The following is a 222,675-nucleotide window of genomic DNA, read 5'->3' on the forward strand; positions in this document are numbered from 1 at the left end:
GCGGATACGGGCTCGAACCCTGCGCAGCCCTGTCGCGCCTGGCCACGCTTCGGCCCGGCGTGACCTGGGAGCAGACCTATCTGATCGGCCATGCAACGAGTCCCGATGCGGCGCGCCAGTTGCTGGAGCAAGCCACCGTCCTGGCCCCCCAGGCACGAGAACAGGCCAACAGCGACTACTGGGATGGCCTGCTCCAGGCCACGCAGATCCACACGCCCGATCCGCTGATGGACGTGCTTGTGAACCGCTGGCTGCCCTACCAGACGGTCTCCTCGCGGCTGTGGTCCAAGGCCGGTTTCTACCAGGCGGGAGGCGCCACCGGTTACCGCGACCAATTGCAGGACGCCATGGCGCTTGTCTGGGCCGATCCCGGCGTGCTGCGGCAACAGATCACGCTGTGCGCCTCACGGCAATTCCTCGAAGGGGACGTGCAGCACTGGTGGCATGCGCCTTCGGGTGCCGGCGTGCGCACCCGCTGCAGCGACGACCTGCTGTGGCTGCCCTTCGCCTGCTCGCACTATCTCCAGGCCACTGGCGACACGGCGCTGCTGCAGCAGCAGGTTCCGTTCCTGGAGGCGCCCGCCATTGCCGACGGCGTGGACGATGTCTACGAAACACCGGGCATCAGCGAAGTTTCGGCTTCGGTCTACGAGCATGCGGCGCGCGCCATCGACCGCAGCCTTGCCGTGGGCGTGCACGGCCTGCCCCTGATGGGCGCAGGAGACTGGAACGATGGCATGAGCGCTGTTGGTCACCAAGGCCGGGGCGAATCGGTATGGCTCGCCTGGTTCCTGTGCGCCATCGTCACGGACTGGATACCGCAGGCACGCGGCTGCGGCGACGAAGCACGTGCCGACGCCTGGCAGACAGCCCTGGCCGGCTGGCGCCAGGCCCTGGATGTTGCGGGCTGGGATGGGCGCTGGTACCGGCGGGCGTTCTTCGATGACGGCACGGTGCTGGGCTCGGCCCGGCAGCCCGAGGCGCGCATCGATCTGATTGCGCAGGCCTGGTCGGTCCTGGTCACCACGGCAGGCACCTCGCGCCCGCGCATTGCCATGGAAGCGGTGGACACGGAGCTGGTCCAGCCCGATACAGGCCTGATCCCGCTGCTGGCACCGCCCCTGGTCCATGGCCTTCCGCATGCGGGCTACATCCAGGCCTACCCGGCAGGGGTGCGGGAAAACGGCGGGCAGTACACCCATGCCGGAGCGTGGGCCGTGATGGCCGCCGCTTCGCTGGCCCTGCGCCAGGCGGCGCACGCCACCGCCACCGCCACCGCCACCGGCAGCGAGCGCCTCCAGGACACACCCTACCGGTACTTCACCTACCTGAGTCCGGCCCATCGCGCCAGCCATCCCGTATGGGGCAGCCAATACGCCATCGAGCCTTACGCCATGGCAGCAGACGTATACACCCTGCCCCCTTTTGTCGGACGGGGCGGATGGAGCTGGTACACGGGCTCGGCTGCATGGATGCATCGCGCCGCGGTGGAATCCATCCTGGGGCTGCACATCCACGCCGGGGAACTGTTCTTCACCCCTTGCCTTCCTTCCCATTGGCCCCAGGCCGAACTGGTATTGAAACGGGAGGGCCGCAGCATGCGCTTTCTCCTGATTCGCGGCAGCACCGACGCGCTGGCGGCCAGGTGTGACGGGGAGGGGGCGGTCATGCTCCAGGTATCGCAGAGGCTGCGCTGGACAGAGCTGGCAGCGCACAGCTGCTTTGTCATCCCTGTGCAAGAGGCCGCGATCGGGACCTAGCAAGCCGTGATGTCCGGCAGCAACCGGTCGTACTCTTTTCTCACCACCGCATAGCACTCGCAGGAGCGCTGCTCCAGGCCCGTACGGTCCAGCACACTGATGCGGCCACGCGAATAGCGGATGATCTCGGCGCGCTGCAGCTTCAGCGCGGCCTCGGTCACTCCCTCGCGGCGGACTCCGAGCATGTTGGAGATCAGCTCCTGCGTCATCACCAGGTCCGTGCCCTGGAGCCGGTCCAGGCTCAGCAGCAACCAGCGGCAAAGCTGCTGGTCAAGTGAATGGTGACGGTTGCAGACGGCGGTCTGGGCCATCTGGGTGATCAACGCCTGCGTGTAGCGCAGCAACAGGTGAAGGACCGGGCCACCGCGCTCGAACTCCGCCTGCATGGCGCCGACCTTCAGCCGATAGCCCCTGCCGGCGCTTTGAACGACCGCCCTGCTGGTCGTGGACCCTCCGCCCATGAAGAGGGAAATGCCCACAATCCCTTCGTTGCCCACCACCGCGATCTCCGCCGACGCACCGTTCTCCATCACGTACAGCAGGGAGACGATCGCCGTCGTGGGAAAGTACACGTGACTCATGACCCGGCCCGCTTCATACAGCACCTGACCCAGGGCAAGCTCCACGGGCTCCAGCGCAGGCTCCCACCGCTGCCATGGCTCGGGCGGCAAGGAGGCGAGCAAATGATTGCCGGTGGACGCGGCGCAAAAGGGCATAAAGGCAATTCCAGTGCAGTCATCCCGGCACTTCAAGAGAGTCTGGTGACAGCAGAAATGAAGCTCTTGCATCTTACGGGCCAGGCCCACCGGCTCTGTGCGGTACCGCACATACCGGCAGTGGCATCTGTGCCTGGCCCTGCGGGCCCCCGCATCCAGAAAGCCCCCCGAAAACCCTTGTGCCGCCACGCTTACAACATAATTTGTCTGCGGCCGGTTTGACTACATCCCATCACCTGGACCAGGAACACAGTGGACTTTCAGGAGCCATCTTGGCTTTTGAAGACCATAGGAGTTTCACATGTCCGTTTCCCAGAATACGCCAGGCAAAAGCCAGCAGCCCGTTGGCCAGCCCAGCAAGCCCCAGCCACAGCAAACTGCTCCCAAGCAGCATCAGCCGGGCTCCGCTGAAGAGCAAAAGAAGCAAGCCCATCAAGGGCAACCGAAGCAGTAATCCAGCCGCTCCGTAACGAAAAAGGGCCCTCGGGCCCTTTTTGATTTCAATGGACGCAAAAGACGGGTTTCTGCATTCGGCCGGTCCATCAATCCTTGTGTTTGATCCACGTGGCTCCAGCCGCCTCCCCGCATCCGGCGCCCACCAGGCCACCGACGGCGCCCCCAACGAATATTCCAACCGGTCCTCCCACGGCTGCGCCAAGTACAGACCCCAGTGCTGCGCCAAAAATCATGAACCCGGCCACCATGGTTGATTTGGACTCCCGCAAGGCCTCTGCCTTGCCCATTCGAATCTGTGCTGCCTGGTCGGGGTCCTGCGAAGGAACGCCGTGCCCTGGGACCGCCTGATCGGCAAGATCAGGGTCCTGCGGCCTGCCAAGCAGTGACCTCAGTGAAATCGATGCAGTCATGGCCTTCTCCTCGAAGATGAGGAAGAGATAGATGCACCCCGCCTCGACCATGTTTTAAGCCCATGCCAGAATTTTCGATGAGGTCCGCCCCGCCGAAATTGCGTAAGCAAACAGCCTCATCAGGACGGCAGGGTGTCGAAGCCATGAATGGCAGGCGGTCAGGCCAGCAAACCGGCTACCGCGACGGTATGGCAGGCGCTGCCGGCAACCACGAACAGATGCCAGATGCCGTGCGCGTGGCGCATGCTCGCCAGACGACGGTAGAACACCGTTCCTGCCGAATAGAGCAGTCCGCCGGCGAGCAGCCAGGCCAGGGTCTGCGCGCCATGGCCAAAGGCCACGGGCACCGCGCCCCCCAAGCTGAGCCAGCCAAGGCTGATGTACAGGGACAGGCGCGGCGGCGAATCGAAACCCAGTGCACGTATCGCACCCTGGAATGCGAGCCCCCATACGCCGCCAAGCAGCAGCCAAGCCCACAAGCCAGGGGGCGCCATCAAGGCAAAGGGCGTGTGGCTGCCGGCAATCAGCAGGTAAATGCAGGCGTGGTCGACGCGCTGCCAGAAACGCTTGCGCACCCCGGTACAGCCATGAAAGAGGGCCGATGCGCCAAACAGCGCCGCCAGAGACAGGCCAAACACCACAGCGCCCACAATCTTGCGCGCATCGCCGCCGGCCACCGTTTCGCAGATGAGAACCACACTGGCCGCCAGGCCCACGGGCAGGGCTGCCAGATGACTCCAGGTATTGAACCGTTCGCCGGGCTGGCCCCAAACGCAAGGGCCGTGCGGCGAGCCTGCCTGCAAATCTTGCATGGAGCCTCCTGGCGCATGGCTGAGCAACGCCGGGCGCGGTGGCCCGGCCCGGCCACCTTACGGCCCAGACGTGACAGGGCAATGATGGCAACGGACACGCTGGAGAGCCCGTCCACCGGACACCACACGACGTGCAACGCCAAATTGAAACATTAGGCCTTGAAACCATCCCGAAGCCATCCATATGGATGGCATAAGGATGTTCCATGGCCACTACCACCTCCACCCCTCGCGTGAGCGAATCCGAAAAGCTCACCATCAATCTGGGCTATGTCGACCTGGGCCAAATCGACCTGCTGGTCGCCGAAGGCTTCTACGCAAACCGCAGTGATTTCATCCGTACAGCGATACGCAATCACCTGCGCAGCCACGCGGACGCGTTGCAACAGGTCGTCGCCCGCAAGATGCTGGTCCTGGGTATGCAGCATTTCTCCCAGGCCGATCTCCTGCGGGTGCAGGCTGCCGGGGAAAAGCTGCAGATCCGGGTGCTGGGCTTGGCCAGCATCGCGCAGGACGTGCCTGCGCAGCTGGCCGCAGAAACCATCGAATCCATCACGGTGCTGGGAGCGCTCCAGGCCAGCCCCGCCGTTCGTGCCGCTCTGGCCGGCCGCATTACCTGAGAACCATTCCATGAAACAGCTTTTTCACGACATGCTGGGCGAGGCTACACGCCTGACGCGCACTGGCAATTTGCTGGAAGCAACCGAGCTGATTCAGCGCACGTTGCGAGGCGAAAGCGCGCCCGCGCCCGCGCCCCACGGCAAGACAGCCGCAACCAGTCACAGGGAAGAAGGCTGGATCGTCGATGCCGAAGCCCGTTTCATCGACGATGCTCCCGAACTCGCCGTGCCTGCGGGCTCATCGCAGGCAGACACCTCCAGCGACGAGCAATGGCTGCGCGGCAGCTACTCGCACGGAGGCCGGCAGCTGGCCTATCGGCTGTATGTGCCGCCAGGCAGTGCACTTGAAGCGGGGCCTCGGCCGCTCGTCCTCATGCTGCACGGTTGCACCCAAGGCCCGGAAGACTTCGCCGCCGGCACGCGCATGAATGACCAGGCACGCAGGGCTGGTGTATTGGTGCTCTATCCTGAACAAACACAGCATGCGAACTCGCAAAAATGCTGGAACTGGTTCAAGGCCCAGCATCAGCAGCGGGGCCGGGGCGAGCCAGCACTGCTGGCGGGCCTCACACGCCAGGTGGTGGCTGACCATGGCGCGGACGCATCGCGTGTCTATGTCGCCGGACTATCGGCTGGAGGTGCAATGGCGGACATATTGGGACGCACCTATCCTGAGCTGTTCGCCGCCGTGGGTGTGCATTCGGGCTTGCCCGCCGGTGCTGCGTCCAATCTGCCATCAGCCCTCGAGGCGATGCGAAGAGGCGCAGCATCAGGCTCGGCCAGCGGTCCTAGCGTGTGTCCAGTGATCGTGTTTCACGGCGATGCCGACACGACGGTGCACCACGACAACGGCGCGGCCGTGGTGAATGCTGCACGCAGCGCGCAAAGTCCCCAAGGCGCACCTCGCGTCATCCAGGGCCATGCGCCGAACCGCCAGCGATTCACCCGCTCTGCCTATATCGCGGCCGACGGAAGTACCGCCATTGAACACTGGCAACTGCATGGCGCAGGCCACGCATGGTCCGGCGGCAGCTCAGAGGGCAGCTACACCACGCCAGGAGGAATCGACGCCAGCGCCGAGATGCTGCGCTTCTTCCTTTCGCACAAGCGTGCTCACGGCTGCTGACGCGCGGCACCGGCAGCAAGCTCGCGAGGAGGCCCTGGGCGGCAGCAACCGCTGCGGAGCAGCCGGCAGCTGCAGATTTCCGAACAATGGTCTCAGGCTGAGAGCTGACGCAGGAGCTTCAACATCGAATATCGGCGGCGATCAACAGTTGAACTTGATGGTCTCTGGCTGCAGTCTCCAAGAACCAGCATCGAGGGATTTCCGCAGCCCTTGTCGGCGTCCACCTCGGCCCGGCCCCTTGGCGACGATTCACCGTGCCATCAGGCAAAATCCGGAACATCGGGAACGCTTGGCGTCAGGTCTGCCGAGAGGCCCAATTTGAAGAATGGAAAAGTATCAATGGCACTGACGAAGAAGGGCGAGTTCTGGTACGGGACGACTTCCGGCGACACCCAAGCCGAGCTGCGCAGCTACAGCATTGCGAATCTTCATGAGGCCGTCCGGTTTGCCTCGTCCAAATGCGATTGCGGGTGCCGGACTTTTGCGCTGCAGACGGATGAGGAAGCCGGCGTGGCCATCCGCACCTGCACCGACTGCGGGCAGGAACACCTGATGGGCGACAGCGCGGAATATGTTGAAGAGGCCACCCCCGAGGCACACGAGTGCGTGTGCGAGAACGAGACGTTCGAACTGATGTCCGGCGTCTCCGTGTACGAGGGCACACACGACGTGCGCTGGTACTACATCGCTTGCCACTGCGTGGAATGCAACCTGGTTGGGGTCTTCGCAGACTGGAAGTGTGAAGCGGGTGATGCGGCGGCCTTCCTCGCCAAGGTATGAGCGCGTGGGATCAAGACGCGCTGCTCAAAGATCTGGTCAAGCGGGTTTGCCGGGTGCATGCAGGCGATAGCGCAAAAAACGAGTCCCCTCGATATCCAATGCGCCATCTGGCCGAAATCCCAGCTTGAGAATCCCTTTTATTCTGGTTCTTGAAGGTGGCAGCAAAATTGTGATGGAGTTCAGCCCCAAGCCAGTGAATGCACGTTTCACTATCTCTTGATAGATGGCCTTGCCACTTCCCCAGAACTTGGGGTGAAGCACCAAAGCGAGGTCGGCATCACCTTCCTCGTACTGCAAGCCGCCCCAGCCGGCAAATTGCTGATCAATTTCAAACGCCCATGGCCCATAGCCGTATTGCTGCCACTGGGCATCTTTTTGCTGAGCCCATTCATTTGCTTTCACCAGGTCGAAATTCGCACTTCCAAGCGGCATTTGTCGCAGCACATCTGGATTGTTGTTCAGCGAAACAATGTGAGCCGGATCAACTTCAGTGAGCCGCTTAAATTTCAAATTCATGCCTGTATCTGGTTGTCTATCCATCAAATTAAAAGCGTACAAAAACGGTGGTTGCCGACCGTGTATCTGAGCGTCAACCAAGGGGGCAGCAGTCCACAGTAAGGGGTTGCTGCTGCCGCAAAGCAGGCCCCATGCGAGCTGCGGCTTGGCTCGCCAAGCCGCAGCGGCCTGCTTCCAGCTAGCCCTGGTATCGCAGGTGAACAAGAGGATAAGGGCGTCCCTGCGAATCCACCTGCGAACGTCCAGTTTCAACGAACCCCATCCGTTGATAGAAGCCAACCGCTTGGGAATTCTGCATGTTGACGTCTGTGCTCAATGCCCCGTGCAGCGCCAATCCATGCTGCAACAACCTGCGGCCGATGCCGGTGCCACGGACATCCGGATCGATGAACAGCGCCTCCATGTGCGTGCCATCGATCAGCATGAAGCCATGGGGCTGGTCATGTTCATCGACAGCAACAGTCACCGGCGCATGAGGCAGAAACTCGACCACTTCGGCATCAATGGCCTTTCGATCATCGGGACTGAGAAAGTGATGGGTGGCGTCTACGGAACGCCGCCAAAGGTCAACCAGAGCGGCGCCATCTTCAGGACGTGATGTGCGGAGTGTGTACATGGCAACTTTGCAAATGATTCAGCGTTGCGTGAAGTATGACGGTACACACCCGCTAAGTCGTCGCGGCTCCTTTGAACGGCGCTGAACGCCGGCTTTGTGTCGGCAGTGGCTATTCATGGACTGCAGTAGCGGACCTCTAGGAGTCCCCTGGATCATCGTCAGCTACTTCCGTCGCTGGGCTGGGTTGACCCTTGGTGCTCGGATGACTGATATGCGGCCGTGATCGAAAGCTGACGATACGGGCATGAGTGCCAGCAATCGCTGCATCGCTGTCATCGACACCAACTGCGCGAATGGTGACTTAGGGCCGACAGCAGACAACTCCACCACTACGAGCTGCCTCCCCAAAAACGTCGCGCCCCCACCCTCCCGCGCTATCATCCGCCCCGGCCCCCTGTCCCGGGGCTGATGCTTCAAAACATCCGTCGTATAGCGGCACAGCCTCTCCGAAAGCGAGGCTTGGTACACCGAATCCATCAGTCAACGCAGATGCAATGGCCTGTGGATTCGATCCGCAATGGAGCACGGAACAATGAACGCCGTTTCTCTCGCCTGCGCGCCGTCTTTTGGCGCAGCCCCTCCCTCATGCCAGGCCTTTGTGCCCGGCCAACTGCGGAGGGACATGGCATGAACCCCGCCCAGCCCTCCCACACCACAGACAGCCACAGCACCCGGCAGCTGTCCAACGCCCTCACCCAGGTGGACCATCTCGTGCAGCAAGGCTGTGCAGAAATCTCCGCCATCGCCCAGTTGGCCCTGGCATGGCTGGAGACGCCCAAGGGCCATCGCCACACGGATGTGGTGGCCCGCGCCCTGCAAAGCATCCGCGACAGCGCCGAGACGCTGGCCGACTACGCCGGCACCGAGGCCCAGGCCATGGGCTGCGGGTTCGAGGACGCGGCCGAGATGCGCCGCGCCGAAGCGGCCGAGGCGGCGGCAAAGGCCATGGCCCACCTGTTCGAACGCCGCGCCAATATGCCGATGCCTGCGCAGGACGGCAGCAGCTGATGCGCCAGCGCGCCGGCCGGTCGGCGTTCAGCCCACGTTCAGACCACACTCAGCCCACGCTTAGCCGCAAGGCAAGCGCGACCAGCGTGATGGCAAGGACCGGAAGGGTCAGGACGATGCCGACGCGCAGGTAGTAGCCCCAGGCAATCGTCATGCCCTTGCGGGCCAGCACATGGAGCCAGAGCAAGGTGGCCAGGCTGCCGATGGGCGTGATCTTGGGGCCCAGGTCACAGCCGATCACATTGGCATAGACCATGGCTTCCTTCACCAGCCCCGTGGCCCCGGAGTGTTCGATGGACAGGGCGCCCACCAGCACCGTGGGCATGTTGTTCATCACGGAAGACAGGCCCGCCGACAGAAAGCCGGTGCCTATTGCGGCGCCCCACACGCCGCCGCCCGCAAATACTTCCAGCACCCTGGCCAGGGCGCCGGTCAGCCCAGCGTTGCGCAAGCCATAGACCACCAGGTACATGCCCAGTGAGAACACGACGATCTGCCAAGGCGCGCCCTTCAGGACCCGGCCTGCGCTGATGACCCGGCCATGGGCGGCGACGGCCAGCAAGAGCAGCGCACAGGCTGCGGCCACGGCGCTGACGGGAACGCCCAGCGGCTCCAGCCCGAAGAAGCCCAGCATCAACAGCGCCAGCACGGCCCAGCCTGCGCGGAAGGTGGCCAGATCCCGGATGGCGGCCGATGGGGGCTGCAGGCGCTCCAAGGCGTAGGTGCGGGGCAGATCCTTGCGGAAGAACAGGAACAGCACGCCCAGGCTGGCGGTTACGGCAACCAGGTTCACCGGCACCATGACCGACGCGTAGTCGTTGAAGCCGATGCCGAAGAAGTCCGCCGAGACGATGTTGACCAGGTTGGACACCACCAGCGGCAGGCTGGCCGTGTCCGCGATGAACCCTGCCGCCATGACGAAGGCCAGGGTGCTTGCGGCAGAAAAGCCCAGGGCCACCAGCATGGCCATCACGATGGGCGTCAGGATGAGCGCGGCGCCATCGTTGGCAAAAACCGCAGACACCACGGCGCCCAGCAGCACGATGAAGGCAAACAGGCGCCTGCCGCTTGCGCGCCCCCAGCGGGCCACGTGCAGTGCAGCCCATGCGAAGAACCCGGCCTCGTCCAGCAGCAGGCTGATGATGATGACCGCCACGAAGGTGGCGGTTGCGTTCCAGACGATGCCCCAGACGACGGCGACATCGGCCCAGTGCACCACCCCCAGGGCCAGTGCCACGATGGCGCCGAGCGACGCGCTCCAGCCGATGCCCAGGCCTGCGGGCTGCCAGATGACCAGGACAAGGGTGGCTGCAAAGATCAGGAGGGCCGCAAGCATGTGCTGTTTTCTTCGGGGATGTGCAGGCGGCAGAGGGAGCCGCAGCGGTGTCGGTGGCGGGTGTCGGTGGCGGGTGTCGGTGGCGGGCGTCGGTGGCAGGTGTCAGTGGCAGGTGTCAGTGGCAGGCTTCAGTCACGGGCCAGGTCGCGGGCAGACTGCTGCAGCGCATGCCTGGCCAGGGACGATGGCGGCAGGTTGACGAGCCGCTCCAGGCGCTGCCGCATGGCCAGCAGGGTCTGGCGGAATGCGGCCTGCCGGCCCTCGTCGCTGCCTTCGGCCTGCGACGGGTCCGCGTAGCCCCAGTGCGCGGTGGCAGGCTGGCCCGGCCAATAGGGGCATGCCTCGCCAGCGGCGCTGTCGCAGACGGTGATGACCAGGTCCATAGGGGGCGCATCAGGCGCGCCGAACTCGTCCCAGCTTTTGCTGCGCAGGCCTTCGGTGCACACGCCCGCCTGCTCCAGCGCCGCAATCGCCATCGGATGGGGCCGCTGGTTGTCGCGGGGGCTGCTGCCTGCGGAGTAGGCCTTGAAGCGCCCGCCGCCGAGGTGATTCAGAAGGCCTTCCGCCAGGATGCTCCTGGCAGAGTTGTGCGTGCACAGAAACAGGACGTTCAGGGGTTTGTCGGAAGTCATGGCAGGAAGTGTTCGGGGCGGGGAAACCGGGGGAGCAGCGTCAGCAGGACTTGCAGGACATGTCGGCCACCTCGCATGACGCACCTGCACAGCAGTTCTGCGTCAGGAAGCCGAGCAGGCCGTTCATGCGCTCATAGGCGGCGCGGTACACCAGGTTGCGGCTGGCCCGCTCCTGCGTCACCAGGCCCGAGCGGGTGAGTTCCTTGAGATGGAAAGACAGCGTGGTGTTGGCGGCGCCCAGGCTTTCTGCCATGACGCCCGGCGTCAGCCCCTCGGGCCCGGCCACGACGAGCGCGCGGAAGATGCGCAGGCGCAAGGGGTGGGCAAGCGCGGCCAGGGATTCGACGACTTCAGATTCATCCATGGGCGAATCATACGATATTTCAACAAATATGGAAATATAGGCCAAACCGGCGCTGACCGATCGTGCCAGCCCACGCCGATCCATGCGGATGGGCACCCATGGCTGGCACGGTCCGATCTCAGGCGCCCTGCGGCAGATAGCTTGGCCGGGCCGCCGTCATGCCGCGCTTGACCTGCTGGGTGAGCTCGTCGGCCAGCACTTCATCGAGCCCGGCCTCCAGTCCGTCCAGCGCGCGGCTGACGATGTCCTCGGGGCTGGACTTCGGCGCGTCAAGCCCGCGCGTGAGGTCCGTGTCGACATAGGCCATGTGCAGGCCCAGCACCTGTGTCTTCTGCCCTGCAAGCTCGCTGCGCAGGGCGTTGGTGAGCGACCAGGCGGCCGACTTGCTGGCCGAATAGGCGGCCAGCTCGCCGCCGTTCACCCAGGAGGCCACCGACAGCACATTGAGCAAGGCCCCGCCGCCGTTGGCCTTGAGAACCGGCGCGAAGGCCTGGCTCATGCGCAGCACGGCGAAGAAGTTGGTCTCGAAGATGCGCCTGGCGACCTCTTCGCTGTCGGGCGCCATGAAGCCGCCGGGCTGGGCGATGCCGGCGTTGTTGATCACCAGCGTGACGTCCGACGCCAGCGCGGCGGCGGCGGCCACGTCCTGCGGGCGGTTCACGTCCAGCTGCAGGGCATGCACGCCGGGCTGGGTGACCGTGGCGGGGTCGCGCGCGCCGGCGTAGACCTTGCGGGCGCCACGGGCAAGCAGCTCGCGTGCGAAAGCCAGGCCGATGCCGCGATTGGCGCCGGTGACGAGAACAACAGCGTTTTCAATTTTCATGGAGCACTCCAGGGGTGGGGAAAAACAGATTCAACGGATCTTGATGACGACCTTGCCCTTGGCATGGCCGGCTTCGGCATAGGCAAGGGCCTCGTTGGTGGACTCGAATGCGAAGACCTTGTCCACGACCGGGCGGATGGCGCCCGCCTCGACGAGGCGGGTGATCTCGCGCAGCTGGGCGCCGTTGGCCCGCATGAAGAGGAAGGAGTAGTCAATGCCACGGCCTCGCGCCCGGCGCCTGATGCCGGAGCTGAGCAGCCGCATCACCAGCCGAACGAATGCGGGCGCCGCGATGTTTCTGCCAAACGCGGGATCGGGTGGGCCGGAGATGGAGACCAGCTTCGCGCCGCCCTTGAGCACGCGCAGGGATTTGCCAAGCGTCTTGCCGTCCTGGCTGTTGAGCACCACGTCGTAGTCGTGCAGGACGTCCTCGAAGTCCTGCGTGCGGTAGTCGATGACGACATCCGCACCCAGGCTCCTGACCAGCTCGAAGTTGGCCGCGCTCGTGGTGGTGGCAACGGTGGCACCCAGGTGCCTGGCCAGCTGGATGGCGAACGTGCCCACGCCACCGGAGCCGGCCTGGATGAAGACCCTTTGCCCCTTCGTCAGCTTCGCTGTCTCCACCAGGGCCTGCCAGGCCGTCAGGCCCACCAGGGGGATGGAGGCGGCCTCTTCCATCGTGAGCCCCTTCGGTTTTGGCGCCAGCGACGACTCCTTGACCGGCACGAACTCCGCGAACGTGCCGATCCGGAAATCGTCCGTGCGTGCATAGACCTCGTCGCCCGGCTTGAACTGCCGCACGCGCGGGCCGGCCTTGACCACCACGCCGGCCACGTCGTGGCCCAGGATCAGGGGCAGGCGATAGGGCAGGATGAGCTTGAATTGCCCGTCCCTGATCTTGGAGTCCAGCTGGTTCACGCCTGCGGCATGGACCTGGACCAGGACTTCATCGTCACGCAGCTGCGGCTCGGGCACCTCTGCCAGCTGCAAGGCGCGGTTCGCTCCATGGCTTTCCAGAACAAATGCCTTCATGGTCTTCCTTTATATGATGGTCATCATATGTAACGACGAAAAAATCCAGGCACATGCACAGGGCATGCGCCATCAATGGCTGGCCGGCGACAGGTGCTTGAGTGCTGCTTCGCGAAGGCTGTCGGACAGGGCCGGATCGTCCACCGCCCGTGCCAGCAGCAGGCTGCCGACCATGGTGGACAAGGTGACGAGCGCGCGCTCATGGGCACCGGGCTGTCCCCAGTCCGGCGATTGGCGGGCGATGAGATCGACCATTTCCTTGATGTGGCCCGTGGCCACGCGGCGCACCTCCGGCGCCTGGCGCGAGGTCTCGGAGCCCAGGGCCGCCAGGGGGCAGCCCACCTCGGCGCGCTGGACATGTTCCTTGGAAAGGTAGGCGGCCAGCATGGCCTGCAGCACCATGCCGGGCGGCGCCTTGGCCACCACGTCGGCGACGGCGGCACAGGACTCGGCGCAGGCCTTGCCCGCCGCTTCGGCCAGCATGGCGTCGCGCGAGGCGAAATGGGCGTAGAAGGCGCCGTGCGTCAGGCCCGCCTCCTTCATGATGTCCGCCACCCCGGTGCCGCCATAGCCGCTGCGGCGGATGGCCCGCGCCGCCACGGAGACGATGCGCTCGTGCGTGGCCTCCTTGGCGGAAGCCCGGGCGCTGGAATTTGTGTTTCGCATGATGATCATCATACATTGTTTGCGCCATGCACGCGCCGCAGATGGGACATCCGCCCGCAGCCATTGCATGGACAATCCCGGCATGTCTGCTGCTGCTTCACACAACAATCCATCCCGCCCCGTGCTCATTGCCGGCGGCGGCATCGGTGGCATGGCCACTGCCCTCACGCTGCACCAGATCGGCGTGCCCTGCATCGTGTTCGAGTCGGTGGCGCAGTTGCAGCCGCTGGGCGTGGGCATCAACCTGCAGCCGAACGCGGTGCGGGAACTGCATGACCTGGGCTTCGGCAACGATGTGCTGGACACCATCGGCCTGCAGGCGCGGGAATGGGCGCTGGTGGGCCGCAACGGCAACGAGGTATATGCCGAGCCGCGCGGGCTGCAGGCGGGCTACCACTGGCCTCAGTACGCGGTGCACCGCGGGCAGTTGCAGATGATGCTGTTCAACGCCGTGCGGGAGCGCCTGGGCGACGACGCCGTGCAGCTGGGCCGGCGCGTGGTGGGCTACCGGCAGGACGCCGAGGGCGTGACCGCCCTCATCGACACCCGCGATGGCCAGCGGCTGGAGGTGCAGGGCTCACTGCTGGTGGCGGCCGATGGCCTGCACTCGGCCGTGCGCGCGCAGATGCACCCCGCGCAGCCGCCCATCCAGTGGGGTGGCGCCATCATGTGGCGCGGCACCACGCCGGGCGTGCCGGTGCGCACCGGTGCGTCCTTCGTGGGCGTGGGCTCGCTGCGCCATCGCGTGGTGCTGTACCCCATCACGCCGCCGGACCCCGTCACGGGCCTGGCCACCATCAACTGGATCGCCGAGATCACGGTGGACAACGACGGCGGCTGGCAGCAAGGCGACTGGAACCGGCGCGTGGCGCTGGAGGAATTCATCCACCACTTCGACGGCTGGGACTACGGCTGGCTGGACGTGCCGGCCATGCTGCGCGGCGCCACGGATGTCTTCGAGTACCCCATGATCGACCGCGACCCCGTGCCCACCTGGGTGGACGGCCGCGTGGCCTTGCTGGGCGATGCGGCGCATGTGATGTACCCCGTGGGCTCCAACGGCGCCAGCCAGGCCATCGTGGACGCGCGCGTGCTGGGCGCGCAGTTGCTGGACCACGGCGTGGGCCCGCAGGCGCTGCGCGCCTATGACGACAGGCTGTGCAAGGACATCTCGGCCCTGGTTCTGCGCAACCGCGGGGCCGGCCCCTTCGGCCTGCTGGGGCTGGTGGACGAGCGCTGCGGCGGCGTCTTCGACCATATCGACGAGGTGCTGCCGCGCGAGGAGCGCGAGGGCTTCATGGCCCGCTACAAGGCAGCGGCCGGCTATGCGATCGAGACGCTCAATGCCGCAGCCCCCACCATCGCACCTGGTCGGCGCATGACCGGCGCGTGACCAGGGACTGAGCCCTTGTGCGGCAGCAAGGGCCGCGAGTCGCCATAATCGGCGCTTGCCCCTGGCAGCCATTCCCAGATTTACATCACAGACCAAGCAGGAAGACCACATGCCCATCAAATCCATTCTGAAATCCACCGTGGTGACGCTGGCGATCGTGGGCAGTGGATCGCTTTTTGCGCAGGGCGCGCCCCTGAACACAGCGGCGTTTGACGCCCTGGTGGCGCAAGGCCCCGTCGCCGACGCCGCGACCATCGCCTCCAGCACCTGGGCCAGTAAGATCAAGCAGACCGGCACGCTGCGCCTGGGCAGCACCCAGACCTCGAATCTGTTCTCCCTGCTCAACGAGAAGGACGGCAAGATCCGCGGCTTCGACGCAGGCCTGGCCCAGCTGATCACGCGCTACATCCTGGGCGATGCGTCCAAGTACCAGTTCGCACAGGTGACCTCGTCCACGCGCGAGCAGGTGCTCATCAACAACCAGGCGGACATGGTGATCGCCACCTACTCAATCACCCCCGCACGCGCCGAGAAGATCTCGTTTGCCGGCCCCTACTACACCTCGCAGGCCGGGGTGCTGGTCAAGGCAAGCAACAAGACCGTGCAGTCGTACAGCGATCTGGCAGGCAAGAAGGTGGCCACGCAGGCCGGCTCCACGGGGCCCGCCATCCTGGCGCAGCACGCGCCCAAGGCGGTCGTGCAGGAGTTCCAGACCCACCAGGAAGCGCTGGACTCCCTGCGCCAGGGCCGTGTGGATGCCTATGTGACCGACTACACCCTGCTGCTCAACACCCTGAGCCTGGGCACTGGCGACGCGCGGCTGGCAGGCGCGCCCTTTGGCGCCCAGGATTCCTACGGCATCGGCCTGCCCAAGGGCTCGGACGGCGTGGCCTTCATCAACGCCTTCCTGAAGAAAATCGAAGCCGATGGCACCTGGGCCAAGCTGTGGACCGTCTCCATCGGACAGCGCACCGGCAGCACGGCCGTTCCCACGCCGCCCGCCCTGCCCTGAACGATGGGTGACATCTCCCGGCTCCTCGCCGACCACGGGCCTGCCTTCTGGCAGGCCCTCTTGCTGACCTGGAAGCTCACCGCCTTCTCGTTCCTGCCCGGCTTCCTGCTGGGCGTGGTCGTGACGGTGCTCAGGCTGCTTCCGCTGCCGCCGCTGCGCTTCGTGCTGACGGGCTACGTCGAGATCTTCCGCAACATTCCCAGCGTGGCGCTGCTGATCTTCATCGTGTTCGCGCTGCCCGATCTCAATGTCGTGATCGACTATGAGCCCAGCGTGATCCTGGCCCTGACCCTGGTCTGCTCCGCGTTCACGGCAGACTATCTGCGCGCGGGCATCAACACCATTGCCGGCAGCCAGATCGAGGCCGCGCTCAGCCTGGGCATGCGGCCCATGCAGATCATCTCGGCCGTGGTGCTGCCGCAGGCGCTGCGCTCGGTGGTGCAGCCGATGACGTCGCTGCTCATTGCGCTGATGCTGTCCACCTCGCTGGCGTCCCAGGTGCCGCTGGCGGGCCGGGAGCTCACGGCGCTCGTGTCCAAGATCGCCAACGACTCCGCCGTTGGCATGGCCGCCTTCGCGGTGGCCGCCGCCCTGTACGTGGCCACCGGATTGCTCATTGCCTGGGTGGGCGCCATCCTGGAAAAGAAGCTGCGGATACTGCGATGAGCCGTTCTCTGGAAGACATTCTGTTTGGCGCGCCCAGCCCGCAGGCCAGGAAGATCACGCAGGTGGTCAGCCTGATCGCCGCGGCCGGGCTGATTGCGCTGGCTGCGGGCGTCGTGTGGCGTTTTCATTCCGCAGGCCAGCTCGAGGCCCGGTTCTGGGAATTCTTCGCCTGGCCCACCACCTGGGCCTTTCTGGCCAAGGGCCTGCTCGGCACGCTGGCGTCCTCGGCCATGGCCGCCGTGATTGCGCTGAGCCTTGGGCTGGTGCTGCTGGCGGGGCGCCTGGCGCGGCCCCGCATCGTGCGCTGGCCCAGCATCGCCGTCATCGAATTCCTGCGCGGCACGCCCACGCTGCTGCTCATCTACGTGTGCTTTCTGGTGCTTCCCGCAGCCGGCATCAAGCTCGGCACGTACTGGATGCTGACCCTGCCCATAGGCCTGAGCACCGCCGCCGTGGTGGCCGAGGTGTACCGCGCAGGCGTGCTGGCCGTCCCTCGCGGCCAGACCGATGCCGCGCGAAGCCTGGGGCTGACCGAGGTCCAGGTCTTCCGGTTCGTCGTCTTCCCGCAGGCCCTGCGCTACATCGTCCCGGCCCTGGTCGCGCAGCTGGTCATCGTGGTCAAGGACACCACCTTCGGCTACATCGTCACCTACGGCGAGCTCATGCAGAACGCCAAGGTGCTCATTGCCAACTACCACGCGCTGGTGCCCGTGTACCTGGTGGTGGCGGTGCTGTACTGCCTGGTGAACTATGCGATATCGAGGGCGAGCAGGCGGCTGAGCCGGCCGGTGCACTGAGCCTCGTCACGAACGGCTTGTCGCGAGAGCACGGCTTGCAACTGCCATTGCCATGGCCAGGGCAACGACGATCAGAACGGCCGAGACTGCGAACGTGATCCGCATCGCGTTGGCAACGGCCTCGGGATGCGCCGTTGCGATGTCGGGCGTCTTTGAAGCGAGCGCGAAAACCGTCCCCATCATGGATGCCCCGGTGATGAGCCCGAGGTTGCGCGACAGGCTGAGCATGCCCGAGATGACTCCGCGCTGGTCTGGATGGACATTCGCCATGACGGCGGTGTTGTTGGCCGCCTGGAAGAGCTGATATCCAGGGGTCAGGACGACGATGGCAGCAACGTATCCCGCCACGCCGAACATCGACGCAAGCACGGACAGTGCAAATGCCCCCGCCGCCATGGCGATGAGCCCGACGATGGCCATGGATGGCGCGCCCCAACAATCGACGGCACGGCCAGAAGGGACACCGCTCAATATGGCGACCAGCGGGCCCACCGCCATCACGATGCCAACAATGGCTTCGTTGAGCCCGAGCGCACGGGCGAGGTAGAACGGCCCCACCACCAGCGTCGACATCATCACCGTCGAGACGAGCGCATTCATGGCAAGGCTTGCGCTGAAGCCTGGATCACGAAACATCGCCAATCGAATCAAGGGCGATGCGGCTTTCGCCTCGGCAAGCACGAAGAGCACGGCCCCCAAGGCAGTGGCCAACACAAGAGCCCCGTTGAGCGGACCGAAACTTCCGCGCCCCAGCGTCATGGCCAGTGCGTACGCCACAAGCGTCACAGCCAGCAGCAAGGTGCCCAGATTGTCGAAGCGGGCCCGCCCCGTCTTCTCCCCCCGGCAATCGGCGGGCAGGTAACGGTGCGCGAGAACCCATGCCACGATACCCAGCGGTACGTTGACGAGAAAGATCGCCTGCCAACCGAGTCCGGCGACCAGAACGCCGCCCAGCGATGGACCGAGAGCGGTGCCCATTGCGGACATCGTTCCGAGCAGTCCCATGGCGCTGCCGGTCCTTTCCTTCGGCACCGTCCCAGCGACAAACGCCATGGTGAGGGCCATCATGATGGCCGCGCCAAGACCCTGCACCGCCCGGGCGGCAATCAGCAGCCGGAGCGTGGGCGCCAGGCCGCAAAGGACCGAGGCCAGCGTGAACAGGAAGATGCCGACCAGCAGCAGCCGTCGGCGGCCCATGACGTCACCGAGCCGCCCGACGCTGACGATCGGGGCGGTGATGGCCAGCAGATAGGCAAGGACGATCCACTGGACCTGCTGGAAAGAGGCGCCGAACGCCTGAGCCAAGGTCGGCAACCCCACATTGGCGATGCTGGTGCCCAGCGATGACAGCAACATCGATAGCGAAAGGCTGGCAAGCACCCACCGAATCGACGGCGTCTGCTCTGCACGGTCAGCGGCTATCCCATCTCTTGCTGTCGTGGCTGATTCTGGTGTGATTTTCATCGTTGGTGACTCCCGAAATTGAGCTATCGGAAGCGTAGTTCCCTGCCCGGCATGGCGGAAGGCGCACCACTTTCACTTTATTCATGCGTCTGGCGCCATGTCACCACACGCCGTGCTACGGTCGATCCATGTCAAGACCCGATCTCAACCTGCTTGTCACCCTGGATGTGCTGCTTGCGGAAGGCAACGTGGCGCGCGCCGCCCAACGGTTGCGGCTGAGCCCGTCAGCGATGAGCCGGGCGTTGGCGCGTTTGCGGGAGACGACGGGCGATCCGCTGCTGGTCCGGGCCGGTCGCGGCCTCGTTCCCACACCTCGGGCGCTCGAACTCCGCGAGCGGGTCAGCCAGCTCGTGCAGGACACGGAAGCGGTTTTGCGCCCTGCCGAGCAGCCCAACCTCCAGCAGCTGGTCCGAACGTTCACACTGCGGACCAGCGAAGGCTTTGTGGAGAATTTCGGACCGGACCTGATTGCCCGCGTCGGCGAGCAAGCGCCTGGCGTTCGCCTTTGCTTTGTGCAGAAGTCAAACAAAGGGAGCGGCCCGCTTCGCGACGGCACGGTCGATCTGGAGACCGGCGTTGTCGGGAGCACGATAGGTCCGGAGGTGCGTGCGCAGGCGTTGTTCCGAGACCGTTTCATTGGCGTCGTGCGAATGGGGCACCCGCTGAGCCAGGGCGAGATCACGCCCGCGCGCTATGCGGCCGGCAGGCATATCCTCGTGTCCCGGCGAGGGCAGGACAAGGGGCCCATCGATGAAGCCTTGAGCTCTCTCGACCTGCAACGGCAGATCGTTGCGATCGTTGGCGGCTTTTCAGCGGCGCTGGCCTTGGCCCGGGCCTCCGACCTGATCGCCAGTGTTCCCGAACGGCACACGGGGAACCTGCGTGCCGGAATGCATGGCTTCCCCCTTCCGGTCCCTGTGCCGGAGATCACGGTTTCACTCCTGTGGCACCCGAGGCTGCATGCCGACCCGGCGCACCGGTGGCTGCGCGGGTGCGTACGGGAGATCTGCGCGGAACAGCACAGCGATTCCTGGCCATGCGAAAAAGCGGCCGAAAGCCCGGCGTGAGAGCGAGCGCGTGAAACCGCGCGTGAAACCGATGGCTATCCGAAGTGCGGCAGCGTGACTACAGCGTGAAATGAACATGGCGCAGCACACCGTCCCCGGCTATGCTCGGTGCCTTTGCCGTTGCGCAGTCGGCGCCCGCCGGCTCTCCAACGGACCTTGCCTGTTCAGGACCTCCCATGCACATCGAACCCGGCGTCGTCAGCCCCGAGAAAATCGCCCTCAGTTACGTCACTGCCGCAGCGGCCTTCGGCCTGACCGCCGCCCTGGCACGGCAAAGCCTGCGCGACAACGGCGGCGCGCTCGCGCTGCTGGTGCGCAGCGTGATCACCACCGCGCTGGTGTTCAGCTTCTTCGAGGTGTTTCCGCATGAGCCGGTCGGCGTATCCGAGGTTCATCTGATTCTGGGCTCGACCTTGCTGCTGATGTTCGGCGCGGGTGCTGCGGCCATTGGCCTGGCGTGCGGCCTGCTGGTCCAGGGCCTGTTCTTTGCACCCTTCGACCTGCCGCAGTACGGCATGAACGTCACCACCTTGCTGGTGCCGCTGTATGCGGTGAGCCAGCTGGCGCGCCGGCTGATTCCGGCCGGCACGGCCTATGTGGACATCAGCTACCGGCAGGCCCTGGCCCTGTCCACCACCTACCAGGGCGGCATCGTGCTGTGGGTCGCCTTCTGGGCCATCTACGGACATGGCGCCAGCCTGGCCACCATGACCGAGGTCGCAAGCTTTGGTGCCGCCTACATGTGCGTGGTGCTGGTGGAGCCCCTGGTGGACCTGGCCGTGCTGTGGCTGGCCAAGCGTCTGGCCGCCTTCACGCAAGGGCCGCTTTTCAATACCCGCCTGCACGCAGCGGCCATCTGACAGCCGGCTTCCCGGTCACCGCACCTTCGGTGCTCCGCTGTGGCGGGCTGCTCAAGACTCCAGCTGCATCCGCGCTGACCAGCACCACGGCGGCTGCATCACGGAAATCAGGCCGAAAATCAGGCAACGGGCTCCCGTTCACGGGCCGCCCGATCCGTGACTTCCACCCAACGGACTGCTGCGCAGCAAGGGCTTGAAGGCCCGCATCCTGCGACAATTCGGCCCGCGCGCTCCGCTCCATTTCAATGCGACGGCCCCGACCTGCGCCGCATTGCTCCTTGCCTGGCAGCTATTGCACGGGGCCTGCCTGCGCCGATATCTTCATCGTCCATGGTTCTCGATCCCTTCACCCTGCTCGTTCTCACCACGGCCATGGCCGCCGCCTCGGCGCTGTATCTGGCTGCGGAATGGGGCAGCGTGCGCGAACGCTCGCTGCTGCTGTGGAGCGGGGGGTTTGCCATCATCGCCGTGGGCTGTGTGCTGGCCCTGCTGCGCTCCAGCGGCCATGTGCTGCTGGGCATCTGGTTTCCCAACGGCTTGCTGATCTGCGCGCACTGGCTGTTCCTGGCCGGCGTTGCAGCGTTCACGCACACCCGGCTGCCGCGCCTGTGGTGGCTGGTGGCCGTCGTCTGGCTGGCAATGCTGTTCATGCCCAGCGGGCCGTGGTGGTCCAGGGCAATGCTGGGCATCCAGTCGCTGCTGATCGCCGTCATCAGCCTGCGCGCCGGCCTGCTGCTGCGCCCGCACGGCGGCACGCTGGGCGTGGGCGCGGCGCAGCTGCGCTTCGTTCTGCTGGCCCACGGCCTGTTCTATTTCGCCAAGGCCGCCTCGGTCGTGGCGCTGGACACCTTCATCAACCTGGCCAATTTCCACGGCACGGTGATCCTGGTCTCGCTGGTGGAAGGCGTGATGGCGATCATGCTGCTCGCCATGTCCATGACCGGCACGGAGCGCCATCGCCGCGAGGAACGCATCGCGCAGATCGCCGCCCGCGACCCGCTCACCGCCCTGGACAACCGCCGCGCGCTCTATCTGCGCGCACCCCAGCTGCTGGAGCAGGCCTCACCGGCCAGCCCCTGCGCCCTGCTGCTGATCGATATCGACCACTTCAAGCAGGTCAACGACCTGCACGGCCACGATGCCGGCGACCGCCTGCTGCTGACGCTGAGCGACCTCATCCGCAGCGCGCTGCCGCGCGGCGCACTGGCCGCACGGCTGGGCGGGGACGAGTTCGTGATCGTGCTGCGCAGCGTCGACCACGCGGCAGCGCAGGCGCTGGGCCAGGACTTGCGCGAGGCCTTCGCGCAGCAGGCGCGGACCATGTTCGAGACGCCGGAACCGGTGTCGCTGAGCATCGGTGCCACCCTGTTCGACCAGCCCGGGGTGGAGCTGTCCCACTGGCTCAAGCAGGCCGACGAAGCCCTCTACACCTCCAAGCGCAAGGGACGGGACCGGATGGAACTGGTCCCGCTTGCGCCCGGGCGGCCGCACTGACGGCGCCGGGGGTGCCGAGGGTGCCCTGGCCCTGGGCATGCCTCACGCCAGCTCTTCATCCGCCAGCGCCAGCGCTGCTTGCGCCAGCAGTTCGGCGGCATGCGCATCGTTGCCGGGGGTGAAGACCCGGTGGCGCTGCGGGTCCAGCGGCGGGCCCCGGTCCACTTCGCCGGCTTGCGAGGCGACCACGCTGCGCGTGCCCAGGGCAGCAGCCATCATGGAGACGGTGGTGTTGTTGCACACGGCCACGCTGGCCGATGCCAGTGCCGCGCCCAGCATCCAGATATCAGTGCGGCCGCTCAGGTCCAGCGCGGGGTGGCGCATTTGCGCGGCCACCGATGCCACCAGGGCGCGCTCGTCCTCGCTGCCGGTGAGCAGCACTTCCAGCCCCGCCTGCGCCAGCCGGTCGGCCACGGCCGCGAAGCCGCTGGCGGACCAGCAGCGCACAGCCAGCCGCGCGCCCGGGTGCACGATGGCGTAGCGGCGGCTTGCGGGCAGCAGCGGGCGGACGCGGGCGCGGTCATCGGCATTCAACGGCAGGTCCAGCTTGAGACCGCGGCGCGGCAGGCCCATGTAGTCGGTCAGGGCCAGCAGGCCCAGCACTTCGCTGCCCTGCCCCGGCCAGGGCACAAAGCGCAGCGCATCCGCCTCGGGCACCCAGTCATCGGGGTCCGCAAAGCCCGCGTTGCGGCGCGCGCCAAAGTTGGCGACCAGGGCATTGGTGTTGCGGCCCGAGTCGTGCAGCTGCACCACCAGGTCAAAGCGGCGCGAACGCATGCGGCGCTGGAAGAAGCTGTATTCATCGGCCTTGGCCGAGGGCACGCCGGGCAGACCGGGCCAGCCGGGAAACAGCTCGAAGTCATCGACCGAAGACAGCCTTTGCGCCAGGCCTTCGGCCTCGGGCAGCCCCACCAGGGTGATGCGTGCCTTGGGCCAGGCCGCAGCCAATGCACGCAGAACGGGCGTGGCGCACAGCAGATCCCCAAAGCGGCGCGCGCGGAACACGCCGATTCTGCGCAGCTGCGGCAAGACGGCCGACCTGCGGTGGTCCGTGTATTTGCCGGACCTGAGGGCCGGGGTTGAATCGGCCAGCCTCAGCAAGGGGTGATTCATGGAATTCATGGGCACTCTCCGCCTGTGGTTGCAGGCCAGGGATACGTAGCAATCGGCGTGCCCGCTGCGCGCCCTCCCCCTGCAAAAGTCGGACGCCGTCTATCACGCCTGGCTGGGTTGCCCTGTCACACCCATGAAACATCGGCTGCAGACAATGCCGGACTTTGTCAATCAGAGCGCCCCGCGCAACACGAAGAATGCAAGTCTGGAAATTGGGAATGGTGGCCGGTGCCGCAGCGCTGGCCCTGGCGGGTTGTGGTGGCAGCGATGGCGATAGGGCAGATGGGGGAACGAACAGCCAGGCCGTGGCCTTCATGGCCGATGTGCACTTCCAGGACGTGTACGGCGACCTCAAGAACAGCAGCTTCAAGGGCGTTCCCACGGCCAATGGCATGTTCGCCACCATCCGCACCATGTATGCGCAGCTGACTTCCACGCGGCTGTTCAACGAGAACTACTTCGCCTTCCGCGCCGCACTGGACGATTCGCTGGCCAAGGGCGTGAAGCTGGTGGCCTTTCCCGGCGACTTCTCCGACGACGGCCAGCCGCTGAACGTGAACGGCTTTCGCGCCGTGCTGGCCGAGTACGAGAAAAAGGGCATGCGCTTTTTCATCGCGCCCGGCAACCATGACCCTGTCGCCCCCTACGACGATGACGAAAAGGGCAAGGACGACTTCATGGCCGCCAACGGCAGCACGGTCAAGGTCTACGCCAAGAACTACCAGGGCTGCCTGAACGCCGAAGCCAACGTGGTCTGTACCGACCAGTTGATGGAGCAAGGCTATGCCTCGCTGCTGCGCGACCTGGCCCCCTACGGCCTGATGCCCAATGAGAAGGACGTGTACTGGGAGACCCCCTACAGCACCTACGCGCAGGACAAGTACAGCTATGCCGAGGCCGCCAGACAGGCCCAGCTGGGCCAGCGCAGCTACGAGATCTGCAAGGAAGGCGAAGGCGGCAAATTCAAGCAGGCCGGCTACACCAATTGCACCAGCATTGCCGATGTGAGCTACCTGGTCGAGCCCGTCAAGGGCCTGTGGCTGCTGTCGGTGGACGCCAACGTCTTCGTGCCGGACAAGCTGGACCCCGCCAAGCCCAACTCGCCCAAGGGCTTCACCGGCGCCGGCAATGCAGGCTGGAACAAGATGACCACGCACAAGAAGAGCGTGATGGCGTGGATCGAATCGGTGAGCGCGCGCGCCAAGGCCCAGGGCAAGCAGCTGGTGGCCTTCTCGCACTACCCGACCATGGACTTCTACGCCAACCAGACCGACGCCATCAAGGCCGCCTTCAAGCCCGGCGCCTTCCAGACGGCGCGCGTGCCCGAGCAGGCCACGGCCGAGGCGGTGGCCGCCACGGGCCTGCCGCTGCACATCGGCGGCCATATGCACTTCAACGGCACCAACGACTACCTGAGCAAGAGCGGCAAGTACCTGGTGAACGTGCAGTCGCCGTCGCTGGCCGTCTACGGCGCAGCCTACAAGATCGTGCGCTTCGACACGCCGCGCAAGGTGGACGTGCAGACCGTGGCGCTGAACAACGTGCCGCGCTTCAACGAGCTCTTTCCGCTGTACGAGATGGAATGGAAGTACGTGGAAGGCAGCAGCAAGCCCGAGGACGCCAAGCGCCGCTGGGACAAGGCCATTCTGTCCAGCACCAGCTATGGCGACTTCACCAGCCGCTACTTCGGCGAGCTGTCGCGCCTGCGCTTCCTGGACGAGTACTGGGCCTGCGACATGAAGGACCTGGTCAGCCAGCTCAACCTGCAGCAGATGCTGACCATGGCCCAGCTGGATACCAAGGTCACCTACGCCCAGCTCGCCGGCCTCGCCGCGCAAGGCGTTGCCGTGCCGTTCAAGCCCAGCGCCGGCTGCCTGCAAGGCAGCCCCGTGGCCGGCAATGCCGCGCAGTGGGCCGCCGACTGGAGCGTGGCCGAGAACGCCGCCCGCGCCAAGGCCCAGGCCGCGGGCGTGGACTTCAACGCGCTGGCCAAGGTGTCGGCCTATACCTTCTACGGCGACTTCCACCGCACCGTCTACGCGGGCGGCCTGTCGCTGAACGACATGGGCAAGCAGCGCGTGGAGCAGTACCGCCTGCTGATGAGCGCCTTCCCTGCCCTGACCTCGGCGCCCCAGAAAACGGGCGACAAGCTGGCCGACAGCACGCCCGTGGGCCAGCCATTCCAGTACAGCTTCAAGCAGGTGTTCTCCATCCTCAAGGGCCTGGGCTCGGGCAAGCCCAGCGACCATTTCTCGGTGGACTTCGACGCCAGGACGCTGCGCGCGGAAGGCAGTGACAGCCTGAAGTTCTGACAAACAAGGCGCGGCCTGTACAGCGCTGATCTGTGCCAAGGGGTGCCCTGCCCCTTCGTGCAGGTCAGCGCTTTCTTGCATTTGCACAGGCATGACTACACGGCTTCCGATCTTTCCTACACCCGGATTTCACGGCGCGCCACACACTTGCTGCATTCCTCCCGCAACCCCTAAAGACCGGCGGCATCGGCCCGACCCGCCACCCGCCGGATCAGGAGTTCTCCCCATGAAGCAGCTCATTCCCATGGCAGGGTCCCATCACCGTTCGTATGTCCCCATGCAGATGGGCCAGCCCATCAGCGATGGCAACTACACCCAGCAGCAGACCAAGGCCAACCAGCGACAGATAGGCCAGCCCTTGCCGCAAAAGCAGCAGCAATGAGGGCGATGCCGCGCCTGTAAGGCCGGCCACGTCAATCCAGGCCTGGACCACTCTCCTCCTCTTGCACAAGCCCCCGCAAGCCCTGCCCGCCAGCGTTTGTGGGGGCTTGTTGTCCTTGGGCCCCGCGCCGCCCAGGCCCAGGGTGCAAGCAGTATGGTTACATATGCAACAACGGGTTGCGCACCTACGTGCCCCCCTCGCGCAACGCATACCATCGCCGCCCAACAACTCAGAAAGGCGGAGGGTATGCAAGAAAATTCTCTCGAATGTTTCCTTTATCACAGCCAGCTGGCCCCAGGGGCTGACACCACATGCATCGCGGCGATCATCAAGGCGGCGCGCACCTTCAACTGGTCGGCCGGGATCACGGGCATGCTGGTTTTCGACGGTGAACGCTTCTTCCAGTATGTCGAAGGGCCGCCAGAGCAATTGGCGCTGCTGGTGGAGTCCATCTCGCGCGATGAAAGACACATCAACTTCACGCCCCTGTTTCCGCAGGCACGCCTTGATCAAAGGCGTTTTGCCAAGTGGTCCATGGCCTATGTGATTGTGGAAGACACGGAGCCGCTGGGCACCATCTCGGAGCTTCAAGGTCCAGGCGCACTGGAAAAACTGCAGGAGCTTTTACCGCTGCTGGACGCCCAGTAATCCCTTTGACCCCAAAGGCGCGGCAGTTTTATAGTATGGGTTCACTGAGGCAGGAAATCGATGCTTACCCGTTGGACTACCGAATCCGAGAAAGAGCAACTGCTCGGACTGCAGACCGCTGAAATCCTGGACCTGAATGCCAGAAAGGAATTCCAGCGCATCACCGAGCTCACCAGCCGCATGTTCATGGCTCCAATTGCCATCATCACGGTTCTGGACGAGCACAGGCAATGGTTCAAGGCACCGGTGGGTGTGGATATGGATGGCAGCCTGCGCACGGATGCCTTCTGTGACCACACCATCAGAAACGAAGGAATCATGGTGATTCCCGATACGCACCTGGACAGCAGATTTTCAGAAAATCCCCTGGTCACCCATAAGCCCAATATCAGGTTCTATGCAGGTGTGCCTTTGATAATGGAATCCGGCCACGCCATCGGCAGCCTGTGCATCATCGATACCCAGCCCAGGACATTCTCCGAAGAGCAAGGCCAGCAACTGCAAGCCATGGCCGCCATCGTTCAGGCTCAACTTCACTACCATCACAGAATTGGCAAAATAAACGAAGTCACGGGCCTGCCAAATCGCACGCAACTCAAGCTGGACCTGAAGAGCCTTTGCATTCTGGCCCCGGGATCGGCACGCGGTCTGGTATTGATGGAGGTGCTCAACCACGCCAGCCTGCTGGAAATGAGCAATGCGCTGGGCTTGAACTATGTCGAGCAGCTCATGCGCGACATTGCCAAGGCAGTCACGGACATGACGGGGCCGCACGCAACCGTCTACCACGTGGGCCTGGCCAGGTTTGCCTGGGTGATCAGCGCCGGCAGGCAAGAAGATGAGGAGGCATTGGTCAACCAATTGCTGGAGTACCTGCAAAAACCCATCACCAGCGCCGATCTGCGGTTCGAACTTCAACCCAGGGCAGGCGTGGTGCGGTTCTACCTGAACCAGGACGAGGTGGACGATGTCATTCGCAAGGCGATGGTGTGCGTGCAGCAGGCCGGGTACAACGCTCGATCGTTTCACCGCTATGAGGAGAATGAGGACAGTCTCCAGCAGCGATCCTATCGGCTCCTGCGGGACTTCGGACATGCGCTGGGCAATGGGCAGCTGCGGCTGGTGTACCAGCCCAAATTCGACAACCACAGTTTCAGCTGCAAGGGGCTGGAGGCCCTCATACGCTGGAAGCATCCACAAATGGGAGAAATCCCGCCCAGCGAATTCATCCCTCTGGTTGAAGCCACGCCGTTGATCCACAGCCTGACACGGTTCGTGATCAAAACGGCGCTGGCGCAGGTGGCGGCCTGGAAAGCCGAGAAACTCGATCTTCAGGTCTCCATCAACATCTCTCCGCGCAATCTGGACGAGGTCGATTTTCCGGACTACCTGAACGCCATGTGCAACCAGCACGGCGTTCCGCTGAAAAACATCGTGATCGAGTGCACAGAAAGCGATGTGCTGACAGGCCATGGCACGGTTCAGGCGCTTCAACAGATCAGGAAACTCGGCATCAAGGTTGCACTGGATGATTTTGGCGCCGCATATTCCAATCTTGCATCGCTCAAGAATCTGCCTGCCGAGATATTGAAGATAGACCGGTCCATGGTCTGCGACATCGATACCAATGACCGGGCCCTGTCCGTATTGAAATCCATCATGACCATGGCCTCGGATCTTGGCTATCGCCTGGTGGCGGAGGGCGTTGACAGCGCCGAAGTCTTTGATTTACTGGTTTCCCTGGGTTTCGATGAAATACAGGGCTACTATTTCAGCAGGCCCATTGAAGCGTCGGAAATCAGGAAATTCGTTGAAGAGCGCAATCGGTACGCCAACGGAAAATAGCGGCAGCCACGAAGATACGAATCATTTCCAGAGAGCCGCATGCCGATGGGGGCATAGGCCCCGATCACGCCCTGCGCTCCTAGAATCACGCATCCCTTGGGGAGTAGCCTGCTTGCAACCTGCAAGCGCCTGCGTCAACACACTCGGCATCCTGCATGCTGTGGCGCAGGCATCCGTTCTTCGGTTGGCGAGACCATCGGCATTTCACCGCGACACAGGTCACAAGGTCGGGCAGCGGTGAAGTGCCGTTGTGCGCTTGCCCGGCCGTGAAGAACCCCTCCCAGATGAACGCCGCATCCATCCTGCTCCTGGCCTTTGCCATGTCCACCGACGCCTTTGCCGCCGCCGTGGGCAAGGGCTCCGCCCTGCTCAAACCCCGCTGGTCCGAAGCCCTGCGCACAGGCGCCATCTTCGGCGTCATCGAAGCCCTGACGCCGCTGGCCGGCTGGGCGCTGGGCTATGCGGCTTCCGACTATGTCAAGGCATGGGACCACTGGATTGCCTTCGTGCTGCTGCTGGTGCTGGGCGGCCGCATGCTGCTGGGCGCCCTCAAGGCCGCTGACGGCGAAGAAGAGGCCAAGCCCGCCCGGCACGGCTTCTGGCTGCTGGTGGCCACCGGATTCGCCACCAGCATCGACGCCATGGCCGTGGGCGTGGGCCTGGCCTTCCTGGATGTGAGCATCACCACCGTGGCCCTGGCCATCGGCTTTGCCACCTTCGCCATGGTGACCCTGGGCGTCATGGTCGGCCGCCTGCTGGGCAGCATTGCGGGCCGCTGGGCGGAGGCTGTTGGCGGTGTGCTGCTGATCGGCATCGGCTCGGTGATTCTGTATGAGCATCTGAGCGCCATCTGATTGGGGGCCTGCACCCCGCCAGCGCACGGTTGCGGGAGCTTGTAGGCAGGCTCCTCGCCGCGCCGCTCGATTGGCTGACAGGCCTTTGCTTGCTTTTCCGATCTCCGTGCGCTTGGGCAGCGCTCCTAATGAGGGCTTCAAATTTTGTTTTCCAGGAGTTCTCTATGACAGGTCACAAGACGCTGAAGATGGGTTTGATCGCTGCCGCACTGATCGCAGGTGCAGCCTCCACCAGCTGGGCCCAGCCCGTGGCGGGCACCACCACGCTGGGCGTGGCGGCCACTGAAGTCCAGGCCGTGGCCACCGGCTGGAGCCTGAAGAAGTCCGTGCTGGGCAAGAGCGTCTACAACGAGGAAGGCAAGGCCGTGGGCAAAATCGACGATGTGATCGTCGCACCCGACAAGGCCGTGTCGTACGCCATCATCGGCGCAGGCGGCTTCCTGGGCATGGGCAAGCATGACGTGGCCATTCCCGTGAACCAGTTCCGCGTGGAAAACAACAAGATCACCCTGCCCGGCGCCACCAAGGACGCGCTGAAGGCACTGCCCAAGTTCGAATACGCGAAGAAGTAAGCCAGGCGCGCCCTGTCGCCTCATTCACAAGTTTCACAAGCCCTGCACTGCAGGGCTTTTTCGTGGGCGCGTGGCTGGCAGCAAGGCGATCATCCAGGGTGGCCGTGGAAGGCAATATGATCGCGGCGGATCAGATTCATACAAAAAATCCACGAGCAAATGAAAATACTCTTCGCCGCTTCATTGGGAATATCGTTGGCCATTCAGGCATCGCCCTGCTTTGCGGACAACAGCAATGGGAAGCAGCTCTATTCATCGAGATGCGCCATGTGCCACGGGGCAGACGCCAGAGGCACGGGCCCGCTGGCCAACAAGAGCAACCCTCCCACGCCCGACCTGACGACCGCCGCCTTCAGAAAAAGGCTGCATGATTATCCGGGCGTGATTGTCTCGTCCGTCATTCTTCGCCCGAATGGAGATTTGATTCCCAGGACCTTGCGGGAAAACGGCGTGAAAGTACCGCCCCATGCCTGGACGGTGAAGGATTTTCGTGACCTGAATGAGTATTTCAGTGGCCTGATCACGAAGAAATAAATTCAAATTGCGATTTCCTGCCTGCGCACATGCTCGCGCACTGCATCGACCAGGATGCGCGCAAGGCGGTCCACGGGCTCCGGGGCATCCAGCGCGGCGCGGCCCAGGATCAGGTCCATGGACGGCAGGGCCGGCAAGCCAAGGGCCTGTGCATCCAGCGGCCTGACGTGGGCGGGCAGGCCGAACGGCGTGCGCACGGACAGGCCCAGGCCGGCCGCCGTGGCAGCCCAGACGGCGGTCAGGCTGGCGCTGTTGAAGGCGTGCCGCCAGGCCAGGCCCTTTTTGTCCAGGGCGGCCGTCACGATGTCCCGCAGGGGGCAAGGCGCCTCAAGCATGGCCAGGGGCAGCGCCTCATCGCCCTGCGCCCCGCCGTTGAGGCCGCGCGCCCAGCCGGCCTCGGCCGCATCCAGCGATGCCGGGCCAATCCACTGAAGCGGCAGCCGCATGATGTGCTCGCCATGCACGCAGGCATGGTTCATGCCCACATCCCAGAGCAGCGCCAGGTCGAACTGGCCCAGGGCCATGCGTTCGCGCAGTTCATCGCTGCGGGCCACGCTGGCCTCGATGCGCACGTGCGGGTGGGCACGTGCGAACTGCCCCAGCACATGGGGCAGCACGCTTTCGCCCAGGTCTTCCTGCAGGCCCAGGCGCACCAGGCCGCGCAGCTCGCTGCCGCGCACGGCCGCCACGGCGCGGTCGTTGAGTTCCAGCAGGCGCAGCGCGTAGCCGCGCAAGGTTTCCCCCGCCTCCGTCAGCACCAGCCCCCGGCCGGACTTGCGCAGCAAGGGCGTGCCGCATTGGGATTCCAGCTTCTTGAGCTGGGCACTGACGGCCGATGTGGAGCGGCCCAGCCGGTCCGCCGCCCGGGCAAAGCTGCCCAGTTCGACGCCGGTGCAAAAAGTGCGCAGCACATCCAGGTCATAGAGAACGCGTGTCATTGCCAAGCCCCCGATCGTGCTGAAAAAATGGATTGTAGATACGAAATTATGTGATTTTCAGGATGGTTGAGGCCCAACATACTGCCGCCCATGACCTCCTCTTCTCCTGCACCCGGCGCCGATCCGGGCCCCCTCCTGCCCTTGCCCTGCCCGCCCCGTCACCGATGGAAGGTGCTGGCGGCAGGCGTCATCGCCAATGCCGCGTTTTCCGTGGCTTTCAGCGGGATTCCCATGACGGCCATCCTCATGCGTTCGGGCTACCAGCTGGACACCCGGACGCTGGGCCTGGCGCTGGGGCTGATGGGCCTGGGCATTGCGCTCAGTGAATTGCCCTGGGGATTGCTGACGGACCGCTGGGGTGACCGGCCGGTGCTGCTGCTCGGCCTGTGCGGCACGGCCGTGGCCCTGGCGGCCATGGCGCTATGGGCTTCGCCATCGCCGGCCCATATCCCGCCGTTTGGCTTGCTGGCTGGCGGCCTGGTGCTGGTGGGGCTGCTGGGCGGCAGCGTGAACGGCGCCAGCGGCCGGGCAGTCATGGGCTGGTTTGCCGAAGGCGAGCGCGGCCTGGCCATGAGCATCCGCCAGACCGCCGTGCCGCTGGGTGGCGCCATCGGCGCGCCCCTGCTGACCGGCCTGGCCACGCATGCAGGCTTTGCCGCCGTCTATGGCGTGCTGGCTGCGCTGTGCCTTGGGGCTGCCGCATTCGCCGCGCTGTGGATTCAGGAGCCGCCGCAGTCACCGCTTCGAAGCAAGGCCGCCGCGCCGGACCGCACCGCAACCACCACGCCCGGCCCATTGCGCGATCTGCAGGCCTGGCGCATGGCCGCCGGCATCGGCATCCTGTGCGCCCCGCAGTTCGCCGTGCTGTCCTTCGGTACGGTGTTCCTGCATGACCATGCCCAGTTGGGGCTGGGCGCGGCGGCGGCCCTCATGTCGGTCGTGCAACTGGTTTCCATGGCCTTGCGGATCTGGAGCGGCCGCTGGACCGACAGGCACCGGAACAGGCCTGCCTTTCTGCGCGCCTGCTGCCAGCTCACCCTGGCGCTGTTCGCGGGCCTTGCGGTCCTGAGCTGGGCCGGCCACCCGGCCGGGTCTGCCGCGATGGGTGTGGCTCTCATGGTGATGCTGGGCATCTGCGGCATCTGCGTGTCCGCCTGGCATGGCGTGGCCTACACGCAGCTGGCCGGGCTGGCCGGCGCAGCCCGCGCAGGCACGGCGCTGGGCATGGCCAATACCTCCGTGTTCGCGGTCTGCTTTCTGGTGCCTCTGGCCATACCGCATCTGCTGTCGGCCCAGGGCTGGGGGCTGGTCTGGGCCTGTGCGGCGGCCTGCGCGGGCTGGGCCATGCAGCTGTTTGCACGGGCCGGTGCCATTCGCAATGCCAAGGCCGCGAAGACCCCCCAATTGCCCGAGAATGTTGGCTGTCTTCCCCCACCGACCTCCCCCCGATCATGACCATCGCCCACTGGCTTGTTTTCTGCGGCGTCTCGCTGTTGATGTGCTTCACCCCCGGCCCCGCCGTGTTGCTGGCCATCTCCAACTCGGTGGACGTGGGCGCAAGGCGAACGGCACTGAGCTCGCTGGGCAGCTCGGTCGGCATCTTTGTGGTGTCCGGGCTGGCGATGATCGGCATGGGGACCATCCTCGCCATGTCGGCCCATGCATTTCTGGTCATGAAGGTGGCGGGCGCCATGTACCTGATCTGGCTGGGCGTCAAGCGCTGGCGCAGCAAGGACGGCTTGCTGGGCAGCGATGCGGGCCTGGCCCCCACCCAGCGGCGCGAGCGCAGGAACTGGCAACTGGTGGCCCAGGGCATGGGCGTGTCGCTGACCAATCCCAAGGCCATCCTGTTCTTCTCTGCGCTGTTTCCCCAGTTTGTCGTCCCGGGCGAGCCGCTGCTCACGCAGTACCTGGTGCTGACCACCACCTTCGCGGTCTGTGCCCTGATCTCGCACGCCTGCTACGTGCTGCTCATCTCCCTGATCAAGGGCCACCTGGTGGCACACGCCAAGCTGTTCAACCGCATCGTGGGCGGCACCTTCATCGCGCTGGGCGTGGGACTGCTCAGGACACGGCACAAGCTGGGCTGAGTGCGTGCGCAGCCCTTGCTCGCAATTGCTCGCAAGGGCTGGCCCGCTGCTACTCACCCTCTTCGAACAAAACAGCGGCGTAGTCCATTGCGCCGTGCAGGATGTGAAGAATGATGGTCCGCTCTTCTTGCTCGGCCACGCGGTAGAAGATCAGATAGTTGCCATGCACGCGCCGACGAATGCCCTGGCCTTCATACCGGGGTACCAGCGGAGAAGCGAATGGCCTGCGTGCCAGGGCTTCGCACTTGTCACGCAACTCCTGCACGAATGACAGTGCGCGGCGCGGATTGTCCTGAGCTATGTAGTCAGCGATGTGCTCCAGGTCGCATTCCGCATTGCCCGTGAATTCAACAATCATGCGGACTGGTTGTTCTTTTCGGCCTGTTCGGCCATTGCGCGGTATTTGGCTTCCAGTCTGTCGAACACAGCGTCAGCTGGCTTGGTGCGCCCCGCGTCCGCATCAGCCAATCCGCGCCTGATGGACGCGTCAAGCGCAGTCAGCCTGGTTTCCCTGTCCTGCACCAGCCGAACCCCCTCACGCAACACTTCGCTCTTGGATCCGTACCGCCCGGTGTCTACAAGCTGCTGGACATAGCCTTCGAGTTGCTTGCCCAAATCTGCAGAAATCATGCTGCGCCCTCCTCGTGGGGTTTGAAACTGCAACACAGCCTAGCGCATTTATCAACAGTTATCAAATCAATGCATTGCTGCCGATGTGCCATACCAGCCCTGAAACGCTGCGTATGCAAGCCCGCCCCCAGCGCCGGCCCGCCCGCCCGCCCCGCCCACGAAGGGCGGGCGGCGCGGCCGCAGATGCCAGGCTCAGTTCGCCCGCGCATCCCTCACCACGAAATGCTCCACATGCGGTGCCTGCGCAAAGTATGGGCCGATGATGGCGCGCCACTGCGCGAAGGCGGGTGACTCGCGAAAGCCCACGGTGTGGTCTTCCAGGGTCTCCCAGTTCACCTGCAGCACGTAGCGGCCGGGCGTTTCCATGCAGGCAAGAATGCTGTGCCCACGGTATCCACCGGCCTTGGACAGCACGTCGGCCACGGCCTGGGTCAGGGCCTGGCCGAATTCCTCGTGCCTGGCGGGATCGACCCTCAGTTCGGCAATTTCAACAATCATGGATATCTCCTGGAGAGGCGGCTCGATGTCGGCGCGGGAGGCGGCCGGGGGCATCGCTCCTGGTTGAGAGACTGGATGCGCGCAGGGGCTGCGCGCATCCGGAGACTTGGAATATTGCAGAACTTGAGGATTCCTGCCCAGGGGGTGCGCGCCCCGGGCAGGCGCCTTACTGCCCGGCCTGCTCAGGGATCAGCAGCAGCTTGCCCACGCTCTGGCCCGATTCCATGCGCCGGTGCGCCTGCGCGGCCTCGGCCAGCGGGTAGGTGCTGTCGATCACCGGGCGGATGGTGCCGGCCGCCAGCGCGGGCAGCCAGCGCTGGGCGAAGCGCTGGACCATGGCCTGCTTGACTTCGGGCGGGCGCGACTTCATCACCGTGCCGAAGATCCGCAGGTGCTTGTACAGCAGCACATCCATGGGCACGGCCGCCGCCAGCGCGCCGCCCAGCAGGCCCACGCAGACCATGCGCCCGCCCATGCCCAGCGAGCGCATATTGCGCTCCAGGTAGGGGGCGCCAATGAAATCGACCACCACATCCACGCCCTTGCCGCCCGTCCTGTCGGCCACCACGGCCTGGAAATCTTCGCTGCGGTAGTCGATGAACACGTCGGCGCCAAGGCCCGTGACGGCGTCCCGCTTGTCGCCGCTGGCCGTGGCAAACACGCGCGCGCCGGCCGCATGCGCCAGTTGCACGGCCGCCGAGCCCACGCCGCTGCCCGCCGCGTGGATCAGCACCGATTCGCCGGGCTGCAGGCTGGCCAGGTGGAACAGCGCCTCATGCGCGGTGACGAAGACTTCAGCCACCGCGCCGGCGTCGGTCAGCGACAGGCTCTCGGGCACATGCATGGCCATGCGGTGGTCGATGCGCGACAGCTCGGCATAGGCGCCGCCGCCCACGATGCCCATGACGCGGTCGCCCACGGCAAAGCCCTGCACCTGCGCGCCCACCTCCACCACGGTGCCGGCGATCTCCAGGCCCATGAGGTCGGATTCGCCAAAGTGGGCACGGCCATAGGCGCCCTTGCGGTGGGATACATCGGCACGGTTCACGCCAATCGCGGCGTTGCGCACCAGAAGGTCATGGGGCCGGACTACGGGCCGGGCCACGTCGCGGGCCACGAGCACTTCGGGGCCGCCGAAGTCGTCGAAAACAATGGCTTGCATGCTTGTGCTGTCTTTCATTGCGCAATGAGTATTCAAAAAAGGATTGAAGGTTCGATACCCAAAGCTTACGACTGCTCCAGGCCGCTCAAACGCAGCGATTTCGCTCTACAGTGCTGCAAATCTGCATCACCAAAACCGCCATGAACTGGGATGACACCCGCATCTTCCTCGCGCTGACGCGCACGCCCTCCCTGCGCGCCGCCGCGCGCAGCCTGGGCGTGGACCAGGCCACCGTGGGCCGGCGCCTGAACGCGCTGGAGGCCGAGCTGGGCAGCAAGCTGTTTTTGCGCGCCAGGGATGGCTACCTGCTCACCGCCGCCGGCGAGGCCGCGCTGGGCGCCGCGCGGCGCATGGAAGGCGCGGCGCTGGACCTGCGCACGCGCATCGAGGGGCTGGACGACAGCCCGGCCGGCCTGGTGCGCGTGACCAGCACCGACTCGATCGCCACCGAATTCCTGCTGCCCGCCATAGAGCGCCTGCAGCAGCGCTGGCCCGGCATCCGCGTGGATCTGGAGGTGTCCACGCACATGCTGAACCTGGGTCGCCGCCAGGCCGATATCGCGTTTCGCAACGTTCGCCCCGAGGCACCCGAGCTGGTGGTGCGCCGCGTGGTCGCCTGGCCCGTGGGACTGTTTGCGAGCGCCGCCTACGTGGCGCGCTTTGGCCAGCCGTCGGCAGAGGACGAGTTGCGCGGCCACCACCTCGTGGTCTATGGCCCCTTTCTGGAACAGCGGCCCGTTCCCACCATGGTCGATGTGCCCGCACGCCAGGCCCGGATTGCCATGGCCGCCAACTCCAGCCTGCTGGTGCGCAAGGCCGTGGCGGCCGGCATCGGCCTGGGCGAAATGCCCGTGAGCATGGGCGAGCGCGAAGGCCTGCTGCGCATCTGGCCCCAGCGCCAGCGCTCGGACGACTACGAGGTCTGGCAGGTCATGCACCCCGACCTGCAGCGCACGACCCGGGTGCGCGTCACGGCCGAGTTCCTGGCCCAGGCGCTGGGCCAGACGATCAGCCCTGCTCCAGCAGCACCCGGATGAGGAGGTGCGGCTGCAGCGGCTTTTCCAGATAGTGGTCAAAGCCTGCCTGCAGCGCCTGGGTGCGGTCCTGCTCCCGGGCAAAGGCGCTGAGCGCCACGATCTTCACCTGTCTTGTTCCGCCAAAGTGCGCGGCCTCCGCTTCGCGCAGGGCCTTGACCAGCTGGAACCCGTCCTTTCCCGGCAGCCCTATGTCGCTGACGATGAGGCTGGGCCACTGCGCCTGGACCAGGGCCATGGCCTGGTCGAAGTTCTCGGCACTCCTGACGGAGGCGCCCTGGTCGGTCAGCACCACTTTCAGCATTTCGCTGGTGTCCGCATTGTCTTCAACGATGACGATGTCCTTGCCTTTCAGGGATTCGCCATTTTCAAGATGCACATTCATCGGGTCGGCCTGGGAGGCGCTTGCCTCGTGCAGCGGAATCTCCACCCGCATGGTGACGCCACGGCCCACGCCTTCGCTGTGGGCACGCACGGTGCCCCCATGCAGCTCCACCAGGTGCTTGACGATGGACAGCCCCAATCCCAGGCCGGAATGGCCACGGGTGGCGGGGGCCGAGGCCTGCGAGAAGCGCTCGAAGACATGGGGAAGGAATTCAGGCGCGATGCCCACGCCCTCGTCCGCCACGCTCATCACCAAGCTTTCGTCACTGATTTCAAGGCCCACCTTCACCACGCTGCGCGCATTGGAGAACTTGATGGCGTTGGAGACCAGGTTCCACAGGATTTGCTGGAATCGCGTGACATCGATCCACGCCATGATTTCATCGGACGGCGCCTCGAACTGCAGGGTGATGTTCTTGTCGGCGGCGTTGTCGCGCAACGGCTCCAGGCTTTGCACGGCCAATGAGCAGACATTGACCTCCTCGCGGTGCAGATTGAGTTTTCCCGTCGTCAGGCGCGAGATATCCAGAATGTCCGCAATGATGCGGCTTTGTGCCTTCACGCCTTTCTCGATGGCATCTATGCCCTTCTTGAGCATGGCCTCGCTGAGGTTGGCGCGCTTGAGCAAATGCGTGCCCCCGTTGAGCAGGGACAGCGGCGTGCGCAGTTCATGCGAGAGCACGGCGACAAAATCATCCTTGGTGCGGCTGATGCGCTCTGCGGCCACGCGCGCCGCCTGCTCCTGCTCCAGCATCTGCTGGCGCTGCCTCTCGAACTCCAGGGACTCCGTCAGGTCCTGGGCCACGGCCAGGCGGATGCCGGGCTCGATGGGATCGGAGAACTTCCAGGAGATCAGGCGCTCCTGCCCGTCTGCCGGGAGGATGGGGAACTCGCCGCGCCAGGACTTTTCGGGGTCTTCGGCCAATTGCTGCGCAGCTTTTTCCCGAACGGCCTGCGGAACAAAGCCCGTCAGCGGCTTGCCCGCCAGGTCGTCAATGCCGCGCTGCAGCAGTGCCTGCGCCTGGGAGTTGGCATCGCTGATCAGGCCGCCGGCGCTGACCAGCATCATGGCCGCCGGCGCCTGGTCATAGATGGCGCGAAAGCGTGACTCGCTGCGGCGCAGCCCGTCTTCCGCCAGGCGTGCGCGGATCAGGGCATGCAGCGTGGCAATCAGCAGCTGCGGCTCCACGGGGTGCACCATGTAGGCGTCGGCCCCTGCGTTGAGGCCCGCCACCTGGTGATTGCTTTTCACATACTCGGCCGACAGGTGCACCACGGGAATCAGGCTGGTGTGCCGCGCACCGCGGATGGTGCGGCATACGTCAAAGCCCGAGATATCGGGCAAGTGCACATCCAGCACCACGGCTGCCACGCCGGTCTCCGACAGGGCAATGGCCTTTTCCCCGGTTTCCGCCTCGACCGTCTGGAATCCAGCCGCCCTGATGACCCGTGCCGTGGAGTAGCGCGTGGCAGGGTTGTCGTCAACGACAAGAATGGTGTGCAGGCTTCGGTCGAATGAGGGAAGAATCATTCCAGTCGTGTTCTTGGGCATGATGTTCCTGTTGTTTTTGATGGGATGAAGACCGGCTTGGCCGTATCAGGCCTTCAGATCCTTGGTATCGACCGGAAGATGCGCGGGAACGATCACGGAAAAAGTCGAGCCTTCGCCCAGGGCGCTTTGCACTTCCACCCAGCCTCCCAGAAGCTGTGCCAGCTGCTTGGACAGGGCCAGGCCCAGGCCCGTGCCCCGCAGGCGCTTCTGGATGGGTGAGTCGACCTGGGTGAAGTCATTGAAAATCGCGTCGTGGAATTCCGAGGCGATGCCTATGCCGGTATCCGCCACCGAGAATTTCACCAGCATGTCCCCCACCAGTTCTGCCGACACCTTGATCTCACCCTGCGGCGTGAATTTCAGCGCATTGGAGATGAAGTTTCTGAGGATCTGCGAGAGCTTGCGGTTGTCGGTGTAGAAGCGCGGCAGATCACCGGGCTCTTCGAACACCAGGCTCAACTCCACGTTGTCCGCCATGGCCTTGAACATGCCGCGCAAGGCGGCAAACAAATCCATCATCTCGAACCAGCCCGGCGAGATTTCCAGGCGGCCCGCCTCGATCTTGGCCAGGTCGAGCAGGTCGTTGACCATCTCGGAAAACTCGGCGGCGGTTTCCTGGATGAAGCCGACCTGCCGGGTCTGCTCGGTGGTGAGCGGTCCATCCACATGGTCCAGCAGCAGGCGCGCGTTGCTGCGGATGGCGCCTATGGGCGTGCGGAACTCATGGCTCATGTAGGAGAGGAAATGGCTCTTGAGCTCGGTGGCCTTGCGCAGCTTCTCGGCCTGCACATCCAGCTCGCCGTAGAGCGCGACCACGCCGCGATTGGTCTCGTCCAGCTCCTCGCGCAAGGACCTGATCTCGGCGCGGCACAGTTCCAGTTCAGCTTTGAGATCGTCTTCGTTCATTGCGCTTCCTCGGCCTTGAGGACGACCACGGTGGCGTCATCCCTGCTGCGGGTGTTGTGCCAGAGAAGGCAGGCGGCCAACAGGCCGGGGTCCCTGCCCAGCAGGCCCGCATAGTCCTCATGCTTCCAGCGGGCAGACACGCCGTCGGAGTGCAGTACCAGAACGCCATGGTCAAGGCTGGAGCAGTCGGCCACCCTGGGCCGCGAGATCTGTACACCTGCCGTGCCGTGCTGGCTGCTCAGGGAAAGGCTGGCCACGCCATTGAAAAGCCTGCCACTGATGTTTCCCGCACCGCAGCTGTGCACGGCCTGTGCGCCGAAGCGCACCGCCAACAGGGCCGCCCCGCGCGTGCCGCGCAGCGCTGCATGGGCCTGGGCCACGAACTCGTCCAGCGGCATGGCGGCATCGGCACCGCCGTTCCGGTTCTCGTTCCCGTTCCCATTCCAGTTCTGCGACGCAAAGACATCGACCGCCGCACGGGCCGCCTCGCCCGCCAGCGGTCCATGGCCCAGGCCGTCGACCACCAGCACCTCGGCCAGCCCCACGCCTGACCTGACCGCCCAGGCGTCGCCGCTGATGGTCTCGGGCGCAACGGCCAGGCAAACGGCGCCCATGCGCAGCGACAGTGCCGACGGCGCCCTGCGGCCTTCGCGCAGCCGCGCCAGACTCACCGTGCCGGTGGCTTCGGAGACGACAAAGAAGTCGTCGGCCACCCTGGAGATGGCCCCCAGGCCCGTGCCCGGCGAGCCCGAGCCGGTGCTCACCCCGTCCTGCATGGCGGTGGCGATGTCCTCGATGCCCGGGCCGCGATCGACACAGATGATTTCGATGTCATGCAGGGGCGGCCGCGCGGCTATCCAGATTTCAGCATCCCGCGCATGCCGCACCAGGTTGGTGGCCAGCTCGGTCGCCACCAGCCCCGAACGGCCCATGTCCTCGTCGCCCCAGCCCATGTCGGAGGCCAGTGCAACCACATGGCGCCTGACCTCGCCCACACGGCTCGCATCGCCTATTGGAAATGAACGATGGGTCCAGCCCCGGATTACTTCCACTTGGTGATACTCACTCGTGTGCCCTGGCCCAGCTCGGTTTCTATCTTGAAATCATTCACCAGCCGCTTGCTTCCCGGCAGGCCCAGGCCCATTCCCATGCCGGTGGTGAAACCATCGGTCATGGCCATTTTCAGGTCCTTGATTCCAGGCCCTGTGTCTTCAAAAATCAATTGCAAGGCCTGTTTTCCATTGACTTCGATGATGGCCCAGTTCATGTGGCCACCTTTTCCATGAATCAGCGTATTGCGGGACAGCTCGCTTGCAGCGGTAATCATCTTTGTCTGATCGACCAGCGAGAACTTCAGCATCTGGCAAAGCGAGCGCACCGTTTGGCGCGTGGCAACAATCTGCTGCTCGTTTTGTAACGGCATTTGGCCGCTGCGATCATGTTCCAAGGGTGGCTCCCGACTGCTGGGCCCGCAAAAGGGCCATTCCCCTCTCGACGGTCATCGCCGTCCTGACCCCGCCAAGGGACAGGCCCAACTCCACCAGGGTGATTGCAACGGCAGGCTGCATGCCCACCACGACGGTGGCGGCAGACAGGATGCGGGCAATGCCCGAGATGGTCACCAGCATGCGCCCGACGAAGGAGTCCACCACCTCCAGCGCCGAGATATCGATCATGACGCCGCTGGCGCCCGTGCTCGCGATGCGCTCGGCCAGGTCGTCCTGGAGCGCCAGCGCCGTCTGGTCCTGCATGTCGATCTGGATGGAAACCAGCAGCACATCGCCCATGCGCAGGATTGGAATGCGGTCCATGGATGGCTCACTCCTGTGTCTGGCGGGTGATGCGCCAGCCGGTCTTGCCCATGGCCAGCTTGAGCGCCTCGGCCAGCGTGGCCTTGGTGGTGATGTCGCGCATGTCGATGCCCAGGTGCACGATGGTCTGGGCAATCTGGGGCCGGATGCCGCTGATGATGCAGTCCGCGCCCATCAGGCGAATGGCCGTCACGGTGCGCAGCAGGTGCTGGGCCACCAGCGTGTCCACCGTGGGCACGCCGGTGATGTCGATGATGGCCAGCTCCGACTCGGTCGACACCAGGCTTTGCAGCAAGGACTCCATCACCACCTGGGTGCGGTTGCTGTCCAGCGTGCCGATCAGCGGAATGGCCAGCACCCCCTCCCACAGCTTGACGACGGGGGTGGACAGCTCCAGCAGCTCTTCCTGCTGGCGGATGATGATCTCCTCGCGTGCCTGCTGGAAGCTGCTGACCGTGTGCTGGGCCATGTTGTCCACCAGCACGGTGGCCCTCCAGATTTCCTGGATGGCCGCAGCAGGATCGCCCGACAGCCCGCGCTGGATGTGTGCGAACAGCGGCTTTTTCAGCGACAGGATGAACTGGCTGGTTTCACCGGCACGCTGGCCCTGGGCGGCGCGGGTGCGGGACAGCTCGGCCAGCAGGCGCCGCGCGGGATTCCAGCCCTCGTCCGAAAACCTTTGCGGATCGGCGCCGGAAGCGAAGGCGCCCACAATGGCGTTGATAATCCCGCGCGCATCTTTTTCAGCATTCTTCCCGAGCGTGGAATCACCCACGCTGGCCTGGGCCATCCAATCATGGATCAAGGCATCAATATCATTTTGGAGTGTTTGCTGGATAATTCCGGTCATAGATATTTGCTGGATTTCAAATAAATTATTCGTTGAGGCTGCCAGAGAACTGCATTGGTAAAAATACAGCTGGCGTGCCAACCATATTTTCTGCAGATTATTTACTGACACCCTCGCCACGAGAGACACATTTTGTAATATCAAATAGCATCTTCCTGTAAGGGTTTTTCGACAGATGCATGTCCGCCAAGCCGCGACCTGGTCAGCAAGCCCCCGGTACGCAGCCACGGGGGACGCGGGCACGCCGGCTCCGCCCATCCTGGAGGGCGGAACCGGCGCCGGAAGCAGCCCGCAACCCGTGTGCTCACAGGTTTTCTCATCCGTCAAACTGCGCAATGCATGCCCTTGGAAAATCCCAAGGACATTTCACACCTGGGCGCGGCAAGGCCATACACTGCCCAGCCTTTCTGAAATACGCCATGCCTGATATTGACCATGCAAACAACGCCTTCCACAAAAACCATCGTCAATCAGATTTTTGATGAGGACCGTTTGTCGGAGCTATTGAAACAAGAAGCCTCTCATGGCCTGGGTTTCGAGCAATGCGAATTCGATGGATTGAATCTCTATCAACTCGATTTGCAGGACGCGCAATTTGTGGAGTGCAGTTTTGCCGACACCTGCTTTGAAAGCTGCCAACTGGCCGGCACCCGCTGGCTGCATTGCAAGGCGGGCCGCGCCGATTTTCGGCTGGCCAACCTGACGGATGCCCTGTTTTGCCAGAGCGACCTGAACAACACCAACTGGGAATTGGCCAAGCTGGCCTCAGCGCGCTTTCTTGAAGTCAAGCTGACCGGCGCCAGGTTTGGCGGTGCGCAAACCCTGGGCATTGATTTTCATGAGTCCCTGCTGATTGGTGCCGATCTGCGCGGCATGTCCTTCCGCAAGAAAACGCTGGAAGGCCTGAACTTCAGCGATGCCGATCTGGCCGGCTGCGACTTCCGCGATGCCGTTTTCCACAAGGCAAGCCTGCGCGATGCCCATCTCAAGAATGCCCGGTTCGATGGCGCGGACCTGCGCTCGGCGGACTTGCGCGGCTTGACGATTGCCTCGCTCAGCCAGCATTTCAAGGGCAGCCTGATCTCGCATGAGCAGGCTGCCGAACTGGTGGGCGGGCTGGGCGTGCGCGTGATGTGAAGTCGAGGCGGGTGCGCCGCCACCGCCATCCGCACTCAGTAAACGATGTCGTGCTCGTACAGCAGCCTGGAGATGTCCTTGGGCACAAAGCCTGTCAGCAGCGAGTTCTCGTCGAGCAGATTGATGAACTCCCCCGCCGTGCAGGACTTGGAGTGGTCAATGATGAAGTCCAGGAACTCCTCGCTGACGCGGTCACCGTCCTGCTCGAAGGACCAGCTGTGTTCCTGGCCGCCCGATTGGAAGCGCAGCGTGACGGTGTCGCCCTCCATGCCGGATTCGATGCCCTCATAGCCGATGGCGCCACCGCAAGCCTTGGCGAAGCGCTTGAGCAGGGCCACGTAGTCTTCGTCGGCCTCGTTGTCTTCCCCAATGCCGCCATCGAACAATTTGACCTGGGCGGCCTTGGTGTGCTGGCGCAGTGCCGCCATCAAGGCGTACTCGTCCTCGATGGAGGCGATGTCGAAATCCGCAGGCACGATGCCGTGCGTCTTCATGGCGGAGGCAATCACGGCGACAGGGTTCTGGCTCTGGGTCATGGTGGTGTCTGAAAGGGTTGCGGGATCGGAGACGGTGCCGATGATAGGCACAGCCTGTGCCTGCGCACTGGACATCTTGTCCGGTGGCATCCGGCTCGCGCCTTCAGTCTGTGGAAGCGGGGCTGCGCCTGTCCTTGCGCAGCATGTCCAGATAGAGCGCTTCCACCTTCTCGCGCGCCCAGGGCGTCTTGCGCAGGAATTTGAGGCTGGAGCTGACGCTGGGGTCCAGCGTGAAGCAGCGCACCGGAACCTGCCGTGCCAGGGCGGGCCAGCCATAGCGGGCCTCCAGGGCACGGACGATGGCTTCGAGCGTGACGCCGTGCAGCGGATTGCGGGGCTGGGCAGCGGGGGGCGGAGTTTCTTGCATGGGGTGATTCTCCCTTGTGATGGACCGCAAGCCTGGCAGTGCGGTGCACGCGCTGGTGCCGAGGTTGGCAGCGGCAGGACAGGTTCCGCAGAAACGGGGCCGCGCCGGCACTGTGCGAGCGCGGAAAAATTTGTAAACACATGAAACCAAAGAAGAAGTTTCTGTAGCATTCACGGCGTCCCTGCCTCTTCTTCGAACCCGCTTCCATGCCTGCCCTGTCCCTTCGCCAGAAACTGCTGGCTCCGCTGGTTTTCTGCCTGCTGGCGCTGCTTGCGCTGACCCTGTTCAACGCCTACCAGGCACGCAGCAAGGCCTATGAGGCCCGGCAGCAGGCGCTGCGGGACTTTGTCGATTCGGCAGACAGCCTGATTGCCGCCATTGCGGCAGAGGCCAAGGCCGGCAAGCTGCCTGAAGAAGACGCCAAGGCCACGGCCATTGCCCGCGTGGGGCAGCTGCGCTATGCCGGTGGTGCGGGCTACATCACCAGCATCACGACGGATTCCGTGGTGCTGAACAACCCCGCAAGCCCGGGCATCAACGGCAAGAACATGGCCGGCTTCCAGGACGCCAAGGGCAGCTACCTCTACCGCAGCATTGCCGCCGTGGGCGCTTCTGCCCAGGGCAACGGCTACCTCACCTACTGGTGGCCCCGTCCCGGCGCGAAGGAGCCCAGCGAGAAGCTGGCCTATGCCAAGCGATCCACCTCCTGGAACTGGGACCTGATCGCGGGTGACTATGTGGACGACATCCAGCAGGCCTTCATCGCCACCATCATCAAGTCGGTGGCGGCGCTGGCGGTGCTGGGCGCACTGCTGTCGTTGATCGCCTGGATGGTCACGCGCAGCGTGCTCCAGGCCATCGGCGGAGAGCCGGCCGTGGCGGCAGCGATCGCCAACCGCATCGCCGCCGGGGATCTGTCGCAAACCGGGCTGGAGGGGGCATCGCACGCACCGGAAGGCAGCGTGATCGCGGCGGTGCAGCGCATGAGCGAGCAGCTGCGCCAACTGGTGACGCGCATCCATGACACGGCGGGCATCATCCACCGCTCGGCCGGCGAGATTGCCACGGGCAGCCTGGACCTGTCGCAGCGCACGGAGCAGCAGGCCAGCTCGCTGGAGGAAACGGCGGCGTCCATGGAGCAGTTGACCGCCACCGTGCACCAGAACGCGGAAAACGCGCAGCAGGCAAGCCAGATCGCCTCGGGCGCCTGCGCGGTGGCCGAGCGCGGCGGCACCGTGGTGGACCAGGTGGTGAGCACGATGGGCGAGATCAATACCTCGTCGCGCCGCGTGGTGGACATCATCGGCGTGATCGACGGCATCGCCTTCCAGACCAACATCCTCGCGCTGAACGCGGCCGTGGAGGCTGCGCGCGCTGGCGACCAGGGGCGCGGCTTCGCGGTCGTGGCGGGCGAGGTGCGCACCCTGGCGCAGCGCAGCGCCTCGGCCGCGCGCGAGATCAAGACGCTGATCCAGGCCTCGGTGGAGCGTGTGGATGCCGGCGCCACCCTGGTGGACCAGGCCGGGCAGACCATGCGCGAAGTGGTCACCACGGTGCGCAACATCACAGGCATCGTGACCGAGATCGCCTCGGCCAGCCGCGAGCAAAGCACCGGCATCGAGCAGGTGGGCCATGCCGTGACCGACATGGACCGCGTGACCCAGCAGAACGCCGCACTGGTGGAGCAGTCCTCGGCCGCCACGCAGGTGCTGCAGCAGGAGTCGGAGAAGCTCTCCCGCCTGACGGCATCGTTCAAACTCTAGGCTTCGCTTTCCTTCTCTTTTCAGACATGATCACCTGCTACCTGCGCTACATCATCGACCCGTTCAAGGCCAAGGAATTCGAGGAGTACGGCAAGACCTGGATTCCGCTGGTCGAGAAATTCGGCGGCAAGCACCACGGCTACTTCCTGCCGTCCGAAGGCGCCAACAATGTGGCGCTTGCCATGTTCAGCTTCCCCAGCATGGCGCTGTACGAGGAGTACCGCATCAAGTCCATGCAGGACCCCGAGTGCCAGGCCGCCTTCCGCTACGCGGAGGACACGCGCTGCATCCTGAGCTACGAGCGCAGCTTCATGCGCCCGGTGTTCGGCTGAACCTCCCCCCGCGCCACGCCCATGTGCGTGGCGCGCGTTTGCAAATACGGAATCGGTATTTTCACAACTGAAGCACGCTAACTAGCATCCATCCCATTGCAATCTTTTGAGGATGGAGCGCGTGAACAAGCGTCGTTTCCTGCTGGCCGGCCCTTCTCTGCTGGCCGCTGCCGCCCTGGCTTCCACCACCGCCGCACGGGCTGCGGCCGACCCCAAGACCCGATTGGTCGTCGCCGACCAGAGCGAGCTGCTGCGCCACCTGCTGGACGCCAGCGGCGAGCGCAAGCGCCTGGGCTTTCAGCTGGAGCTGCCCAACTTCGCGGGCGGCCCGGCCATCTTCGAGGCCATACGCGCAGGCGCGCTGGACATTGCCTATGTGGGCGACACGCCGCCCATCCAGGCGCGCGCCGCCGGCGTGCAGCTGCCCATCATCGCCACCTTCACGCGCGAGCGCGCCCAGTACCGGCTGGTGCAGCGTGCCGATGCAGGCATAGAGCGCCTGGCCGACCTGCGCGGCAAGCGCCTGAGCTATGTGGAAGGCTCGGGCCGCCAGGTCTTCCTGATCGAGGCATTGACACGCGCGGGCCTGACGCTGGCCGACGTGAAGCTGGTCAACCTGCGCGTGGCCGAACTCAACGACGCGCTGCGCGCCAAGGCCGTGGACGTGGCCGTGCTCATGGAGCCCCATGTCACGCGCCTGGGCAAGCAGATCGGCGCGCGGCCCGTGCCCGATCCGCAGGAGCGCACGCTGCTGCCCGCCACCTCGTACATCTACGCACGGCCCGACGTGCTGGCCGACCCGGCCAAGTCCCAGGCCATCGTCGATTTCCTGGGCGCCTTCGTGCGCGCAGGCAAGTGGAGCAATGGCCACGAGCAGGAATGGGGCCGCCACTACTACACGCAGTTCCAGCGCATCGATGCGGAGAGCACGGCGGCCATCCTGGCATCGCAGTCCGACCTGCTGTTCCAGACGGCCGCCGAGGCGCAGCCGCACCACCAGAAGCTGATCGACATCCTGCACGCCGCCGGCAGCCTGCCGCAGCGGCTGGATGCGGCCGGCTCCTTCGTGACCACCTACGACCGCGTGATCGTGGCCAACCGATGAACCGGCCAGAAAACACACGATGACGCAAGCGCAACTGGACATCAACGCGGCCGGTCTGGCACCGGCCACCGCAGCCACCGCTCAATCCGCGCCCGCCCCCCGGGCCGCCGTGCAACTGGTGCCCACGCGCCTGTCGCAGGGCGCGCTGCTGGTGGGTCCCGGCCTGCTGCTGGTGCTGTGGGAGGCGGCCTCGCGCCTGGGCTGGCTGTCGCCCGAGACGCTGACCGCGCCCTCGCAGGCCCTGGTCGCCGGCTACGGCATGGTGGCCGACGGCAGCCTGCTGCCCCACTTGCTGGCATCGGCAGGCCGTGCCTACAGCGGGTTGCTGCTCGGCGTGGTGGCTGGCGTGCTGCTGGCCCTGGCCTCGGGCCTGACGCGCACGGGCGAGGCCCTGCTGGACGGCCTGGTGCAGATCAAGCGCGCCGTGCCCACGCTGGCGCTGATTCCCCTGGCCATCATCTGGCTGGGCATTGGCGAGTCCATGAAGATCTTTCTGATCTTCACGGCCGTGCTGGTGCCCGTCTACATCAACACCCACGCGGCCCTGCGCGGCATCGATATCGGCCATGTGGAGCTGGCCCAGACCCTGGGCCTGTCGCGCGCCGAATTCATCCGCAAGGTGGCGCTGCCGGGGGCGCTGCCGGGCTTCTTCGTGGGCCTGCGCATTGCCGTGTCGCTGTGCTGGACGGCGCTGGTGGTGCTGGAGCTGATCAACACCCAGACCGGCATCGGCTACCTCATGAACCGCGCCCGCGACTGGGGGCAGACCGATGTGATCGTGGTGGGCATCCTCATCTACGCCCTGCTGGGCCTGCTGTCCGACGCCGTGGTGCGCCGCATCGAGGCGCATGTGCTGTCCTACCGGAGGTCGCTGGGATCATGAGCCATCACCCCACCCCGGGCGCCGTGCGGCTGCAGCGCTTCACGCGCAGCTTTGGCGGCAAGAACGTGCTGGACGCCATCGACCTGGACATTGCCCCGGGCCAGTTCGTGGCCCTGCTGGGCGAGTCCGGCTCGGGCAAGACCACCTTGCTGCGCGCGCTCGCCGGGCTGGACGGCCATGCGCAGTCCAGCGGCGCGGCCAGTGCGCAGGGCAATGTCTCCGTGCTGTTCCAGGATGCTCGCCTGCTGCCCTGGCTGTCGGTGCTGGACAACCTCACGCTGGGGCTGGACGCCCGCGCCGTGCGGCCTGCAGCCGAGCAGATCCTGGCCGACGTGGGCCTGCAGGACAAGGCCGGCGCCTGGCCCGCCACGCTGTCGGGCGGCCAGAAGCAGCGCGCATCGCTGGCCCGCAGCCTGCTGCGCGACCCGCACGTGCTGCTGGCCGACGAGCCCTTCGGCGCGCTGGACGCGCTCACGCGCATGCGCATGCACGGCCTGCTGCTGCGCCTGGTCGAGCGCATACGGCCCACGGTCGTCCTCGTCACGCACGACGTGGACGAATCCCTGCTGCTGGCCGACCGCGTCCTGGTGCTCAGGGACGGCCGCATCGCCGAGGACCACGCCGTGGACCTGCCCCATCCCCGCCGCCCCGACCATCCTGCCTTCATGCAGCTGCGCGCCACCTTGCTGCGCAGCCTGGGCGTCGAGACAGAGATCGCCTGACGCCGGCCCCGCCCGCGAAACAACCCACACAACAAAGGACTGCTCCCATGTCTCGGCAACTGCACCTGAACCTGTTCCTCATGACGCGCGGCCACCACGAAGGCGCCTGGCGCCATCCCGGCGCCAACCGCAAGGCGCTCACCGACCTGGAGCTGTACGTCGATGCCGCACGCATCGCCGAGGCCGCCAAATTCGACGCCGTCTTCCTGGCCGACAGCCTGGTCGGGCCCGAGAACGGCCAGCAGATCACCTCGGGCCTGCTGGACCCGCTGGTGCTGCTGACGGCACTGGCACTGCGCACCGAGCGCATCGGCCTGATCGGCACCGCCTCCACCACCTACAGCCATGCCTACACGCTGGCGCGCCAGTTCGCCTCGCTGGACCATCTGTCCAAGGGGCGGGCGGGCTGGAACATCGTCACCTCCTGGGCGCCCAATGCGGGCCTGAACTACGGCCTGGCCGACAGCGTGGACCACGGCGACCGCTACCGCATCGCCGAGGAATTCGTGTCCGCCGTCGATGCGCTGTGGCGCAGCTTTCCAGCCAGCGCCCTGCTGGACGACACGGCGGCGGGCCAGTTCCTCGACGCATCGCAGATCCGGCCCATCCACTTCGAGGGCAAATACATACGCACGCGCGGCCCGCTCAACGTGCCCGGCAGCCCGCAGGGCCGGCCCGTCTTCGTGCAGGCCGGCCAGTCCGAATCGGGCCGCGCCTTTGCCGCGCAATGGGCCGAGGCCATCTTCACGGCCCACGGCTCGCGGGAATCGGCCCAGGCCTTCTATGCCGACATCAAGGGACAGGCGCAGCAGTTGGGACGCCGCCCGCAGGACATCGTGATCCTGCCCGGCATCAGCGCCGCCATAGGCTCTACCGAATACGAGGCGCACCAGGTCTGGGAAGAGCTCGACAGCCTGACCAGCATCGAGGTCGGCCTGGCCCGCCTGTCCGCACGCTTTGGCGGCCACGACTTCTCGGCCGTGCCGCTGGACCGCCTGCTCACGCGCGACGACTTCCCCGATCCCGACAAGGTCGAAGCCTCGCGCAGCCGCGCCGTGGGCTACGTGGAAACCAGCCTGCGCGACGGCCTCACCCTGCGCGGCCTGCTCAAGCGCCTGGCCGGCGCCCGCGGCCACCTGGCCGTGGCCGGCACGCCCGAACAGGTGGCCGACATCATCGAAGACTGGTTCAAGCACGGCGCAGCCGACGGCTTCAACGTCATGCCGCCCATACTCAACCAGCAGTTCGAGCTGTTCACCAGCGAAGTTGTGCCGATCCTGCGCAAGCGCGGCCTGTTCCGCGAGGAATACGACAGCCGCACGCTGCGCGGGCATTTCGGGCTGGGGGAGCTGGCGGGGACGGGAGCGGTTGGTGCCCCAGCCGCCAGCCCAAGGGAGCAAGCGCTGGCGGCTTGAGCGATGCGGCGCCGCGGCTGCACAGACAGGCCTACAGCAGAATGTCCGCCGTGGGGTACTTCCAGAAGTCGCGCAGCAAATAGCTGATCGGCAGGTTCAGATTCGTGGAGTTGGGTGGAATCGGCTGCAGGAACCACTTCTCGTAGATGGGGTGGATTTCGCGGCTGGTGATGATCCGCTTCATCTCTTCATCGACCAGTTTCTTGAACGCGGTATCGGCCTTCGGCAGCATGATGGCCAGGGGTTCGGTGGACAGGAACTTGCCCACCACCTTCAGGGCGCGTGGATCTGGCCGTGCAGCGGCCAGCCCGTTGAGAAGCACGTCATCCATCACGAACGCGTCGGCTTCGCCCTTCTCCACCATCTCCAGGGCCCTCGCGTGATCGGGGGCCTCCACAATGGTGATGCCCATGAGGCGCTGCCTGTTGGCCTGCGTCACCAGGGCCATCGGGCTGGTGCCCTTGGTGGAGACCAGCTTTTTGCCCTTGAGATCCTCCATCGCGTTGATGGTGCTGTCGGCCTTCACGAGCATCCGGGCGCCGGTGATGAAATGGGGAACCGTGAACGCCACGGTCTGGCGCCGCTGCGCGTTGTTCGTGGTCGAACCGCACTCCATGTCGGCCTTGCCCTGCTCGATCACGGCCATGCGATTGGCGGGCGTGACCATCAGGAACTCCACCTTCATGTCCTTCCTGCCTGTCTGCTTGCGCACCGCCTCGGCCAGGCGAAGGCACAGATCCAGCGCGTAACCGACGGGCTTGCCGCTGCGCGTGTCGATGTAGGAGAAGGGGACCGACGATTCCCGGTGCGCGATCACCAGCGCGCCACCGGCCTGGACCTTGTCCAGCACACCGGCTGCAGATACACCGCTCAAGGCCGACAGGCCCAACGCACCCAACGCAATTCCCCACTGGCGAAAGATCATCGAAGTCCTTGGATCGCAGGCGCCGGGCGGCGCCCAGCAGTGTCGTGACAGGTTATACACGTATTGTTACCAGATGCGCAAACCTGAGCTGCTGGCGGTTTTGCCGGCACCTTGGCCTCTGGCTTTTCCCCCTCCCCGTTATGGCAGGATCACCAGCACCAGAATTACCGAGGGAACTCCCATGCTGATCAACTGCGTCGCCTACGAAAACGGGGCCAAGCTGGCGGACATTCCCGTCGCCGACATCAGCAACTACATAGAGCGCCCCGGCTGCTTCGTCTGGGTGGCGCTGGCGGACGCCACGCCGGCCGAGCTGGAGGAAATGCGCCAGGAGTTCGGCCTGCATGCCCTGGCCGTGGAGGATGCGCTGCACGGCCACCAGCGGCCCAAGCTGGAGGAGTACGGCAGCTCGCTGTTTGCCGTGATGCACCTGCTGGAGCCCGAGCCCGAGCGGCCCGGCCACTTCAACCACGGCGAGGTCGATGTGTTCGTGGGCTCCAACTATGTGCTGTCGGTGCGCAACCGCAGCAAGCGCGGTTTCCTGGGCGTGCGCGAGCGCTGCGAGAGCGAGCCCGAGCTGCTGCGCCACGGCTCGGGCTTTGTGCTGTATGCGCTGATGGATGCGGTGGTGGACCGCTACTTCCCCATCATCGACGCGTTGGAAGTGGAGCTGGAGCAGATCGAGCAGCAGATCTTCACCAAGGGCGCGGCGCGCGACAACATCAAGCAGCTGTATGAACTCAAGGGCCGCGCCATGGACCTCAAGCACGCCGTGGCCCCCCTGCTGGAAGCCGTGGGCAAGCTCAACGGCGGGCGCGTCCCCCAGATCTGCGTGGGCTCCAGGGACTACTTCCGCGACGTGATGGATCACCTGGGCCGCATCAACGCCCAGATCGACACCATGCGCGACACCGTGGGCACGGCCATCCAGGTGAACCTGTCCATGGTGTCCATCGAGGAAAACGAAGTCACCAAGCGGCTGGCAGCCTGGGCCAGTATCTTCGCCATCTGCACGGCCTTCTTCGGCGTCTGGGGAATGAACTTCGAGAACATGCCCGAACTGAAGTGGCAATACGGCTATCCGGCCGCACTGCTGTTCGTGCTGGGTGTTTGCGGCCTGCTCTACTACAAGTTCCGCAAGGCGGGGTGGCTTTAGGCGGCGGGAAGGCGAGCGGTGCCAGGGTATTCACCCAGCCGCACCGTCACAGCCGCGTCACACATCCACGCCACCATCCCAGGCGCCAACCCCTGGCCCCCCGCACACCCCACTGCCATCACCCCCATGTACGACGAACTTCTGCCCGACCACCATGATTCGCTGATGCAGCGCATCGAACGCGATCTGCTCGACAGCTACGACGAAGAACTGGAGATGGAGATAGACGACGCCCGCCTGAGCAGCGGTGGCGACGATGTGGACGGTGCCGACTCCGTGAGCCGCCAGACCTACTTTCGCGAACTGCTGCGCCTGCAGGGCGAGCTGGTCAAGCTGCAGGACTGGGTGCAGCACCACAAGAAAAAGGTGGTCATCCTCTTCGAGGGCCGCGATGCGGCCGGCAAGGGCGGCGTGATCAAGCGCATCACCCAGCGCCTGAACCCGCGCGTGTGCCGCGTGGCCGCCCTGCCCGCGCCCAATGACCGCGAGCGCACGCAGTGGTACTTCCAGCGCTATGTCTCCCACCTGCCTGCGGGCGGCGAGATCGTTCTCTTTGACCGCAGCTGGTACAACCGCGCGGGCGTGGAGCGCGTGATGGGCTTTTGCTCCGACGAGGAGTACGAGGAGTTCTTCCGCTCCGTGCCCGAGTTCGAGAAGATGCTGGTGCGCTCGGGCATCACGCTGGTGAAGTACTGGTTCTCCATCACCGACGACGAGCAGCACCTGCGCTTTCTCGGCCGCGTGCACGACCCGCTCAAGCAGTGGAAGCTCAGTCCCATGGACTTCGAGAGCCGCCGCCGCTGGGAGGACTACACCAAGGCCAAGGAAGCCATGCTGGAGCGCACCCACATCGCCGAGGCGCCCTGGTGGCTGGTGCAGGCCGTGGACAAGAAGAAGGCGCGGCTCAACTGCATCTCCCACCTGCTGACGCAGCTGCCCTATGAAGAGATAGAGCACCCGGCCATCGTGCTGCCAGAGCGCACGCGCAATCCCGAATACACACGCAACCCCGTTCCCCAGCACATGTACGTGCCGGATCTGTACTGAGCGGCGGCCGGCAGCGGGCTGCCGGCGTTCCCGCGACCCGTCTTCTCAAGACCCGTTTCCTCACGCCTTCTGCGCCTCGCCATCCTCCACGGATGCCTCGGAGGACGCGGAGGCCTCGGATGCCTCGGACGCCTCAGGCGTCTCTGGCGCTGGCTCTGGCTCTGCCCCGGCGACTGCGGCCGCCTGCGGCACCTCAACAACCTCGGCCACACGCTTGCGCCGGTCCTGCTCCAGCAGCGCGGTCAGCGCCGCGTGGATGCGCTCCAGCGTGCCGCCCGGGTTGACCCACCAGTCCGTGGACCAGATGCGCAGTATCTGCCAGCCCAGGCCGCGCAGCACCTGCTCGCGCAGCTTGTCGCGGTCGCGCGCCGTGGCCGAGCGGTGGTAGGTGGCGCCGTCGCACTCCACGCCCGCCAGGTAGCTGCCCGCATGGTCCGGGTGCACCACGCCCAGGTCCACGCGGAATGAGGATGCGCCGATCTGCGTGTGCACGCGCCAGCCCTTGCGCTCCAGCGCCTGGGCCACGCTGGCCTCGAAGGGGCTGTCGAAATCGCCCTGGCTGCCATGGTGCGACTCGGCCAGCGCGCGCGGGCCGCGCTCGGCAAATTCCAGGAAGTGCTTGAGGTCGCGCACGCCCGCCGCCTGGGTGCGCGACAGGTCCATCTGCTCGCCGCGCAGGCTGGAGAAGATGCGAAGCTCCTGCCGCGCCCGCGTCACCGCCACGTTCAGCCGCCGCTCGCCGCCATCGCGGTTGAGCGGGCCGAAGTTCATGGACACGGCGCCCGAGATATCGGGCCCGTAGGTGATGGAAAAGTACATGATGTCCCGCTCGTCGCCCTGCACGCTTTCCAGGTTCTTGACGAAGACGGGCTCCAGCAGCGCATCGGAGAAAAACGGCTCCAGCCCCGGGTCCTTGCGCCGCTCCTCGTCCAGCAAATCCTCGATCAGGCTTTGCTGCTCGGAGTTGAAGGTGACCACGCCGATGGTGGCACCCGACTGCGCAAACCCCGGCGACTTCAGGCGCGCCACCAGGTCGGCCACCAGGGCCTTGGCCTCGGGCTGGTTGATGCGGGCGCCACCCTTCTCATAGCGGCCCTGCACGGCGTGGAAGCTGACGGCGCGATCGTCGGTGACGGGCGAGGGAAAGGTCACCAGCCCGCCGCCGTAGTAGCGATGGTTGCTGAAGGCGATCAGGCTTTCATGGCGCGAGCGGTAGTGCCACGACAGGTTGCGCGTGGGCAGGCTGGCGCCCAGGCATTCGTCCAGGATGCTTTCCATGTCGCCTTCCACGCCCTGCATGTCGTCGTCGAAGGTGTCGGAGGTGTCGGCGCGGCCGAAGAAGCTGGTGGGCGGCAGCTGCTTGGGGTCGCCCACCATGACCACCTGCCTGGCCCGCGCCATGGCGCCGATGGCGTCCCAGACGGGGATCTGCGAGGCCTCGTCGAAGATGACGATGTCGAAGTTGCTGGTCTCGGCGCTGAGGTACTGGGCAATGGACAGCGGGCTCATCAGCAGGCAGGGCGTCAGGCGCAGCACGGCCGAGGGGATCTGCTCCAGCAGCTGGCGCAGCGGCAGGTGTTGGCGCTTCTTGGTGATCTCGCGCCGCAGGATGCCCCACTCGCTGTTGCGCTGGATGCTGTCGGCCGACGGCAGGCCCGCGCACAGCCTCGCACGTATCCACTGGCGCGTGACGGAGGTGAATTCATCGTCCAGCGCGCGGAAGTCGGCAATGCGCCGCTCATGCTCGGCAGAGACGAAGCGCTTGAGCACCTCGTCCTCGTCCACGGCCAGCGCCAGCCACCAGCGCGCGTAGTTGACCTCGAAGGCCTTGGGTGCCTGGGCCGGTTCCAGGCTGCCGGACTCGATTGCGTCGGCCAGCGCACCCAGCCCGCCCGCGCGGGCCGCGGCCTGGGCATTGCGCCAGGCGCACCAGGCATGCAGGCCGCCCTGCCCGGCCAGCACGCCGCCCGCCGTGGCCGCCAGCTGCTCGGCCGTGCGCTGGGCCAGGGCACGCTGCTGCGGCTCGCCATGGGCTGCCGCCGCGCTGAAGGGGTCTATGGCCGCGTGCAGGCCGGCCAGGCTGTCCAGCAACTGCTGGCAGGCCATGCCGACTGCGGCGCCCTCGCCCAGCTCGGCGCTGCGCAAGGCCAGCACCTGGTGCAGGGCCTGGCGTGCCTGGGCCAGCTCGGCCTCCTGCCAGCCCAGCCCGGTCAGCCCTGCCTGCAGCGATCCCTGCAGGCGCAGCGCATGCTCCACGGCTTGCGGGCGCGTGTCCAGGCCGTCCCAGACGCCGGGGCAGCGCAAGCGCAGCTCGTCCAGCGCCAGCAGCTGTTCCTCGATGGCGCTGCGGGCCGCCAGCTGCGCATGGGCCTGCTGCAGCGCCGCGCCACAGCGGCCCTGGGCCACGGCGGCGTGCGATGCCATCAGGCCGCCGCGCCGCGTCAGTTGCAGGCGCTCGCGCTCGAAGGCCAGCGCGTCCTGCAAGGCCTGGGCATCGGTTTCCAGGCCGCGCCACAGGCCGTGGCTGGCATCGGCCAGCGGCAGGTAGCCATCGAGCTGGCGGTCGATCTGGTACAGGGCCTGCAGGCGCTGCACTTCGGCCGCCCAGCGCTCGCCGCCATGGCCTTCGGCCACGGCCTCCAGTCCGTCGAGCGAGAAGGATTTCTGCGCACGCGCGGCCAGCAGGGCCGCATTGGCCTTCAAGGCGCTGCGCGCATGGTCGGTACGCGTGCGGTGTCCGGCCCACAGGCCGTCGGCTGCGGCGCCGGGCTGGATCTGGTCCAGTTCCTCGCGCAGGCCCCGGATGCGCACCAGGGCAGCCAGGTCATCGGCCACGCGCGGCTCGCCCGTGCCCTCGATGGTGGCCTCCAGCGCCGCGCGCACCTTGCGCCGGCCCAGCCAGGACAGCGGCCACAAGGACTTGCCGGCCCTGGCCCATTCGCGCTGCAGCTGCGAGACATTGAGCTGGCCCACGCCCGCGCCGTACTTGACGGACAGGCCCTGGCGCAGCGCCGCGATCTCGTCGATGCACTGCAGGCCGTGCTCCAGCTCGTCGCCCAAGGCCACGGGCCAGGGGGTGCCCAGCCCGGCCTGCAGGCGCCGGCGCTGCGCCAGCAGGTCCAGCGCCTGGGCCAGGCGCGCCTGCAGCTCGGCCGGCCAGGGCGCCGGAATCTGTGCGGACAGATCACCGTGCTGCGCCAGCAGCTGCAGGCCCGATTGCAGGGATTCTCCAATGCGCGCGCCGTCAGGCAGCACGCAGAAAGCCAGGTTGCGGCCTGCGGCCGCAGGCAGCGCGCGCGCGATCACGCCCAGCGCCGAGCGCGCCTGGCGTCCCAGCGCCGGCCACTCGATGCGCAGCAGCCGGCCCAGCTGCTGCGCCGCCTCGGCAAAGCCCTGGCCTGCATCGTGCAGCGCCTGGGCGGCATCCACCATCTGCTGCTGCCAGCGCACGGACCAATCGCTGGCCTGCACCGTGGCCAGCGGCCCGTCCTTCAGATGCTGCGCGCCCACGGCCTGGGCATTGGCCTGCAGGCGGCCCGCCGTCTCGCGCAAAAGGGCCAGGCCCGCTTCGTCATGGGCCTGGGGCGTGGGCCAGTGAAATCCCAGGCGCGGCAGCGCCTCGCCACCGGCCACGGCGCCAATGGCGCGGTAGATGGTCCAGCCGTTGGCGTGGCGCCGGTGCAGGCGCTCCACATAGGCCGACAGCTGCTCGCGCAGGCGGCCGAGCTGGCTGGCCTTGGCGGCCCAGGCCTCGGCATCCACCTGGCCATGCGAGTCCCAGGATTTCTGCAGCTGGCCCAGCACATCGAGCTTGCGGCTCTTGTTGGAGTGCAGCTCCAGGCAGAACTCGCCCAGGCCCACTTCGCGCAGGCGGCGGTAGACCACGTCCAGCGCGGCGATTTTCTCGGCCACGAAGAGCACGCGCTTGTCCTCGGCCAGGCACTGCGCGATCAGGTTGGCAATGGTCTGGCTCTTGCCCGTGCCCGGCGGGCCGATGAGCACGAAGTCCTTGCCGCGCGCAGCGGCCATCACGGCCGACAGCTGCGATGAATCGGCCGGCAGCGGGCTGAAGACCTGCTGCGGCGCGAACTCCTGGTCCAGCCGCCGCGTGTCGGGAAAGGCGATCTCCGAGCGATAGGGCTCGCGCGGCGTGTCGATCAGGTGGGCGACCACGGGCGAGCTGCGCAGTTGGTCGGCGCGCTCGGCCAGGTCCTTCCACATCAGGTACTTGGCGAAGGAGAACATGGACAGCACCACGTCCTCGCTGACCTCCCAGCCGCGCACGTCCTTGATCGCCTCGCGCACGCGGGCCCAGATGCCGGTGATGTCCAGCCCGGCCTCGTCGCGCGGCAGGTCGCCTGCGGGCACGCCCAGCTCCAGCTGGAAGTCCTGGCGCAGCATCTCGACCAGCGTGGGGTTGAAGCGCGGCTCGTCCTCATGCGCCTGCAGCGTGAAGCCCGAGCGCGCGCTCTTGCGCTCCAGCGTGACGGGCAGCAGGATCAGCGGCGCGCGCACGCGCACATCGGGCTTGTCGGGCCGGCTCCAGACCAGAAAGCCCAGGGCCACGAACAAGGTGTTGGCGCCGCCTTCCTGCAGCGCGTTGCGCGCGCCGCGAAACAGCTCCACAAAGCGGCTGTCCAGCTCCAGCGGCTCCAGGTCGATGAAGACCTCGCGCCGCTGCAGCGCCTCTTCGGCGTGCGCGCCGCGCAGGTCTTCCAGGCTGCGCGCCTCGTGCAATGGCTGGCTGCGCGGGTCCTTGCCCTGCATGAGCTCGGGGCTGGGCAGCAGCTTGAGCACCTGGCCCCGGGCCAGCGTGTCCTCCAGCGCGGGCGCGGCCACCTGCAGCAGCAGCGATTTCTTGCCGGGCTTGAAGTTGAGCAGGGCATTGCGCAGCGACAGGTCCAGCAGCCGGCGCTGCCAGCGCGCCAGCCTGTCCTTGGGATCGAGCTGGGAGGTGGGCACTTCGCGTGCCTGCGCCTGCGCCAGGAGTTCGGGCGGCGGCTCCACGTTGAGCCGTGGCTCGACCTGGCCTTCGCCGGCCTCGGGCGCGGCGTCCTGCGGCTGAGCCAGCGCCAGCGGGCGGATGCGCTGCATGCGCGCGCGCCGCACGTCCACCAGCAGCTCGAACTGGTCCTCATGCTCTTCGGCCAGCTGGCGCGCGCCCTGGGCAATGGCCTGGCTGAAGGCCACGGCCTGGCCTTGCGCGGCCAGCGTGGTCTCGAAGACCACCAGCTCCTGCAGCTTGAGCCGCTTGCGCACGGCCGTGATGTCATCGACCACCGCGGTCGAGAATTCCTGCCTGCCCAGCCACAGGCCCACGAAGGCATGGCCGCGCGTGAAGACCAGCAGCGGGTTCAGGTGCGCCTGCTCCAGGCAGGAGGCGAACAGCAGCGTCAGGTCCAGGCAGGTGGCCAGGCCCGCATCCAGCACCTGGGACGCGCCACGTATCTTCTGGCCCGCATGCTCGAAGCTGGCCGGCGGCAGCGCGTAGTTGAGTTTCTTCTGGAGCACGGAAGTCCAGATGGCCGAGGCCAGTTCCCAGGCCCGCTGCGGTCCCTGTTCATAGCCGTTGATGGCGCCGGACTTGCCCGCCGACTCCAGCGCCTGCGCCGCGCCCTTGAGGATGCGGTCCACGGCCGGATCGTTGGGTTGCACGAAGGCCGTCACCATCTCGGGCAAATGCCCCAGGCCGCCCCACTGGTTGCGGGCCAGCAGTTCCAGCGGGTGTTCGTGCCGAGACAGCACCGTCTCTGCCGGCTGGCCGCTGCGCAGCTCCAGCCGCAGCACGGCAGGCTCGGCCTCGGTCAGGCGCGAGAGCAAGGCGCCGTCCAGCGCCACATCCAGGTCGGTCAGCGCATAGGTGCTGTGCGCGGCCACCGACTCCAGGCGCCAGGTGCGCGGCTTGATGAAGGCAGGCTCCGAGGCCAGGTGCAGGCTCAGCGCCTGCAGCGGCAGCTCGCCCTCGTTGACGATGGCCAGCTCCAGCAGCGCGGGCACGGCGTTCTGGAAGTCGGCGAGATTGAGCTTGGCGACGGTGCCGATGCGCAGCTGCGGGGCCGTCTGCGGCGCCTGGGCGGCGGCGGTGGCGGCATCTGCGGGGGAATCTCGGCGGGGGTCTTCTGTCATGCGCGGTAGTCCTTGGCTGGCCAGCAGGCGGCGGGAACTGTCGAAATCCCGTCATATTCCTGGCCTGACGATTGTCCGCTGCGAATGGGGCGCCGTGTCCGAGATGGGCGGTTTTCAGGGGTCACTGTTTGCAAAAAATGAGAGCACGGATGAAGGCGCCGGCCATCGGCGCGCCCGGCTCCAGTACGATGCCGGCCAGCCATGCGCAACATCCCGCCCCTTCACCTCATCGCCGCCTTCGATGCCGTGGCGCGAAGCCAGAGCTTCAAGCAGGCGGCCGAAGAACTGAACCTTTCGGACAGCGCCGTCAGCCACCGCATCCGCGAACTGGAAAAGCTGCTGGGCACCCCGCTGTTCCACCGCACCACGCGCGTGGTCACGCTCAGCGCCGAGGGAGCCTGGCTGCACCAGCAGACCCGCGCCCCGCTGCAGGCGCTGGAGACCACCTTCGGCAGCCTGGTGCAGGGGCGCGACGTGGTGCGCATCAGCGCCCTGCCCTCGTTCGCACGGCTGCGGCTGGTGCCGTCGCTCACGGCCTTTCAGCGCAGCCACCCGGAGGTGTCCATCGCCATCGATCCGACCACGCGCACCGTCAATCTCCAGCAGGGCGAGGCGGACATCGCCATCCGCTTTGCACACCAGGCGCCTCAGGCACCTCTGGCATTCCACTGCGAACGCCTGCTGGACGACGAATGGTTTGCCGTGGCCGCGCCACGCTACCTGGAGCAGTTCGAGGGCCTGGATCTGGCGGGGCTGTTCCGGCGGGCCAACCTGCTCTCGCACAGCCGCCAACCCTGGGAGCCCTGGCTGCAGGCCGCGGGCCTGCGCATCTCGGCAGCCCAGCGCCAGCTCAGCTATTCGGACACGGGCTTCATGCTGGACGCGGCGCTGAACCTGCAAGGCATTGCGCTGGGCCGCCGCTCCCTGGTCCAGCGCCTGCTGGCCGAGCGCAGCCTGGTGCGCGTCTCGGACACGGCCATCCCCTGCAGCCAGAGCTATTTCCTGCTGGCTTCCGAGCGCGCCATGGTCTCGCGCCATGGCGCAGCCGTCATGGACTGGATTCGTGCGGTGGCGGCCGAGGCCGGATAGCCGGGCGCCGCCGCCCGCCACCCGCGTTCACGATTCGCACGCTCACACGTTCACGCCCTCACATCCTCAGCGCGCCATGGTCAGCGCAATGCCCAGCAGCACGCCCGCCATGGCCGCCGCCTTGGGCCGCAGATGGCGTTCGGCAAAGAACCGTGCCGACAGCGCAAACACCATGACCAGATTGGCGCGGCGCAGCACCGAGATCACGGCAATCTGCGCGCCCTCCATCTGCACGGCGGCCAGGTAGATGGACTCGGCCAGCACATAGGCCAGCGCAATGGCGGGCACGGCCCAGTTGCGCCCCAGCAGGCTGCGCAGCTCCAGCCCGCGCCAGATCCAGGGCAACAGCAGCAAGGCCAGGGCGCCGCGCTGCAGCGCAGACCAGGACTGGACGGCAACCAGGTCCATGCGCAGCGTGGCCAGAATGTGCTTGTCGTACAGGGCATTGGCCGAGGACAGCAGCGTGGCCGCCAGCATGCACAGCACCCAGAGATTGCGGCCAAAGCCTATGCCCTCCTTCTGGCCGACCAGGGAGAACAGGTAGTACGAGGCCATGGACACCGCCAGCCCCAGCCATTGCCACCAGCCCAGGTGCTCGGACAGCAGGAGCACCGCGCCCAGCGCCGTCCACAGCGGCCCGCTGGCACGCACGCCCGCAGAGATGGACAGCGGCAAGGCCTTCACCGAGTAGTACGACAGCACCCAGGTGGCCACCATCATCAGCGACTTGGGCAGCAGCAGCATCTGCTGGCGCAGGTCCAGCGCGGCGGACGAGGAATCGCCCATCGCCACGAAAGGCAGCCACAGCAGCGCGCCCAGCGCCGAGCACCAGAACACCACCTCCAGCACGGACTTTTCCCCCAGCGCCAGCTTGGTCAGAAAGTCATATGCCCCCAACACCAGGCCGGCCAGCAGCCCCAACACCATCCAGTCCATATCCGCCTGCACTCCTGCATTGACAAGGGTGCAAGCGTAGGAGCGATGGCCGCAGGCATTGCTGAGACCTGTGCGGCGATTGCGCAATCGCGCTCATGAATGCGCGGGCATCACTGCGCGCCAGCCACCGCAGCCTGGCGCGCACCGGGCTGCTTGAACAGCTTGAAGTAAGGCGTGTTCGACGGATTCACCGGGATGTCGAACTTGCGCACCATGGCATAGGTCTGGATCTGGTCGTGCAGCGGCAGGTAGATCAGCGCCTTTTGCACCGTGCTCCAGATGGAGTGGATGGTGGCATCGCGCTTGCGCGCATCGCCCTCGGAGGCCAGGGAGACGATCTGGCTGTCCAGCTCGGCATTGCTGTAGCGCGTGGCATTGGTGTTGCCCCGGCCGTTCTTGCCGCGCGTGTGCACCAGGTAGTCGAAGACATAGGCCGAGTCATAGGTGGGCACGCCCCAGCCGTAGAGGTAGAAATCCGTTTCCTGGTTGTTGATGGCCGCCGTCTGGATGGCCAGCGGCCGCGACGACACGGCGGTCTTCACGCCGATGCGGCCCAGAAAGCCGGCGATGGCCTGGCAGATGGCCTCGTCGTTCAGGTAGCGGTCGTTCGTGCAATGCAGGGTGATGCCGAAGCCGTTGGGGTAGCCGGCGTCGGCCAGCAGCTTCCTGGCCTGGGCCAAGTCGGCCTTGCCCACGGCGCCAAAGGATTTCTCGTAGCCGTGCACAAAGGGCGGCGCAATGATGTTGGTGGGCACGGACAGGCCGCGCATCACGGCGCGCTGTATGGCCTGCCGGTCTATGGCCAGCTGGAAGGCCTGACGCACGCGCAGGTCAGCCAGCGGGTTCTTGTCCTTCACATCGGAATGCGACAGCGGGGCGGCGCCCACGTTCAGGCCCAGGAAGATGGTGCGGTTCTCGGCGGCCTGGTTGATGCGAAAGCGCGGGTCGGCGCTCAGGCGCGCAATGTCCTGGATGGGCAGGTCCTGCACGAAGTCCACCTCGCCCGACAGCAGCGCCGCCACGCGCGTGGCCTGGGACTTGATGGGCAGGTAGACCAGTTCGTCGATCTCCAGCGGGAACAGCCCCTTGCCCCAGTAGCCGGGAAACTGCCGCAGCACGGTGCGCGTGTCCTGCTCGCGCGAGGCGATGACGTAGGGCCCCGTGCCGTTGGCGTTGCGCGTTGCGTAGTTCTCTTCCTTGGCCAGCGCGTTCTGCGGCTGCTCGGCACCATGGGCCTTGGCCCAGGCGGCGCTCAGGATCTGGATGTTGATGAGGCTGGCCGGCAGCAGCGGGTTGGGCCCGTTGGTCCTGATGTGCACGGTGAAGGCATCGACCTTGGTCACGTCGGTGATCGAGGTCAGCAGCGAGCGCATGTCCGAGGTGGCCGAGCGCGCGCGACGCAGCGAGAACAGCACGTCGTCGGCCGTGAACAGGCTGCCGTCATGGAACTTCACGCCCTTGCGCAGCTTGAACTCCCAGACCGAGGGGTCGGCAGTCAGCGCCCAGGACGTGGCCAGGGTGGGCAGCAGCTTGCCATCGGCCGTGCGGATGATCAGCGGCTCGTAGATCTGGTGCAGCAGGTTGTGGTTGGGGCCGTTGTTCAGCGCATGCGGGTCCAGCGTGGATGCGTCGGTGGAGCGCGCCCAGCGCAGGGTTTCGGCCTGGGCGGGCGGTGCGCACAGCAGGGCTGCGGCCAGGGCGGGAAGCAGTGCGGAAGTTCGCAGGGTGCGCAAGTGGGTGCGCAGCAGGGAAAGGCGAGGCAGGAAGCGTCTTTGGGTCATGAAGTGTCCTGGCAGCCGGAACAAGATCGCAGGAAGGCGGCGGCGGATGCCGCGCCGGCTGCACCAGACGGCCGATTGTGTGGAGCCACCAGCCCGCCGCAAAGCCCGATTGCGCCTATGCAAATGCGCTGCGCGCAGATGCAAAGCGCTGCGACAGCAGGGCGTACAGCGCGCGCAGGCCCTGGGCCTCGCCGCCCCTGGGCCGGCCGGGGCGCTCCTCCAGATTCCAGGCGAACAGGTCCAGGTGCAGCCAGGGCAGCTCGGGCGGCACAAAGCTCTCCAGGAACAGCGCGGCCGTGATGGCGCCGCCCTGCGGCGTGCTGGCGGCGTTGAGCAGGTCGGCCTGGTCGGAACGGAGCATGCGGCGGTACGGGGCCCACAGGGGCAGGCGCCACAGAGGGTCGGCCTGCGCGCGGCCCTGGGCCAGCAGCTCATCGGCCCAGCCGTCATGGTTGCTGAACAGCGCGGGCAGGTCCGGCCCCAGCGCCGTGCGCGCAGCGCCTGTGAGCGTGGCCAGGTCGATCAGCAGCGCGGGCGGCGTGGGCGCGCTGCAAATGGCGTGGTGCAGCGCATCGGCCAGCAGGAGCCGGCCTTCGGCATCGGTGTTCTCGATCTCCACGCGCCGGCCGTCACCGGCCTCGATGATGTCGCCGGGCCGCAGCGCACCGGCACCCACGGCGTTCTCCACCGCAGGCACCAGCAGCTTCAGGTGGATGGGCAGGCCCGCCTGCATCAGCAGATCGGCCAGGGCCAGGGCGTGTGCGGCGCCGCCCATGTCCTTCTTCATCCAGCGCATGCCTGCGGCGGGCTTGAGGTCCAGCCCGCCGGAGTCAAAGCACACGCCCTTGCCGATGAGCACCACATGGGGCAGCGCGGCATCGCCCCAGGTCAGCTCGGCCACGCGCGGCGCCTGGGCCGCCGCCCGACCCACGGCGTGCACCAGGGCAAAGCCTGCGGCAGGCAGTTCGTCGCGCACCCATTGCCGGTAGCGCGCGCCATGGCGCGCGGCCAGGTCGGCCACGGCCTGGGCCAGCTGTTCGGGACCCAGCTGGTTGGCAGGCAGGTTGACCAGCCGCCGCACCTCGCCAATGGCGGCGGCCATTGGCGCGACGGCGGCCTGCTCATCGGGGCTTGCCACCAACCGAGCGAGTGATAGAGCGAGTGATGGAGCGGTTGCCGCATCCGACTGCCGCGCCTGGCGGGTCGATGGCAGCGCGCCCAATGCCCAGCCCAGGAGCAGATGCGGCCTCTGAGCCTCATCCGCATCGGTGAGCGTGTAGGTGCCGGGCGGCAGCGCAGCCGGCAGGCCGGCCAGCTGCCACAGCGGCTGATCCGGGTCCACGCCGACCAGCACGCCAGCGAGGGCAGTGCCATCGCCCTGCCCTTCCCTCTGCACTTCAGCCTGCATGCCGGGCAACAGCAGCATGCGGCCCGGCTGCGCATCAAAGCCTGCGGCGCGCGCCCATCGGGCCTGGGCCGGGGGCAGTTGCTCCAGCACGGCCGCCAGCGTGGCGGGCGTGGCACGGTGCAACGCCGTGGCGGGTTGGGATGAAATGGCAAAGGCGCCGGGACGGGAATCGGAATGGACAGTTGTGATGGGGCTGGACATGGCGTGGTCAAAGCGCGCCAGCCTAAAGGCCAGCCCGGCTATCGCAAACAAGCCTGCCGCATATGGATATGCGCATCTGGCGCTTTCCCGATACAGCCGCGCGCGATGCCCTGCTGGCGGGCATCAAGGCCAGCGGCTGGTACGGCTACTTCGACCATGTGAACGCGGCCAGCGGCACGGGTGGCCTGGAAAGCCATCAGAAGGCGCTGGCCGAGGCCTGAGGCGGACGAGCGATGGGTGCTGGATGGGTGCTGTATGGGTGATGCCACACCGGCCCTACGGCTGAATCGGGCAGCCCAGACGCTTGAGCGTCTCGTCTATCCATGGCGCGCTGTAGGTACCGGCAGCGATGTCGGCCACCATCCTGGCCTCAACGACCTGCTTTCCGTGTGCCGCATCCAGCAGTGCCTGCGCCTGCGCATGCGGTACGCACAGCAAGCCATCGTCGTCGCCAATCATGAGGTCACCGGGCTCGATCACCATGCCATCGATGGCGATAGGCACATTGATTTCGCCCGGGCCGTCCTTGTAGGGTCCGCGGTGCGTGACGCCCGCGGCGAATACCGGGAAGCTGCCAGCACGAATCCATGCCGCGTCCCGGATCGCGCCATTGATCACGATGCCGCCCAGCTGGCGACGCATGGCGTCTCCGACCATGATTTCTCCGATGAGTGCGTTGGTGAGGTCGCCGCCCGCATCCACCACGATCACGTCACCTGGGCTGGCCAGTTGAAGTGCCTTGTGGAGCATGAGGTTGTCGCCCGGGCGTGTCTTGATGGTCAACGCGGGGCCGGCCATGCGCCCGCCGCCGTGCATGGGGCGCAACCGCGCGCCGCCGGCCGTCATGCGGGCCATGCAGTCGCTGACGTTGGCAACAGGCACGTCGAGATAGCGCCTGGCAATATCGAGGCTGACAGCGCGTTGTCGCTTCAGAATTTGAAGACCGATCATGGTGTGGTGCTCAGAGTGGATGGAATGAAAGCCGTGCCGCTCAATCGAGCGTGGTGCCAGAGCTCTTGACGATGGGTGCCAGGCGTGCGCGGTCGCTGGCGTAGAGCCTGGCCATGTCCTGCGGTGTGCCGGTGATGAGTTCGGCACCTGAGTCGGCGATCTTCCTGGCCGTGTCGGGTGCGTTCACCACCTTGTTGATGGCTTCGTTGAGCTGCTTGACGATGGCGTCGGAGGTGCCGGCCGGGGCCATCACGCCCCACACGCTGGCCAGCTCCACGCCCTTGATGCCGGATTCGGTGTAGGTCGGCACGTCGGGCAGCAGCTTGGAGCGGCTCGCGGTGGTCACGCCAATGGCGCGCACCTTGCCCGACTGGATGTGCGACAGCAGCGTGGGGACGGACCCCATGTACATGTCGATGCGCCCGCCCAGCAGGTCGGGCATGGCCTGCGCCATGCCGCGAAACGGCACGTGGGTGAACTTCACATTCGAGCTTTTCTGCCAGGCCTCGCTGATGAGGTGCGAAATGGTGCCGGTGCCCGGCGTGGCAAAGCTCAGGCGCCCGGGGTCCTTCTTCGCCGCCTGGACGATGTCGTCCAGGGACTTGTACGGCGAATCGGCATTCACCACGAGCACCGCCGGGCCGGCTGCGACCAGGGCCACGGCGCGCAGGTCCTTGTCGGGGTTGTAGGTGAGCTTGGAGTACAGCAGCGGGTTGAGCACTACGTTGTCGGTCTGCGCCATCACCAGGGTCAGGCCGTCGGCGGGGGCCTTGGCCACCTGGTCCAGCGCCAGGTTGCCACCGGCACCGGGCTTGTTCTCCACCACGATGGCCCACCCACGGGCCTCGGTGAGCTTGGTGCCGACCAGCCGCGTGAGGTTGTCGGTGCCGCCGCCGGCCGGAAAGGGCACGATGAACCTGATGGGCCGCTGCGGATAGGTGCCCTGGGCATGGGCCGGGGCCATGGCGGCAGCGGTCAGTGCCAGCAGGCCGGCGAGGGCCAGGCGGCGTCGGGTCGGGGTCGTCATTGCGGATGTCTCCTTTGGTGGTGTCGGTTGGCGCAGGGGTACGTTGATCAGGCTTGGCTGGCGAGCACGTGGCTGCCGAGCCAATCGATGGCCTCGTCGGTGGAGGTGCCGGTGAACGGCTGGGCCGCATGCGCCCGGGCCGTGGCGGCGAACAGCGCCTCGACAGCGGGCAAGGCGATGGGCGCCAGGCCGTTGCGGGCCATCTGCTGCCGGGCCTCGGCCACCTCGTTGCGGCGGCGTGCGGAATGCGGGATGTGCGTGCGCACCATGGACTCCATCAGCGTGCGCAGCGGTGTCTCGTCGATGTCCTGCAACACGGCATGCAGCTGCTCGCGCAGGCCCATCTGCTGGGCCGTCACCAGGCACTCCACGGCCAGCGCCTCGGTCCCCTTGGTGTAGATGCTGCGCAGGAGCTTGAGCGCGGCGGCATCGCCCGGCTGCCCACCCACCACGCGAACGGAGCCGCCAAAGGGCAAGAACAATTCCTGTACAAAACCGGCCTTGCCACCGGCCACGAGCAGCGGCGTCTTTCTGCCGCCCAGGTTGACCGCGCCGGTGATGGCCACGTCCACGAAGTGCACCGCCCTGCCCTGGCCGACGCGCCGGGCCAGCTCGCCGCATTCGCGCATCTCCTGCGGGTCTGCCGTGGTCATGTCCACATAGACCACGCCCTCGCGCAGATGGGGCAGATGGGGCAGGCAGGCCTCGAACAGGCTGCGCGCCACGGTGCCGAACACGGCGCTCACCACCACGTCGGCCTCGGCCAGCCAGGCACCGGGCGCGGTATGCACCTGCGCGCCAGCGGCCTGCACGGCGTCGGCCACCGCAGTGTTGGGCTGCAGGTCGCACAGGCCCACCAGGCTGTGCCCCTGCTCCACAAAGGCCTGCATGTAGCAGGCGCCGACCATTCCACCACCCAGTATTGCGAACTTCATAAAAGTACAAATTTAAAACATTGAGCGCAGTCTATGGAGTGCATCCCAGATCCACTCATAGCGATTTCCCGTAGAACTGCGTATTTTTGTACTTGTTTTGTATTTTTTCGAATGAAGCGCAGCGCAGCAAGCCCCTCCGTCGTCACCTAGAATCGGCGCACCATCCCCACCCACCTGGTGCAAACACAGTGCAAAACGTGAAAGACAAGGCGTACGAGGTTCTGCGGCAGCGGCTCATCGGCGGCCACTATCGACCCGGCGAACAGCTCAAGGAGGAGCCCATTGCCCGCGACCTGGGACTGAGCCGCACGCCGGTGCGCAATGCGCTGCACCGTCTGGTGGAAGATGGCCTGGCCACCGATGGCGCGGGCCAGGGTATCCGCGTGTCGGAGTGGAGCGACTGGGATGTGGAGGAGACCTTCCAGCTGCGCATGCTGCTGGAGCCGTACGCCTCGTTCCTCGCGGCCACGCGCGGCGGCGAGGGGCTGGCCGATGAGCTGGAGGCCAGCAACCAGCGCATGGAGGCCGGCATTGCCGCTGGCCACGACGGCATTGGCGAGGTGCAGTCAGCCAACCGGGATTTTCACCACGCGCTGATCGAGGCGTCGGGCTCGCCGCGCCTCAAGACCATGCTGGCGACGATGATCGACATGCCGATCATCAAGCGGTCGTTCTACATCTACACGCCCGAAGAGCTGGTGCAAAGCCTGCACCACCACTGCGACCTGGTGATCGCCATACGTGCCAGGGATGGGGAGCTGGCACGCCAGGTGATGCAGCTGCACCTGCGCATGTCCTACCACCGGTTCATGAAGCATCGAGGGGAATACCGCGCGGATGCATGAACAGTGTCATGACCGGGGCTGAACCCTTTGCGCTGACCGCACCCGATACAGCCACGGCAGCCAGACAAAGGCGATGAGAACCAGCACAACGCCCGCCAGCGCCATGGGCAACACCATCGGCCAGGCACCGTGGTGCATGGTCGGATCGACAAATTGCGCCGCCAGCTGGCCGGCGCAGAAGGCCACGCACATGATCGCGAAGCCCGAACACGACACGGCCCGCCCGGCCAGCTGCGGCGGCAGGCCACCCACCGCGCCCGCCTGGCCGCAAGGCTGGTGCAGGCCATGGCCCAGCGCATACACCGCGTGCCCCAGCAGCAGTGGAAAGGGCGAGGCCGGCGCCAGCACGCAGCCGGCGATCTGGATGCACGGCCCCAGCAGACTGAGCGAAGCGCCCAGCTGCACCGTGCGCACCGGCCCGTGGCGCGGCAGCAGGCGCCGGCACCATGTGATGCCCAGGATGTAGACCAGCGAGCCGCCCGCTGGAATCCAGCCGTAGAGCACGGGCGACAGGCCGAACAGGTCGACGTACACCATCGGCGACAGCAGCAAAAAGCAGAAGATGCCGCCGTAGGTAGCTGCGGCCAGCGCCGTCCAGGCGCAAAAGCCGGGGTCGGCGATCACCTGGCGCACACCGCCAGCGGATACGGATACGGGTAAGGATGCGAGGACCGGAGAAGACTCCGCTGGCACTTGCCGCGTCTCGCTGAAAGTGCGCCAGCACAGTGCCAGCAAAGCCAGCGAGTAGACGCCCATCGCCACCAGCACCCAGCGCCAGCCGGCGGCCTGGACTCCCCATGCACCGGCAATCGGCGCCACCAGGGCCACCAGCCCCAGGCCCATCAGGCCGCGGGCCATGATGCGCGGCCCTTCATGGGCCGGATACAAGTCGCGCACCGCAGCCCGTGCGCACACCAGGATGGCCGCCATGGCCGCGCCCTGCACGGCGCGCCAGGCCACCAGTGCGTCCGCGCTGCCCGCCAGCGCACAGCCGGCCGCCGCTGCCGTGTAGCAGGCCAAACCCGTCAGCAGAACGGGCCGGCGCCCGAAGCGGTCGGCCAGCGGTCCGCACACCAGCTGGGCGACACCGAAGGCCAGCATGAACACGGTCAGACTGCTGCTGGCCGAGCCCAGGTCGCGCGCGATCTCGGGCAACGCCGGCAGATAGCCATCGGTGGCGACCGGCTGCGCGGCCAGCAGCAGCGGCAGCAGCAGAAGAAAGGAAACGGAGCGGCGCGGGCCGGGATCGGCGAAGTTCATCTCAATGAAGCCTGGTCACGGCATGCAGCGCGTCGAGCGAGGGAGTTCGAAGGACGATACATGGCCAGTTGCGCGCCATGCATCCTATGCGACGGCGGACAGCACGGCCCGCAGGCCCAGCAGATAGCTGTCCGCGCCGAAGCCGCAGATCTGGCCCCGGGCGATGTCGGCAAACACCGAGTGGTGGCGAAAGGGCTCGCGCGCGTGGATGTTGCTCATGTGGATCTCCACCACGGGCACGGTGAGCATGGCCAGCGCGTCGCGGATGCCGTAGCTGTAGTGCGTCCAGGCGCCGGCGTTGATGAGCACGCCATCGACGCCGTCCCGAAAGCCCTGGTGGATGCGATCGCACATGGCGCCTTCGCAATTGGTCTGGAAGCTGTCCACCTCGCAGCCCAGCTGACTGCCCAGGCTGCGCAGCGAGGCGTCGATCTCGGCCAGCGTGACCGTGCCGTATTGGGCAGGGTCGCGCTGGCCGAACATGTTGTGGTTGATGCCGTGCAGCATCAGGATCTTTTTCATGGAGGCTCCGTGGCTTGATGTCATGGATGGAGGATGCGCGCCGGTGGTGTCCGGGTCACGCCGTGGTGTCGATGGCGGCGCCCATGCGGGCAGCCTCTGCAATGGCCTCGGTGATCTGCAGGTTGCGCAGGCCGTCGTGCACGCTGACCAGCGGCTGCGCCAGGCCGCGCGCCACCTGCGCGAAATGCGCCATCTGGCGCACCAGCGGGTCTTCGCGCTCCACGGCGGCCACATCCAGGTCGAAGGGCTCATTCCAGGAGCGCTGCCCGGCCGATGCATAGGTCTTCAGCCGCATGCTCGGTATGGCCAGCGAGCCGAAGGTGCCCGCCACCAGGTAGCAGTCTTCGTCCTCATAGCTGGCATAGGCCTTGTTCTCCTGCGAGGTCTGCTCCCAGCTGCGCGCGCTGGCGGCCGTGTCCGAAAGCACAAAGCTGCCCAGCGCACCGCTGGCAAAGCGCAGGTTGATGGCCACCGTGTCTTCCACGGCAAAACCGCGCGTGGCATGCGAGGCGAAGGCCTGCACGGCCACGATGTCGCCGCACAGCATGCGCAGGTTGTGGACCTCGTGGATCATGTTGAGCAGGATGGGGCCGCCCCCGGCCTCGCGGCGCCAGGGGCCTTCCTCGAAATAGGCGTCCGGCTTGTAGAACAGGGCCGCGCCGGTCACGGCCACCAGGCGGCCCAGCCGCCCCTGGGCGATGAGGGCTGCGGCCCGCGCCATGATCGGGCTGTGGGCGCGGTGGTGGCCCACCAGCACGCGGGCGCCGCTGCGCTCGGCCAGCGCGGCCAGGCGCTGTGCCTCGGCCACGGTGGAGGTGACGGGCTTTTCCAGCAGGATGGGCAGGCGCGCATGCATGCACTGCGCCGCCTGCGGGGCATGCAGGCGGTTGGGCGTGGCCAGCACCACGGCGTCGGGCCGGTCATGGGCGATCAGCTCGCCCAGGTCGCGCCACAGCGGCACTCCGGCCCTTTGGGCAAGCTCCCGGGCTGCGGGCGCCGGGTCCACGATGGCGGACAGGCGGCAATCCGCCTGGGCCCCGATGGCGGCGATATGCGCCTGGCCGATCGCGCCGGCGCCGGCCACGGCAATGCGAAGCGGGTGCAGCTGTGCCATGGCATGCCCCCTCAGAAGCGGTGCAGCACGCCCAGCTGCACGCCCTTGATGGTGCGGCCGTTGACGTCGTCGGCCGATGTGAAGTTGGGCTTCATGCCGCCCGAGGCCGCCAGCCTAAAGCCCGCGTTGCGGTCGTTCTTCAACTGCTCGGCCACCGCGTAGAGCATGGTGCGCTTGGACAGGTCGTAGTAGGCCGCGACCGCGCCGCCCGATGCGCCGCGCCCGCTGTCCGAGCCATCCTGTATGCGGCCCCACAGTGCGCCCACGCGCAGTTGCGGCGTCACGCGGTAGTCGGCCGACAGTTGCCAAACGCGGTAGAAGCGGCGCACATCGGCATTCGTGCCCGCCACCAGCCCGCCCACATTGCCCAGCACCGTGCCCGTGTTGTTGCCCGCCGAGCCTGCCGTGCTGTTGTTGGACCGCACAAAGGCCAGCTGGACCTTGCCCTTGCCGTAGTCGTAGTTGGCGTAGAGGTTGTCGTAGCGGACCGCGTCGGTATAGGCCGCGTTCTGCGGCGCACGCGCATACAGCCCGGCATAGCCGACGCGGTAGGGGCCGTTCAGGTAGTCCAGGCCCAGCTGGTAGATGGCCTGGCGCGCTGGAGCACCGGTCTCGGCCATGGCGTAGTGGGCCTCGAACAGGAAGCCGGCCATGCGCGGCGAGGTGTAGGAGATGTCGTTGTCGAAGCGCGAGGGCACGCCGAAGTTGTTGACCATCGATCCCAACGTGCGCGAGGTGAAGTCGATGTAGTCGCCGCGCCCGAAGATCACGGTGTTCTGCCGGCCCAGCCGCACCTCGCCCCAGCCGCCGCCCAGGCCCACCCAGCTTTGGCGGTCGAAGCCGCGCGTGCTGTCGGCCTGCGTGCCGTTGTCGGCGTTGATGCCCATCTCCAGCTGGAACTTCGCGTACAGGCCGCCGCCCAGGTCTTCCTGACCGCGAAAGCCCAGGCGGCTGCGCAGCAGGGCGCCGTCCTCCAGCGTGGTCATGGATGCGCCCGAGCTGCTGCGCATGTGGTTGATGTACTGGTCCACGCTGCCGTAGATGGTGACCGAGGACTGGGCTTGGGCACCCGCGCCCCAGGCGCCCAGCACGGCGGTCAGGGCCAGGATGCGAAGGGCCCCGCGCTGCGGCACTCGCGGTGTCTGGTGCATTTGCTGTTGCATGGTCTTGTCTCCTTCTCTGTGAAAAATGCTTTTTCGGGCGTGGCTGCGCCCTGCCCTGGACGCATTCAGGGCCGGTTGTCTGTCGGCTGGATCAGTAGGAGATGTGGGCGGTGGCGCGCAGCTCGTCGGGCGTGGCGCTGCCGAAGCCGAAGAATTCGAGGTAGGCGGGAATCATCTCGAACAGCATGTCCGTGCCCACCTGGAAGTCGCAGCCCTTGTCGCGCACGGCGCGCAGCAGGGGCGTGAACTCGGACTTCATCACCACCTCGCCCACAAAGGTGGTGGGCGCAATGCGCTGCACATCGAACGGCAGCGGGTCATCGCCCTTCATGCCCAGCGGCGTGGCGTTGACGACCACGTCAAAGCCCTGCGGGTCCCTGGAGCCCGTGCCCACCTTCATCCTCGGGTAGTAGGCAGCGAGCCGCCCGGCCAGGGCCTGCGCGCTCTCGTCCCGCGTGTCGAACAGCATCAGCTCGCCCACGCCGGCTGCCGCCAGCGAGGCGGCAATCGCCGAGCCCACGCCACCCGCGCCAGAAATCAGCACCCGCGCGCCCTGCAGCTGCCGGCCCTTGCGCACCACGCCGCGCACAAAGCCCGCGCCGTCGAACTGGTCGCCCAGCAGCGAGCCATCCTCGCGCCGCAGCACGGCATTGCAGGCGCCTGCAATGTGCACGGCGGGCGTGACCTCGTGCACCAGGTCCACCACGGACACCTTGTGCGGCATGGTGATCAGCGCGCCGCGCAGGTTGGTGAAACGCATGATGGCCGCGAAGTCCGGCGCGAAATGCGCCGCCTTCACGCCCATGGGCACGACGCAGGCGTCTATGCCCCGGCCGTCGAACCATGGGTTGTAGATCATGGGCGACTTGAAGGTCTCGGTCGGGTCGCCGATGTGCGCGATGAGGGTGGTTTTTCCGGAAATCATTCCCTGGGCTTTCGGATGCTTGGGTTGGCGGAATGTGGCGTGTGAAATTCAGCGGCCGGACTGGGCCAGGGCCTGGGTGCGCAGGCGCTCGTACTCGGCGGCGTCCACAGGCTGCGCACCGGCCTCGCCCAGATCTTCCATGCGCACGCGGTAGGTCTCGCGGGCGCTCCAGGCGGCCAGCGCTGCGACCACGGTGATGCCGAAGGCGATCAGGCCCACGGTCAGCCAGATGTTGTGCGCACCCGGAGGCGCCACGGCCGTGAACAGCGCGGGCAGCATGGCGGTGATGGCCGTGCCCACGTTCTGCGAGATGGCCATGGCCGAGACGCGTGTGCGGGTCGGGAACAGCTCGGGGTAGAAGCTGGGGAACACCGCGTTGTAGCCCTGGTAGACCACGCCCCACATCAGGATGGACATGGCGAAGGCCAGCGGCATGTTGCGCGTGCTGATGGCGTAGAGGTAGCCGATGGCCAGCAGCCCCGACAGCAGCGCGCCGAAGATGATGGGCGGGCGCCGGCCGATGCGGTCGGACAGGTTGCCCACCATGGGAATCACCAGCACCGCGACGATGTTGCCCACCACGGGAATCCACAGGTACATGTCCTTGGCGAAGCCGATGCCGTAGGCGGGCTGCACCGCATAGGCGGCACCGAAGATGGTTGCCACCACGGGGATCACGTTCATCAGCGCCATGCAGACCACACGCAGCATGTCGGGCGAATGGTGGCGGAAGGCCTCGACCACGGGCGAACGCGGACGCGACTCGCTGCGGCCTGCTGCCGTGAAGGCCGGGGTCTCGTTGACCTCGCGGCGGATGATCCAGCCCGCGATGATGACCACGAAGCTCAGGATGAAGGGAATGCGCCAGCCCCAGCTGTTGAACTGCTCGGTGGGCATGTAGTGCGCCAGCGGCAGGAACACGGCCGCTGCCAGGATCTGGCCGGCCTGCACGCCCTGCAGCGTGAAGCTGGCGAAGAAGCCGCGCCGCCCGAACGGGGCATGCTCCAGGATCATCGAGCTGGCGCCCGAGATCTCGCCGGCCACCGCAAAGCCCTGGATCAGCCGCATCAGCACCAGCAGCGCCGGTGCCCACAGGCCGACCTGGTCGTAGGTGGGCAGCAGCCCCACGGCGATGGTGGAAAAGCCCATCAGGAACATGCACCACACCAGCACCTGCTTGCGCCCGTGCGTATCGCCCAGGTGTCCCAGCACGAAGGCGCCGATGGGCCGCGCCACATAGCCCACGCCATAGGTGGCCAGCGAGGCGATGATCGCAATCGCCGGATCACCCTGCGGAAAGAAGATCTGCGGAAAGATCAGCGCCGCAGCCGTGGCGTAGATGAAGAAATCGTAGTACTCCAGGGCCGAGCCTATCCAGCCGCTGGTGGCGGCCTTCCTGGGTTGGTGCTGCGTTGACTGCGTATGTACCGGTGTTGCGCTCATGTGTTGTCTCCTCCAGGCAAAAGATCCCCGCTGCGGCAAGTGATGGATGCTTGCGGCCAGGCCAGCGGGATGTAAAAAATGTAGTTCCCGCCTATGAATCTGCCCAAGCCAATTTCCAGGGGCATGTGCGCTGATCGCACCGCGCGGTTCGATAATCGCACGCACCCAGGGTTAATACGGAAAACTCAAGCTCGCCATGACAACACCTTCCACCCTCGCCCAGCGCGACTGGATTGCCGGACTGGAACGCGGCGTATCGATCATCGAAGCCTTTGACGACGCCCACCCGCGCATGACGGCCGCCGAGGCCGGCCAGCGCACGGGCATGACGCGCACCGCCGCGCGGCGCTACCTGCTGACGCTGCAGCACATGGGCTACGTGGCGGGGGACGGCAAGCTGTTCTGGCTCACGCCGCGCGTGCTGCGGCTGGGGCAGTCGTACCTGGAGTCGGCGCGGCTGCCGCGCATCGTCCAGCCGTTCCTGCAGCGCGTGGCGGCCGGCACCCATGAAACCGCCTACCTGGCGGTGCTGGACGACGACGAGGTGGTCTACATCGCGCGCAACGGCCCCAACCGCAACATGAACACCGGCTACGTACTGGGCGCACGCGTGCCGGCCCAGGTCACGGCGGCCGGCATGCTGATGCTGTCCATGCGCAGCGACGCCGAGCTGGAGCACTGGCTGGACAACCGCGCGCTGACGGTCTTCACCTCGCACACCATCACCTGCCCCGCCGAAATGCGCCGCGAGCTGGCCCTGATCCGCACCCAGGACTGGGCGCTGTGCGAGCAGCAGCTCAACCTGGACTCGCGCGGCATTGCCGTGCCGCTGCGCGACCGCCACGGCGCGCTGGCCGGCGCCCTCAACATCACCATGCCCATGGGCCGCGAAACCGGCAAGGACGCCGTGGCCCGCGTGCTGCCCATGCTGCGCGAGACGGCGCAGGCGATGCGGGATCTGATCTGATGGTGAACAACATGGCCATGGCGCAACTTCCTGACCTGGACACGCATGGCGGCGACGACCATCTGCTGCAGCATCTGCAGGCATTGGAAGTGCGGCTGCACGATCCGCAGGTGCGCTCGGACGCAGGCCAGCTGCAGGCGCTGCTGCATGAAGACTTCCTGGAATTCGGCCGCTCGGGCGGCGTGCACGACCGGGCCGCCACCGTGGACGGCCTGGCGGCCGCCTTGCCAACAGGGGTCCCTGCCCGGCTGGTGTCAGGCGGCTTTGCGCTGGCGCGCCTGGGACCGGACAGCGCGCTGCTGACCTACCGCTCGGCCAGCGTGGCCGAGGATGGAACGGCCGGCCGGCATACGCTGCGCTCCTCGGTCTGGCTGCGCACGGCCCTGGGCTGGCAGATGCGCTTCCACCAGGGCACACCCACGGCGCCATTCGACCTGGCCGCATCCATGCCATGAGCGGCCTGCGGCGTGTTCAGACCGTCTCGAACGCGTACTTTTCCGTATCCACCTCGCGCTGCGAGGCCACGGCATAGCGGTCGCCCTGGATGCGCTCGGGCTTGAAGAGGTCGTCCAGTTCGGCCAGCAGGGCAGCGTCCAGGCGCACGGCGCCGCCGCGCAGGTCTTCGTGCAGGTGGTCCACGCTGGTGGTGCCCGGCAGGGCAATCACATGCTCGCCCTGGTGCAGCACCCAGGCGATGGCCAGCTCGGCCAGCGTGCAGTCGGCGCGCTCGGCAATGGACTGCATGGGCGCGAGCAGCTGCAGGTTCTTCGCATAGGCCTCGGGCGCGAAGCGCGGCATGGCGGCGCGGATATCGCCCTTGACCAGGCCCTCGACCTCCTGGAGCTTGCCCGTGAGGAAGGCGCGGCCCAGCGGGCTGAAGGCCACGTAGGCAATGCCCAGTTCCTTGCAGGCCTGCAGCGTGCCCAACTCGGCATTGCGCGACCACAGCGAATACTCGCTTTGCAGCGCGGCGATGGGGAAGGTGGCATGGGCGCGGCGCAGCGCGTCGGCGCCGATCTCGGACAGGCCCAGGGCGCGCACCTTGCCCTCTTCCACCAGGCGCGACATCTCGCCCACCGATTCCTCGATGGGCACGCGGCGGTCCCAGCGGTGCAGGTAGTAGAGATCGATGACATCGGTGCCCAGGCGCTGCAGGCTGTCTTCGCAATTGCGGCGCAGGGTCTTGGGATGGCCATCGATCACGCGGCGCACCACGCCGTCGTCGCCGCGCACGCCGGCCATGCCGCATTTGCTGGCCAGGGTGATGTGGTTGCGGTGGGACTTGAGCACGGGGCCGACCAGGGATTCGTTGGCGCCGAAGCCATACAGGGCCGCCGTGTCGAACAGGGTGACACCGGCGTCCAGCGCCGCATGCAGCACGGCCTTGCCCTGCTCGGGCGACGGCGGATGGCCATAGGCGTGGCTGAGGTTCATGCAGCCCAGGCCGACGGCGCTGACGGAGAAGGGACCCAGGTGGCGTGTGGACAGGTTGGTCATGGTTTTCTCACAGGGAAAAGAAGCAAGGGAGCGGCCAGCGCTCCCTTGCAATGTCGAAGGCCCATTTTGCCGTCAAACCGACGTGCCCCTCACGCCCGTGCGCGCCCAGGCCGGCAGCGGCACGGGCCGGTGCAGCACGTCGTCGTTGAGCCACTGCGCGCTGCGGCGCGCGCGCTCGGCCACGGTGTCCAGCGGCAGTTGCTGGTAGTCGTCGTTGAAGACCTCGAAGCTGTAGTCGCCCCGGTAGCCCAGGCGGTCCAGACGCAGCACCAGGTCGGCCAGGCGCTCGCTGTGCACGCCCTCGCCCGGGAACACGCGGAAGGTGCGCGCCGTGGCCATGCGCTCTTCGAAGGTGGGCGCGTCGTGCCACATGAAGTCGGACAGCTGCACCAGGAAGATCTTGTCGCGGTCGATCAGCTCCAGCGCGTCCAGCGGTGTCTTGGCAGCCAGGATGTGGAAGGAGTCCAGCCCGATGCCCAGATTGGACGTGTCGGCACGGCAGACCACGTCCCAGCTGGTGGTGAACTCATTGACGGAGCGGCCCCAGGACAAGCCCTCGTAGGCGATCTTCACGCCCAGCGGAATGCCCAGCATGGCCAGCTTGCGCAGGTCGCGCGCAATCACGTCGAGATCGCCCGTGGCATGGCGCGAGGTGGACGAGCAGGCCAGCAGCACGGGGCTGCCGATCTCGGCGCACATCTCCAGCATGGATTTGGCGATGTCCACCTTGTAGTGGTGCAGGTGGTCGGACAGGCCCTCGAAGTCGCGCAGCACCTGAAAGCCCGTGGGCCGCAGGCCGCTGGCGCGCACGGCCGCCGCCGCTGCCTTGACGCCGCCCGGGTGGCCGGCCAGGTCGCGCGCGCTGAGCATGACCTGGGTGAAGCCCGCGCGCCGGATGGCGTCGAGCTTGGCCTCCAGCGAGCCATTCAGAGTGATGGTGTCCATGCCATAGCTGTCCAGCAAGCCCATGCTGCCCTCCAGGATCGTTGTGTGTATCGGCGGTTGAATCGGACGGCGGCGCGCTAGACGTCGCACTAAGTTTCGCGTTAGGCGTCGCGGTGCACCAGCTCGAACACCACGGTGCCCATGGCGTTGCGCGTGAGCGCGCCGCGGTCATCGGGGTGCAGGCGGCTCGATTCCACAAACTCCACGCCGCGCTGGCGCAGCGCCTGCACGGCGCCAGGCACGTCGGTGGTGCCCAGGCCGATGCGCTGCAGGCGCTCGGGCATGTCGTCCCACTCCAGGCCCGGATCGGGCTCGATGAGCTGCCACAGGAAGCGTTTGCAGGGGCTGCGCATGAGCTTGCCCTTGGGCAGGATGCCGAAGCGCTGCGCGTCGGGCAGCAGGTGGAAGTCGAACATGCGTTCGAAGTAGGTGATCCAGTCGGCGCTGCGGCCACGCCCTATGTACTGGACCACGCCGAAATAGCCCAGGCCGGCCAGCGCCGGTGGATGGGGATCGGCCCCGGCGATGGGCTTGAAATCGATGTCATAGATGGAGAACTCCTGCCATCGATCAACAAAGTAGAAGCGGCTGCCACCCGGGCCGTGGATGGCCGGGATGTGCAGTTCCATCGCCTGGGCCTGGCTGGGCGCCGCCCAGGCTCCCAGCTCGATGCAGCGCGTATGCGCCTGCAGGGCATCCTGCACGCGCAGCGCCACGGCCGAGATGACGGGCTGCCCGTCCGAGGCGGCATTGGCCAGCGCATCGGCAGCGCCCGCATTGACCACCAGGTTCATGTCTCCCTGCCGGTACAGCGTCACCTCGCGCGAGCGGTGCCGCGCCACGGGGCGAAAACCCAGCCCCTCCAGCACCTGGCCCAGGGCCTGGGGCTGGCTGGTCGTGTACTCGATGAACTCTATGCCGTCGATCCCGAGGCGATTGGACGCCTCGGGCACGTCTTCCCGGCTGCTGGAGGAGGAATCGGTCATTGCGGTACTCCGGATGGAAACATGGTGCGCTGCGACGGCTCGCCGGGCGGGTCAGGCCTGCAGTTGCAGCTCTAGATCATGGAGGACCTGATAGCAGGGCAGGACCTGGGCCACGCTGGAATTGGGCTCGCGGCCTTCGCGGATGGCGGCGAAGAACTCGCGGTCCTGCAGCTCGATGCCGTTCATGGACACATCGACCTTGGAAACGTCGATCTTCTCCTCCTTGCCGTTGACCAGATCGTCATAGCGCGCGATGTAGGTGCCGGTGTCGCCGATGTAGCGGAAGAAGGTGCCCAGCGGGCCGTCGTTGTTGAACGACAGGCTCAGCGTGCAGATGGCGCCATTGGCGGCCTTGAGCTGGATGCTCATGTCCATGGCAATGCCCAGCTCCGGATGGATGGGGCCTTGCACGGCATTGGCCTTCACGATGGGGCTGCCGGCCTGGTAGGCGAACAGGTCCACGGTGTGGGCAGCGTGGTGCCACAGCAGGTGGTCGGTCCAGCTGCGGGCCTGGCCCAGCGCGTTCATGTTGGTGCGGCGGAAGAAGTAGGTCTGCACATCCATCTGCTGGATGTTGAACTCGCCGGCCGCGATCTTCTTGTGCACCCACTGGTGGCTGGGGTTGAAGCGGCGCGTGTGGCCGCACATGGCCACCAGGCCGGTCTGCTTTTGCAGATCGGCCACGGCCTGGGCGTCCTTGAGGCTGTCGGCCAGCGGGATCTCCACCTGCACATGCTTGCCGGCCTTCAGGCATTCGATGGCCTGGGCGGCATGCATCTGCGTGGGCGTGCACAGGATGACGGCGTCCACCTCGGGCAGGGCCAGGCTGTCGGCCAGCTCGGTGGTCACATGTTGGATGCCGTACTTGTCGGCCACTTCCTGGGTCTTGGCCAGCTCGCGGCCCACCAGGGAGACGACTTCAACGCCGTCGATATTCTTGATGCCGTCCAGGTGTTTGATGCCGAAGGCACCGGCGCCCGCCAGGGCGACTTTGATGGTCTTGTTGCTCATATGAGTCTCCGTAGAGCCGCCTCATGGAGGCGAAGGCCCCCTCGGGGGGCAGTGAATACACGCAGTGATGAACGTGGGGGCCTCAGCCGTTCTCCAGGATGAGGTGTCCGACAGCGGTGTTCGATGCCGGCACATGGTAGAAGCGGTGGTTGACCTTGGGCAGCGGCGCGGGGCCATCCACATCGGCCATGGCGCCGCGCGCGATCAGCCACATCACCAGCTCGATGCCTTCGGAGCCAGCCTCGCGCACGTAGTCGATATGCGGCATCTTCGCCAGGCCGGCCGGATTCTCGATCAGCAGATCCAGGAAGCGGTTGTCCCACTCCTTGTTGATCAGGCCCGCACGCGCGCCCTGCAGCTGGTGGCTCATGCCGCCCGTGCCCCAGATCTGCACGTTCAGGTCTTCGTCGAAGCTTTCCACGGCGCGACGGATGGCACGGCCCAGGTTGAAGCAGCGCTGGCCCGACGGCACGGGGTACTGCACCACGTTCACGGCAAACGGAATCACCGGGCAGGGCCAGGCGCCCGTGCGCGCGTCCTGCTGGCCGCACATCAGCGACAGCGGTACGGTCAGGCCGTGGTCCACGTCCATCTTGTTGACGATGGTCAGGTCGAAGTCCTGCTGGATCACCGACTGCGCGATGTGGCTGGCCAGCTCCGGATGGCCGACAACCTTGGGCACGGGGCGCGGGCCCCAGCCTTCGTCGGCGGGCTGGTATTCAGCGGCCGTGCCGATGGCAAACGTCGGGATGAAGTCCAGGCTGAACGCGGTCGCGTGGTCGTTGTAGACCAGGAAGATCACGTCGGGCTTGTTGTCCTTGAGCCATTGGCGCGAGTGCTCGAAGCCCTTGAACAAAGGCTGCCAATAGGGCTCGTCTGCCTTGCCCAGGTCCATGGCCGCGCCGATGGCGGGCACATGCGAGGTGTAGACGGATGCGGTGATGCGCGCCATGTCAGTTGCCTTCCTTGTTCTTGTTCGCTGCGCCGGCCAGGCCCTGCGGCTGGCGGTGGGCCTGGGCATCGCCCTCCTCGCCCAGGCGGCGGTTGCCTTCGGCCGAACGGCCTCCGCCCACCATCATGTTGCGGTATTCCTCTTCGGACATGCCGGTCATGGAGCCTGCCATCTGCTGGAAGCTCTTGCCGTCCGTGGCGCCGATCTTGGCCAGGAAGTAGATGTTGCCGCCCGTGCGCATGCACCAGTTGAGGTCGCGGGCCAGCACGGCCTGCTTCTGTTCCTCGCTCATGGCCCATTCGTCCAGGTAGGCACGCTCGTCGGCCTTGAAGCGCTCGCGATTCTCGGCCTTCATCAGCGACATGCAGAACTGGTTGAGCCAGTAGCCTTTGCGGGACTGCTCGGCATCAAAAATGATGGTGCCGGGCACGTCCAGATAGGGTTTGTCCAATGCCATGGATATCTCCTTGAATATGTCCGGCATCAAGGCCGGACATGGTCGCCTTCAGGCCTCTTCGGGCCAGTAAAGGCGCATGGGGTTGTCCACCAGCAGCTTGCGCTGCAGTTCGGCCGTGGGGGCGATGTGCGGGATGAAATCGACCAGCAGGCCGTCATCGGGCATGTGGTCCTTGAGGTTGGGGTGGGGCCAGTCGGTTCCCCACAGCACGCGGTCGGGGAATTCCTCGACCACGCGGCGGGCGAAGGGAACCACGTCACGGTAGGCATTTTGCTCGCCGTCCAGCGCCTTGGGGCCGGTAACGGACAGGCGTTCGGGGCAGCTGACCTTGCTCCAGACGTTCTGGTGCTCGCGCATGAACCTGAGGAACAGCTCGAACTCGGGGCCGTCCACGGGCTTGTTCACATCGGGGCGGCCCATGTGGTCCACGACCACGGTGGTGGGCAGGCTGGTGAAGAAATCCCACAGCTCGGGCAGGTCCACGGCCTCGAAGTAGATGACCACATGCCAGCCGAGCTTGGCGATGCGGCCCGCGATCTCCATCAGCTCGTCCTTGGGCGTGAAGTCCACCAGGCGCTTGACGAAGTTGAAGCGCACGCCGCGCACGCCGGCGGCGTGCAGCTCCTGCAGCTCCTCATCGGTCACGCTGCGGCGCACCGTGGCCACGCCGCGCGCCTTGCCGTTGGCGGCCTTGCAGGCATCGACCATGGCGCGGTTGTCGGCGCCGTGGCAGGTGGCCTGCACGATGACGTTGCGCGCAAAGCCCAGGTGGTCGCGCAGCGCGAACAGCTGCTGCTTGCTGGCGTCGCAGGGCGTGTACTTGCGCTCGGGCGCGAAGGGGAATTCATCGCCGGGGCCAAAGACGTGGCAGTGGGCATCGACAGCGCCTGCGGGCACCTGGAACTTGGGCTTGGAGGGGCCGGCGTACCAGTCCAGCCAGCCCGGGGTCTTTTCAAAAGCGCTCATGTTCCCTCCTTCAATCGATGTAACGAAGGCCGGCCTTTTCGAGCGGCTCGCGCATCTTGTACATGTCCAGTCCCAGCACGCCGCTGGCCAGCTTGGCGCGCTTCTCGCCCTCGAAGCTTTCGCGCTTTTGCGCGGCTTCCAGCGTGGCGGCGGCCTTGGCGGCGGGCACGCAGACCACGCCGTCATCATCGGCCACGATCACGTCGCCGGGCGTGACCCACATGCCTGCGCAGACCACCGGGATGTTGACCGAGCCCAGCGTGGCCTTGATCGTGCCCTTGGAGGAGATGGCGCGGCTCCACACGGGGAAGTTCATTTCCTGCAGCGTCTTCACGTCGCGCACGCCGGCGTCGATGATCAGCGCACGCGCGCCGCGCGCCTGAAAGCTCGTGGCCAGCAGGTCGCCGAAGTAGCCGTCCGTGCATTCCGAGGTCACGGCCGCGACCACGATGTCGCCGGGCTGGATCTGCTCTGCGGCCACATGCATCATCCAGTTGTCGCCGGGCTGCAGCAGCACGGTGACGGCCGTGCCCGAGACCTGCTGGCCCGCATAGATGGGACGCATATAGGGCTTGAGCAGGCCCACGCGGCCCATGGCCTCGTGGACGGTGGCCGAGCCCAGGGCGGCCAGGCCGTCGGCGGCCGCGCGGTCGGCGCGCTGGATGTTGCGGTAAACCACACCGAGTTCGTACATGGTGTTCTCCTTGGATCTGTGGTGGCGGCCTGCTTACAGGCCCTTTTGCTTGAGGGCGGCGTCCATGCGCGGGAACACGCGGCGCGCGTTGCCTTCGTAGACCTGGTAGCGCTCCTCTTCGGTGAGGTTGGCCGTGGCCTCGATGTAGCGCTTGGTGTCGTCGTAGTAGTGGCCCGTGGTCGGATCGATGCCGCGCACGGCGCCGATCATCTCGCTGGCGAACAGGATGTTCTTGACGGGGATCACCTTGGTCAGCAGGTCGATGCCGGGCTGGTGGTAGACGCAGGTGTCGAAGAAGATGTTGTTGAGCAGGTGCTCGTCCAGCAGCGGCTTCTTGAGCTCCTGCGCCAGGCCGCGGAAACGGCCCCAGTGGTAGGGCACGGCGCCGCCGCCATGGGGGATCAGGAACTTGAGCGTGGGGAAGTCCTTGAACAGGTCGCTGGTCAGGCACTGCATGAAGGCCGTGGTGTCGGCATTCAGGTAGTGGGCGCCCGTGGTGTGGAAGCACGCGTTGCAGCTGGTGGAGACGTGGACCATCGCGGGGATGTCGTACTCCACCATCTTTTCGTAGATGGGATACCAGGAGCGGTCCGACAGCGGGGGCGAGGTCCAGTGGCCGCCTGAAGGATCGGGGTTCAGGTTGATGCCCACGTTGCCGTACTGCTCCACGCACTTGACCAGTTCGGGAATGCAGGTGGCGGGGTCCACGCCCGGCGACTGCGGCAGCATGGCGGCCGGGATGAAATGCTCGGGGAACAGTTCGCTGACGCGGAAGCACAGCTCGTTGCAGATGGCGGCCCAGGTGCTCGATGTCTCGAAGTCGCCGATGTGGTGGGCCATGAAGCTGGCGCGCGGGCTGAAGATGGTGAGATCAGAGCCGCGCTGCTTCATCAGCTTGAGCTGGTTGGTCTCGATGGTCTCGCGGATCTCGTCGTCGCTGATCTTCAGGTCGCTGGCCCTGGGGGCCTTGGACGGGTCCTTGAGGCCTGCGATCTGCAGGTCGCGCCAGGCGCCCAGGGCCGCGGGCGCGGTGGTGTAGTGGCCGTGTACGTCGATGATCATCGGATGGTCTCCTGCGTCTTTATGGGGTGGGAATGTGTCAGTGGAGGGGTCAGTGGAGGGGTGCGGCAGGCGCCGCGCCGCCCTGCGGCTCGGGACTGCTGTACTGCTTGATGATGAGGGCGGCCATGGCGATCACGCCCGGAATGGCCACCACGGCAAAGATCTCGCTGAAACCCAGCTGGCGCGCCGACAGCTCGGCCACCAGGAAGGAGCCCGCAATGCCGCCGAAGCGGCCAATGCCCAGCATCCAGGCCACGCCCGTGGCACGGCCCCGCGTGGGGTAGTAGGCAGCGGCCAGCGCCGGCATGGACGATTGCGCGGTGTTCATGATGGTGCCGGCCAGGAAGACGGCCACCACCAGCCAGCCCAGGTGGCCGGCCGTCTGGCCGATCCACCAGATGGAGGCCGCCGTCAGCGCATAGCCGATGGCGATGATGCGGTTGGCATTGAAGCGGTCCATGAGCCAGCCGAACAGCACGGCGCCCACCCCGCCCAGCGGGAACAGCGCGGCCACCAGAGTGCCGGTCTTGGGGTCCAGGCCCGCTTCCCTGAACAGCACGGGCATCCAGTTCATCAGCGCATAGAAGATGACCAGTCCCATGAAGTAGGCAATCCACAGCATGATCGAACCCACCCGGTACTCGCGCGACAGCACCACGCCCATGCCGCTGCTGGCCTGGGATTCGGGCTGGGGCTTGGACTCGGTCATCACGAAGCGCTGCACGCCCTGCACGGCATCGCCGGCAATGCGCGCCAGCACCTTGCGGATGCGCTCGGCCGGGTAGTTGTTGGCCACCATGTGGCGCACGGATTCAGGCAGCAGCACGATCAGGGCCACAAGCAGCAGCAGCGGCGCGGCACCGCCCAGGATGAGCACGCTGCGCCAGCCGAAATGCGGGATCATCCAGGCCGCCAGAAAGCCGCCGAAGGCCGCGCCCAGCGGAAAGCCGCAGAACATGGCGTTGGTCAGCGTGGCGCGGCGCGAATCAGGGCAGTACTCGCTCATCAGCGTGACGGCATTGGGCATGGCGGCGCCCAGGCCCAGGCCGGTGACGAAGCGCAGCACGGCCAGCGTCCAGATGTCGGGCGAAAAGCCCGAGGCCAGGCAGGACACGGCAAACACCGCCACCGAACCCACCAGCACGGACTTGCGGCCCAGCCGGTCAGCCAGCGGACCAGAGAACAGGGCGCCTGCGGCCAGGCCGAACAGCGCCGCGCTGAGCACGGGCGCCAGCGCAGGCTTGCTCACGCCCCACTCGCCGATCAGCGAGGGCGCGATGTAGCCGATGGCCGCCGTGTCAAAGCCATCGAGCAGAACGATCAGGAAACACAGCGCAAAGATCACCCACTGGAATCCCGAGAACGGGTGCTCGTTGAGCAGGGTCTGCACATTGACGCCGGTTGCTGCGGCGTCCTTCTGGACGGATGTCATGACTTGTCTCTTCCACTGTCTCTCGGCCTGGCGGATACCGCATCTGCGCGCGCGGCCCGCCCCTTGTACCGCAGGGGCCGGCAAGCCCCTGCGCTGTTTCTTCAGTCCTGCCTGCGGCCGTCCCAGACCGAGCGCGGCACCATGACCTCGCCGCGCATCAGCAGGCGCGCCGTGCGCAGCAAGGCGGCCTTGGTCACCACTTCGGGATGGGCCGGGTCGCTGTCCAGCGTCACGCTGAATTCGCCCGTGGGATGCTCCACCGACACCGTGAGCGGGCCCGCGCCCTGCGTGAGCTGCGCCACGCCGTCGCACACGGTGCCCGGCATCTTCACGGCCGTGCCGACGGTGACGGCTGCCAGCACGCCGATGGCGTCATGGCAGACGTGGGGGATGAAGCTGCGCGTGGTCAGCGCGCCGCCATGCTGGGGCGGCGCGATCAGCGTCATCTTGGGGTAGTTCTTGGCCGAGACATCGCCCAGGCCCATGGTCCGGGAGATCTGCAGGCGCAGCGCCTCGATGCGGCGCTTGAGATCGGTGTCGGCGTTGAGCTCGGCCACGGTCTCCAGGCCGGTGGCGCCCACGTCGGCGGCCTTGAAGATCACCAGCGGCATGCCGTTGTCTATGCAGGTGACGTCAAGCGTGAAGTCTTCGAAACCCTCGCCCGTCACCGTGACCGTGTCCCGGGGCTTGCCCGTGGGCAGCAGGCCCGAGCAGACCGAGCCGGCCGTGTCCAGGAAACTGATCTCGATGGGCGCCGAGCTGCCGGGCGCGCCGTCGATGCGGGCCGAGCCTTCGTACTCCACCTGGCCGCCGGGCGTCTGCACGGTGATGTCGGCCGCCATGCCGGTGTTCAGCGTCAGCACGCGGAAGGTGCTGGTCTCGCCGCGCGAGGAGACCATGCCGGTCTCCAGCGCAAAGGGAACCACGCCGGCCAGCATGTTGCCGCAGTTGGGCGTGGTGTCCACCGTGTCCTTGTCGGGCTGCAGCTGGGCGAAGAGGAATTCGAGGTCGATGCCCTCCTTGTCGGAGAGGCTGACGATGCCGACCTTGCTGGTCAGCGGATGCGCGCCACCCACGCCGTCGATCTGCCGCTTGTCGGGCGAGCCCATGGCCGCGAGCAGCACGCGGTCACGCGTGGGCAGGTCGGAGGGAAGATCGGTGGCCCGGAAGAAAGGGCCCTTGGAAGTACCGCCCCGCATCAGCAGGCAGGGAATGGCCGTTTGCATGGCTGTCTCTATCAGTATGGGTATGACAGCTATTGTGAGCATGGCGCGGGCCAGGCACCACTGAGCAAGCCCGCTAGCAGCTATAGCAAACCGGCATAGCTCAGTGCCAGGCTTGCGCTGCGGGTTGCGGCGCCCGTGCGCCGCAACTGCTTGATACAACTTATTTTTGTGCGGTGCCGCTCAATCGCGGCCATGGCCCCGGCCGCGATCATGGCCATGCCCGGGGCCACGGTGGTCATCACCACGCCCGCCATGGCGATCGTGGCGGTCGTCACGGTCCCAGCGGCGGTCATCGCGGCGGTGTTCCCATTCGCGGTGGCGGCGCTCCTCGCGCCAGCGCGGATCGGGACGCGGCGGCCCGGCATGCCAGTGCGGCGGCGGGTTGCGCAGGAAGTACACCGGGCGGCCGCAGGCGCCGTAGCGGGCGCAGTGCTTGCCCCAGTGCTTGGCGTGGCCCGGGGGCACCCACATGTAGACAGGCGGCGGGGCCATGGGGGCCGGCGCAATGATCACGGGGCGCTGGTACAGCAGCGCTGGCGGCGGCGCGTTGCCGATGTCCACGGTGCCGTAGACGCCCGGTGCCAGCTGGCCCGAGACCGAGCCGCTGATGTAGGTCTGCGCCTGGGCCGCAAGGGCCGAGCAGGCCAGCGCAAAGGCGGCCGCGGCGCGCAAGGTGGTTCGCAAGGTGAGCAGGGCCATGTTCTTTTGAAGTGGGTGAAACAGGAAAGGCCCCGTTTCTACCAAGCGCGCGGGGCCGCGTGGGCCGCTGTGCCTGAAAAGGTGTAAGAACCCGTTCAGGCCAGCGCCCGTACCTGTTCAACGCGCCAGGGCTGCCTGCGGTGCACAGCAGACCGCAATGGTCCGCTTTCTGGCCTGCACGCGCTCAGTCCAGCTTGAGCCGGGAATCCTTCACCACCTTCTGCCACTTGGCGATCTCGGCGCGGCGGAATGTCTCCAGCTCGGCTGGCGTGGAGCCTATGGGCTCGGCGCCTATGCCAGCGAGCCGCTCCACGATGGCGGGCTCGCGCAGCACTTTGGCCAGCACCGTGGACAGCCGGTTCACGATGGGGGGCGGCGTGCCGGCCGGCGCAAAGACGGCGTTCCATTCATAGGTCTCGTAGCCGGGCACGCCCGACTCGGCAATGGTCGGCAGCTCGGGCGCGGCCTTGGAGCGCTCCAGCCCGCCCACGGCCACCGCGCGCAGCTTGCCGGTCTTCACGTGCTGCCAGGCCGAGCCCATGCTGGCAAACATCAGCGGCACCTGGCCCGACATCACATCCATCATGGCCGGGCCGCCGCCCTTGTAGGCCACATGGTGCAGCTGCGTCCTGGCCAGCAGGTTGAACAGCTCGCCCGCCAGGTGCTGGGCCGAGCCCGGGCCTGCGGACGCAAAGTACAGATGCCCGCCCCCCTCGGAGCGGCCGGCCTGGATCAGGTCCTGCACGCTCTTGATGGGCGACGAAGGCGCAACCACCAGCACATTGGGCACGCGCAGCAGCAGCGAGACCGGCGCGAAGGCCTTGAGCGTGTCGAACTGCATGCGCGCGTGGATGGCGGGATTCTGCGCGTGGTTGGAGGCATCGAGCATCAGCGTGTAGCCGTCGGGCTGGGCCTTGGCCACCTGGGCGCCGCCGATCATGCCGCCTGCCCCGCCCCGGTTCTCGATCACCACGGGCTGGCCCAGCTCGGCAGCCAGCCTGGGGCCGATCAGCCGCGCCACCACATCGACGGTGCCGCCCGGCGGATAGGTCACGACCAGGGTGACGGGGCGCTCGGGGTAGTTGGGCGCTGCAGCCGCTGCAGCCGCTGTGGCCGGCGCGGCCATGCCGGCAACAGCCGAAAGCAGGCCTGCGGCTGCCCACAGGCTGGCGGTGCGTCTGGACAGGGAATTCATGGTGTGTCTCCTTGGTCTGGCATGTCGTTTTGGAATCGGAACAGCTCGAAGGCGGTGCGGCCCAGCACGGCCTGCAGGGGGCCGGCATCGTCCAGCCAGTCCTGCAGCCAGCGCACGGCCGCCGGATAGCTGGCCTGGCCGGCGTGCTGCGTGTGCGGCCAGTCGCTGCCCCAGAGCAACCGCCCCGCCGTGAAGGCCTGCAGCAATTGCGCGGTGGCCTGCCGGCCGGAGGCGGCGCAGTCGGCGGCCCGCCAGATGCGGTAGGGCGCGGACAGCTTGACCCACACACGGCCGCTGTCGGCCTGCTGCAGCAGATAGCCAAAGCCCGGGTCGCGCACGCCCAGGGCCGGATCAGGACGCCCGAAGTGGTCAACCACCACGCGGCAGCCGGCCGCCAGCAAGGCGGGCAGCAGGTCCGGCAGGCGCCCGGCCTGCAGGTGCAGCTCCACATGCCAGCCCAGGGCGTTGGCCTGCTCCAGCACGCGGCGCCAACCGGGCGCATTCAGATCGGGCAAAGGCAAGCCGATCAGGTTCAGGCGCATGCCCACCACGCCGGCATCGGCCAGGGCCTGCAGTTGTTCATCGCCCGTGCTCTCATCCACCACGGCCACGCCGCGCAGGCGCTGCGGCTGGGCGTGCAGCGCCTGGAGCAGGTAGCTGTTGTCCGTGCCCAGAAAGCTGGGCTGCACCAGCACGCCATGGGCCAGGCCGTGCGTGTCCAGGTGGTGCAGATAGGTGCCCAGGAGCGCATCCTCGTCGGGCGCATAGCGGCGCGCATCCGGCATGGGCAGGCCACGCTCGAAGACATGGGCGTGGGTATCGACGCTGGACGCAATGGCGAACCGGGGCACGGCAGACACGGGAAGAACTCCTTGTGGGTTGCGCCACGCAAGGCGCGGCGCTGGGGGCATGGGGCCGGATTCTAGGAACGGGGGGTATATATTTCCATTCTTCAAAATGGATTTATTCATACCGGATCAATATGGAAACCCGGCATCTGCGCTACTTTCTCGCGGTGGTGGACCAGGGCAGCGTCAGCCGCGCAGCCGACTGGCTGGGCATTGCACAGCCGGCCCTGAGCCAGACCCTGGCCCGCATGGAAAAAGACCTGGGCGTGCAGCTGTTCCAGCGCTCACGCCAGGGCGCCCTGCCCACCCCGGCCGCCCTGGCCATGCTGGACGACGTGCGCACCAGCGTGGCCCGCATAGATGCCGCCGCCAGCCGCGCGCGCGAGATCGCCAGGGGCAGTGCGGGCCAGTTGACCGTGGGCCTGGTGTCCTCGGCGCTTTTCGGCACCCTGCCCCGCGCCCTGCGCGCGTTGCGGCAGCAGGCGCCCGGCGTGCGCGTCATCCTGCGCGAGATGAGCAATGCCGAGCAGGCCGAGGCCCTGCAGACCGGCGCCATCGACATCGGCCTCATGCACACGCCCGTGGCCGTGGGCGGGCGCATGCGCGAGCGCCAGCTGCTGCGCGAGCGCCTGGTGGCCGCCGTGCCCGATGAATTCCAGATCGGCGAGGACGGCCAGGTCAGCCTGGCCCAGATCGCCGAGGCCGGGCTGGTGATGTACCCGCAGGCGCAATTGCCCGTGCTGCATGCCGGCATCCTCGACGCGCTGCGCAAGGCCGGGCACGAGGCCCATGTGGCGCAGGAAGCCAACCGCACCCTCACCGTGCTGGCCTGCGTGGCCGGTGGCTGCGGCGTGGCCCTGCTGCCCAGCTGGATACGCTCCATGGACTTTCGCGGCGTGCGCTTTTGCGAGGTGCGTGACGGCCAGGCCCTGCCCAGCCTGGACCTCAGCGCCATCTGGCCCGCACGCTCCACGCCCACGCTGGCCGACCTGTTCGCGCACCTGGAGCTGGGCGAAGACTGAGCGCTCCCTAGCCCGCTGCGACCATGTGCAGCGCGGCACAACCCGGCACCACCGAGCGCGGCCCGGCGCCAGTGCAAGAAGCGGGATGCGCGCCCGCCTGCGCCGCACTACAAACCGCTTTCCCTCATTCACGGAAAGAAAAGGTGCGAGATGCAGCCATCGCCACAGCAACTCCACGGAAAAGTCGCCCTCATCACGGGCGCCAGCTCAGGCATAGGACGCGAAGCCGCCAGGCTGTTTGCCCGCCACGGCGCCAGGCTGGTCCTCACGGCCCGCCGCCAGCCGGAACTGCAGACGCTGGTGGCAGAGATCGAGCAGGACGGCGGCCAGGCCATCGCGCTGGCCGGCGACGTGCGGGACGAGCCGCTGGCACAGGCCCTGGTCGAGACCGCCACGGCACGCTTTGGCGGCCTGGATATCGCCTTCAACAATGCCGGCATGACCGGCGATCCCTGCGCCCTCCCCGATCTCTCGCTGCAGGCCTGGCAGGACGCCATCGCCACCAACCTCACCAGTGCCTTTCTGGGCGCCAAGCACCAGATACCGGCCCTGCTGGCACGCGGCGGCGGCTCGCTGATCTTCACCTCCACCTTCGTGGGCCATACGGCGGGCCTGCCCGGCATGGGCGCCTATGCCGCCAGCAAGGCCGGCCTCGTCGGCCTCACCCAGGTCATCGCCGCCGAATACGGTCCCCGCGGCCTGCGGGCCAACGCCCTGCTGCCCGGGGGCACCGACACTCCCATGGGCCGCGCCAGCACCCCCACGCCCGAGGCGCGCGCCTTCGTCGAAAACCTGCACGCGCTCAAGCGCCTCGCCACGCCCGCAGAAATCGCGGCGGCGGCGCTGTTTCTGGCGTCGGACGCATCCAGCTTCATCACGGGGACGGCCATGGTGGTCGATGGTGGCGTGTCCATCAACCGGACTTGAACGAGATCCCTGGCCGGCATGCCCCGGGCCAGGGGCCGCAGCGCCTGGACCGCATCTGTCCCATGCGGCTTACCGGTATGTCCTGGCCATGCCTGCCCGTGCAACTTCAGGGCCGTCGCTGCAATGGCGGCCCGGTTTGATTTCCTGCTCCAGCTGCCGGGCGTGGATGTTTTGCGGATCGCCTGCGCCGGCCTTTTCAGGAGGATAGAAAGGAATAGATTCATCCCCGGGCAATGCGCCGTGCGAGGCATGCTCGAAGAAGAAGTAGATGCCTTCGTGCTGCATCCATCGCGGGACAAGGTCGCAATCGCTTTCGTTGTATTGAACGCAGCAGTACCCGCTGCGATTGCCGCGCGTGAGTTTCTTTCGCAGCGGATGGCCATAGACGCCCAATACCTGCTCGATGATGTCGGGCACGGTCTGGTTCTGGAGGATGCGAAAGTCGCTCCTGCGCTTGGCCAGCCACAGCCAGGGGCTCAGGCGGGCCTTGCAGGCGTAGCCGCGGTGGACCTGGCCCTGCATGCCCAGGCGGGCGACGATTCCGTCGATGTAGCGCATTGCGCCGCCCTGGATTTGTATTTCTAGGGTGGTGCTTTATCCAACAGGGCCTTGGCGAAGATGCTTTCGCTGAGCATTTCCCCATCGAGGCGGAAAGGCCGGCTGATCTTTTTCCGCCCGCGCAATTCGAGAAAATGCAATTCATCGCCTAATCGCCTGTGGATCGCGACTCGGCGTGTCATTGCGTAAACCATCCTGGGTGGCAGTTCCGGGGCAGCCTCCTTTCCCTTTTCAAGGGAACGGATCATGGACAAACGAAGCGCATTGAGGCAATCTACCCGTATTGGCAATACACTCTCCATGTAAGTAATTGCATCTCACCTTGGGTCAGCACCGCCTCTTGCAGCCCTGGCGGCAAGCACCACACACACCCTCATTCCAAGCATTCTTCAATCAATAGATCAATTACATCCCATTACAGCATTGTTGACGGCTATGGCATTTAACCAGCGCATAAGGTCCATCGAATGCTCACCACATATACTCGCGAAAACTGGCAGGAATGGAGCATCTGGTGTCTGTCAAATGGAATTCCTTCCCCTTGGGGCAGAGATCCATTGCACACACTGCATCTCCATGCTTGTGGGACCCGCAGGTAAACACAGTGTAAATTTCAGCTGTGAGCGCTCGTGAGCACTGATTAATCGCGTCGAGATTGTTATAGTAAATAACGGAACCACCATGACTAGACACACTCAGCCCATCGTGGAGCGCTTGTTCAGGCCTATGGAACGCTCGACCCGTCAACGCAGCTCGATACGCACGGTCATGGAAGAGGCTGGACGCCCCTTGCTGCCGGCCGAGATCCTCGGCGCAGCGCAGCGCGAGGTGCCAGCCATCGGGCTGGCCACGGTGTACCGCAACATCAAGCAGCTGATGGAAGCGGGCGAAGTGCAGGCCGTGGACCTGCCCGGCGAGGCCACGCGCTACGAACTCAGCGGCCGCGCCCACCACCACCATTTCCGCTGCATGAGCTGCAACCGCGTGTTCAACGTGCCCGGCTGTCCGGGCGACATGCAGCGCATCGCCCCCGAAGGCTTTGTGGTGGAGCGCCATGAGATGACGCTGTACGGCGTCTGCAGCGACTGCCACCAGAACGTGCAATAACAGGGAGCCGCCCGCCTCAGGCTCAGCCTCGGGCCCACGGATCAGGAAGATGACAGCCATGGTGCAGGCCCTGCCTGAACCATGGCTGTTTCCTTTTTCACCCGCCCTTTGCCTCAGCGCCTGCCCGGCCGCACGCGGCCTGCGGCAACACCGCCGGCCAGCAAGGCCAGCGCAGCCACCACCCACAGCATTGCCGTCTGCCCCCAGGCCTGCCGCGCAGGCCATGGGCTGGCCGTGAAGACGGGCTGGGCTGCAAAATCCTGCGCACCGAATGTGCGGTCCTCAAACAGGTAGGGATAGAGGAAGGAGCGCAGGCGTGCGTGAAAGGCGGCGATGTCGTCCTGATAGGCCAGTTGCGCCAGCAGGTCGGTGCCGGCCTGGCGGTGCAGCGCGGCCTGCACGCCTACGCCGGGCAGCAGCCAGCCCAGGCGCCCGGTCCAGGCCTGGCGTGCCTGCAGGCCTGCGCGGTAGGCGGCGAACTGGGACGCGACACTTTCATCGCCGAGCTGCTGGAAGGCGTAGTACCACTTCCAGTGAAAGCCTGCAGGCAGCGGCGCGGTGTCGCGCCATTCGGGGTGGCTGCGGAAAAAGCGCTCCATGGTCTGCTCGCGCGGCAGGTCCCAGGCGCCATGCACGGTCTGGCGCTGGGCCAGCATCAGCTCCACGCCCTGGCTCACGGGGATGGCGCGCGAGAGTGCGGCATTGGCCAGCGTGGGCAGCACCAGGGTCAGCACGGCCCAGCAGCCCATGAGGGCCATGGCATTGGCGACCGAGCTGCCGCCCAGCGCGGCAACCACCAGGCACAGGCCGCTCCAGAAAACCACATAGGCCGTGGCGGACAGCAGCACCGTGGCAAGGGCGCCCGCCGTTGCCCCGCCGGCCAGTGCGCCTGCCAGGGCAGGCAGCGCCACGCAGGCCAGCACCAGCACGGAACGCAGTCCCGCGCGGCGCAGCCACAGCCACCGCCCGGTGCCAGGCATGGCCTGCAGCATGCCCAGGCGGCCCGATTCGCGCTCGCCCGACACCAGGTCGTAGAGCAGCGCGATCAGGAACAGCGGCACCAGGTAGACCAGCACAAAGGCGAAGTCGAAGCGGCCCGCCAGCGCCAGTTCCGGGTTGAAGCTTTCGCCTTCATGCAGCTGTGCCTGCAGCGCCAGGGCGCGCACGCGCAGCACATAGGGCGCGGCATCGCGCAGGCCCAGGGCAAGAAAGGCCGTGGACGATGGCGCATCCCAGGTGGCGTGAAAGCCGTAGTAGGCCACCGAGCCTGCGTCGCCGGACTGGGCATGCCGGCTTGCCTGGGCCGCCATGTCCTGCTGCTGCAGTTGCGCAAGGCGGTCCAGGGTCAGGCGTTGCGAAGCGATCTCGCGCAGACCAGACAGCACGGCCAGCGTGGACAGCAGCAACAGCAAGGCCAGGGCGCACAGCGCCAGGCGCGAGCGCGTCAGAAGACGCCATTCATGCAGGAGCCAGCTCATCGCGCCACCCTCCCCAGCCGTTGCATGGCCAGCAGCAAGGCCACCGTCAATACAGCCAGCCATGCCAGCAGCACGCAGGCGGCAGGCGCCGCGCGACGCAGGGCCGCCAGCGGTGGATCGGGCTCATGGTGGAAATCGGAGACGCCGCGCCAGTGCTCGTGGCCGATGCGGTTGTCGCGGCTCGATCGGTCGCCCGCATAGCTGAGCTTGTCCACCTGCAGGCGGTTGAGGGCCTGCACCATGCGGTAGCGATGCTGCTCGGCCTGCTCCAGAAAGCGCCGGTAGCCTTGCAAGTCGGTCCCGGCCACGGCCATGGACAGGCGGCGCAGCGCGATCACGGGGCTGATCAGGGCAAATGCGTCAGCCCGGCGCAGTTGCTCGGCCTGCAGATCGAAGCTGGCCTCGGCATGGCGCCTGAAGAGTTCGCTGGTCAGCCGCTCGCCTTCCATGCCGACCAGTCCCTTGTAGTTGACGGGCAGATCCTCGACGCGCGAGACACCGTACTGCGCCAGCACCCTGGCGCGGAAAGCGGCGAAATAGGGATCGTCGGGATTGTGGCTGTCGCCCAGCGCCGCCAGCTCGCGCGCGGTGGCGATGTCGGTCTCGAAACGCGTGGGCAGCGCCAGGGCAGATCCCACCAGCTCCGGCACCAGACGGGGCAGCAGCACCACGGCGACGGCCCAGGCCGCCAGCAGGGCCAGCAAGGCATCGCGCCCGCGCCGCATGAAGGCCGAGACAGCGACGATGCCCACCGCCCAAAGCATCAGCCACAGCACATGGCCTGCCGCCAGCGTGGCCACCAGGCTGATGGGCACCGGCGTGGCCACGGCCATCCAGGCCAGGGCCAGCAGGGCCGGCAGCAGCACCAGGGCCGCCACGCCCGCCAGCGCCAGCAGCTTGCCGGCCACGAACTGCCGCGTGCCCACGCCCTGGGCCAGCAGCACGCGCAGGGTGCCGGCCTCGCGCTCGCGTGCAATGCAGGCATGGCCCATGAAGATCAGCAGCAGCGGCGCCAGCACCTGCAGCACAAAGGCCGGCGTGAGCTGGCCGAACCGCAGCAGCAGCGAGGACTGGCGCACATCGCCGAAGTTGGCGCTGTTCTGGCGGTGGCCCTCCAGAAACAGCGTGTGGCCGGTGTAGGCGTCAATGCCCGCATCAAAGGCCGCCAGCGGATTGAGCGGGCGGAACACGAAATGGCCGTAATGCACCATGCGGTGCGGATGGCGGTCGGGCTGGGCTTCGAACTCGCTGTCCACCTGGGACTGGTGGCGCTCGCGCTGGGCCTGGGCCGCGCTGCGCTGGTCCCAGGCGGTGAAGGCGGCAGCGGCGCTGAGCAGCAGCCACAGCGCCATCCCCAGCACGGCCACGCGGTCGCGCAGCAGCAGGCGCCATTCCTCGCGCGCAATGGTCCAGGCCGCGCTCATGCCGCCGCTCCCTGCGGGTCGGCTTCAATGTGCGTGTCCGTGCCCACCCCTGCATAGTGGCGGTGCAGTGCGCGCACGTCGAAGCGCTCCTCGCCGCTGGCCGCCACTTCCTCGACCAGGCGCCCGCCTGCGATGAAGCCCATGCGGTCGGCCACATCGGCGGCGCCCAGCAGGTCGTGCGTGACCATGAGAATGGCCACGCCCTGCCCGCGCAACTGCATGAGCAGCCGGCTGAACTCGGCCGTGGCCTGCGGGTCCAGGCCCGAGGTGGGTTCGTCCAGCAGCAGCGCCGGCACCCTGCGCGCCAGCGCCAGCGCAATCGCCACTTTCTGGCGCATGCCCTTGGAAAAGCCGGAGACGCGCCGGTCGTGCGCGGCGGCGTCCAGCCCTGCGGCAGACAGCGCCTGGCCGATGGCGCCGGCCGCGGCCGGCTGGCCCGCCAGCTCCAGCAGGTAGGCCACGTTCTCGCGCGCACTCAGGTGCTCGTACAGCGCCACGTTCTCGGGGATATAGGCGATCAGGGCACGCGCCTGCGCAGGCGCCGTCACCGGGTCCACGCCCTGCACGCGCACCTGTCCGCTGCGCGGCCGCACAAAGCCCAGCAGCAGGCTCAGCGTGGTGGTCTTGCCCGCGCCGTTGGCGCCCAGCAGCGCATAGATCTCGCCCGCATGCACGGCCAGGTCCAGGCCCTGGAGGATGGTGCGCTCGCCGTAGTCCACCACGGCGCCCAGCGCTTGGAGCACGGGCGTGGAGGCAGAAGTGGGGTTGGAAGAAACAGGAAGGGATGGATGCATGGCGGGGCTCAGAACTTTGCTTGAAGGCCTACGGTGACGGTGCGGGCCGTGCCCGGCGTCACCCACAGCCGGCTGTACGAGCTGGTGTAGTAGGTCTTGTCAAAGAGGTTGTCCACGTCCAGCGTCAAGCGCAGCGTGGGGCTGATGCGCCAGTAGGCAACCAGCTTGGCCGTGGTGTAGCTGGGCAGCTCGAAGGCGGCCTTGCCGGCATCGGCCTCGGCCTGCGTGCGGGCTTGGCCCAGGCGCTTGCCCATGTGGGTGACGCCGCCGCCGATGCCGTAGCGCTGGCCGTTGGAGAAGGCGTTTTCATAGACGGCCAGCACGCTGCCGTTGACCTTGGGCACGTTGAGCAGGCGCCCGCCCACCTCCAGCGTGTTGTCGCGGGAGATCTCCACATCGTTGAGCACCAGGCTCGCATTCAGGCGCCAGCGCTGCGTGACCTGGCCGGCGAAGTCGAACTCCAGGCCCCGGCTGCGGATCTCGCCGGCCGAGACCGAGTAGCCGGCGTTGCCCGGGTCGGCCGTCAGCACATTGCGCTTGCGGATGTCGAACAGCGCAGCCGTGGCACCCATGCGCTGGTCGGCGCTTTCCCACTTGGCGCCCAGCTCCATCGAACGGCCGGATTCTGGGCTGAAGCCCGCACCGGCCACATCGATGCCCACGTTGGGCCGGAACGAGCGGCCCGCGTTGGCATAGAAGGTCCATTGCGGCAGCGGCAGCCAGCTCAGGCCCAGGCGCGGCGAGGTCGAGGCCGGGTCCTGCTGCGTGGTCGCCCCCGTGCGGCGGTTGTGCAGCGACTGGTCGTAGCGGTCCATGCGCAGGCCGGCCACCACGCGCCATTGGGGCGAGAGCTTGATGGCGTCCTGCAGGTAGAACGCCGTGTTGCGCTGCCGCTCGAAGGTGTCGGTATTGGCCGTGGGCACGGGGCGCGCGCCGCCGTAGATGGGGTTGTAGATGTTGATGGCGTAGGGATTGGCCGCCGTCGGGTTGGCGCGCAGCATCAGCGTGTCCATCTCGAAACGAAAGCTCTCCAGGCCCAGCAGCAGCTCGTGCTCGACAGCGCCCGTTTTCACCGTGCCCTGCAGCTCGGCCTGCATGGCGATGTCGTCGGACTGGTAGTCGCGGAAACGCCGCTGGCGCGTGAGGTCGCCATTGGCCAGCAGCGCGTGCGGCTCGGTGGAAAAGCCGTTGATGGAGGTTTCGCGATAGGACAGGCCCAGGCGGCTGCGCCACTGCGCGCTCCACTCGTGCGAGAGGATGAACTGGTGGGTGCGGTTTTCCACCGTCACATCGCCGTCGCCCGGCTCGCCCAGGAAGCGGCTGCGCGAGATGGCGCCCAGCCGGTCGCCCACGGCCACCACGCCGCGGTCCAGCGGCGTCTTGTGGCGCAGCAGCTCGCCCGAGTATTCCAGCACCGTATCGCGCCCCAGCTTCCAGGTGAAGGCCGGCGCAATCACCTGGCGGCTGGCGCCCACGAAATCGCGGAAGCTGTCGCGGTCCTCCACGGCGATGTTGAGCCGGTAGGCAAAGTTCTCGCCCACCGGTCCCGTGGTGTCCAGCGCGCCACGCCGCAGGCCGTAGCTGCCTGCATAGGCTTCCACGGAATGCGAAGGCGTCCACAGCGGGCGCTTGGAGACCACGTTCAGCGTGCCGCCCGGCTCGCTGCTGCCGTAGAGCGCAGCGGCCGTGCCCTTGAGGAACTCGATGCGCTCCACGCCGGCCAGGTCACGCGGCGCGTTGAAGCCGCGCCCCGAGGAAAAACCGTTGAACAGGGTGGCCATGCCCACGTTCTGGTCGCCGGGCAGGCCGCGGATGACGATGTTGTCCCACAGCCCGCCAAAGTTGTTCTGGCGCGAGACGCCGCCCACGTAGTCCAGCACGTCGTCAAGCTTGGTGGCGCCCAGGTCGTCCATGGCCTGGCGCGTGATCACGCGCACCGACTGCGGCAGCTCGCGCAGCGGCAGGTCGGTCTTGGCGCCGGCCGCCTCGTCGGTGTGATAGGCGCCCGAGGCCGTTCGGCCCACGACTTCCACGGCAGGCAGCAGGGTCTGCTCCTGCGGGGAAGCGGCGGCGGCGGGGCCGGGGCCAGGGCCGGAGGACGGATCCTGGCCTTGGGCCAGCGCGGGCATGGACAGGAAGGCGGCAGCGCTCAGGGCAAGCGGCAGCGGGCGAAGGCGGGGAAGCGGCTTCGCGGGGAAGAAGAAGGCAGTCATGTTGAAAACGGGCACAGGCGCATGCCGCCGGCATCCACAGCCGGCGCGCGCAAACACGGACATGCCGCCAGCACCAATGGGCGCTGGCGGCAGAGAAGGAGAAAAGTGCTTGCGGGTTCAGCGCGGCGGGTCGCGCGATGCAAAGGCCCAGCGGTTCTGCGAGGGGATGGCGCCGCCCACGGTGCGCGGCGGTACCCTCTCAGGCGGCGCGGCCACGGCCAGCGGCAGGCCGAAGTGCGGCAGCCAGGCCGCCGCATGCGGTGCATGGCCCATGCACCATACGCAGACGGCTTCGGCGGCTTCGACGACTTCAGCCTTTTCGCCAGCCTGGCCGCGTTGGCCGGCCTGGCCGGCCAGCGCATCATCTTCGCAGCCGTTGAGGCCTACAAAAGCCTGTGCAGGCCCGGCCACCGCCTGCCGGATATGCGTTGCGCCGTGCAGGGGCATGCCAATGGCCGTGTTGAAGAACACGGCCAGCAATAGCAGGCGCAAAACAAGCAGACGCATAAGACGGCGATCTTACTATTGACAGTTAAATATCATTAACAACCCACCGCCATTTTCTGCACAGGGCCGGGACAGCAGCGCGGGAATATGCCACCGGCATGTGACAGGCCGATTGGCGATTTTCAGCCTTGCGCCTATTTATCTGCCGGTCCCACGCCCCGGAAGAACATGTCGCAGATCTGGTCCGCGACCTTCTCCAGCGAGCCCTTGCGGGGGTTGAACCAGGACTGTATGGAGTTGATGCTGCCCAGGATCATGATGCGCGCCAGGTGGATGTCGGCGTCGGCCCGCAGGCGGCCTTCGGCACGCAGGTCTTCCAGCAGGCCGCTCCAGAATTTCTGGTGGCGCTCGCGGCGCTTGATCTGGCGCTCGCGCACCTTGTCGGGCAGCTGGCCCAGCAGCCGGCCGTGGGCCAGGGCGAAGTCGCCATGCTTTACCAGCCCCGCCATCTGGCCCAGCACGGCTGCGCGAAAGCGCTGCTCGGCCGTGGCGTCGGCGCCCAGCGCGGCAAGGCGCTCCTGCTGCTGGCTGATGATGCGGTTGCCGCCCTGCTCCATGACCTCGTCCACCAGTTCCTCCTTGGAGGCGAAGTGGTAGTAGATGCTGGCGGCCTCGATCCCGGACTGCTCGGCAATGTTGCGCATGGTGGTGGCAGAGTAGCCCTGCTCACCGAAGGTGCGGGCGGCCAGCTTGAGAAGGGTCTCGCGGGTCTCGTTGCCGTCGTGGGCGCTGGTCTGCCTTCTTGCCATGTCTGCCAGGTGGTGGATCGTTGTAGTGCGGCGATCCTAACAGGCTGTTGGTAGCGCGCCAATCAAGCGTTCGGTGCCGCCCGCCCGCCGACTGCCGCATGGCCGGGCCGCGAAATCCGATTCAAGAATCACCCTTGAAACAACTGCAGGCTGCAATGACTCCGGCAATCGGGAAGCCGATGCGCTTGTCCTGTATAGACAGAAGGCGCCGCCATTCACCATTCGAACAAGCGGTCTTTGACAATAAAAAAAACCTATCCTGCAAATCGATTATTCAAATGAAACCACATGCATCAATCAATTCATTGAATAACTCGATCAAATCACATGTAATATATTTTATAAATCGCTTTTATGATTTGATTGTTAAAATGCAAATGTTGATTGTTTTCCATAACCAAGGCGGAACTTTCGCGGCCAACGCTGCGCACTCCCCTGAAAAAGCCATGACAGCACGTCGTCTCCAGAGGAGGAAGCGCCAACCACAGTGCTCTGCAAATGTAACAACGGCACAACAGCTTTTGTAAAGTGCCGGTTATCCAGATTGCCCTGGATATAATGCGGATCGCCTTGGAATATGCCCGGGCATGAGAAGAAGCGCCCTACCCTCCATAGAGCGCCAACATCATCAGTATTTGTACTTACGGTGAGTTCTTCATCCCCACTGCACATGCACCAGAATTGACCATTCTGCAAAGAGTCCTGGGTCCAGGCTCTTGCTGCGCAGTTTTCACACAAATAGCCGCACTTAGAAATTCTTCCATCAAGATGACTACATACCAAGAGCTGATTGCCCAGAAAAAATTGCTCGACCAGCAAATCGACGATGCCCGCAAGCTGGAGTCCAAAGCGGCCCTGGCATCGGTGCAGGAGCTGGTCCGTGAGTTCGGCTTCACGGCACAACAGGTCTTCCCCTGGAAGCCCGATGGCAAAAAGAGCGCTCCCGCCAAATACCAGGACCCCGAGTCCGGCAAGACCTGGACCGGCCGCGGCAAGCCGCCGAACTGGATCCTGGGCAAGGACCGCACGCTGTTCGAAATCAAGTGAGTCCGTGCCGCGCATGTGCCCGCCCGCTCGGCGGCACACATGCGCGGGCATTGCCCGGTTGGCGCGCGAATGGCGCGCGGATGGACATCAGGCCGGCACCACCGCCGTGACCTCGATCTCCACCTTGGCCCGGTCTTCCACCAGATCCGCCACTTCCACCGCCGTCATGGCCGGGAAATGCCGCCCGATCAGTTCGCGGTAGTGCTTTCCAATGGCCGGATAGGCAGCCACGTATTCCTGCTTGTCGGTCACATACCAGGTCATGCGCACGATGTGCTCGGGCCTGGCGCCGCCTTCGGCGAGGATGGCGACGATATTGGCCAGCGCCTGCCGCACCTGTTCCGCAAAGTCGTCCGACTCGAATTGCTGCTGGCCGTTCCAGCCAATCTGGCCGCCGACGAACACCAGCCGGGAGCCGACCGTCATCTCGGTCAGGATGCCATTGGCATAGCCTCGGGGCGCCAGCCAGTCCGGGGGTTGCAGAGTCTTCATTGCTTTATCCTGTTCTCGTTGAATCCATAAAACCGTCCTGCGGCACCAGATAGGCCTGCAGGCGCTCGCGCAGATCGGCCGGCAGTGGCGTGGCCTTCATGCTGCGCAAATCCATGGTGACGATGGTCATGCGCGCAGACAGCCGGCGTTGGCCGTCCGGCCCCTCGAAACGCACATCGAACTGGAACGATGCCCCGCCGATGCGGCGCACCTCCAATACCTGGCGCAGCGTGTCGTGCCAGCGGCTGGGCGCCGTGAAATCGCATTGCACCGACACCGTGGGCGTGCCCACCTGGCGCTGTACATGCAGGGTGTGGAATGGCAGGCCCATTCCCCTGTCGAACCATTCCTCGACCAGGTCGTTGACCATCTCGAAATAGCGCGGGTAAAAGACGATGCCGGCCGGATCGCAATGGCGAAACAGCACCTGCACCTGGCTGACGAAGGCGGAGGCCATGGCGCGCGCTCACGGCATCTTGCGCAGCACGAATCGCTGCAGCTTGCCGGTCTCGGTGCGCGGCAGGGCCGGCACGAAGACAATGGCGCGCGGGTACTTGTAGGGCGCAATGCTGGCCTTGACGAAGGCCTGCAGCGTGGCGGCCATGTCGTCGCCGGCCGCAAAGCCGGGCTTGAGCACCACAAAGGCCTTGACCACCTGGCCGCGCTCGTCGTCTGCCGCGCCGATCACGCCGCATTCGGCCACGGCCTCGTGGCGCAGCAGCGCATCCTCCACCTCGGGGCCGGCGATGTTGTAGCCGGCCGAGATGATCATGTCGTCGTTGCGCGCCTGATAGAACAGATAGCCGTCGGCGTCGCGCACAAAGGTGTCGCCGGGCAGGTTCCAGCCGTTTTGAACAAAGCGCTTCTGGCGCTCGTCGGCAAGATACCGGCAGCCGGTCGGCCCCTTGATGGCCAGGCGGCCGGGCGTGCCGTCGGGCACGGGCTGCATGTCGTCGTCCACCACCTGGGCCACGTAGCCGGGCACGACCTTGCCGATGGCGCCCGCGCGCACCTCCTCGGGTGGGCTGGACACGAAGACGTGGATGAGCTCGGTGCCGCCGATGCCGTCGATCATCTCGATGCCCGTGGCCTGCTTCCACAGCTGGCGCGTGGCGTCCGGCAGGGCCTCGCCCGCCGACACGCTTTTCCTGAGCGACGACAGATCGAAGCGCGCTGCCTGCGCCGCCATCTGCCGGTAGAAGGTGGGCGCGGTGAAGACGATGGTGGCGCGGAAATCCTGCACCAGCTGCAGCAGCCCTTCGGGCGTGAGCTTCTCAGCCAGCACGGTGCTGGCGCCCACGCGCAGCGGAAAGCACAGCAGCCCGCCCAGGCCAAAGGTGAAGGCCAGCGGCGGCGTGCCGCAGAAGATGTCGTCCGGGCCCGGCCGGATCACATGGCGCGGGAACAGGTCGCACATGGCCAGCACGTCGCGGTGGAAATGCATGCAGCCCTTGGGCGCGCCCGTGGTGCCGCTGGTGAAGGCGATCAGGCAGACATCGTCTGCCGCCGTATCGCAGCAGTCGAAGGTGTCCGGCTTGGCTGCGGCCAGGGCGTCCAGCGCATCGGCTGCGCCGTCGTTGAAATACAGCACGCGCGAAAGGCCCGGGCAATGGTGTTCATGGCCGGGCTGCAGGCACAGCTGCACCTCGTCCTTGAGGCGCACATCGCACAGCACGGCCTGCACCTGGGCCTTGGCGATGATCTGCTGCAGCTCCTTGGCACGCAGCAGCGGCATGGTGGGCACCGTCACCAGCCCGGCCTTGATGGCGGCCAGCCAGGACGCGGCCATCATGGCGTTGTTGGGGCCGCGCAGCAGCAGCCGGTTGCCGGGCACCAGCTGCAGGTCGTCCACCAGCACATGGGCAATGCGGTTGGTCAGCGCCTGCAGTTCGGCATAGGTCATGGCGGCCTGGTCGGCGCCCTGCCTCCAGCGCAGGGCAACGCGGCCGCCCTGGCCGCGCGCCACCATGGCATCGACCAGTTCGGCCGCGCAGTTCAGGCGTTCGGGATAGGCCACGTCCGGCCCGTCGAGCAGGAACTCGGGCCATTGGTCGGGCGGCGGCAGGTTGTCCCGGGCGAAAGTATCGATGTGGGCGGAGGCTTGCATGCGATGTTCCCTGGCTTTGCGTTGAATGGGCAGCCTGCCGCTCAGGCCTTGAGCAGCTCGCGCGCGATGATGAGTTTCTGCACCTCGGTCGCGCCCTCGTAGATGCGCAGCGCGCGGATCTCTCGGTACAGCGTCTCCACCGGCATGCCCGAGACCACGCCCGCCCCGCCGAACATCTGCAGCGCACGGTCGATCACGGCCTGGGCCGATTCGGTGGCCGTCATCTTGGCCATGGCCGCCTCGCGCGTGGTGCGCGTCTTCTTCACATCGCGCATCCAGGCGGCCCGGTAGGTCAGCAGGGCCGATGCGTCGATGGCCGTGTCCATGTCGCCCAGCGCGGCCTGGGTCAGCTGAAGGTCGCCCAGGGTCTGGCCGAACATGCGGCGCGACTTGGCGCGTGCCAGGCCTTCATCCAGCGCGCGGCGCGCAAAGCCCAGTGCGGCGGCGGCCACCGAGGCGCGGAAGATGTCCAGCGTCATCATGGCCAGCTTGAAGCCCTGCCCCGGCTCGCCCAGGCGCTGCGACACGGGTATGCGGCAGTTGTCGAAGCGGATGGTGGCCAGCGGGTGCGGCGCGATCAGTTCGATGCGCTCGCCGATCGAAAAACCCGGCGTGTCCGCATCGACCACGAAGGCGCTGATGCCGCGCGCGCCCGGCGCCTCGCCCGTGCGGGCGAACACGCAGTAGAAGTCGGCAATGCCGCCGTTGGAGATCCAGGTCTTGGCGCCATTGAGCACATAGTGGTCGCCTTCGAGCCGCGCCTCGCAGGCCATGGCGGCCACGTCGGAGCCGGCATCGGGCTCGGACAGCGCAAAGGCCGCAATGGCCTCGCCGCGCGCCACGCGCGGCAGGTAGCGCTGGCGCAGCGCATCCGACCCCATGAGCGATATCGCACCGCTGCCCAGGCCCTGCATGGCAAAGGCGAAGTCGGCCAGGCCTTCATGGCGGGCCAGGGTCTCGCGCAGGATGCAGACCGCACGCGAGTCCACCTCGGGCAAGGCCCCGCCCCAGGCGCCGCCGGGGCCGGACGGCACGGCATAGCGCAGCCAGCCGGCCTGGCCCAGGGCCTTCACCAGTTGGCGGCAGGCCGCATCGGCATCGTGGTGGTCCACATCGCCCAGGGATTGGGCGCACCAGGCATCGGCCTCATGCGCCAGCGTGCGGTGGGCGTCGTCGAAGAAGGGCCAGTCCAGCCAGGAGGAATCACGCATTTTCAGTTTCCTTCAAAGACAGGCTTTTGCTTGGCCACGAAGGCCTCGTAGGCGCGGTGGAAGTCGCGCGTCTGCATGCAGATGGCCTGGGCCTCGGCTTCGGCCTCGATGGCCTCGTCCACGCCCATGTTCCATTCCTGGTGCAGCAGCTTCTTGGTCACGCCATGGGCAAAGGTGGGGCCGGCGGCCAGCTGGGCGGCCAGCGCATGGGCGGCTTCGCCGATCTGTTCGGCGCCATGCAAGGCATTGAAGAAACCCCAGGCAGCGCCCTCCTCGGCCGTCATGGCGCGGCCCGTGTACAGCAGCTCGGAGGCGCGGCCCTGGCCGATCATGCGCGGCAGCAGCGTGCAGGCGCCCATATCGGCGCCGGCCAGGCCCACGCGGGTGAAGAGAAACGCCGTGCGCGCGGCCGGCGTGCCCAGGCGCATGTCGGCCGCCAGCGCGACCATCGCGCCCGCGCCCGCGCAGATGCCGTCCACCGCCGCCACGATGGGCTGCGGGCAGGCGCGCATGGCCTTGATCAGGTCGCCCGTCATGCGCGTGAAGTCCAGCAGCTCGGGCATGCTCATCTTGGTGAGCGGGCCGATGATCTCGTGCACATCGCCGCCCGAGCAGAAATTGCCGCCCGCGCCCGTGACCACCACGGCCTTGATGTCGGTGGCATAGACCAGGGCACGGAACAGGTCGCGCAGCTCGGCGTAGGAGCCGAAGGTCAGCGGGTTCTTGCGCTCGGGCCGGTTCAGGGTGATGGTGCCGATCTTGCCGTCGGCCGATACCTGCCACACAAAGGTCCTGGCCTCGTAGCCGGCCAGGGGGCGCTTGTGGTGCTTCATGCTGTGTTCTTCGGGCTGGGTGCTCATGGTGTCTCCATCAAGAATTCAGAAAACGGGGGGGGGGAGTGGACCGGGTTCAGCCGGTCATCACCTCGCCGCCGTCGACGGCAATGGACTGGCCGTTGACCGAGGCGGACGCCGGCAGGGCCAGCCAGGCCACGGTCTCGGCCACTTCCTCGGGCTGGACCAGGCGGCCCTGCGGGTTGCGTTCGGCCAGCCTGGCGCGGGCCTCATCCGCCGTCATGCCGGTCTTGTCCACGATGTTGGCCACGGCGCCGCGCACGATGTCGGTCTCGGTGTAGCCGGGGCAGACGGCATTCACCGTCACGCCCTTGCCCGCCGTCTCCAGCGCCAGCGAGCGCGTGAGGCCGATCACGCCATGCTTGGCCGCGCAATATGCGCTGACATAGGCATAGCCGATCAGCCCTGCCGTGCTGGCCACATTGATGATGCGGCCCCAGCGCGCAGCCAGCATGCCCGGCAGCGCGGCCTGCATGCAGTGGAAGGTGCCCGTGAGGTTGACGGCCAGCATCGCCTGCCACAGTGCGGCGTCGGTGCGCTCGAACTTCTGGCTGCTGGCCTGGCCCGCGTTGTTGACCAGCACCTGCACGGGACCGAAGGCCGCCTCGGCCTGCGCGAAGGCCTGGCGCACCGAGGCCTCGTCGGCAATATCCGCCTGCACGGACTGCACCATCTGTGCTGTCTGGGCCGTGCCGCCCAGCTCGCGCACGGCAGCCTCCAGCGCCGCACCATCGCGTCCCAGCAGCGTGACCCGCGCGCCGCGCGCCAGCAGCGCCCGCGCGCAGGCCAGGCCTATGCCGCGCGCCCCGCCCGTCACCAGGGAATGGCGCCCTTCAAGAAGATTCAAAGATATGGTCATTTCAATCACCCGTGGCGATGCGAGCCACCCGCAACCTATGAAACCGGCGCGCCACACAGCGAGGGACGCCGAGGAAGGGCCTGGGCCGGCCGCGCCGCCCCGCACCGACGGTGTCGCCGGTGGCCCGTATGCCCCCCTCCCGCGAAGCGAGAGAGGGCGCCGTGCACACGGGGGAAGGCGCGAAGCGACTCAGGGGGTGTAGTTTCATTTCGCGTCCAACTGCGCCATGGCGGCGGCGCGTTCAAAGTTGGTTTCCAACTGGCGCTTGCCGGGCTGGTACTGGTTCGGCCAATCCACATCCTGCGCACCGAGGCGCGCAGCCTCGCGCAGCGTCCAGGCGGCATCGGCCAGGTGCGGGCGCGCCAGCGCGCACAGGTCGGCCCGGCCCGAGGCGATGATGGCGTTGGCGTGGTCGGCCTCGAAGATGGCGCCCACGGCAATGGTCGGTATGCCGGCTTCGTTGCGGACACGGTCGGCAAACGGCGTCTGGTACATGCGGCCGTAGACCGGCTTCTGGTCGGGGCTGACCTGGCCCGAGGAGCAGTCGATCATGTCGGCGCCCGCCGCCTTGAAGCGGCGTGCGATCTCCACCGCATCGTCGGGCGTGATGCCGCCCTCCACCCAGTCATGGGCCGAGATGCGCACCGACATGGGCCGGTCCTGCGGCCAGGCTGCGCGCACCGCCTCGAACACCTCCAGCGGAAAGCGCAGGCGGTTGTCCAGGCTGCCGCCATATTCGTCATCGCGCCGGTTGGTCAGCGGCGAGATGAAGCTGGACAGCAGGTAGCCGTGGGCGCAGTGCAGCTCCAGCCAGTCAAAGCCCGCTGCCGCAGCGCGCCGCGTGGCGGCCATGAAGTCCTCGCGCACGCGATCCATGTCGGCGCGGGTCATGGCGGCGGGCACTTGCGAGAGGCCCTCGATATAGGGCAGGGCCGATGCCGACAGCAGCGGCCAGTTGCCCTGCTCCAGCGGATGGTCGATCTTTTGCCAGCCCAGCTGGGTCGATCCCTTGCGCCCCGCATGCCCCAGCTGCACGCCAATATGCGCACCGCCCTGCGCGTGCACGAAATCGACAATGCGCCCAAAGGCCTGCGCCTGCTCGTCGTTCCACAGCCCGGGGCAGCCGGGCGTGATGCGTGCGTCGGGCGAGGTGCAGGTCATCTCCACCATCACCAGGCCCGCGCCGCCCATGGCGCGCGCGCCCAGGTGCACCAGGTGGAAGTCGCCAGGCACGCCGTCGGTGCAGGAATACATGGCCATGGGCGAGACCACGATGCGGTTCTTCAGCCGCAGGCCGCGCGCCTGGTAGGGCGTGAGCATGGGCATGGGCGGGCGGCGGCCTTCGGGCACGGTCTCGCCCGCATGCTCGGCAATCCAGCGCTCGAAGCCCTGCAGCCAGGCGGCATCGCGCAGGCGCAGGTTCTCGTGCGAGATGCGCTGCGAGCGCGTCAGCAGCGAATAGGCGAACTGCTCCGGCTCCAGGCCCGCATAGCGCTCCACGTTCTCGAACCATTCCGTGGAATTGCGCGCCGCGTTCTGGATCTTGAGCACCTCCACGCTGCGCACCTCCTCGTAGTGGCGCAGGCCGGCCTCGATGCCCCCCGCAGACCGCAGGCTGCGCGCCAGCTCGATCGCATCCTCCAGCGCCAGCTTGGTGCCCGAGCCAATCGAGAAATGCGCCGTGTGCGCCGCATCGCCCATCAGCACCACGGGCACGCTGCGCGGGCCGCGCGGCGTGTCCAGCGCGTTCCAGTGCACCCAGGTATTGCAGATCACGCGCGGAAAGCGGATCCAGATGGCCGAGCCGCGCAGGTGCGTGGCATTGCTGACCAGGGCATGGCCGTCCAGCCAGGGGGCGAACAGCTTCTCGCAATAGGCAATGCCCTCTTCCTGGCTCATCTGCTCGATGCCGGCGGCCTGCCAGGTCTCCTCGGGCGTCTCCACGATGAAGGTGGACATGCCGTCTTCGTAGCGGTAGGCATGGGCCTGGAACCAGCCGTGCTCGGTCTGCACGAAGGCGAAGGTGAAGGCATCGAACACCTTGGTCGTACCCAGCCACACAAAGCGGCAGCGGCGCTGGTCGATATCGGGCCGAAAGGTATCGGCATAGCGCGTGCGCACCTGGCTGTTGATGCCGTCCGAGGCGATGACCAGGTCGGCGTCGTACTCGCGCGCCATCGCCTGGTCGTCCTGCACGAAGTTCTCGAACACCAGCTTCACGCCCACGTCCTCGCAGCGCGCCTGCAGGATGTTGAGCAGCTTCTTGCGGCCTATGCCGATGAAGCCGTGGCCGCTGCTGCGCAGGCTGCGGCCCTTGAAGTGGATGTCGATATCGTCCCAGTGGTTGAAGGCGTCACCAATGGTGCGGGCCGACACGGGATCGGCCTCGCGCAGGTTGTCCATGGTGGCGTCCGAGAACACCACGCCCCAGCCAAAGGTGTCGTAGGGCCGGTTGCGCTCCACCACCGTGACCTCGTTGGCGGGGTCCTGCAGCTTCATCAGCAGGCCGAAGTACAGGCCGGCGGGACCACCGCCGATGCAAACGATCTTCATACCGCAAACCCTTTTCTCGCAGGGCGACGGCACAGGACGCCCCAGGTTCAGGATCCAGGCCCAAGAACTTTAAGCCTGAATAGTTTAGGTTTGAAATATATAGACGAAACGCCGGCACGAACCTAGGGAGAACACGCATGAGCCCCTCGACAGCCGCTACGATGCCGGATCGCCAGGAGGATCTCCCTTGGAAAAATACCGGTTCAATGTCTTCGGCCGCATCATCGCCATCGAACGCGCGCAGGCCCAGTGGCGCTGCTTCAACGTCGGCGCCGACGGCAAGCGCGCCCCCGCCCTGCTGGCCATTCCCTGCGATGTCACCCATGCCGAACTGGCACAGTACCTCTACGACATCTACCACGAGAGCGCGGCCGCATCGGACCAGGACATCTTCGAGATCACCCCCGGCACCACCATCCCCTCACCCAGGAGTCCCTCTTGACCCAGCAAACCGAAGTCCGCGAACTGAAGCCGGGCCTCAGCCCCTTTCCCGCCGCCGCCGACATCTTCGTGGCCGACCAGCCCTGGCTGGCCGAGCACCTGCTGCCGCTGATCTCCATCGACCTGGGCCTGGTGCGGCCCGAACTGGCCGGCACCGTGGTCCACATGCTGTGCCCCGTCGAGCCCTTCGAGGGCTGCATCGGCGATGAGACCGAAGCCCACCACAACGCCTTCACCGCCCCCAACTGGTTTGCGCTGGAGCTGACGCCCGACAACCGCTACCGCTTCCTGGGCAACGAAGGCTTCTTCCAGCGCGCGCCGCAGCATGGCGGCCAGTTCACCAAGGATGCCTTCGCCTGCGAGCACACCGACGAAATGCTGGCCAGCCACGCCAAGGCCAGTGCCTACTACGCCGAACACGGCCGCCTGGCCAGCTACTCGCGCTACGGCAAGGGCGAGCCCATGGAGCACGACTACCTGGACAGCCTGGGCGGCGGAATCTGGTACGGCAACTGGACCGGCCACCCGCCCATTCCCCCGGCCTTCCAGCTGGACGAAGCGGAAAACGCCGGCATGGGCGATGAACTGGAAGACGACGGCATCCGCATCACCCGCAACGGCAAGCCCTTCTTCCACGTGGCCAACGTGGCCGGCTACAACTGGTGCGCCACGGGCGCGGACAGCATCCTGCTGTTCTACGAACCGGAAAGCCGCACGGTGCTGTTCACGTTCGACTGGACCTGAGCCGGCCGAGCAGCGCCGCTCAGACGCGGCCCTGCTCGGGCGTGACGATCAGATGCGCCAGCAGCGGCCGGATGCGATCGTCCTGGTAGTAGCCGCCGTATTCCGTGTAGCGCAGAAAAGCGGCATTGCAATGGTGGCAGCGCCAGAGCGTGCAGCGGTTGTACGGGTGCCAGCCCAGGGCGATGGGAGCATCCGGCGACCACTGGTTCGTGCCCTCTGGGTGATATTCATCGAGCAATTCCCGTGTCTCCGGCATGCCAAGCGCCCCAACCTGCTGCAGATGCGAAGTCTTGTCCGCCCCCGACAAGGACTCCCAGCCCGGCCTCCACAGCACAGCGCAGTCCGTGCATCGCTGCTGCTCGGCCGCCGCTGCGGCGAAGGCTCTCAATTCGGGTTCAGGAAGGGGGGTTGAAGTTGTCATGGAACGGTGCCTCGGTTTCCATGGATTGTCCGGCAGGTTTGGGGGCGGGCTACCAGTGGAAAACATCTTGTTGTTCCACGAACCTGGCAACGCTACGGTACTCTTCACCACCGACTGGACATCACGATCAGCCATGGCCTTGCCCCGGCTAGTCGGCTGGCAGGCATGCCCGTGTCAATCCAGCGGCTCGGGGCAGCCAGCGGCGTGGCGCCCCTCCAGACAATCGAACGCCCTTTCGGCACAGGCCACCACTCTCGTCCATTCGGCAACTTGCATGTAGAAGTTGTCCGGCATGTCCGTGCCGTACGCCTCAAAGACAGCATTGATGGCATCCACCAACTGCCTCATCAGTGCTGCCTCCTGCTCATCGAGAAGAATTTCACCGATCGCCATACGAGCATCACTGCCAAGATCCGTATCGTCAAAAATGAAATGTATGGCCAAATCAAGATGGTCGTATTGAACGCCTGCAGGGAAATCATGATTCACCCAGGCTTTCATTTGATACTTCAAATCCTTGAGTTTCCTCAAATAACCGAGCAATTCCATTCTCATTTCAGGGTATTTCAAGCGAGGCATCTCAATATCTTCCTATCCTGTTACCCGCCGATTGTGAGTAGCCCTGGAGCGTGTTATGCACTTTATAAAATAAATAAGATTTTATCTCCTTTATTAACTAGATTAATAATTAAATTAATGACAGCATTAAGATGAAAGGAACTTATAATACCCCGTTGACAGCACCTTCACGATCTCTCCTGTAGATTCCAAATAAATCAAGGCAGATTTAATCGCATCGTCTGCATCTTGGTTTTTGAAATTAAATTTAATCGATTCGAAATAGAAGAATAATCTATTTGCGCTAAAAAAATCTCCATTTAGCAGGAAATAATCATTTATATCAATAGCCGTACCTTCATGAGAGAATTCATAACCACACCCATGCTTTTTAAATTCCCATTTATTCATTTCTTCATCAAAAATAAATCCACTGCGAGGAAGAAATTCTATATTTGATAGCTTCACAAGATCACTATGGGCTCTGATGAAAGAAAGATGTAGAATCTCCTGTTTTTCTACATATTTTTTTATGCCAAAAGCAATATTTTTGATAAGGGAATAATCTACCATAGTCAATACCTTGTTCTATTTAAACGAGCAGCGGCGGCGTCTTGAGCCTGCCCGGCAGCCGCATCGCCTGGTGGATGCCTTGCGGGTTGTACTCCTGCAGCACATTGCCCCAGGGGTCCAGCTTTGCGGCCCAGGCCACCTAGCCGGTCTGGTCCGTCAGGGCCATTGGCGCGCCCAGTGGGTCGCAGTGGTAGTGGGATGGCGATGCGCTGTTGCCGCTCCTGTTCCTGCAGTTTTGCCTGCATGCCGCTCAGTAGGCGTGTGGCCCACTCGGCCTGTTCGCCTAGGATCGCCTGGGCGCTGGGCTGCAGGCTGTGCGCATGGCGCTGAGCATAAAATCGCCCATCTGGCACATTCAAATTGGTTTATTTTTTATTTCAAATATGACAAAAATCATAGACGAAATGATGCCAGCAAAAAAACCAAATATCAGATAATAAAAATCGAGAAGATTAATTTTCAAGGATAAATTGAAAAATAATTTCTTAGTTATGATGACTGCAAGTGCCCCAATAGTTGCAGAGATACAGAAATAGAAAAATATGCCGTATTTGTTTTTTAAATGCACAAGAAATAATTGAAACAAAAAATTAAGAGGCAGCGAAATTAGAAAAACGAATAAGAAAAAATAAACATAAAGCGATTTATAATCTTTATCCGTCATTAACCCGTAAAGAGAAATCCAATAATTACAGATGAAACGATGCTTGGCTGTATTAACTTAATCATTTGCAGCTTTCCGCATATTCGAAGACATTTTTATCAACTTGGCCCAAAGTGTGTCTGCAAGTGCACTGTTTATTCCACCCATAGGACCAACACCTTCCCCGAACGTATGCACTGTCACCTAAGTTGCGCTTTCTGAGACCCAAAGGCGTACTATTCTTGGGTAGAGTAGGTGCGAATTTCCCGTAACTTTAACGACCATTGTACGATCTGAATTAACTACATGGCTCACGGGGCCCACAGGAATTGCGAAACCGCGCTGGCCGTTTTGTATAGGCTCCCCTTTTGCACCTGGAGCTGGATAACGCATTAGTCCTTCGGATACGTTTTTAAGAGTGCAGCCACTTGTACTCTTCTTGCAAGAATTCCTCGTGTTGTAACTGTGAAAGTCGTTGTTGCCTTCATCAAAAAGCATTACTCCGTTACTGTCTTCGCCTAGCAATCCGGGGTAGCTCTTTCTATTTTTGCTTAAATAGCCCCGTTGCGCCATTGTTCCTGACTCAAGACCAAGCGGGTCGGCCAGATTAACAGGCGAATTTCTAACATATCCGCAGGGGTTAGTCCCACCCATCAAACCAATCAGGTCCTGATTGATATAACTCCCCACTACCGGGTCGTAATACCGATGCCGGTTGTAATACAGCCCCGTTTCCCTGTCATGGTGCTGCCCGGCAGCCGGATCGCCTGGTGGATGCCCTGCGGGTTGTGCTCCTGCAGCACATTGCCCCAGTGGTCCAGCTTTGCGGCCCAGGCCACCTAGCCGGTCTGGTCCGTCAGGGCCATGGGCGTGCCCAGGTGGTCGCAGTGGTAGTGGTGGATGGCGATGCGGGCGTGTTGTTCTTTTTCCTGTTCCTGAACCTTTGTCTGCATGTCGTAGCAGTATTTCAGGCTATGTTCTGGAGATAATAATTAGAGTAGCATAGCCAACTCTTGGCCATTAATCTTTTATATCAATCTAATTATCATTACTCAAAGAATGAATGCATTAATCAATAAGATTATATGAACCCCTTGATTTATTAATCAGAATAGTAAAAAATTACCCCAATAGTTGGTTAGCGCTCTCTGTGCTTGCGCCTTCTCCATGTATCCATCTGGAAGCAAATTAGCTGCATTTACCAAAAACAATGCAACAAGCTTGGATTGCTCGTGACTCAATTTGTTGAATCCAGAATAATCCTGCCGTCGTCTGCCTACGTTGTAAGTAGCCTTGGATTCATTCAGCCCCAACTCCAACTTATCCATAAAATAAATATAATATTCCAATGCAAAATGTTTTAGATCATAGAAATATAACAAAAATGACGGAAGGTAATAAATAAAACCGTCGTCATTCAACATTAAAAACTGCACATATTCTTCATACAAATAATCAAGATCAACTTCGGTCCATTTTTTTCCTAGAAATAGTCTAATACCCTTCTCGTAGTCAATAGAATCATCCCCGGAGAATGTATTATCAATAAACAATCCGCAATTCGGCAGATCATCAGAAAATTCTTTCTTTAATGCAATGTTGTACCTTTCCCGTAAAGAAGGCTCAAGTTTACTATCACGCAATCTTTCTGAAATTATATTATTCAAATTCATATTTATTCCGCCTGTCCTGTGCATTTGCCTATTATGGAATACAATTGATTTATTTGTGTATTATGCCCTTTATCACCACCATTAAAGCATTTTCTTGCAATGTTTATTCGAGCATCAATACATTTCTTGATCTTATCCGCCTTCCCGTAATCAATTTCATTTTTTCCGCACGTAAGACCTTTTGATTTATCGCATGCATCTTTCTTTTCATCGTCAAGTTTGTCATGATCATCTGGCGTGCAATTCCCTCCGTACCCTTGATACGATGAGCGATCACCTATCTGGGCTGCATTATTGTGTGCAATAGATAATTCACTTGCCGTTTTTGATACAGAAGTCGTATTTGAACTTGGCCTGGATGCCATCCAAAGAACCCCCAGAACCGCGACACCAATCGCAGCCCCCACTACTGCACCTATTGGTCCACCAACAGAAGCCCCGACTCCTGCCCCTATAGCGACTGTATTCAATCCTGTGGGATCAATTTTTGATGTTGGAGAAGACTCTGAGTACAAAATTTTATTTACACCACCTGCCAACCCAATAGGATCCTGATTGATATAACTCCCCACCACCGGATCGTAATACCGATGCCGGTTGTAATACAGCCCCGTTTCCCTGTCATGGTGCTGCCCCGGCAGCCGGATCGCCTGGTGCAGGCCCTGCGGGTTGTACTCCTGCAGCACATTGCCCCAGGGGTCCAGCTTGGCGGCCCAGGCCACCTGGCCGGTCTGGTCCGTCAGGGCCATGGGCGTGCCCAGGTGGTCACAGTGGTAGTGGTGGATGGCGATGCGGGCGTGCTGTGCTTTTTCCTGTTCCTGCAGCTTTGCCTGCATGCCGCTGAGCAGGCGGGTGGTGCTTTCGGCCTGTTCGCCCAGGATCGCCTGGGCACTGGGCGGCAGACCGTGCTCCAGGGTGTGGCGCAGGTGGCGGGCGGCGTCTTGCTGCATGTCGCGCGACATGGCGCTGAGCATGGTTTGCATCAGGGCCAGGGCCGGCGTGTGGTTGGGGTCGTCCTGGTCGGGCAGGCCTGCGGTGATGGCCTGCACCAGCAGGTGTGGCTCGTCTTGGGGGTCGCCGCTGGCCGTGGTGCTCAGGCGCACCAGGGGGGTGAAGCTGCCCGGTTCGTAGATGGTGTGTTCTATGTGGCGGGTGTCGTCGCCATGCTGCTGGCGTTCGGTGTGGATGAGGCGGTCGCCGTCCCAGCCGTAGTAGTGGGTGCGGGTGCCGGCGGGGTTGGTGCTGCTGTCTGCGCTTTCCACTTGCTGCTTGAGCCTGCGGCCCAGGGCGTCGTAGGTGTAGCGGCTGTGGTGGCGCAGTTGCTCGGCGTTGCCCTGGATCTGGCTGCTGCGCACCGCTATGAGCTGGTGGGCTCCGTCGTAGTGCAGTTGCTGCTGGCTGTGGTCCGCCTGCATTTGCGCGATGCGGTTGCCGCAGGGGTCGTAGCGCCAGACGCGGTCTTCGGTGAAGCCGATGCGGTTGTCTTCCCAACGCTGCACGGGGCCTTGCCGCTGGCCTGCAAGGTGGCCCAGGCCCATGAGGTTGAAGTCGGTGTGCCGCCAGTGGGCGTGGACCTGGGCAGCCCAGTTGTCCTGGGTGTTCGTCTGGCCCGGTGCACCGGGTGCTGGCAGGCGGTTGCCGGCAGGGTCGATCTGCCAGCGGGTCGTGGTCTGGGGCTGCTGGCTGTCGGTGGCCGCTCTCAGGCGTCCTGCGCTGTCGTAGCCGTAGCGCAGCAGCTGCGCGGCCTGGCCCGGGGCGCCGGCCTGTTCGATGGCAACGAGCTGGCCCAGGCTGTCGTAGTGGTAGCGACGGCCGAGGATCTGGCCTATGAGGGTGTGGACCTGGGCGCCGGTGTCTGTCAGGTCAGTGTGCTGCAGCGCTTGCAGGCCCGTGGTGCCCAGGGCCGTGAGGCGGCCCAGGCTGTCCCATTGGCGTTGCACCTGCAGGGAGTTGTGTGCGTCTGCTGCAGAGGTGGGTGGGTGCAGGCTGCGACGGACTTCGCGGTGCAGGTTGTCGCGCTCGAAGTCGATGAGGCTGGCTCCGTTGAGCTGCAGTCCGTGCACATGGCCTGAGCCGTAGGTGAGCCAGGCGATCTCTCCCAGGCTTTGCAGTTGGCTGTGCTGGCGTGCGCCCAGCGCATCCAGGGTGTGGGTGATGCGGTGTTCGTATTCGATCTGCTCTGCGCCCCCGTTGCCGCCCCCGTCCTTGCCTGGGCGGTACAGCTGCTGCACTTCTGCCGTGATGCGGCCCAGGGCGTCGCGTTCCAATGCTATGCGGCTTTGCCGTTGGGCGATGAGGCCGTTGTCGTTGTCTGCGGTGCTGTGTTGCCAGACGCTGGCCGCCGTAAGGCGCCCGGCCGCATCCCATTCGTAGCGGTGGGTTTGTGCGGGCGCATGGGCCGTGGCGGGCAGTTGGCGTTCGACCAATCTGCCGCCTTCATCCCAGCGGTAGTAGCTGCTGCTTTGCTGTGCGGCGTTGCCGTCCGTGGCTTCCATGAGCTGGCCTGCCGCGTCCCAGCGGTAGCGCTGCAGCCGTTGGTCAAACCCTTCTTCCTGCACGAGCCGGTCCAGCGCGTCCCAGGCAAAGCGGCTTTGCGCTCCGTTCTCGTTGACGAGGCGCAGGAGGCGGCCTGCGCTGTCGTATTCGAAGGCCAGGGTGAGGCCGCCATGTGTTCGCTGGATGAGCCTGCCCCAGAGGTCGTAGCGCAGGTGGATGCTGGGGTCGGCGGTCTGGGTTTCGCTGGAGGTGCCGGCAGGCTGGGCCGGCTCGATGCGCGTGAGGTGGCCTGCGCTGTCGTAGTGGTAGCGCTCGATCTGGCCGTTGGGCAGTTCGCTGGCCACGATGCGGCCCTGGCCATCGCGCTGGTGGCGTTGGCGCTGGCCCAGGGCGTTGTCCACTTCGATGAGCGCGCCCCAGCGGTCATAGTGGTAGTGCGTGCTGTGGCCCGAGCAGTCGGTGTAGCTGAGCAGTTGGCCCGCGTCGCTCCAGGCCAGCTGTTTGCTGCCACCCTGGGCGTCTTCGATGCGCCGGGGGCTGTCGCAGGTGAGCGGCGCTTCCTGGGGATCGGGGTAGTGGTAGCGCTCGGTGCTGCCGTCGGCCTGGGTGATCTGGGTGAGGCGGCCCCAGTTGTCGTATTCGTAGCCGGTGGTGGCCCCTGCCGGGTCGGTGGAGGCGAGCAGGCGGCCGGTGGCTTCGTCGTGTTCCTGCTGGGTGCTGCGCCCGTCGGGCAGTTGCACGCCGATGAGCCGGCCCTGGCCATCACGCCTGAGGTGGACGCTGCGCCCCAGCGGGTCGGTGCGCAAGGCCAGGCGGCCGAAGCTGTCGTAGCTTTGCAGCCAGCGGCTGCCATCGGCCTTGTGGTGGGCGATGAGGCGCGACAGGCCCGCTGCGCCTTCGAAGTAGTAGGTCTCGATGCGATCCAGGCTGTCGCTGACGCGGGTGGCGGCGCGCGGCTGGCCGTCCGGGCCCGGGGGCTGGGACAGGTAGTCGAAGCGGTAGCTGAGGCCTTCCTGGTTGCTGTGCTCGATGACGCGGGCGCCGGGCTGGGCGCTCTCGTAGCGGTAGCGGTGCCAGGGTCCGCTGGCATGGCGGTGGGCGCTGATGCGGTGGTGGTCCCATTCGAATTCACGCACGAGCTGGCCTGCGCGGTCGTGGACGGTGATGAGGTCGCCTGCGCTGCTGTAGCCGTAGCGCACGAGGGCAATGGGGGTGGACAGGGGATGCAACGGGTCCTGTGTGAGGTCCACGCCTGTGACTCGCCAGCCGTCGTCGGCGCCCCACAGTCCGTTCAGTCCCTGCGCATCCCTGCCGCCATGGATGCGCTGGTGCAGCAGCCGGTAGCGCCGGCCTGTGCCGTCGCTCAGCGAGACCAGGCGGCCTGCGGGGATGGGGTCCTTGCTCGCACTGTGGCCGGCCTCGGGCGTGGTGCCGTCGCTGTAGTGGTAGAGCTGGCGGCGCCCGAAGCGGTCGATCTGGGCCATGAGGCGCCAGGGATCGGCGACAGGCTCACCGGGCGCAGGACCAAAGCCCCAGAGGGTGTCGCCATCGCCGCTGACCGCGAGGATGGCTTGCGGGTTGCGCACCAGTGCCTGTTCCACATGCGACCACCGAGGATTGGCGGCCCAGGGCGCTGTGCCGCCGTCCGGCTCCGGGCTGCCGCCGCGCAGCAGCCAGATGTCCTCGCTGGCACTGTGCAGCTGGCCGCCCGGCGCCAGGGGCTGGTCGAAGGTGATGACGCGGCCGCTGGCGTCCAGCAGCAAGGTGGCCTCGTCCTGCAGGCGGATGCTGAGCTCCTGCAGCAGGTGCCAGCCATGGCCCAGCAGGCCGCAGGCCGCGCCGTGCTCGGGGTTGACGTAGCTGCTGTACTGGCGCTGCCAGGCCACAGGCAGCGCCGCCGAGGGCAGGGCGAAGTCCAGGTCTTGTGCGCCCAGCAGGACCTTGGCGCCCAGCTGGGGGTTCACGGGGGAGCTGACGGTGATGCCACCTGGGCAGACGGAGCAGGCCAGGCCCCCCTGGCTGCCGATGAGCACGGTGAGCGAGCCGGTGACGATCTTGCCCTTGACGACGCTGTCGGTGATACGGGCTGCGGGTTGGCCACTCATGCGAGGCTGCTCCTGGAGAGGTGAGAGAGAACGGGACGGCGGATGCGGAAGATGCGGGGAATGCAGGGGCTGCAGGACATGCGGGCCTCAGCAGTTGAGCCGGTCCGTGGGCGAGAGAATCTGGATGTCGCCGGGCGTGATGCGGATGGTGCTTTTGCCGCAGGTCAGCAGGATTTCCTGCTGGGCTTCGAGCCGGATCTTGGCGGCGTTGAGCTGGATGCTTTGCCCATCCATGGTGAGCTGGGAGGCCTTGCCGCCTCCGCCTCCGCCACCGCCACCGCCACCGCCACCGCCACCGCCACCGCCACCGGGCGCCGTGATGTTCATGGCCATGCCGCCACCGGCTCCGCCTCCCGCGCCACCACCAGCGCCTCCGCCTCCCACGGTCAGCGAGTACTGCGAGCCCACTTCCGTGCTTTGCTTGCTGCCGACCTTGACCTGGCGCTCCTGCCCCACGGTGAGGTTCTGGCTCATGCCGACCGTGGTCTGCATGGCCACGCCGATGTTCTCCATGTAGTTGACGCCGATGTTCATCATCTTCATCACACCCACGTTCTGCATGTAGGCCATGCCGATGGTCTGGGTCTTGAGCAGGCCCACCGTGACGTGCCAGTTCTGGCCTATCTTGTCGGTCTCGGTCTTGCCAACGGTCTTGCTGCGGTTCTTGCCGATGGAGATGTTCTCGTCGATGCCGACGTCTTCGTTGCGGTTGTCGCCGATGCTGATCTTCTCGTCGTGGTCCACCCGCTCCGTGCGGTTGTTGTGCACGGTGATGGTCTCGTCGCGGTCCACGGTTTCGGTGCGGTCCCGGTGAATGACGTTGGTCTCGTCCCGGTCCACGGTCTTGCGCCGGTCGTTGCCCACCCATTTGTCCTCGTCGTTCTCGACTTCGGTGAGCTGGTCCTTTTGCGCATGCAGCCACAACTGTTCTTGCCCGGCCTTGTCCTCGAAGCGGATGGCGTTGGCGTCACCCGGGCCGTTCTTCATGCCCGCGCCTGCGGCACCGCCCTTGCTCGATCTGGTCTTGATGCCCGATTGCGTGGCGTTGGCCGGCAGCGCCCAGGGCGGCATGTTGGCCGCGTTGTAGACGCAGCCCGTGACCAGCGGGTAGTCCGGGTCGCCGTTGAGGAAGTCGACGACGACTTCATGCCCTATGCGCGGAATGGAGATGGCCCCGAACCCCGGACCTGCCCAGTTCGTGGCCACGCGGATCCAGCAGCTGGAGTTCTCGTTCATGCCGCCCAGCCGGTCCCAGTGGAACTGCACCTTGATGCGGCCGTATTCGTCGGTCCAGATTTCTTCTCCGGCCGGGCCCACGACGACGGCGGTCTGCGGGCCCGTGGTGCGCGGCTTGGGCGTGGTGCGCGCGGGCGTGTAGGCAAGACTCGTGGGCTGAGCCTGCAACTCGTAGCGCTGGAAGGAGCCGTCTTCCGCGGCGCTGCCCTTGGCGCCCGGGGCCACGGCACTGACGCGGGGGTTCTCCTTCAAGTGGTAGCTCAGGCCCGTGATCAGGTACTGCTGGTTCTGGTCGCCGCGCGGGTAGTTGTAGAGGCTGAACGTGTAGCCCGTGGCCAGCGCCCGGTGGCAGGACTGGCCCCGCACCCGGCTTTGGCCCGTGAGGCTTTCCTTCAGGCGCACGCGGATGTAGGCCTCTCCATCGCCGTACTCCGTGTAGCCGCCCGGCCATTCGTAGATTTCGTGGCCGTCATGGGCGTGGCCCGGCGGGTCGCGCCGCAGGTGGGTGAGGTCGGCCCGGGGTTTCTTGAAGTCGTAGTCATCGCTGTAATGGCGGCCCGATTTGATTTCCTGCTCCAGATGCCAGGCGTGGATGTTTTCCTGATCGCCTGCGGCGGCTTTTTCGGGGGGATAGAAGGGAATGGATTCACCACCGGGCAATGCGCCGTGCGAGGCAATGATGTCGTCGCACAGCACCAGGGTGTGCTGGCCCGAGGCATGCTCGAAGAAGTAGTAAATGCCTTCGTGCTCCATCAATCGCGAGACAAAGTCGCAATCGCTTTCGTTGTATTGAACGCAGTAGTCCCAGCTGCGATACGCACGCGTGAGTTTCTTTTGCAGGGGATGGCCATAGACGCCCAATACCTGCTCGATGATGTCGGGCACGGTCTGGTTCTGGAAGATGCGAAAGTCGCTCTTGCGCGTGGCCAGCCACAGCCAGGGGCTCAGGCGGGCCTTGTAGGCGTAGTGGCGGTGGTCCTGGCCCTGCATGCCAAAGCGGGTGACGATGCCGTCGATGAAGCGCCTGCCGCCGCCCTGGGTTTCTATTTCTATGGTGGCGTTTTTGCCCAATAGGGCCTTGGGATCGATGCTTTCGCTTTCGCTGAGCATTTCCACATCGAGGCTGAAGAGCTGGCTGATGTTTTCCTGGCCGCGCAATTCACGGAAATGCAGCTGCTCGCCCAATGGCGTGTGTATGGTGACTCGGCGTGTCATAGTGCGCGCCGCCCTGGGGGCGGCCTCCCTGCTCTTGGTGAGCGGGGATCATAGACAAGCCGATGGCCATAGGGCAATCAAATGCAGGGCCAGATACATCCTGTAAATGTAAGCAATTGCCTATCTTGGATACAGGCCTGTATTTGAATGGCATGCCACCCATTGATCTTCAATGCCATTCAACCCTCCATCGCGCCTTGAATTTCGCCTTGAACTGCGAATGCATTGCGCGTGCTCACACTCCCAAATACCGTTCCCACAGCGCTCTGTCCCCATCCAGCGCGGCCGAGTCTCCGCTCCACACGACTTTGCCGCGCTCCAGGATGAGGTGGCGGTCGGCCAGGCCCAGCAGGCGCTCCACGTATTTGTCGATGACCAGGATGGTCTGGCCGGCGGCGCGCAGCTGGGCCAGGCAGGACCAGATCTCTTCGCGGATGCGGGGGGCCAGGCCCTCGGTGGCCTCGTCCAGGATGAGCAGGCGCGGGTTGGTGACCAGGGCGCGGCCTATGGCCAGCATTTGCTGCTCGCCGCCTGACAGCTGGTTGCCCATGTTGGAGGCGCGCTCGCCCAGGCGGGGAAACAGCGCGAACACGCGCTCGGGAGTCCAGGGCTCGGCCGCGCCGGGGCTGCCCGAATTGCGCTGGGCCACAAAGGCCGTCAGGTGCTCACGCACCGTGAGGTTGGGAAAGCACTGGCGGCCTTCGGGCACGATGGCCACGCCGGCGCGGGCGATGCGGTCGGTGGCCCAGCCGGCGATGTCCTGCCCGGCAAACACCATGCGGCCAGCGCGCAGCGGAAGTTGGCCCAGCAGCGTGCGAAGCAGCGTGGTCTTGCCCATGCCGTTGCGGCCCAGCAGGGTGACGACCTGGCCTGCCTCGATGCGGAGGTCCACGCCGAACAGCACCTGGCTGGGTCCGTAGCCGCTTTGCACGGCCTGCATTTCGAGCATCACGCGCCCTCCTTCACTTCTTCGTCGCCCAGGTAGGCCTGGCGCACGTCGGCGTTGCCACGTATCTCGTCGGGCGTGCCGGTGGCGATGATGCGACCGTAGACCAGCACGGAGATGCGGTCGGCCAGGCGGAACACGGCCTGCATGTCGTGCTCCACCAGCAGCATGGCGGCACGGCCGCGCAGGGATTCGATCAGCTCGGTCAGGCGCAGGGTTTCGTCGGGACCCATGCCGGCCATGGGCTCGTCCAGCAGCAGCACGCCGGGGCGCGCGGCCAGGGCCAGCGCGAATTCCAGCTTGCGCTGCTCGCCATGGGGCAGCGTGCCTGCGGGGCGCTGCAGCAGGCTGGCGTCAATGGCGCATTCGCGCGCCAGCTCGCGGGCCTGCTCGTAGAGCGCGGTCTCGGCCGTGCGCGGGCGCCAGAAGCTAAAGCTGCTGCCCGCATGCGCCTGTACGGCCAGCACCAGGTTGTCCAGCACGCTGGACTGCTTGAAGATGTTGGTGATCTGGAAAGACCGCGACAGCCCCGCCGCCACGCGCTGGTGGGCGTTGAGCGCGCTCACGTCGCGCCCCGCCAGCACCAGCGTGCCCGCATCGGCCGCCAGCGTGCCGGACAGCAGATGGATGAGCGTGGACTTGCCCGCGCCATTGGGGCCGATCAGCGCATGGATCTCGCCAGGCGCCAGCGACAACGAGACATGGTCGGTGGCAAGCAGCGCGCCAAAGCGGCGCACCAGGCCCTTGGCTTCCAGGGCCGGAGTGGGAATGGAGATAGGTGTGGCCGCGCCGCTCATGCCTGCCTCCCGCGTGCGGGCCACAGGCCCATCAGGCCGCGCGGCGCACCGAACACCACGCACAGCAGCAGCAGGCCCAGCGGCAGGTGCCAGTACTCGGTCCACATGCGAAGCACTTCCTCCAGCGTCAGCATGACGACGGCGCCGGCCACGCCGCCCCAGCGCAGGCCCACGCCCCCCACCAGCACCATGATCAGCAGGTTGGCCGACTGGGTCCAGTGCATGAGGCTGGGGGAGATGAACAGGTTGTGGTTGGCCAGCAGCGCGCCCGCCAGCCCGGCCACGGCGCCGCTGAGCACAAAGGCTGCCAGCTTGATGCGGTAGACCGGGTAGCCCAGCGACTCCATGCGCGACTCGTTCTCGCGCACGCCCTGCAGCGCCTTGCCGAAGCGCGAATCCACCAGCCGCCCGAACACGGCCATCAGCACCGCGAACAGCGCCAGCACCACGTAGTAGAAGGACACATCGTGGCCCAGGTCCAGCCCGGGCAGCACGGAATGGCCGGGCAGGTTGAGCCCGTCCTCGCCGCCGTACTGGCGCAGCGAGATGAAGATGTAGAACAGCATCTGCGCAAAGGCCAGCGTGATCATGATGAAGTACACGCCGCGCGTGCGCAGCGACACGGCGCCCGTGGCGGCGGCCAGCAGCCCGGCCAGCAGCGCGGCGGCCGGCCAGGCGACCAGGGCCGAGGTCACGCCGTTCATCGCCAGGATGCCCACCGCATAGGCCCCCGCACCGAAGAAGGCCGCATGCCCCAGCGCCACCATGCCGCCATAGCCCAGGATGAGGTTCAGGCTGGTGGCGGCCAGCGCGTAGATCAGCACCCGGCGCACGAAGGAGATGTAGAAGTCCAGCCCCAGCGCCGGAGCCACCAGCGGGAACACCGCCAGCGCCAGCAGCGCGAGCACGGTCCAGAAGAACCGGGCCTGGAACCTGCCTTGCAATGTGCTGTGTTCCATGCTCAGCCTCGCGCGGGGAAAAGGCCGGAAGGACGGTACACCAGCACCACCGCCATCAGCACATAGATGGAAATCGCCGCCAGCGTGGGCCCCACGCTGGATGCCACGGCCGGGGAGAACACCTGGCGCAGCAGCATGGGCAGAAAGGCCCGCCCGGCCGTGTCCACCATGCCCACCAGCAAGGCGCCAACCAGGGCGCCGCGTATGGAGCCTATGCCGCCGATGACGATGCACACCAGCACCAGGATGAGGATCTCTTCCCCCATGCCGACCTGCACCGAAGTGATGGGCCCCAGCAGCGCCCCCGCCACCGCCGCCAGCATGGCGCCCAGCGTGAACACGCCCAGGAACAGCAGCGGCACGCGCACGCCCATCAGCGTGGCCATCTGGCGGTTGGAGGCGCCTGCCCGCACCAGCACGCCGGCGCGCGTGCGCGTCACGAACCAGTACAGGCCCAGCGCGGCGGCCAGGCCGAAGACGATGATCATCAGCCGGTAGGCCGGGTACATGAGATCGGGCAGCAACTGCACCGGGCCGGACAGCGCGGCCGGCATGTTGAGCATCACCGGCGCCGGGCCCCAGACCATCTTGACCAGGTCATTGGCGATGAGGATGACGGCATAGCTGCCCAGCACCTGGGCCAGATGGTCGCGCACGGCAAGGCGCCGTATCAGCACCAGCTCCAGCACCACACCCGCCACGCCCGTGGCCACGGCAGCCACCAGCACGGCCGCGGTGAACGAGCCCGTGCGCTGCATGGTCTCGGCCGCCACATAGGCGCCCGCCATGTACAGCGAGCCATGGGCCAGGTTCATGATGTCCATGATGCCGAACACCAGGGTCAGCCCGGCCGCGATCAGAAACAGCATCAGCCCGAACTGCAGGCCATTCAGCAATTGCTCCAAGAGCAGCGTCCACGTCATCCACACGCCCCCTGCCGCAGGCGCAGTGGCCCGCGCGCGGTCAACAAATCATGAGAAATCCAGGTGCCGGGCATTGCCCGCAGCGTCGGCTACCGCCCCTGCCCAGGCCAGGGACACCGAGCAAGAGCCGCCTCGCAGCGAGGGTGTCGTCCCCCTGGGGGGAAGGCGCGAAGCGACTCAGGGGGCCTACATCCTGCAGTCGTTGACGTAGACGTCCTGGTACTTGTCGAACACCTTGCCCACCAGCTTGTTGGTGATGCGGCCGCTGCCGTCCTTCTCGATCACGCGCTGGTAATAGGCCTGGATGGGATAGTGGTTCTTGCCGTACGTGAAGGGGCCGCGCACCGAGGCGTAGTCGGCCTTCTCCAGTGCCTTGACAATGGCCTGGCGGTCCGAGGCCTTGCCGCCGGCCTGCTTGACCGCCGCATCCATGGCCATGATCACGTCATACGCCTGGGCCGCGTAGACCGAGGGATTGCGGCCCTTGTACTCCTTGCGGAAGGCCTCGACGAAGGCCTTGTTCTGCGGCACGTCCAGGTCATGCGCCCACTGCGCGGTGTTGACCATGCCCAGCATGGGCTCGCCCACGGCCTGGATCACGTCCTCGTCGGCCGAGAAGCCCGGGCCGATCAGCTTGACGCTTTGCGACAGCCCCGTGGACACGAACTGCTTGACGAAGTTGATGCCCATGCCGCCCGGCAGGAAGATGTAGACCGCATCGGGCTTGGCCGCGCGGATCTGGGCCAGCTCGGCCGCGTAGTCGATCTGGCCCAGCTTGGTGTAGACCTCCTCGCCGGGCGCGGTCTTGTAGCCGCGCTTGAAGCCGACCAGCGCATCCTTGCCCGCCGGATAGTCGGGCGCCATGATGAACATCTTCTTGAAGCCACGGTCGGCGGCCAGCTTGCCGGCTGCCTCGTGGAAGGCATCGTTCTGGTAGGACGTGCCGAACCAGAACGCATTGCACTGCGCGCCCGCGAACTGGCTGGGGCCGGGGTTGTTGGACAGGTAGGGCACCTTGGCACCGAACAGCGCCGGGCCCACGGCCAGGGCCACGTTGGAGCCAATGGGGCCGGTGAAGAAATCCACCTTGTCGCGCTGTATGTAGCGCGTGACCAGCTGGCGCGCCTGGTCGGGGTTGCCGCCCATGTCGGTCTGCAGGAACTCGGCCGGCTGGCCGCCCAGCTTGCCGCCCAGCTGCTTGATGGCGAGGTTGAAGCCGTCACGCGCCTCGGCGCCCAGCGCGGCAAACGGCCCGGAAATATCGTTGGCGATACCGACCTTGATGGTGTCCGCCTGCGCGAGCGCGGGAACAAAGGCAGGGGCCAGGGCCGCTGCGGCCAGGAAGGGGGTGAGGAAACGCATGCTGCTGTGCTCCTTGCGCGGGCCGCGCGGATGGCAATCGGTGGTGAGGCAGTCTTCCGTCACGCTGGACGGGAAACTCTGTAAGGGCTGGAACGGTTGGCGCGGGCCTTAGTTTAGGTTTAAAGTATTTTGCAGAACAAGTCTGGGACTTGTACCAATACCTGCCATACAAACCATTTCGCGCCATCTCCGTTCCAATGCCCGCACTCTACCGTCACTACGACCGCGCCGGACTCGATGTCCAGTACAACGCCCGCGCGACGGTACCCGACATCACCCCCATCATCAAGGCCTATGCCGACGACAGCCGGGCCGCGCGCCAGAGCCTGCCCTGCGCGCTGAACGTGGCCTATGGCGAGCATGCCGACGAGCTGCTGGACATTTTCCCGGCAGCAACCGGGGCGGCAGGCGCCCCTGTTCTCTTCTTCATCCACGGCGGCTACTGGCGGCTGCTGTCCAAGGACGACTCCAGCAGCATGGCTCCCACCTTCACGCGCGCCGGCGCCGTGGTGGTGGCCCTGAACTACTCGCTGGCGCCCGCCGCCACGCTGGATCGCATCGTGGACCAGACACGCCGCGCCCTGGCCTGGGTGCATGCCCACATCGCCCGCTACGGCGGCGACCCGGGCCGCATCCATGTCTGCGGCAGCTCGGCCGGCGGCCACCTGGCGGGCATGCTGCTGGCCGACGGCTGGCATGCGGACTACGGCGTGCCCGAGGACGTGGTGCGCGGCGCCGCACCGCTGTCGGGCCTGTTCGACCTGCGCCCGCTGGTGCACACCCACATCAACGAATGGATGCGCCTGAGCGAGCAGGACGCCATTCGCAACAGCCCCGCCCTCCTGCCGCACGGCGCGGCCTGCCCGCTCATCGTCAGCTACGGCGAGAGCGAGACCGATGAATTCAAGCGCCAGAGCGACGACTACCTGGCCGCCTGGAACCAGCGCCGTGGCCCCGGTCCATCGTCAGGCCAGTACGTGGCCATGCCCGGCACAAACCATTTCGACATCGTGCTCACCCTGAACGACCCGGCCAGCCCGCTGACGCGCGCCATCCTCGCGCAGATGGGCTTGAGCGCCCCCACACCGCAGAACCAGCCATGACCCACGCCCCCGACCTGGAGTCGCGCGCCGCGCCCGACGACCACCATGCGCTGCGCCTGTGGCTGCGCATGCTCACCTGCTGCAACCTCATCGAAGGCGAGATCCGCAACCGCCTGCGCAGCGAATTCGACACCACCCTGCCCCGCTTCGACCTCATGGCCCAGCTGCAGCGCGCGCCCGAGGGCATGAAGATGGGCGAGCTGTCGCGCCACATGATGGTGACCAACGGCAACATCACCGGAATCACCGACCAGCTGGAGAAAGAAGGCCTGGTGGTGCGCACCAAGGTGGAGTCCGACCGGCGCAGCTCCGTGCTGCACCTCACCCCGCTGGGCCGCAAGACCTTTGCGCGCATGGCCAAGGCGCATGAGTCCTGGGTCATGGGCATGTTCGGCGACATGCCGCAGGCCAGCCGCAACGCCCTGTACCAGGCGCTGGGCGACCTCAAGCAGCAGGTGGTGGCCCACCGCTCGCCCACGGACTGAGCGCGCGCAGACCCAAGCCCATTCAGCCCTGCACGCAGTTGCGCCCTGCGGCCTTGGCGCGGTACAGCGCACGGTCGGCCGCCTCCACCAGCGCCACGGCGGCACCTTGGGTGGAGCCGGGGGTAGTGCCTTGTGTCGCGCTTTGGGTCGCGCCTTGGGTGGCGCCAGCCTCATCGCCCTGCGTCGTGGCCACGCCAATGCTGGCCGTCACATGGCCAAAGCGGCTGATGCGGTGCTCCAGGGCCAGGCCCTCGATGCGCGCGCGCAACCGCTCGGCCACCTGCTGCGCGCCGGCCTTGTCGGTATTGGGCAGCACCACGGCCAGCTCTTCCCCGCCATAGCGCGCCGCCATGTCGCCGGGCCGCTGCACCGCCTGGGCCAGCGCGCTGCACACGGCCTGCAGGCAGGCATCGCCCGCCACATGGCCGTAGGCATCGTTGTAGCCCTTGAAGTAGTCCAGGTCGATCAGCAGCAGCGACAGCGGCGTGCCCTCGCGCGCAGCGCGACGGGCCTCGCGCTCCAACACCTCGTCAAAGCGGCGGCGGTTGGCCAGGCCCGTCAACTGGTCCTGGGCGGCCAGCACCTCCAGCCGGCGATTGGCATCCAGCAATTCCTCGCGCGCGCTGACCAGGGAGCATTCGGCGCGCGAACGCAGCCGCATCGCGGCCGTCAGGCGCCAGCCGATCAACGCAATCGCCAGAAACAGGCCCAGCACCACGGCCAGCGTCAACAGCGCCTGACGCCGCCAGGAGCTCAACGCCTCATCGCGGCCCAGGGCCACCGTGGTCACCAGCGGATAGCGCTCGCTGCGCAGAAAGGCATAGATTCTTTCCGTGCCATCCAGGGCCGAGCGGAACGACGCCGTGCCCGACATCGCCCCCACGTAGTGGCGCAGGAAATTGGGCGACTGCGAGAAGTCCCGCCCCAGGTCCTGCTCGCGGAACGGGTGACGCACCAGCAACTGCCCGCCCGGCGTGCTCAGTGCAATGGCCCCCTTCTCGCCGATATCGATCTTGCCGAACAGCCGCAGGAAATTCTCCACACCCAGCGCCACCACCACCGCGCCTGCAAACTGGCCCTCGGCGTCCGTATAGCGCCGGCTGATGGTGATCACCCATTCGCCCGTGGAGCGGCTGCGGATCGGCGGCCCGATGTAGATGCCTGACGATGCGTCGTCACGGTGGTGCGTGAAGTAGTCCCGGTCGGAGCTTTCCGATCCTTCGGGGAACGCCCCCTTGGACGACATCAGCCAATGGCCCTGCGCATCCACGATCAGCAGCTCGTTGAGCTGGTTCAGCAGATGCTCCTGCCGGTTGACCAGATACAGCACCCGCTCCAGGAGCACGGGGCTGGTGCCATCCACCTCCAGCCGCTCGGCAATGCCCAGCAGCAGCATGGAGCTTTGGGTGATCACGCCCTCGGCATAGGTGTTCAGTGTCTGGGCCAGGTTGCGGTTGCTGGTATCGACCTCAGCCAGCGTGCGCTGGCGCGCCGCCACCAATTGCCAGACCGTGGCCGCAGAAACCGACACGAACACCACCGCCAGCAACCAGGCCACCAGGCGGGCATCACGCTTCACGGGCCGGCCTCTGCCCCCGCACCAGGCCTTTGTCCACCAATCCCTCTCCATCACATGCACCTGCGCCATCTCGGCAGTCCTGCTGCCGTCCGATCTTGGGTTTTCTGCGTCCGGCTCAGCACCTGGGCAGCGTCTTTGCGCGGGCGCCTCCGACCTTGACCCAAGTCAAGCCGGAAAAACCCGCGAACCTGGTATTGTCCCCGGCTTCGGAAAAATCGGCCCGACGGGTTGGGATTGGGGGGCTGCCGGCCGGGTAGGCAACGCATTTGCGATAACATTTCGCCGTCCCTCAGCGGACACGGGCTTGGCGGCCCGGACACAGGCGCAGCAGCCGCCCCCCTCTTGATGGTGTGCGGCTTTCAGTTTTCCCAGTGCTGCGCTGGACATGGCTTCATTTCAACGCAGCCATGCGAAACATCCATGCACAGGAGCCGCCATTGACCGACACCACCCTCCCCCGCACAGCGCATGCTGGCGCGCCAGTTCTCATTCCTGTCTCAAGGCACCAGCAGGCCGTGCTGGCTCATCGCTGAAAGGGGCAGGCATGTACTACCCGATTGCCGAGGAAGAGCTGCAAGTGGTTCAGGATTGCATGCAGCAGATATCGCTGCTTGTGGACCTGGGCTGCGGGATTTCTGCCGTGCAGACCACGGTCGGGACTGAAGCGTTGCTGAGCTTCCTGATTGCACAGCGGGAGGCGCTGCAGGGGGCTGTTGAGGCGGTGCAGGCCCGGGAGGTCATGAGGGGGCCTGCGGGTTAGGCAGTGCCGCTTGAAGGGGCGGAGCGCGTTCAGCCAAGTGCAGACATTCGCACGCCGACTGATGCGCCTGAAACCCCTCAATCCTTGAGCAAGCGCGCCTTCACCGTTCGCCCCTTGATCTTCCCGCTATTGAGCCGGGCAACCACGTCATGCGCAATCTTGCGGTCCACGGCCACATAGGTTGCGAACTCGTTGATGTCGATCTTGCCCACTTGTTCGCGGGTGTAGCCCAGGTCTGCGGTGAGCGCGCCCAGCACGTCGCCCGGGCGGATCTTGTCCTTGCGGCTGGCATTGATGTGGATGGTGGCCTTGGATGGCAGGAGCCGGCCGCCGGGAGCCGGTGTCAGTTCGTCCAGCGGGTACCAGACGGATGGGCTGCCCTGCATCTGCTCGATGTTTCCGACCGCGCCCATTTCGTCCATCGTCGCAAGACTCAGGGCCAGGCCTTTCTGGCCGGCGCGGCCTGTGCGGCCGATGCGGTGCACGTGCACTTCAGGGTCGGGCGTGATGTCCACGTTGATGACGGCGCCCAGATTGGTCACATCCAGCCCGCGAGCCGCCACATCGGTGGCGACCAGCACGGAACAACTGCCGTTCACGAAGCGCACCAGCACCTGGTCACGATCACGCTGCTCCAGATCGCCGTGCAGCTCCAGCGCGCTGTAGCCCTGGGCCTGCAGCAGCTCGGCAAGGGCCCGGCAGCGCGCCTTGGTATTGCAGAAGGCCAGCGTGCTCTCGGGCCGGAAATGCTCCAGCAGGCGAGCCACCGAGGGCAAGCGCTCTTCCTTGTCCACCTCGTACCAGCGCTGCTCGATCTGCTCGCCGCTGTGCTGCGCGGCGACCTTGACCGTGACCGGGTCACGCATGAATCGCGCGGCCAGCTTGGCGATGCCTTCGGGGTAGGTGGCGGAGAACAGCAAGGTCTGGCGCTGCGGGGGGCACTGCTTGGCGACTTTGGCGATGTCATCGACGAAACCCATGTCGAGCATGCGATCCGCTTCATCAAGCACCAAGGTATTCAGCGAATCAAGGTTCAGATTGCCCCGGTCCAGGTGATCGATCACACGGCCGGGCGTGCCCACGATCACGTGCGCGCCGTTCTCCAGGCTCGCGTTCTGGCCGCGCAGCGGAACGCCGCCGGACAGGGTCACCACCTTGACGTTGTCTTCCGCACGCGCCAGGCGGCGAATCTCGGTCGTCACCTGGTCGGCCAGCTCGCGGGTGGGGCAGAGCACCAGGCCTTGCACCGAGAAATTGCGCGTATCCAGCTTGGCCAGCAGCGCCAGGGCAAAGGCTGCGGTCTTGCCGCTGCCGGTCTTCGCCTGAGCGATCACATCCTTGCCTTCAAGCGCAGGGGGCAGGCTGGCGAGCTGGATCGCCGTCATTTCAAGGTAGCCGAGCCGCTCAAGATTGGCGAGCGTTGCCGGCGAAAGCGCAAGTTTGTCGAAGGAATTGGGGGAAGCCGAGGGAGGAGTCATGGGGGGCATTTTAAAGTTGGCGATTCCAAGACCGAAGCGCACACGCTGGTCATTGAAAAAGAACAGGAGGCATGCTGGGCAATTGCCAGCATGTGCGAGAGGACGGCCAGCGGGGGGTTGAAGCCATGGATGGCAAAAGACGCGTCAACCGGCGACGGCCCCGGGCGAGACCCATGCGTCTTGGCCCAACGCCGTGTTTCTGCATGCCGCCCCTGCAACGCATAACATCTTGACACGCTTTAGGACTGAAAAGTGTCCGCTCACATCCGAAATCCTTGGAACACTCTGCGCCACGCGCCGAGGAGCGGGGCAGTCCGTCACCCCGCCCCGGCCGCCGCCTGAAAGCCCGCAATGCACCCCACACCACAGGCTGCAGCCTCCACGCTGCAGCCGCCCGACCGCGCGCCCGCGAACTCCTTGCCTGCCTGCGCAGAGCCCGGCCACCTCGGCCATGAAGCCAGGAGTTCCTTGATGCCCCCCGCCATGGCCGCCTCCCTGGCGGCCGCGCTGCTGGTGGCCTGCGGAGGCGGTGGGGGCGATACGGCACCCGGTACCGGCAATGGCGGCAACGGCGGCACGGGCACCGGCCCTGGCGGAGGAACCGGTCCCGGTACGGGCACCACGGCCACCCCCGCCAGCGACGAGGAAGCCGCGCGTTTCCTGCTGCAGGCGCAGTTCTCGGCCACTGACGAGGAGATTGCAGCGCTGCGCGCCAAGGGCTACGGCCCCTGGCTGGCCGAGCAGTTCGCGCTGCCCGTGGACACCACGGGCACGGCCTGGCTGATGCAGCGCGGCTATGGCGTGGCAGAGGCCGGCACGCGCTACGACAACGTCTCGTATCCCTCCGACTTCATGCTCTGGAGCCAGCTTTTCACGGAGCGCGACGCCGTGCGCAAGCGTGTGGCATTGGCGCTGTCGGAGATCATGGTGGTCTCCACCACCGGGCTGGAGCAGCCGTGGAGCATCTTCCTGGCCTCCGGCTACTGGGATCTGCTGAACCAGCACGCCTTCGGCAACTTCCGCACGCTGCTGGAGGCCGTCACGCTCAGCCCGGCCATGGGCATCTACCTGAGCACGCGCGGCAACCAGAAGGAAGACGCCCGCAGCGGCCGCCAGCCCGACGAGAACTACGCCCGCGAGGTGATGCAGCTGTTCACCATCGGCCTCTACCGCCTCAACCCCGACGGCACCGAGCAGCGCGACGGCAGCGGCAACCGCATGGACACCTATTCGGCAGCCGATGTGAGCAATCTGGCGCGCGTCTTCACCGGCTACGACTACGACACCAGCAAGAACCAGCCCACCAACCTGAGCGGCAGCACGGTGACGGGGCTGCAGCAGGCGCTGCTGCCCATGGCCTTCAACGCCGCGCGCCATTCCACGCTGGCTGCCACTTTCCTGGGCACCACCGTGGCTGCGGGCACGTCGGGGCCAGCGGCGCTGAAGGCGGCGCTGGACACGCTGTTCAACCACCCCAACGTCGGGCCCTTCATCGGGCGACAGCTGATCCAGCGCCTGGTCACCAGCAACCCCAGCCCCGCCTATGTGGGGCGCGTGGCCGCCGCCTTCGCCGACAACGGCAGCGGCACGCGGGGCGACCTGCGCGCCGTGATCGCCACCGTGCTGCTGGACCCGGAGGCGCGCGGCGCGGCAGGGCTTGCCAGCCCCCAGTACGGCCGCCTGCGCGAGCCCATGGTGCGCTTCGTGCAATGGGGCCGCACCTTCGGGCTGCGGTCGGCACGCGGCACCTGGAAGATCGACAACCTGAGCGACCCGGCCACCCGCCTGGGCCAGAGCCCGCTGCGCTCGGGCTCGGTGTTCAACTTCTTCCGCCCGGGCTACGTGCCGCCATCCACGCCCCTGGCCACGACGGGCCAGGTGGCGCCGGAGTTCCAGATCGTCACCGAGACCAGCGTGAGCGGCTACCTGAACTTCATGCAGAACGTGATCCGCTTCGGCTACTACGTGAACGCGCCAGACTTGCCCCAGGGCGGCAGCAGCGCGGCCAACGGCTTCGACATCACCTGCAGCTACGCCAACCTGCTGCCCCTGGTGGCCGACGCCGCCGCGCTGGTGCGCAAGGTGGCGCTGCTGCTGTCGGCAGGGCAGGTATCGGCCGCCACGCAGGCGCGCATCGTGGCAGCGCTCAATGCCACGCCGGTGACGGCCACCAGCAACACCGCCACCCAGCTCAACCGCGTGGCAGCCGCCGTGCTGCTGGTGATGGCCAGCCCCGAATATCTGGTGCAGAAGTGACCGAACGTCTGCAAAGCAAAGCGATATCGCCATGAATTTCATCGACCCCGCCCGCCACACGCGCCGCGCATTCCTGCGCCGCAGCACGCAACTGGCCGCCGCCGGTACCGCCCTGCCCTTCGCCCTGAACCTCGCCGCGCTGGGCGAGGCCGCCGCCTTCGAGGCGAACGACTACAAGGCGCTGGTCTGCGTCTTCCTCTACGGCGGCTGCGACTACGCCAACACCGTCGTGCCCTACGACAGCACCCGCTACGGGCAGTACTCCGCCATCCGCGGCGGCAACAGCGATGGCACGGCCGGTGGCATTGCCCTGGCCCGCGCCGCGCTGGGCAATACGCTGCTGCAGCCGCGCACGGCGCTGGCCGGTGGCATGCAGTACGCGCTGCACCCGTCCATGACGGGCCTGGCCGGCCTCTTCAACGCGGGCCGCGCGGCGGTGCAGCTGAACGTCGGCCCGCTGCTGGTGCCGCTCACGCGGGCCCAATATGCCACCGGCGACCGGCGCAGCTACCCGCTGCCGCCCAAGCTTTTCTCGCACAACGACCAGCAGTCGGTCTGGCAGTCGCAGGGCGCCGAAGGCTCCACCGTGGGCTGGGGCGGCAACCTGGGCGACCTGGCGCTGTCGTCCAACGCCACGTCGCTCTTCACCTGCATCTCGGCCACGGGCAACGCCGTGTTTCTCTCGGGCGACCAGGCGCTGCAGTACCAGATCAGCCCGGGCGGCGCCGTGCCCATCAACGCCGTCAAGGGCGCCAACGTCTATGGATCGACCGCCGTGCGCGGCCTGCTGAGCGAGCTGGTGCAGACGGCCGGCAGCCACGCGATGGAGGCCGAGTACGCCCGCGTCACGCAGCGCTCCATCAGTGCCGAGGGGCAGATCTCTTCGGCCCTCTCCAGCGGCAGCCTGTCCACCGCCTTCCCTGCCAGCAACCCGCTGGCCGACCAGCTCAAGGTGGTGGCCCGGCTCATCGCCGGACGCAACGCGCTGGGCACGCGCCGGCAGGTGTTCTTCGTCTCGCTGGGCGGGTTCGACCTGCACGACAACCTGATCGCCAACCAGCCGCAGCTGCTCGACAAGGTGAGCAGTGCCATGACGGCCTTCTACAACGCCACGGCCGAGCTCGGCGTGGCCGACAAGGTCACGGCCTTCACCGCGTCGGACTTCGGCCGCACGCTGACTTCCAACGGCGACGGCTCGGACCATGGCTGGGGCAGCCACCACTTCGTCGTGGGCGGCGCGGTGCGTGGCGCGTCCTTCTACGGCGCGCCACCGCCCATCAGCGTGGGCAACGGCAGCGGCAGCGAAGACCAGTGGCATGTCGGCCAGGGGCGCCTGTTGCCCAGCACCGCCGTGGACCAGTACGCCGCCACCCTGGCGCGCTGGTTCGGCGTGGCGAATACCGAGCTGGCGGGGGTGCTGCCGCACATCGGCAACTTCGGCGGCTCGGCGTATCCCATCGATCTGGGGTTCATGGGCTGAAGCCTTGCTTTTGCGATCGCGGGCTTTGTGGTCAAGGCCCGAATGATCAGCCGGGGCCGTCGCTCGCTGCGGCGAGAAGCGGCACCAGTACATCACCAATCGGTGTCGGAACTCCGCGCGCCCGGCCGCGGCGCGCGATGACACCGTTGCGGATATCCCATTCGAGCGGCCGGCCTGCTTCGCGATCCGCCAGTATGGACGTGCCCAGGTCGGCCGGAAATGCCTGGAACTTGTCGAGGATCGCCTGCGGGACCTCATCGCCCAGTTCAGCACCTTCGGCGCGTGCCACGGCCAGGCACTCCCTCAAATAGTCCAGAGTGAGCGTCGAAATGTCGTGCCGGCCGAACATGCCTGAACGGCGATGCGTGAGTGCCATGAGCCCGGCCGCTGCGTTCTGCAGCAGCTTTTGCCACGCCAGGGATTTGAAATTCGAAACCAGGTCTACCGAGCATCGGGTGCCTTGCAGTGCCTGCGCGACCACGAGGGCAGCGGCCTCGTCAGGCAGGCTGATCCGGGCGTCGCTGCGCAGGAGCACCGATCCGTCGGGTTGCGCCTGTGCAGGGAACCACACGACTGCGGGAACGATTCGCCCCTGCGGGCACAGCCGGGTGACACTCTCCACCTGCTCAACCCCGTTTTGCAGGACACACACGACGGTTTGCGGACCGCTCAACGCCGCCAGCCAATGCGCAACCGCAGCAGTTTGAGTCGCCTTGACCGCGAGAAAAACGAGGTCCGCCGGACCTTCGACCTGGGCCGGATCCGTTCTGACCGGGCCGGGAACCACGATGCGAAGACCGCTGCCGTGCAGCGTCAGGCTGTCGCGCGGCGTACGACCGCACAGCAACGGCGTGCGACCGACTTCATGCAGCGCAGCAGCAACCGTTGTCCCGATTGCCCCGGGCCCCAGCACCGCAATGCGTGGATGGGTTGGTTGATTCACTGAAACGAGCTCCTTGATATTGGTGCGCAGCGGCAACCCGGGCACCATTGAAAGCGGTGATTATGATGTTCTGTGCAGTGGAGGGGCAAGTCGACGGGCCTTGCCTTTTGGAATGCAATATGAGTTGACATATATTGCAGTATTCCTCAACGACTGGCGCATATCCGGCTTTGTGATTCCGTGCCTTTGGGCAAATTGCTCCACTTCCGTCGTGTCAAAACGGGTTGTCTGGATAAAATCCAAGGCCTCGGCGCTGGTATTCAAAAACCTCGCAATGGGACGAATACCCAGAAGCCATTTCAGCAATCGCAGCGGAATATGATGCCCGGGCGCCTTCAGCCCAAGAGGTTGTGCCACCTGCTTCAGGAGCTCCTGCAAGCCGGGGCTCTGGGCATCGAGGGCCAGCAGTTCCTGGCCCCCCATGGAAGGATCAAAGGCGCATGCCGCCACCAACTCGACCAGATAATCCACAGTGACCAGTGGCAACCAGTGCGCGGCAGTACCGGGTACTGCAGCCAGCTTTCCCTGCACCAGATTGCGTATCAGATCCACCAGCGGCTGGCCATCCGCGATATGCCCCGTGCGGCTATGACCGCAAACCGTGGCGGGGTGTACAACGGTCATCTCTCCACCCTTGGCATTCATGAAGCCGAGGGTCGCGAAATGCGCCTCCAGTTTGCTCGCCTCGTAAGCACCGACTTGGCGATAGATGGCAGGCCAATCCGTCAGCTCCGGATGGCCGGGATCAATCCCTATGCGTTGCAGATGTTCATTGTTTTTCAGCATGTAGCCGCCAATCATCACCAACCGGCTCTCTTGCTCGGCCGCCAACTTCGCCACGCGCCTTGCCCCTTCCACATTCACTGCACGTGCATGCTCCATCGAAAGGCCCCAGGCGAAGTGGGCTCCCAGATGGAATACGACCTTGGCCTGCCGCAGGACCTCTCTGTCCGCATGGCTCAGACCAAGGTTTTCTTGCTCCAGATCGCCGGCTACGGCAAAGATGCGGGCTGCAACGCCCCCCAAACCATCGACCTGCTGGCGCAGTTCAGCGAGGCGCTCCGGGCGACGCATCAGCACCCGAATGGTGTGACCTTTCGCGCTCAGGTACGACAGCAAATGCTGGCCGATGAAGCCCGACCCTCCCGTAACAAAGCACTCCACGCTCATTTTTCTGCTCCTTGGCACGATGAAAAAACCAAGTGTAGACTGTCGACTCAACTCTACAGTCAAGCGATTTTTTCCATGAATATCGGGGAACTTGAGGTCCGCAGCGGCGCCACGCGCCATACCTTGCGCTACTACGAGAAAATCGGCCTTATTTCACCCTTTCGGCGAACCAACAATTATCGCGTTTACACACCGCAAACCCTGCAAGACCTGGACTTTATCCAGCGGGCACAAAGCATGGGATTTTCTCTTGGGGAAATAGGCGAAATTCTGAATGCTCAGAGAAACAAGTCAATAGATTGCGCCGGGGGTGCAAGACTGATTGAAAGGAAGATGGCGGAAATCAGAAAGAAAATCACTGACCTCAAGAGCATTTATCGGTATTTGGATGCGGAGCGCGCAAACCTTGAAGCCAGTGCGGCCAGGCAACTTGAGCTTCAGCGACTCAATGGCTCTTCCAATTAATGGGGCAGCATCCGGAGTGCAAGTGCTGCATGATGGATGTCCTGACCGAGCCGTCCTGCACCCACCAGAACTGCAGCCCAACCCACGGAGCCAAGCATGACCAAGTCCCTCTTCATCAGTCTCCCCGTGACCGACCTCGGCGCCTCCACCGCCTTCTACAAGGCGCTGGGCTTCAGCCAGAACCCGCAGTTCAGCAGTGAGGATGGTTCCGCCATGGTCTGGAGCGAGGCGATCCAGGTCATGCTGGTCACGCATGCCAAGTGGCGCACCTTCACGCAGCGCCCGCTGCCGCCGGCCGGTTCCTGCGGATTGATGCTGTCACTGGCCCTTGAGAGCCGCGCCGCCGTCGATGCCATGAACGAGGCCGCCGCGGCCCATGGCGGGCAGGCCGACGTGAATCCGATGGAGGACCACGGCTTCATGTACACGCGCGATCTGGCCGATCCTGATGGACACATGTGGGCGGCGCTGTGGATGGACCCGGCGGCCATGCCTGCATCCGCTGGGTGAGCGAGGTTGAGCGAGGCTGAACGCGGCTGGACGCAACTTCAGGCTTGCCGCGCAGATAGCCCGGAATTCGGCGGTGCATTCTGCGGTGCGGCGGTGATGCGCGGATACTGTCCCGTCCCCCACTGCGGAGCAAAGCATGCGATTGCCGAAGTCTGGACTCATACCCTGGTTGCTCATGGCTGCAACCCCTGTGTTGGCGCAGATCAATGCGGGAACCCTGCCTGCCACTGCATCGCCTCCGTTCAAGGTCACCAAGGTCGCGCAATTCGATCTGCCCTGGCGCATTGCCTTCCTGCCGGACGGGCGCATGCTGGTCACCGAGAAGGTTGGCAAGCTGTTTCTCGCGGCCCAGGACGGGCAAAAGCTCGAAGTCACCGGCGTGCCGCCCGTGCTGCATGAAAACCAGAACGGCCTGCTGGGCGTCTACCTGGCCCCTTCGTATGCGAGCGACGGGGCCATCTACCTGACCTATTCGGAGCCCGGAGAGATCCGCGGCACGTCGAGCCTGGCGCTCGCGCGCGCCACGCTCAGGATCGGTGCCGGCACCGCTGCGCTGGAAGACCTCAAGGTCATCTGGCGCGACCCCGTCAAGGGCAAGGGCGGGCAGGTGGGTGCCGCCGTGGCTTTTTCGCCGGACCAGAAGTTTCTGTTCCTCACGGCCGGGGACCGGCAGCGCTTCACGCCTGCCCAGGACCCGAATCAGCCGGCCGGCAAGATCCTGCGGCTGACCTTGGACGGCAAGCCCGCGCCCGGCAATCCGATGCAGGGGCAGACCGGCGCAACGTCGGTTCCGGTGATCGATCCGCCCAAGGACACCGAAGCCGCCAAGACCGCGCCGGTGTTGCGCACGTTTGTCTTTGACGGTCCGAATCTGACGCCGTCCGAGACCTGGTCCACGGGGCATCGCACGCCCTACGGCCTGGCGTTCGCGCCGGATGGGCGTCTTTGGGAGCTTGAGCATGGGCCGCGTGGCGGCGATGAGCTCAACCTGATCGAGCCGGGCAAGAACTATGGCTGGCCGCTGGTTTCCTATGCGGTGAACTACAACGGCGTGCCCATTGCCAGCCCGGATACGCGAGCGGACCTCACCAAGCCCGTGATCTACTGGACGCCTGTCTTCGCGCCGGGCAGCCTGATGTTCTACAGCGGCGAGATGTTTCCGCAGTGGAAGGGCTCAGCGTTTGCGTCTGGCCTGCTGACCCGCGCCCTGCACCGGATCGAGGTGAACGGCGCGAGCGCCACGCCTGCCGAGCACTGGACGGTAGGCTTTCGCGTCCGCGACGTGGCGCAGGCGCCGGATGGTGCGCTGTGGCTGATCGAGGACGACCGCAAGGGCGGTCTGTATCGGCTCACACCGAAGTAGGCAGCTGGGGGATGGTTGCCGCGCTGGGCACGGCCTGCGGGCACAGGCCCGGCGCTGGCAGCGCCACCTGCCATCAAAGGCTCAGGTCCATGCCCAGCATGGTGGCCAGGCCGAAGGTGAAGAGCAGCACGCACAGCAGCAGCAGCGTGAAGACGGCAACGATCTTGCCGCTGGCAATGAGCAGCTCGCGCCGGCTCGCCCCCTTCTTCTTGCCTTGGTCGTAATGCCACTTGATGGCGAAGAACATGGCCGTGCCGAACACGAGCACCTTGAAGGTGACGAAGACTATGGGGACCCAATCGATCATTTTGAGAGCTTCCAGCCAATGACTTGGCACTGTCCATGGTGGGGAGCCTCCCTCCCGGACATGGGAGGCGAGAGCGTCAGCGACGGCCATGCAAGCACGGTGCTGCCACACCTTGTGGCGCATACTACCCAAAAGCAATTTCCATACATGAGCCCATACGTCGCCGCTTAAATCCATGCAAGATGAGCCTTTGCCCCTCTGGTTGCCGCAACTGGCCGTGCAGGGCGGCCCCCGATTCCTGCAGATCGCCGATGCCTTGCAGGCAGCCTTGGCAGACGGATCGCTGAAGCCCGGTGACCGCCTGCCCCCACAACGCCGGCTGGCGGCCCAGCTGGATGTGGACCTGACGACGGTCACGCGCGCCTACGACGAAGCCAGGCGCCGCCAGCTGCTGGAGGGACGCGGCGCCAGAGGCACCTATGTCGCGGCGCCCAAGGTGGAGCTGAACGCCGTGCTGGACCTGAGCATGAACACCCCGCCACCGCCGGCTGGCGTGGACCTGGACGACATGTTGAAGCAGGGCCTGTCGCAAGTGCTGATGGGTGCGGATGCCCAGTTGCTGATGACCTACCACCTGGGCGGGGGAAGCGACTCCGACCGCAAGGCGGGCGCCAGGTGGCTGCAGCCCATGTTCGGAGATGTGGATGCCCGGCAGCTGGTGGTCTGCCCGGGCGCGCAGGCGGCGATTGCCGCCCTGGTGCTTGCGCTGACGGAACCGGGCGATGTGATCCTGACCGAGCCCACCAGCTATCCCGGCCTGCGTGCCGCAGCGGCCCAGTTCGGCCGGCGCATCATTGCGGTGCAAGCGGACAGCCAGGGGATCATGCCCGAGCGGCTTGAGCAGGCATGCCGCCAGCACAGGCCCGGGCTGGTCTACCTGAACCCGACGCTGCAGAACCCGACCGCCATCACGCTTGCCGAGGACCGGCGCCAAGAGATCGCCAGCATCGCAAAGCGCTGCCATGTGCGCATCGTCGAGGACGATCCCTACTGGCTGCTGGCCGATGCCCCGCCGCCGCCGATCGCCAGGTTTGCCCCGGAGCAGGTGTACTACATCTCCACCCTCTCGAAATGCCTGACGCCCGGTTTGCGGGTGGCCTTCGTGCTCCTGCCTGACCCGCACGAGCGCCAGCGTTTCCTGGTCGCGCTGAGATCCTTTGCGCTGATGGCCACGCCGCTGACGGCCGCCCTGGCCACGCAGTGGATCCTCGACGGTTCGGCCGGAAAATTGATGGAAGGCGTGCGCAAGGAGGCGCGCCTGCGCCACCGGATGGCCAGGGATGTGCTGGCCGGCCGGTACAGCGGCGCGGGAGACGGCCTGCATGTATGGCTGGAGCTGCCGAGTTACTGGAGCCCCTCGCAGCTTGCGCGTGCCGCCGACAGCGAGGGCATCGCCGTCACGCCGGCACAGGCCTTCGCCACCGGCGGCGAATCCGTGAATGCCATCCGCATCTCCCTGGGCAGCATCAAGGACCGTGGGCGCCTGCAGGCGGGCCTTCAACGGCTGTCGCATCTGCTTGCGCGCCTGCCCGAGTCGTTCAGCGCCGCCGTGGTTTAGCGGTTCAGCGCGCATCGAGGCGTGAGGCGTGAGGCGTTGCGCCGATGCGTTGCCACAACGGCTCAAGGCGCCTCGGCAACCCGGGGGGTGCACGCCTTTGAAAGCAGGTCCGGGCATGGCTCGCTGGCCGTTCAAGGCTCCAGAGCGAAGTCCACCGCCGCCTGCGCATGCAGGGCGGTGGTATCCAGCACGGGCACAGGGCAATGCTCCTGCTGCACCAGCAGGCTGATTTCCGTGCAGCCCAGCACCATGGCCTGCGCACCCTGCCCGGCCAGCTGCGCCATGATGCGCTGATACGTGCGCCGCGACTCTTCAAGAATCCGGCCCGTGCACAGTTCCTCGTAGATGATGCGGTGCACCTCGGCGCGGTCTGCCTCCTGCGGCACCAGCACCTCCAGACCCTGCTGCTGCAGCCGCTCGCGCATGAAGGGCTGCTCCATGGTGAAGCGTGTGCCCAGCAGCCCCAGCTTCCGGTAGCCGCGTGTGCGGGCTGCGTTGGCTACCGGGTCGGCAATGTGAAGAAAAGGGATGCGCACCGCTGCCGCAATGCGGTCTGCCAGCTTGTGCATGGTGTTGGTGCACAGCAGCACGCCGTCCGCCCCGCCCTGCTGCAGCCGCCGGGCGGCATCCTCCAGCAAGGCGGCGGCGTCGTCCCATCGGCCTTCATGCTGGGCCTGCTCGATGGGGCCAAAATCCACGCTGTACATGAGCAGTTTTGCGGAGCGCAGCGGGCCCAGCCTGTCACGCACGCCCTGATTGATGAGCCGGTAGTACTCGGCGCTGGACTCCCAGCTCATGCCACCGATGAGACCGATGACGCGGTGAATTTCCGTGTGGTTTGAGTTCATGCCCGCAGTGTGGGCAGCGGCCGATTTCGCGTCTATCAGGAAATTTCAGTTCAGGAAGGCAAGGCAAGGGCCATACAAGGCAATACAGCGATGACAGATCACGAACCACCGGGATTCGAGGTGCAGCTGCTGGGCCGCACGCCCTACAGCAGCCATGACCCGACCCGCCTGCATTCGCTGGGCATCGCGCTGGAGCGCCAGCAAGGCGTGCATGCCATTGCCAGCGATCGCCGCGTCGACTTCGATACCTGGCCCGGGACGGTGGCATGCACCCCGCCGGGCGTCGACGTGTTTTCCGAATCGGCCACGGGCGGCGAGTACCTGGTGGTTCGCTGCACCCAGGCGCATTGGGAACAATGGCTCAGCGACGGCGCGTCTGCAACCCAGGCCCGGCGCGTTGTGACGCCCGGGCAGCGCAGCGCCTTGCAGATGGCGCACCAACTGCGCCAGCTGCTGCTGGGCACCGAACCGGACACGCTGGCCATCGAGCAGGCCGCACTGTGCTTCATGGCCCGGCAATGCCACGCGCCCACCGCCCGCGTCGAGGCCTTGCGCCCGGTGTACCGCCCTGTCCTGGAGCGCATGGCGGCCGAGTTTGCGCAGCCGTTGAGCATTGCCCAGCTGGCACGGATGGTCCATCGCACGCCGCTGCAGTTTCTGCGCGAGTTTTCCCAGCTGCTGGGCATGACGCCGCATGCCTTTCTTGTGGAAACCCGCGTACAGGCGGCCCGCTCCATGATGCGGGCAGACACCCATTCCCTGGCGGGTATCGCCCTCGATTGCGGCTTCAGCCATCAGTCGCACATGGGCACCGCTTTCCGCAAGACTCTGGGACTGACTCCCCGCCAGTACCTGGCCCGCATTCGTCACACGGGCAAGCAATGACCGATGGAGCACCTGAGACAGCCACAGCCATAGCCACAGCCAGGACATAGGGCTTGACGGGCTTTCCAGGGAGTGCCGGGCCCTTTCAGCTGCCCGTGTTGGATTTTCATAACTATTGTCAATCCGAACAGACGGACTCGACCTGCGCACTTCAACCGCGCATACTTAAGTCTGTTCTTCTCACTACTGCTTTGGGTTGCAAACGGGGTTGCCACTGGGGTTGCAACTGGGGGTTCGATTGGGATTTTCTATCGCGCGGCAACCACGATTTGCCGCGCATCGGTCAATGGAGCGGGTTAATGATAATTCATTCCTTTTATCAATTCATATCGCACCGCTTGGCCATCGCACTCGGAGCCGAGGATAGCCAGCCCGCATGCAGCGTGTGAATTCAATGTGCGTACACATCTGATAGAGCAGATCAACGAAATGACCCTTCGTAAATCCACATTCGCACCTTTGAGCAGAATTTTCGCTTTTGCCATTGAACTGGATGGAGTCGACCGTGTTCTGTCTGTCGTTCGTCGGCATCTCGGCATGGATGTCGCCTTTGTGGCCCGATTCCGGGAAGAGGATCGGGTGCTGGAGCATGTGGACGAGAGCACTGCCGGAGTGATTTTCCAGCATCAAAAGATTCCATTGAGCGAAGGCTATTGCCAGAAAGTCGTCAATGGTGAATTGCCGGAGTTGATTCCCGACACCTCCCTGTTGGCCGCTGCCCAGGAGATACCGGAAACGCACACCATTCCTATCGGCTCGCACCTGAGCGTTCCCATCCGCCTGGATGACAACCAATTGTTCGGCACCTTGTGCTGCTTCAGCCACCAGCCCAATCCTGCGCTGAATGCGCACGATATGTCACTGCTGCGGGCATTCTCCGATTTATTGGGACTCCATTTCAGTGCGACTTCTGCCGTCCGGCATGCAAGAGACAAAGTGACGCACGAAATTCGACTTGCAATGCAAGGCAATGCGCTGCGCCCCGTATTTCAGCCCGTATACACCATCGCGACAGGCAAGCTGCACGGTTTCGAATGTCTGTCACGCTTTGACCTGGAGCCACGTCGCCCGCCCGACCAGTGGTTCAAGGCAGCGCACGAGGTGGGGCTGGGGCTGGAGCTGGAGCGCCATGCGATCGACACAGCGCTTGGTGCACTTGGCAGCCTGCCCACCGACTGGCTGCTCGCCGTCAACTGCTCGCCGCAGCTGATCCAGTCGGGGCAGTTGCCCAGGCTTCTGGGTTCGGACCGGGATCTCTCGCGCGTGACGCTGGAAATCACGGAGCATGCCGCCGTGGATGACTACAGGGCTTTGGCCGATGCACTGGCGCCGCTGCGGCGCCGGGGCGCGACCTTGGCAGTCGACGATGCGGGGGCCGGCTACTCCAGCATGCGGCACATCCTGCATCTGCAACCAGACATGATCAAGCTGGACATGAGCATCACGCACGATGTCGATACCGACCGCAGCCGCCGTGCGCTGGCCAAGGGCCTCACGAGCTTCGCGCACGAGATAGGAAGCGTGGTGGTTGCCGAGGGTGTGGAGACAGCCGAGGAATTCAACACTCTGGCGAGCCTGGGCGTGGATTTGGCCCAGGGCTACTTTTTTGCCAAGCCGATAGGGCCGCAAGAGGCGCTGGCAATGGGCGCTGCAATATAGGCCACGATCTTCCTGCAGGCCTCCTCGTCTGGCTGTCGGCCGCCTGTTGGCCGAAACCACCGAAGGCAGTACCCAGCCACCAATTGACCGAAATCAAGCGCCACCGGCAATTGCGCCCGGCCGTCGCGCACCCGGCGCATAATCTTTCGCATTCTTTCCCCCAGCCCATCCGCCATTGCAGGTCTGCATGCGGCAGGCGCGCCCAGCGGCCATCGCGGCGCTCCAGCATTTCCCCAGACTTCCAGCAAGTGCCTCTCGGCAGGCGGCCATGGGCATGCCTACGGTGAACCCAGATGGAAGTTTTGCAGCAACTCGAACCCCTCATGCGCGAGATCATCGCGCCCCAGGCCGCGCAGATTGACGAGCAGGCGCGCTACCCGCGCGCTGCGCTGGATGCGCTGGCCGCAGCCGGCCTGCTGGGCCTGATCAGCGCCAGCGAGGTGGGCGGCCTGGGCAAGGGCCTGGCCGAGGCGGTGCAGGTGATCGAGCGCATTGCCCAGGACTGCCCCTGCACGGCCATGGTGCTGACCATGCACTACTGCGGCGTGGCACTGATCGAGCCCTTTGCCGATGACGCGGTGCGCCGCGACATTGCCGCCGGCCGCCACATCACCACGCTGGCCGTGTCCGAGGCCGGCTCGCGCAGCCATATCTGGGCGCCCACGGGCACGGCCACCGCCGCTGAAGATGTCATCCACCTGAATGCGCTCAAGAGCATGATCACCTCGGCCGGCGAGGCCGATTCCTATGTCTGGATCTCGCGCGCCACGCAGGGCGAGGGCAATACGCTGTGGCTGGTGGACAGCCGCCTGCCGGGGCTGTCCATTCCCGGGCGCTTCAACGGCATGGGGTTGCGCGGCAATGCTTCGTCGCCCATCGAGGCGCGCGATGTGGGCGTGCCGCGCGCCCGCATGCTGGGCGCCGATGGCGAGGGCGAGGCCGTGAAGGGCCGCCACCTGATGCCGTTTTTCCCCACGCTGATCGCCACCACCTCCATCGGCCTGATGCAGGGCGCACTGCGCCGCGCCGTGGCCCATGTGGCGGGCACGCGCTTTGCGGAAAGCGGCAGCTCGCTGGCCGACCTGCCCACCATCCGCGCCTACCTGGCCCGCGCCCAGCTGCGCCTGGAGCAGGCGCGCCTGCTGCGCGACGACACCGTGGCCGCCGTGCAGGCCGCCCGCCCCGACACGCGCACGCGCCTGCTGCAGACCAAGGCCGCCGCCGCCGAAGCCGCGCTGGAGGTGACCGATATTGCCATGCGCGTGTGCGGCGGCGCCGCCTTCCGCAAGGAGCTGGGCATAGAGCGCCTGTTCCGCGATGCGCGTGCCGCATCGGTCATGGCGCCCACCACCGACGTGATCTACGACATGCTTGGCAAAGCCATGTGCGACGCCGCTGCCTGAACCTGCGCCGCAGATCCTGTCGATAGCCTCAATCCACTTCCCCATCCAGCAAAGGACTTCCGAATGACGACAACCGCCCCCGTGATCAAGCTCGGCGCCGTGGCCTACGCCCCCAAGGTGATCACCATCTGGGAAGGCTTCAAGGCGTATTTCATCGAGCGCGGCTACTACTTCGACTACGTGCTCTATTCCAACTACGAGTCGCTGACCGAGGCGCTGATCGCAGGCGATGTGCACCTGGCCTGGAACTCGCCGCTGGCCTTTGTCCGCGCCGACCGCATGGCCCGCGCGCGCGGCCTGCGCGTGGAATCCATCGCCATGCGCGACACCGACCTGGACCTGCATTCGCTGCTGGTCGTGCCCGCCGACAGCCCCATCCAGAGCGTGCAGGACCTGCGCGGCAAGACCGTGGGCTTCGGTGCCGTGGATTCGCCCCAGGCCACGCTGATCCCGCTGGACCATCTGCGCCAGGAAGGGCTGGTGGCCGGGCGCGACTACACGGCACGCCGCTTTGACGTGCTGGGCGGCAAGCACGGCGACCACATCGGCGGCGAGCGCCTGGCCGCCGCAGCCATGGTGACCGGCGAGATACAGGCTTCATGGATGGTGGGCAAGAACTACCAGGCCTTTGCGCGCGAAGGCACGCTGCCGGCCGGCGGCACGCGCGTGCTGGCCACCTCGGGCGCCTTCGACCACTGCAACATGACGGCCGGCCCGCACATCGATGCCGAACGCGCCGCCGCCTTCCGCGACATCCTGCTGGCCATGTCCTGGGACGACGCTGCCGTGCGCCCGCTGCTGGAGCTGGAAGGCCTGAAGGTCTGGCACCCGGGCCGCGGCACGGGCTACGGCCTGCTGGAGCGTGCGGTGACGGACGAGGCCTTCTACGACGCCGAAGGCCGCATCACCGTGCAGGACTACCGTTACTGATACGCGCCATGGCCATGCCTGATTCCGACAGCGGCGCCCTGCACGCCCGCACCCTGCCCGCCTCCACCCTGCCTGTCATCGACCTGCAGGGTCTGGGCTTCGATGCCGGTGCCCATCTTCTGGTCAAGCACGCGCTGGCCGCCCTGCCCGTGGGCGGGCAGCTGCGCGTGACCGGCAGCGCGCCGGGCTGGCAGGCCCAGCTGTCGGGCTGGTGCAGCGACCAGGGCCACGGCCTGCGCTGGAAGGATGGCGCGGGTGCAGCACAGGCCATGGCCATCGTGGCGCGCGGCGGCGCGCAGTCCGGGCGCTGGCGTGGCGCGGCGCAGACGGGCCGCAGCGATGCGCGCTCGGGCGGCGATGCCGTGGCCGCGCAGGCCCAGCCGTTCTGGGGCCTGGCGGCGCGGGGCGCGCAGGTGGAAGCCGGGGCGCCGGCCTTCCATTTCCGGCTCAGCGACAAGCTGCAGGTCTGGACCGACAGCGCCGCCGACCTCTACGCCCAGGCCGTGGCCGCGCAGTGGAATGCCGACACCGATATCGACTGGTGCGATGCACCCGAGCTGCCCGCGCCCGTGGAGGACGCCATCGTGCAGCTCATGACCTACATGGTGGAGAACGAGAACGCGGCCCTGCTGGTGCCTGCGCGCTTTCTGGGCCAGTTGCACCCGCACTACCGCGAGCTGCAGGCGGCGCTGGCCATCCAGGTGGCCGACGAGGCGCGGCACATCGATGTCTTCACGCGCCGCATCCGCCGCCACGGCCGCGAGCCCGCGCTGTCCACGGCGGGTGGACAGGCCTCGCTCAAGAGCCTGCTGGACGAGACGGATTTTTCCGTGGCGGGCTTCTTGCTGTCGGTGCTGGGCGAAGGCACCTTCGTGCACCTGCTGCAGTTCCTGCAGACCGAGGCGCCCGACCCCCTCACACGCCAGATCTGCCGCCTGGCCGCACGCGACGAGGCGCGCCATGTGGCCCTGGGCATGTCCCACCTGCTGTACCGCCTGCAGCACGAGCCCGGCTTCCAGCATCAGCTGGCCCAGGCCGTGGAGCAGCGCTTCGACAACCTGGCCGGCACCTCGGGCCTGAACGAGGAAGTCTTCGACGCCCTGATCCTCATCGCCGCCGGCGCCCTCACCCCCGAAGCCCTGGCCCGCGGCGCCGCCCGCGTGCAGCAGCTCATGCGCGACATGGCCGACGGCCGGTTTTCCAAGCTGCTGCGGCTGGGGTTCGAGCGTGGGCATGCCGAGCGGCTGGCTTCATTGCATACGAGGAATTTCATGTAGACGGGGAACAGCCCACTTGAAGGCTGCGCAAGCACCCTCAATTCCGGCGAATGAAGCTCAAGCGCGTGCTCTTCTACTGCCTGCTGCCTTTCGCAGTGGCGCTTGCGCTTGTCGGGTTTCCCATGCCGGTGGCGCCGCCCCGCGCGACCAAGGCGGGCCAGGAGCAGTCTGCGCCTGCGCAAGAGCGGCGTTGAGCTGCGGGAGCATTTCTCGCACGGCGAGGCCCGAGCGGCAGCCTCAATCCACCATCAATTTATTGTTGTTCAGCAGCTGCGTGATGATCTGCTGATCCGTGGCGGCACCGGAATACAGCGTCTGCAGATTCACGCCTTCCAGGATGATCTGCTGGGTCTCGGCCGATGCCGAGTAGCCTGCACCCACCGCATGGGAGTCTGCACCGAAGCCGCCCGTGTGGCTGACATGGACCCAGGTATCGCCTCCCGTGATCTCGAAGTGCAGGTAGTTGGCCAGGTTGCCTGCGGCATTACTGGGGGGGCCTGCGGATTCACCCTGCAGCAGGTCGCGCAGGTCCAGTACATCACCGCCTGCGCCGTTGGTTCCCGCTGCCGCCGTGGAGAAGTTCTGGATTCGGTCCAAGGCCGGCGTTCCCGCCGCCCCCTGATCTCCCAGCAACCAGACAAAGACATCCACAAAGTTCTCGCCCGCATCGCCGCCTATCAACAGGTCGTCGCCGGAGCCTCCGATCAGCCGGTCCGTGCCCGATCCCGCGTTGAGGGTGTCGTTGCCGCTGCCGCCGATCAGCACATCGGAGCCCGAGCCCGCCGACAGGTTGTCGTCGCCAGCGCCCCCGAAAACGATGTTGTTTCCGCTGCCGGCGTTGATGGTGTTGGCGCCGTTGCCACCGGTGATGTATTCGTTGGCCGAGCTGCCCGTATGGCTGCCGCTCTCGGTCGTGGTGATATCCACGGTCGTATATGAGGCCTTGAGCGTGACCACGGTGGATGTCGATGCCGTGAAGCCGCCGCTCACCTCCGTCGCCGTGACCTGGACCGTGAGATACGTGGCGTTCGTGGTGTAGCTGCCAGGCAGATTCAGGATGAGATTGGGCAGGTCGGCCTCGGTGAATTGCCAGACACCACCACCCAGGTTCGTACCCGCATTGAAGGACAGATTGGTGGGCAGTCCACTGATCCTGATCGACAGGGTTTCCGAGCCATCCGTATCCACCAGCTTCGTGGTTATCGGAAACCTGACGCTGGTCCCGCCTGTGCCGTGTGCGATGGCCAGCAGGGACTTCAGGACAACGACCGAAGGAGCGCTGGCCGCTCCAACCGACAGATTGACCGTGCCGATACTGGTGCCGCCGCGCCCATCGCTGACGTCGTAGAGAAAGCTGGCCGGTCCTTCGTAGCCTGCAGCGGGCGTGAACAGCACCCCGCCCGCCTGCAATGCAAGGCTGCCATTGACCGGCGAATGAGCCAAGGTGATGGTCAGGCTGTCGCCGTCGGCATCCGTGTCATTGGCCAGCAGCGTGGCAAAGCTGATGCTCAGCGGGATGTCCGTGGCAACCATCAATTGATCTGCCACGGCAACCGGTGCATCGTTCACGGGAGTGACCGTGATGGAAACGGTGACGATGTTTCCCATGGCCTGCCCGTCGCTGGCACGGTAGGTGAAGCTATCGGAAGTCGTCTCGCTGCCGTTGTGGATATAGGTGAAGGTGCCATTGCCGTTCAGCGTCAGGGACCCGTTCGCCGGACCCGTCACCAGCACCGCGACGAGCGGATTGCCGTCAGGGTCCGTGTCGTTGGCCAGCAGGCTGGTTGCACCGCTGGCAAGGACCGTGGCCACAGCGCCCTCGGCCACCACTATCGCATCGGAGACAGACACTGGCGGTTGATTGCCGGAGGGCGCAGCAGCAACCGTCACCGACACGCTGGCCGTGGCAGAACCGCCCCTGCCGTCGCCAATGGTGTAGGTGAAGCTGTCGCTGCCGGTGAAGTTGGCGTTCGGCGTGTAGACCGGATTGCCCGTGACGGCATCCACGACCACGGAACCGTGGGTGCCCTGGGTGATGCCGGAAACGGTCAGGCTGTCCCCATCCGCATCGCTGTCGTTCCCGCGCACGGCGATGGTGACGGACGTATCGGCATCGGTGGTGGCCGTATCGTTGCCGGCCACGGGCACCCGGTTCACGAAAACACTCAGCGTGCTGGACGCGCCGGTCTGCACGGTGTAGCCGATGGCCAGCGGATGGCCGCCGCTGTAGTTCGCATCCGCCTGGAAAGTGAAGCTGCCGTCTGCCTGCAGCGCGAAGGTCCCGCGCCCCGCCACGTTCCGGGAGCTGCCGGCCGCCACGGTCTGGCCTTCATAGGTGAAGCTGGCGACCACGAGCGCCCCATCGGCATCGGAATCGTTGGACAGCACATTGCCCGTGCGCTGCCCGGCCGTGTCCACCTGCACGCTGTCGGGCGCAAGCACGCTGGCATGGCTGCCGCGCACGGTGTCCGCCGCCTCGGCGCACAGTTGCGCCACGTCCACCCAGCAGGAGCCGCCCGCCTCCAGCGTGGCGCCGACCGCGCAGGCGCTGCCGGGACGCGCGGCCGTCGTGGGAATCGCGCTGGGCACGCCCAGCGGAAAGCAGATGTTCCACACAGGGTCCGTGATGCCGGTGATTTTCAGCCGCACCGACGTCTGGTTGCGATAGACCACGGGCAGGAATCCCTGCGGTGCGCCATCGGCACCCAGCGCTGTCGCCTGCACGGGAACGGTGAGCGTCTCGCCTGCGGCCTGGTTGAAGGCTTCCTGCAATTCCTGAATCTGGGCCTGCACCCGCTCGCCCCAGACCGCCGTGGCCGCGGTCACGACAACAGCACCGCCCATGGCCCATGCACGCAGGCCGACCAGGGAGATCCGCCCTTTTCGCACACCCCGCACAAGGCAGGCCCCCAAGGCCAACGCCAGCAGCGCAAGAGCGCCAGGGTGGTCCACAGGAATCGCCGCCGGCGCCACGGCTGCCAGCGGTGCCACCGTGATGCTCTGGGCCTGGGCGGCCGGTAAGGCAACGGCAGCAGCAAGAGCGCTGCACGCCTTTACGAAGCCGACGCCACGAGCGGGGAAATGGAAACGTTGCAGCATGGGCCTTGCCTGGAGAGTGCGAACCAAACAGGCGAGGGAACAGCCCTCGCCGCTGCCTTCAGGCACATCACAAACGACTGCGCTGCTGACAAATTCTTACTCTAGACGATCGCTTTCGCCGCGCATATCCCTGAAAACAGGTAATTGGCCAGCCGACGCCGCGCTGAAAAGGGCCATTTGAAGGCCGCATGGCCATACCAGCATCGGTAACCCCCTTACCGCAACCGCGCCAATCTCCGCCCGAAATGCTTCAACTCCAGCGCCGCAGCCTGCGCCACGCGCCCTGCATCGCTTTCACTGTCCTGCTCAGCCGCCCCGGCCACGGCCAGCACCGCCAGCCGGCTCTGGTAGCGCGATTCCTGCAGCGGCCTGAACACCAGCTTGCCCCGGTACAGCGAGGCAAAGGACGAAGGGACGATGGCCACGCCCAGGCCGCAGGCCACCAGGGCGAGCACGTTGACGAACTGGCCAGCCTCGTGGCGTATGGAAGGGGTGAAGCCCGCGTCCAGGCACAGGGCCACGGTGCGGTCGAAGTAGTCGGCGTCCTCGTAGCGCGCAAAGCCCACGAAGGGCTCATGCGCAGCCGATTGCAGCGGTAGCGCGCCTTCGCCAGCCGCCAGCGGATGGGACGGCGCCATGGCCAGGCAGTAGGGATCGTCCATGCCGGCCACTTCCTCGGCCAGTGGCTCGCCCTTGCCGGGGCGCCCGAAGCCCAGGTCCAGCTCTCCGGCGCGCAGGGCGCGCAGTTGCTGCGAGGTGATCATCTCGCGGGCTTCCACGCGCAGGTTCCAGCCGGCGTCGGCAATGCGGCGCAGCAGGCCGGGCAGCACCGAGTGCATGGCCGACGGAACCAGGCCCAGGCGAACCGCGCTACCAGTCGCCGAACATGGGCGGCTTCACGGTGCGCGGCATGTATTCGTTCGGCGAGGCGGCGGGCTCCAGCGTGGCCAGCCTGTACGGCGGCTCCGTGGACTATGCGGCCGGGCCCTGGGCACTGGGTGCATCGTGGATGCAGCGGCGCACCACGGCCGTGAATACCGACCGCTATGCGCTGCTGGGCGCGGCCTATGACTTCGGCGTGGCGCGCGCCGCGCTGCTGCTGTCCACGCGGCGCGACGACCTGCCTGCCGCCACCAGCGGCCAGGGCCGTTTCTACGAGGCCAGCGTGACCGTGCCCATGGGCATGGCGGGGCAGTGGCTGCTGTCCTATGGCGCCTACCACGGACAGGCTCGCGCCCAGAGCGATGCGCGTGCGCTGAGCGTGCGCTACGACCACTCGCTGTCCAAGCGCACCAAGCTCTATGCGGGCGTGGGCCGCATCCACAACGAGGCGGGTGCCGCCTTCACCATCAACACCGCCAGCAATGCGGGGCCGGTGGTCCAGGCAGGCAGCCGGCCCAGCTCGGTGGTGCTGGGCATGTCGCACGCCTTCTGATTGCCAGCGCCTGCCATGCCGACAGGGCGGCCCGGCTGGAGTCTGGCCGTTGTAACAACCCCATGAAATCCAGGGAATATTCGCCTATTTGAATGGATTTTTCCAATCAGAAAAAGTCTGTCCAATCAGCGAATTAGGCGATTTGCAAGAGAGAAAGTTTCGCAAAAAGACAAGTGCCTGCGTGATCCGGCAAGAAAAATAAAATCCAAATGTAAACAATTGTTTATCTGGCCTGTAAGATTCTTCCAGTCAATCAGTGTTTCCCAGGAGGGTGTTGTGAAGCACCTTGCCGATGCATTCATCGGGAAAATGCATCGCACCCGCCTGGCCATTGATTTTTTCATATAAGAATTCTTACTCATTCAATCTTTTGACGCACCACATCCACGGCCACCAAGATGAGAGCGCATCCAGATTATGGAGAATAATATCCGCCCATCACCAGCAAGCCGATACTGGATATAACAAAATCAGCCGGGCCGAGGAATTGCTACAGGCCTGCAAATGGCCAGAGCCTTCCATATATCCCCTGCTGGTGCTCAGATATGTGCAGGAAGCACAGGCCATTTTCGAGCTGCACCGCATGCCTGACCGCGTGGTCTCATGCCGCATTGCAGCCGCCTTCATCCATTGCCAGCTGGGTGAAGAGCGCAATGCGATTGCACTGGCCACTGCGGCAATGGCCAATCCCGCGCTGCTGCAGCCGGAATCCATGGCCTGCGCCACCTATGTGAGGGCGCTGGCGCACAGCCGGCTGGGCGAGCTCGATACCGCCTTGCAATTGATCGAAGGCAAGGACCATGATTTCGCATTGATGGCGCCGGGCGTCACGCCCTGGCTGTCCGCTCTGATCAATTGGGCCAGGGCGCAGATTCTGTGGAAGATCTATCTCTACAAGAACCACCAGAGTCTGTGGTGCGGTCCGCCCCCGGATTCAGGCCTGGTCCAGCTCGGCGCCGCGGCACCCGACAGCGCCGACCTGCAGGCGCTGCTGGAGCGGGTCGGCCGCCAGCTGCCAACGGGCCTGGCCTGGCCCTACAGCGATTTGCTGCAGCTCTCGGTCAAAGGGCTGGATGCGGGTCGCCGCGAAGCCGCTTGCGTGATCCGTGCCATTGAACGCATCGGCGTCCGCCACCAGATCAAGAACCCGCCGATTGCCGGCTGGGCCTGGCTGAGCAGCGCACTGGTGCACTGCAGCAAGCGCCAATATGCCCAGGCCCTGCAGGCGGTGATGCTGGCAAAGTCCACGGCCCAGACCTACCAGCTCGAAGGCCTGTGCCGCAATGCCCTGGTCTACGAGTACCACATACAGGAAACGCAGGGCGATTTTGCAGGCGCCCTGTCCACGCTGAAGGCGCTGAACATCATGCGGCTCAAGAGCATGGCCATCAGCCCCTATCTGGAGAAATCCAAATTCACGGCCATGGACGAGGCACGGCTGCACGATCTGGAACCCGCCTATGTCAAGCGCGCCCTCCAATACATACAAGAAAACCTGGACAAGAAACTACCGATCCAGACCATTGCCGACCATTGCCGCGTCAGCCGGCGCACTTTGGAGGTTTCCTTTCGCAACAGCCGGTCGTGCAGTATCGGTGAATATATAAGGCAAAGCCGTATCCATCTTGCGGCCGAATCGCTGCTGACCACCGACCAGAGCATAGGACAGATTTCCTCGCAGCTTGGTTATTCCTCGCTTTCATCATTTTCCAGAGATTTCTCCGGACATTATGGAATACCGCCGTCTGTCTGGGTGCGCCATCATCGATTGGCGTGATCCGGATTTTTATGCGATGCGGCCCGATTGCGTGGCACGCAGCCATATTGAATACTGAAAGGAATACGCATGAAATACCTGAAAAACATGAAGACGGGCTCCATGTTGGGTCTGGGATTTTCGATTCTGATTGCCATCGCGCTGTCGATTGCGCTGTATGGCCGCGCCCAGCTGGTACAGGCCTCCGATGATGTGGCCTACCTGGCCGACAAGCGGATCACCAGCCTGCTCCGGCTGGTGGAGATCAAGGGCTCGGTGGAGTTCATCTTTCGCGGCGTGCGCAGCATGGCGCTGATGGAGGACGCCGGGGAAAAGAAGCTGGCCAAGGCCGCACTGGATGCACAGCGCCAGAAGATCAGCCAGTTGATGGAGAAATTCCGCGAAGGCCTGAGCACACCGCAGGGCGTTGCGCTGTACGACAACATGAAGAACGCGCGCATTGCCTATCTGCCGCTGCTCGACCAATTCATGGAGGCGGCCGCGCGCCACGACCTGCAGGCCGTCTCGGCCATGCTTGGCGAAAGCGGGGAGTTCCGCAAACGCCAGGACGCGTTCTTCAACTCCATCAATGACATCCTGGCCCACCAGCAGGTGCGCGCCACGGAAACGGCGCAGGCCTCCGAGGACAAATCCCTGGCTGCCGGGCGGCTGATGCTGTCCCTGGCGCTGGCCGCACTGGCCATAGGCGCGCTGGTGGGCTGGGCCATCACGCGGCGCATCACGGGCCTGCTGGGCGGTGAGCCCGCCTACGCGGCGCAGATCACGCAGGAAGTCGCCAGGGGCAACCTGGCGGTGGCCGTGGCGCTGCGGCCCGGTGACACCACCAGCCTGCTGGCTGCGCTGAACTCCATGCGCGCCAGCCTGGCAGACATCGTCAGCCAGGTGCGCCACAGCAGCGAATCGATTGCCACGGGCGCCAGCCAGATCGCCTCGGGCAATGCCGACCTGAGCGCTCGCACGGAGGAGCAGGCCGCCAACCTGGAGGAGACGGCCGCCTCCATGGAGCAGATGACCGCCACCATCCAGCAAAACGTGGACACGGTGCGCAGCGCCTCGGGCCTGGCCCAGTCGGCCAGCGCCACGGCCGTGCACGGCGGCGAGGTGGTGCATGGCGTGGTCAGCACCATGGAGGACATCACGCACAGCTCGCGCAAGATCGAGGAAATCATCGGCGTGATCGACGCCATTGCGTTCCAGACCAACATCCTCGCGCTCAACGCCGCCGTGGAGGCCGCGCGTGCCGGGGAACAGGGCAAGGGCTTTGCGGTGGTTGCCTCGGAGGTGCGCTCCCTGGCCCAGCGCTGCGCCAACGCGGCCAAGGAGATCAAGGGCCTGATCAGCGAGAGCGTGGGCAAGGTCGCCGCCGGCTCCCGCCAGGTGGCCGAGGCCGGCAGCACCATGAACGACATCGTCACCCAGACGCACCGCGTGGCCGAACTGATCTCCGACATCGGTGCCGCCACGCAGGAGCAGTCCCAGGGCGTGACCCAGGTCAGCGACGCCGTGCAGCAGCTCGACCAGGTGACGCAGCAAAACGCCTCCCTGGTGGAGGAGTCCGCCGCCGCTGCCGACAGCCTGAACAAGCAGGCGGCGCAGTTGGTGCAGCTGGTCAGCGTGTTCCGCCTGGATGAAAGGGAGGCCCGGGCACAGGCCGTGTCCGCGCCGGTGGCAGCGGTCGGGCTGGCGCGCGCACAGACCGCCAGGCCGTCTCCTGCGCTGGCCCCTGCCGTGCCCCGCCCCGCCAAGCCCTTGCGCGCGGCAGCGGCTGCGGCCTCCAGCGCGCCTGTGGCGCTGCCCGCCAGGACCACGGCACCCCGCCGCGCCACGGCGGCCGAGATGGCCGATGAGTGGGAGCAGTTCTAGAACAGGCTCAGCGCATCACCAGGCCGCCATCGACAAAGAGCAGCTGCCCCGTCATGAAGCCGCTCAGTTCCGAGGCCAGGAACAGCACCGGCCCCGCCACGTCTTCGGGGCTTGCCAGGCGGCGCAGCGGCGTGGCGGCCATCAGCGATTCTCGGAAGGACTCGCGCGTGTCCTGGGTGCCCTGCGTGGGATAGACCAGGCCCGGCGCCACGCAGTTGACGCGTATGCCCACGGGCCCCAGCTCGCTGGCCAGGTTGCGGCTGAAGGCCACCAGCGAGGCCTTGGCCGTGGTGTAGTCGTGGTAGGGCACGACGGGGTGCTCCACCAGGTTGCTGGCGATGTTGACGATGCTGCCCCGCGCACGCTGGCGCATCTGCGGCAGCACGGCGCGACAGACATTGAAGGCCGCGCCCACGGCACCGTCGTACTGGGCCTGGTAGTCGCTCCATTGCAGGTCGTCGAAGCGGCGGCGGCGCTCGGGGTCGAAGGCGTAGGGTTTGAAGGCGTTGTTGACCACGATGTCGATGGCGCCCGCCTCGCGCGCAATGGCCTCGGTCATGGCCTGGACGGCGGGCTGCGAGCCCACATCGGCCTTGATGGCCCAGGCATCGCCTCCGGCCTGCTTGCCCGCAGCCTGGCAGGCCGCCACGGTCTGCGCGGCGGCAGCATCGTTGGACAGGTGGTTGACCGCCACGAGGGCGCCCTCGCGCGCAAAGGCGGTGGCAATGGCCGCGCCTATGCCGCGGCCGGCGCCGGTGACCAGCACCACCTTGCCTTGCAGTCCCAGGGAAGACGGCTGTGCCATCTCAGGCCCCGGGCAGCAGGCTGGTGTCCACCACGTCGGACACCTTGATCTGCCTTTGCACCATGCCCAGCGCGCGGTAGGCGTCGGCGCCCTTTTGCAGGGCGGCCAGGTCGAAGCTGCCCAGCGGCTTGCCGGCCTGCAGCGGCTGCGAAGACGCGTTGCGCAGGCGGATCACGTCCAGGTTGATGTCGCGCTGCGTGCCGTCGATGGCGTGCTTGCCGGCCAGCGTGGCGGCTTCCTCGGGGTTGGCCATCATCCAGGCGGCGCTGTCGCGGTAGCCCTTGAGGAAGGCGCGCAGCAGATCCTTCTTGTCGCGCAGCGTGTCCTCGCGCACCACGAACATGTCGCTGGAGATGTTGAGGTGGTCGCGCACCTGCATCACATCGACCTCGCCAATGCCTTTGCGCAGGCCCACGGCCAGGCCGGTGTCGGTGGCGGCCGTGGCATCGACCTGGCCCTGCATCAGCGGCGCGAAGTTGAGCAGGCCGGTGACGACGATGGTCACGTCCGATTCCTTGAGGCCGGCCTGGTGCAGCATCACCAGCAGGTTCTGGCGCGTGCCGCTGGACAGGCTGTAGACGCCGATCTTCTTGCCCTTGAGATCCGCCGGCTTGCGGATGCCCGCCGACTTGAGCGAGACCACGTTGAACACGTTCTGCGGGTAGATGTCGTAGATGGCGACCAGCTTCTCGCCCTTGTCCAGGGCCATGAAGAAGGAGCCGGGGTCGGTGAAGGCCACATCGGCCTGGCCGCTGAGCATGTTGCGTATGGCGTCGCCGCCACCCGCGCCGGGCAGGTAGGCCAGCTCCACGCCCTGGGCCTTGAAGAATCCCTTGTCGGGCTCGGCCAGGATGTTGGTGATCTCGCTGATGGGCTTGCTCCAGCCGGCCAGGCGGATCTTGCCTTGCACAGGAGCGGCCAGGCAATTGCCGGCCAGCGCCAGGCCGGCAAAACCGGCAGAGGCGCCCAGCAGGCTGCGGCGGGTGAGGAAGGGGGACTGCGGTGTGTGCATGGCGCTTGGAGAAAAGGTTTCGGAAGTGTTCAGGATGGTCAGGCGGCGCGCGAGCGCAGCAGCCGGCGCTCCAGCACCAGGCAGGCCTGGTACAGCAGCAGGCCCATGGCGGCGATCAGCACCAGGGCCGCAAACATGAGGGTGGTGTCCATCATTCCCTGGGCGGCAATGACCACGGCGCCCAGGCCGCGGCTGGCGCCCATGAATTCGGCCACCACGGCGCCGACCAGTGCCAGCACCACGGCCACGCGCAGGCCCGCAAGAATGGCGGGCAGGCCCGTGGGCAGCTTCAGGCGCAGCAGCGTCTGCAGCCGCGTGGCGCCCAGCATGCGAAACAGCTGCAGCCGCTGGGCATCGACCTGGCGCAGGCCGGTCAAGGTGTTTTCCATCAGCGGGAAAAAGCAGATCAGCGCCGTGATCAGCACCGTGGGCAGCATGCCGAAGCCGAACCACAGCACGAACAGCGGCGCCAGCGCCAGCTTGGGCACGACCTGGCTGACCACCACATAGGGCTTGAGCACAAGCTCGAGCAGCTCGGATTCAGCCAGGGCCATGCCCGCCAGCAGGCCGATCGCGCTGCCGGCCGCCAGCCCCAGCAGCAGGGCCTGGAGCGTCGCCCAGATGTGCGGCCAGAAATAGCCGGTGGCCAGCCCCGTCCACAGCGATGCCGCAATGGCCGAGGGCGCCGGCAGCACCAGGGCGGATAGGCCCCATTGCCGCACCAGCAGCTCCCACAGGCCCAGCAGGACCAGCGCCAGCGCGGCGGCCAGCAGGCGGGCATGGAACAAGGACACCGTCATGCCGCCGTCCTGTCCATGGCTGCGCGCACGCGGGCGCAGTGCTCGTTGAACGCCGGCCCGTGGCGCATGGCCTGGGTGCGCGGCGCGGGCAGATCGACCGCCATGTCGGCCACGATGCGCCCGCCGTGCATGAGGGCGATGCGGTCGCCCAGGTAGACGGCCTCGTTGATGTCGTGGGTGACGAAGAGCACCGTGGTGCCGCGTTCGCGGCAGGTGCGCAGCAGGTCGTCCTGCAGCTCGGCGCGCGTGATGGCGTCCAGCGCGGCAAAGGGCTCGTCCAGCAGCAGCAGCGGCGGGTCCAGCACCAGCGCCCGTGCCAGCGCCACGCGGCTTTGCTGCCCGCCCGAGAGATGGCGCGGATGGCGCTGCGCGTGGCTGGCCAGGCCCAGCTGCTCCAGCAGCGCCAGGGCGCGTTGCTCGTCCTGCGGCGCGGGGCGCCTTTGCAGCGACACGGGCAGCAGCACATTGCCCAGCGCCGTATGCCACTCCAGCAGCGTGGGCGCCTGGAACATGAAGCCCAGTTGCGGACCGGGCTCGGCCAGCTCGGCGCCGCGCAGCAGAATGCGGCCCGACTGCGGCCTGAGCAGCCCCGCCGCCAGCTTGAGCAAGGTGGTCTTGCCGCAGCCGCTGCGGCCCAGCAGGCAGTGGATCTCACCGGCCTGCACGCGCCAGTCCACGCCGTCCACCACGGGCGGGCGGCCCGGGTAGGTGAACACCACCTGTTCGATATCGAGAAACGCCATGCCGTCAGCCTCGTCTGTCATGCCCGTCGTGCCGGTGTGCATGGATGTCAATCCGCATACGGGGCGAACGGCTGCGCCGCCGCCTCGGCAGATTGCTCTATCTCGGTCATGCGCACCAGGTCCAGCAGGTTGAAGCGGCCGTCATGGTGCCAGCCGGCCTCGGGCATGCTCATGGAGCCGATGGCGCTGATGCGCGTGACGCCGGCCGCGCCCAGCAGGCCGGCCAGGCGGTACAGCTGCTCGGGCGAGGCGGCAATGCCGGCCGTCTGCAGGTATTCGCGCTGCGCGGCCACCACGGGCACGGCGTCATCCAGGCGGTCCACACCCACCACGGCAATCGTGCGGTACAGGGCCGTGGGCGCCAGCGGATGCAGGCTGTCGCTGTACGCCACGCTCCAGGGCGCGTCAACGGGGCCCAGCAGTTGCTGCGCGTCGCCCGACCATTCCACGGACTGCTGCCAGCGGGCCACGGCGGCGCCCTCCTCCAGCTCCAACGGCCGGCGCGCAAAGCGCCGCTGCAGGTTGGCCAGCTCGGCCGCCAGATAGTCGGCAAAGGCACGCGCAGAGACGGGGGCGCCGCGCTCCACGTAGAAGACATGGGGCGAGTAGCAGCCCTGCTGGTCGTAGCGCATCACGTCCCAGGCCGCCAGCCGCGCCACGGCGGGCGCCTTGAGCGTGTCCAGCGCCTGGGCGCCCACCATGCCGAAGCCCAGCTTGTGGCCGTGCGGCAGAAAGCGCGTGGTCACGGGCAGGCGCTGGCGCAGCGCCTGCAGCGTCTGGTTGCCGCCGTAGGCGAGCACGGTGTCGGCCTCGGCGTGGAGCGCGGCGGCGGCATCTCCATTCGCGCCATCCGCCCCATCCACGCCCCCCGCACCGCTCCACCACACCACGGCCAGGCAATCGGCCAGCGGCGGATGCACCTCGGCCAGCAGCCGTGCGAACCAGCCCGCGAACAGCGGCTCGGCGCTGGCCAGCTTGCCAATGGCGGGCGCCTTGACCAGCAGGCCGCAGACCAGGCTCCACAGGGGCAGCGCAGGCACATTGCCGGCCCAGCTGTGCATCAGCAGGTCAGGCCCGAAGGCACGCACCGCGCCGCCCTTGGGCGCGGGCTGGAAGCCGTCCAGCACGGCCGGGTTGGCAAAGTCCTCGGCCACGAAGCGCCGCAGCTGCGCGGCGCGAAAGGTCTTGAAGAAGCCCGTCAGCCCCAGGCGCACCATGTCGGCGTCATAGCCGCTGACCACGGGCAGCCAGGTCTCGGCCTGGCGCCGATAGGGATCGCTGCGGTCCAGCAGGCGGGCGATGGCGCGGTCGATGGCGTCGATGATCTCGGCCACGGGCATGGCCCTCAGGTGGCGGTCGGCGGCACGGCGCACATGGGCTGCCAGCGCATGCATCTGCGGGCCGGTCAGCAGGGGCACGGAGACTTCCAGCCGCACGCCGCCGCGTTCGAAGGGCAGCACATGCCACTGCACCTCGTCCTCGCGTAAACCAGGCAGTTCGGGCAGGTAGCCGGCCGTGATCCGCTCGATGTTCATGCAGCAGCGGCCTTCACGAATTCATCGACCGCCAGCGAGCAGCCCTTGGCCGCTGCGCCCTCGGCACGCCCCAGCAACAGGAAACCGCTGTTCTCGCCATGGCCGGCCCACAGGCCCACGTCCTCGGTGAGTATGGTGGTGACCGCGTTGTAGTTGGCCAGGTCGCAGTGCACGAGAATGCCGCGCTCGCCGGGAGCCACGCTGCGGCCGGTGACGGGCTCGACCAGGCGCGAGCGTATCCAGTGCGGCCCCGACTTGACCGAGGGCAGCGCGGCATTGCCGTCGTCATAGAACTGCGTGCTCAACTCGGTCATGCCGTACATGTTGATGCAGTGGCTGCGCGGCACGCCCAGCAACCGGGGCAGGTCGGCGTAGAAATCCTCCAGCGGCAGCTCGCGCGACTGGCCCTTGTAGCCGCCCGTGTCCAGAATGCGGCTGCCCGGCGGCAGACGGAAGCTGCGGCCCTGCTCGCGCAGTGCGTCCATCACATGCACCAGGCTGAAGCTGGCGCCCAGCAGCGCATAGGGGCGGCCGCTGCGCTCGGACTCCTCCAGCACGGCGCACAGGCCGGGCATGTCCAGGCCGTCGGGGGTGAGGAAGTAGCGGCTGTCGGGAGTGCCGAATTCCGTCTTGGCCAGCGCCAGGTAGTGGGCCAGCGAAGAGTTGGGCATGGCCTGCTCGTCGGGAAAGAGGATGCTCATGGGCAGGCGCTCGTGCCCGGCCATGAAGCGCTGCGCGAAGTTGCGCGTCATCGACGCGTCGTAGACATCAAGCGCGGGATGGAAGTGGCGCCCGCGCGAAGACAGTCCCTTGGCCTGGCCCGTGGTGCCGCTGGTCATGAACACGCGCTCCGAGGGCGAGGCCGGCTCGCTGCGCAGCTCCATGGCCTTGAACGCGTCAATGGGCACGGCGGGAATGTCGCTCCAGGTCTTCACATTGCGCAGCGTGGCGCCGCGCCGCTGGCAGAAGCTGCGAAACGGCGCATTCGATTCGTATTGGTAGGCGAACAGCCGCAGCGCCAGTGCGTCGAACTGCTCGTCGGTGCAGCCGTCCATGGCGATGAATGCAAGCAGGTCTGCGACCAGAGAAGCCGCCTGGGGCCGGGCCTTGTCCATGGAATTCCTTCGAGAGCTGGGACGTGATGCTCCGAAGGCTCCCCCGCCTGTGACGCATGGGCGGCCACGCAGGGGTGCAAGCTCTTCTTCCGCCGGAATGACCCGGTTCAAGTTCTCGGGTGTGGATCTCAGCACTGGCGTGCACCCCGGAGCGGAGGGCTATCTTACAGCAGGGTCGCCAACCCCGTCAGGCCAGCAGGCGAACCCCAAAACCCAGCAAGGTCGCGACATACAGCAGCACCAAGGCCTTGCCCAGCACACCACTGTTGGACCAGAAGTGGCGTGCCACGGCGAAGTCCCAGGCGCCATCGCGCACCTGCAGCTGCGGCAACCGCGCCAGTATCTCGCGCCTGAACGCGGCCTCCTCGAACAGGGGACTGCCATTGAGTCGCAGGGGAATGGCGCGAAGGCCCATCCACAGATGCTGGCGCGTGCAGGTGACGCGACTGGCATCGAATTTGCGGGTCCTGCGTGCCATGCGTACTGCGATCCGATGCCCGTCCGTGGCTATGCGCATGGTCTCCAGCTGCTTGAGCTTGCGCCAGAGCCATGCATACAGACACAGCGGCAACACGGCCAAAAGCACCAGCAGGACACCGAGCATGCCCGTTGGATCGCACGATTTGTCCGGACCGCAGTCGCGCTGGTGCAAAAGCGGCAAGAACCAATAGACCATCCCGCCAGCGACCAGGCAATGCAGAACGCCAACCATGGCAAGCGCACGCCTGCGCTTCACGGTGCTGCCCGCAAGCGCCGTGACCGAAGTGACCAGCGGTTTTCCTTCCGAGGCTTGAGAAGCCTGCGCGGCGTGCTGGGACAGTGAGGGAGCCACTGCCGCGCTGGAGGCTTCGGTGTCGCCCACTTCCTGCCAGCGTTTGCCGCCCAATTGGCGCAATTCCCCCGCCTTCCAGGCAAGCCACAGTCCCAGAGCCATCAATACCCCGATGCTGCCCAGCAGGAACAAAGGCAACCGCCTGCCCCATTCATAGGACGAGCGGGCAGACGCCAGCTCGCCGCGGAATGGAGCATCCCCGAAAGGCTCCAGCACGCGGCCGTCCAGATCCACGCGATGGACGGTGAATTGGGTCATGTCCGGCAGCAACAACTCCTGACCCACCATGGCGATGGCGTTCGGGTCCTGGTCGGGCGAAAGCGGCAGCACCCGTTCAGGCCTCAACTGGGAATCCATCAACAGCAGATCTGCTCCCCGCATGCCCGAGTCTGCGACCAGCACCCATAGACGCTGCTGGCCATCCAGCTGCATGGCGAACGGGAAGCGGCGCCCGGAACGCAGGCCCGCATATTCCACGGGAAATACGGCAGGCGCGGCCTGGGTGCTCTGTGCCGTATCGATTTGCGCAATCTGATGGCGGTTGGTATTGGCCACCCACATGCGCTCGCCTACCTGCAGCGTCTGATTCGGAAAGCGCAGGCCTTCGCTGTAGGTCTTGAGCAGCACATAGGCTTGCGCTGCACTGGAAGCGGCGTCGCGCTGGTAGACGAGAACGCGGTGATTGGATGCGTCGGAGACCACAATCTGCGCTTCATCGGCCGTTACCCGCATCCAGCGATAGCCACCGCGTGTGGACAAATCGGGCAGATCCAGCGCCACGCAGCGCTGCATTGCCAGATCGCAGCGATGCACACGTCCCTGGTCATGCGCCCAAAGCGTCTTCTCGCCAATGAACTGAAGGCTGCTGACCGATGGGGTCAAACCCAATTGCGCCAACTCCAGACGCTGCAGGCGTGTGCCCTGCCGATCAAACTGATGCAAAGCGCCATGGCTTTGAATCCACACTGTATTGCCTTGGATTGAGGGAAGCCTGGGGCCCAATGGGTCGGGCAACAGCCAACCCCGAAAGACAAAGGCCAGGATCAACAGGCATTGCAGCCCGATCACAGCCCTGAGCCATTTCTTGTAGACCGCCTCAGCCATTGAATCTCCCCCATTTTTGAATGGGGGCAAGTGTAGACAAACAAGGCATTGCGGCCATCAAAACGATGGCTTCATTCGAGCGCAATTTCCAGACTGTGGATCAATCCAGTGCCGTCAGCCGCCGCATCACCCACTCCACGGGCCCCTGCGCCACCTTCCTGCTCCAGGCCCAGGCGGCCAGGCTGGCGATGATCACGTACAGCGCGGCGGCCACGGCCACTTCGCGCAGGCTGCGTGAACCGTCCAGCGCGCCCATGGCCTCCAGCAGGCCCATGCCGATGAGGATGTGTGCCAGGTACAGGGTCAGCGTCATGCGCCCGGCCGGCAGCAGGCCGCGCCACGGTCCAGCGGGCCAGCGGTCGGCCAGCCGCAGGCAGGCGCCTATGGCAATACTGGCGCAGCCCAGGCCCATCAGCAGGTAGGCAGGGCCGGGCGGCATGGGGCCGGTGGCCAGCCAGGGAGCCCATTCACTCTGTGCAGCAAGTGCCGAGACGGCGCAGGCCAATCCCACCATCAAGCCGCCCGCAGCCACCAGGCCCCATTGCACGCGCGGCTCGGCCAGCGGCAGGCGCGCCAGCAGCATGCCGCAGAGGAAGAACGCAAACCAGGGCAGCACCGGATGGAAGCCGTTGAACAGCAGGTTGCGCGCAAAGCCGGCCGGCTCCCACAGGCCCTGGTAGGACAGGCTCGCCCAGTCCCAGCCCTGGCTGTAGTCCAGCTGCAGCAAGGCCCAGGCGGACAGCGCGGCCACTGCCGCCATGCCGGCCAGCAGCGCCCGTGCGCCGGCCTGCAGCCAGGCGATGGCCAGCACGAAATACACCGCGTAGTAGTGAATGATGTCGGCCGGAAAGATCAGCAGGTTCATGCCACCGGCCACCAGCAGGAACAGCGCGCGGCGCAGCGTCCAGAGGCGCGCCGTGGCCGGCTCCAGCGAGCGCGTGGCCAGCACCAGGCCCAGTCCCGCCAGCACCACGAAGGTGGCCGAGGCCTTGCCCTCCAGAAAATGGAAGAACGACAGCAGCCAGCCCGGCTCCTGCAGCGCGGGATGCATGGCCTGCTTGAAGTTGACGAACACCATGCCTGCCAGCGCCAGGTAGCGCGCCAGGTCCAGCCCCGCCAGGCGGGCACCCCTGCCGGTGGCGTGCCTCATGTCGCGTCCCCCCGTGCCTCGCCTCCAAGAAGGCAGGCCAGCAAGGCGGGATGCAGCACATCGACCCCTTCATCCGCCCCCGCGTCTTCTTGCGGCGTCACCGCCAGCGCAAAGCGCAGCGCATCGCTTTCCACGGCATCCAGCAGCAGTTGCGCGGCCAGGCGCACGGGCACGGCGGGCCGCAAGAGGCCCTGCTGCGCCCCGCGCTCCATGAAGCCTGCCAGGCCGTCGAGCATGCGCCTGCGGTTGGCCTCAAAGGCCGGCGCCAGCCCGGGCGAACGCGCGATCTCGGACAGGCATTCGGCGCTGAGCACGGCCCATTCCCGCTGGCGGCACAGCGCCTGGTAGGCGGCCAGGAATTGCGCCACCACAGGCAGCGAAGGGGCTGCGGCCCGCTCCAGCGCCTGCAGCAAGGGCAGCAGCTCGGTCTGCTCCTGCGTGGCGACCTCGGCAATCAAGGCCTGCTTGCTGTCGAAGTGGTTGTACAGATTGCCCAGGCTCACCGAGGCAGCCTGCGCAATGTCGCGCATGCTGGTGCAGTGAAAGCCGCGCTCCACGAAGCACTGCAGGGCGGCCTCCACGATGACGGCCCGGCGCTCGCTGATGTCTTCTTTCTTTTTCATGCCCCGAATGATGAACGAACGTTCATTCATAGTCAACACCGGGGCATGAAATCACAGCGGCGGCAGGGGGCCCATGCCCGAAGGAACGGCCTCCTCGTTGGGCCTGCAGGGCTGGCGCAGCATGCGCCGGCAGTCCGGCAGCTGCCGCTCATGGGCATAGGCGATGTGGCCCAGCACGATCTTCGACGGCCGGCTGCGGTCCAGCCAGACGGTATTGGTCGAAGGCGTGGACAGATGGTCGAAGGCCCAGTACCCGGTCTGCGAGGGCGTGTCCAGGGTCACGCGCAGGCTGGAGCCCGCGCGGAACACATGGGCGAATTTCTGGATTTCCACGCGCATCAGCGTGGGCTCGCCGGGGCGCAGCGGGCGCACGGCGGCCTCGGTGAAATCGCCCCAGGGCCGCAAGGCGGTGGAGCGCTGGCCGTCCAGCGCGCGCATGGAGGCACGCAGCCAGCCACGCTGCACGAACATCTCCTGGCCGTCGGGACGCACCTCCGAGACGGTGACCTGCACATCGGTGTCGCCGGCCGTGGCGCTGAGCCACAGGTCCAGCGAGGCCTCGCCATAAAAGCTCAGCGCGCGCGGCAGCGGGGCCGTGGTGAAGCGCAGCAGGCCCTGCCCGGCGGGGCTGGCCGTCCATTGACCCGCGCCGGACTCGGTGTCCGCGTCGGGATGGTTGGCCTCGGCGCCCGGCAGCGGGTAGCGGTAGCTGGCCGACTGGCGCTCGGCCTGCGGCGGCGCATCGCCCAGCCCGCCGCCCGGCTGCAGCCACAGCGTCATGGGCGTGACGCGCACGGGCAGCCGGTCAAAGCTGGCCACGGCCGAGGGGCGCAGCTGCCCATAGTCGCCCCCACCGTTCATCCACTGCATTTCCTGCGCCAGCAGCACGCGCGGCGTGTGCTCGAAGCCATTGCTCTCGCCCTTGAGAAAGCGCGCGTAAAAGCGCTTCATGGTCTCGCGCAGAAAGGGGGCGTTGTCGGTGTGGTGGTCGCCGTTGGAGCTGATCAGCCACATCTTGTCCGGGGCGATGCTGTCCTCGTAGTAGCCCATGCGGGTGCCCACCTGCTCGTCCTGCCAGGACTGGGTGCCCAGCGTGGGGATGTCGATGCGGTGCGTGGAGTTCATGGCGCTCTTGAGCGCGTAGCGGGCGCCGAAGAAGCGGTCCTCGTCCAGCCAGCGCGCCATGTCCAGGTCGGGACGCTGGATCTTGCGGATGTTGTCCTCCACCACCTGTGCGCATCCGGTATCGCCGTCCAGCGCCCTGGCATCGTCGGCGGCCTTGCGCCATATCGCGGGGAACTGCCGCCACCAGTTGGCGGGAAAGCCGATGTTCTGGATGCCGCCCGGATAGGCCACGTCGCGGTAGGGATCGGCCACGTTCTTGCCCGGCGCGATCGCCTTGAGGCTGGGCGGACGCTGGGCCGCCACCCACAGCTGGTCGTAGCCCGAATACGAATAGCCCACCATGCCCACCTTGCCCGTGGACCACGCCTGGCGCGCCGCCCACTCCACCGCATGCGCCCCGGCCGCGCCCACGGAGGCGTCGGCCCACTGGTTCTCGCCGGTGGAGCAGCCCGTGCCGGGCACGTTCAGGCCCATCACGGCATAGCCTTCCTTGGTCCATTCCTGGGTGGTCTGTTCCGTGACCGAGCCCGATCCGTAGCCGTCGTACTCCATCAGCACGGGAAACGGCCCCGGCCCCTTGGGAAAGACCACCGAATAGCGCATCTTGTTGCCGTCAGGCAGCTGGATGTAGCCCCAGATGCGCGGCCCGGGGTTGGTGCTGCCCGAAGAGCCCCCGCCGCAGGCCGCGAGGCCCAGGGCAAGGGTGGCGATGCCGGCCGCGCCGAGCCACGCGCGGGAATGGCGAAAAGTCATCATGGATGGTCCTCCTGGTTGCTGATGCAGACATGCCCGCAAGGGGGCAGGCCGCAATGTAGGACCGTCCGGGCGCATGGCGCACGCGTAAGCTGAAGGGGGGCTAAAGGGGGGATGAAGGGGCGCTGAAGCGCGCCTGAAGACAGGCTGAAGGCAAACGCGGCCAGTCGCCACGGCCTTCGGCCCCGGGCCACGGCGGCATGGACTGGCACGAGATGGTGATGGCGCTTGGAGCGACGGAACTATCCATCGCCCCCGCAGTCGAACGGCCTTCGCTGGAGACCTCAACGCATAACAGCCCGGCCCACACTCCATCGTTGCCGATGGAGCCACTGCCTGAACAGGCAAAGGTGAAACTGTCATGCAATGTCCCGCCTGCCGAGATGCCACGCTCATCATCTCCGAGCGCCAGAACATAGAGATCGACTACTGCCCCCAATGCCGCGGAGTCTGGCTGGACCGCGGAGAGCTGGACAAGCTCATCGAGCGCTCCGCCGCCCAGGCACCCTCCGTGCCCGCCTCGCCAGCAGCCTATGAACGCCCGCAGGAACGGCGCGCGGGCTCTGACGGATCCCATGACCGGCGCGAGCACTCCAGCCACGATGGCTACCGCCGCAAGAAGCGCGAAGGCTTTCTCTCCGATCTTTTCGACTTCTAGCACCAGGGCAAGTCCGCTGCGCCGGCATCGGGACATGGCAGCCGCGCCCCACTATGATTCGGCTTTCAGTTCCTTGTCCCCATGCCCCGCGCCCGCACACCCAAGCCCGCTCCTGCCGCAGAGAACACGGCCCCGTCCAGCACTGCAGCGCCGGGGCCGTCCATCGACGCCTCCTTCCTGCACACCCTCGTGGGCTACAACGCCCGGCGTGCCTCGCTGTCCATCATCGAAGTGTTCGTGGAGCGCATGGCCACCCACGATCTCAAGATGGTGGAGTTCTCCGTGCTGTCCCTGGTGTCCCACAACCCCGGCATCACCTCGCGCCAGCTGTGCGCGGCGCTGGATGTGATGCCGCCCAACCTGGTGGGCCTGATCGCAGCGCTGGAGCGCCGCAAGCTGATCGAGCGGCGCACCCACCCCACCGACCGCCGCGCCGTGGGCGTGCACCTGACGCCGGCCGGCGCCGAGCTCACGGCCCGGGCGGAAAGAACGGCGGCGGAATTGGAAATGGATGCCACCTACCGCCTGACCGACGCCGAGCGCAGGACGCTGATCCAGCTGCTGCAGAAGATCTACAACTGAGCGCGCTCAGTCCGCCTTCTCCGCTGCCGGCTGCTCCAGCCCCAGCAGCCGCACCGCGTTGCCCTTGAGGATGCCGGGCATCACCTCGGGCTTGAAGCCGGCTTCCTGGAAATCCTTCATCCAGCGCTCGGGCGTGATCAGCGGATAGTCGCTGCCGAAGAGCACGCGGTCCTTGAGCAGGGTGTTGGCGTACTGCACCAGCTGCCGGGGAAAGTACTTGGGGCTCCAGCCCGACAGATCGATCCAGACATTGGGCTTGTGCAGGGCCACGGACAGGGCCTCGTCCTGCCAGGGAAAGCTGGGGTGGGCCATCACGATCTGCATGTCGGGGAAGTCGATGGCCACATCGTCCAGGTGCATGGGATTGCTGTAGGCCAGGCGCAGGCCGCCGCCGCAGCGCATGCCGCTGCCAATGCCGCTGTGGCCCGTGTGGAAGATGGCCGGCAGTTGGTACTCGGCCACCACCTCGTAGATCGGCCAGGCCATGCGGTCGTAGGGATGGAAGCCCTGCACCGTGGGGTGGAACTTGAAGCCCCTGACGCCCTCTTCCTCGATCAGCCGCCGCGCCTCGCGCGCACCCATGCGGCCCTTGTGCGGATCGATGCTGGCGAAGGCCACCATCATGTCGCTGTTGGCCCGCGCAGCCTCGGCGATCTCCTCGTTGGGAATGCGGCGCCGGCCCAGCTGCGACTCGCTGTCCACCGTGAACATCACCAGGCCCAGGTTGCGCTCACGGTAGTAAGCCACAGTCTCGGCGATGGTCGGACGCCGGCCGTTGCCGAAGTACTTGTCGGCGGCGCGGTCGTACTCCTCGCCGTAGTTGTCGAACGGGTTCCAGCAGCTCACCTCGGCATGCGTGTGGATGTCGATGGCAATGAGTTTTTCGTGGTCCATGTCTGTCTCCTGTGCGGCCTGCTGCCTGCCCCGGCATCAAGGGGAAGTCCCAATAAGAAATTCGCAAAGGCCGCTTGAATTGGTTATTAAATATAACCAAAATCGCGGCCATCAGAAAGCGATGCGGATGCGGGCAACGGCTGCCACGCAACGGTTTCGCGCTGAGGCTTCACACCACCTTCCGAGGAGACAGACATGGACAGAAAGATCCACAAGACCCGTTCCCGCGCCTTGCCGGCCACGCTGGCCGCCGCCCTTCCCGCCCTGCTGCTGGCCGCCTGCGGCGGCTCGAACGACGGCATTGCCCAACTGGCCGAGGCCCGCCCGGCAAGCCTGCTGTCGTGCAACGACCTGGCGGCCAAGATCTCGTTTCCCAACACCCGCATCACCGCCGCCGAGACCGTGGCCGCCGGCACGCTGACGGTGGCAGGCAAGCCCATTGCCGAGCACTGCCGCGTGACCGGCCGCATGCACGAGCGCGTCAGCACCGTCGACGGCCAGAGCTACGCCGTGGGCTTCGAGATGCGCCTGCCGCGCGACTGGAACGGGCGCTTTTTCTACCAGGCCAACGGCGGCCTGGACGGCAGCGTGAGCACGGCCGTGGGCGCACTGGGCGGCGGGCCGCTGGGCAATGCGCTGCAGATGGGCTTTGCCGTGCTCAGCTCCGATGCGGGGCATGCAGGCAGCCTGGGCCCCTTCTTCGGCCTGGACCCGCAGGCGCGGCTGGACTACGGCTACCAGGCCGTGGGCAAGCTCACGCCCATGGCGCGCAGCGCGCTGCAGACGGCCTATGGCAAGGGCCCGGACCGCTCCTACCTGGGCGGCTGCTCCAACGGCGGGCGCCACGCCATGGTGGCGGCCTCGCGCTATGCAGACCAGTACGACGGCATCATTGCCGGCAACCCCGGCACGCGCCTGCCGCTGGCGGCCATTGCCAACATTGCCGGTGCCCAGGGCTATGCGAAGCTGGCCACCACGACACAGGATCTGGGCACAGGCTTCACCCAGGCCGAGCGCCGCCTGGTCAGCCAGGCCGTGCTGGCCCGATGCGATGCGCTGGACGGCGCCACCGACGGCATGGTGCAGGCCGGCGCAGCCTGCCAGGCGAGCTTCGACCTGGCGCGCGACGTGCCCACCTGCGGCGGCGCGCGCGACGGCAGCTGCCTCAGCGCCGAGCAAAAGAGCACCATTGCCGGCCTGTTCAAGGGCGCCACCACCAGCGGCGGCAGCCGCATCTACAGCAGCTTCCCGTATGACGCGGGGCTGGATACGGCCGGCTGGGCCGGCTGGAAATTCTCCAACTCGCTGAACCTGGACACCGGCGCCGTGGGCCTGGTCTGGCAGGCGCCACCCGAGAGCCCGGCCAGCTTCAACGGCCCGCAGTTCGCGCTGACAGGCAGCGTGGACAGCATGCTGGCCAAGGTCCAGGCCACGACGGCGCTGTACACCGAAAGCGCGCTGTCCTTCATGCTCCCGCCCGACTACGGCAAGCTGCCCGTGCTGCGCAACCGGGGCGCCAAGCTCATGGTCTACCACGGCACGGCCGATCCCATCTTCTCCAGCGACGACACCGTGCAGTGGTACGACACGCTGCGCCGCAACCATGGCGATGCAGCCGACTTCGCCCGCCTGTACCTGGTGCCCGGCATGAACCACTGCAGCGGCGGCCCGGCCACCGAGCAGTTCGACATGCTCAGCTCCCTCGTGGCCTGGGTGGAGAAAGGCCAGGCGCCAGACCGCGTGATCGCCAGTGCGCGCGGCGCAGGCAATGCGGGCGGCGCCAACGCCGACCTGCCCGCCACCTGGTCGCCCACGCGCACCCGGCCGCTGTGCCCCCATCCGCTGGCCGCCCACTACAACGGCAGCGGCGACATGGAAAGCGCTGCCAGCTTCAGCTGCCGCTGACCGTGCCGTGACGGCGGGCGGCGCCTGAACGGTCTCCTGAACGGCCCGCCCCTCCGCCCTCATCCACCCCTTGTCCGCAGTCCCGCCCCCGGCGGGGCCGGGCCCCGCTGCGCCTGAAAAAAAGGCGCGCGGACACCCACGCCAAGACGGCAACGATTTATCAAACCAGAGGAGACATCACCATGCAAAAAACCCCATCCCCGCTGACCCTGGCGGCCGCCGCCGTGCTGGCCCTGGCCGGCTCCAGCACCAGCTTCGGCGCCTTCGCGCAAGGCACCTCCAGCGTCACGCTCTACGGCATCGTCGATGTGGGCGTGGAGCACCTGAACAACGTGGCGGCAGGCGGCGGTCTCAGCCGCATGCCATCGACCACCAGCCTGGTGCCCTCGCGCTGGGGCCTGCGCGGCAGCGAGGACCTGGGCGGCGGCCTCAAGGCCATCTACACGCTGGAGTCGGGCTTTGCGCCCGACCAGGGCACCTTCAACCAGGGCGGGCGCGGCTTTGGGCGCCAAAGCTGGGTGGGACTGGGCGGCAACTGGGGCAGCCTGACCATGGGCCGCCAGAACTCCATGCTGTTCTGGTCGCTGCTGGACTCGGACATCATCGGCCCGGCCGTCTTCGCCATGGGCTCGCTCGATGCCTACATCCCCAACTCGCGCGCTGACAACATGCTGGCCTGGCGCGGCAACTTCGGCGGCCTGGCACTGGGCGCGGGCTACAGCTTCGGGCGCGATGCCGTCAACGCAGGCCCCAGCCCGGCAGGCACCAACTGCCCGGGCGAGAGCGGATCGGACACGCAGGCCTGCCGCCAGTGGTCGCTGTACGCCAAGTACGACACGCCCGTCTGGGGCCTGGCGCTGGGCTACGAGCAGCAAAACGGCCGCACGCCGGCCTCGTCCACCGACCCGGTGTTCGGCGGCATGACCTCCAGCGCCAAGCATGACGAGCGCCTGCACCTGGGCGGCTACTTCAAGCTGGCCGGCGTGAAGGTCGGCGGCGGCCTGCTGCGCCGCGACAACGATGGCGATGCCGTCAAGCCGCGCAGCAACCTCTGGTATGTGGGCGCCTCGTACCCGGTCACCGAGGCGCTGGTGCTCGAAACCCAGTGGCTGACGCTGCGCTACCGCGGCGTCTCGGGCTACGACTCCGACCTGCTGGTGGCACGCGCCATCTACAACCTGTCCAAGCGCACGGCGGTCTACACCCAGCTCGGCCACATCCGCAACGACCGCCTGGCCACCGTCTCGGTCAGCGGCGGCGCCCCGGGCAGCAACACCGCGCCGGGCCGCTCGCAGACCGGCATCAACGTCGGCATCCGCCACATGTTCTGAGCCTGTTCTTTCCAGCTTTTCCTTTCTTCGATTTCACCAGGAGACATCCATGCAGATGCATCGCCGTCATTTCGTCCAGGCCCTGGGCAGCGCCGCCGCCCTGGGGTCGCTGTCGCCACTGCAGGCCCTGGCCCAGGCGCTGGACCAGGTCAAGATCATGTACGGCTTTCCGGCAGGCAGCTCGGGCGACAGCGTGGCCCGCCGCGTGGCCGAGCGGCTGGGCGGCACGCCCTACAGCAAAGGGCCGGGCTTTGTGGAAAACAAGCCCGGCGCCGGTGGCCGCATCGCGGTGGAGGCCCTGAAGAACGCCCCGCCCAACGGCTCGGTGCTGGCGCTGGCGCCCGTGTCGGCCTTCTCGGTCTACCCGCACATCTACCCCAAGCTGACCTACAAGCCCGAGGACGCGATCCCCGTCTCCATCGGCGCCGTCATCTACCACGGCCTGGCCGTGGGGCCTGCCGTGCCGGCCGAGGTCAAGACCCTCAAGGACTTCCTGGCCTGGGCCAAGGCCCACCCCGACCGGGCCAACTTCGGCTCGCCGGGCGCGGGCTCCATGCCGCACCTGCTGGGCGCGCTGCTGAGCCTGCGCTCGGGGGTGGAACTCAAGCACGCGCCCTATCGCGGCACCGTGCCCAGCATCACCGACCTGGTGGGCGGCCAGGTCGCGGCCACCATGAACCCCAGCGGCGACTACCTGCAGTACCTGAAGGCGGGCCGCCTGCGCGTGCTGGCCACCTCGGGCAGGCAGCGCTCGCCCTTCCTGCCCGACGTGCCCACCTTCACCGAACTGGGCTTCCCCGATGTCACGGTGGAGGAATGGTTCGGCTTCTACGCGCCCGCCAAGACCCCGGCCACCACCATTGCCAACGCCAACGCGGCCATCACGGCCGCGCTCAAGGACAAGGCCGTGATCGACGGGCTGGCCGCCCTGGGCCTGCTGGCGCGCGGCAGCACGCAGCAGGAAATGGCGGCCGACCAGCAGGCCGAGTTCGAGCGCTGGAGTTCGCTGGTCAAGCAGATCGGGTTCACGGGCGAGTCCTGATCAGTCGGCGGCAGGCCCATTCCCCTTCACGGGATAAGGCCACACTCATGCAACAAATAATGTTGCATGAAACAGAACAGCCAATTCTCGGACGTCCTCCATGTGCTGCTGCATATGGCCGAGGGCGATGGACCTGCCACCTCCGACATGCTCGCCGCCGCGCTGCAGACCAACCCGGTCGTGCTGCGCCGGTTGATGTCGGGCCTGCGCGATGCAGGCCTTGTCACCTCCGCCAAGGGCCATGGCGGGGGCTGGGTGCTTTCTTGCGAACTGGACCGCACCACGCTGCGCGACGTGCACGAGGCCCTGGGCGCGCCCGGCCTGGTGGCGCTGGGCTTCAGGGAGGACCGGCCCGAATGCCTGGTCGCCCAGGCCGTGAACGAAGCCCTGAGCAACGCGGTGCAGCAGGCCGAGGCCGCCCTGCTTGCACGCCTGGGCACGGTGACGCTGGCTGCCCTGTCCCATGACTTCCACGCCCGCCTGGCCCGCCATCGCGCAGCAGGCGGCCAGGGTTGGCACCAACTGCAGGAGCACTCCCATGAAACACGTTGATTTCGCCGTCATCGGCGGCAGCTATGCCGGCCTGTCCGCCGCGCTGCAACTGGCGCGTGCGCGCCGCCAGGTGCTGGTGGTCGATGCCGGGCTGCGGCGCAACCGCTTCGTGGACCAGGCCGGCGAGACATCGCACGGCTTTCTCACCCAGGATGGCGTGGCCCCCGCCCAGATCGCCGCCCAGGCCCGGCAGCAGCTGATGGCCTACCCCACCGTGCAGTGGCTGAACGGCACGGCCGAGGACGCCCGCGTGGCGCCCGATGGCCGGCTGGAGTTCCGTGCAGCGGGCACGGCCATCAGCGCCGCCCGCCTCGTCCTGGCGCCGGGCGTGCATGACAGCCTGCCGCCCGTGCCGGGACTGGCCGAGCGCTGGGGCCGCAGCGTCTTTCACTGCCCGTACTGCCACGGCTACGAGATGAATGCGGGGCGCATCGGCATCATCGCCAGCTCGGCCCTGGCCCATCACCACGCCGTCATGCTGCCCGACTGGGGCCAGACCACGCTGCTGCTCAACGGCGCCTACACGCCCGGCGCCGAAGAACTTTCCACCCTTGCGCGCCGGGGCACCCAGGTGGAGGCCACGCCCATCGCCCGCCTGGAAGGCCGGGCCGACGTGGTGCTGCAAGACGGCCGCCGCCTGGTGATGGATGGCCTGTTCACCCAGCCGCGCACCCGCATCGCCAGCCCCGTGGCCGAACAGCTGGGCTGCACCCTGGAAGAGGGCCCCATGGGTCCCTTCATCAAGGTCGCGGAAGGCCAGGCCACCAGCGTCCCCAACGTGTTCGCCTGTGGCGACGCGGCCCGCGCGGCCGGCAACGTGGCCATGGCGGTGAGCGATGGCGCCATGGCGGGCATTGGCGCGCACCGGTCGATGATGGGGTGGTGATGGGGTGGTGATGAGGTGGTGATGGGGGGCGGGCCTTGGGCCCGTGCATGGACGCAGATCAACTGCCCGCCGGACGATGCGTGGATACAACAACTTCCCATGCTAACTAAATCCGTAAATATAATTAAGACTGATTCTCATTGACATCTACAACATCAAGAGTCCAGTCCATGCACACCACCAACGGCCGCGCGCTGCGGTTCAACTCCATTGTTCTGGCCATGCTGGCCGCCGGCGCCGGGTCCACGGCGATCGCACAGGATGCAGCGCAGGCGCCGACCGCACCGACGCCGACGCTGTCGCAGATCGACGTGCGCGACAAGTACGAGCGCGAGGACCTGCCCACGCTGGCACCGGGGCGCAAGGCCGCCAAGGGTGCACGCCTGGGCATTCTGGGCGCCACCTCCATCGTGGACGCGCCGGTGCATGTCAACGCCTACACCCGCGAGCTGGCCGAGGACTGGTCCGCCCTGTCGCTGCAGGATGTGCTGGAAAACGATGCGGCCGTGGTCTTCACCACCAACAAGGGACACCTGCTGCAGAACTTCAACCTGCGCGGCCTGGATGTGACCGCCATGGACATCGCCACCAACGGCCTGTACGGCGTGGCGCCGGCCAATTCGGTGCCCATCGAGATGTTCGAGCGCGTGGAGGTGATGCGCGGCCCCAACGTGCTGCTGTCCGGCATGCCGCCGCTGGCCAGCGTGGCCGGCTCCGTCAACATGGTCACCAAGCGCGCGCTGGCCCAGCCCATGGCCGACCTGACGGCCACCTACGTCTCGGACTCCTACCTGCAGATGCATGCCGACGTGGGCAGGCGCTTCGGCCCCGAGCAGCGGCTGGGCCTGCGCTTCAACGGCGTCTACGGCTCGGGCGACATGGGCGCCAAGGATGAGAGCCAGAAGCGCCGCGTGGGCGCCCTGGGCCTGGACTACCTGGGCGACAGGGCCCGCTTCTCGCTGGACCTGTACAACAGCATCACCAAGATCGACGGCGGCAGCCCGGGCATGTTCAGCTTCCTGGGCAGCGCGGCCATCCCCGGCGTGGGCCGGCTGCTGGCACCGCCCAGCGGCGACGTGAACATGTTCCGCGGCACCCACGGCCAGTACGACAACAGCGGCCTGCTGGCGCGTGCCGAAGTGGACTTCACGCAGAACTGGCAGGGCTATTTCGCCTTCGGCGCCTCCGAGGCGCAGGGCAAGGGCCTGCTGTTCGGCACCCGCGCCATCGTCACGGGCCTGGACGGCACCACGCGCGGCGCCATCTACAACGTGCACACCGAATCCGAGCGCCGCACGGCCGAGGCCGGCGTCATCGGCAAGCTGAGCACGGGCAGCGTGCAGCACCGGCTGCAACTGTCGTTCAACATCCTCAAGCACAAGGAAGGCACCTACAACACGGCCTGCAACTACTGCTACACCACCAACATGTACGAGCCGACGACGCCCACCTTCCCGGGCGCGCCGCAGTGGAAGGGCTACACCACCGAGAACGAATTCCGCTCGCTGGCCCTGGCCGACGTGATGAGCTTCGCCAACGACAAGGTGCTGCTGACGCTGGGCGCACGCCACCAGACGGTGAAGACGCCGCTGGTCAACGGCGTGTCGTCCAACTACAGCAAGAGCCGCGTCTCGCCCATGGCCGGCCTGGTCGTGCGGCCCTGGGGCGACAACGTCTCGCTGTACGCCAACTACACCGAAGGCCTGGAGCCCGGCCGCACCGTGGGCGCGGGCTTTGCCAACACCGGCGAGACCCTGGCGCCCATGCAGACCAAGCAGGGCGAGGTGGGCGTGAAGCTGCAGGCGGGCCAGACCACGCACACGCTGAGCGCCTTCCGCATCGAAAAGCCGTCCATCATCACCAACAGCGGCAATGCCCAGGTGCTCGATGGCGAGCAGCGCCTCAAGGGCCTGGAGTGGAGCGCCTTCGGCAAGCTCACGCAGACGCTGTCGCTGCTGGGTGGGGTGGAGTACATCAAGTCGCGCCAGATCAACTCCGGCCGTGAGAACTACGGCGTGCCCAAGCTGCGCGCGCGCATCGGCATCGACTGGGAAACGCCCGTGCAGGGCCTGTCGGTCGGCGGCCGCGTGCTGTACACCGGCTCGCAGTGGGTGGACTCCGGCAACAAGCTGCGCGCCCCGGCCTGGAACCGCTTCGACCTGATGGCCAAGTACGAGACCAGGTTCGGCGCCACGCCCGTGCGCTTCAATGCCAGCGTGGAGAACGTGACGGACAAGAACTACTGGATCGGCATGTTCACCGACGGCTTCGTCATGCCCGGCGCACCGCGCACCTTCCGGCTGTCGGCCACCGTGTCGTTCTGACCGCCTGACGCACTGCGCGGGCCACCCGGCGGGGCGCATGTGTCCTGCCGGGTCTTTTGCTTCCCACGATCGAATTTCCATGCCGCTCTTCACCGTCGCCGGCCTGCTTGCCACCTCGCTGGCCTGCCTGTGCATCTACGCCGCCTCGCCCAACCAGCGGCTATGGGCGGCCGCCTGGCCGCGCCGGCCTGCCCTCCTGGCTGGGGGCGGCCTGCTCGCAGCGGGCTGGCTGGCATTCGCCCAGGACATGCGGACGCTGGCCGCCACGTTCACCTGGCTCACCCTGCTGATGCTGGCCTTCGCCCTGTTGCCCTATATCGGAGCGCTGTTCCATGGCCGACGCACACCCTGAGGCCCGCCCGCGCAAGCCGGCCCCCATCCGGCCGGACTGGATCTCCAAGACCCTGGCCGGCCTGCTGCTGGGCCCGGGCCTGGCGATCAGTGCCAGTGGCCTGCTGGCCGCCCTGCTGCACGGCATGCCGCTGGCGGTGAGCGGGCAGCTGGTCATGTGGCTGGTGCCGCCGGTCTGGCTGCTGGTGCAGTCCCTGGTGTATTTCTTTTCCAGCGGCCTGCGCGCCTGGGCCTGGCTGGGCGGCGCCAACGCGCTGGCCCTGGCCGCCTGGTGGCTGGTGCGCGCGGCAATGCACAGCAGCGCAGGAGGCCTGTCATGAGAGCCGACTACATCCGCATCTACAAATCCGTACACACCTGGACGGGCATCCTCAGCGGCATGGCCTTGTTCATCGCCTTCTACGCGGGTGCGCTGACGGTGTTCAAGGAACCCATCCGGCGATGGTCCACGCCGCCTGCCGCCGTGGTGCAGGCCGTGCCCATGGACGAGGTGCAGCCGCTGATCGCCCGGACGCTGGCCAGCACGCCGGCGGCCGCGCGCGGCGCCATCGTGCAGCTGCAGGGCGACAACGCCATACCGCGCCTGCAATGGCAGGTGCGCGATCCCAAGGCCGACGACCATGACGAAAGCGCCGTACGCCACTACACGGCCCAGCTGTCGGCCGACGGCAGCGTGCAGATCAGCGAGCAGCGTCCGTCCCGCCTGGTGGAGTTCATCGACGTGCTGCACCGCGTGGTCGGCCTGCCCGTGGACTCGGACCCCAACCGTTGGATCATGGGCGCGATCTCGGTCCTGTACTTCCTGGCCCTGGTGTCGGGCGTGGTGATCCTGCTGCCCTCGCTGGTCAAGGACTTCTTCGCCCTGCGCGTGGGCAGGAACCTCAAGCGCATGTGGCTGGACGCGCACAACGTGGTGGGCATCGTCAGCCTGCCCTTTCACATCGTCATGGCCCTGAGCGCCGTGGTCTTCGCCTACCACGACCAGATCTTCGACGTGCAGGACAGGCTGATCCACGAAGGCCAATGGGCCCAGACCTTTGCTCGCCCCTCGGGCAAGGCCCCGGACGCGCCGGCACGCAATCCGGCCGACATGCTCAAACCCTCGCAGCTGGTGGAGATCGTCAAGGCCGCCGCGCCCGGCTTCGAGCCCGAAAGACTGCAGTACGCCCAGGTCACCGGCCCCAAGCCCACCGTGCGCGTCTGGGGCAGGAATCCCCAGGCCGTATCACCGCGCGCCGTGGGCGGCTTTGCCATGCTCGATCCGTACAGCGGCAAGCTGATCTCGGCCGACTACCTGTCAGGCGGGCAGAGCACGCCCAACCTGTTCATCAGCAGCTTCTTCGCGCTGCACATGGCCTCCTTCGGCGGACTCGCGGTCTGGTGGCTGTACTTCCTGCTGGGCCTGGCGGGCGCGTGGCTGTTCTACGGCGGCAATCTGCTGTGGGTGGAGACGCGGCGCAAGGCCCAGCGCAAGGGCGCAGACTTGCCCGTGCAGCGGCGCGACACGGCCCTCATGGCCTCGGCCACCGTCGGCGTCTGCCTGGGCTGCGTGGCCGGTATTTCCGCCACCATTGCCGCCGCCAAGTGGCTGCCGGGCCGCGTCGATGACCTGGCCGCATGGCACATGGGCATCTACTACGCCGTGTTCTTCACCAGCATGGCCTGGGCCTTCGTGCGCGGCGCGGCACGCGCGGCCCCGGCCTTGCTGTGGCTGGCCGCCGCCTGCACGGCCGCGATCGCGCTGTCATCGCTGCTGGGCTGGCTGGCGCCAGGCACCGGCGCGTGGGTGGACACCTCGCTGATCGGCCTGGACCTGACGGCCGTGGCCGGCGTGCTGGCCCTGGCCTGGATGGCGCGTGCCACGGCACGGCGCACGCGCAGCGGCCCGCGGGACAGTGTGTGGTCCGCGCCGCGCGACAGGCCGGCGCATCAGGACACCAAGGACTCACCGGCACCGGCCAGCTGACCTGGCCGGCACGCCATGGGAGTGCGCAGGTGGGCCGGTTGCCTGGTGGGCCGGCCCATCCCCGCTGCTGGGTCTATCCGAAAATGGCGCCGCCCGCATCCAGCGAGGGCGGCCGCAGAAGATCGGCATTGACGCCCATGGCCTCGCTGGCCCGCTCCACGGCCTGCCAAAGAGGGGCGGGCATCTGCAGTATTTCTTCGGGGGAGTTCGCGCGGGCAATCCAGTCGCTGATCTCAACGTGCTGCTCGGGGGTGAGCAGGTCCAGGTTCAGCATTTCGTCAATGGTCTTCATCGGGTGTCGGTCTGTCGCTCTTGTGCGGGAGATATGCGGGAGAGGTGCGGGAGATGTGTGGGCGAGGTGCGGAAAGGAAAACGCCCGTGCATTGTCAGCGGTCCGCGGCAGGCAATCGCTGCAGCAGGGCATCGCGTGCGCGCAAGCCGGCATTGGGCTTTTGCGCCTGCTCATCCTGGATCAGCGTGGCGAACACCAGCCTGCGCTGGTCCTTGGTTGCCCAGCCCACATACCAGCCGTAGGCCCGGCTGGCATCGTAGCGGTTGTCGCTGCCGGGCGACCCGGTGCCGGTCTTGCCATGCACGGTCCAGCCGTCCACAGGCACGGGGTGCCGGGTGATGCGCGCAGTCATGTCGATGGCCTGACTGCTCACAGACAGTTCCCGGCGCACGATCTTGCGCATGAAGGCCACCTGCTCGGCCGCCGAGATGCGCAGCGAGGACACCACCCACGCGCCGTTGTGGCCGGGATGGGCCACGGCAACGGCGGAGACATCCTCGTTGCCGTACTGGAAGGCCCTCACGTAGGTGCCAAACCGCTGCTGGCCCAGCTCCCGCGCCACCTGCTGCGAGTACCAGAACACCGAGTCCTTCATCCAAGCCTGGGGCGTGATCTCGCGCCGCCAGGCATCGCCGCCCCAGTCCGGATACTCCGGTTGGTACGGCCACGCGGGCCGGGATTCGTCCTGCAGGATGCCGGCGTCATAGCCCATCAGGCTGATGGCGATCTTGAAGGTGGAGGCCGGCGTGACCCGCTCGGCGCAGGCCGGGCCGCTGTGCACCAGGGACTGGCCCGTGTCGGCGTCGGCGACGAGGGTGCACAGTTCGTGCGCGCAAGCGGGAAGGCAAAAAAATGCTGCCACGACCGTGGCAGCGGACCCAGGAAATCCAAGCATGTGCTGTGTACTGTGTGCTGTCTGATGCAGTGTTAGTGTCTGGCGCGCGATCATAGATGCGCGCGCAGCCTTCGCAACGCCCATGCAGCAACATCCCCACAGCGTCCTCGGCGGCCGCGTCAGGAACGCGCCGAGGGCAAGGGCTTCAGGCTTTGAGGCCCTGAGGGCCGGTCAGCCGGCCTCCGCCTCCTGCAGCTGCCGCCACATCACCTTGCCGCTGCCGCTCTTGGGCAGGGCCTTGACGAACTGCACGATCTTGGGCGCCTTGTAGACGGCCATGTTCTCGCGGCACCACTGGATGATGTCCTCGGCCGTGGTGTCTTCCTTGCCGGCACGCAGCACGACGACCGCCTTCACCGACTCGCCGCGGTAGGCGTCGCGCGTGGAGATCACGCAGGCTTCCTGGATGGCGGGGTGGCGGAACATCAGCGATTCGACCTCGGCCGGCCAGACCTTGAAGCCGCTGGCGTTGATCATGCGCTTGAGGCGGTCGGTGATGAAGTAGTAGCCGTCCTCGTCCACGTGGCCCAGGTCGCCGGTGCGAAAGAACCGCTTGCCATCGATCTCCATGAAGACCTGGGCCGTGGCGTCGGGCCGCTTCCAGTAGCCGTCGAAGACCTCGGGGCCGTGGACGACGATTTCGCCCTGCTCGCCCTGTGGGACATCGGCGCCGGTTTCTGGGTCGATGACACGCGCCTCGGTGCTCATGAAGGGAATGCCCAGGCATTGCTGCTTGGGATGCTCGAACGGGTTGCTGTGCGTGGGCGCGGCCGTCTCGGTCAGGCCATAGCCCTCGCTGAAGCGCAGGCCGTATTGCTCCAGCAGGCGCTGGGCCACGGCCTGTGGCATGGCCGCACCACCGCCGCCTATGTACTTGAGGCTGGTGAGGTCGAACTGCGCAAAGTTGGGGCTGCCCAGCAGGTCGATGACCATGGTGGGGATGTTGGTCCAGCTGGTGACCTGGTAGCGAGAGATCAGCCGCCCCGCCAGCTCGCGGTCCCAGCGCGGCATGACGACCAGGGTGGCGCCCACGAAGATGGCCGTGTGCAGCACCGAGACCATGCCCGTGATGTGGAACATGGGCACGACGGCCAGGACCACGGTCTCGCTGGTGCCGCTGCCCCAGTAGCTGCCCGCCACGGCGTTGTGGTTGATGGAGCGGTGCGGGTGCATGCAGCCCTTGGGGTGGCCCGTGGTGCCGCTGGTGTAGGGCAGCACGGCCATGTCGTCGCGGCCCACCACATGGGGCGGCGCAGCGTCGGTACAGGCCAGGGCCTGCTGCCAGGTGTGGACGCTGCCGCCATCGAGCACGGCCGGCTCACGCCGGGTGAGCAGCCAGTCGTGCCACTGCACGGGCGGGGCATCGTCGCCCTGCACCCCGGCATCGAAGGCGTCCGTGAACTGGGTGACGACCAGGTGCTCCAGCCGCTGGCCGGGCGCCAGCGCATTGCTGGCCTTGGCCAGTTCGGGGGCCAGGTCGGCCGTGGTGATGGCGACCTTGGCGTCGGCGTCGGTGATGTAGTGCCTGAGCTCCTCGGCCATGTTCATGGGATTGACCGGCACCACCACCGCATTGGCGCGGAAGATGGCGTAGTGCGCCAGGATGAGCTGAGGCGTGTTCTGCATCAGCAGGATCACGCGGTCGCCGCGCTGCACGCCCAGGCTGTGCAGGTAGGCCGCCATGCGCTCCGTGCCCTCGCACAGCTCGCGGTAGCTGATGGAGCTGCCGAAGTAGCGGATGGCTGCCTTGTCCGGGTAGCGTCGCGCATTGACGGCCAGGTTGTCCCAGACGCTGGTGGCGGGCACGGTGATGGAATGGGGCAGGCGGCTGGGCCAGAAAGCGTGGTGCGCGGGCTGGGAGGGCATGGGTGGATGGGCTTTGAAGTGTCGGTGAGTGGAAGGGACGGCGGCAATCCGCCTTGCCAGCGAGGCTAGGCCCACACCCGCTTCCCGGCATTGGGGAAGGCCCCAGGAGATCGTCGCCAAAGTGACGCTTGAGCGCCCATGGCATACCGCTGGCACCGCAACTCGCCTTGTGCTTTCGCAAGCCGGCCACGGGCACGCCACACGTACGCCGCAGGTACGATGGCGCCATGCCCTCCACGCCCCACATGCCCACCACGCCCCACCTGTCCCGCCTGCAGCTGTCGCTGCGCGATCTGCTGGCCCGCCACCGCAGCGCGGCCCTGGCCACCCAGCCCGCCGACTCCCCTGCCCCCGGGGCTGGCGATGCACTGCCCGCTCCCCGGCTGTCCATGGTGCCCTGGGCCTGGAATGCGCAGTTTGGCTGCTTTGTGCTGCACGTCAGCGCACTGGCAGCGCACACGCGGGCCATGGAGCTGCACCCGGCCGTCAGCCTGCTGGTGTGCGCGGCCGAAGTGGACGGCGAGGGCGTGCATGCACTGGAGCGCGTGGCCATAGAAGGCGTGGCCAGCACACCGCCGCCCGGCAGCGTGCTGGCCGATGGCGCGCGCGACAGCTATGTGCTGCGCTTCCCCGAAGCCGCGTTCATGACCGATCTGGGCGACTTCCGCTTTGTCTGCATCACGCCATCCATCGCCCGGCACGTGGCGGGCTTTGGCGCGGCGCGCGATGTGTCGGCCCATGACCTGATCGAAGCACTGAACACCCAGCCCAGCTGACTCACGCGCCCCGCACGTGGGCCGCGATCAGGGCGCCCGCCGCATCGCCCTGCCCCGCCACGCAGGCGCGCACATGGTCTTCCCACATCTGGCCCTGCTGCTCCACCTGGGCATGGACAAAGCGCTGCAGCATGCGCCGGGGATCATCGCAGCGCTCATAGGCATACGGGTCGCCGCGCGTGCACAGCGCCTTGAACTGCAGCCAGGCGGCCTGCCGCGTCACGGGCATGCCCTGCAGGCGCTGCCACTGGTGCAGCAACTCATGGGCAAAGATGCCTGCGATCTGCGGATGCGACAGGCGCAGCGGCTGGCGCGGATCGGACTGCGTGAAGAAGGCGCGCGGCATGAAGATGCGCCCGCCATTCATGGACAGCGCCCTGCGCGTATCGCCCAGCCGCCGCTGGTACAGGCGCAGGCGCGGCAGCAGCGCATCGAGCGAGGCGCCGAAATGCGTGCGCACAAAGGCCTGCTCCTGCGCATCCAGTGGCCGGCTCCAGAAGACCATGCTCAGCCGCCTGGCCCCTGCCGATAGCGCCGCGCCATGAAATCCACAAACGCGCGCACGGCCGGGCGCAGATGCCGCGTGCGCGGATACAGCGCGTGGTAGCTGTACTGCCCCAGATGAAAACAGGGCAGCACCCGCACCAGCTGGCCGCGCTCCACGGCCGAGCGCACGGTATGCCAGGTCAGCGCCGCAATGCCCCGGCCTGCGCGTGCGGCCTCGAAGATGGTGGCCACCGAATCGGTGCGCAGCGCCGTGTGCGGCTGCACCTCGGTCACGGCGCCCTGCCCGGACACCACGCTCCAGCGCAATGGGGCCGGGCCCGCCGCAAAGGCCAGGGCGCGGTGCTCGGCCAATTGCCCGGGCGCCTGCACCACGCCCTGGCGCATCAGGTAGGCGGGCGACGCCACCAGCACCAGCGGCGAATGCGTGAGCAGCCGCGCCTGCAGCCCGCTGTCCGGCAATTGCCGGCTGATGCGCACGGCCGCATCCACGCCCTCGGCCACCAGGTCCACCAGCCGGTCGGTGCACAGCAGCTGCAGCTCCAGCTCGGGGAATTGCTGCTCGAACTCGGGCAGCCAGTCGCCCAGCTCGATGGCGCCCACGGCCAGCGGCAGCGTGATGCGCAGCACGCCTGCCACGCGTGCGCGGCGCACGGCCAGCGCGGCCTCGGCCGCATCGAGCTGCTCCAGCAACTGCACGCAGCTCTGGTAGTAGCTGCGCCCCGCATCGGTCAGGCTCAGCCCGCGCGAATTGCGCTGCAGCAGCTGCGTGCCCAGTTCCGACTCCAGCCATTTGACATGGCGCGACGCCGTGGAATGCGTCATGCCCAGCCGATCCTGGGCCGCCGTGAAACCCTGCGCGTCCACCACGCCGCAGAACACCCGCATGGCTTGCCATCTGTCCATTGCTCATGCACTCCTTTGGCGGGGATTGTGGAGCATGGACCGCCGATGCCGCCCAGCCCGCTCAGCGCAGCGCCAGCTCCAGAATGCCGTCCGTGGACAGCACATCGCCAAACACATCCTCGATCTCGGCCAGCGCGGCACGGTGCAGGCTGTCGGCGTCCACGGATTCGCCGTTGCTGCGCGTGATGGCACGTGTGGCCACGGCATCGCTGGCCACGACGACCTCGAAGCCCAGCGGCGCGGCATCGCGTGCGGCGCCGGCCACGCAGGCGTGGGTCATGAGGCCGCAGATGACCACGGTGGTGATGCCACGCGAGCGCAGCTGGTCGGCCAGGTCGGTGCCGACGAAGGCGCTGACGCTGCGCTTTTGCACCACGGTGTCGCCCGCGCGCGGCTGCAGGCCGGGGTGGAACTGGGCGGTGCTGCCATTGACGGCGAACACGGGCGCACCTTCAGGGGCAATGTGCTGGATGTGGAACACGGCAACCTGCCCGGCATCGGCCCATTGCAACAGGCGCCGGGCCTGCTCCAGGACCTGCGGGCCGCGCGGGATGGGCAGGCGGCCGCTGAAGTACTCGTTCTGGAAGTCGATGACCAGCAGCGCCGTGGCACCCCGTGGCAACTGGCTGCGCCCCGGCGCGCCGGACAGGGCGCGGAGGGTGGGATGGCTGGTGGATTGGATGGCCTGGCTGGCCTGTTCTGCGAGGGACATGCAGTGCTCCTGAAAACGGGAAGTGGTTGATGCCTGCAGTCTAGAAACGCACAGGGTCCACCGCAACGCCATGGAGCGGCCAGCATCTGTGCAGGTTCTGCACAGATCACCCATGCTTTGAAAAATGCCCCATCTCAGTGATGGCGCATACGGCCTTGCATCGCTCCAACCCGCCGCGTGCCGGGAAGGTGGCGATGCCGCATTGAAACATGGCCTGCGGCCCTCCCGCTCAAGAAAGGGCCGCAGGCCGGCACGGCGCTAGTTCTGCAGCTGCTGCCAGACCTTGTCCAGCCGCTTGATGCTGACCGGGTACGGCGTGCGCAGCTCCTGGGCGAAGAAGCTCACGCGCAGCTCCTCCAGCATCCAGCGGTACTCCTGCATGCGCGCATCGATGTGGCCCTTGCGCTCGGCCACCAGGCGCCAGTAGCGCTGCTCCAGCGGGCGCAGCTCGGTCAGGCGGCCGGCGTCGCGTGCCGGGTCGGCGCGGTACTTGTCCAGGCGGCTGGTGATGGCCTTGAGGTAGCGCGCATAGTGCTGCAGCTGGGTCCAGGGCGCGGCCGCGATGAAGTTCTTGGGCACCAGGCGCTGCAGTTGCTGGGCGGCGTCGGCCGTGGCGTCAGGCGCGTTCTTGGTGTCCTTGATCTTGCGTTGCGCCGCCGCGTACTCGACCAGGATGGTGGAGGCCATGCGCGCCACCTCGTTGGCGATCAGCGTCAGCCGGCCGCGTCCGTCCTGCACGCGCTGCTTGAACTGCGCGTCGTTGGTGGGCAGCGGCTCCTGCAGGAAGGCGCGGTCTATGGCCACGTCGATGATCTGCTCGCGCAGTTCCTCCTGCGTGCCCAGCGGCATGTAGGCAACGGCCATCTTCTGCAGGTCTGGAATGTTCTTTTCCAGGTACTTGAGCGCATCGCGGATCTGCAGCGCGAACAGGCGGCGCAGGCCCACGCGGTGGCGTGCGGCCGCGACCTCGGGCTCGTCGAAGACCTCGATGCCGACGGCATCGCCGTGGTCGATCAGTGCTGGAAAGCCGATCAGCGTCTGCCCGCCCCGGCCGATCTCCATCAGCTCGGGCAGCTCGCCAAAGCTCCATTCCTTGTAGCGGCTGTCGGCGGGCTGGCTGGGCTTGGCATTCCTGGCAGGCGTGGCCTGGTCGGGCTTTTCCGCCTTGGCAGCGGGCGCAGGCTTCCTGCCGGTTTCGGGTGCGGTGGCAGCGTTGGCAGCGGGTGCAGGGGCCTCCGTGACCGACGCCACCTTCAACGCAGCCAGCGCCTGGAAGGCGCCGCGCGCCTTGGCGCCCAGTTCGGCCTTGAGCGCGCCCAGGTTGCGGCCCTGGCCCAGCTGGCGTCCATGCTCGTCCGTGATGCGGAAGTTCATGAACAGGTGCGGGCTGAGCATGTCCAGCTTGAAGTCGGCGCGCTTGACGTCCAGCGAGGTCTCGTCGCGCACCTGCTTGAGCAGGGCATCGATGAGCGATCCCTGGCCCCAGCGTTCGGGCGTGGTGAAGAGTTCGGCCAGGCGCTGGGCGCTTTCGGGCAGGGGCACGAAGCGGCTGCGCGGGCGCTGCGGCAGGCTCTTGAGCAGGGCCTGGAGCTTGTCCTTGAGCATGCCGGGCACCAGCCATTCCACGCGCTCGTCGCTGACCTGGTTGAGCACGAACAGCGGCACGGTGACGGTGATGCCGTCGCGCGCGTCGCCGGGGCTGTGCAGGTAGCTGGCCGTGCAGTCCACGCCGCCGAGCTTGACCACCTTGGGAAAGGCCTGGGTGGTGATGCCGGCCGCCTCGTGGCGCATCAGTTCGTCGCGCGACAGGCGCAGCAGATCGGCGTTTTCCTTGGCCGCCTCGCGGAACCAATGGTCGAAGGTGGCGCCGCTGAACACGTCCTTGGGGATCTGCTGGTCGTAGAAGGCGTAGATCAGCTCGTCATCGACCAGCACGTCCTGGCGGCGGCTCTTGTGCTCCAGCTCCTCGACCTTGCGCACCAGCTTGAGGTTGGCGGGCAGGAAGTGCCAGCGCGTATCCCATTGCCCCTCCACCAGGGCCTGGCGGATGAAGATCTCGCGCGCGGACTGCGGATCGATGCGGCCATAGCTCATGCGGCGGCCGTTGTAGACCACCAGGCCGTAGAGCGTGGCGCGCTCCAGCGCCACCACGTCGGCCTGGTTCTTGGACCAGTGCGGATCGAGCAGCTGCTTCTTGAGCAGGTGGGCGCCGACTTCCTCCAGCCACTGCGGATCGATGGCGGCGATGCCCCGGCCGTACAGGCGCGAGGTTTCCACCAGCTCGGCCGCAACGATCCAGCGCCCCGGCTTCTTGGACAGGTGGGCGCCCGGGTGCGGGTAGAAGCGGATGCCGCGCGCGCCCAGGTAGGCATCGCTTTCATCGCCCTTGTAGCCCAGGTTGCCCAGCAGGCCGGACAGCATGGACAGGTGTACGGCGTCGTAGCCCGCAGGCTCGGTGTTGATCTTCCACTTGTGCTCGTTGACCACGGTCAGCAGCTGCGAGTGGATGTCGCGCCATTCCCGCACGCGGCGGATGTTGATGAAGTTCTGGCGTAGCAGCTGCTCCCACTGGCGGTTGCTGAGCTTGTGCGAGGGCTCGTCATCCGTGCCGGGACCGGTGTCCTGCGGATGGAAGGCCGCCAGCGCCTCGGCCGCCGGGGCGGCCACGCTCTGCCCGCCGCTGCGCTGGGCCACGGGCAGGAAAGCGGCATTGCGCGCCGATGGCTTGGCGGCCGGCGCCTGGGCCGTGGCCATTTCCTTGCGGCTCTTGGCCACCACCTTGCCGCCGCGCGCATCCTGCAGCCATTTCCACAGGCGCAGGTAGCCGCTGAATTCGCTTTTCTCGTCGTCGAACTTGGCGTGCTGCTGGTCGGCCTGCTGCTGGGCCTCCAGCGGCCGGTCGCGCACGTCCTGCACGGACAGGGCGGAGGCGATGACCAGCACCTCGGCCACGGCGCCGCGCGTGCGCGCCTCCAAAATCATGCGGCCCACGCGCGGGTCCAGCGGCAGGCGCGACAGCTCGCGGCCCATGGGCAGCAGCTCGCCGCGCTCGTCCACGGCGCCCAGCTCGCCCAGCAGCTGGTAGCCGTCGGCAATGGCGCGGCCCGAGGGCGATTCGAGGAAGGGGAAATTCACCACGTCGCCCAGGCCCAGCGACTTCATGCGCAGGATGACGCCGGCCAGCGAGGAGCGCAGGATTTCAGGGTCGGTGAAGCGCGCGCGCGTGCCGAAGTCGGCCTCGTCGTACAGGCGGATGCAGATACCGTTGGCCACTCGGCCGCAACGGCCCGCGCGCTGGTTGGCCGCTGCCTGGCTGATGGGCTCGACCAGCAGCTGCTCGACCTTGCTGCGGAAGGAATAGCGCTTGACGCGCGCCGTGCCCGCATCGATCACATAGCGGATGCCGGGCACGGTCAGCGAGGTCTCGGCCACGTTGGTGGCCAGCACGATGCGCCGGCCCGTGTGGCTGTCGAAGATGCGGTCCTGCTCGGCCTGCGACAGGCGCGAGAACAGCGGCAGCACCTCGGCATGGCGCAGCACGGGCTGCTGTGCCAGGTGCTTGCGCAGGTGGTCGGCGGCCTCGCGGATCTCGCGCTCGCCGGGCAGGAACACCAGGATGTCGCCGCTGACGCCGCCGGACCACAGCTCGTCCACGCCTTCGGCGATGGCGTCGTTGAGGTCGTGGTCGCGCTTTTCCTCGAAGGGGCGCCAGCGCATCTCCACGGGGTAGGTGCGGCCCGAGACCATGATCACCGGCGCAGGCCCCTTGGGGCCTTCGAAGTGCCTGGAGAACCGCTCGGCATCGATGGTGGCCGATGTCACCACCACCTTGAGGTCGGGGCGCCGGGGCAGGATCTGCTTGATGTAGCCCAGCAGGAAGTCGATGTTGAGGCTGCGCTCGTGGGCCTCGTCGATGATGAGGGTGTCGTAGGCCTTGAGCAGCGGATCGGTCTGCGTCTCGGCCAGCAGGATGCCGTCCGTCATCAGCTTGACCGAGGCGTCCTTGGACAGCCGGTCCTGGAAGCGCACCTTGTAGCCCACCACATCGCCCAGCGGCGTGTTCAGCTCCTCGGCAATGCGCTTGGCCACCGAGCTGGCGGCAATGCGGCGCGGCTGCGTGTGGCCGATCAGGTGGCCGCGCACCTGGCCCTTGTCGTCGGGCGTGGCGTTGACCTTGCCCCGGCCCAGCGCCAGCGCGATCTTGGGCAGCTGCGTGGTCTTGCCCGAGCCCGTCTCGCCGCACACGATGATGACCTGGTGCCGGTCCATGGCCTCCATGATTTCCTCACGGCGGGCGGATACGGGCAGGGATTCAGGGAAGCTGATCTTCAAAGGCATAAGGGGCTGGATTATCCCCGCGCCATGCCGGCGGCGCCACGCGGCTGCAGATTTCCATACGCCTGCCCTGTGCCGCCCGCATGAAAACCCCCGCAGGCCAGGGCCTTCGCCAGTGCGGGCCGGCCGCATGCAAGGCATTGCGCACAATCGGCGCTCGCCTTGCCGCCCGCGCCCGGCGCTGGCCACCTCACCCGCCTTCCTCGATCTGCTCCCCATGGTTTCTCTTGCCGCCCTCGTCATTCCGCTATTGGCCCTGTGGCTGTGGTGGCCCGTCCGCCTGATGCCGCGCCGCGCACGCCTGATGGCGGCCGTCGCCACGGCGGCCCTGGGCTGCACGCCCGCCCTGCTGCTGGTGCTGCTGCGCGAGGGCACGGTGGAATACCGCACGCTGGCCTATCTGCAGGTGCCGGGCGGCTGGGTGCTGGCCCTGCTGCTGATGCTGGCCGTCTTCATCGTGCTGCGCGACGGCCTCTGGGCGCTGGCCGCCGTGGCCCGGCGCGAGGACTGGAAGCAGCGCCTGCACGCGCCGCTGCTCACGGCCGGCGCCCTGGCCCTGGCGGGCCTGCTGTCGGCCTGGGGCGTGGCCAATGCGTTGCGCCCGCCCGAGGTGCACGAACGCACGCTGCGCCTGCCCGGCCTGCCCACCGGCCTGGAAGGCCTGCGCGTGGCCGTGCTGGCCGACATCCACGCCAGCCCCATCAACAACGCACGCTATGTGCAGACCATCGTGGACCGCACGCTGGAGGCGCGGCCCGACCTCATCGTGCTGCCCGGCGACATGGTGGACGGCGACGTGGACAGCGGCCGCGCCAACGTCGCGCCGCTGGCGCAGCTCAAGGCACGCTACGGCGTCTGGGCGGCGCCCGGCAACCATGAGTACTACAGCGGCTACGACGCCTGGATGGCCGAATTCCGCCGCCTGGGCCTGAACCTGCTGGAAAACCGCATGCAGCTGATCGATGTGCAGGGCGCGCGCCTGGCGCTGTCGGGCATCGGCGATCCGGCCTATGGCCGCCTGTCGCGCCAGAACACCGACCCGTCCGTGGCCGAAGGCGTGCCACCCGACATCGACACCGTGGCCCGCCAGGCCAAAGAGGCCGGTGCGCAATACCACCTGCTGCTGGCCCACCAGCCCAAGACCGCCCGTGACAATGCGGCCCACGGCGTGGGCCTGCAGCTGTCGGGCCATACGCACGGCGGCCTGATCCTGGGCATGGACCAATGGCTGGTGGCGCCCGCCAATGACGGCTTTGTGCGCGGCGAGTACGAGGTCGGCGCCATGAAGCTCTTCGTCAGCGCCGGCGCAGGCCTGTGGGCCGGCTTTGCCGTGCGCCTGGGCGTGCCGGCCAGCATCGACCTGCTGGTGCTGCGCGGCGCCTGATCCTGCCCCGGAGGGCAGCGTGGACGGCTACCGCGCGAACACCATGCACACCGGGCTGGCGCAGTGGGTGCTGGCCAGCGGGCGCCAGGCGTCATCCCGGGCATGGCAGACGATGCTGTCGCTGTCCTCGTTGAGCACATAGAGCAGGCGCCCATCGGGCGAGGCCGTGAAAAAGCGCGGCGTGCGCCCGCCCGAGGCGAAGCCGCCACTGGCGTGCAGCAGCCCCGTCAAAGGATCGACATCGAAGACCGCAATGCCGTCAGCGCCGCGATTGGACACCAGCACCTGCCGGCCGTCGCGCAAGACCTCGATGCCCGCCGCCCGGCTGTTGCCCACAAAGCCCTCCGGCAGGGTGGACAGGATCTGCAGGCCCTGCAGCGCCCCCGTGGCCGCATCGAAGCGGCAGGTGAGCACGGTGTTGTCCAGTTCGTTGACCACATAGGCGCAGGCCAGCGCAGGATGGAAGGCGATATGCCGCGGGCCCGAGCCTTCGCGGCAGTCCAGCCAGGGCTGGGGCGCAGGCACCAGCCGCCCGTGCTCGAAGGCGAAGATGAAGATCCGGTCCTGCCCCTTGTCAGGCACCAGCACGAAGCGCCCGTCCGGCGAGAAGGGGTTGAAGTGCGGCTTGGCAAACGGCTGCTCCTTGCGATGCGGCCCGGGTTGGCCCGGTAGCGCAAGCCGCTGCTGCACGGAGCCCAGGCGCCCGTCCGGTGCGATCGGCATCACGGCCAGCGTACCGCCTGGCCCGCCATACCCCCGGTGGCCGTCGCTGGCAGCCGGCTCGCCCAGATGGTCGGAGACCACCAGCTGCCGTCCGCCCGGGGCGATGGCCAGGTGCACCGGGTTGCGCCCGCCGCAGTCCCGGGTCTGCAGCAACGCCAGGCGGCCCGTTGCGGCATCGCGTGCGAAGACGCTGACCTCATGGCCATCGCCATGCACGGTGTAGAGCCGGGTGCCGGCTGCATCGAGCGCCAGGAACGAGGGGTTGGCAAGCCCGTCCACGGTCTGCAGATGCTGCAGGCCGCCCGTGGCTTCGTCCACGCGATAGACGGTGATGCCCTCGCCACGTGCGTCGCGCTCGCGCGTGGTGCGCGAACCCACGTAGGCGTACAGGGAGCGCGACGCTGAGGTGCTCATGCCGATGCGCCCGCCAGCGGTGCGACGGCCGCGCCCTGAATGCCATGGCGCTGCAGCGCCTCGGCCACAAAGCCGCAAGCCTTGGCCTCCTCCACAAAGGCCGCCAGCACGCGCAGGGCCTCATCGCCCCGCCCCTTGGGCAGGCCCATGGCCTGCTGGATCACCATGAAGCGGCCCGGCAGCAGGCGCAGGCCGGGCAGGCGTGCGGCATCGGCCTCCAATTGCTGCTTGACGCCGGCGGCCACGTCGGCCGTCGATTCCACAAAGGTCTGCACCACGGCGGGCGAGGACACGGCGCGCTCTATCTGCGCATGCTTGAGCTCGCGGCTCAGGTACAGGTCATAGGCGCTGCCCTTGCCGACCACCACGGTGTGCCCGGCCCGGTCCACCTGGGCGTTGTCGGTCAGCGGCGAATCCTGGCGCACCAGGTAGCTGCCCTCGATCAGCACATAGGGCGCGGTAAAGCCGATGCCCGCGCCGCGCACGGGGTCCACGGCGAAGAAGCCGAAGTCGGCCTCCTCGCGCGTGACGGCATCCACCGACTTGGCGGCCGTATCGAAGACCACCAGCTCCAGCTCCAGCCCCAGCTGCTGCGCAAGGCGCCGGGCCAGGTCGATGGACACGCCTGCGGGCTGGCCATCGGCCTGCAGCCGCGCAAGGATAGGATTGCCGGTGTTGATGGATGCGCGGATGCGGCCAAGCGGCGCGAGGGTGGACAGCAGCTGGGAGGAAAGGTTCATGGATGGCTCGCTTCAAGGGTCAACGGGATGCCCGCCGGGGCGTGGAAGAGGTAAGCGAAGGGGTACGCGAAGGTTCCGGGGACGCTGCGCCGGGACCGAGGAGATCGCTGATGCTGGCCAGGTTGCGCAAGGTGCTCGCCAGGTGCTCGCGCATGGCGAGGGAGGCTTCTTCGTTGCGCTCGCGCCCCAGCAGTTCCAGGATGTTCAGATGCTGCTCGCAGTGCTCGCGGTAGCGCGCCCGGTCCTGCATGGAGCGGTAGGACAGCAGGCGCCGCACGCGGTTGACGCGGCGGATGGTGTCGATGAAGAACACGTTGCCCGAGGCCTCGACCAGGGACTCGTGGAAGTTCACCCCCCGGTCGTGGATGCGGTCGGCCGGGTCGGTGGCGATGCCGCCTTCGAGCAAGTGGATTTCGGCCGCGCGGCAGCGTTGCAGCACGGCGCGGTCCAGCCGGTAGCCAGGCTCCAGCAGCGCGGCCGGCTCCAGCGCCATACGCAGGCGGTAGGACTGCAGCAGGCTGTCGGGCGTGGTCAGCATGGCCGCAAAGGTCCAGCCGTAGCCGGGCTTGCGCTCGATCCAGCCCTCCTGCGAGATGCGGTTGAGCACGGCCGCCAGTTGGGCCTTGCTCAGGCCGTAGCGCGTGCGCAGCGCGGCCTCGGTGACGGATTCGGGCAGGCTGGCGCGCAGCCGGTCCTCGGCGATGCGAAAGTAGATGGCTTCGGTCAGGTCCTGGTCGCCGGCCGCCGCCTCGGCCAGCAGTTCGGCCGGAATCCGGTCATGCGGCAAGGCCAGGAAAAACCCCCGGTTGCGCTCGCGCCGCACCACACCCTGCTCTTCCAGCTGCTGCAAGGCCTCGTTGACGGGCTGGCGGGAGACGCGCAGTCGGTCGGCCAGGCCCTGGGCGGCCAGGTGGGTTCCGCTGTCCCATTGCTCGGAACGGGCCAGTGCCAGGATTTGCGAGCACAGCTGGGTGGAGGTCTTCATGCCCCCATTGTCATGCCATGCCACATCAGCGCCCGGCCGCCTGCCGCAGGATGGAAGGAATCACGCCGCCGCTGCGCAGCAGCCCGGCCTCCAGCTGCGTCTCCACGGCGGCCGTGGCCTGCAGCGCCTGCACGCTGCCATCGCCGCGCAGTATGCGCACGGGCACGGCGCAGCGCGGCGCCAGGGCGTCGGACGGTGCATCGATCTCGATACGGTCGCCCGGCTGCAGCGCCAGTTCCTGCGGCCCCATGCCCGCAGGCAAGCGCAGCGGCACGATGCCCATGCCGATGAGGTTGGAGCGGTGGATGCGCTCGAAGCTCAGGGCCAGCACGGCACGTATGCCCAGCAGGCGCTGGCCCTTGGCGGCCCAGTCGCGCGAGGAGCCCGTGCCGTAGCGCTCGCCGGCCACCAGCACCACGGACTGGCCCGCCTTGCGGTAGCGCTGAGCGATGTCCCACAGCGGCGCTATCTCGCCCGACGGCGCATGCAGGCCATGGGCCACGGGGGCACCGGGCGCCAGCAGGTTCTTCAGCGTCTTGCTGTGAAAGGCCGCCCGCACCATCACCTCCCAGTTGCCGCGCCGCGACGCGAAGACGTTGAGATCGGCCCGGTCGTCGCCGCGCTCCACCAGGAAATCGGCCACCAGGCTGTCGGGCGGTATGGCGCTGGCCGGCGAGATATGGTCCGTGGTGATGTCGTCGCCCACCACCAGCAGCGGGTGGGCCTGGTAGCGGCCCAGCTGGCTGCCCTCGGACAGCGCGGCAAAGGGCGGGCGGCGCAGCGCGGTGGACCGCGCGTCCCAGGGAAACAACGGCCCCTCGGGCGCCTTCAGCGCATGCCAGGCCGGGTTGAGCGTGGCCCGCGCGAAGTCGCGGCCGAAGTCCTGCGGGTGCAGGCCCAGCGCCAGCGCCGCCTGGACTTCCTCGCGGGTGGGCATGAGGTCGGCCAGGAACACGGGCCGGCCATCGGCCAGTTGCTGCACGGGCTCGAGGCGCAGGTTGCGGGCCGCGTCGCCGGCCAGGCCGAAGGCGATGACCAGGGACGGCGACATGATGAAGCTCAGCTCGATGTCCGGATGCACGCGGCCCGGAAAATTCCGGTTGCCCGACAAAATGGCCACGGCCTTGGCCTGGCCGGCGCGCTGGGCCTGGCGCACCGGCTCCGTCAGCGGGCCGGGGTTGCCGATGCAGGTGGTGCAGCCGTAGCCCACGATGCCGAAGCCCACGGCCTCCAGGTCCTGCAGCAGCCCGGCGCGCGCCAGATAGGAGGCAGCCGCCGGCGAGCCCGGTGCCAGCGAGGTCTTGACCCATGCGGGGACCTTCAGCCCCAGCGCCCGCGCCTTGCGCGCCACCAGCCCGGCGGCGACCAGCAGCGCGGGATCCGAGGTATTGGTGCAGCTGGTGATGGCGGCCAGCGCCACGGCATGGCGCGGCAGCCCGGCCTTCGCGCCGGACGCAACAAAGCCCACGGCCTGCAGCGCGCGGGCGCTGTCGCCATAGTCCAGCAGGTCCTGCGGACGGCGCGGACCGGCAATGTGCCAGCCCACGGTGTCTAGGTCGATCTCGATCTGGCGTGTGTAGCGCGGCCGGGCCTGCGGATCGAACCACAGGCCCTGGGCACGCATATAGGCCTCGACCAGGGCGACGCGCTGTGGGCTGCGGCCCGTGGCGCGCAGGTAGTCAAGCGTCTGGCCATCGACCGCGAAGTAGCCCGTGGTGGCGCCGTACTCGGGCGCCATGTTGGCCACCACGCTGCGCTGGCCCGCCGTCAGCGTGGACACGCCGGGGCCGAAGTACTCGACGAACTCGCCGGCCACGCCCAGGGCGCGCAGCCGCTGGGTGGCGACCAGGGCCAGGTCGCTGGCCTGCACGCCCGGGCGCAGCGCGCCGGTCAGCCGCACGCCGATGACATCGGGGATGCGCAGCATGGTGGGCATGCCGAACATCACGGTCTGCGCCTCCAGCCCGCCAACGCCCCAGCCCAGCACGCCGATGCCGTTGACCATGGGTGTGTGGCTATCCGTGCCCAGCATCATGTCGGGCACGGCCCAGAGCCTGCCGCCGCGCTCCTCGGTGGTCACCACGGTGGCCAGCTGCTCCAGGTTGATGGTGTGCATGATCCCCGTGCCGGGCGGGTGGATGGTCACATGGGCCAGGGCCCTGGAGGCCCAGCGCAGGAAGCGGTAGCGCTCGGCATTGCGCCGTATCTCGTGCTCCAGGTTGGCCTGGGCGGCGCCCGGCGCTGCATAGGCCTCCACGGCCAGCGAGTGGTCCACCGACACATCGACGGGCAGCACCGGATTGAGCACGGCCGGATCCACGCCCTCTTCGTGCAGGGCATCACGCATGGCTGCGATGTCGACCAGCGCCGGCGTGCTGGTGGTGTCGTGCATGAGCACGCGGCCCGGCTGGAAGGCGATTTCGGCCTCGCTGCTGCCGTGATTCAGCCAGGCCCGCAGGGCAGCCACGGCAGCGTCCCTTTCCTGCCCTTCCATGTGGCGCAGCACGTTCTCCAGCAACAACCTGAGCACCATGGGCAGGCGCGGCAGGCACTCGCCCAGCACGCCCGGCACATCGGCGGCGTGGTAGCGGACTCCGTCCAGTTCAAGGACGCGGGAAAAGGGGTTCTCGGTGTTTTCCATAGCTGATATTTTGCATATTGAATTTCTAAAATGCAATCAATCGACTTATCTCGCTTTCCCTGAAACCCTGGCCACAAGGCCGCCAAGGAGTTTTGACATGTACGCTCCCTCCCGCCGCAGCTTGCTGCGCAGCCTGGGCACCGCGCTGCTCGCCGGCCTCATTGGCCTCATCAGCCTCATCGGCAACCTGCCCGCTGCGGCCCAGGACGCGCCGCAGCGCAGCATCACTCTTGTGGTTCCCTTCACGGCAGGCGGCGGCGTCGACGCCATGGCCCGGCTGCTGGCCGAGCGGCTGCGCGTGACGCTCAAGCAGCCGGTGGTGGTGGACAACAGGCCCGGCGCCAGCGGCATGCTGGGCGCAGGCGCCGTGGCACGCGCGGCGGGCGACGGCCACACGCTGCTGCTGGGCTCGGCCGGCGAAACCGCCATCGCCCCGCTGGTGCACCAGGGCCGCATGCCCTACCAGCCGTCCCGCGACCTGGCGCCCCTGACCCTGGTCACGCGCGTGCCCAACGTACTGGTGGCCTCGCCCGGCCTGCCGGCCGGCAACATCGATGAACTGGTGCGCCTGGCCAAGGCCAGCCCCGGCAAGCTCGGCTACGCCACCAGCGGCGTGGGCAATCCCCAGCACCTCAATGGCGAGCTGCTGCAGTCGCTGGCCGGCATCCGGCTGAACCACGTGCCCTACCGGGGCGCGGCCAACCAGCTGGTGGACGTGTCCTCGGGCGTGGTCGAACTGGCCTTCGTCAGCTACGCGGGGGCCGCGCCCTTCATCAAGAGCGGCCGTGTCAAGGCGCTGGCGGTGACTTCAGCGCAGCGCGCCAGCTTCGCCCCCGGCATTGCCGCCATTGCCGAGTCGACGGGCCTGGCCTCCTACGACCTGGACAACTGGTTCGGCCTCTTCGCGCCCGCCTCCACGCCGCCGGCCGTCCAGGCGCGGCTGCATGCGGCGGTGGTCAATGCGCTCAAGGATCCCGCGCTGGCGCAGCGCCTGCGCGAACTGGGCGGCGAGCCCGCCCCCATGTCCCAGCAGCAGTTCAGGGACTTCATCGCCGCCGAGACCGCCAGGTACGCCGCCATCGTGACCTCGGCACGCATCGTGGCCGAGTGAGGGCGCGCGCCCTTTCCCGGCATTTGCCTTTCCCTTCAGAAAACCACAGGAGACGACATGCAGCTTCATCCCGCGCTGGCCGCCACGGCCGCCGCCATCCTGGTCCTGGCTTCGGCCACGGCCCGATCCCAGACCGCCCCCGACGGCTACCCGGTCCGCGCCGTCACCATCGTCGTGCCCTTCGCAGCCGGCGGAAACACCGACGTCAAGACCCGGCTCGTGGCCAGGCAGCTGGCGCAGATACTGGGCCAGCCCGTGATCGTGGACAACAAGCCCGGCGCCAGCGGCAACATCGGAATGGAGTTCGTGGGCCGCGCCGCAGCCGACGGCTACACCATCGCCATGGGCAGCTTCGGGCCGCTGGCCGTCAATCCCTGGATCTACCCCAGGCTCAACTTCGATCCCAAGACCTTTGTCCCCATCATCCTGCTGGAGAAAAGCCCGCTGGTGCTGGTCACGCCCGCCGACAAGCCCTATCGCAGCGTGGCCGATGTGGTGACGGCCGCCAAGGACAGGCCGGGGCAGCTGAACATCGCCAATGCAGGGCCGGGCGGCGCGCACCATCTCTCGGCCGAGCTTTTCGAGGCGGCGGCAGGCCTGGACATGGTCGGCGTGCCCTTCAAGGGCGGTGGTCCCGCCGCCACCGCCCTGCTGTCGGGACAGGTGGACCTGATGTTCGAGCAGACCGGTGCGGCCGCGCCCTCCATACAGGCGCGCAAGATCCGCGCGCTGGGTGTGACCTCGGCACAGCGCCTGGCCATGCTCCCTGACGTGCCCACCTTCGCCGAGTCCGGCTTCCCCCAGGTCACCGTCTCCAACTGGATGGGCTATGTGGCGCCCAAAGGCACGCCGCCCGAGATCGTGGCCCGGCTCAACAAGGCGTTCGCCAAGGCCATGGAGCACCCGGAAGTCCGGGAACGCATCGTCTCCCAGGGCAACGAGTTCGGCGGCGGCAGCAGCCAGGAGTTCGCCGCCTTCATCGACAGCGAAGCCGCCAAGTGGGGCCGGCTGGTGAAGGAGCGCGGAATCCGAAGGGACTGAGCGAAAGGCGGGACCTCCCCCCACCCCCGACCTATCCCTCATTGACCAGCAACGACAGCGCATGCGCCTCGGTAGGCAAAGGCACGTCCCAGCGCTGCAGCAGGCCGAGCAGGGCCGCGTTGGTCAGCGTGGTGTCTCGCGCGCGGTTGCGGGCCAGCAGGGTTGGGCGGCTGGCTTCCAGGTGCACGAGTTCCACGCGGGCGCCGTAGGCCAGGCACAGGTCCACGGTCTTGCCGCGCATCTGGCGCGACAGGTGGGTGGCATTCCAGACAAAGGGCTGGCCCGCGCGCAGCAGGGCCTTGGCCTTGTCCACGGCATGGTGGGCGGCCGCGCCCTCGTTCTGGCCGTGGCGCAGGCCCAGCTCCGTACGCGCATCGTCGAAGGAGACCACGGGCAGGTCGCCATGGTGGGCGGCCACCCAGGTGTTCTTGCCGCTGGCCGGCAGGCCGCACATGACGATGGCGCGCGAGCCGGCCTGCTCGTGCAGCGCATAGTCGGGATGCAGCTGCGCGCCGCGGAAGTAGCGCACCGCCGTCTCGGCCGAGGCAAAGCGGCGTGGCGTGCGCAGGCAGCCCTCTTCCAGCGCGAACTCGCGCACCAGCTCGATGTTGACCAGCACGGACGCAATGTCCGGGCAGATGCGCCCGCGCATGTCGGCCCGCGCCAGCAGGGTGAGCAGGTGCAGGTCCACCTGCCAGGACAGCTCGCGCACGATGAACTCGGGCGAGAGGCCGCGGCGCGAATCGGCAAAGGCGAAGAACGGCACCTGGTGCACGGCGATCAGGCGGCAGATGGCCTCGCGCTGGTCCACGGGCGCGCCGGCCTCCCAGAGCATGAGCCGCGCATCCAGCGCACCCCGGCGCGAGTGGCCGGGCTGGCCGATGCGGCCGTCCTCGCCCACCACGGTGGTCGAGCACTTGGCCACGTCGTGCAGCAGCGCGGCCAGGAAGACCGTCTCGCGCTCGGTGGCGGTGAGCGCCGCATGGTCGGGGGCGGCCAGCAGCTCGCGCACCACCATCTGCGTGTGCGTCCAGACATCGCCTTCGGCGTGATAGACCGGGTCCTGCGGCGTGGTTTTGGCCTGCTCCAGCTGGGGGAAGGCGGCCAGGCAGGCCGCGAAGTCGGGGTCGGCGCCGGGCTGCGGCACCAGGGACTGGATCTGTTTCCAGTTCGTCATGGAAATCTCCTTGCGATGGGTCTGCGCTGCAGGCCTCACCAGCTTTTTGAAATATCGGCCGCAAAGATGTCTGCGCCTTCGCGCAGCCCGTTGGGGACGATGGGCCGCTCGCTGTGGTGCGAGCCCGAGTCGAGGATGACCTGCACGAAGTCCGGCCGCACGAACTTGTAGCGCGCCACGGTCTGGCCGTCCTCCTCCACCTTGAGGTAGAGGCCTTCGGCCAGTTCGGAGCCGTCGGTCTGCCGCCAGCACAGCGGCAGGTCCAGCTTCTGGCGGACCACCACCTGCTCGAAGGCCTGGCGCCAGCGCGCGCTGCGGCCCAGCGAGGGGGCCAGCAGCGCCAGCAGGTCCTGCATGCGCCGGGGCGCCGCCCCGCTGTAGAGCACGGGCACCGAGACCACGGGCACGCCGGCCAGCAGGGCATGGCGGCGCGGCGTGTCCAGGAAGCACTGCGCCGAGCGGTCCCAGATGTCGAACTCGCAGAACCAGTGCGGCAGCGCGTCGTAGAACAGCGAGTGCTTGGCATACATCCACTCGCCGAACACCTGGTAGCGGTCGTCCAGCAGGGACAGCAGCGCGCCCTCATGGGCCTGGGCCCATTGCTTGAAGAGGTTGAACTGGCGCTCGCGCCCGCCGGGCCGCTCGCTGTCCAGGTAGTGGCCGCGCGACTGCAGCAGCAGCTGGCCGTCGCCGGCAAAGCTCAGCGCGGCGTTGGCGCCGTCGAGTTTTTCCTCGACGACGATGTGCCGGCCGGCCAGCCGCTCATAGGGCACGGCGTCGTCCTGGTCACCGGACTGCAGGCGCGAGCCGCGCAGGTGCGGCGTGCGGGGGTATTTGAGGATCTCGACGCTCGAAAGAAAGTGAGCGCCTTGGGCAATGGATGGGGTCATGTCGTGCTTTCCGAAAACGATGCAGCACCCCACGGCGACATGCCGTGGAGCGGGAAAAGCCGACGACGACGCCAGGCGCCGCAATGCAGGGGATGCAGCGACAGCGCGGCCTGGCCCGTGGTGGCCGGGCCGGCAGGCTGTCGAAGGGGAAGATGGCAGGACTGTCGGGGCCGTCCGCAAACCGGACGGTCAGCCGCAAGCCCTCAAAAGGCCACGCACCGCAGCGCACACGCAAAAGACATCCGGGGCAAGGCCAGGATCAGCGTGTGACGAAGTCGTTCAGCAGGAAGCTGTGCGGCGGGGCATGGTGCACCTCGAAAGGGTGAGGGTGGATGGGAGGGGTGCGAGTCTATCGCCCGTTGCCCCGCAGGCACAAGCGGCTGCGCACCATGCCGGGCCGATTGTTGGCTGCTAGCCACGCACGGCGGACTTGAAGGCGGCGCCCAGCGCATCCAGTGCCGCGCGCGGCCGGCCTTCGCGCACGCGGGTGTGCAGCAGCACGGGCAGGCGCGGCAGCGTGGGCAGGCCCAGGCGCGGGCCCACGTCCACGGCGCCCAGGGCCAGCATGCGCGGCGCCAGCGCGGCCACGCCCAGCCCCGCCATGACGGCGGCCGAGACAGCGGCCACGCCGCCGCCCACGAACACCTCGGTCCACGGCATGCGGGCCGTATCCAGCAGTTGCCCGGCCATGGCGCGCACGCCGCAGGGCTCGGCCAGCGTGGCCAGCGGCAGGGGCTCGCCCGCGCGGTGCTGCCAGCCGGGCGCGGCAAACCATCCGAAGGGCTCCTCGGCCAGCAGCTCGCCGTCGTCACGCCCGGCATGCGTGCGAACGATCACCGTGTCGTACTCGCGCCGGTCAAACCCCTGCAGCAGCGGGCCGGACGATGCGATGCGGATGTCGATCAGCAGTTGCGGGTCCTGCGCATTCATGCGGGCAATCAGGGCCGGCAGCTCAGGCCCGGCCACATGGTCGCTGATGCCGATGGTCAGCCGCTGGCGCGTGCTGACGGCCAGCGCCAGTGCGCGCTCATGGGCCTGCAGCAGTTCGCGCGCATGGGGCAGGAAGTCGGCACCCAGCGCCGACAGCTGCACGTGGCGCGGCGTGCGCTCGACCAGCCGGCAGCCCAGCCGCTGCTCCAGCCGCTTGAGCTTGAGGCTGACGGCGGCCTGCGTGGTCTGCATGGCTTCGGCCGCGCGCGTGAAGCTGCCCAGCTCCGCGATGTGCACGAAGCTCTGCACGGCATCCAGGTCGAGGGGTCGTTGAATCATTGCAATTCATTATTACTGATATCAGCAATCATGGCTTTTCAAAATAGCTGGCACGGCCTACCTTCGAGGCTCCCACAACGCAAAGCAACGCAACTCAACTCAACGCAAAGGAGCCACACCATGCCCATGACCCGGATCAACATGCGCGCCGGCAAGTCCCCCGCCTACCGCCAGGCCATCTGCGACAGCCTCTACCGCGCCATGCGCGAGACCTTCAACGTGCCGGAGGACGACCAGTTCATGACCATCACCGAGCATGACGGCGACAACTTCCGCTACGGCGCCTCCTACCTGGGCGTGGCGCGCAGCGACGATCTGGTGCTGGTGCAGCTCACGGTCAGCAACACCCGCAGCCTGGAGCAGAAGAAGGCGCTGTTTAGCCGCATCGCCGAGCTGCTGGTCGAAAGCCCCGGCCTGCGGCCCGAGGACGTGTTCGTCAACCTGGTCGAGGTGGACAAGGAGAACTGGTCCATGGGCCACGGGCTCGCGCAATACGCAACTTAAGACACGCGGATCGGCGCAACACCCACAGCGGCGCGCTCAGGCCGGCACCGCCAGCGCCGCCACGAACTGCTGGCCCACGGCGGTGATGATCTCGGCGCGCGCCGCCGTGCGCAGCTGCACCAGGGCGATCTGCCGGCTCTCGGCGGTCTGGGCAATGGGCAGCACGCGCAGGCGCGGGTCGCCCTCCCAGCCATGCCGCGCCAGATTGGGCAGCATGGCCACGCCCATGCCGTCGCGCACCAGCTCCACGATGGTCTCGATGGAGTTGAGCTCCAGGAACTCCTGGGGCTTGGCACGCAGGCGGCGCAGCGTGCGCTCCACCAGCTCGCCTGTGTGCTCGGTGCGGTCGAAGCGGATGAAGGGATAGCGCTCCACCATGTCGGCGGGCGCCGCGGGCCGGGCGGCGCGCGGCGCCAGCAGCACCATGGGCTCGGCATACAGCGGCGTCCACACCAGCGAGGGGCGCTTGATGGCCGGGTTGTAGACCACCACGGCCGCATCCAGCTCATGGTTCTCCACCTGGGCGATCAGCCGGTTGGACTTGCCCGAGACCACATGCAGGTCCACCGCCGGATGGTGGCGCTTGAGCTCCAGCGTGGCGCGCACCAGCTGGCTCAGCGCCGAGACGATGGAGCCGAACTGCACGGTGCCGGCCAGCGGTGCGTCGGCCCGCGTGCCGTGCTTGGCCTGCTCGTACAGCGCCACCAGCTGGGTGGCAATGGGCACCAGCGCCCGGCCCTGCTCGTTGAGCGTGACCAGCTTGCCCTGGCGCGCGAACAGCTTGCGCTTGAGGTCGTTTTCCAGCGTGCGCATCTGCAGCCCCACGGCCACCTGGGTCAGCGCCACGCGCTGGCCTGCCGCGGTGAAGGAGCCCTCGGCCGCCACGGCCAGAAAAGTGCGAAGAATGCGCAGGCTTGGCATAAAAGTTTTGCTTTCAAGATTCGTAAGAAATTCCAGCTTTCACCAAACAGTTTCTATCATCAAAATCGCTGGCAACCGATAGCCGATCGTCCTGATCGCACCCTCCCACTTCCCGGATTTCTGGAGATCTCCATGCCTGCACCCGTGTCCCGCCGCCTGCTTGTCTGCTGCGCCGCCCTGTTGACCTGCGCCACGCCCGGCTGGGCCGCGCCCGCCGCCGATGCCTGGCCCTCGCAGCCGCTGAAGATCATGGTGGGCTTTGCCGCCGGCGGCGCCAACGACATCGTGGCCCGCATCCTGGCCAAGGAGCTGCAGCAGCGCCTGGGCCAGAGCGTGGTGGTGGAGAACCGCGGCGGCGCGGGCGGCCTGATCGCCAGCGAAGTGGTGGCCAAGGCGCCCAAGAACGGCTACACGCTGCTGCTGGGCTCCATCGGCAGCAACACCGTGGCGCCCGTGCTGGCCAAGAAGCTGTCGTTCGACCCGCGCAAGGACCTGGAGCCCATCACCCTGGTGGCCGAGTCCGGCAACGCGCTGCTGGTGAACGCCGCCCTGCCCTACAAGACAGTGCAGGAAATGATCGAGGCCGCACGCAAAGCGCCGGGCAGCATCAACTACGCATCGTCGGGCAACGGCTCCACCCTGCACCTGGCAGGCGCACTGTTTGCCCAGCAGGCCGGCGTGAACCTGGTGCACGTGCCCTACCGCGGCAACGGCCCGGCCATCACCGATGTGTCGGGCGGCCAGGTGCAGGCCATCTTCTCGGGCATTCCGCCCGCCATCACCTCGGCCAAGACCGGCCAGACCCGCATCCTGGCCGTGACCACGAAGCAGCGCGTCAAGAACCTGCCCAACGTGCCCACCGTCGCCGAGGCCGGCCTGCCCGGCTATGCCTTCACGTCCTGGTACGGCCTGTTCACCACGGGCGGCACGGACCCGGCCATCGTCGAGCGGCTGGCCCAGGAAGTGCGCAAGATCATGGAGCGCCCCGAAGTGCAGGCCCAGTTCGAGGCCCAGGGCCTGGACCCCGAGACCAGCGACCCCAAGTCCTTCAAGCAGCAGATCGACCGCGAGCTGACGCGCTGGAGCCGTGACGTGAAGACCATGGGCATCACCGCCGACTGAGGCAGGTTCTTTCATGCACGCCTCTTCCTCTCCCTTCACTCCCGGCAACCCCTACGACTCCAGGCGGGTGCCCGTGTTCGCGCGCAATGCCGTGTCCACCTCCCACCCGCTGGCGGCGCAGGCCGGCCTGCGCATGCTGTGGGCAGGCGGCAACGCGGTGGACGCGGCCATTGCGGCGGCGGCTGCCATGACCATCGTCGAGCCGGTGAGCAACGGCCTGGGCTCGGACGCCTTCTGCATCCTCTGGGATGGCAAGGAACTGCACGGGCTCAACGCCAGCGGCCGCGCACCGCAGGGCTGGGCGCCCGAGTACTTCCACCAGCGCTATGGCCGCCAGGACAAGCCGCCGCGCCGGGGCGTGGACTCCATCACCGTGCCGGGCGCCGTCAGCGCCTGGGTGGCCCTGCACGAGCGCTTCGGCAAGCTGCCCTTTGACGCGCTGATGGAGCCGGCCGCCGAGATCGCCGAGCGCGGCTACCTGGTGCCGCCCGTGGTCCAGCAGAAATGGGCCGCAGGCGCGCCCGAGCTGCAATCGCAGCCGGGGTTCAGGGAAAGCTTCCTGCCCCGGGGCCGCGCGCCGGAAGTGGGCGAGCTGTTCCGCTTTCCCGCCGCAGCGCGCGCCCTGCGCGCCATTGGTGCCACGCGCGGCAAGGCCTTTTATGAAGGCGAGATTGCCCGGGCCGTGACCTCGTTCGTGCAGCAGCACGGCGGCTGCCTGGGCATGGCCGACATGGCCGCGCACGAAGTGCAATGGGTGCAGCCGCTGGCCAAGGACTACCGCGGCCACACGCTGCACGAGATACCGCCGGGCGGGCAAGGCATTGCCGCGCAGATCGCGCTGGGCATTCTGTCCAACTTCGACCTGGCCAGCCTGCCCGTGGATGGCGTGGCCTCCCAGCATCTGCAGATCGAGGCCATGAAGCTGGCCTTTGCCGACATCTACCGCTACGTGGCCGACGCGGACATGGAGGTGACGCCCGCACAGATGCTCGACGACGCCTACCTGGCCTCGCGCGCCAGGCTCATCGATCCGCGCCGTGCGCAGGACTTCAAGGCCGGCAACCCCGTGCGCGGCGGCACCATCTACCTGACGGCCGCCGACGAGAACGGCATGATGGTCAGCTTCATCCAGAGCAACTTCTCGGGCTTTGGCTCGGGCGTGGTGGAGCCGACCTTCGGCATCAGCCTGCAAAACCGCGGCCACGGCTTCGGCACCGACCCCCAGCACCCCAACCGCGCCAACCTGGTGGGCCCGGGCAAGCGCCCCTTCCACACCATCATTCCGGCCTTCCTGACCCGCGACGGCCAGCCCGTGATGAGCTTCGGCGTCATGGGCGGCAACATGCAGCCCCAGGGCCACATGCAGACTGTGGTGCGCATGCTGGACTACCGCCAGTCGCCCCAGGCGGCCTGCGATGCGCCGCGCTGGCGCGTCAACGAAGGCCTGGCCATCAACGTGGAAGGCGGCATGGAGCCGGCCACCATCGCCGGCCTGCAGGCGCTGGGCCACCAGGTGGAGGTCATCCACGACCCCTACCAGGACTTCGGCGCCGGCCAGTTCATCTGGCGCATGGGCGATCCCGCCGTGGAGGGCTACCAGATCGCCAGCGACCCGCGCCGCGACGGGCTGGCGGCCGGGTACTAGGGCCTGTTCACACTAATGTGGGGTCGCGAAGCTGCCTGCCAGCCCGCCAATCAAGGCGCGCGACGCCGTGCGTGTGCTCACACGCACAAGGAGCGCAACGCCGAGTGGCGGGCTGGCAGGCAGCTTCCCTTCGGGTTGCCCGGCTGCGGGCCGTCTGCGGCGTTGCACGCGCTTGCAAGGCACGGGCCTTGCTGCGCACGTGCGCCTTGCATACGACCCCGCAGCCGGGCAACGCGATCCCTGCATTAGTGTGAACAGGCCCTAGCGGAACGGGAAAGTGCGCGCGGCGGCTACTCCGCGCGCAGGCGCCCCTGGCGGGTCAGCCGCGCCGCCAGCGCGGCCTCTTCGCTGACCAGGCGCTGCAGCACGGCCGCGCTGGCCGGGAAGGGCTCGCTGCCCAGTTCGCGGATCAGGCGGCTGAACTCCGGGTCGGCCACAGACTGGGAGATCCAGCCATACAGGCTGTCCACGCTGGCCGTGGGCACACCCTTGGGCGCGAACACGCCCACGAAGGTGGTGGCATCGAACACCGGCAGGCCCAGCTGGGCCAGGTCGGGCACATCGGCCAGCCCGCCCCCGGCGCGCGGCCCCAGCACGAACAGCGCGCGCAGGGCGCCGCTCTTGATATGCGGCGTGGAGCTGGTGATCTGGTCCACCACGGCGTCGATCTGCCCGCCGATCAGATCGACCAGGGCCGGCCCCGATCCCTTGTAGGGCACGGGATTGACGCGCACCTTCACGGCATCTTCCAGCTGCAGCACGGCCAGGTGATTGGGCGAGCCCGGCCCGGCATGGCCCACGGTCACGCTGCCATCCCTGGCCTTCATCGCCTTGATGAAATCGGCAGCGGTCTTGAAGCGTGCGTCATTGGCGCGCACCACCACGACCACGGGCGTGCGGCTGACCACGGCAATGGGCGCAAAGCTGTCGGCGCGGTAGGGCAGCTTGATCATCTCGGGCAAGGTGCCCAACTGGCCCGGCGTGGCCACCAGCAGCGTATGCCCGTCCGGCTCGGCGCGCGCCACCCAGCCCGAGCCCACGGCACCACCGCCGCCCGCACGGTTGTCCACGATCACGGACTGCCCCGCATGCCGGGCCAGCGGAATGCCCAGCGTGCGGGCCACGATGTCCACGTTGCCGCCCGGCGCAAAGGGCACGACCAGCGTGAGCGGCTTGGCCGGAAATGCGCGCGCCTGCACTGCCGATGCAGCCGATGCCGCAGCCAGCGCCGCGAAAGATACCGCCGTGCGGATAAAGCCTCTGCGGCCCGATGTGATTCGATTCATTTTCTCTGTCTCCTGCTATTTGAAAATCAATGACCCCAATACAGGCGCGCGGGGTTATCGACCAATACCGTGTGCCTGTATTCCTCTGGAACCCAATCCACCAATGCCTGCGCCAATTCGCCAGCGGAATTCGAACGGGCCTTTATTCCGGGATGCGGCCAGTCCGACCCCCATACGATCCGGTGCGGATTGGCCTGCACCAGGGCATGTGCAATGGGAGTCACGGCCGGGTCCACGGCCGATGCCGTTGCCGATATCCGGTAGGCGCCCGAGAACTTCACCCAGGCCCGGCCTTCCTTCATCAGCGCCTGCAGATTGCGGCTGCCCGGCCCGCCGGCGCCCAGCTGGCGCGACGGGTGGCCGAAGTGATCCACCACCACGGCCACGCCCATGTCGGCAACGCGCTGCGCCAGGCCAGGGTCTTCATCCACGTTCACCAGCAATTGCACATGCCAGCCCAGGCCCCGGATGCGGTCGGCCACGGCCCGCAGGCTGGAGACGGAGACCCCGCCCGAAAACAGCGCATTGCACCGTGCGCCGCGCACGCCCAGGGCGTGCAGCGCTTCGATCTCCGCCTGCGGCGTGTCCTCATAGATCACGGCCACGCCACGCATGCGGCCCGCCTCGGCATGGCGCAGCGTCTGCTTGAGCAGGCCGTGATCGCGGCCATACACGCTGGGCTGGACCAGAACGCAACGGTCCACACCCAATGGGCGAAAGGCTTTCCAATAATCGTCCATGGACGCGACAGCCGGTGTATAGGCGCGTTCCGCAATCAACGGAAAATCATCGGAACGACCAAATACATGGAAATGGGTATCGCAGGAATTTTCTGGAAACAGATATTGTTCCGCTGGATTTTCGACTGCGTCGCAATCACCGGCACAGCGGTTGAAACTGGGTGAATTCATGGGCATTCATTTCAAAGCTGGTGCATTGTCGTGACGCACGTAAAATTCAGTCAAGCTCATCTTTGTCATCATCAAAATGAACAGCATTCAACATGCAGAAGGCGCGCCCCGGGCTCCGGTCAACCTGCGCAGCATCGACCTCAACCTGCTGGTGATCTTCGAGGCCCTGGTGGAAGAACGCAGCGTGGGCAAGGCCGCCGCGCGGCTGGGCATCACCTCCTCGGCCGTCAGCCATGCGCTGCGCCGGCTGCGCACCCAGTTCAACGACCCGCTGCTGCTGCGCACGGCCGAAGGCATGTCGCCCACGCCCGAGGCCGTGCGCCTGGCGCGCAGCTTCCGCAAGGCCTTCAGCGAGATCGAAAGCGCCATCGAGGTCAGCAAGGGCTTCGATCCGGCCACGGCGCGGCGCAATTTCCACCTGCGCCTGTCCGACTACGTGGGCGTGCTGCTGCTCCCGCAGCTGTGCATCCATCTGCGTGCGGTGGCGCCGGGCATCAGCCTGTCGGTGCAGTCCTTCGACGGCCGCCAGCCCTCGGATCGCGTCGAGTACGAAGGCGTGGAAATCCGCCTTTCCGTCTCGCGCGGTCGCTCGGTGCTGTCGGCGTCACGCCGCCTGCTGGATGACCAGTGGATGGTGCTGATGCGCAAGGACCATCCGGCCGCCGCCTCTCCGCTCACGCTGGAGAAATACCTGGAGCAGGGCCACCTGAAGGTCACGGGCGTGGGCAGCAGCATCGTGGATGAACTCCTGGCCGAGCGCGGGCTGGCGCGGCGCGTGATGTTCCAGGTGCCCACCTGGCTGGGCATGGTGCCCGTCATCGAATCCACCGACCTGGTGGCCGCCATGCCCGCGCACTGGATGCACAGCGTGCTGTCCGGCTCCAACTGTGTGGCGCGCCCCATGCCCCTGCCCGAGCTGGCCCTGTCCATCGACGCCGTCTGGCATCCGCGCAACGACCATGACGCGGGGCACAAATGGTTCAGGGAGCTGATCCACCAGATCTTCCAGGAGGCGTACAGCAAGTCCCTGCTCCAGCAGCGCCTGGACAGGGCTGGCACACGGAACAACGCTTAACCCAGCCCTCATGCTTTTCGGTGAAGATGCGGTCTTTCCGCCGCACAAGCCATGACACCAGAACAACACACTCCAGCGCTGCAGCGCCGCAACCTCGGCCTGCTCGTGGCCGCGCAATCGCTGGGGGGCGCGTCGCCGCCCATCATCATTTCGCTGGGCGGCCTGGTCGGCCAGCAGCTTTCCACCAATCCCACGGCCACCACGCTGCCGGTCAGCATCTACCAGCTGGGCCTGGCGCTGTCCACGCTGCCTGCGGCCTGGCTGATGCAGCGCATGGGGCGGCGCACGGCCTATGTGCTGGGTGCCATCCTGGGCGTGGTCTCGGGCGTGATCGCGGCCCAGGGCATTGCGCACTCCGATTTCGTGACCTTCTGCATCGGCACGGCGCTGGCGGGCTTTTACGCGGCCTGCGTGCAGAGCTACCGCTTCGCGGCCACCGACGCCATGACCGACCCCGCCGAGCAGGCGCGCGCCATCTCGCGCGTGATGATCGGCGGGCTGATTGCGGCCATCATCGGCCCGCAGGTGGTGATCTGGACGCGCGACGCCCTGCCCATGACGCCGTTCGCAGGCAGCTTCTACAGCCAGGCCGTGCTCGCCCTGCTGGCCCTGCCGCTGCTGCTGGGCCTGAAGCTGCCGCCGCCCCAGGCCCGCGCCGTGGCGGGCGAGGCCCGGCCGCTGGCCGAGATTGCGCGCACGCCGCAGTTCATCGTGGCGGCTTCGGCCGGCGTGGTCAGCTACGGTCTCATGGCCTTTCTGATGACGGCCGCGCCCATGGCCATGGTGGGCTGCGGCCACACGGTGGGCGAGGCGGCGCTGGGCATCCAGTGGCATGTGCTGGCCATGTTCGCGCCCAGCTTCTTCACGGGCCGGCTGATCGCGCGCTTTGGAAAGCGCCGCATCACGGCGCTGGGGCTGGTGATGATCGCCGCCTCGGCCCTGATGGCGTTGATGGGGCTGGAGCTGCTGCACTTCTGGGGCTCCCTGGTGCTGCTGGGCGTGGGCTGGAACTTCGGCTTCATCGGCGCCACGGCCATGGTGACCGAGTGCTACCGCCCTGCCGAGCGCGCCAAGGTGCAGGCCCTCAATGACTTCCTGGTCTTCGGCACCGTGGCCGTGGCCTCGTTCGGCTCGGGCCAGCTGCTGCACACGGCCGGCTGGGACGGCATCAACACCTGGCTGCTGCCCATCGTGGGCGTGGTGCTGCTGATGCTGGCCGTGCAGGGACGGGGTCGCGGCGCAGGCGCGCCGGCCTGAAGTGTGAAGCGCATGTCGGAACGGACGCCATGCCAGGCCATCGGAAATCGTGGTCCAGACCTCTTGTGGAGAGAATCCATGCGTGAAGCCATTGCGCTGTTGTGTGGCCTGGCATTGGCAGTTCCAGCCATGGCGCAGATCTATCAATGCAAGGATCCATCCGGAGACATGAATTTCTCCGACCGTCCATGCAGCAGCGCGCAAGTCGGCGGCATGATCGAGCGCCGAAAGACGGATGCGGAGATTCTCCAGGAGCGCGCCGAGGCCGCGCGGGCCAACGAGCGCAAATACCACCAGCAGGCCGTCGACGCACAGCGGCGCCAGATCGATAGCCAGCAGCGCATGATCGACCAGCAGGCGCAGCAGCCCACGCCTGCATCAGCCTCCCCGGGCTGCGGCCAGGCTCGCAAGGAGCTGGAATTCGTCTCCAGCATCCGCAGTCTCTCCGAAGGCGAAAAGCGCATGCGCATGAATGCGCAGATCTCCAACGTGAACGCATCCTGCGGCACGAATATGCCCTTGCTCCAGGAGCCACCCAAGATTGTCCTGACCCCTCCCGCCGGCACCCGCACCGTAAAGCTCGACCGGTGCAAGGCAGACAGCTGCTTCGACATCAAAGGCAACCTCTATCGCCGGTATCGCGACACCTTGACCGCCTACAACGGGCTGATCTGCCTGCTGGAAGGCGACACGATTCGCTGCGACTGAGCAGCGCCGTCCAACCCATGATGGGCCCGCCAAGGAGGGCCTGTGCTGAACGCAGCACCAGGCTACTTGCGGCCACCCTCGGGCAGGTCCACGCGGCGGCTGCCCAGCCAGAGCACGGCCACCCAGCCCAGCAGCGCCAGGGCCAGCAGCACGGACAGATGCCATAGCGCCGCCTCCAGCGGCGCGCCGGCCTGGTTCAGGCGCAGCGAGGCCTGGATGGCGGCCGTGCTGGGCGACAGCCAGCGCAGCGCCTGCAGCAGTTGCGGCAGGGCCTCGGCCGGCCAGCTGAAGCCGCCGACGAAGGCCAGCGGGATGGAGGTGAACAGCACCACCTGCATGGCACGCTCGCGGTTGGCCAGCCACCAGCCCAGCAGCGCCGCCACGCCCGCCACGGCCGGGACGAAGACGGCCAGCAGCGCCAGCGCACCCCAGGGATTGCCGCCACGCGGATAGTCGTGCCAGACGAAGATCCAGCCGAAGTAGTACAGGCCCGAGAGCCAGCCCAGCGTGCACAGCGCCAGCAGCCGCGCCAGCCAGGTGCGTGCCGGCGCCCTGTCCAATCCCTGCTCGCGCCAGGTTCCCACCAGCAGCGCGCCGCCCATGAGCAGTGTCTGCTGCAGGATGATGATGGCCACTGCGGCGACGACGAAGCTGCCGTAGCCTTCCGTCGGATTGAACAGGGCCTGCATCTGCAGGTTGACGGGCGAGCGGCTGGCCTGGGCCTGCAGCGCGCTCTGTCCACCGGCCGTCAGCCGCCGCAGCTCCACGCCTGCCGAGACCGTGCCGAAGGCTTCGGCAAAGCCGTACTGCACCTGCTTGGCGGCCAGCGGGTAGGCACCGTTGGCATAGACGGGGACCACGGCCTCTTCGCTGCGCACCACGCGGCGCTTGAGGTCGCGCGGCAGCAGCGCGTAGCCCATGACGCGGCCATCCAGCAGGGCTTGCTGCGCCTGGGCCTCGTCGCCCGTGACCAGGGTCACCTCGATGCGCGGGCTGGCCTGGGCAAAGCGCAGCATCTGGCGTGCCAGGCCGCTGCCGTCGTGCTGCACCACGGCCACGGGCACGCGCTGCACGACCTCCTGCCCATAGAACCAGGGATAGAAGAAGCCGTAGAGCACGGGCGCGCCCACCAGCAGCATGAGCACGCCCACGTCGCCGAACACGGCACGCAGGGCGCTGATGAAGTCTTGCGCAAAGCCCCTGGCCATCTCAACGCCCTCCCCATTTGTCGGGGCGGGAAAGGCCGCGCGCCAGGCCTGCCGTGGCCAGCAGCAGCAACACCAGCGCGGCCAGCAATAGCCCGGCCACCACGGGCAGGCTCTGCACGATGGGCGCGCCCATCTGCAACTGCTCTATCTGCAGCCGCGCATAGTGGGTATAGGGCATGGACAGGGCCCAGGCACGTGCCGAATCGGGCATGGCCAGCAGCGGAAAACCCACGCCGCTGAACGCAAAGGCCGGCGCCGACAGCAGGCCTGCGCCCGACAGCGCCGTGCGCAGCGACAGCGTGAGCGCCGCCAGCAGCGCCCCGGCCGCCAGGCTCACGGCGATCAGCAGCAGCAGGGCCAGCGCCACCCAGGCCAGGCTGGCAGCGCCCTGCCCCGGATGCCAGCCCCGTCCGGCCGTGAGCCACAGTATGGCCAGCGTACCGCCCAGGCCCAGGCTGGCCCAGGACAGCGCCAGCTTGCCCGCCAAGGCGCCCGCAATGGCGCTCCAGCCGGGCCTTCCCGGGCCCGCAGCCTCGGCCATCCACTGGCCCAGCGTGCGGTCGCGCAGCTCGCGCCCCACGGACCAGGCGCCGGCCGTCATGCCCAGGATGTGCAGCAGCGCGGGAATCAGCGCCGCCGCCAGGAACTGCTCGTAATTGGTGGAGATGTTGAACAGCGACACCAGGTTGGTGCGTATGGGCTCCATGCGCACGCGCAGCGCCTGGGCCGGGTCGCCGCGCTTGGCACGGGCCTGCATTTCCACGCCGGCCGACAGCGTTCCCACCACCTGGCGCAGGTCGCGCTGGATCAGGCTGGAATGCGTTGCCAGCTGGGCGTTGTGCATGAGCACCACGTCAGCCCCCTGGCCCCGCTTGATGTCGCGCGCAAAGTCTGGCGGGATCTGCACCACGGCGTAGGCATTCATGGACTGCAGCGCCCATTGCGCCTCCGAGGCATTGAGCACCTGCGACTGCACGGCCAGGCCCGGCGTGGCATCCAGCATGCGCACCAGCTGGCGCGACAGGGCGCTGTGGTCCTGGTCCCAGACGGCGACGGGCAGGCGCTGGACCAGTCCTGCCGAGAAGATCCAGACCATGAGCAGCAGCGCCAGCAGCGGCACCCAGCTGACCATGGCCAGGTCCCAGGGCCGCCCGCGCAGCAGACGCCATTCGCGCCGCAGGCTGGCGGCAAAGGCCGTGGGCGGGTTCGCGCTCACTGCCGCCGGCCGCTCAACGGCCGCCTTCCACGACCACGCTCATGCCGGGCCGCGCGCCCGCAATGGGCTGCTGCGGCCGCGCGCGGACCTCGAAGGTGCGCGCATCGAAGCCCTGGCCCGCACGCGTGGCGCGCCAGGTGGCGAAGTCGGGCAGCACACCCAGGTAGTAGACCTCGAAGCCGGCCTCGCGGTTGTCCAGGCCCGGCAGGCGGCCGGTGAAGCGGCTGCCCTGGGCAAAGCGTGCAAGCTGGTCCTCGCGCACATTGAGCACCACCCACTGGTCGGCCAGGTCCACCACGGTGACCACGGCCACGCCCTGCGGGGACAGCTCGCCCTGGCGGGCCAGCACCTGGCCCACCTCGCCGCCCACGGGGCTGCGCAGCTCGGTCTCGGCACGCGCGGCCTCCACCTCGGCGACCACGCCCTGCACCTGGCGTGCCTGGGCCTGGGCAGCGCTGCGATCCTCCTGGCGCGCGCCCGATGCCGCCATTTCATACTGCGCACGCGCGGCCAGCGCCTGGTCGCGCGAGGCGCGCCAGTTGGCATCGGCTTCATCGCGCTTCTGGGCCGCAACCAGCCCCTGGTCGAACAGGCTTTGCACGCGGCGCAGCGAGGTCTGGGCCAGGTCGGCGGCCGTCTGGGCGCGCTGCCAGTTCAGGCGCGCCATCTGCACTTCCTGCGGGCGGGCGCCGGCCTGTGCCTTGTCGGCCTGGGCCTGGGCGGCATCGCGGGCGGCCTCGGCCTGGGCCAGCTTGGCGCGCACCTCGGGGCTGTCCATCTCCACCAGCAGATCGCCGGGCTGGATCTTCTGGCCTTCGGTGACGCGCACCTTGGCGATGCGCGCCGTGACCTTGGGCGCGATGTCGGTCTCGCGTGCCTCCATCTGGCCCTGGAAATACAGGGGGGCGGGCTGCGCCGCACGCCAAAAGCCCCAGGCCACGAGCAGCAGCACGGCCAGCACGATGGCCAGGGCCAGCCAGGGGCGCCTGCGCCCCGGCGGCACGGGCGCGGGGCCGGGTGCTTCGGGGGCGCTGCGGGGATGGTCGGGCGTGGCTGTGCTCATGGTGCGTCGGGTGGGATCTGTATGTCGGCCTGGGCCATGAATCGGTCGAATTCCTCGCTCTGGCCCGTGCTCTCCAGCAGTGCGGCCAGGGCCTGCACATACTGGTTGGCCAGTTCGGCACGCTGGGTCTGGACCTTGGCGAGATTGAGGCTGGCATCGATCAGGTCCAGCGTGGTGCTGGTGCCTTCCCGCAGGCCGGCCTCGCGCAGCCGCAGCAGCTCGCGCGCAAGATCCTCCTGGGCCTGCTGGGCCTGGTACTGGCGGCGTGCCTGCTCCACGCCCAGCCAGTTCTTTTCGACCAGCAGCGCGATGTCGCTGAGCGCCTGGGCTTCGGTCAGCTCGGCCTGCTCGATCTTGCGCTGCGAGGAGGCGGCCAGCGCATCGCGGTCGATGCTGTCCCACAGCGTCCAGCGCACGGCCACGCCAGCCACCCAGTTGGGCTTGCCGCTGGTGTTGACCTCGCGCGAACCGAAGGCCAGCAGCTGCGGCCGGCGCAGCGCCTCCTGCGCGTCGTGCAGCGACTCGGCCTGGCGCTTCTTGGCCTGCACCTTGTCCAGACCCGGATGGTGCGACTGGGCCGTGGCGACGAAGCCGTCCAGCGGCGGCAGAGGCCGGCTGCTGACGAACAGCGGCGTGCTGGGCAGCACCTGCCGCTGCGCCTTGACCGTGCGCGCCAGCGCCGCTGCGGCCAGGTCTGCGTCGTCGCGCGATTTGCGTGCCTGCTGCTCGGCGTCGGCCAGCGCGGCACGGGCCTGCAGGCGCTCCAGCCGGGAGATCACGCCCGCCTTGAGCATGCTTTGCGCCGCCGTGTCATGCACGCGCACGCCTTCAAGCGCACGCTCGCGCAGCCGTGCGGCCCGCTCGGCCAGCTGGGCGCCGAAGTAGCGCTGCACCAGCAGCGAATGCAGGGCGTGGCTGCTGCTGGCGGCATCGGCCAGGGCTTCGTCGGTGGCAGCGTCCAGGCCACTGCGTACCGCATCGGACAGGCCGCCCAGGTACAGCGGCCAGACCAGGGACAGGCTGGCCGAGGCATTCGTGCTCTTGCGCTGCAAGGCATAGGAAGTGGGCAGTTGCGGCAGCGAGGGAATGGCCGGCCCCACCGAGGGCGGCAGCTGGCCGAGGACACCGTCCAGGGTGCGCCGCGCAGGATCGAGATCGATGTCGGCATTGGCCGAGTAGCGGTAGCCCAGGCCCGTGATGGCCACGGAAGGCCCGCCCAGCCCCTGCGTACCCTGGCGTCTGAGCCGCGCGCTTTCCACGGCCTTGGCCGAGGCGGCCAGTTGGTCGGAGCCCTGCAGCAGCGCCTGACGGGCCTGCACGAAGCTCATCGCGGCGGCAGCCTGGGAGGCCGGAGCCTCCCCTGCCGCCTGGGCCGCCCCTGCGACCATGCCCAGCGCCGCCAGCCACGGCACAAGGCGCGCGGGCCGCGCAAGCAACGGAAAAAACATGGAAGCGCTCAATGGCATGAATGGGGGCGCCTTGCGTGGTTCACCGATGGTGGCGAAGCTTACACGGGCTTGCAGGCGGGCTACCGTCGGACAAGGTCCTGTGCCTTGTGCCCCCGGCACTGTGCAGCAGGGTCGATTTGCGTGGCGTTCCATCCCATTTCTGTGCGCAGGTGCCGCGCCATGCCGCTACACTGGCGCCTGCCTGCGCGAGCATGTCCTGGCGGACCTGTCCGCAGGCCTTTTTTTTCTGCCCGGCATCGGCCCGATGCCCCGACTGACCACCATGTCCACCGTCTTCAACTTCACCTTCGTCCCCTGGTTCCGGTCCGTGGCTCCCTATATCCACAAGTTCCGACACCAGACCTTTGTGGTGGGACTGACGGGCGAGGCCATCGCATCGGGCAAGCTCAGCTCCATCGTCCAGGACCTGGCCATGATCCAGGCCATGGGCGTGAAGATCGTGCTGGTCCATGGCTTCCGTCCCCAGGTCAACGAACAACTGGCCGCCAAGGGCCATGAGGCCCAGTACTCGCGCGGCGTGCGCATCACCGACTCCGTGGCGCTGGACTGCGCCCAGGAAGCCGCTGGCCAGCTGCGCTACGAGATCGAGGCCGCCTTCAGCCAGGGCCTGCCCAATACGCCCATGGCCGGCGCGCGGGTGCGGGTGATCTCGGGCAACTTCCTCACGGCGCGGCCCGTGGGCATCGTGGACGGCGTGGATTTCAAGCATTCGGGCCTGGTGCGCAAGGTCGATGTCAGCGGCATCCGCAGCGCCCTGGACATGGATGCCATGGTGCTGATGTCGCCCTTCGGCTTCTCGCCCACCGGCGAGGCCTTCAACCTGAGCATGGAAGAGGTGGCCACGCGCGTGGCCATCGAGCTGAAGGCCGACAAGCTGATCTTCATGACCGAGGTGCCGGGCATCCGCATGGACCCCACGGGCCCGGCCGACGAGACCAACCCCATCGACACCGAGCTGCCGCTGGCCACGGCCCGCCGCATGCTGGCCGAGCTGCCCACGCCCGAGCAGCCCACGGACACGGGCTTTTACCTGCAGCACTGCGTGCATGCCTGCGAGCACGGCGTGGAGCGCAGCCACATCCTGCCCTTTGCGATTGACGGCGCCCTGCTGCTGGAGATCTATGTGCACGACGGCATCGGCACCATGATCATCGACGAGAAGCTGGAAGAGCTGCGCGAGGCCACGCCCGACGACGTGGCCGGGATCATCCAGCTGATCGAGCCCTTCGAGAAGGACGGCACCCTGGTCAAGCGCAGCCGCACCGAGATCGAGCGCGACATCGCCCACTACACCATCATCGAACACGATGGCGTGATCTTCGGCTGCGCCGCGCTCTACCCCTATCCCAGCGCCAGGACGGCCGAGATGGCGGCCGTCACCGTCTCGCCCAAGAGCCAGGGCACGGGCGATGGCGAGAAGCTGCTCAAGCGCATAGAGCAGCGCGCCAAGGCCCAGGGCCTGGACAGCCTGTTCGTGCTGACCACGCGCACCATGCACTGGTTCATCAAGCGCGGCTTCCAGCCCGTGGACCCCGACTGGCTGCCCGAGGCTCGCAAGGCCAAGTACAACTGGGACCGCAAAAGTCAGGTCCTGGTCAAGAAGCTGTAACCCCCTGAGGCGCTGTGCGCCTTCCCCCTCACGAAGGGGGCATACGGGCGGCCGGCGACACCCTCGGTGCGGGGGCGGCGCGGCCGGCCCAGGCCCTTCCTCGGTGTCTCTCGTCTTCAGGCCGCGCCAATTTTCTGAAATCGCCCAAATCAAGCGACATGGTGGCGCAACTCAGCCTTGCACTGCTGCCTGCCAGCGTGCGGCCGCCTTGCCGGCCGCTGCCAGCGCCGCATCGCGCTGTGGCGCGTCGGCCGGGCATTCGGTGAGGTAGCCGGTCACCAGCAGCGGTGCGCTTTGCGGCGTGGGCCAGGCGATGACGGCATCGTTGGCCGTGCCGCGATCGCCGGTGCCCGTCTTTCCACCCACGCGCCAGCCGGCCGGCATGCCCGCGCGCAGGCGCTTGTCGCCCGTGCGGCTGGCCACCAGCCACTGCTGCAGCAGGGCGCGGCCATGGCCGTCCAGCACCGATCCCAGCAGCAGGCGCTGCATGCTTTGCACCATGGCCAGCGGCGTGGTGGTGTCGCGCTCGTCGCCGGGCAGGCCTTCGTTGAGCTCGGGCTCCATGCGGTCCAGGCGCGTGGTCTCGTCGCCGCTGGCGCGCAGCCACTGCGTCAGCGCCTGCGGGCCGCCGCTGGCGTCCAGCAGCAGGTTGGCGGCGGTGTTGTCGCTGAGCACCACGGCGGCCTCGCACAGCTCGGAGATGGTCATGCCGCCGCCATCACCGGCACGCGGGCCGCTGGCCGGCGAGTAGGGAACCAGCCGGGAGCTGGCGTAGTGCACGCGGCGCGACAGGCGCTCATCGCCCTGCTGCACGCGGTCCAGCACCTGGGCGGCCAGCAGCAGCTTGAAGGTGCTGCACATGACAAAGCGCTCGTCGCCGCGGTGGTCCACGCTGGCGCCCGACTCCGCCTCCAGCACGGCCACGCCGAGCCGCCCGCCCACACTTTTCTCGATGCGCGCCAGCTCGGTCCTGAAGGCCTGGTCGGCAGCCCCCTGTTTTTTTGATGGCAGGGCGCAGCCGGCCAGCCCGGCCGCCATCCAGACGGCCGCGCCGCCCGTCATCAGAAAATCGCGTCTTTGCATTGTTTTTCCTTTTCAGTTGCAGATCGACAAACGCAACGATAGCGCCGCGCCCAATCTGCGACCAGCGTGAATAATTGGCAGCATCCCTTAGAAAAACTATTGGCTCACCATGCAACTGCCCCTCAATGCCCTGCGCATGTTCGATGCGGCCGCGCGCCATCTCAACCTGACGCGGGCGGCCGACGAGCTGTGCGTGACCCAGGCCGCCGTCAGCCAGCACATCCGCAACCTGGAGGAGCGCCTGGGCAAGCCGCTGTTCCGGCGCCTGCCGCGCGGCCTGGCGCTGACCGACGAGGGCCATGCGCTGTGGCCTGCCGTGGCCGAGAGCTTTGCGCGCATAGAGCATTCGCTGCAGCAGGTGGCCGAACTGCGCCCGCGCGAGGTCCTCACCGTGGGCGTGGTCGGCACCTTCGCCATCGGCTGGCTGATTCCCAGGCTGGGCCAGTTCCAGCAGCAGCACCCCTACATCGACCTGCGACTGCTCACGCACAACAACCGCGTGGACCTGGCCGGCGAAGGGCTGGATGCGGCCGTGCGCTTCGGCGACGGCGCCTGGCAGGGCACGCGCGCCGAGCTGTTGCTGCGCGCGCCGCTGACGCCCATGTGCACCCCGGCCCTGGCCCAGCGCCT

At 66.7% G+C, this 222,675-nt stretch carries 205 protein-coding genes, 2 pseudogenes and 1 riboswitch (2 of these 208 cut by a window edge); of the genes and pseudogenes, 84 read left to right on the forward strand and 123 right to left on the reverse strand.

What is annotated here, in order from left to right:
* Positions 1–1,760: the 3' end of a GH36-type glycosyl hydrolase domain-containing protein gene (locus A4F85_RS03060; RefSeq protein WP_063325617.1), read on the forward strand. 6,937 nt of this gene lie to the left of the window's left edge; only the last 1,760 of its 8,697 coding nucleotides appear in the window; its start codon lies beyond the left edge, outside the window; it ends in the stop codon at positions 1,758–1,760.
* On the opposite strand, the gene A4F85_RS03065 is transcribed toward A4F85_RS03060, so the two are convergent.
* The gene (locus tag A4F85_RS03065) at positions 1,757–2,476 is read right to left on the reverse strand and encodes a Crp/Fnr family transcriptional regulator (protein WP_063325618.1); all 720 of its coding nucleotides are present in this window, start codon (positions 2,474–2,476) and stop codon (positions 1,757–1,759) included. The two genes, A4F85_RS03060 and A4F85_RS03065, sit on opposite strands and share 4 nt — an antisense overlap.
* Before the next feature lie 301 nt (positions 2,477–2,777).
* Between A4F85_RS03065 and A4F85_RS30225 the strand changes: the two genes are divergently transcribed.
* Complete coding sequence (locus A4F85_RS30225) at positions 2,778–2,930, forward strand: hypothetical protein (protein ID WP_013801894.1); 153 nt, start codon at positions 2,778–2,780, stop codon at positions 2,928–2,930.
* 88 nt (positions 2,931–3,018) lie between these two features.
* Here the strand turns inward: A4F85_RS30225 and A4F85_RS03070 are convergent, their stop codons facing one another.
* Positions 3,019–3,342, reverse strand: coding sequence for a hypothetical protein (locus A4F85_RS03070; protein ID WP_071957174.1), 324 nt, complete (start codon positions 3,340–3,342; stop codon positions 3,019–3,021).
* A gap of 158 nt (positions 3,343–3,500) precedes the next feature.
* Positions 3,501–4,154 carry a PAQR family membrane homeostasis protein TrhA gene (trhA, locus tag A4F85_RS03075; RefSeq protein WP_063325619.1) on the reverse strand — a complete coding sequence of 218 codons (654 nt, stop codon included), beginning with the start codon at positions 4,152–4,154 and terminating at the stop codon, positions 3,501–3,503.
* Positions 4,155–4,360: 206 nt separating this feature from the next.
* Between trhA and A4F85_RS03080 the strand changes: the two genes are divergently transcribed.
* The 3 genes from A4F85_RS03080 (at position 4,361) to A4F85_RS03090 (ending at position 6,680) form a co-directional block, all read left to right on the forward strand.
* Positions 4,361–4,774, forward strand: coding sequence for a CopG family transcriptional regulator (locus tag A4F85_RS03080; RefSeq protein ID WP_034394959.1), 414 nt, complete (start codon positions 4,361–4,363; stop codon positions 4,772–4,774).
* Between the two features lie 10 nt (positions 4,775–4,784).
* Positions 4,785–5,900, forward strand: coding sequence for an extracellular catalytic domain type 1 short-chain-length polyhydroxyalkanoate depolymerase (locus tag A4F85_RS03085; RefSeq protein ID WP_063325620.1), 1,116 nt, complete (start codon positions 4,785–4,787; stop codon positions 5,898–5,900).
* Between the two features lie 339 nt (positions 5,901–6,239).
* Positions 6,240–6,680 carry a hypothetical protein gene (locus tag A4F85_RS03090; RefSeq protein WP_013801890.1) on the forward strand — a complete coding sequence of 147 codons (441 nt, stop codon included), beginning with the start codon at positions 6,240–6,242 and terminating at the stop codon, positions 6,678–6,680.
* 36 nt (positions 6,681–6,716) lie between these two features.
* Here A4F85_RS03090 and A4F85_RS29215 read toward each other — a convergent pair whose 3' ends face one another.
* Both A4F85_RS29215 and A4F85_RS29220 read right to left on the reverse strand, forming a co-directional pair.
* Positions 6,717–7,196 (reverse strand): GNAT family N-acetyltransferase, encoded by a 480-nt coding sequence (locus A4F85_RS29215; protein ID WP_082848097.1) that lies wholly within the window; start codon positions 7,194–7,196, stop codon positions 6,717–6,719.
* 178 nt (positions 7,197–7,374) lie between these two features.
* Complete coding sequence (locus tag A4F85_RS29220) at positions 7,375–7,812, reverse strand: acetyltransferase (RefSeq protein ID WP_082848098.1); 438 nt, start codon at positions 7,810–7,812, stop codon at positions 7,375–7,377.
* Between the two features lie 627 nt (positions 7,813–8,439).
* On the opposite strand from A4F85_RS29220, the gene A4F85_RS03105 reads away from it, so the two are divergent.
* Positions 8,440–8,820, forward strand: a complete 381-nt coding sequence (locus tag A4F85_RS03105) for a hypothetical protein (protein WP_063325623.1) — start codon at positions 8,440–8,442, stop codon at positions 8,818–8,820.
* 49 nt (positions 8,821–8,869) lie between these two features.
* Here the strand turns inward: A4F85_RS03105 and A4F85_RS03110 are convergent, their stop codons facing one another.
* The 6 genes from A4F85_RS03110 to A4F85_RS03135 all read right to left on the reverse strand — a co-directional run bounded on the left by A4F85_RS03110 (position 8,870) and on the right by A4F85_RS03135 (position 13,685).
* On the reverse strand, positions 8,870–10,156 hold the full coding sequence (locus A4F85_RS03110) for an arsenic transporter (protein ID WP_063325624.1): 1,287 nt from the start codon (positions 10,154–10,156) through the stop codon (positions 8,870–8,872).
* 128 nt (positions 10,157–10,284) lie between these two features.
* Entirely contained in the window at positions 10,285–10,788 is a 504-nt protein-coding gene (locus A4F85_RS03115; RefSeq protein ID WP_063325625.1) for an arsenate reductase ArsC, read from the reverse strand.
* 40 nt (positions 10,789–10,828) lie between these two features.
* The gene (locus A4F85_RS03120) at positions 10,829–11,152 is read right to left on the reverse strand and encodes an ArsR/SmtB family transcription factor (protein ID WP_013801883.1); all 324 of its coding nucleotides are present in this window, start codon (positions 11,150–11,152) and stop codon (positions 10,829–10,831) included.
* A 118-nt stretch (positions 11,153–11,270) separates the two neighbouring features.
* The gene (locus A4F85_RS03125) at positions 11,271–11,975 is read right to left on the reverse strand and encodes an SDR family oxidoreductase (RefSeq protein WP_063325626.1); all 705 of its coding nucleotides are present in this window, start codon (positions 11,973–11,975) and stop codon (positions 11,271–11,273) included.
* A 30-nt stretch (positions 11,976–12,005) separates the two neighbouring features.
* The gene (locus A4F85_RS03130; RefSeq protein ID WP_063325627.1) at positions 12,006–13,007 is read right to left on the reverse strand and encodes an NADP-dependent oxidoreductase; all 1,002 of its coding nucleotides are present in this window, start codon (positions 13,005–13,007) and stop codon (positions 12,006–12,008) included.
* A gap of 72 nt (positions 13,008–13,079) precedes the next feature.
* The gene (locus tag A4F85_RS03135; RefSeq protein WP_063325628.1) at positions 13,080–13,685 is read right to left on the reverse strand and encodes a TetR/AcrR family transcriptional regulator; all 606 of its coding nucleotides are present in this window, start codon (positions 13,683–13,685) and stop codon (positions 13,080–13,082) included.
* 70 nt (positions 13,686–13,755) lie between these two features.
* Here A4F85_RS03135 and A4F85_RS03140 point away from each other — a divergent pair, with 70 nt between their 5' ends.
* The 4 genes from A4F85_RS03140 (at position 13,756) to A4F85_RS03155 (ending at position 17,541) form a co-directional block, all read left to right on the forward strand.
* Positions 13,756–15,066, forward strand: coding sequence for a flavin-dependent oxidoreductase (locus A4F85_RS03140; RefSeq protein WP_063325950.1), 1,311 nt, complete (start codon positions 13,756–13,758; stop codon positions 15,064–15,066).
* 109 nt (positions 15,067–15,175) lie between these two features.
* Positions 15,176–16,078 (forward strand): glutamate ABC transporter substrate-binding protein, encoded by a 903-nt coding sequence (locus tag A4F85_RS03145; RefSeq protein WP_063325629.1) that lies wholly within the window; start codon positions 15,176–15,178, stop codon positions 16,076–16,078.
* 3 nt (positions 16,079–16,081) lie between these two features.
* Positions 16,082–16,744, forward strand: a complete 663-nt coding sequence (locus A4F85_RS03150; RefSeq protein WP_063325630.1) for an amino acid ABC transporter permease — start codon at positions 16,082–16,084, stop codon at positions 16,742–16,744.
* The gene (locus A4F85_RS03155; protein ID WP_013801876.1) at positions 16,741–17,541 is read left to right on the forward strand and encodes an amino acid ABC transporter permease; all 801 of its coding nucleotides are present in this window, start codon (positions 16,741–16,743) and stop codon (positions 17,539–17,541) included. Before A4F85_RS03150 ends, A4F85_RS03155 begins: the two co-directional genes overlap by 4 nt.
* Before the next feature lie 6 nt (positions 17,542–17,547).
* On the opposite strand, the gene A4F85_RS03160 is transcribed toward A4F85_RS03155, so the two are convergent.
* A complete protein-coding gene (locus A4F85_RS03160; RefSeq protein ID WP_063325631.1) occupies positions 17,548–19,005 on the reverse strand; it encodes an MFS transporter in 1,458 nt (485 codons plus the stop codon).
* A gap of 128 nt (positions 19,006–19,133) precedes the next feature.
* Here A4F85_RS03160 and A4F85_RS03165 point away from each other — a divergent pair, with 128 nt between their 5' ends.
* The 3 genes from A4F85_RS03165 (at position 19,134) to A4F85_RS03175 (ending at position 22,426) form a co-directional block, all read left to right on the forward strand.
* On the forward strand, positions 19,134–20,072 hold the full coding sequence (locus A4F85_RS03165; protein WP_063325632.1) for a LysR family transcriptional regulator: 939 nt from the start codon (positions 19,134–19,136) through the stop codon (positions 20,070–20,072).
* A 176-nt stretch (positions 20,073–20,248) separates the two neighbouring features.
* The gene (locus A4F85_RS03170) at positions 20,249–20,932 is read left to right on the forward strand and encodes an energy-coupling factor ABC transporter permease (protein WP_034395797.1); all 684 of its coding nucleotides are present in this window, start codon (positions 20,249–20,251) and stop codon (positions 20,930–20,932) included.
* Positions 20,933–21,262: 330 nt separating this feature from the next.
* Positions 21,263–22,426, forward strand: a complete 1,164-nt coding sequence (locus A4F85_RS03175; RefSeq protein ID WP_063325633.1) for a GGDEF domain-containing protein — start codon at positions 21,263–21,265, stop codon at positions 22,424–22,426.
* Between the two features lie 42 nt (positions 22,427–22,468).
* On the opposite strand, the gene A4F85_RS03180 is transcribed toward A4F85_RS03175, so the two are convergent.
* Positions 22,469–23,548 carry a glycosyltransferase family 9 protein gene (locus A4F85_RS03180; protein ID WP_063325634.1) on the reverse strand — a complete coding sequence of 360 codons (1,080 nt, stop codon included), beginning with the start codon at positions 23,546–23,548 and terminating at the stop codon, positions 22,469–22,471.
* A 188-nt stretch (positions 23,549–23,736) separates the two neighbouring features.
* Here A4F85_RS03180 and A4F85_RS03185 point away from each other — a divergent pair, with 188 nt between their 5' ends.
* From A4F85_RS03185 to A4F85_RS03210, 7 genes are all read left to right on the forward strand, one after another.
* Positions 23,737–25,851, forward strand: coding sequence for a metallophosphoesterase family protein (locus A4F85_RS03185; RefSeq protein ID WP_063325635.1), 2,115 nt, complete (start codon positions 23,737–23,739; stop codon positions 25,849–25,851).
* 226 nt (positions 25,852–26,077) lie between these two features.
* On the forward strand, positions 26,078–26,233 hold the full coding sequence (locus A4F85_RS30815) for a hypothetical protein (RefSeq protein ID WP_012206197.1): 156 nt from the start codon (positions 26,078–26,080) through the stop codon (positions 26,231–26,233).
* Between the two features lie 246 nt (positions 26,234–26,479).
* Positions 26,480–26,881 (forward strand): BLUF domain-containing protein, encoded by a 402-nt coding sequence (locus A4F85_RS03190; RefSeq protein ID WP_034395786.1) that lies wholly within the window; start codon positions 26,480–26,482, stop codon positions 26,879–26,881.
* A 60-nt stretch (positions 26,882–26,941) separates the two neighbouring features.
* Positions 26,942–28,726, forward strand: a complete 1,785-nt coding sequence (locus tag A4F85_RS03195) for a putative bifunctional diguanylate cyclase/phosphodiesterase (protein ID WP_063325636.1) — start codon at positions 26,942–26,944, stop codon at positions 28,724–28,726.
* A gap of 86 nt (positions 28,727–28,812) precedes the next feature.
* Positions 28,813–28,994, forward strand: a riboswitch (yybP-ykoY riboswitch).
* A gap of 16 nt (positions 28,995–29,010) precedes the next feature.
* Positions 29,011–29,580: a manganese efflux pump MntP gene (gene mntP, locus A4F85_RS03200; protein WP_043824905.1), complete on the forward strand. Its 570-nt coding sequence runs from the start codon at positions 29,011–29,013 to the stop codon at positions 29,578–29,580.
* Positions 29,581–29,744: 164 nt separating this feature from the next.
* On the forward strand, positions 29,745–30,152 hold the full coding sequence (locus A4F85_RS03205) for a PRC-barrel domain-containing protein (protein WP_034395775.1): 408 nt from the start codon (positions 29,745–29,747) through the stop codon (positions 30,150–30,152).
* Between the two features lie 159 nt (positions 30,153–30,311).
* The gene (locus A4F85_RS03210) at positions 30,312–30,686 is read left to right on the forward strand and encodes a cytochrome c (RefSeq protein WP_063325637.1); all 375 of its coding nucleotides are present in this window, start codon (positions 30,312–30,314) and stop codon (positions 30,684–30,686) included.
* A 2-nt stretch (positions 30,687–30,688) separates the two neighbouring features.
* Here A4F85_RS03210 and A4F85_RS03215 read toward each other — a convergent pair whose 3' ends face one another.
* A complete protein-coding gene (locus A4F85_RS03215) occupies positions 30,689–31,624 on the reverse strand; it encodes a LysR family transcriptional regulator (protein WP_012206203.1) in 936 nt (311 codons plus the stop codon).
* A 90-nt stretch (positions 31,625–31,714) separates the two neighbouring features.
* On the opposite strand from A4F85_RS03215, the gene A4F85_RS03220 reads away from it, so the two are divergent.
* Positions 31,715–33,079, forward strand: coding sequence for an MFS transporter (locus tag A4F85_RS03220; protein WP_063325638.1), 1,365 nt, complete (start codon positions 31,715–31,717; stop codon positions 33,077–33,079).
* Complete coding sequence (locus A4F85_RS03225; protein WP_063325639.1) at positions 33,076–33,714, forward strand: LysE family translocator; 639 nt, start codon at positions 33,076–33,078, stop codon at positions 33,712–33,714. Before A4F85_RS03220 ends, A4F85_RS03225 begins: the two co-directional genes overlap by 4 nt.
* Positions 33,715–33,763: 49 nt before the next feature.
* Here A4F85_RS03225 and A4F85_RS03230 read toward each other — a convergent pair whose 3' ends face one another.
* The 4 genes from A4F85_RS03230 to A4F85_RS03245 form a co-directional block, all read right to left on the reverse strand.
* On the reverse strand, positions 33,764–34,072 hold the full coding sequence (locus A4F85_RS03230) for a type II toxin-antitoxin system RelE/ParE family toxin (protein WP_063325640.1): 309 nt from the start codon (positions 34,070–34,072) through the stop codon (positions 33,764–33,766).
* Positions 34,069–34,344 (reverse strand): type II toxin-antitoxin system ParD family antitoxin, encoded by a 276-nt coding sequence (locus A4F85_RS03235; RefSeq protein WP_063325641.1) that lies wholly within the window; start codon positions 34,342–34,344, stop codon positions 34,069–34,071. Before A4F85_RS03235 ends, A4F85_RS03230 begins: the two co-directional genes overlap by 4 nt.
* Before the next feature lie 192 nt (positions 34,345–34,536).
* Positions 34,537–34,842, reverse strand: coding sequence for an antibiotic biosynthesis monooxygenase family protein (locus A4F85_RS03240; protein ID WP_043821188.1), 306 nt, complete (start codon positions 34,840–34,842; stop codon positions 34,537–34,539).
* A 166-nt stretch (positions 34,843–35,008) separates the two neighbouring features.
* Positions 35,009–36,004 carry an NAD(P)H-quinone oxidoreductase gene (locus tag A4F85_RS03245; RefSeq protein WP_156516920.1) on the reverse strand — a complete coding sequence of 332 codons (996 nt, stop codon included), beginning with the start codon at positions 36,002–36,004 and terminating at the stop codon, positions 35,009–35,011.
* Positions 36,005–36,144: 140 nt separating this feature from the next.
* Here A4F85_RS03245 and A4F85_RS03250 point away from each other — a divergent pair, with 140 nt between their 5' ends.
* Positions 36,145–37,041 carry a LysR family transcriptional regulator gene (locus A4F85_RS03250; protein ID WP_013801859.1) on the forward strand — a complete coding sequence of 299 codons (897 nt, stop codon included), beginning with the start codon at positions 36,145–36,147 and terminating at the stop codon, positions 37,039–37,041.
* Here the strand turns inward: A4F85_RS03250 and A4F85_RS03255 are convergent.
* Genes A4F85_RS03255 through A4F85_RS03280 form a run of 6 tightly spaced genes read right to left on the reverse strand, consistent with a single transcriptional unit; the run spans position 37,013 to position 42,541 of the window.
* Positions 37,013–38,974 (reverse strand): hybrid sensor histidine kinase/response regulator, encoded by a 1,962-nt coding sequence (locus A4F85_RS03255; RefSeq protein WP_063325643.1) that lies wholly within the window; start codon positions 38,972–38,974, stop codon positions 37,013–37,015. The two genes, A4F85_RS03250 and A4F85_RS03255, sit on opposite strands and share 29 nt — an antisense overlap.
* 45 nt (positions 38,975–39,019) lie before the next feature.
* The gene (locus tag A4F85_RS03260; RefSeq protein ID WP_012206210.1) at positions 39,020–39,880 is read right to left on the reverse strand and encodes a sensor histidine kinase; all 861 of its coding nucleotides are present in this window, start codon (positions 39,878–39,880) and stop codon (positions 39,020–39,022) included.
* Entirely contained in the window at positions 39,877–40,932 is a 1,056-nt protein-coding gene (locus A4F85_RS03265; protein WP_063325644.1) for an ATP-binding protein, read from the reverse strand. Before A4F85_RS03265 ends, A4F85_RS03260 begins: the two co-directional genes overlap by 4 nt.
* A complete protein-coding gene (locus A4F85_RS03270) occupies positions 40,923–41,327 on the reverse strand; it encodes an anti-sigma regulatory factor (RefSeq protein WP_012206212.1) in 405 nt (134 codons plus the stop codon). Before A4F85_RS03270 ends, A4F85_RS03265 begins: the two co-directional genes overlap by 10 nt.
* Positions 41,317–41,691: an STAS domain-containing protein gene (locus A4F85_RS03275; RefSeq protein ID WP_012206213.1), complete on the reverse strand. Its 375-nt coding sequence runs from the start codon at positions 41,689–41,691 to the stop codon at positions 41,317–41,319. Before A4F85_RS03275 ends, A4F85_RS03270 begins: the two co-directional genes overlap by 11 nt.
* A 7-nt stretch (positions 41,692–41,698) precedes the next feature.
* Positions 41,699–42,541 (reverse strand): STAS domain-containing protein, encoded by an 843-nt coding sequence (locus A4F85_RS03280; protein ID WP_063325645.1) that lies wholly within the window; start codon positions 42,539–42,541, stop codon positions 41,699–41,701.
* Positions 42,542–42,976: 435 nt separating this feature from the next.
* On the opposite strand from A4F85_RS03280, the gene A4F85_RS03285 reads away from it, so the two are divergent.
* Entirely contained in the window at positions 42,977–43,678 is a 702-nt protein-coding gene (locus tag A4F85_RS03285) for a pentapeptide repeat-containing protein (RefSeq protein WP_063325646.1), read from the forward strand.
* Between the two features lie 35 nt (positions 43,679–43,713).
* Here the strand turns inward: A4F85_RS03285 and A4F85_RS03290 are convergent, their stop codons facing one another.
* Both A4F85_RS03290 and A4F85_RS03295 read right to left on the reverse strand, forming a co-directional pair.
* Positions 43,714–44,214 carry a hypothetical protein gene (locus A4F85_RS03290; RefSeq protein ID WP_143290011.1) on the reverse strand — a complete coding sequence of 167 codons (501 nt, stop codon included), beginning with the start codon at positions 44,212–44,214 and terminating at the stop codon, positions 43,714–43,716.
* 103 nt (positions 44,215–44,317) lie between these two features.
* Complete coding sequence (locus A4F85_RS03295) at positions 44,318–44,581, reverse strand: VF530 family DNA-binding protein (protein ID WP_034395743.1); 264 nt, start codon at positions 44,579–44,581, stop codon at positions 44,318–44,320.
* 206 nt (positions 44,582–44,787) lie between these two features.
* Here A4F85_RS03295 and A4F85_RS03300 point away from each other — a divergent pair, with 206 nt between their 5' ends.
* The 6 genes from A4F85_RS03300 (at position 44,788) to A4F85_RS03325 (ending at position 50,801) form a co-directional block, all read left to right on the forward strand.
* Positions 44,788–46,344, forward strand: coding sequence for a methyl-accepting chemotaxis protein (locus A4F85_RS03300; RefSeq protein WP_063325648.1), 1,557 nt, complete (start codon positions 44,788–44,790; stop codon positions 46,342–46,344).
* Between the two features lie 26 nt (positions 46,345–46,370).
* Positions 46,371–46,676 (forward strand): NIPSNAP family protein, encoded by a 306-nt coding sequence (locus A4F85_RS03305; RefSeq protein ID WP_012206218.1) that lies wholly within the window; start codon positions 46,371–46,373, stop codon positions 46,674–46,676.
* A gap of 112 nt (positions 46,677–46,788) precedes the next feature.
* Positions 46,789–47,781, forward strand: a complete 993-nt coding sequence (locus tag A4F85_RS03310) for an ABC transporter substrate-binding protein (protein ID WP_063325649.1) — start codon at positions 46,789–46,791, stop codon at positions 47,779–47,781.
* A 19-nt stretch (positions 47,782–47,800) separates the two neighbouring features.
* Positions 47,801–48,664, forward strand: coding sequence for an ABC transporter permease (locus tag A4F85_RS03315; protein ID WP_063325650.1), 864 nt, complete (start codon positions 47,801–47,803; stop codon positions 48,662–48,664).
* Positions 48,661–49,386, forward strand: coding sequence for an ABC transporter ATP-binding protein (locus tag A4F85_RS03320; protein ID WP_063325651.1), 726 nt, complete (start codon positions 48,661–48,663; stop codon positions 49,384–49,386). Before A4F85_RS03315 ends, A4F85_RS03320 begins: the two co-directional genes overlap by 4 nt.
* Positions 49,387–49,433: 47 nt before the next feature.
* A complete protein-coding gene (locus A4F85_RS03325) occupies positions 49,434–50,801 on the forward strand; it encodes an LLM class flavin-dependent oxidoreductase (protein WP_063325652.1) in 1,368 nt (455 codons plus the stop codon).
* Between the two features lie 31 nt (positions 50,802–50,832).
* On the opposite strand, the gene A4F85_RS03330 is transcribed toward A4F85_RS03325, so the two are convergent.
* Positions 50,833–51,726, reverse strand: coding sequence for an amino acid ABC transporter substrate-binding protein (locus A4F85_RS03330; RefSeq protein WP_026062116.1), 894 nt, complete (start codon positions 51,724–51,726; stop codon positions 50,833–50,835).
* A gap of 181 nt (positions 51,727–51,907) precedes the next feature.
* On the opposite strand from A4F85_RS03330, the gene corA reads away from it, so the two are divergent.
* A complete protein-coding gene (corA, locus tag A4F85_RS03335) occupies positions 51,908–52,882 on the forward strand; it encodes a magnesium/cobalt transporter CorA (protein WP_012206223.1) in 975 nt (324 codons plus the stop codon).
* 126 nt (positions 52,883–53,008) lie between these two features.
* Positions 53,009–53,929 carry a polyphosphate kinase 2 gene (gene ppk2 / locus A4F85_RS03340; RefSeq protein WP_063325653.1) on the forward strand — a complete coding sequence of 307 codons (921 nt, stop codon included), beginning with the start codon at positions 53,009–53,011 and terminating at the stop codon, positions 53,927–53,929.
* Positions 53,930–53,989: 60 nt separating this feature from the next.
* Here ppk2 and A4F85_RS03345 read toward each other — a convergent pair whose 3' ends face one another.
* The gene (locus A4F85_RS03345; protein ID WP_063325654.1) at positions 53,990–60,055 is read right to left on the reverse strand and encodes a DUF4011 domain-containing protein; all 6,066 of its coding nucleotides are present in this window, start codon (positions 60,053–60,055) and stop codon (positions 53,990–53,992) included.
* Positions 60,056–60,256: 201 nt separating this feature from the next.
* On the opposite strand from A4F85_RS03345, the gene A4F85_RS03350 reads away from it, so the two are divergent.
* Positions 60,257–61,144 (forward strand): LysR substrate-binding domain-containing protein, encoded by an 888-nt coding sequence (locus A4F85_RS03350; protein WP_043821215.1) that lies wholly within the window; start codon positions 60,257–60,259, stop codon positions 61,142–61,144.
* A gap of 66 nt (positions 61,145–61,210) precedes the next feature.
* Here A4F85_RS03350 and A4F85_RS03355 read toward each other — a convergent pair whose 3' ends face one another.
* From A4F85_RS03355 to A4F85_RS03365, 3 genes are all read right to left on the reverse strand, one after another.
* Positions 61,211–62,080 (reverse strand): DMT family transporter, encoded by an 870-nt coding sequence (locus A4F85_RS03355; protein WP_063325655.1) that lies wholly within the window; start codon positions 62,078–62,080, stop codon positions 61,211–61,213.
* Positions 62,081–62,190: 110 nt separating this feature from the next.
* Complete coding sequence (locus tag A4F85_RS03360) at positions 62,191–63,861, reverse strand: ABC transporter substrate-binding protein (protein WP_063325656.1); 1,671 nt, start codon at positions 63,859–63,861, stop codon at positions 62,191–62,193.
* A gap of 115 nt (positions 63,862–63,976) precedes the next feature.
* Entirely contained in the window at positions 63,977–65,470 is a 1,494-nt protein-coding gene (locus A4F85_RS03365; RefSeq protein WP_063325657.1) for a leucyl aminopeptidase family protein, read from the reverse strand.
* Between the two features lie 62 nt (positions 65,471–65,532).
* Here A4F85_RS03365 and A4F85_RS30230 point away from each other — a divergent pair, with 62 nt between their 5' ends.
* Positions 65,533–65,691, forward strand: a complete 159-nt coding sequence (locus A4F85_RS30230) for a DUF6616 family protein (RefSeq protein ID WP_156516921.1) — start codon at positions 65,533–65,535, stop codon at positions 65,689–65,691.
* A 55-nt stretch (positions 65,692–65,746) separates the two neighbouring features.
* On the opposite strand, the gene A4F85_RS03370 is transcribed toward A4F85_RS30230, so the two are convergent.
* The 3 genes from A4F85_RS03370 to A4F85_RS03380 are packed head-to-tail and all read right to left on the reverse strand — an operon-like array spanning position 65,747 to position 68,383.
* Positions 65,747–66,421, reverse strand: coding sequence for an RraA family protein (locus A4F85_RS03370; RefSeq protein WP_063325658.1), 675 nt, complete (start codon positions 66,419–66,421; stop codon positions 65,747–65,749).
* Positions 66,422–66,461: 40 nt separating this feature from the next.
* The gene (locus A4F85_RS03375; RefSeq protein WP_063325659.1) at positions 66,462–67,448 is read right to left on the reverse strand and encodes a Bug family tripartite tricarboxylate transporter substrate binding protein; all 987 of its coding nucleotides are present in this window, start codon (positions 67,446–67,448) and stop codon (positions 66,462–66,464) included.
* Positions 67,449–67,495: 47 nt separating this feature from the next.
* Positions 67,496–68,383, reverse strand: coding sequence for an NAD(P)-dependent oxidoreductase (locus A4F85_RS03380; RefSeq protein WP_082848099.1), 888 nt, complete (start codon positions 68,381–68,383; stop codon positions 67,496–67,498).
* A gap of 188 nt (positions 68,384–68,571) precedes the next feature.
* Here A4F85_RS03380 and A4F85_RS03385 point away from each other — a divergent pair, with 188 nt between their 5' ends.
* Positions 68,572–69,228: a GntR family transcriptional regulator gene (locus A4F85_RS03385; protein ID WP_012206234.1), complete on the forward strand. Its 657-nt coding sequence runs from the start codon at positions 68,572–68,574 to the stop codon at positions 69,226–69,228.
* A 6-nt stretch (positions 69,229–69,234) separates the two neighbouring features.
* Here the strand turns inward: A4F85_RS03385 and A4F85_RS03390 are convergent, their stop codons facing one another.
* From A4F85_RS03390 to A4F85_RS03415, 6 genes are all read right to left on the reverse strand, one after another.
* Positions 69,235–70,488, reverse strand: a complete 1,254-nt coding sequence (locus A4F85_RS03390) for an MFS transporter (RefSeq protein ID WP_063325661.1) — start codon at positions 70,486–70,488, stop codon at positions 69,235–69,237.
* Positions 70,489–70,572: 84 nt separating this feature from the next.
* Positions 70,573–71,010, reverse strand: a complete 438-nt coding sequence (gene aroQ, locus A4F85_RS03395) for a type II 3-dehydroquinate dehydratase (protein WP_016451445.1) — start codon at positions 71,008–71,010, stop codon at positions 70,573–70,575.
* 55 nt (positions 71,011–71,065) lie between these two features.
* Positions 71,066–72,124, reverse strand: a complete 1,059-nt coding sequence (locus tag A4F85_RS03400; protein ID WP_063325662.1) for a Gfo/Idh/MocA family protein — start codon at positions 72,122–72,124, stop codon at positions 71,066–71,068.
* A gap of 11 nt (positions 72,125–72,135) precedes the next feature.
* Complete coding sequence (locus A4F85_RS03405) at positions 72,136–73,287, reverse strand: porin (RefSeq protein WP_063325663.1); 1,152 nt, start codon at positions 73,285–73,287, stop codon at positions 72,136–72,138.
* Positions 73,288–73,378: 91 nt separating this feature from the next.
* The gene (locus A4F85_RS03410) at positions 73,379–74,212 is read right to left on the reverse strand and encodes a shikimate dehydrogenase family protein (RefSeq protein ID WP_063325664.1); all 834 of its coding nucleotides are present in this window, start codon (positions 74,210–74,212) and stop codon (positions 73,379–73,381) included.
* A 48-nt stretch (positions 74,213–74,260) separates the two neighbouring features.
* The gene (locus A4F85_RS03415) at positions 74,261–75,655 is read right to left on the reverse strand and encodes an MFS transporter (protein ID WP_063325665.1); all 1,395 of its coding nucleotides are present in this window, start codon (positions 75,653–75,655) and stop codon (positions 74,261–74,263) included.
* A 196-nt stretch (positions 75,656–75,851) separates the two neighbouring features.
* Between A4F85_RS03415 and A4F85_RS03420 the strand changes: the two genes are divergently transcribed.
* Entirely contained in the window at positions 75,852–76,622 is a 771-nt protein-coding gene (locus A4F85_RS03420; RefSeq protein ID WP_012206241.1) for an IclR family transcriptional regulator domain-containing protein, read from the forward strand.
* 17 nt (positions 76,623–76,639) lie between these two features.
* The gene (locus tag A4F85_RS03425) at positions 76,640–77,077 is read left to right on the forward strand and encodes a nuclear transport factor 2 family protein (RefSeq protein ID WP_231890432.1); all 438 of its coding nucleotides are present in this window, start codon (positions 76,640–76,642) and stop codon (positions 77,075–77,077) included.
* Positions 77,078–77,093: 16 nt separating this feature from the next.
* Here the strand turns inward: A4F85_RS03425 and A4F85_RS03430 are convergent, their stop codons facing one another.
* From A4F85_RS03430 to A4F85_RS03495, 14 genes are all read right to left on the reverse strand, one after another.
* The gene (locus A4F85_RS03430; protein WP_012206243.1) at positions 77,094–78,119 is read right to left on the reverse strand and encodes an aldo/keto reductase; all 1,026 of its coding nucleotides are present in this window, start codon (positions 78,117–78,119) and stop codon (positions 77,094–77,096) included.
* 72 nt (positions 78,120–78,191) lie between these two features.
* Entirely contained in the window at positions 78,192–79,088 is an 897-nt protein-coding gene (locus tag A4F85_RS03435) for a sugar phosphate isomerase/epimerase family protein (RefSeq protein WP_012206244.1), read from the reverse strand.
* 77 nt (positions 79,089–79,165) lie between these two features.
* Positions 79,166–80,050, reverse strand: coding sequence for a 4-hydroxyphenylpyruvate dioxygenase (locus A4F85_RS03440; protein WP_012206245.1), 885 nt, complete (start codon positions 80,048–80,050; stop codon positions 79,166–79,168).
* 51 nt (positions 80,051–80,101) lie between these two features.
* On the reverse strand, positions 80,102–81,061 hold the full coding sequence (locus A4F85_RS03445; protein WP_063325667.1) for a Gfo/Idh/MocA family oxidoreductase: 960 nt from the start codon (positions 81,059–81,061) through the stop codon (positions 80,102–80,104).
* A gap of 82 nt (positions 81,062–81,143) precedes the next feature.
* Positions 81,144–82,013, reverse strand: coding sequence for a class III extradiol dioxygenase subunit beta (locus A4F85_RS03450; protein WP_013801816.1), 870 nt, complete (start codon positions 82,011–82,013; stop codon positions 81,144–81,146).
* Position 82,014: 1 nt separating this feature from the next.
* A complete protein-coding gene (gene ligA, locus A4F85_RS03455; RefSeq protein ID WP_063325951.1) occupies positions 82,015–82,470 on the reverse strand; it encodes a protocatechuate 4,5-dioxygenase subunit alpha in 456 nt (151 codons plus the stop codon).
* Between the two features lie 48 nt (positions 82,471–82,518).
* Positions 82,519–83,436 carry an amidohydrolase family protein gene (locus tag A4F85_RS03460; protein ID WP_063325668.1) on the reverse strand — a complete coding sequence of 306 codons (918 nt, stop codon included), beginning with the start codon at positions 83,434–83,436 and terminating at the stop codon, positions 82,519–82,521.
* A gap of 10 nt (positions 83,437–83,446) precedes the next feature.
* Complete coding sequence (gene ligK / locus A4F85_RS03465; protein ID WP_013801814.1) at positions 83,447–84,130, reverse strand: 4-carboxy-4-hydroxy-2-oxoadipate aldolase/oxaloacetate decarboxylase; 684 nt, start codon at positions 84,128–84,130, stop codon at positions 83,447–83,449.
* A 33-nt stretch (positions 84,131–84,163) separates the two neighbouring features.
* Positions 84,164–85,192, reverse strand: a complete 1,029-nt coding sequence (locus A4F85_RS03470) for an amidohydrolase family protein (RefSeq protein WP_063325669.1) — start codon at positions 85,190–85,192, stop codon at positions 84,164–84,166.
* A gap of 49 nt (positions 85,193–85,241) precedes the next feature.
* Entirely contained in the window at positions 85,242–86,624 is a 1,383-nt protein-coding gene (locus A4F85_RS03475) for an MFS transporter (RefSeq protein WP_063325670.1), read from the reverse strand.
* Between the two features lie 101 nt (positions 86,625–86,725).
* Entirely contained in the window at positions 86,726–87,850 is a 1,125-nt protein-coding gene (locus tag A4F85_RS03480; protein WP_034395655.1) for a 4-oxalomesaconate tautomerase, read from the reverse strand.
* A gap of 180 nt (positions 87,851–88,030) precedes the next feature.
* Positions 88,031–88,549: a hypothetical protein gene (locus A4F85_RS03485; RefSeq protein WP_034395652.1), complete on the reverse strand. Its 519-nt coding sequence runs from the start codon at positions 88,547–88,549 to the stop codon at positions 88,031–88,033.
* Between the two features lie 184 nt (positions 88,550–88,733).
* The gene (locus A4F85_RS03490) at positions 88,734–89,744 is read right to left on the reverse strand and encodes a tripartite tricarboxylate transporter substrate binding protein (RefSeq protein WP_063325671.1); all 1,011 of its coding nucleotides are present in this window, start codon (positions 89,742–89,744) and stop codon (positions 88,734–88,736) included.
* Positions 89,741–90,604, reverse strand: coding sequence for an amidohydrolase family protein (locus A4F85_RS03495; RefSeq protein WP_063325672.1), 864 nt, complete (start codon positions 90,602–90,604; stop codon positions 89,741–89,743). Before A4F85_RS03495 ends, A4F85_RS03490 begins: the two co-directional genes overlap by 4 nt.
* A 122-nt stretch (positions 90,605–90,726) precedes the next feature.
* On the opposite strand from A4F85_RS03495, the gene A4F85_RS03500 reads away from it, so the two are divergent.
* Together A4F85_RS03500 and A4F85_RS03505 are read left to right on the forward strand one after the other, a co-directional pair.
* Positions 90,727–91,614, forward strand: coding sequence for a LysR family transcriptional regulator (locus tag A4F85_RS03500; RefSeq protein ID WP_047327543.1), 888 nt, complete (start codon positions 90,727–90,729; stop codon positions 91,612–91,614).
* A gap of 150 nt (positions 91,615–91,764) precedes the next feature.
* Positions 91,765–92,541, forward strand: coding sequence for an SDR family oxidoreductase (locus A4F85_RS03505; protein WP_063325673.1), 777 nt, complete (start codon positions 91,765–91,767; stop codon positions 92,539–92,541).
* A gap of 69 nt (positions 92,542–92,610) precedes the next feature.
* On the opposite strand, the gene A4F85_RS03510 is transcribed toward A4F85_RS03505, so the two are convergent.
* Together A4F85_RS03510 and A4F85_RS30970 are read right to left on the reverse strand one after the other, a co-directional pair.
* Complete coding sequence (locus tag A4F85_RS03510; RefSeq protein WP_063325674.1) at positions 92,611–93,099, reverse strand: phage late control D family protein; 489 nt, start codon at positions 93,097–93,099, stop codon at positions 92,611–92,613.
* Positions 93,100–93,122: 23 nt separating this feature from the next.
* Entirely contained in the window at positions 93,123–93,347 is a 225-nt protein-coding gene (locus A4F85_RS30970) for a hypothetical protein (RefSeq protein ID WP_231890433.1), read from the reverse strand.
* Between the two features lie 433 nt (positions 93,348–93,780).
* On the opposite strand from A4F85_RS30970, the gene A4F85_RS03515 reads away from it, so the two are divergent.
* Positions 93,781–94,206 (forward strand): Fur family transcriptional regulator, encoded by a 426-nt coding sequence (locus tag A4F85_RS03515; protein WP_012206260.1) that lies wholly within the window; start codon positions 93,781–93,783, stop codon positions 94,204–94,206.
* Between the two features lie 113 nt (positions 94,207–94,319).
* Here A4F85_RS03515 and A4F85_RS03520 read toward each other — a convergent pair whose 3' ends face one another.
* The 6 genes from A4F85_RS03520 to A4F85_RS03545 all read right to left on the reverse strand — a co-directional run bounded on the left by A4F85_RS03520 (position 94,320) and on the right by A4F85_RS03545 (position 101,371).
* On the reverse strand, positions 94,320–95,684 hold the full coding sequence (locus A4F85_RS03520) for a DUF3526 domain-containing protein (protein WP_063325675.1): 1,365 nt from the start codon (positions 95,682–95,684) through the stop codon (positions 94,320–94,322).
* A complete protein-coding gene (locus A4F85_RS03525; RefSeq protein WP_063325676.1) occupies positions 95,681–97,108 on the reverse strand; it encodes an ABC transporter permease in 1,428 nt (475 codons plus the stop codon). Before A4F85_RS03525 ends, A4F85_RS03520 begins: the two co-directional genes overlap by 4 nt.
* A complete protein-coding gene (locus A4F85_RS03530; RefSeq protein ID WP_063325677.1) occupies positions 97,105–97,902 on the reverse strand; it encodes an ABC transporter ATP-binding protein in 798 nt (265 codons plus the stop codon). Before A4F85_RS03530 ends, A4F85_RS03525 begins: the two co-directional genes overlap by 4 nt.
* A gap of 8 nt (positions 97,903–97,910) precedes the next feature.
* On the reverse strand, positions 97,911–100,115 hold the full coding sequence (locus A4F85_RS03535) for a TonB-dependent siderophore receptor (RefSeq protein ID WP_063325952.1): 2,205 nt from the start codon (positions 100,113–100,115) through the stop codon (positions 97,911–97,913).
* A gap of 117 nt (positions 100,116–100,232) precedes the next feature.
* Positions 100,233–100,622 carry a DUF2946 family protein gene (locus tag A4F85_RS03540; protein WP_063325678.1) on the reverse strand — a complete coding sequence of 130 codons (390 nt, stop codon included), beginning with the start codon at positions 100,620–100,622 and terminating at the stop codon, positions 100,233–100,235.
* A gap of 134 nt (positions 100,623–100,756) precedes the next feature.
* On the reverse strand, positions 100,757–101,371 hold the full coding sequence (locus tag A4F85_RS03545) for a TetR/AcrR family transcriptional regulator (RefSeq protein WP_012206266.1): 615 nt from the start codon (positions 101,369–101,371) through the stop codon (positions 100,757–100,759).
* 134 nt (positions 101,372–101,505) lie between these two features.
* Here A4F85_RS03545 and A4F85_RS30235 point away from each other — a divergent pair, with 134 nt between their 5' ends.
* Together A4F85_RS30235 and A4F85_RS03550 are read left to right on the forward strand one after the other, a co-directional pair.
* A complete protein-coding gene (locus A4F85_RS30235; protein WP_156516922.1) occupies positions 101,506–101,898 on the forward strand; it encodes a hypothetical protein in 393 nt (130 codons plus the stop codon).
* 241 nt (positions 101,899–102,139) lie between these two features.
* A complete protein-coding gene (locus tag A4F85_RS03550) occupies positions 102,140–102,418 on the forward strand; it encodes an H-NS histone family protein (protein WP_012206267.1) in 279 nt (92 codons plus the stop codon).
* Positions 102,419–102,505: 87 nt separating this feature from the next.
* Here A4F85_RS03550 and A4F85_RS03555 read toward each other — a convergent pair whose 3' ends face one another.
* The 7 genes from A4F85_RS03555 to A4F85_RS03585 form a co-directional block, all read right to left on the reverse strand.
* Positions 102,506–102,910, reverse strand: a complete 405-nt coding sequence (locus A4F85_RS03555) for a RidA family protein (protein WP_012206268.1) — start codon at positions 102,908–102,910, stop codon at positions 102,506–102,508.
* A gap of 4 nt (positions 102,911–102,914) precedes the next feature.
* A complete protein-coding gene (locus tag A4F85_RS03560) occupies positions 102,915–103,367 on the reverse strand; it encodes an acyl-CoA thioesterase (protein ID WP_013801801.1) in 453 nt (150 codons plus the stop codon).
* A 9-nt stretch (positions 103,368–103,376) separates the two neighbouring features.
* Positions 103,377–105,017, reverse strand: a complete 1,641-nt coding sequence (locus A4F85_RS03565) for an AMP-binding protein (RefSeq protein WP_063325679.1) — start codon at positions 105,015–105,017, stop codon at positions 103,377–103,379.
* A 41-nt stretch (positions 105,018–105,058) separates the two neighbouring features.
* Entirely contained in the window at positions 105,059–106,228 is a 1,170-nt protein-coding gene (locus tag A4F85_RS03570; protein ID WP_013801799.1) for an acyl-CoA dehydrogenase family protein, read from the reverse strand.
* A gap of 2 nt (positions 106,229–106,230) precedes the next feature.
* Positions 106,231–107,088: an enoyl-CoA hydratase family protein gene (locus tag A4F85_RS03575; RefSeq protein WP_012206272.1), complete on the reverse strand. Its 858-nt coding sequence runs from the start codon at positions 107,086–107,088 to the stop codon at positions 106,231–106,233.
* 49 nt (positions 107,089–107,137) lie between these two features.
* On the reverse strand, positions 107,138–107,941 hold the full coding sequence (locus tag A4F85_RS03580) for an SDR family NAD(P)-dependent oxidoreductase (protein ID WP_063325680.1): 804 nt from the start codon (positions 107,939–107,941) through the stop codon (positions 107,138–107,140).
* Positions 107,942–108,145: 204 nt separating this feature from the next.
* Positions 108,146–110,494 carry a bifunctional salicylyl-CoA 5-hydroxylase/oxidoreductase gene (locus A4F85_RS03585; protein WP_063325681.1) on the reverse strand — a complete coding sequence of 783 codons (2,349 nt, stop codon included), beginning with the start codon at positions 110,492–110,494 and terminating at the stop codon, positions 108,146–108,148.
* Positions 110,495–110,681: 187 nt separating this feature from the next.
* On the opposite strand from A4F85_RS03585, the gene A4F85_RS03590 reads away from it, so the two are divergent.
* Positions 110,682–110,936 carry a DUF7661 family protein gene (locus tag A4F85_RS03590; RefSeq protein WP_063325682.1) on the forward strand — a complete coding sequence of 85 codons (255 nt, stop codon included), beginning with the start codon at positions 110,682–110,684 and terminating at the stop codon, positions 110,934–110,936.
* A complete protein-coding gene (locus tag A4F85_RS03595; RefSeq protein WP_063325683.1) occupies positions 110,933–111,679 on the forward strand; it encodes a hypothetical protein in 747 nt (248 codons plus the stop codon). Before A4F85_RS03590 ends, A4F85_RS03595 begins: the two co-directional genes overlap by 4 nt.
* A gap of 19 nt (positions 111,680–111,698) precedes the next feature.
* Here the strand turns inward: A4F85_RS03595 and A4F85_RS03600 are convergent, their stop codons facing one another.
* The 13 genes and pseudogenes from A4F85_RS03600 to A4F85_RS03640 all read right to left on the reverse strand — a co-directional run bounded on the left by A4F85_RS03600 (position 111,699) and on the right by A4F85_RS03640 (position 127,586).
* Positions 111,699–112,100: a hypothetical protein gene (locus A4F85_RS03600; RefSeq protein ID WP_063325684.1), complete on the reverse strand. Its 402-nt coding sequence runs from the start codon at positions 112,098–112,100 to the stop codon at positions 111,699–111,701.
* Between the two features lie 174 nt (positions 112,101–112,274).
* Positions 112,275–112,679 carry an SCO4402 family protein gene (locus A4F85_RS03605; protein WP_063325685.1) on the reverse strand — a complete coding sequence of 135 codons (405 nt, stop codon included), beginning with the start codon at positions 112,677–112,679 and terminating at the stop codon, positions 112,275–112,277.
* A 126-nt stretch (positions 112,680–112,805) separates the two neighbouring features.
* Positions 112,806–113,231, reverse strand: coding sequence for a DUF6896 domain-containing protein (locus A4F85_RS30240; RefSeq protein WP_156516923.1), 426 nt, complete (start codon positions 113,229–113,231; stop codon positions 112,806–112,808).
* A gap of 46 nt (positions 113,232–113,277) precedes the next feature.
* Positions 113,278–113,548, reverse strand: a pseudogene (locus A4F85_RS31370) (RHS domain-containing protein); the annotation flags it as partial.
* 911 nt (positions 113,549–114,459) lie between these two features.
* Positions 114,460–114,827 (reverse strand): annotated as a pseudogene (locus A4F85_RS31375) (RHS repeat-associated core domain-containing protein); the annotation flags it as partial.
* 153 nt (positions 114,828–114,980) lie between these two features.
* A complete protein-coding gene (locus A4F85_RS30255; protein WP_156516924.1) occupies positions 114,981–115,547 on the reverse strand; it encodes a DUF6714 family protein in 567 nt (188 codons plus the stop codon).
* Between the two features lie 2 nt (positions 115,548–115,549).
* Complete coding sequence (locus A4F85_RS03610) at positions 115,550–120,148, reverse strand: RHS repeat-associated core domain-containing protein (protein WP_063325686.1); 4,599 nt, start codon at positions 120,146–120,148, stop codon at positions 115,550–115,552.
* Positions 120,149–120,235: 87 nt separating this feature from the next.
* Positions 120,236–122,599, reverse strand: coding sequence for a type VI secretion system Vgr family protein (gene tssI / locus A4F85_RS03615; protein WP_063325687.1), 2,364 nt, complete (start codon positions 122,597–122,599; stop codon positions 120,236–120,238).
* Between the two features lie 235 nt (positions 122,600–122,834).
* Complete coding sequence (locus A4F85_RS03620) at positions 122,835–123,548, reverse strand: ABC transporter ATP-binding protein (RefSeq protein WP_063325688.1); 714 nt, start codon at positions 123,546–123,548, stop codon at positions 122,835–122,837.
* The gene (locus A4F85_RS03625; RefSeq protein ID WP_063325689.1) at positions 123,548–124,342 is read right to left on the reverse strand and encodes an ABC transporter ATP-binding protein; all 795 of its coding nucleotides are present in this window, start codon (positions 124,340–124,342) and stop codon (positions 123,548–123,550) included. The genes A4F85_RS03620 and A4F85_RS03625 overlap by 1 nt, the downstream gene beginning before the upstream one ends.
* A complete protein-coding gene (locus A4F85_RS03630) occupies positions 124,339–125,301 on the reverse strand; it encodes a branched-chain amino acid ABC transporter permease (protein ID WP_012206285.1) in 963 nt (320 codons plus the stop codon). The genes A4F85_RS03625 and A4F85_RS03630 overlap by 4 nt, the downstream gene beginning before the upstream one ends.
* A 2-nt stretch (positions 125,302–125,303) precedes the next feature.
* A complete protein-coding gene (locus tag A4F85_RS03635; RefSeq protein ID WP_013801787.1) occupies positions 125,304–126,224 on the reverse strand; it encodes a branched-chain amino acid ABC transporter permease in 921 nt (306 codons plus the stop codon).
* A gap of 186 nt (positions 126,225–126,410) precedes the next feature.
* Complete coding sequence (locus A4F85_RS03640; protein WP_063325953.1) at positions 126,411–127,586, reverse strand: ABC transporter substrate-binding protein; 1,176 nt, start codon at positions 127,584–127,586, stop codon at positions 126,411–126,413.
* A 197-nt stretch (positions 127,587–127,783) separates the two neighbouring features.
* Here A4F85_RS03640 and A4F85_RS03645 point away from each other — a divergent pair, with 197 nt between their 5' ends.
* Positions 127,784–128,689: an alpha/beta hydrolase gene (locus tag A4F85_RS03645; protein WP_063325690.1), complete on the forward strand. Its 906-nt coding sequence runs from the start codon at positions 127,784–127,786 to the stop codon at positions 128,687–128,689.
* Positions 128,686–129,174, forward strand: a complete 489-nt coding sequence (locus tag A4F85_RS03650) for a MarR family winged helix-turn-helix transcriptional regulator (RefSeq protein WP_063325691.1) — start codon at positions 128,686–128,688, stop codon at positions 129,172–129,174. Before A4F85_RS03645 ends, A4F85_RS03650 begins: the two co-directional genes overlap by 4 nt.
* 22 nt (positions 129,175–129,196) lie before the next feature.
* Here A4F85_RS03650 and A4F85_RS03655 read toward each other — a convergent pair whose 3' ends face one another.
* Positions 129,197–130,822 (reverse strand): GGDEF domain-containing protein, encoded by a 1,626-nt coding sequence (locus A4F85_RS03655; protein ID WP_063325692.1) that lies wholly within the window; start codon positions 130,820–130,822, stop codon positions 129,197–129,199.
* A 475-nt stretch (positions 130,823–131,297) separates the two neighbouring features.
* Here A4F85_RS03655 and A4F85_RS03660 point away from each other — a divergent pair, with 475 nt between their 5' ends.
* Positions 131,298–131,513 (forward strand): hypothetical protein, encoded by a 216-nt coding sequence (locus tag A4F85_RS03660; protein ID WP_034395578.1) that lies wholly within the window; start codon positions 131,298–131,300, stop codon positions 131,511–131,513.
* 77 nt (positions 131,514–131,590) lie between these two features.
* Here the strand turns inward: A4F85_RS03660 and dbpA are convergent, their stop codons facing one another.
* A complete protein-coding gene (dbpA, locus tag A4F85_RS03665) occupies positions 131,591–132,991 on the reverse strand; it encodes an ATP-dependent RNA helicase DbpA (protein WP_034395575.1) in 1,401 nt (466 codons plus the stop codon).
* 351 nt (positions 132,992–133,342) lie between these two features.
* Here dbpA and A4F85_RS03670 point away from each other — a divergent pair, with 351 nt between their 5' ends.
* Together A4F85_RS03670 and A4F85_RS03675 are read left to right on the forward strand one after the other, a co-directional pair.
* Positions 133,343–135,247: a DUF1800 domain-containing protein gene (locus tag A4F85_RS03670; RefSeq protein WP_063325693.1), complete on the forward strand. Its 1,905-nt coding sequence runs from the start codon at positions 133,343–133,345 to the stop codon at positions 135,245–135,247.
* Between the two features lie 31 nt (positions 135,248–135,278).
* Positions 135,279–136,727 carry a DUF1501 domain-containing protein gene (locus A4F85_RS03675; RefSeq protein WP_063325694.1) on the forward strand — a complete coding sequence of 483 codons (1,449 nt, stop codon included), beginning with the start codon at positions 135,279–135,281 and terminating at the stop codon, positions 136,725–136,727.
* Between the two features lie 46 nt (positions 136,728–136,773).
* On the opposite strand, the gene A4F85_RS03680 is transcribed toward A4F85_RS03675, so the two are convergent.
* Together A4F85_RS03680 and A4F85_RS29235 are read right to left on the reverse strand one after the other, a co-directional pair.
* Positions 136,774–137,718, reverse strand: coding sequence for an oxidoreductase (locus A4F85_RS03680; protein ID WP_231890434.1), 945 nt, complete (start codon positions 137,716–137,718; stop codon positions 136,774–136,776).
* 12 nt (positions 137,719–137,730) lie between these two features.
* On the reverse strand, positions 137,731–138,840 hold the full coding sequence (locus A4F85_RS29235; protein WP_082848100.1) for an SDR family oxidoreductase: 1,110 nt from the start codon (positions 138,838–138,840) through the stop codon (positions 137,731–137,733).
* Between the two features lie 75 nt (positions 138,841–138,915).
* Between A4F85_RS29235 and A4F85_RS03685 the strand changes: the two genes are divergently transcribed.
* From A4F85_RS03685 to A4F85_RS03695, 3 genes are all read left to right on the forward strand, one after another.
* Positions 138,916–139,305 (forward strand): MerR family transcriptional regulator, encoded by a 390-nt coding sequence (locus tag A4F85_RS03685; RefSeq protein WP_063325954.1) that lies wholly within the window; start codon positions 138,916–138,918, stop codon positions 139,303–139,305.
* 96 nt (positions 139,306–139,401) lie between these two features.
* The gene (locus A4F85_RS03690; protein ID WP_034395560.1) at positions 139,402–139,815 is read left to right on the forward strand and encodes a VOC family protein; all 414 of its coding nucleotides are present in this window, start codon (positions 139,402–139,404) and stop codon (positions 139,813–139,815) included.
* 190 nt (positions 139,816–140,005) lie between these two features.
* Complete coding sequence (locus A4F85_RS03695; protein ID WP_231890447.1) at positions 140,006–141,178, forward strand: PQQ-dependent sugar dehydrogenase; 1,173 nt, start codon at positions 140,006–140,008, stop codon at positions 141,176–141,178.
* A gap of 73 nt (positions 141,179–141,251) precedes the next feature.
* Here A4F85_RS03695 and A4F85_RS03700 read toward each other — a convergent pair whose 3' ends face one another.
* Entirely contained in the window at positions 141,252–141,485 is a 234-nt protein-coding gene (locus A4F85_RS03700; RefSeq protein ID WP_012206300.1) for a hypothetical protein, read from the reverse strand.
* 175 nt (positions 141,486–141,660) lie between these two features.
* Between A4F85_RS03700 and A4F85_RS03705 the strand changes: the two genes are divergently transcribed.
* The gene (locus A4F85_RS03705) at positions 141,661–143,043 is read left to right on the forward strand and encodes an aminotransferase-like domain-containing protein (RefSeq protein WP_013801774.1); all 1,383 of its coding nucleotides are present in this window, start codon (positions 141,661–141,663) and stop codon (positions 143,041–143,043) included.
* 131 nt (positions 143,044–143,174) lie between these two features.
* Here the strand turns inward: A4F85_RS03705 and A4F85_RS03710 are convergent, their stop codons facing one another.
* Positions 143,175–143,891 carry an aspartate/glutamate racemase family protein gene (locus A4F85_RS03710; RefSeq protein WP_013801773.1) on the reverse strand — a complete coding sequence of 239 codons (717 nt, stop codon included), beginning with the start codon at positions 143,889–143,891 and terminating at the stop codon, positions 143,175–143,177.
* A 90-nt stretch (positions 143,892–143,981) separates the two neighbouring features.
* Between A4F85_RS03710 and A4F85_RS03715 the strand changes: the two genes are divergently transcribed.
* The 5 genes from A4F85_RS03715 to A4F85_RS03735 all read left to right on the forward strand — a co-directional run bounded on the left by A4F85_RS03715 (position 143,982) and on the right by A4F85_RS03735 (position 150,045).
* Positions 143,982–144,776 (forward strand): AraC family transcriptional regulator, encoded by a 795-nt coding sequence (locus A4F85_RS03715; protein ID WP_063325696.1) that lies wholly within the window; start codon positions 143,982–143,984, stop codon positions 144,774–144,776.
* Positions 144,777–145,205: 429 nt separating this feature from the next.
* Complete coding sequence (locus A4F85_RS03720; RefSeq protein ID WP_013801771.1) at positions 145,206–146,435, forward strand: sensor domain-containing phosphodiesterase; 1,230 nt, start codon at positions 145,206–145,208, stop codon at positions 146,433–146,435.
* 293 nt (positions 146,436–146,728) lie between these two features.
* Positions 146,729–147,838: an acyl-CoA dehydrogenase family protein gene (locus tag A4F85_RS03725; RefSeq protein ID WP_082848101.1), complete on the forward strand. Its 1,110-nt coding sequence runs from the start codon at positions 146,729–146,731 to the stop codon at positions 147,836–147,838.
* A gap of 63 nt (positions 147,839–147,901) precedes the next feature.
* Complete coding sequence (locus A4F85_RS03730) at positions 147,902–148,768, forward strand: phosphate/phosphite/phosphonate ABC transporter substrate-binding protein (protein WP_063325698.1); 867 nt, start codon at positions 147,902–147,904, stop codon at positions 148,766–148,768.
* Between the two features lie 8 nt (positions 148,769–148,776).
* The gene (locus A4F85_RS03735; protein ID WP_063325699.1) at positions 148,777–150,045 is read left to right on the forward strand and encodes a ferritin-like domain-containing protein; all 1,269 of its coding nucleotides are present in this window, start codon (positions 148,777–148,779) and stop codon (positions 150,043–150,045) included.
* A gap of 237 nt (positions 150,046–150,282) precedes the next feature.
* Here the strand turns inward: A4F85_RS03735 and A4F85_RS03740 are convergent, their stop codons facing one another.
* Positions 150,283–153,144: a midcut-by-XrtH protein gene (locus tag A4F85_RS03740; RefSeq protein WP_063325700.1), complete on the reverse strand. Its 2,862-nt coding sequence runs from the start codon at positions 153,142–153,144 to the stop codon at positions 150,283–150,285.
* A gap of 215 nt (positions 153,145–153,359) precedes the next feature.
* Positions 153,360–153,983: a LysR family substrate-binding domain-containing protein gene (locus A4F85_RS03745; protein WP_231890436.1), complete on the reverse strand. Its 624-nt coding sequence runs from the start codon at positions 153,981–153,983 to the stop codon at positions 153,360–153,362.
* A gap of 47 nt (positions 153,984–154,030) precedes the next feature.
* Here A4F85_RS03745 and A4F85_RS03750 point away from each other — a divergent pair, with 47 nt between their 5' ends.
* The 3 genes from A4F85_RS03750 to A4F85_RS03760 all read left to right on the forward strand — a co-directional run bounded on the left by A4F85_RS03750 (position 154,031) and on the right by A4F85_RS03760 (position 158,219).
* Positions 154,031–154,579 carry a porin gene (locus tag A4F85_RS03750; RefSeq protein WP_231890437.1) on the forward strand — a complete coding sequence of 183 codons (549 nt, stop codon included), beginning with the start codon at positions 154,031–154,033 and terminating at the stop codon, positions 154,577–154,579.
* A 370-nt stretch (positions 154,580–154,949) separates the two neighbouring features.
* The gene (locus tag A4F85_RS03755) at positions 154,950–156,356 is read left to right on the forward strand and encodes a helix-turn-helix domain-containing protein (RefSeq protein ID WP_231890438.1); all 1,407 of its coding nucleotides are present in this window, start codon (positions 154,950–154,952) and stop codon (positions 156,354–156,356) included.
* 69 nt (positions 156,357–156,425) lie between these two features.
* Positions 156,426–158,219 (forward strand): methyl-accepting chemotaxis protein, encoded by a 1,794-nt coding sequence (locus A4F85_RS03760; protein ID WP_063325701.1) that lies wholly within the window; start codon positions 156,426–156,428, stop codon positions 158,217–158,219.
* Between the two features lie 7 nt (positions 158,220–158,226).
* On the opposite strand, the gene A4F85_RS03765 is transcribed toward A4F85_RS03760, so the two are convergent.
* From A4F85_RS03765 to A4F85_RS03810, 10 genes are all read right to left on the reverse strand, one after another.
* On the reverse strand, positions 158,227–159,024 hold the full coding sequence (locus tag A4F85_RS03765) for an SDR family oxidoreductase (protein WP_063325702.1): 798 nt from the start codon (positions 159,022–159,024) through the stop codon (positions 158,227–158,229).
* Between the two features lies 1 nt (position 159,025).
* On the reverse strand, positions 159,026–160,036 hold the full coding sequence (locus tag A4F85_RS03770; protein ID WP_046239925.1) for an ABC transporter substrate-binding protein: 1,011 nt from the start codon (positions 160,034–160,036) through the stop codon (positions 159,026–159,028).
* Positions 160,037–160,074: 38 nt separating this feature from the next.
* Positions 160,075–160,836, reverse strand: a complete 762-nt coding sequence (locus tag A4F85_RS03775) for an ABC transporter permease (protein ID WP_063325703.1) — start codon at positions 160,834–160,836, stop codon at positions 160,075–160,077.
* On the reverse strand, positions 160,833–161,621 hold the full coding sequence (locus A4F85_RS03780; RefSeq protein WP_156516925.1) for an ABC transporter ATP-binding protein: 789 nt from the start codon (positions 161,619–161,621) through the stop codon (positions 160,833–160,835). Before A4F85_RS03780 ends, A4F85_RS03775 begins: the two co-directional genes overlap by 4 nt.
* Before the next feature lie 5 nt (positions 161,622–161,626).
* Positions 161,627–163,114 (reverse strand): acyl-CoA reductase, encoded by a 1,488-nt coding sequence (locus tag A4F85_RS03785; RefSeq protein ID WP_063325705.1) that lies wholly within the window; start codon positions 163,112–163,114, stop codon positions 161,627–161,629.
* Complete coding sequence (locus A4F85_RS03790) at positions 163,111–164,229, reverse strand: LuxE/PaaK family acyltransferase (RefSeq protein ID WP_063325706.1); 1,119 nt, start codon at positions 164,227–164,229, stop codon at positions 163,111–163,113. Before A4F85_RS03790 ends, A4F85_RS03785 begins: the two co-directional genes overlap by 4 nt.
* 187 nt (positions 164,230–164,416) lie before the next feature.
* Positions 164,417–166,165: a YncE family protein gene (locus tag A4F85_RS03795; RefSeq protein WP_156516926.1), complete on the reverse strand. Its 1,749-nt coding sequence runs from the start codon at positions 166,163–166,165 to the stop codon at positions 164,417–164,419.
* Between the two features lie 100 nt (positions 166,166–166,265).
* Positions 166,266–167,315, reverse strand: coding sequence for a DUF418 domain-containing protein (locus A4F85_RS03800; RefSeq protein WP_063325708.1), 1,050 nt, complete (start codon positions 167,313–167,315; stop codon positions 166,266–166,268).
* A complete protein-coding gene (locus A4F85_RS03805; RefSeq protein ID WP_063325956.1) occupies positions 167,312–167,938 on the reverse strand; it encodes a TetR/AcrR family transcriptional regulator in 627 nt (208 codons plus the stop codon). Before A4F85_RS03805 ends, A4F85_RS03800 begins: the two co-directional genes overlap by 4 nt.
* A 51-nt stretch (positions 167,939–167,989) precedes the next feature.
* On the reverse strand, positions 167,990–169,819 hold the full coding sequence (locus tag A4F85_RS03810) for a CocE/NonD family hydrolase (RefSeq protein ID WP_063325709.1): 1,830 nt from the start codon (positions 169,817–169,819) through the stop codon (positions 167,990–167,992).
* A 358-nt stretch (positions 169,820–170,177) separates the two neighbouring features.
* On the opposite strand from A4F85_RS03810, the gene A4F85_RS03815 reads away from it, so the two are divergent.
* Both A4F85_RS03815 and A4F85_RS03820 read left to right on the forward strand, forming a co-directional pair.
* Positions 170,178–170,474 carry a TFIIB-type zinc ribbon-containing protein gene (locus A4F85_RS03815; protein ID WP_063325710.1) on the forward strand — a complete coding sequence of 99 codons (297 nt, stop codon included), beginning with the start codon at positions 170,178–170,180 and terminating at the stop codon, positions 170,472–170,474.
* Positions 170,475–170,555: 81 nt separating this feature from the next.
* On the forward strand, positions 170,556–171,056 hold the full coding sequence (locus A4F85_RS03820; protein WP_013801754.1) for a MarR family winged helix-turn-helix transcriptional regulator: 501 nt from the start codon (positions 170,556–170,558) through the stop codon (positions 171,054–171,056).
* 6 nt (positions 171,057–171,062) lie between these two features.
* On the opposite strand, the gene A4F85_RS03825 is transcribed toward A4F85_RS03820, so the two are convergent.
* Entirely contained in the window at positions 171,063–171,950 is an 888-nt protein-coding gene (locus A4F85_RS03825; RefSeq protein ID WP_013801753.1) for a 4-hydroxyphenyl-beta-ketoacyl-CoA hydrolase, read from the reverse strand.
* A gap of 195 nt (positions 171,951–172,145) precedes the next feature.
* Here A4F85_RS03825 and A4F85_RS03830 point away from each other — a divergent pair, with 195 nt between their 5' ends.
* The 9 genes from A4F85_RS03830 to A4F85_RS03870 all read left to right on the forward strand — a co-directional run bounded on the left by A4F85_RS03830 (position 172,146) and on the right by A4F85_RS03870 (position 182,307).
* On the forward strand, positions 172,146–173,855 hold the full coding sequence (locus A4F85_RS03830; RefSeq protein WP_063325711.1) for a tannase/feruloyl esterase family alpha/beta hydrolase: 1,710 nt from the start codon (positions 172,146–172,148) through the stop codon (positions 173,853–173,855).
* 182 nt (positions 173,856–174,037) lie between these two features.
* The gene (locus A4F85_RS03835; protein WP_013801751.1) at positions 174,038–175,186 is read left to right on the forward strand and encodes a porin; all 1,149 of its coding nucleotides are present in this window, start codon (positions 174,038–174,040) and stop codon (positions 175,184–175,186) included.
* Positions 175,187–175,235: 49 nt separating this feature from the next.
* Positions 175,236–176,228, forward strand: a complete 993-nt coding sequence (locus A4F85_RS03840) for a tripartite tricarboxylate transporter substrate-binding protein (protein ID WP_063325712.1) — start codon at positions 175,236–175,238, stop codon at positions 176,226–176,228.
* A 66-nt stretch (positions 176,229–176,294) separates the two neighbouring features.
* Entirely contained in the window at positions 176,295–176,780 is a 486-nt protein-coding gene (locus A4F85_RS03845; RefSeq protein ID WP_063325713.1) for an Rrf2 family transcriptional regulator, read from the forward strand.
* On the forward strand, positions 176,767–177,666 hold the full coding sequence (locus A4F85_RS03850) for an NAD(P)/FAD-dependent oxidoreductase (protein WP_063325714.1): 900 nt from the start codon (positions 176,767–176,769) through the stop codon (positions 177,664–177,666). Before A4F85_RS03845 ends, A4F85_RS03850 begins: the two co-directional genes overlap by 14 nt.
* A 170-nt stretch (positions 177,667–177,836) precedes the next feature.
* A complete protein-coding gene (locus A4F85_RS03855; RefSeq protein ID WP_063325715.1) occupies positions 177,837–179,990 on the forward strand; it encodes a TonB-dependent receptor in 2,154 nt (717 codons plus the stop codon).
* Between the two features lie 79 nt (positions 179,991–180,069).
* On the forward strand, positions 180,070–180,342 hold the full coding sequence (locus A4F85_RS30260) for a hypothetical protein (protein ID WP_063325716.1): 273 nt from the start codon (positions 180,070–180,072) through the stop codon (positions 180,340–180,342).
* On the forward strand, positions 180,323–180,661 hold the full coding sequence (locus tag A4F85_RS03865; protein ID WP_013801745.1) for a hypothetical protein: 339 nt from the start codon (positions 180,323–180,325) through the stop codon (positions 180,659–180,661). The genes A4F85_RS30260 and A4F85_RS03865 overlap by 20 nt, the downstream gene beginning before the upstream one ends.
* On the forward strand, positions 180,658–182,307 hold the full coding sequence (locus A4F85_RS03870; protein ID WP_063325717.1) for a PepSY-associated TM helix domain-containing protein: 1,650 nt from the start codon (positions 180,658–180,660) through the stop codon (positions 182,305–182,307). Before A4F85_RS03865 ends, A4F85_RS03870 begins: the two co-directional genes overlap by 4 nt.
* A 73-nt stretch (positions 182,308–182,380) precedes the next feature.
* On the opposite strand, the gene A4F85_RS03875 is transcribed toward A4F85_RS03870, so the two are convergent.
* The 3 genes from A4F85_RS03875 to A4F85_RS03885 form a co-directional block, all read right to left on the reverse strand.
* Positions 182,381–182,599: a hypothetical protein gene (locus tag A4F85_RS03875; protein ID WP_013801743.1), complete on the reverse strand. Its 219-nt coding sequence runs from the start codon at positions 182,597–182,599 to the stop codon at positions 182,381–182,383.
* Between the two features lie 94 nt (positions 182,600–182,693).
* Positions 182,694–183,494 carry a class D beta-lactamase gene (blaOXA, locus tag A4F85_RS03880; RefSeq protein WP_063325718.1) on the reverse strand — a complete coding sequence of 267 codons (801 nt, stop codon included), beginning with the start codon at positions 183,492–183,494 and terminating at the stop codon, positions 182,694–182,696.
* A 171-nt stretch (positions 183,495–183,665) separates the two neighbouring features.
* Positions 183,666–185,360, reverse strand: coding sequence for a long-chain fatty acid--CoA ligase (locus A4F85_RS03885; RefSeq protein ID WP_063325719.1), 1,695 nt, complete (start codon positions 185,358–185,360; stop codon positions 183,666–183,668).
* Between the two features lie 227 nt (positions 185,361–185,587).
* Here A4F85_RS03885 and A4F85_RS03890 point away from each other — a divergent pair, with 227 nt between their 5' ends.
* Entirely contained in the window at positions 185,588–186,136 is a 549-nt protein-coding gene (locus tag A4F85_RS03890) for a pyridoxamine 5'-phosphate oxidase family protein (RefSeq protein WP_063325957.1), read from the forward strand.
* Between the two features lies 1 nt (position 186,137).
* Here A4F85_RS03890 and A4F85_RS03895 read toward each other — a convergent pair whose 3' ends face one another.
* From A4F85_RS03895 to hrpA, 4 genes are all read right to left on the reverse strand, one after another.
* Complete coding sequence (locus A4F85_RS03895; protein ID WP_012206346.1) at positions 186,138–186,641, reverse strand: hypothetical protein; 504 nt, start codon at positions 186,639–186,641, stop codon at positions 186,138–186,140.
* A gap of 2 nt (positions 186,642–186,643) precedes the next feature.
* Positions 186,644–187,546 carry a LysR family transcriptional regulator gene (locus A4F85_RS03900; RefSeq protein WP_034395467.1) on the reverse strand — a complete coding sequence of 301 codons (903 nt, stop codon included), beginning with the start codon at positions 187,544–187,546 and terminating at the stop codon, positions 186,644–186,646.
* Between the two features lie 61 nt (positions 187,547–187,607).
* Complete coding sequence (locus A4F85_RS03905; RefSeq protein ID WP_063325720.1) at positions 187,608–188,258, reverse strand: cysteine hydrolase family protein; 651 nt, start codon at positions 188,256–188,258, stop codon at positions 187,608–187,610.
* A gap of 258 nt (positions 188,259–188,516) precedes the next feature.
* Positions 188,517–192,596 carry an ATP-dependent RNA helicase HrpA gene (gene hrpA / locus A4F85_RS03910; RefSeq protein WP_063325721.1) on the reverse strand — a complete coding sequence of 1,360 codons (4,080 nt, stop codon included), beginning with the start codon at positions 192,594–192,596 and terminating at the stop codon, positions 188,517–188,519.
* Between the two features lie 214 nt (positions 192,597–192,810).
* Between hrpA and A4F85_RS03915 the strand changes: the two genes are divergently transcribed.
* Positions 192,811–193,977, forward strand: coding sequence for a metallophosphoesterase (locus A4F85_RS03915; protein WP_063325958.1), 1,167 nt, complete (start codon positions 192,811–192,813; stop codon positions 193,975–193,977).
* 27 nt (positions 193,978–194,004) lie between these two features.
* Here the strand turns inward: A4F85_RS03915 and A4F85_RS03920 are convergent, their stop codons facing one another.
* The 4 genes from A4F85_RS03920 to A4F85_RS03935 are packed head-to-tail and all read right to left on the reverse strand — an operon-like array spanning position 194,005 to position 199,480.
* On the reverse strand, positions 194,005–195,114 hold the full coding sequence (locus A4F85_RS03920; RefSeq protein ID WP_063325722.1) for a lactonase family protein: 1,110 nt from the start codon (positions 195,112–195,114) through the stop codon (positions 194,005–194,007).
* Positions 195,111–195,854, reverse strand: coding sequence for an ABC transporter substrate-binding protein (locus A4F85_RS03925; protein ID WP_012206352.1), 744 nt, complete (start codon positions 195,852–195,854; stop codon positions 195,111–195,113). Before A4F85_RS03925 ends, A4F85_RS03920 begins: the two co-directional genes overlap by 4 nt.
* Before the next feature lie 19 nt (positions 195,855–195,873).
* On the reverse strand, positions 195,874–196,839 hold the full coding sequence (locus A4F85_RS03930) for a GntR family transcriptional regulator (RefSeq protein WP_063325959.1): 966 nt from the start codon (positions 196,837–196,839) through the stop codon (positions 195,874–195,876).
* Positions 196,840–196,864: 25 nt separating this feature from the next.
* Positions 196,865–199,480, reverse strand: a complete 2,616-nt coding sequence (locus A4F85_RS03935; RefSeq protein WP_063325723.1) for an aconitate hydratase AcnA — start codon at positions 199,478–199,480, stop codon at positions 196,865–196,867.
* Between the two features lie 97 nt (positions 199,481–199,577).
* On the opposite strand from A4F85_RS03935, the gene A4F85_RS03940 reads away from it, so the two are divergent.
* Both A4F85_RS03940 and A4F85_RS03945 read left to right on the forward strand, forming a co-directional pair.
* Positions 199,578–200,591 carry a Bug family tripartite tricarboxylate transporter substrate binding protein gene (locus A4F85_RS03940; RefSeq protein ID WP_197485443.1) on the forward strand — a complete coding sequence of 338 codons (1,014 nt, stop codon included), beginning with the start codon at positions 199,578–199,580 and terminating at the stop codon, positions 200,589–200,591.
* A 57-nt stretch (positions 200,592–200,648) separates the two neighbouring features.
* Complete coding sequence (locus A4F85_RS03945; RefSeq protein WP_034395452.1) at positions 200,649–201,632, forward strand: Bug family tripartite tricarboxylate transporter substrate binding protein; 984 nt, start codon at positions 200,649–200,651, stop codon at positions 201,630–201,632.
* Positions 201,633–201,663: 31 nt separating this feature from the next.
* Here the strand turns inward: A4F85_RS03945 and A4F85_RS03950 are convergent, their stop codons facing one another.
* From A4F85_RS03950 to A4F85_RS03960, 3 genes are all read right to left on the reverse strand, one after another.
* Positions 201,664–202,809, reverse strand: a complete 1,146-nt coding sequence (locus A4F85_RS03950; RefSeq protein WP_043822814.1) for an AAA family ATPase — start codon at positions 202,807–202,809, stop codon at positions 201,664–201,666.
* Positions 202,810–202,844: 35 nt separating this feature from the next.
* Positions 202,845–203,699 carry an RNA ligase family protein gene (locus A4F85_RS03955; protein WP_063325724.1) on the reverse strand — a complete coding sequence of 285 codons (855 nt, stop codon included), beginning with the start codon at positions 203,697–203,699 and terminating at the stop codon, positions 202,845–202,847.
* A 411-nt stretch (positions 203,700–204,110) separates the two neighbouring features.
* On the reverse strand, positions 204,111–204,968 hold the full coding sequence (locus tag A4F85_RS03960) for a LysR family transcriptional regulator (protein ID WP_012206359.1): 858 nt from the start codon (positions 204,966–204,968) through the stop codon (positions 204,111–204,113).
* Between the two features lie 120 nt (positions 204,969–205,088).
* On the opposite strand from A4F85_RS03960, the gene A4F85_RS03965 reads away from it, so the two are divergent.
* Positions 205,089–205,472, forward strand: a complete 384-nt coding sequence (locus A4F85_RS03965; RefSeq protein ID WP_034395446.1) for a tautomerase family protein — start codon at positions 205,089–205,091, stop codon at positions 205,470–205,472.
* A gap of 36 nt (positions 205,473–205,508) precedes the next feature.
* On the opposite strand, the gene A4F85_RS03970 is transcribed toward A4F85_RS03965, so the two are convergent.
* Positions 205,509–206,393: a LysR family transcriptional regulator gene (locus A4F85_RS03970; protein WP_043822811.1), complete on the reverse strand. Its 885-nt coding sequence runs from the start codon at positions 206,391–206,393 to the stop codon at positions 205,509–205,511.
* A gap of 132 nt (positions 206,394–206,525) precedes the next feature.
* On the opposite strand from A4F85_RS03970, the gene A4F85_RS03975 reads away from it, so the two are divergent.
* Together A4F85_RS03975 and A4F85_RS03980 are read left to right on the forward strand one after the other, a co-directional pair.
* Positions 206,526–207,515, forward strand: coding sequence for a Bug family tripartite tricarboxylate transporter substrate binding protein (locus A4F85_RS03975; RefSeq protein ID WP_013801719.1), 990 nt, complete (start codon positions 206,526–206,528; stop codon positions 207,513–207,515).
* A 13-nt stretch (positions 207,516–207,528) separates the two neighbouring features.
* Positions 207,529–209,160: a gamma-glutamyltransferase family protein gene (locus A4F85_RS03980; RefSeq protein ID WP_043822809.1), complete on the forward strand. Its 1,632-nt coding sequence runs from the start codon at positions 207,529–207,531 to the stop codon at positions 209,158–209,160.
* 290 nt (positions 209,161–209,450) lie between these two features.
* Here the strand turns inward: A4F85_RS03980 and A4F85_RS03985 are convergent, their stop codons facing one another.
* Positions 209,451–210,446, reverse strand: a complete 996-nt coding sequence (locus tag A4F85_RS03985) for a tripartite tricarboxylate transporter substrate binding protein (protein ID WP_063325725.1) — start codon at positions 210,444–210,446, stop codon at positions 209,451–209,453.
* Between the two features lie 26 nt (positions 210,447–210,472).
* On the reverse strand, positions 210,473–211,363 hold the full coding sequence (locus A4F85_RS03990) for an amidohydrolase family protein (protein WP_082848103.1): 891 nt from the start codon (positions 211,361–211,363) through the stop codon (positions 210,473–210,475).
* A 70-nt stretch (positions 211,364–211,433) separates the two neighbouring features.
* Between A4F85_RS03990 and A4F85_RS03995 the strand changes: the two genes are divergently transcribed.
* From A4F85_RS03995 to A4F85_RS04005, 3 genes are all read left to right on the forward strand, one after another.
* The gene (locus tag A4F85_RS03995) at positions 211,434–212,432 is read left to right on the forward strand and encodes a LysR family transcriptional regulator (protein WP_063325727.1); all 999 of its coding nucleotides are present in this window, start codon (positions 211,434–211,436) and stop codon (positions 212,430–212,432) included.
* Positions 212,433–212,483: 51 nt separating this feature from the next.
* Positions 212,484–213,689 (forward strand): MFS transporter, encoded by a 1,206-nt coding sequence (locus tag A4F85_RS04000; RefSeq protein ID WP_013801714.1) that lies wholly within the window; start codon positions 212,484–212,486, stop codon positions 213,687–213,689.
* A gap of 78 nt (positions 213,690–213,767) precedes the next feature.
* Complete coding sequence (locus tag A4F85_RS04005; RefSeq protein ID WP_063325728.1) at positions 213,768–214,397, forward strand: DUF4124 domain-containing protein; 630 nt, start codon at positions 213,768–213,770, stop codon at positions 214,395–214,397.
* Between the two features lie 62 nt (positions 214,398–214,459).
* Here A4F85_RS04005 and A4F85_RS04010 read toward each other — a convergent pair whose 3' ends face one another.
* The 4 genes from A4F85_RS04010 to A4F85_RS04025 are packed head-to-tail and all read right to left on the reverse strand — an operon-like array spanning position 214,460 to position 219,332.
* The gene (locus A4F85_RS04010) at positions 214,460–215,605 is read right to left on the reverse strand and encodes an ABC transporter permease (protein ID WP_063325729.1); all 1,146 of its coding nucleotides are present in this window, start codon (positions 215,603–215,605) and stop codon (positions 214,460–214,462) included.
* 1 nt (position 215,606) lies between these two features.
* Entirely contained in the window at positions 215,607–216,821 is a 1,215-nt protein-coding gene (locus A4F85_RS04015; protein WP_063325730.1) for an ABC transporter permease, read from the reverse strand.
* A gap of 13 nt (positions 216,822–216,834) precedes the next feature.
* The gene (locus tag A4F85_RS04020) at positions 216,835–217,884 is read right to left on the reverse strand and encodes an HlyD family secretion protein (protein ID WP_063325731.1); all 1,050 of its coding nucleotides are present in this window, start codon (positions 217,882–217,884) and stop codon (positions 216,835–216,837) included.
* A complete protein-coding gene (locus A4F85_RS04025) occupies positions 217,881–219,332 on the reverse strand; it encodes a TolC family protein (RefSeq protein WP_063325732.1) in 1,452 nt (483 codons plus the stop codon). Before A4F85_RS04025 ends, A4F85_RS04020 begins: the two co-directional genes overlap by 4 nt.
* A 283-nt stretch (positions 219,333–219,615) precedes the next feature.
* On the opposite strand from A4F85_RS04025, the gene argA reads away from it, so the two are divergent.
* Complete coding sequence (gene argA, locus A4F85_RS04030; RefSeq protein WP_012206372.1) at positions 219,616–220,962, forward strand: amino-acid N-acetyltransferase; 1,347 nt, start codon at positions 219,616–219,618, stop codon at positions 220,960–220,962.
* A 171-nt stretch (positions 220,963–221,133) separates the two neighbouring features.
* On the opposite strand, the gene bla is transcribed toward argA, so the two are convergent.
* Complete coding sequence (gene bla, locus A4F85_RS04035) at positions 221,134–222,045, reverse strand: class A beta-lactamase (RefSeq protein ID WP_063325733.1); 912 nt, start codon at positions 222,043–222,045, stop codon at positions 221,134–221,136.
* 109 nt (positions 222,046–222,154) lie between these two features.
* On the opposite strand from bla, the gene A4F85_RS04040 reads away from it, so the two are divergent.
* Positions 222,155–222,675: the 5' portion of a LysR family transcriptional regulator gene (locus A4F85_RS04040; RefSeq protein WP_063325734.1), read on the forward strand. 337 nt of this gene lie beyond the right edge of the window; only the first 521 of its 858 coding nucleotides appear in the window; its start codon is at positions 222,155–222,157; its stop codon lies off the right edge, out of view.

The sequence above is a fragment of the Delftia sp. GW456-R20 genome, from assembly GCF_001622915.1.
In the GTDB taxonomy this organism is placed as follows: domain Bacteria; phylum Pseudomonadota; class Gammaproteobacteria; order Burkholderiales; family Burkholderiaceae_C; genus Comamonas; species Comamonas acidovorans.

Bases quoted from the DNA above. Each gene is read 5' to 3' on its own strand.
- A4F85_RS03065 (WP_063325618.1), bottom strand. From the start codon at position 2,476: ATGCCCTTTTGCGCCGCGTCCACCGGCAATCATTTGCTCGCCTCCTTG.
- A4F85_RS30225 (WP_013801894.1), top strand. From the start codon at position 2,778: ATGTCCGTTTCCCAGAATACGCCAGGCAAAAGCCAGCAGCCCGTTGGC.
- A4F85_RS03070 (WP_071957174.1), bottom strand. From the start codon at position 3,342: ATGACTGCATCGATTTCACTGAGGTCACTGCTTGGCAGGCCGCAGGAC.
- trhA (WP_063325619.1), bottom strand. From the start codon at position 4,154: ATGCAAGATTTGCAGGCAGGCTCGCCGCACGGCCCTTGCGTTTGGGGC.
- A4F85_RS03080 (WP_034394959.1), top strand. From the start codon at position 4,361: ATGGCCACTACCACCTCCACCCCTCGCGTGAGCGAATCCGAAAAGCTC.
- A4F85_RS03085 (WP_063325620.1), top strand. From the start codon at position 4,785: ATGAAACAGCTTTTTCACGACATGCTGGGCGAGGCTACACGCCTGACG.
- A4F85_RS03090 (WP_013801890.1), top strand. From the start codon at position 6,240: ATGGCACTGACGAAGAAGGGCGAGTTCTGGTACGGGACGACTTCCGGC.
- A4F85_RS29215 (WP_082848097.1), bottom strand. From the start codon at position 7,196: ATGAATTTGAAATTTAAGCGGCTCACTGAAGTTGATCCGGCTCACATT.
- A4F85_RS29220 (WP_082848098.1), bottom strand. From the start codon at position 7,812: ATGTACACACTCCGCACATCACGTCCTGAAGATGGCGCCGCTCTGGTT.
- A4F85_RS03105 (WP_063325623.1), top strand. From the start codon at position 8,440: ATGAACCCCGCCCAGCCCTCCCACACCACAGACAGCCACAGCACCCGG.
- A4F85_RS03110 (WP_063325624.1), bottom strand. From the start codon at position 10,156: ATGCTTGCGGCCCTCCTGATCTTTGCAGCCACCCTTGTCCTGGTCATC.
- A4F85_RS03115 (WP_063325625.1), bottom strand. From the start codon at position 10,788: ATGACTTCCGACAAACCCCTGAACGTCCTGTTTCTGTGCACGCACAAC.
- A4F85_RS03120 (WP_013801883.1), bottom strand. From the start codon at position 11,152: ATGGATGAATCTGAAGTCGTCGAATCCCTGGCCGCGCTTGCCCACCCC.
- A4F85_RS03125 (WP_063325626.1), bottom strand. From the start codon at position 11,975: ATGAAAATTGAAAACGCTGTTGTTCTCGTCACCGGCGCCAATCGCGGC.
- A4F85_RS03130 (WP_063325627.1), bottom strand. From the start codon at position 13,007: ATGAAGGCATTTGTTCTGGAAAGCCATGGAGCGAACCGCGCCTTGCAG.
- A4F85_RS03135 (WP_063325628.1), bottom strand. From the start codon at position 13,685: ATGATGATCATCATGCGAAACACAAATTCCAGCGCCCGGGCTTCCGCC.
- A4F85_RS03140 (WP_063325950.1), top strand. From the start codon at position 13,756: ATGTCTGCTGCTGCTTCACACAACAATCCATCCCGCCCCGTGCTCATT.
- A4F85_RS03145 (WP_063325629.1), top strand. From the start codon at position 15,176: ATGCCCATCAAATCCATTCTGAAATCCACCGTGGTGACGCTGGCGATC.
- A4F85_RS03150 (WP_063325630.1), top strand. From the start codon at position 16,082: ATGGGTGACATCTCCCGGCTCCTCGCCGACCACGGGCCTGCCTTCTGG.
- A4F85_RS03155 (WP_013801876.1), top strand. From the start codon at position 16,741: ATGAGCCGTTCTCTGGAAGACATTCTGTTTGGCGCGCCCAGCCCGCAG.
- A4F85_RS03160 (WP_063325631.1), bottom strand. From the start codon at position 19,005: ATGAAAATCACACCAGAATCAGCCACGACAGCAAGAGATGGGATAGCC.
- A4F85_RS03165 (WP_063325632.1), top strand. From the start codon at position 19,134: ATGTCAAGACCCGATCTCAACCTGCTTGTCACCCTGGATGTGCTGCTT.
- A4F85_RS03170 (WP_034395797.1), top strand. From the start codon at position 20,249: ATGCACATCGAACCCGGCGTCGTCAGCCCCGAGAAAATCGCCCTCAGT.
- A4F85_RS03175 (WP_063325633.1), top strand. From the start codon at position 21,263: ATGGTTCTCGATCCCTTCACCCTGCTCGTTCTCACCACGGCCATGGCC.
- A4F85_RS03180 (WP_063325634.1), bottom strand. From the start codon at position 23,548: ATGAATTCCATGAATCACCCCTTGCTGAGGCTGGCCGATTCAACCCCG.
- A4F85_RS03185 (WP_063325635.1), top strand. From the start codon at position 23,737: ATGCAAGTCTGGAAATTGGGAATGGTGGCCGGTGCCGCAGCGCTGGCC.
- A4F85_RS30815 (WP_012206197.1), top strand. From the start codon at position 26,078: ATGAAGCAGCTCATTCCCATGGCAGGGTCCCATCACCGTTCGTATGTC.
- A4F85_RS03190 (WP_034395786.1), top strand. From the start codon at position 26,480: ATGCAAGAAAATTCTCTCGAATGTTTCCTTTATCACAGCCAGCTGGCC.
- A4F85_RS03195 (WP_063325636.1), top strand. From the start codon at position 26,942: ATGCTTACCCGTTGGACTACCGAATCCGAGAAAGAGCAACTGCTCGGA.
- mntP (WP_043824905.1), top strand. From the start codon at position 29,011: ATGAACGCCGCATCCATCCTGCTCCTGGCCTTTGCCATGTCCACCGAC.
- A4F85_RS03205 (WP_034395775.1), top strand. From the start codon at position 29,745: ATGACAGGTCACAAGACGCTGAAGATGGGTTTGATCGCTGCCGCACTG.
- A4F85_RS03210 (WP_063325637.1), top strand. From the start codon at position 30,312: ATGAAAATACTCTTCGCCGCTTCATTGGGAATATCGTTGGCCATTCAG.
- A4F85_RS03215 (WP_012206203.1), bottom strand. From the start codon at position 31,624: ATGACACGCGTTCTCTATGACCTGGATGTGCTGCGCACTTTTTGCACC.
- A4F85_RS03220 (WP_063325638.1), top strand. From the start codon at position 31,715: ATGACCTCCTCTTCTCCTGCACCCGGCGCCGATCCGGGCCCCCTCCTG.
- A4F85_RS03225 (WP_063325639.1), top strand. From the start codon at position 33,076: ATGACCATCGCCCACTGGCTTGTTTTCTGCGGCGTCTCGCTGTTGATG.
- A4F85_RS03230 (WP_063325640.1), bottom strand. From the start codon at position 34,072: ATGATTGTTGAATTCACGGGCAATGCGGAATGCGACCTGGAGCACATC.
- A4F85_RS03235 (WP_063325641.1), bottom strand. From the start codon at position 34,344: ATGATTTCTGCAGATTTGGGCAAGCAACTCGAAGGCTATGTCCAGCAG.
- A4F85_RS03240 (WP_043821188.1), bottom strand. From the start codon at position 34,842: ATGATTGTTGAAATTGCCGAACTGAGGGTCGATCCCGCCAGGCACGAG.
- A4F85_RS03245 (WP_156516920.1), bottom strand. From the start codon at position 36,004: ATGCAAGCCATTGTTTTCGACGACTTCGGCGGCCCCGAAGTGCTCGTG.
- A4F85_RS03250 (WP_013801859.1), top strand. From the start codon at position 36,145: ATGAACTGGGATGACACCCGCATCTTCCTCGCGCTGACGCGCACGCCC.
- A4F85_RS03255 (WP_063325643.1), bottom strand. From the start codon at position 38,974: ATGCCCAAGAACACGACTGGAATGATTCTTCCCTCATTCGACCGAAGC.
- A4F85_RS03260 (WP_012206210.1), bottom strand. From the start codon at position 39,880: ATGAACGAAGACGATCTCAAAGCTGAACTGGAACTGTGCCGCGCCGAG.
- A4F85_RS03275 (WP_012206213.1), bottom strand. From the start codon at position 41,691: ATGGACCGCATTCCAATCCTGCGCATGGGCGATGTGCTGCTGGTTTCC.
- A4F85_RS03280 (WP_063325645.1), bottom strand. From the start codon at position 42,541: ATGACCGGAATTATCCAGCAAACACTCCAAAATGATATTGATGCCTTG.
- A4F85_RS03285 (WP_063325646.1), top strand. From the start codon at position 42,977: ATGCAAACAACGCCTTCCACAAAAACCATCGTCAATCAGATTTTTGAT.
- A4F85_RS03290 (WP_143290011.1), bottom strand. From the start codon at position 44,214: ATGACCCAGAGCCAGAACCCTGTCGCCGTGATTGCCTCCGCCATGAAG.
- A4F85_RS03295 (WP_034395743.1), bottom strand. From the start codon at position 44,581: ATGCAAGAAACTCCGCCCCCCGCTGCCCAGCCCCGCAATCCGCTGCAC.
- A4F85_RS03300 (WP_063325648.1), top strand. From the start codon at position 44,788: ATGCCTGCCCTGTCCCTTCGCCAGAAACTGCTGGCTCCGCTGGTTTTC.
- A4F85_RS03305 (WP_012206218.1), top strand. From the start codon at position 46,371: ATGATCACCTGCTACCTGCGCTACATCATCGACCCGTTCAAGGCCAAG.
- A4F85_RS03310 (WP_063325649.1), top strand. From the start codon at position 46,789: ATGGAGCGCGTGAACAAGCGTCGTTTCCTGCTGGCCGGCCCTTCTCTG.
- A4F85_RS03315 (WP_063325650.1), top strand. From the start codon at position 47,801: ATGACGCAAGCGCAACTGGACATCAACGCGGCCGGTCTGGCACCGGCC.
- A4F85_RS03320 (WP_063325651.1), top strand. From the start codon at position 48,661: ATGAGCCATCACCCCACCCCGGGCGCCGTGCGGCTGCAGCGCTTCACG.
- A4F85_RS03325 (WP_063325652.1), top strand. From the start codon at position 49,434: ATGTCTCGGCAACTGCACCTGAACCTGTTCCTCATGACGCGCGGCCAC.
- A4F85_RS03330 (WP_026062116.1), bottom strand. From the start codon at position 51,726: ATGATCTTTCGCCAGTGGGGAATTGCGTTGGGTGCGTTGGGCCTGTCG.
- corA (WP_012206223.1), top strand. From the start codon at position 51,908: ATGCTGATCAACTGCGTCGCCTACGAAAACGGGGCCAAGCTGGCGGAC.
- ppk2 (WP_063325653.1), top strand. From the start codon at position 53,009: ATGTACGACGAACTTCTGCCCGACCACCATGATTCGCTGATGCAGCGC.
- A4F85_RS03345 (WP_063325654.1), bottom strand. From the start codon at position 60,055: ATGACAGAAGACCCCCGCCGAGATTCCCCCGCAGATGCCGCCACCGCC.
- A4F85_RS03350 (WP_043821215.1), top strand. From the start codon at position 60,257: ATGCGCAACATCCCGCCCCTTCACCTCATCGCCGCCTTCGATGCCGTG.
- A4F85_RS03355 (WP_063325655.1), bottom strand. From the start codon at position 62,080: ATGGACTGGATGGTGTTGGGGCTGCTGGCCGGCCTGGTGTTGGGGGCA.
- A4F85_RS03360 (WP_063325656.1), bottom strand. From the start codon at position 63,861: ATGACCCAAAGACGCTTCCTGCCTCGCCTTTCCCTGCTGCGCACCCAC.
- A4F85_RS03365 (WP_063325657.1), bottom strand. From the start codon at position 65,470: ATGTCCAGCCCCATCACAACTGTCCATTCCGATTCCCGTCCCGGCGCC.
- A4F85_RS30230 (WP_156516921.1), top strand. From the start codon at position 65,533: ATGGATATGCGCATCTGGCGCTTTCCCGATACAGCCGCGCGCGATGCC.
- A4F85_RS03370 (WP_063325658.1), bottom strand. From the start codon at position 66,421: ATGATCGGTCTTCAAATTCTGAAGCGACAACGCGCTGTCAGCCTCGAT.
- A4F85_RS03375 (WP_063325659.1), bottom strand. From the start codon at position 67,448: ATGACGACCCCGACCCGACGCCGCCTGGCCCTCGCCGGCCTGCTGGCA.
- A4F85_RS03380 (WP_082848099.1), bottom strand. From the start codon at position 68,383: ATGAAGTTCGCAATACTGGGTGGTGGAATGGTCGGCGCCTGCTACATG.
- A4F85_RS03390 (WP_063325661.1), bottom strand. From the start codon at position 70,488: ATGAACTTCGCCGATCCCGGCCCGCGCCGCTCCGTTTCCTTTCTTCTG.
- aroQ (WP_016451445.1), bottom strand. From the start codon at position 71,010: ATGAAAAAGATCCTGATGCTGCACGGCATCAACCACAACATGTTCGGC.
- A4F85_RS03400 (WP_063325662.1), bottom strand. From the start codon at position 72,124: ATGGCACAGCTGCACCCGCTTCGCATTGCCGTGGCCGGCGCCGGCGCG.
- A4F85_RS03405 (WP_063325663.1), bottom strand. From the start codon at position 73,287: ATGCAACAGCAAATGCACCAGACACCGCGAGTGCCGCAGCGCGGGGCC.
- A4F85_RS03410 (WP_063325664.1), bottom strand. From the start codon at position 74,212: ATGATTTCCGGAAAAACCACCCTCATCGCGCACATCGGCGACCCGACC.
- A4F85_RS03415 (WP_063325665.1), bottom strand. From the start codon at position 75,655: ATGAGCGCAACACCGGTACATACGCAGTCAACGCAGCACCAACCCAGG.
- A4F85_RS03420 (WP_012206241.1), top strand. From the start codon at position 75,852: ATGACAACACCTTCCACCCTCGCCCAGCGCGACTGGATTGCCGGACTG.
- A4F85_RS03425 (WP_231890432.1), top strand. From the start codon at position 76,640: ATGGCGCAACTTCCTGACCTGGACACGCATGGCGGCGACGACCATCTG.
- A4F85_RS03430 (WP_012206243.1), bottom strand. From the start codon at position 78,119: ATGACCAACCTGTCCACACGCCACCTGGGTCCCTTCTCCGTCAGCGCC.
- A4F85_RS03435 (WP_012206244.1), bottom strand. From the start codon at position 79,088: ATGGGCTTGCTGGACAGCTATGGCATGGACACCATCACTCTGAATGGC.
- A4F85_RS03440 (WP_012206245.1), bottom strand. From the start codon at position 80,050: ATGACCGATTCCTCCTCCAGCAGCCGGGAAGACGTGCCCGAGGCGTCC.
- A4F85_RS03445 (WP_063325667.1), bottom strand. From the start codon at position 81,061: ATGAGCAACAAGACCATCAAAGTCGCCCTGGCGGGCGCCGGTGCCTTC.
- A4F85_RS03450 (WP_013801816.1), bottom strand. From the start codon at position 82,013: ATGGCGCGCATCACCGCATCCGTCTACACCTCGCATGTGCCCGCCATC.
- ligA (WP_063325951.1), bottom strand. From the start codon at position 82,470: ATGGCATTGGACAAACCCTATCTGGACGTGCCCGGCACCATCATTTTT.
- A4F85_RS03460 (WP_063325668.1), bottom strand. From the start codon at position 83,436: ATGAGCGCTTTTGAAAAGACCCCGGGCTGGCTGGACTGGTACGCCGGC.
- ligK (WP_013801814.1), bottom strand. From the start codon at position 84,130: ATGTACGAACTCGGTGTGGTTTACCGCAACATCCAGCGCGCCGACCGC.
- A4F85_RS03470 (WP_063325669.1), bottom strand. From the start codon at position 85,192: ATGATCATCGACGTACACGGCCACTACACCACCGCGCCCGCGGCCCTG.
- A4F85_RS03475 (WP_063325670.1), bottom strand. From the start codon at position 86,624: ATGACATCCGTCCAGAAGGACGCCGCAGCAACCGGCGTCAATGTGCAG.
- A4F85_RS03480 (WP_034395655.1), bottom strand. From the start codon at position 87,850: ATGCAAACGGCCATTCCCTGCCTGCTGATGCGGGGCGGTACTTCCAAG.
- A4F85_RS03485 (WP_034395652.1), bottom strand. From the start codon at position 88,549: ATGGCCCTGCTCACCTTGCGAACCACCTTGCGCGCCGCGGCCGCCTTT.
- A4F85_RS03490 (WP_063325671.1), bottom strand. From the start codon at position 89,744: ATGAATTCCCTGTCCAGACGCACCGCCAGCCTGTGGGCAGCCGCAGGC.
- A4F85_RS03500 (WP_047327543.1), top strand. From the start codon at position 90,727: ATGGAAACCCGGCATCTGCGCTACTTTCTCGCGGTGGTGGACCAGGGC.
- A4F85_RS03505 (WP_063325673.1), top strand. From the start codon at position 91,765: ATGCAGCCATCGCCACAGCAACTCCACGGAAAAGTCGCCCTCATCACG.
- A4F85_RS03510 (WP_063325674.1), bottom strand. From the start codon at position 93,099: ATGCGCTACATCGACGGAATCGTCGCCCGCCTGGGCATGCAGGGCCAG.
- A4F85_RS30970 (WP_231890433.1), bottom strand. From the start codon at position 93,347: ATGATCCGTTCCCTTGAAAAGGGAAAGGAGGCTGCCCCGGAACTGCCA.
- A4F85_RS03515 (WP_012206260.1), top strand. From the start codon at position 93,781: ATGACTAGACACACTCAGCCCATCGTGGAGCGCTTGTTCAGGCCTATG.
- A4F85_RS03520 (WP_063325675.1), bottom strand. From the start codon at position 95,684: ATGAGCTGGCTCCTGCATGAATGGCGTCTTCTGACGCGCTCGCGCCTG.
- A4F85_RS03525 (WP_063325676.1), bottom strand. From the start codon at position 97,108: ATGAGCGCGGCCTGGACCATTGCGCGCGAGGAATGGCGCCTGCTGCTG.
- A4F85_RS03530 (WP_063325677.1), bottom strand. From the start codon at position 97,902: ATGCATCCATCCCTTCCTGTTTCTTCCAACCCCACTTCTGCCTCCACG.
- A4F85_RS03535 (WP_063325952.1), bottom strand. From the start codon at position 100,115: ATGACTGCCTTCTTCTTCCCCGCGAAGCCGCTTCCCCGCCTTCGCCCG.
- A4F85_RS03540 (WP_063325678.1), bottom strand. From the start codon at position 100,622: ATGCGTCTGCTTGTTTTGCGCCTGCTATTGCTGGCCGTGTTCTTCAAC.
- A4F85_RS03545 (WP_012206266.1), bottom strand. From the start codon at position 101,371: ATGGCAAGAAGGCAGACCAGCGCCCACGACGGCAACGAGACCCGCGAG.
- A4F85_RS03550 (WP_012206267.1), top strand. From the start codon at position 102,140: ATGACTACATACCAAGAGCTGATTGCCCAGAAAAAATTGCTCGACCAG.
- A4F85_RS03555 (WP_012206268.1), bottom strand. From the start codon at position 102,910: ATGAAGACTCTGCAACCCCCGGACTGGCTGGCGCCCCGAGGCTATGCC.
- A4F85_RS03560 (WP_013801801.1), bottom strand. From the start codon at position 103,367: ATGGCCTCCGCCTTCGTCAGCCAGGTGCAGGTGCTGTTTCGCCATTGC.
- A4F85_RS03565 (WP_063325679.1), bottom strand. From the start codon at position 105,017: ATGCAAGCCTCCGCCCACATCGATACTTTCGCCCGGGACAACCTGCCG.
- A4F85_RS03570 (WP_013801799.1), bottom strand. From the start codon at position 106,228: ATGCGTGATTCCTCCTGGCTGGACTGGCCCTTCTTCGACGACGCCCAC.
- A4F85_RS03575 (WP_012206272.1), bottom strand. From the start codon at position 107,088: ATGAGCACCCAGCCCGAAGAACACAGCATGAAGCACCACAAGCGCCCC.
- A4F85_RS03580 (WP_063325680.1), bottom strand. From the start codon at position 107,941: ATGACCATATCTTTGAATCTTCTTGAAGGGCGCCATTCCCTGGTGACG.
- A4F85_RS03585 (WP_063325681.1), bottom strand. From the start codon at position 110,494: ATGAAGATCGTTTGCATCGGCGGTGGTCCCGCCGGCCTGTACTTCGGC.
- A4F85_RS03600 (WP_063325684.1), bottom strand. From the start codon at position 112,100: ATGACAACTTCAACCCCCCTTCCTGAACCCGAATTGAGAGCCTTCGCC.
- A4F85_RS03605 (WP_063325685.1), bottom strand. From the start codon at position 112,679: ATGCCTCGCTTGAAATACCCTGAAATGAGAATGGAATTGCTCGGTTAT.
- A4F85_RS30240 (WP_156516923.1), bottom strand. From the start codon at position 113,231: ATGGTAGATTATTCCCTTATCAAAAATATTGCTTTTGGCATAAAAAAA.
- A4F85_RS30255 (WP_156516924.1), bottom strand. From the start codon at position 115,547: ATGAATTTGAATAATATAATTTCAGAAAGATTGCGTGATAGTAAACTT.
- A4F85_RS03610 (WP_063325686.1), bottom strand. From the start codon at position 120,148: ATGAGTGGCCAACCCGCAGCCCGTATCACCGACAGCGTCGTCAAGGGC.
- tssI (WP_063325687.1), bottom strand. From the start codon at position 122,599: ATGACACGCCGAGTCACCATACACACGCCATTGGGCGAGCAGCTGCAT.
- A4F85_RS03620 (WP_063325688.1), bottom strand. From the start codon at position 123,548: ATGCTCGAAATGCAGGCCGTGCAAAGCGGCTACGGACCCAGCCAGGTG.
- A4F85_RS03625 (WP_063325689.1), bottom strand. From the start codon at position 124,342: ATGAGCGGCGCGGCCACACCTATCTCCATTCCCACTCCGGCCCTGGAA.
- A4F85_RS03630 (WP_012206285.1), bottom strand. From the start codon at position 125,301: ATGGAACACAGCACATTGCAAGGCAGGTTCCAGGCCCGGTTCTTCTGG.
- A4F85_RS03635 (WP_013801787.1), bottom strand. From the start codon at position 126,224: ATGACGTGGACGCTGCTCTTGGAGCAATTGCTGAATGGCCTGCAGTTC.
- A4F85_RS03640 (WP_063325953.1), bottom strand. From the start codon at position 127,586: ATGCGTTTCCTCACCCCCTTCCTGGCCGCAGCGGCCCTGGCCCCTGCC.
- A4F85_RS03645 (WP_063325690.1), top strand. From the start codon at position 127,784: ATGCCCGCACTCTACCGTCACTACGACCGCGCCGGACTCGATGTCCAG.
- A4F85_RS03650 (WP_063325691.1), top strand. From the start codon at position 128,686: ATGACCCACGCCCCCGACCTGGAGTCGCGCGCCGCGCCCGACGACCAC.
- A4F85_RS03655 (WP_063325692.1), bottom strand. From the start codon at position 130,822: ATGGCGCAGGTGCATGTGATGGAGAGGGATTGGTGGACAAAGGCCTGG.
- A4F85_RS03660 (WP_034395578.1), top strand. From the start codon at position 131,298: ATGTACTACCCGATTGCCGAGGAAGAGCTGCAAGTGGTTCAGGATTGC.
- dbpA (WP_034395575.1), bottom strand. From the start codon at position 132,991: ATGACTCCTCCCTCGGCTTCCCCCAATTCCTTCGACAAACTTGCGCTT.
- A4F85_RS03670 (WP_063325693.1), top strand. From the start codon at position 133,343: ATGCACCCCACACCACAGGCTGCAGCCTCCACGCTGCAGCCGCCCGAC.
- A4F85_RS03675 (WP_063325694.1), top strand. From the start codon at position 135,279: ATGAATTTCATCGACCCCGCCCGCCACACGCGCCGCGCATTCCTGCGC.
- A4F85_RS03680 (WP_231890434.1), bottom strand. From the start codon at position 137,718: ATGGTGCCCGGGTTGCCGCTGCGCACCAATATCAAGGAGCTCGTTTCA.
- A4F85_RS29235 (WP_082848100.1), bottom strand. From the start codon at position 138,840: ATGAGCGTGGAGTGCTTTGTTACGGGAGGGTCGGGCTTCATCGGCCAG.
- A4F85_RS03685 (WP_063325954.1), top strand. From the start codon at position 138,916: ATGAATATCGGGGAACTTGAGGTCCGCAGCGGCGCCACGCGCCATACC.
- A4F85_RS03690 (WP_034395560.1), top strand. From the start codon at position 139,402: ATGACCAAGTCCCTCTTCATCAGTCTCCCCGTGACCGACCTCGGCGCC.
- A4F85_RS03700 (WP_012206300.1), bottom strand. From the start codon at position 141,485: ATGATCGATTGGGTCCCCATAGTCTTCGTCACCTTCAAGGTGCTCGTG.
- A4F85_RS03705 (WP_013801774.1), top strand. From the start codon at position 141,661: ATGCAAGATGAGCCTTTGCCCCTCTGGTTGCCGCAACTGGCCGTGCAG.
- A4F85_RS03710 (WP_013801773.1), bottom strand. From the start codon at position 143,891: ATGAACTCAAACCACACGGAAATTCACCGCGTCATCGGTCTCATCGGT.
- A4F85_RS03715 (WP_063325696.1), top strand. From the start codon at position 143,982: ATGACAGATCACGAACCACCGGGATTCGAGGTGCAGCTGCTGGGCCGC.
- A4F85_RS03720 (WP_013801771.1), top strand. From the start codon at position 145,206: ATGACCCTTCGTAAATCCACATTCGCACCTTTGAGCAGAATTTTCGCT.
- A4F85_RS03725 (WP_082848101.1), top strand. From the start codon at position 146,729: ATGGAAGTTTTGCAGCAACTCGAACCCCTCATGCGCGAGATCATCGCG.
- A4F85_RS03730 (WP_063325698.1), top strand. From the start codon at position 147,902: ATGACGACAACCGCCCCCGTGATCAAGCTCGGCGCCGTGGCCTACGCC.
- A4F85_RS03735 (WP_063325699.1), top strand. From the start codon at position 148,777: ATGGCCATGCCTGATTCCGACAGCGGCGCCCTGCACGCCCGCACCCTG.
- A4F85_RS03740 (WP_063325700.1), bottom strand. From the start codon at position 153,144: ATGCTGCAACGTTTCCATTTCCCCGCTCGTGGCGTCGGCTTCGTAAAG.
- A4F85_RS03745 (WP_231890436.1), bottom strand. From the start codon at position 153,983: ATGCACTCGGTGCTGCCCGGCCTGCTGCGCCGCATTGCCGACGCCGGC.
- A4F85_RS03750 (WP_231890437.1), top strand. From the start codon at position 154,031: ATGGGCGGCTTCACGGTGCGCGGCATGTATTCGTTCGGCGAGGCGGCG.
- A4F85_RS03760 (WP_063325701.1), top strand. From the start codon at position 156,426: ATGAAATACCTGAAAAACATGAAGACGGGCTCCATGTTGGGTCTGGGA.
- A4F85_RS03765 (WP_063325702.1), bottom strand. From the start codon at position 159,024: ATGGCACAGCCGTCTTCCCTGGGACTGCAAGGCAAGGTGGTGCTGGTC.
- A4F85_RS03770 (WP_046239925.1), bottom strand. From the start codon at position 160,036: ATGCACACACCGCAGTCCCCCTTCCTCACCCGCCGCAGCCTGCTGGGC.
- A4F85_RS03775 (WP_063325703.1), bottom strand. From the start codon at position 160,836: ATGACGGTGTCCTTGTTCCATGCCCGCCTGCTGGCCGCCGCGCTGGCG.
- A4F85_RS03780 (WP_156516925.1), bottom strand. From the start codon at position 161,621: ATGCACACCGGCACGACGGGCATGACAGACGAGGCTGACGGCATGGCG.
- A4F85_RS03785 (WP_063325705.1), bottom strand. From the start codon at position 163,114: ATGAACATCGAGCGGATCACGGCCGGCTACCTGCCCGAACTGCCTGGT.
- A4F85_RS03790 (WP_063325706.1), bottom strand. From the start codon at position 164,229: ATGGACAAGGCCCGGCCCCAGGCGGCTTCTCTGGTCGCAGACCTGCTT.
- A4F85_RS03795 (WP_156516926.1), bottom strand. From the start codon at position 166,165: ATGGCTGAGGCGGTCTACAAGAAATGGCTCAGGGCTGTGATCGGGCTG.
- A4F85_RS03800 (WP_063325708.1), bottom strand. From the start codon at position 167,315: ATGAGGCACGCCACCGGCAGGGGTGCCCGCCTGGCGGGGCTGGACCTG.
- A4F85_RS03805 (WP_063325956.1), bottom strand. From the start codon at position 167,938: ATGAAAAAGAAAGAAGACATCAGCGAGCGCCGGGCCGTCATCGTGGAG.
- A4F85_RS03810 (WP_063325709.1), bottom strand. From the start codon at position 169,819: ATGATGACTTTTCGCCATTCCCGCGCGTGGCTCGGCGCGGCCGGCATC.
- A4F85_RS03815 (WP_063325710.1), top strand. From the start codon at position 170,178: ATGCAATGTCCCGCCTGCCGAGATGCCACGCTCATCATCTCCGAGCGC.
- A4F85_RS03820 (WP_013801754.1), top strand. From the start codon at position 170,556: ATGCCCCGCGCCCGCACACCCAAGCCCGCTCCTGCCGCAGAGAACACG.
- A4F85_RS03825 (WP_013801753.1), bottom strand. From the start codon at position 171,950: ATGGACCACGAAAAACTCATTGCCATCGACATCCACACGCATGCCGAG.
- A4F85_RS03830 (WP_063325711.1), top strand. From the start codon at position 172,146: ATGGACAGAAAGATCCACAAGACCCGTTCCCGCGCCTTGCCGGCCACG.
- A4F85_RS03835 (WP_013801751.1), top strand. From the start codon at position 174,038: ATGCAAAAAACCCCATCCCCGCTGACCCTGGCGGCCGCCGCCGTGCTG.
- A4F85_RS03840 (WP_063325712.1), top strand. From the start codon at position 175,236: ATGCAGATGCATCGCCGTCATTTCGTCCAGGCCCTGGGCAGCGCCGCC.
- A4F85_RS03845 (WP_063325713.1), top strand. From the start codon at position 176,295: ATGAAACAGAACAGCCAATTCTCGGACGTCCTCCATGTGCTGCTGCAT.
- A4F85_RS03850 (WP_063325714.1), top strand. From the start codon at position 176,767: ATGAAACACGTTGATTTCGCCGTCATCGGCGGCAGCTATGCCGGCCTG.
- A4F85_RS03855 (WP_063325715.1), top strand. From the start codon at position 177,837: ATGCACACCACCAACGGCCGCGCGCTGCGGTTCAACTCCATTGTTCTG.
- A4F85_RS30260 (WP_063325716.1), top strand. From the start codon at position 180,070: ATGCCGCTCTTCACCGTCGCCGGCCTGCTTGCCACCTCGCTGGCCTGC.
- A4F85_RS03865 (WP_013801745.1), top strand. From the start codon at position 180,323: ATGGCCGACGCACACCCTGAGGCCCGCCCGCGCAAGCCGGCCCCCATC.
- A4F85_RS03870 (WP_063325717.1), top strand. From the start codon at position 180,658: ATGAGAGCCGACTACATCCGCATCTACAAATCCGTACACACCTGGACG.
- A4F85_RS03875 (WP_013801743.1), bottom strand. From the start codon at position 182,599: ATGAAGACCATTGACGAAATGCTGAACCTGGACCTGCTCACCCCCGAG.
- blaOXA (WP_063325718.1), bottom strand. From the start codon at position 183,494: ATGCTTGGATTTCCTGGGTCCGCTGCCACGGTCGTGGCAGCATTTTTT.
- A4F85_RS03885 (WP_063325719.1), bottom strand. From the start codon at position 185,360: ATGCCCTCCCAGCCCGCGCACCACGCTTTCTGGCCCAGCCGCCTGCCC.
- A4F85_RS03890 (WP_063325957.1), top strand. From the start codon at position 185,588: ATGCCCTCCACGCCCCACATGCCCACCACGCCCCACCTGTCCCGCCTG.
- A4F85_RS03895 (WP_012206346.1), bottom strand. From the start codon at position 186,641: ATGGTCTTCTGGAGCCGGCCACTGGATGCGCAGGAGCAGGCCTTTGTG.
- A4F85_RS03900 (WP_034395467.1), bottom strand. From the start codon at position 187,546: ATGGACAGATGGCAAGCCATGCGGGTGTTCTGCGGCGTGGTGGACGCG.
- A4F85_RS03905 (WP_063325720.1), bottom strand. From the start codon at position 188,258: ATGTCCCTCGCAGAACAGGCCAGCCAGGCCATCCAATCCACCAGCCAT.
- hrpA (WP_063325721.1), bottom strand. From the start codon at position 192,596: ATGCCTTTGAAGATCAGCTTCCCTGAATCCCTGCCCGTATCCGCCCGC.
- A4F85_RS03915 (WP_063325958.1), top strand. From the start codon at position 192,811: ATGGTTTCTCTTGCCGCCCTCGTCATTCCGCTATTGGCCCTGTGGCTG.
- A4F85_RS03920 (WP_063325722.1), bottom strand. From the start codon at position 195,114: ATGAGCACCTCAGCGTCGCGCTCCCTGTACGCCTACGTGGGTTCGCGC.
- A4F85_RS03925 (WP_012206352.1), bottom strand. From the start codon at position 195,854: ATGAACCTTTCCTCCCAGCTGCTGTCCACCCTCGCGCCGCTTGGCCGC.
- A4F85_RS03930 (WP_063325959.1), bottom strand. From the start codon at position 196,839: ATGAAGACCTCCACCCAGCTGTGCTCGCAAATCCTGGCACTGGCCCGT.
- A4F85_RS03935 (WP_063325723.1), bottom strand. From the start codon at position 199,480: ATGGAAAACACCGAGAACCCCTTTTCCCGCGTCCTTGAACTGGACGGA.
- A4F85_RS03940 (WP_197485443.1), top strand. From the start codon at position 199,578: ATGTACGCTCCCTCCCGCCGCAGCTTGCTGCGCAGCCTGGGCACCGCG.
- A4F85_RS03945 (WP_034395452.1), top strand. From the start codon at position 200,649: ATGCAGCTTCATCCCGCGCTGGCCGCCACGGCCGCCGCCATCCTGGTC.
- A4F85_RS03950 (WP_043822814.1), bottom strand. From the start codon at position 202,809: ATGACGAACTGGAAACAGATCCAGTCCCTGGTGCCGCAGCCCGGCGCC.
- A4F85_RS03955 (WP_063325724.1), bottom strand. From the start codon at position 203,699: ATGACCCCATCCATTGCCCAAGGCGCTCACTTTCTTTCGAGCGTCGAG.
- A4F85_RS03960 (WP_012206359.1), bottom strand. From the start codon at position 204,968: ATGATTCAACGACCCCTCGACCTGGATGCCGTGCAGAGCTTCGTGCAC.
- A4F85_RS03965 (WP_034395446.1), top strand. From the start codon at position 205,089: ATGCCCATGACCCGGATCAACATGCGCGCCGGCAAGTCCCCCGCCTAC.
- A4F85_RS03970 (WP_043822811.1), bottom strand. From the start codon at position 206,393: ATGCCAAGCCTGCGCATTCTTCGCACTTTTCTGGCCGTGGCGGCCGAG.
- A4F85_RS03975 (WP_013801719.1), top strand. From the start codon at position 206,526: ATGCCTGCACCCGTGTCCCGCCGCCTGCTTGTCTGCTGCGCCGCCCTG.
- A4F85_RS03980 (WP_043822809.1), top strand. From the start codon at position 207,529: ATGCACGCCTCTTCCTCTCCCTTCACTCCCGGCAACCCCTACGACTCC.
- A4F85_RS03985 (WP_063325725.1), bottom strand. From the start codon at position 210,446: ATGAATCGAATCACATCGGGCCGCAGAGGCTTTATCCGCACGGCGGTA.
- A4F85_RS03990 (WP_082848103.1), bottom strand. From the start codon at position 211,363: ATGCCCATGAATTCACCCAGTTTCAACCGCTGTGCCGGTGATTGCGAC.
- A4F85_RS03995 (WP_063325727.1), top strand. From the start codon at position 211,434: ATGAACAGCATTCAACATGCAGAAGGCGCGCCCCGGGCTCCGGTCAAC.
- A4F85_RS04000 (WP_013801714.1), top strand. From the start codon at position 212,484: ATGACACCAGAACAACACACTCCAGCGCTGCAGCGCCGCAACCTCGGC.
- A4F85_RS04005 (WP_063325728.1), top strand. From the start codon at position 213,768: ATGCGTGAAGCCATTGCGCTGTTGTGTGGCCTGGCATTGGCAGTTCCA.
- A4F85_RS04010 (WP_063325729.1), bottom strand. From the start codon at position 215,605: ATGGCCAGGGGCTTTGCGCAAGACTTCATCAGCGCCCTGCGTGCCGTG.
- A4F85_RS04020 (WP_063325731.1), bottom strand. From the start codon at position 217,884: ATGAGCACAGCCACGCCCGACCATCCCCGCAGCGCCCCCGAAGCACCC.
- A4F85_RS04025 (WP_063325732.1), bottom strand. From the start codon at position 219,332: ATGTTTTTTCCGTTGCTTGCGCGGCCCGCGCGCCTTGTGCCGTGGCTG.
- argA (WP_012206372.1), top strand. From the start codon at position 219,616: ATGTCCACCGTCTTCAACTTCACCTTCGTCCCCTGGTTCCGGTCCGTG.
- bla (WP_063325733.1), bottom strand. From the start codon at position 222,045: ATGCAAAGACGCGATTTTCTGATGACGGGCGGCGCGGCCGTCTGGATG.